The sequence below is a fragment of the Sphingobacterium spiritivorum genome (genome assembly GCF_016724845.1).
Lineage (GTDB): Bacteria > Bacteroidota > Bacteroidia > Sphingobacteriales > Sphingobacteriaceae > Sphingobacterium > Sphingobacterium spiritivorum_A.
In genome coordinates this window covers 1,095,757-1,326,442 of sequence record NZ_CP068082.1, presented here as the reverse complement: position 1 = coordinate 1,326,442, position 230,686 = coordinate 1,095,757, and the positions used below count along the sequence as shown (strand labels likewise).

The following is a 230,686-nucleotide window of genomic DNA, read 5'->3' as shown; positions in this document are numbered from 1 at the left end:
TCGGCTAATCCCTTTTCATAAATCTTATTAGATAAAGAAAATACATTTTTTATATACTTTATTTTAATGAGTGTAGTGCCATATGATGTGGTTGTATGCGATACAACTTCATTACCCAAAAATTCAAGTATTGCTTCTATTTTAACCCCGGCTTTGGGTTTTACTGTAATTTGATCTGTAGGAATTATTATGCCATTTGATGTGCTAAAGGTTGGACATAAATTAAGTGTATTAAACATTCCTTGCCCCGTGCGTAGTTCCTTGCTGACTTGGGCATTTGGAGAGCTTAATAAATAATAGCTTTTTTCTTTATGATCAACTGTTACTTTTTTTTCTTTAAGAGCTTTAGTTGTCTTGGTTATTTCATCTTCGTTAACAACTGCTATAAAAACATCTTCTTTTATCGTTAGAAAGACCTTCTTGCTATCTGCCCAGTAATAATATTCCTGTTGTGGCACGATAACATTAGGATCTTTTTTGCAGGAAGACAGTATCAGAATTCCGATCCATAGAAATTTAAATATTTTCATATTGTTAATTTTTATTGGTTTATAAAGTTATAGAGATAACGATCTGGAATAGCGAAGTGTTACAATAGTAATAAAAATTAGTTTGAATAGATTGTTAATATTAAAGCATAAATTTTATTTACCTTTGTGCTGAATTTAAAAGTTTTAATATATTGACGCGCTGCCAAAATGATGAAAAGCGTGTCTCAATGAACAAAAAATGAGTTATAACGAAATCAAAACAATCATCGATATGGGTAATGGCACCCAAATCGAACTGTCTACTGGTAAATTGGCGAAACAAGCCGATGGTTCAGTAGTCGTCAAACAAGGTGATACGATGTTGCTGGCTACAGTTGTTTCTGCAAGAGAAGCTAAGCCAGGAGTAGACTTTTTACCTTTATCCGTAGATTATCAGGAAAAATATGCGGCTACAGGTCGTATTCCAGGTGGTTTTCTACGTCGTGAAGCCAGATTGTCAGACTATGAGGTATTAATCTCTCGTTTGGTAGACAGAGCTTTACGTCCGCTATTCCCTGAAAACTATCACGCAGATACTCAGGTAATGATCAGTCTGATCTCTGCAGATAAAGATATTATGCCTGATGCATTGGCAGGTCTTGCTGCATCCGCTGCTATTGCAGTTTCAGATATTCCTTTCAACGGTCCTATCTCAGAAGTTCGTGTTGCTAAAATCGACGGTCAGTTGGTGATCAACCCGAAATTATCAGATTTAGAACGTGCTACTTTAGAATTTATCGTAGCCGGTTCTGCACAGGATATCGGTATGGTGGAAGGTGAAGCAAATGAAATTTCAGAGACTGAAATGGTTGAAGCAATTGCTTTTGCACACGAAGCTATCAAAAAACAAATCGCTGCACAGGTAGAATTGGCCAATCTTGTTGGTGCTACCACAAAACGCGAGTACAACCACGAACCATCAAACCCAGAATTGCGTGAAGCGATTTTTGCAGCTACATACGATAAAGTATATGCGATCGCAAAATCAGGCTCAACAAAACACGAACGTGGTGAGAAATTTGCTGAGATCGGCGAAGAATTCTTCGTTACACTTGGCGAAGAGATCGATGATGATACAAAATTCTTAGCTAAAAAATATTTTCACGATGTACAGTATGATGCTGTACGTAATTTAGTATTGGACGAAGGAATTCGTCTGGACGGTCGTGATGTACGTACTGTACGTCCGATCTGGTCAGAAGTGAATTACCTGCCTGCTGCTCACGGATCTGCTGTATTCACACGTGGTGAAACACAGTCATTGACTTCTGTTACTTTGGGAGCTAAAGATGATGAGCAGATGATAGACGGTGCATTTATCAATGGATACAACAAATTTATCCTGCACTATAACTTCCCTGCATTCTCTACAGGAGAGGTCAGACCTAACAGAGGTCCTGGTCGTCGTGAAGTGGGACACGGTAACCTGGCTATGCGCTCATTGAAGCAAGTATTACCAGCAGATGCCGAAAATCCTTATACAATTCGCGTAGTATCAGATATTCTGGAATCTAACGGTTCGTCTTCAATGGCAACTGTATGTGCCGGAACATTAGCATTGATGGATGCGGGGGTGAAATTAAAAGCACCTGTATCCGGTATTGCAATGGGTCTGATTACAGATGAGAAAACAGGGAAATACGCAATCTTATCGGATATCCTTGGTGACGAAGATCACTTAGGTGATATGGACTTTAAAGTAACAGGTACTTCAAAAGGTATCGTAGCTTGTCAGATGGACCTTAAGATCAATGGTCTTAAGTGGGAAGTGTTGACACAAGCTTTGGATCAGGCAAAAGAAGCCCGTCTTCATATTCTTGGAGAGATGGCTAAAACTATTTCTGCTCCACGTGAAGATTACAAACCACATGCGCCACGTATTATCCAGATCATTATTGATAAAGAATTTATCGGTGCTGTTATCGGGCCAGGTGGTAAGATTATTCAGGAAATGCAACGCGAAACCGGCGCTACGATCTCAATCGAAGAGGTGGATAACAAAGGTATCGTGCAGATCTTCGCAGATAATAAAACCGCTATCGATGAAGCTACAGCTCGTATCAGAGCAATCGCTGCTAAACCGGAGATTGGTGCTACATATGAAGGTAAAGTGAAATCCATCATGCCATTTGGTGCTTTCGTAGAAATCATGCCGGGTAAAGACGGATTGTTACATATTTCAGAAATCGATTGGAAACGCTATGAGACAATGGACGGAATCTTCAAAGAAGGAGATAAAGTTACTGTCAAATTGCTGGATGTAGATAAACAAGGTAAAATGAAACTTTCCCGTAAAGCATTATTGCCGCGTCCTCCAAGAGAAGATAAACCTCAGCAAGAGCAAAAAAGTGCTGAACAGGCACCTCAGAATGAAGCGCCTCAGGCGTAATCCTGATAAACTTTACATAAAGAACAGCCCACCTCTGGTGGGCTTTTTTATTGTCTTTTTTTCTGTATATTCATAATGACAAAGACCTTTGTTATGAACAAGTATTTTATCTTTTTCTGGGTATTTATAAGTATACAGATGCATGCTGCCTTTGCTCAGGATATAACGACTTTAATAAAGGCGGATGTAGTCAAGATGAATCTTCCTTACCGGGATGCAACGATGAGCTTTTCTTTATCTTTTGACTCCGTTCAAAATGAGCATAGTCTTCATTTTAACAAGAGCGGATTAGATAAGGAAGTGGTGAAAGCATTAGAAAGAAATTGGAAACGGATTTTGAATACACTCAATGATCGACAGAGTTACAGCGGTGAGTTGTATTTTGATAATTATACTAATGATGTGTTTGTAAATCTTGTCAATATAGATTCGAAAAATGAGGTCTTTTATGCCCTGGATGCTGTACTGCAACCAAGAGATGGAATGAACAGATTTATATCACAATGGGCTCATTATCTGGATTCCCTCAATGTCGCGGGAAGGTTGGAAACAGAAGAGTATAAAAGAGGAAAGACATTCAGTTTTTATGTAGAGCGTAATGGGATATTGACTCCTGATTCTATCCATAGTACGGATCCTTTACTGAAGGATTTTCTGAAAGATCAAAAGCGTTGGTCCTCTGGAATTATGTCCGGAAGGCCGGTTGCTGTAATGGTTGATCTCAGGTTGCCGGGATCATTTTATAAAGGTAAGGACAGACAAGTAAAAGTTGAAAATCAAGATCTGGTATATATTCATTCTTTACTTTCGGGTAATGATCACACATATGTTTTTTATACTTTTGATCTTAAATCAATATCTCCTGAAAGATTTAATATTGTTTCTGTAATCCATGATAAGGGGAGATATTACTCTCCTGTGGTACACGCTGGTAATATAAAAGAAGCTGCAGTTCTTACAGATAAACTCATGTCTCAAAAATACAGTTATCCTTATTATTTTTATCCTGCTGGAGCTGCCTGCAGAATTTATTTCTACAACGAGAGAAGAGATAAATAATAAAGGCATTCTGATTTCATTCAGAATGCCTTTATTGATGATATGGAGGGCTCTGTCTTACAGCATAATCACACCTTTTATTTTAGCCACTTCCTGATAGTAGTGTACGACCTCATCGGCATCATTTACCGTTACATTAACGGTTATTGAATTATATTTTCCGGTTTTAGACTCTTTTAAAGAGAACTGAGCATCTTTTCCTGAAAAAATGGATTTGATCTGATTCAATTGCTCCTCGTCTTTTGGTAAAATAAATTTGAAGGTATAAACACTTGGGAAAGTTTCTACATCCTGTAATCTTTCTTTGAAAGTTGTGTAGAAATCTTTTTGGTTATCGTTTCCATCACCGATATCCTGAATATTTATATTTTTCAAATTACTCATTTTAATCTCCTTTTTTAGTTACGATATAGTATTAACAAATTCTGTTCCTTAGTGTTTTGGGTGTCATTCTGTCAGGAAAAAAAGAAGGGTTGCTTAATCCATTAAGCAACCCTTCTTCTTAGTTTTCTATAGCTGACGGCCAGCTGTCTTTGTTCTTGCCGAAATTTTTATTTGCTGTACTGCTCATTTCGATTTCAAGCTGGCCACCTTTACTAATATCACTGTGTGTGATATAGGTTTTGTGATACGGTTTTCCGTCCAGTTTGATTGATTTGATGTACGTGTTGTTTTTACCTTGATTTTTGACATTAATAACAAACTTGCTCCCATTAGGTAAATTAATAGTTGCCTTTTCCATTAATGGTGATCCGAACACATAAGTTCCGATCATTGGATTCAGCGGGTAGAAACCCATAGCCGAAAATACATACCAGGCACTCATCTGTCCCACATCATCATTACCGCATAAGCCGTCAGGGGCCGAAGTGTAAAATTCCGTCATCGCTTTTCTTGCCAATGCTGCACCTTTCCATTGTTCGCCTGCATAGGCATACAGGTAAGGAATGTGGTGATTGGGTTCATTACCCTGCGCATATTGACCAATCAGTCCGGAGATATCCGGAGAAGCTTCGTCGCCAAGCTGGGATGACATCGTTGTGAATTCATCCAGCTTCTTCAGGAAGTTCTTTTCCCCGCCGAATAAGTTGATCAGGCCTTTTACATCCTGAGGGACTAACCAGGTGTATTGCCATGCATTTCCTTCACAATAGTCATTTTCACGGTGTTTAGCCATTAAAGGATTGAATGGTCTGCGGAATTCTCCGTTGACACGTCTGCCAACAAAATGTCCTACTTCTTTATCAAAATACTTCTCATACAGTTTATAGCGCTTTTGAAAATAAGCCACATCTTCCTGTTTGCCTAATTTTTCAGCTATTTTATACGCGCCAAAATCAGCGATGGCATATTCCAGTGCCCAAGCTACAGATTCGTGATCCATGCTGTCGATAGGAATGTAGGTCAGATCACGTACAAAACGTAGCCCATTGTCGTAGCCCATGGCTGTTGTTTTGACAGCTTCCCATGCCATTTGTTCTTCTTCTTTGTTAAGAAATCCTTTAAGTACTGCATCAGCGATAATCGGAATAGCAGGAAGACCTACCATAGTATTGGTCTCATTTCCCTGTAAATGCCATACCGGTAATTTGCCCTGTTGCTCATATATAGCGAGCATAGACTTGATAAAGTCACGTACAACCTGTGGTTCTTCTGTAATCGTCATCAAAGGGTGCAGTGCACGATAGGTGTCCCAAAGCGAGAAAACTGTATGATTTGTAAAATCCTGCTTTTCGTATACCTGTTTGTCTGTTCCTAAGTAGTCACCGTTTGCATCATTAAATATAGTCGGGGCAAAATAAGTGTGGTATAAAGCCGTGTAGAATATTTTCTTTGTATCTGCGTCACCTTGAAAGTCAATTTTTCCAAGTGTTTTATTCCATTTGGTATCTGCAAGAGCCGCTGTTTTATCAAAATTCCATCCCGGTATTTCAGTATCAATATTGGCTAATGCATTGACTGTACTGACAGGTGAAAGTCCGACTTTTAGTTCAATAGTTTTGTTTTTAACAGCGTCAAAGTACAGCGCAGCTTTGATTCCAAGTCCCTTTACGACCTGACTTCCCAATTTTTGGGTTTTATCATCATAAAAGTCAACTTTCTGGATGGGAACAGAAGTCTTTAGTGCGAAATATACTTTCTGATCATTGGCCCATCCTGTAGAAAAACGGTAACCTACGAATGTGCTGTCATTGATCTGCTTAATGTAAGTGTCTGTAGGTTTGTCCCAGTTCATCTTGAATGCAAGATCGATCAGAATATGTGCATTATCCGTCTTATCATACGTGTACTGATGGTATCCCACACGCTCTGAAGCAGTCAGTTTAGCCTTTACTTTATAATCGTCGAGATACACACTGTATAGTCCCGGGACAGCTTTTTCATTTTCTTTGGCAAAATGAGAGCCATATCCCGTATCCATTTTGTCAAATTGAGCAGGTTGAAGCTGAAGCTTTCCATTTGCGGGTACAATCATAATATCATTCAGATCTCCGATACCGGTTCCGCTGAGATGTGTATGTGTAAATCCGAGTATATCTTTGCTTTTAAAATTATATCCGCTTACCCAGTCCCATCCGTTGAATTTGTCCCAGGTCTGGGCGATCTGGGTCGGACCTAACTGCACGGCTCCCAACGGAACATTGGCACCGACAAATACGTGGCCATGTCCTGCAGATCCGATAAGAGGATCCACATATTGGGTGAAATTCTGAGCCTGAGCAGATGAAAGACTAAGGCCTGCTGAGGCTACTATGGAGATTAAAACTTTAATTCCTGCACTTTTCATTCATTATTTGTTTTATAGATTGTCATTAAAATAAGGATAATATTACAAAAAATATTTAAATATGCCTATTAAAACCTTTTAGCAATTTTGTAAAAATTATAATAGATAATATGCTAAAAATTTTTTAGCTTCGTTATTCAATCAATTTTACCTATACAGTTACAGGATGAAGAAAAGAATTTTAATTAGCGATATTGCTAAAGACTTGGGCATCTCCGTCACCACCGTTTCTTTTATTTTAAATGATAAAGCCAAAGAAAAGCGAATTAGCGATGGTCTGACGAAGCGTGTGCTTGATCACGTGAAGAAAGTCGGATATAAACCAAACCAACTTGCTAAAAGTTTGCGCACGGGAAAAACTAAAATTTTAGGCTTACTGGTAGAGGATATTTCGAACCCTTTCTTTTCCAATATTGCTAAACTGATCGAAGGAAAAGCTTATGCCAGCGGATACCATATTATCTATTGTAGTATGGATAATGATGAAACAAAATCCAAAGAACTTATCCAGATGTTCTACGATCGTCAGATCGACGGATTTATTATCACACCTTCCGAAGGTTTGGACGAAACCATTACACAACTTCAACAGAATAATGTCCCTTTGATTCTTTTTGACCGTTATCTCGCAAATGTGGAAACCAATTATGTGATTACAGATAATTTCAAAGGGGCCTACGACGCTACCGATCATCTGATCGGCCAGGGTTTCAAACGTGTGGGGCTTGTCTCTTTGTATTCCGATCAGACCCAGATGAGAGACCGGCTGGATGGTTATATGAAAGGTATCGATAAATATAAGAAACAAGCTTTTATTAAAAAGGTACAGCAGGATGCTCCGGAAGAGGAGAGGGTACGTGAGATAGACGAATTCATCGAGGACAACAGACTGGATGCTGTTGTTTTTGCGACCAATTACCTGGCCATTGACGGACTGAAATCCGTAAAAATCAATCAGCGTAAATTGCCTGCAATGGTTGCTTTCGATGATCATACGCTGTTCAAACTGTATGAACCGTCCATTACTGTGGTGTCACAGCCTATTGCTGAAATCGCAGATGAGCTCATCACTGCTTTATTAGGACAGATACAGGGCAAAAATAAAAAACTGAAGCAGGTTGTATTGCCTTGCGAACTCAAAGTAAGAGAATCTTCTCTGATCAGTGCTAACTGATCAGAGTGAGATTTTTTAATCTTCCACAAATTTCATGGATATAGAATTGACACAGTGACGTGTATTCTTAGCTGTGAACTGTTCACCTGTAAATACGTGTCCCAGATGTGCGCCGCAAGCGTTACAGACGATCTCAGTACGTCTGCCGTCCGCATCAGGGACATGTTTTACGGCTCCTTTTATCTCATCGTCAAAACTTGGCCAGCCGCAGTGTGATTCAAATTTGTCTTCTGAGCGGTAAAGCGGAGCATTACATCTTTTACAGATATATGTTCCCTTTTTCTTGTTTTCCAATAAAGTCCCGGTAAAAGGGTATTCCGTTCCCTTACGTAAGATTACGTATTCTTCTTCAGGAGTCAGTTTATTGTATTTGCTGTTATCGTCCATCTTTAATATGTTTTTAATAGTATCCCTAGTATTTTCTCCGGAGTAAAATGAACCGGTTGCAAACGTGGTGCCAATGATCCATAAAGACAGTATGACAGAGAGGGATATAAATAATTTTCTTAGCATAAAATGACTGTCATTACTTTAGTTTATGATGACACGGCGATTCGCTTTTTCAGGGCTTTGGTTTTGCCGAATATTTGTCTGTTTCCAGCAGTAAATATCCTAATATATTGGGGTATATTTGTCATCAGAAAAACAAAAATAACGTTAAATCCGTTGAACAGAGCTATAAAAACAGTTGTTCTACCATGAATCGTGAGGGGCGAAAAATCCAATTTGTTTAGAATGATTATAAATTGATAAATTACGTCATGAAATTGTCAGCGATTGCTTAATAAGTTATACTTTTGTGGCACTATATGGGAGGAGTGTCTTCTTATATAGTCGGATTAAAAATTTTTATATTCATAAATAAATAGTATAAAGTGCTAAATATGAGAAATATCTCATCCGTTTTGGGAAGACTTGCGAAGTCAATATCAGTTAGTTTGGTATTGTTATTTGCCGTTACGACTGTGTCGCATGCGCAAGATGCTAAGGAAGGTGAAGCTATCTTCAAATCTAAATGTACATCTTGTCACGCGATTAACAGAAAATTAGTTGGTCCGGCTTTGAAGGACATTACAAAAACCAAAGATCAGGAATGGTTGATCAAATGGGTTAGAAACTCGCAAGCGTTAATCGCTTCCGGTGATCCGGATGCGATAGCCATTTTTGAAGAGTACAACAAATCGGTGATGACTGCATTCACAGATTTGTCTGACGATCAAATCAAAAGTGTATTGGCATACATCGATGCTGAAAGTGCAAAAGCTGACAATCCGGAAAAGGGAGGCGCTAAAGGAGGTGCTGCTGTAGAGAATACAGGAGCTTCTAACTGGTCTATCCTTGGTATGGCAGGTATTATCCTGTTGGCATTGGTGGTGATTGTATTACTGAATCGTGTTTCTAAAACATTAGAGAAAGTAATCGCTAAAAATCAGATTGCTGAAGATGCCAATCTTGGTACTGGTACAGACAGCCGCTACCTGGCATTTGCGAAAAGCTTTGTCAAAAACAAGAAACTGGTATTCTTTGCTGTGTTGATGATCGTAGCTGTATTATCAGTTGCCGGTTGGAAAACAATGTGGAATATCGGTGTGCACGAAGGATACAAGCCTGTACAGCCAATCAAATTCTCTCACCAACTACACGCTGGTGTGAATAAGATCGAATGTCAGTATTGTCACGGAGGTGCTTTCAAATCCAAGAATGCTTCTATTCCATCTGCGAATGTATGTATGAACTGTCACAATACAGTAACAGCATCTGAGCACTACGATGGTGAGATCTCGCCTGAAATCGCGAAAATCTACAAGGCATTGGATTACAATCCGGATACACGTCAGTATGGCGATAATCCTAGTCCGATCCAGTGGATCCGTATTCACAATCTGCCAGACTTTGCTTACTTCAATCACTCGCAACACGTAGTGGTAGCAGGAGTAGAATGTCAGACATGTCACGGTCCTATTCAGGATATGGAAGAAGTGTACCAGTATTCACAGTTAACCATGAAATGGTGTGTAGACTGTCACAGAAAAACAGAAGTAAATACTGACAATAAATACTATGACCAGTTAATTGAAGCTCACGAGAAATTGAAAAAAGGTGAGAAGATGACTGCAGCGATGATTGGTGGTCTGGAATGTGGTAAATGTCACTATTAATAATTATTATTTAGGAATACGCAATCTTATATATACAGCTTAAATGGATAGCAACAAGAAATATTGGAAAGGTTTGGAAGAATTGCATCAAACGCCTGCTTTTGTAAAAAACAGCAAGGGAGAGTTTGCCGAATCAATTCCTGTAGAAGATGTATTGAATGAAGCCGGCTTGAGCACTAAAACTCCTCGCCGTGATTTCTTAAAAGCATTGGGCTTTGGTTTAGGTGCTGTAACTTTAGCAGCTTGTAACCGTACACCAGTGCATAAGGCTGTGCCTTACGTGATCAAACCTGAGGAGGTAACTCCGGGTATACCTAACTTTTATGCTTCGTCTTTCAACGGACAGAGTGTATTAGTAAGAACACGTGAAGGCCGTCCGATCTCATTAGAGGCAAATCCGAATTCTGTCGGTTTGACTCAGGGTACAGACGCTGCAACATCAGCATCGGTGTTGGATCTGTACGACATGTCTAAAGTTCAGAATCCTCAAATCGGAGGTAAAGACGTTGAGTGGTCTAAATTGGATAGCACAGTAAAAGCCGCTTTGGATAAAGCTGCTGCTGCTGGCAAGAAAATTACAATTGTTGCTTCCACGATCAACAGTCCTTCTACTTTAGCCGCAATCGCAAAATTAACGGGTAAATATCCTACTGCCAATCTGGTTCAGGTAGATGCAGTATCTTACAACGGTATTACAGAAGCAAATAATCAAAGCTTCGGTAAAGCCGTGATCCCGACTTATCATTTTGATAAAGCACAGGTCGTAGTTTCAGTAGCTGCAGACTTCCTGGGAAGTTGGTTGGCTGGTGAAGAACATACGCAGGACTATATGAAAAACCGTGACTACAAATCATTGAAAAATGGTAAAATGTCACGTCACATCCAGTTTGAATCCGGATTAAGTATGACCGGAACAAATGCCGATGTTCGTATTGCAATCAAACCTTCAGAAGAAGGAGCTGTTCTGATCTCGCTGTATAATGAGATCACAGGCTCAAGCCTTGCTGGTGGTATAACAGTACAAAAAGCACAGACAGCAATTAAATTGGCTTCCAAAGAATTGTTAGCTAATAAAGGTGCTTCTGTAGTCGTTTCAGGATCTAATGACGTGAATGTACAGGTGTTGGTCAATGCGATCAATGCAGCTCTGAACGCTTACGGACCTGTTATCGATCTTAATAACTTCAGCAAACAACATCAGGGATCTGATGCTGCTTTCCAGCAATTCCTGGCAGATGCTAAATCTGGTCAGGTAGGAGTAGCATTCTTCTTAGATACTAACCCTGTCTATAGTTATTTCAAAGCAAGTGATGTAAAAGATGCATTGGCAAAAGTAGAATTCAGCCTTTCTTTCTCAGATCGTGCAGATGAGACTGCTTCTCTATTGAAAGCTATTGCTCCTAACAGTACATTCCTTGAATCATGGGGTGATGCTTCTGCTACAGAAGGATATTACACTATCGTACAACCGACAATCAATCCGGTATTCAACACCAGACAGGCAGAACAAAGTTTGCTGATCTGGTCAGGTGATACTACAAATATTTACGACTTCGTAAAACAAACATGGGAATCTGCAATCCTTCCGGGATCAGGTAAAACATGGAAAGATGTTTTACAAACTGGTTTCGTATTCAAAGGAACAGCTTCAGGTATTGCTGCAGCTTTTGCCGGTAATGTAAATACCGCTGTTTCTGCAATCGCTGCAGCGGCAAAAAATATTGCAGGTGATGTAGAGCTGAAATTATACGAACCTACTACAGTTCGTGATGGCCGCTACGGAAATAACGCTTACCTGTTAGAGTTACCTGATCCGGTATCTAAAGTAACATGGGATAACTATGCTGCACTTAATCCTGCATATGCAGAGGAGCTGGGCATAGGGGAGAATGGTATCGTGACAGTAGAAGCAAACGGTTATAAAGTAGATCTTCCTGTTCTTCTTCAACCTGGACAGGCGATGAAGACGGTATCTGTTGCAATAGGTTTCGGACGTGAGAAAGTCGGTAAAGCAGGTAACGGAGTAGGGGTGAACGCTTATCCGTTTGCAAGCCTGATCAACGGTACTGTACAGTTTGTGTCAAAAGCAAAAGTGACCAAAGCATCCGGTACTTATGAATTAGCACAGACACAGACACACCACACAATTGAAGGCCGTAACATTATCCGTGAGACTTCATTTGCACAATATCTTAAAAACCCGGCTTCTGAATCAGGTAAATTCTCGGATAACCACAAAACGTATGATTTGTGGAACAAATTTGAGCAACCTGGTCACAAATGGGTAATGGCGATCGACCTGAATGCATGTACAGGTTGTGGTTCATGTATCGTAGCATGTAACGTTGAAAATAATATTCCTGTTGTAGGTCGTGATGAGGTACGTCGTCGTCGTGAGATGCACTGGTTACGTATTGACCGTTATTACACGATTGAAGAAGAGGGTAAAGAATATACGAAAGAGAAAGAAATTGCACATATCAAAGATTTCGAAAACGTAACAGTAGTACACCAGCCGATGTTATGTCAGCACTGTGCTCACGCACCATGTGAGACTGTATGTCCGGTACTGGCGACTGTTCACTCTTCTGAAGGTCTTAACCATATGGCTTATAACCGTTGTTTCGGTACACGTTACTGTGCGAACAACTGTCCTTATAAAGTACGTCGTTTCAACTGGTTCAACTACTGGAATGATTCCCGTTTCGACAATTACCTGAATAACGAGTTTACACAATTAGTATTGAATCCAGATGTTACTTCTCGTTCACGCGGGGTAATGGAAAAATGTTCTATGTGTATCCAACGTATACAGGCGGGTAAATTGCATGCGAAAATGGAAAACCGTAAAGTTAAAGACGGTGATATTAAAATGGCATGTCAGGCAGCTTGTTCTGCAAATGCTATCATCTTCGGAGACGCAAACGATCCAGAGTCAGAAGTTTCAAAAGCATTACGTAACGAACGCGTTTACTATGTTCTTGAAGAAATCAACGTACAACCAGGTATTGGTTATATGACAAAAGTTAGAAACACTTTTGAGGCTTAATCTTGTTCAATACTTGAAATAAAAAAAACTATGTCATCGCATAACGAATCAATATTAAGAGAACCATTAATGACTGGTCGTGATATCACCTATGCTAAGATCACGGATGATATTCTACTGCCAGTTGAAAATAAACCTAATAAAGCATGGTGGATCGGTTTTACCGTTGCAGCCCTTGGCGCTTTATTATGGGTAGTGAGTGTAAGTTATACCTTTTGGACCGGTATCGGTGCCTGGGGGCTTAACAAAACAGTGGGTTGGGCATGGGATATCACCGACTTCGTATGGTGGGTAGGTATCGGTCACGCAGGTACACTGATTTCAGCAGTATTGTTAATCTTCCGTCAAAACTGGCGTAACTCGATTAACCGTTCTGCAGAGGCGATGACAATCTTCGCCGTTATCTGTGCCGCTACCTATGTCGTAGCTCACATGGGACGTCCATGGTTAGCATACTGGATTTTCCCGTTACCAAATCAATTCGGATCACTTTGGGTTAACTTTAACTCTCCGCTGGTATGGGATGCATTCGCGATCTCAACATATTTCACAGTTTCCTTAGTATTCTGGTACTGTGGTCTGTTACCGGATATCGCTACTGTACGTGACCGTGCTACAGGAATGAAACAAAAAGTCTATAAAGTATTATCTTTCGGATGGAATGGTTCAGTAAAAACCTGGCAACGATTTGAGATCATCTCTTTGATCCTTGCAGGTATCTCTACTCCACTTGTACTTTCGGTACACACCATTGTATCCATGGACTTTGCAACTTCTGTTATTCCGGGATGGCATACAACGATCTTCCCTCCATATTTCGTGGCAGGTGCGATCTTCTCAGGTTTTGCGATGGTACAGACATTATTGCTGATCCTTCGTAAAGTCATGAACTTCGAAGATTATATCACGATGTTCCATATCGAGGCGATGAACAAGATTATTATGATCACAGGTTCTATCGTAGGTATCGCTTATCTGACTGAGTTGTTCATTGCATGGTATTCGGGTTCAGAGTTTGAAATGTACGCATTTGAAAACCGTATCGCAGGACCTTATGCATGGGCATACTGGTCGATGATGACGTGTAACGTGATCTCTCCTCAGTTGTTCTGGTTCAAAAAGATCCGTACCAGTATTCCTATTTCATGGGTACTTTCAATTGTCGTGAACATCGGTATGTGGTTTGAGCGTTTCGTAATTATCGTGACTTCCTTACACCGCGATTACCTTCCTTCTTCCTGGGCAATGTTCTACCCGACATGGACAGACGTAGGTATTTTCGTAGGATCGATCGGTCTATTCTTCACACTGTTCTTATTATTCTTACGTTTCTTACCGGGTATTGCGATAGCAGAGGTGAAATTACTACTGAAAAGCTCCAGCTTACAACATAAAACCAAATTGGTTAAAGAAGGTGCATTCCCTGAAGAACAAGTTGCTTTCTTCAGAGATTCATTGGAGAAATACGATTCAGTTACTGAACAGGATATTAAAGAGTTACAAAAATAATAGCAATGAGCAATACAAAATATATACTAGGTAGTTTTGCTGACCCGGACGAAATGATGCACGGGATAGACAAATTGCAGAAAAATAATATCAGCATTTACGATTGCTTTACACCTATGCCTATTCACGGTATAGAAGCTAAGTTGGGTGTACGTCCATCACGTCTTCCAATTGCAGCATTTTGTTTCGGAATTACAGGTACCATTCTGGGTTTTAGTTTATTGTATTATACAATGGCTTACGATTGGCCTATGAATATTGGTGGAAAGCCTTCAATGCCTCTTCCTAACTTTGTTCCTGTAACATTTGAGGTTACTATTTTATTATGTGCTCTTGGTATGGTAGCTACGTTTTTCTACCGCAACCACTTGTTTCCGGGACGTGCACCGCGTGTCATGGATCTGAGAGCAACAGATGATCGTTTTATAATTGCTATTGATGCTCATGAAAATGCTGACCATGCATTGATCGATTCATTATTGAAAGAAGCAGGAGCAGTAGAAGTTAAATACAATGAAAGAAAATATGTTAGCTATGAATAAGAAGAATTTTCTTGGAACTGTATGTGCAGCCTTAGCTTTTGCAGCAGTTGCTTCTGCTTGTGGAGATGGCACCACACGTAGTACAGGTTGGGAATTTTCTCGTAATATGTATGATCCGATCGGTTATAATCCGGATCAACCGAATGAGAATTTTAAAAATAAACAAACTGCTCAGACTCCTCCGGCTCACACCAATCCTGTTGGATTCGTGAGATTCGAATACGCTAATACGTTAGAAGATTACGAACGTGCGGGAAGAGAAGTCACCAATCCATTGGCTGTTACGAAAGCTAATCTGGCAGATGGACAAGCGTTGTTCAATACATACTGTGCTGTATGTCACGGGCCGGAAGGTAAAGGGGATGGATCTATCACCAAAGACAGAGAGATCACCGACTCACGTGGAACGCGTAAATTGGAAAACTTTCCAAATCCGCCATCTTATCATAAAACAGATGCAGCGAGTTCCTCACGTGGTGGTTTGATGAGCGATCTGACAGATGGGAAAATTTATCATACCATCTATTATGGACACAACTCTATGGGCTCACATGCTTCCCAACTTTCGCCAGATGAGCGTTGGAAGGTAGTAATGTATGTTCATGAATTACAGAAAAAATAATCTAACATCGATATATTAAATGGGAACTCACAGTCATCATCACGATTATAATTTTAGCGAACGATTTGCTTTCGGCGGGAAAGCAAAGCTGTTTAGCATTATCGCTATCGTTATTGGATTAGTGGCAATCGCCTATGGTTTGTTTGCTGGTGATTCACATACGACAGAACGCACGTATGCCAACCTATTATTGATGGGTTATTATTTTACCTGTGTATGCGCTGCAGGAGCTTTTTTCGTCGCTCTTCAAAGTGTTACACAATCCGCTTGGTCTGCTGGTCTTATCCGTATTCCTCAGGCTATGGCTGGTGTTTTGCCGATAGCAGCTCTTGTATTGTTTATCATCATTGCTGCAGGTCTAAACTCTCACTCTTTGTATCACCACTGGGCAGGACACGGATTGACTGATCCTGAAAGTCCTAACTACGATGCACTGATTGCCGGTAAATCTACATTCTTAAATGTACCGTTATTTTTGGTACGCCAGATCCTTTTTATGGGATCATATAGTATCTTTGCCTTTATTTTGACAAAATTATCATACAAGGAAGATTTAGAAGGTAGTTTGAATTCTTACAAGAAGACATTCAAATTGTCTGCTATCTTTTTGGTAGTATTCGGATTCACAACTCCTATATGGGCGTTTGATACGATCATGTCTTTAGAAGCACACTGGTTTTCTACTATGTTTGGTTGGTACAACTTCGCAGCAATGTGGGTGAGCGGACTGGCTACAATTGCTATTATTCTGATTCTTTTAAAGAAAGCTGGATACCTGGCATGGGTTAATGAAAATCATTTACACGATTTAGGTAAACTGATCTTCGGATTTTCTATCTTCTGGACATATGTCTGGTTTGCACAGTTCATGCTGATCTGGTATTCCAACATTCCTGAGGAGACCGTTTATTTCTACAAAAGATGGGAACCAGAGTACAAACCTTGGTTTTGGCTTAATATATTGATTAACTTTGTGTCTCCGGTTTTATTATTAATGGATCGTGATGCTAAGCGTAAGCAAAATAGTATGTTGTTCGTATGTATTGTACTTCTTTTGGGACATTGGTTAGATTATTATATCATGATCATGCCTGGAACAGTTGATAATCATCCTGGATTCGGTATTATCGAAGTGGGAACAGCAATCGGTTTTGTGGGCTTATTTACTTTCTTGGTAATGTCTAAGTTGAGCAAGCATGCCTTGGTGCCGAAACACCATCCATTCTTAGAAGAGAGTTTAAATCATCAGATATAGGTTTCTAATCAACACGATATTACGTTATAACGTTATAATAAGAAATGAAATTCAAATTACATAACAGATTCAGATCCATAATGGGTTGTGTGCTTGCACTAGGATTGTCCCTGTCGACTCCTACCTTTGCAAGTCAAGATACAACTGCTGCTGATTCGGCAGCAAAGACCACTGCGGTAGCTGCTCCTGCGGATTCAGCTAAAGTAGACTCTGCTTCTTCTGTAGCAGCAGATTCAACTGCAGCGGGTGCTGCTGTATCTTCTTCTTCTACGTCTTCCAGTAAGCCGGCAGTAGAAGAGGTCAAAAAAATTGATCCTCAGGTTTATAAAAACCTGACGTATTACATCTTGCTTTTCTTCGCTATTTGTACTGTAGTAGCAGTAGTTGGAAAAGTACTATCTCTATATGAGTTAGTGAAAAAGATGAATGGTAAATACAATCCATTAGCGGGTAATAATTTACAATCAATTCTATTCCTTATATTTCTGGTATTCTTCCTATGGGGAGTATATTACGGATATAGTGTGTGGGGAAGCTGGGCATGGCGTGATGCTGTGACGGAGCACGGTAAGCTGATCGATAACATGTTTATCATCACGACAGTGATCATTACGATTGTACTGGTACTTACGCACCTTTTATTATTGACATTTCCGTTTATCTACAGAATGCGTGTTAAGCGTCAGGCTTACTATTATCCGCATAACAATACCATTGAGAAAATCTGGACAATAGTTCCAGCTGTGGTATTAACTGTATTGGTATTATTCGGTTTCTTTACCTGGAGAACCATTACGAATGTTCCTGAAGATCTTCAAAAATCTGCTCTGCAGGTAGAAGTATTAGGCGAGCAGTTCTTATGGTCTGTACGTTATCCGGGAGCTGACGGCCAGATCGGTAAACGTAATTATAAAATGACGACACCGACAAATCCATACGGTATTGACTTCAATGACAAAAATTCATGGGATGATATTCAGGGAAGTGACATCGTTCTTCCGGTAAATAAATCCGTACGTTTCCATATCATTTCCAAAGATATTATTCACTCGTTCTTTATTCCTGATTTCCGTGTTCAGATCAATGCTGTACCGGGAATGACGAACTATTTCCAGTTCACTCCAACAGTGACTACTGCCGAAATGCGCGAACGTATGAATGATCCTAAGTATGACTATGTGATGCTTTGTAACAAGATCTGTGGTTCCGGTCACTACAATATGCAGAAGAAAGTGATAGTTGTGACAGAGAAAGAGTATAAAGAGTGGTTGAGTACCCAGAATAAATACTTTAATGAAGATCTGCAGAAAGAATTTGCTGCAAAAGATTCAAAAGAAAGTAAAGAAGAAGTTATCAAAACAGCTTCATTGAAATAATTTGTATTAAGAATTTTTAAAAAATAATATGTCAAGTACAGTTATATCGCATAGCGCAGACCATCACGATTCGCACGGACATCATCAAGAGTCGTTCCTGTCTAAATATGTATTTAGCATGGATCACAAGATGATTGCCAAGCAATTCTTGATCACTGGTATTATTATGGCAGTTTTTGCCATGGTATTATCGATATTGTTCCGTATCCAGCTCGCTTGGCCGGATAAAGAATTTCCAATATTAGAAGTTTTCCTGGGTAAATGGGCTGAAGGAGGTCGTATACGTCCTGAGTTTTTCCTATCCTTAGTAACGATCCACGGTACGATGATGGTATTCTTCGTATTGACAGCAGGTCTTTCCGGTACATTCAGTAACTTACTTATTCCTTATCAGATTGGTGCCCGTGATATGGCATCTCCGTTTATGAATATGCTTTCATACTGGTTCTTCTTTGTTGCCTGTGTGATCATGGTTGCTTCTTTCTTTATTGAGAGCGGACCTGCATCTTCAGGTTGGACCGTATATCCGCCATTGTCTGCCGTTCCTAAAGCGATCTCAGGATCGGGCTTGGGTATGACACTGTGGTTGGTCAGTATGACCTTATTTATTGCTTCTCAGGTAATGGGTGGTGTAAATTATATCAGTACAGTATTGAACATGCGTACAAAAGGTATGGATCTTTGGAAAATGCCTTTGACAGTATGGTCTTTCTTCTTAACTGCTATCGTTGGTCTTTTATCTTTCCCGGTATTGGTATCCGCAGTCGTGTTACTGATCTTTGACCGTAGTGCAGGTACATCATTCTACCTTTCAGATTTAGTTGTTCAGGGAGAAGTGTTGCCTAACGAGGGTGGTTCACCTATATTATTCCAGCACTTATTCTGGTTCTTAGGTCACCCTGAGGTATATATCGTTGTTATGCCTGCATTGGGTCTGACTTCTGAAGTTATTTCTACGAACTCACGTAAACCAATCTTTGGTTACCATGCGATGGTTTACTCTTTGGTAGGTATTACTGTATTATCATTTATCGTATGGGGTCACCACATGTTTGTGACAGGTATGAATCCGTTCTTAGGAGGAGTATTTATGATCACGACTTTGATTATTGCGGTTCCTTCAGCGGTAAAAGCCTTCAACTATCTGGCTACATTATGGAGAGGTAACATTCGTTTTACTCCTGCTATGATGTTTGCTATTGGAATGGTTTCATTCTTTATCTCAGGTGGTTTGACAGGATTATTCCTTGGTAACGCAGCTTTAGATATCAACTTACACGATACGTATTTTGTAGTTGCTCACTTCCACCTTGTAATGGGGTCTGCATCTATCTTCGGTATGTTGTGCGGTGTATACCACTGGTATCCTAAGATGTTCGGAAAGATGATGAACCCTAAACTGGGTTACTTACACTTCTGGTTGACATTCATTGGTGCTTACCTGGTATTCTTCCCGATGCACTTTATGGGTATTGACGGTGTTCCACGTCGTTACTATGCCTTCACAGAATTCCCTTTCATGGAGAAATGGGTTTCTGTTAACTTATTGATCACATGGGCTGCTATCATTGCAGGTCTTGGACAGATTGCATTCTTGTGGAACTTCTTCTCTTCAATCGTTTTTGGTAAGAAAGCTCCTCAGAATCCCTGGAATTCAAATACATTGGAATGGACTACTCCTGTTGAGCACATCCACGGTAACTGGCCTGGAGAGATTCCTACAGTGCACCGTTGGCCTTACGATTACAGTAAGCCGGGTCATGATCAGGATTTCATTCCTCAGAATGTTCCTTTCTCTGAAACAATGAGCTCTAACCTGCCTCACGATTTTGAAGGTAATGAAGAAGCTGTGCGTATTCAGGAACAGTGGAATAAAGAGAATAACAGAGAGATTGTAGAAGGTTAAGCTGATAAGCTTAACCCTCTATACCCTCTTAAATATATAGAGGTAAAAAGATAGATATGTATCCAGCTGCTGAAAAGCGTTTTATTAGAACAAATGCGATTACCATAATAGTATTGTTTTTGGTGATCACAGCTGGAGGAATTGTAAGGAGTACCGGATCAGGAATGGGATGTCCGGATTGGCCTAAGTGCTTTAATCAGATTATTCCACCCACTGATGTTTCACAGTTACCGGCGGGTTACGAGCAGCATTATGTGGAAGGCAGAGCCAAGAAGAACCAACGATTTGCAAAAATGGTTGAATTCTTTGGATTTCCGGATAAGGCAGAACAAATCCGTACGGATAAAAGTATTCTTGTTCACGAAGAGTTTAATGTTGCCAAGACATGGACAGAATATGTGAATCGTCTGGTAGGAGTTGTTTCAGGTTTCTTCCTTTTATTTTCTGCAATCTTTTCTTTTACCTATATCAAGTCAAAAAAATCCATAGTCTTTTGGAGCGTTCTTAATCTTTTTGTAGTCGTACTGCAGGCCTGGCTGGGATCAATTGTTGTATCCACCAATCTGATGCCCTGGGTGATTACCGTTCATATGCTTTTAGCTCTTTTGATTGTCGGAATAAGTATTTATACCTATTATAAAGCGACAACACTACGAAATAAGAACATATTGATCAATCATCAGTTTAAAGGGTTTAAGCTATTAGCTGCCTTTTCATTGATCATCATGCTGGTGCAGGTCGTATTCGGAACAGAAGTAAGGGAACGTATAGATCACTTAGGAGATACTGGTGTCGCACGCAATGAATGGATCAGTTCGATAGGATCGCATTTTGATATTCACAGGGTGCTCGGATATGTCACCTTTGGTTTGGTACTGCTGTTATTTTTTCTGATCAAATCAAGATTTAGCAAGCTATCCAAACAATCTAAGTACGCATGGATTATGTTTATTCTGGTCCTGATACAGATGGGGTCGGGGATAGTATTGGCACGCTTTAATGTGCCTGCTTTTGCACAGACCACGCATCTGGTATTTGCCAGTTTGCTGTTCGGAGCACAATATTATTTGATGTTGTTGCTTTCAAAATTTAAAAGATAGTAGAAGACGTAATGTTAATATTAGATATAAGATCGTGTAGTGGAGTTCACTTCCATACTTCTGATAAGAAAGGGAGGAATGTTAGATGAAACAGTTTATTTCTGATTTTAACAAACTTGTCAAATTAAGATTAACGTTAACTGTTGTATTTTCGGCCTCTATATCATTTTTGATAGGAGCTACTCAACAGGGTGAAATAATTTGGTTTAACTGGTTGCTGTTAACCATTGGAGGTTTTTTTGTAACAGGTGCAGCTAATGGCTTCAATGAGATCATCGAAAAGGATCTGGATAAGCTCATGACACGTACAGAGGATCGTCCGCTTCCTGCAGGTCGTATGACTACAGGTCAGGCGCTGGTCTTAAGTCTTTTCATGGGAATCTTTGGAACCCTGATCTTAGTCAAATTGAATTTTATAGCAGGGTTACTTTCTGTTTTTTCAATTTTTCTATATGCCTTTGTCTACACCCCTCTGAAGCAAAAATCTCCTATAGCTGTTTTTGTAGGTGCATTTCCGGGAGCATTGCCTCCGCTTATCGGTTACTATGCAGCTTTCAAATCGGCTGGATTTGGTTTGGAATATGCAGCAATCAGTGAAGCTGCAGTCGTGATTACTCCGCTGGTGTTGTTTATTATCCAGTTTGTCTGGCAATTTCCACATTTCTGGGCAATTGCCTGGGTAGCAGATGATGACTATAAGAAAGCAGGATTCAGACTCTTGCCGACTAAAGAGCGTGACCGCGTGTCAGCCTGGATGTTGTTTATATCTGCGGTACTGATGATTCCGGTAGGTTTCCTGCCCATGTATTTCGGTTTTGGCGGATGGATATTTACGATTGTTTCATTATTGGGCGGATTGATGTTTGCCTGGTATGGTTATAAGCATTTGGCAGAGCAAAGCATTGCTTCTGCTAAAAAAGTGATGTTTACATCATTTATTTATTTGCCGGTTACACAGCTGGTATTATTGTTAAATTTTATTCCATTTAAATAATGGTAGTAGATATGGTTAATACAGAATTACAGGAAGAGGAATTGCAACAATCCCGAAAAGCCAAGAAATTCAATCTCTGGCTTGGAATGATTGGTATGTTTATGATGTTTGCTGCGCTGTCCAGTGGTTTCATTGTGTATACAGCCAGTGGCGTAGATAAAGGTATCAAAACTACGCTTCCTAATGCTTTTATCTACAGTACAGTGCTTATATTACTGAGTAGTGTTACATTACACCTCTCTTATAAGGCTGTCAAAGAAAAGCAATTTGCTAAACAGAAGGGATTACTCCTTGCAACAGTGTTGCTCGGAATTCTTTTCTTCGTATGTCAGGTACATGCATGGCAGGTCCTAATTGAACGTGGAATCTATTTCCTTAATATCAATGCCTCCCAGTCATTTATTTATGTATTTACGGGCATGCACTTAGCGCATATTATTGCGGGACTGATCGTATTGATTAGATGTTATACCGGAGCGGCTAAGCCGATCCCTTATGACAATAATCTTTTCCGCATGGAACTTGCCACTATTTTCTGGCATTTTCTCGATCTTTTATGGATTTATATATATGTTTTCTTACTTTTGAATCAATAATACTAAACAATGAGTACAACTGTATCGCAATTGGATAAGGTAAAGGACGGCCCTTGGAGTGGCGGTAAGTCCCCTTGGAACCTAGAGTATGGAAAGATCATGATGTGGTTTTTCCTTGTGTCAGACGCATTTACATTTTCAGCATTCCTGATCTATTATGGAGCTCAACGTTTTGCGCATTTCACATGGCCGGATCCTGATAAAGTATTCCAGTCTATCCCGCTTATCGCAGATCACGGACAACCGTTGGTGTTCGTAGGTATCATGACCTTTATCCTGATCATGAGTTCCGTTACGATGGTATTAGCGGTAGATGCGGGTCATCGCAATAAGAAAGACGAAGTTGTAAAATGGATGCTTTGGACTATATTAGGTGGTTTGGCTTTCTTGGGTTGTCAGGCTACAGAGTGGACGCACTTACATCACCTTGGCTTCTGGTTCGGACAAAATCCGGCTACTGGTCTGGAAGGTAATGCTATTCCTGAAGCTCTTGCTCCATATTTCTCGAAAGACATTTCATATGTGTCTGCATTGCAGTTCTCTAACTTATTCTTTACCATTACAGGTTTCCATGGATTCCACGTATCGATAGGTGTCATTTTGAATATCATTATTCTGTGTATGACATTGAATAATACGTTTCAGAACAGAGGTTCATACCTGATGGTTGAGAAAGTAGGTCTTTACTGGCACTTTGTCGACTTAGTATGGGTATTCGTATTTACATTCTTCTACTTAGTCTAATTACTTTTAACACGAATCGATTATGTCAAATCATCACGATAATACAGCAGCACACGAAGGTCATGGCCATGATCACGAGGGTATGGATAAAAAAGGAATCTGGAGAATATTCTTTGTCCTTTTAGCACTTACCTGTTTAGAGTTTTTAATCGCTTTGGGATTTGTTCACCACTGGCAGATACTTGCTAAGGGTGCATTGGTTAATACAATCTATATCGTATTGACATTGGTAAAAGCTTACTACATTGTGGCTTACTTCATGCACTTGAAATTTGAAAAATCAAGTTTCATCGTATGTTGTGGTGTTGTATTTATATTCATCGTCTACTTCATTATATTAATGCTGACAGAAGGCGGATACTTATTACACCATTTCCACGAGTACCCATTGTGGCCAAATAAATAATATTCATGCAAAATACTTCTCGTAAGAAGGGTATTTCAACTTTAATAATCCTGGCCATGGTTTTACTTGTGCCAGGATTTTTGTATATATTGGTTAACCGAATGGGGGCATCCAATGAATACGTAAAGCTTCCGATCTATGGTGAAAAACAGCTTGCCGGAACAGTAAGCCGCAAGATGGGAAGAGAAATAAAAGATACCCTATATCATCAGGTTCCTGTCATCCAGTTCACCGATATGTATGGAAAGCAGATCAGTTTTATTGATAACGATACTACCGTATCCGTAGTTCATCTTTTCTATACAAAAGACAAATCTTTTTCCAGAACGATGATCAACAGGCTAAATAAGGTGGCTACCAATCTGAAGCGAAATCATAAGGTCAGATTTTATTCTATTTCAGCAGATCCTGCAAGTGATACTCCTGAAGTATTGCAGGCATATACAAAAGGATATCGTCCAGACGAAAAAAGATGGTTCTTTCTGACCAATCCTTCGGTTGACATTCTGCAGTTTGCAAGAGAGCAACTCCTGTTGGATGCCATGAAAGATCCGCAGGATTCTTCCAAAATTATTATAGGTAGTTCTTATCTCTTACTGGATTCTCACCGCAGGATCAGAGGCTTCTATGATCTGAATCTGAATACCGAACTGGAACGTCTGGAAGATGAAGTCAAACTGCAGTTAGTGGAAGAATACCGTAATACACCGATGAAGGTTCAAAAGAAAGATTAATATGGGACAGCAAACATTAGAAGAAAAGAAATATAATAAATGGATTGTGATCTTATCGGTCACTATTCCTGTAGTAGTAGCAATATTATTTGGTGTTAATCTGAGAAAGTTAGGCTATGATGTACAGCCTTTATCTTTTCTGCCTCCGATCTACGCTGCAATCAATGGTTTGACAGCTATATTACTGGTATGGGCAGTAGCTGCGATCAAAAGGGGAAATAAGGCCTTGCACGAGCGGTTAATCAAACTGTGTATTGCCTGTTCAGTAGCCTTTCTGGCGATGTATGTAGCGTATCACATGACTTCAGACTCTACTCCGTATGGGGGAGAAGGAGCGATGCGTTATATCTATTTTGTCATCCTGATCTCACATATACTCCTGTCCATTATCATTATTCCCTTTGTACTCGTTACCTTTGTAAGAGGGATTGCAGGATCATACGAAAGACATAAGAAACTGGCACGTATCACATATCCGATGTGGTTGTATGTAGCTGTGACAGGTGTAATTGTATATTTAATGATATCTCCTTATTATACACATTAGAAATAAGTCTGTGCGAGCAGACAGTTTTCAGAATTTTAAGAGACAGGCAATATGAGAGTATGGGTATATCAGGCAAGTCGTAAGCTGACAGCCGGCGAACAAGCATTAGCAGCAGATAAACTGGCCGCGTTTATTTCAGTATGGAATACACATGGCAAATCGTTGGCTGCAGACGTAGAGATACGTCACGGTCTGTTTATCATTTTGAAAGTAGATGAAGATAAAGTTGCTGCTTCGGGATGTTCAATAGACAGTTCTGTACATTTTCTCAAAGGCTTACAACAAGAACTGGATGTCGATCTTTTCGATCGCTTTCAGTTAGCGTATCGTACAGCAGAAGATATAGTTGTGGTCGGCCGTCAGGAATTTGAACAGCTGGTTACATCAGGACAGATCAATTCGTCTACCATTGTATTTAATAACATGATCAGTAATGAAGAAGAATTACGGAATAAGTGGGAAGTGCCATTTAAGGATAGCTGGCATGCCCGTGTATTCAGCTAAGCATACCAAATTGTAAAATCAAAGGCCGTTGATATCAACGGCCTTTGATTTTTATTTTTTATCTACACTATACGCTCCCGGACCTACAAAAAGTAATCCGATAAAGACGAACAGCAGTTCAAATGCATGTGAGGCTGTACCCCACCCGTCTCCGGCACTCAGGTGATGTACTCCGGCTACCACCATGGTGAAAGCTAAGAGTAAACATACGGGTCTGTACCATAGTCCGATCAAAAAGAATAGTCCGCCTACAGCTTCTGTCACAGCAGCCATAAATCCCCAGAAAGCAGGAAAGAATTTGATACCCATATTGCCCATTGCCTGACCTACTCCTGTCCACATATCAGGGCCGCCCATTAGCTTCGGAAGTCCGTGTGAAATCATAAATGCTCCGACGCCTATACGCAGTATTAATAATCCCAGATCTTTTTGTTTTGATAATGATGATAATATCGCCATGTGTTAATCTATATATGTTAGTTTAGTTTCTGTTTTTTTCGTCTCCAACACGACTTTTCTGCCAAATATCAGCGCATGGTTATCGTCAATATGCCCTGCCGGATAACTGAATGCTACAGGATAATCAAATTCTCTAACCTTATCCATCACAATCTCTTCCACCGTCTGGCCAAATGGAGGGGCGCTATCCTTCAATGAGGTAAATCCGCCGATGATTAATCCGGCCAGTTTATCCAGTTTTCCGGCTCTCTTCAATGCCCACAGCATACGGTCTATACTGTAGTACGCTTCTCCTACATCTTCAATAAATAAAATCTTGTCATCATAGTCTACATCAGATACAGAGCCTAATACACTGATCAGGATGGCAAGATTACCCCCCGTAAGTATTCCTTCCCCTTTTCCGGGACGGTTGGGGAATGTTTGCTGTTTATATTTGAAGTCTGTATTCTGACCGAATAAAGCTGCCCGAAGTGTCTCCAGGGATGCTGATGTACCATCAACAAATGACTTTGGCATCTGACCATGGATTGTTGGTATTCCGAACGACTGTTGTATATGACTGTGTAAAACGGTAATATCACTGAAACCGATTACCCATTTCGGATGTTTAGCAAATGCCGTAAAATCGATCTTGTCAATAATACGCACCGTTCCGTAACCGCCACGTGCCGCGAATACTGCTTTGATCTCCGGATCATTCAGGGCTTCCTGCAGATCAGCAGCTCTCAGGTCATCATCTCCGGCAAACTGATGGTATGAACTGGACACGGACTTACCCGATTGTACTTCCAGTCCCCAGCCTTGCAGGGTTGCAACGGCTTCGTCTATATTCCCCCGGATAAAACTTGCCGGAGCCACAATTGCGACTTTATCACCGGCATTAAGAAATTCAGGCATTTTCACGTATATCTATATTTTAATACCGCAAATTGAGTTATCTTTGTCAAAGAAACAAGATTTTTCCTGTTTTTTTATATTTGATTACAGCTAATTTATAATATAACATTGAGTATTACAGATAAAAAACGCTATACCATTACCTCGGCTTTGCCGTATGCGAATGGGCCTCTACATATCGGCCACCTGGCCGGTGCTTATATTCCGGGAGATATTTTTGTTCGTTACTTACGTCTTAATCAGAAAGATGTAGTCTATGTATGCGGATCCGACGAGCATGGTGCAGCTATTACGATTAAAGCGAAGAAAGAAGGTATCACACCCCGTGAAATTATTGATAAGTACAATCAGCAGATCAAAGAAAGTTTTGAAGAGTTCGGTATTTCATTTGATATTTATCACCGTACATCAGAGCCTATTCACCATCAGCTGTCTCAGGAGTTTTTTCTGAATCTATACCACAAAGGTGAATTTATAGAAAGATTTTCCGAGCAATATTATGATGAGGAATTTCACCAGTTTCTGGCAGACCGCTATATTGTGGGTACGTGTCCTAATTGCCATTCTGAAGGAGCGTATGGGGATCAGTGTGAGAAATGCGGAACTTCACTAAGCCCTACAGATCTTATCAATCCGATCTCTACATTAAGCGGCAAGACTCCGGTTTTAAAGGAAACTAAACACTGGTATCTTCCTCTGGACAAATATCAGCCCTGGCTTGAAAAATGGCTTATCGAAGGGAAAAAGGATGAGCTTAAATCCAATGTTTATGGACAATGTCTGTCCTGGCTGAAGTCAGGTCTGCAACCCCGTTCAATGACACGTGATCTGGATTGGGGAGTAGATGTCCCGTTGGAAGAGGCGGAAGGTAAAAAACTGTACGTATGGCTGGATGCGCCGATAGGATATATATCAGCTACTAAACAGTGGGCGCTGGACAACGGTAAAAACTGGGAAGACTATTGGAAAGAACAGCCTGATCCGGAAGATAACTCCTGTCTGATCCATTTCATTGGTAAAGATAATATTGTATTCCATTGTATCATCTTCCCGGCTATTCTGCATGCGCATGGAGATTATATTTTACCGGAAAATATCCCGGCAAATGAATTCCTTAATCTGGAAGGGGATAAGCTTTCTACATCCAGAAATCATGCTGTATGGTTACATGAATATCTGGAAGAATTCCCGGGCAAACAGGATGAATTACGTTATGTACTGACTTCTATTCTTCCGGAGACTTCGGACAGCGAATTTACCTGGAAAGATTTTCAGGCACGCATCAATAATGAACTGGTTGCTATATTGGGTAACTTTATCAATCGGGTCATGGTGCTTTCTCATAAGTATTTTGATGGTAAGATTTTATCCGGTTCAGATTTGCAGGAAGAAGATCAGCAGGTATTTGCTGAACTGAAAAAATATCCGGAGCAGATCACACAGAGTATCAATCAGTACCGGTTCCGTGAAGCTCTGGCTCAGTTTATGAATGTGGCACGTCTGGGGAATAAATACCTGGCAGATGCCGAGCCCTGGAAAGTGATCAAGACCGATGAGGAAAGAGTAAAAACTGTCCTGAATGTATCTCTTCAGATAGCCGCAAACCTGGCGATTCTGGCACAACCGTTCTTGCCTAAGACAGCAACAAAACTATTTGAAATGCTAAATCTTCCTCAGCAGGACTGGAAGGGAGCAGGTCAGGAAGATCTGTTGAAAGATGGTCATGAACTCGGAGAAGTACAGTTGTTGTTTGATAAAATCACCGACGAGCAGATTGATTTTCAATTGGAAAAACTGGCTGCAGCAAAAGTCAATAATGCAAAGGTAGCTACTCCGGCAGTACCGGCTAAGGAGAATGTAACCTTTGATGAGTTTATGAAAATGGATATCCGTATCGGAACAATCCTTACTGCAGAGAAAGTAGCGAAAACGAAAAAACTGCTTAAACTGACCATCGATACAGGTATAGATCAGCGTACTGTCGTATCTGGTATTGCGGAGTTTTATGCTCCTGAAGATATCGTTGGCCGACAGGTTTCTATTCTGGTGAATCTGGAACCCCGCGAAATTAAGGGAATCACTTCACAGGGAATGATACTGATGGCTGAGGATGCAGATGGTCGTCTGGATTTTGTACAACCTTCCACAACGATAAAACCCGGAAGTTCAGTCCGATAATCAGATTCAATATACTGACGACCTGAGCATTTTGATTATGTCTGGATTAATATAAAGAGAAGCCTGTTTCAGTAAAAATGAGACAGGCTTTTTTTCTTATACAGTATCTTTTATAGTTTTCGTTTTATATCTGTCAATAATCCAAAACAGCATAAAGAAGATAAAAGAAGGCAATACCCACCACAGCTCATATTCAGCCAATGGAATGGCGTGTACAAGTCGTTCCGCTCCGGCCAGATGAATTCCGAGTCCAGCTAACAGATATACTGTAGATACCAGTGTCGTGCCAGCTACAGCCCCGATGTAAGGTAGTTTGGAAATAATCTTTTTGCCGAAAATAATGACATATAATACCAGGGTAATCACAATGGGATAGATAAAGGCAAGAAACGGATAAGCCACTTCTATAATGTATTCTACTCCTGTGATGGAAAGTATACCGGACAGGAGGCAGCATATCGTGACGATGACCTCATAACTGATCTTATTCTTAAATAAAGTGCTGAAAAATGTTCCTACTGCACAAGTCAGTGCTATTGCTGTTGTCAGACAGGCTAAGGCAATACTCAGAGAGATCGCAATAGTTCCATATCCTCCCAGAATTTTGTTGGAGATAAACAGTAGAAGTTCGGCCCGTTTGATATCATTTCCTGTACTGTAGCCGGAGGTTGCGCCCAATATGACCAGTCCGCCATAGATCAACAATAAAAATATGGCTGCCATCAACCCCGCACTGATGACGATTTGATTTTTTTCTTTTAAAGAGGTATAACCTTTCATTCGGGCTGCTGTAATAATGATTCCGGCAAAGATGACAGAAGCCAGTACATCCAGAGTCTGATATCCTTCCGTAAATCCGGATGTAAATGCGGCTACAGAAGTGCCTGTGCCATTGAGCGGATCCGAAATAGGGTATAATATACCGATGGTAATCAGCGTAAGTAACAAGACAAGGAGTACGGGCGTAAGAAAATTGCCGATTACATCTACCACTTTCGAAGGCCGTATGGAAAGTACAAACGTAATCACAAAAAATAATACCGATCCCCAGATTGGAGATAAAGATGGAAATGTCGGTAATAGTCCTACCTCATAGGTTGTTGCTGCTGTACGCGGAATAGCAATAAGCGGTCCTATTCCCAGCATAATGACTGCACCAAGTACCAATGCAACGGTTCTATGAACCCTGCCCGCGAGATCTTCAAATGTTTCTCCCGAATTGACAACAGAAAGTACGCCCAAAAAGGGAAGCAAAATACCGGTCAGGCCAAATCCTGAAATAGCCAGTCCCCAGTACTGTCCTGCACCAAGACCAATAAGAGGCGGAAGAAGTAAGTTGCCCGCTCCGAAGAACATAGCAAATAAGGCAAAGCCCAGGGTGGTGATGTCACTTATTTTTCTCAAAATGAGGATAGTTTACGGTATTTACTAAAAGACTGAACCGCAAATATATAAACTTCCTACTGAAATAAAAGATCTACAATCTGGCGGGCTTCTTTTACATCATGCACACGAAGAAGTTGTACTCCTTTGCTTAATAGTAGAGTATTTAATGCTGTGGTACCATTTAAAGCATTTTCCGGAGTCAGATGCAGTTTCTTATAGATCATGGATTTACGGGAGAGTCCACCCAGAATAGGGAGACCTAAGTAATGTAATTCGTCTATGCGATGGAGTAATTCGTAGTTCTGTTGCAGGCTTTTGGCAAAGCCGAAGCCGGGATCCAGGATAATATCCTTCACTCCTAAACTGCGTAATACAGAAACTCTGCTTCCTAAAAAAGTCGCTATATCTGTAATAATATCATCGTACGTAGTCATTTCCTGCATGTTTTCAGGTACACCGCGCATATGCATCAGGATATAAGGCACCTGTAAATTGGCTACAGTCTCAAACATCTGATCATCCAGTGTTCCGCCGGATACATCATTGATAATATGTGCACCGGCTTTAATGCTTTGTTCCGCAACTTCAGCACGAAACGTGTCGATCGAAAGGATTGCATGAGGAAAGATGCCGGCCATCTTTTCGATCACAGGAATGGCACGGTCCAGCTCCTCCTGTACGGAGATAAGAGCTGCTCCGGGGCGTGAAGAATATGCACCGATATCTAATATGTCTGCGCCCTCCTCCAGCAGTTGTTCTGCTTTTTTGAGTGCCGCGTCAAGATGCTGATGTTGTCCGCCGTCAAAGAAAGAATCCGGAGTTACATTGAGGATTCCCATTATTCTAGGATAGTCAAAAGTGATCAGTCTTCCTTTTGCATTAACAGATTGAGCTGGGGTGCTGTGCATCATATTCATAGTAGACAAATTTACCAATGATTCTTATATGCTGTGTAGGGTAAGGGATATAATTTATATCCTGACGATTTCTGTAAATTTTGTAATACTAGCTTAGGATAAGTTATATCTTCCGGATATGGATACGGTAAAATTTAGAGACAGGTGCTGTATTAGGGAAGTACACATGTTTGAAGTAAAGGGTGTGATCGTCATACCAGAAAACATCTGTCATAAAGCAAAAATACAGGTTTTCTTTTTCTAGAAATGAAAAAGCATCCCTCAGGTTAAATATACTTTTGAAACCTGTACCCGTTTTTTTCTGAATAAAATATTCATCACATTCCTGTCCGGGGAAATAACCGTTTAGTCTGCTGTTTTTAGAAGGGTTATATCGTATATAGCCCGGATTTCCCACTTCACCACCTTGTTCACCCGTAGTGAGGTTAAAGCTGTAATCCGAAGAATGTCCGCCTTCACAGAATAGAATATCTTCTGATGGATAGTACGCAACAAATGCTACATCTGTCACCCGCTCTATCCGGTCCACCGAATCATAGGTTTTATAATAATGAAGTTTACCGTTTTTGAACCGGATACTGCTCACAAGTTCTCCGTCAATAGTAGAATCCAGAACTGCATTCTCATTATACCCCGAAAAGACTACCCGACCTTTCAGCATCTTCTTTACTTTTCCGAAGTCTTTTATATAGAACAGGCTGTCATGTTGTTTCGGACCGGAAGTTTTTAAGTAGGTAAAGGCTACAGAGTCTATTTCCGATATCTGCAAACTGTCCGAACTGAACTTGACCGTTCCCGTAGTATCGACCACAGAAGGTAATGTTTCCGCATAAACAGGTTCCTGTTTTTTCTGTTGGTTTGCACATCCGATGACAGATAGCAACGTGAGGAGAATAAGTGCCGTTATTTTCATAAAGGATGAGAATAAAAAAAGCTGATGCAACACGATTCTGAATCAGCTTTTGAAGTTTATTTTACGATTACACCATCGGCAACAATCGTGATCGATTCTTTTGGTTTTGTGATTTTAGCAATTTCTTCTTTACTTTTACCCATATCTTCAGCATAATGCTTTAGCCAGGCAACAGAAGTTTTATTTAATTTAGCTTTACCTTCAACCACCACTGTTTTACCAACAATATCCTGTGGCATAAAATAGGTGTAGTCTGTAAAGCGTACCATGACAGGTTCTTTACTTCCTTCCCGCTTCAGCGTCATAAAACAACCTTTCTTTTTACAAACTTCTACGACAACTCCTTCAACTTTACCGGTGTAAGTGCTGTCTTTTCCAAAAGATTTTTCCAGTTTACTCACTGAGATAGCCTGATGCTGATCAATCTTTTTTCCATATTGAACTCCTGATTTTGCTGATGGTATGTCGGATTGTTGTGCAGATCCGTAGCCCATCCCTACAAGGACTAACAACAACATTAATGTGATTTTTTTCATGTAGATGATATTTACTGTTTAATGAAAAATGAAACTAAATCCCTATGATAAAGATAAGCAATCTTCTAATGAAGAATGCAGCATATGCGGAATCAATTTCTATAACTACCGAATATAGATATTTTGAAATCAGCTAGTTAAGCTCGCCATAAGCAGACTATTTCCTGATAAATTCAAATTTACCGCTAGGGTCAAGCTTCATAATAGTTGAGGCTTTTCCTGCTCCTATGTCTTTTTGCCCAAACTGAACAGTGTAATCTACGCCGTCTTTTATTTTTTGGTCAATATCTCCGAATGTTTTTGCTGAAGGTTCTCCGCTGATATTAGCAGATGTCGAAATGATCGGTTTACGAAAGCGTTGTAATAGTTGCGTACAGAATGGATGATTGACAATGCGGATACCGATAGAACCATCTTCCGCAATGGCATTAGCAGCCAGATTTTTTGCATTGGAATATACGATGGTCAGCGGATGTTCTGTGTATTCGATCAGTTGATAAGCTACTTCCGGAATATCATTGACATACCCTGCCAGCTGATTCTCATTGTGCAGCAGCACAATCATGCTTTTTTCTTTTGAACGCCCTTTTAACTGAATAACGCGGTCTACTGCTTCCGGATTAGTCGCATCACATCCGATACCCCAGATGGTATCGGTAGGGTATAGAATAAGCCCTCCATTTTTCAATGTTTCGAGGGCTTTATTGATATCTTCTCTGTCTATTGGAGTCATTTTAATAAAATATACTTCTGTTGAGCTGATTATACAGCTACATTATGATCGCGTAAAGCGTCATTCAGTGAAGTTTTCTTATCTGTAGATTCCTTACGTTTTCCGATAATCAGCGCACATGGTACCTGATATTCTCCGGCAGGGAATTTTTTGGTATAAGATCCGGGGATCACGACCGAACGTGCGGGTACATGACCTTTATATTCGATTGGCTCAGGACCGGTTACATCAATTATTTTTGTCGAAGCTGTTAATACTACGTTTGCACCCAGGACCGCTTCAGATTCTACACGTACGCCTTCTACTACGATTACTCTTGATCCGACAAATACATTGTCCTCAATAATTACCGGAGAAGCCTGTACAGGTTCCAGTACACCACCGATACCTACACCACCACTCAGGTGTACATTTTTACCAATCTGTGCACATGAACCTACCGTAGCCCATGTATCGACCATTGTACCTTCGCCTACATAAGCACCTATATTGACATAAGAAGGCATAAGGATCACACCTTTTGCAAGGTAAGCACCTAAGCGGGCAGAAGCACCGGGAACTACGCGTACACCTAAGTGCTTGTAGTTGGTTTTCAACTTCATCTTATCATAATAAACAAAAGGTCCGGCTTCTGTTTCTACCATCTCCCGGATAGGGAAATAAAGGATCACCGCTTTTTTGATCCATTCATTGACATGCCATCTTGTGCCGATTGGTTCTGCTACACGAATTTCACCATTATCCAGTTTAAGAATAATCGTGCGGATAGCTTCAGCATATTCTTTATATTCTAACAACTGCCTGTCTTCCCAAGCGTCCTCAATCAGTTTTTGCAAGTTTTCTAATTCCATGAAATTAATTGTGATAATTTGACTAACAAAGATGGAAAATTTTGTTGATATTATTAGCAGATAAATAGATATTAGCTCGTTATAGATATACCAGATTGGCAAATAATTAAAGAAGAATTAATCTTGTTTTATGGATATTTGTACTCCGTGCAATAGCAGTTTCTGAAAAAATATGCTTTGTATTTGCAGATATTAATAAAGCACAGAGAGTTTGGGATATTGTAAATCATTGCTGCAGATAATTTTTTTGCATTTATACTTTTAAATTTTTACTTTGAGAAAAATATGGCTGGAGAAAAGGATAAACTCAGAATCGATAAATACTTGTGGTCAATCCGCATTTTTAAGACAAGGAGTCTGGCAATGGAAGCCTGTAAAGCAGGACGTGTAAAGTTGAACGGACAAAATATCAAACCTTCTTATGTGGTCAAAATCGGGGAAACCTATGCTGTACAAAAGGGGGTAGAAAGACGGGTGATCAAAGTAGTGGGCTTGCTGGAAAGACGGGTTGATGCCAGGACTGCGGTACAGTTCTACGAAGATCATACACCGGAGGAAGAAACATATGCTTACAAATCTGTGTTTCATGCACCTGTATTGCAACGGGACAGGGGTGCAGGAAGACCTACTAAACGGGATCGGAGAGAAATCGAAGATTTGCAAAACGACTGGTGGGAATCGCTGGATGATTAATCGGGTACTGTTTAGTGTAGTTGTGTAACATAAGTCACCAAACGGGGAAATATAAAAGCTGATCTTTGTATAAAAATAAATTATATGGAATGGATATTTGAACCCTGGCCATGGTATATAGGAGGTCCCTTAGTCGCTTTTTGTATGATTGCACTTCTGCTTGCAGGTAAGAATTTTGGTGTTTCCTCTAATTTCAGAACCATATGTGCGGCATGTGGAGCTGGTAAGACGTCTGATTTTTTCAAGTTTGACTGGAAAGCACAGCGCTGGAACTTACTGATATTAATCGGGGCTGTGTTAGGAGGTTATGTCGGCGCGCATATTTTATCAGACGAGGCACAGATTCCGGCTATTCACCCCGATACCATTACTAAGCTTCATCAACTCGGGTTTCAGAGTGCCGGTAAGGGATATGCCCCGACAGAGCTGTATGATACTTTTGACTTGAAAGCATTGGGATTATTGCTCGCAGGTGGTCTTTTAGTCGGTTTTGGTTCGCGCTATGCAGGAGGCTGTACTTCGGGACATGCGATCTCTGGCTTGAGCGATTTACAATTACCTTCGCTGATTGCTGTAGTTGGATTCTTTATCGGCGGCTTGCTGATGGTTCATGTTATTTTTCCGGTATTATTTTAAAAAAACAGACAGCATGAGAAAATTAGTATTCATCCTTATCGGATTGATTTTAGGATTGACCATGTATAAAGCTGAAGCGGCTTCATGGTTCAGAATATATGAAATGTTTAATTTTCAGTCTTTTCATATGTATGGCTTTATAGGTTCTGCACTGATTATCGGAATAGGAGCCATTCAATGGATTAAACGTCGTAAAATCAAAGACATGGACGGGCATCAGATACATATTACCCCAAAAGAAAAGTCCTTCAGCCGTTACCTTTTCGGAGGGATTATTTTCGGACTGGGCTGGGCATTGGCCGGAGCTTGTCCATTGCCAATGTTTGTATTGGTCGGAGCAGGAGTTTTCCCCATTTTGATTGTTATCCTTGGAGCTATTGCAGGAACATGGTTGTATGGCCTGATCCGTCATAAGCTTCCTCATTAATAACGTGCTTATTTATGTATACCGCAGCATTACAAGTCGCTTACGGAACTGTTTTTGAGCCTCGTCTGATAACGGAAATTGAGGAAGTAGCCCGTTTTCTTTCCTTTAAGAAAGCTGACATACTTATCGATGCAGGACAATATATCAAAGTAATGCCGCTTCTGGTCGAAGGTGCTATACGCATTATGCGTGAAGATCCGTGGGAAGGAGAATTGTTACTCTATTTTCTTGAAAAGGGAGATACGTGTGCCATGACATTAGCCTGTTGTCTGGGCGATAAGAAAAGTGAAATCAAAGCTGTAGCTGAGACAGATGCATTAGTGGCTATGATACCCGTCAGCAAGATGGAGGAATGGCTGGCGAAATATAGCAGCTGGCGCAATTTTGTGTTTACCAGTTACAACAGGCGCATGGAAGAAATGTTAGGAGCAATAGATCAGCTCGCTTTTCATAAGATGGATGTGCGGATTCTGCATTATCTGGAAGAAATTACGAAGATAAACAACACTCGTTCCATTAATAAATCGCATCAGGAGATAGCAGATGCACTGAATACCTCACGTGTTGTCGTCTCCCGCATCCTGAAAGTGTATGAGAATGAAGGTAAAGTCCGGCTCAACCGAAGTACAATAGACTTACTGTAGTCAGCAACTACAGGGCACTGATTCTTCTGATTCAAAACTTGCATTGCTGTAACAAATGTTACCGTTATAACGAATATCAAAAGATACTTTTACAGTATTATAATATGAATACATAAATATGGAGTTGCTTGCTTACTTACTGGCTGTATTGATCGGTATATCTTTGGGCTTGATCGGGAGTGGAGGTTCTATCCTTACAGTCCCCATTCTGGTGTACATTCTGGATATCGATCCTATTCTGGCCACTGCATATTCGTTGTTTATAGTGGGGATGACATCGCTTGCCGGAGGTATTTCACAGACCATCAGCAAACAGGTGGATTATAAGATGGTGTTGCTGTTTGGAATTCCTTCCATCATTATGGTTTTGTTTACAAGAGGGTATATAATGCCACACATTCCTCAGGAAATGGGTAGAGTCGGGGATTTCGTGCTGACAAAAGGCATGTTTGTAATGGTGCTTTTTGCAGTTATTATGCTTTTCGCATCTGTTTCAATGATCCGTTCAAAGGAAAAAACGCCTGAAGCCGAAAAGCAGCCTTACGATAACAAAAGCATTATACTGAAAGGAATTTTCCTAGGGGTAATTACCGGGATGGTTGGAGCCGGCGGAGGATTTCTGATTATACCTACACTTGTCCTTTTTGCTGGTATGCCGATGAAAAAGGCAATAGGAACCTCCCTTATGATTATTGCATTCAATTCCCTGATCGGCTTTGTTGGTTTTGTAGAGATCGACGGCCATGAGGTCGATTGGCGATTATTGTTTTTGTTTTCCATAGCCGCTATTTTAGGAATCCTGATCGGAACATTATTATCCAGAAAAATATCCGGTTCGAACCTGAAGACCTCCTTCGGTTGGTTTGTGCTGATCATGGGAATTATGATTCTGGTTAGAGAGATATTAGATATTTAGTTATTAAAGAAAATATTAAGTTATGTTTTTTGAACGTATATATGATGAGAGTTTAGCTCAGGCTAGTTATATGATCGGTTGTCAGGCAAAAGGAGTTGCACTGGTCATCGATCCCAAAAGAGATGTAGATACATATCTGGAAATTGCGCAACGTAACAATCTGAAAATTACTAAGATTACCGAGACCCATATTCACGCAGACTTTCTGAGCGGATCGCGGGAGCTTGCAGCACTTACGGGAGCGGCCCTTTACCTTTCGGATGAAGGAGGCGAGGACTGGCAGTATGAATTTCCACATGAGGGATTGAAAGAAGGGGATAAGCTGGTCGTAGGTAATCTGACATTGACTGTGATCCATACTCCGGGACACACGCCCGAGAGTATAAGTTTTGTCCTGACTGATCATCCTGCTTCTGATCAGCCGATCATGGTATTCACCGGCGATTTTGTATTCGTGGGTGATGTCGGACGGCCGGATTTACTGGAAAAGGCCGCCGGGATAGCCGGGACAAAGGAAGCCGGTGCAAAAGAAATGTTCAGGTCAATTCAAAAATTTCTTGCCCTACCGGATTTTGTACAGCTATGGCCGGGACATGGCGCAGGATCATCCTGTGGAAAAGCGCTGGGATCTGTTCCGAGTAGTACAGTAGGATATGAGCGTATACGCAACTGGGCCTTATTGCAACAGAAAGAAGATACATTTGTCACTGAATTACTGGACGGACAGCCCGAACCACCTGCTTACTTTGCCATGATGAAAAAGCTGAATAAGGTAGACCGGCCATTGCTGCTGCATGTTCCAGAGGTTCCTTTGCTGAACAAAGAGCAATTTTTAAAGTATAAACAGGATGGTGTCACCATTGTGGATACACGTCCGAAGGAGTTGTTTGTAAAAGGACATATTCCCCAATCCTTAAACATTCCGCATAAAAAATCTTTTGCTACCTGGGCAGGCTGGATCCTGACGTACGACAGACCATTTATTTTGATTGCGGCCGCACATGAAAAAGAAGAGTTAACGCGCAAACTTATGCGTATAGGACTGGATAACGTTATTGGCTACATAACCAACATCGATGATTTGGGTATGCAGGTAGAGAGCACAAAGGTAGTGGATATAGCAGCTGTGAAGTCTGGGATTAATAATCCTGACATTCAGCTTATCGATGTTCGTAATATGAACGAATACCAGGGAGGACATATTAAAAGAGCAATTTCGCTGATGTGGGGCAATCTGGAAAAAAATCTTTCGGCTATTGATCCTCAAAATACCAAAATTATTTATTGTCAGGGCGGAGACAGAGCTTCGATAGCTGCTTCTTTATTGAAGAAAAACGGGATTGAGCACGTAGAAGTCTATCTGGGAAGCATGAATGAATGGCTTTCGCAAGGACAGGAGCTCGAATTTTAATTTTAAATCAGCTTTGACTGTAAAATAGAATTCTTTTAATAATTATGCCGGCAATCTGTAGCTAAACACACGGATGCCGGCATAATAAATATGTTTATTCCGGAATACTGTAATGACTCATGTATCTTACGATCCGGTTTGCCCGACCGTTGACATATGTAGAAGGATTGCGTGCATCCCATTTCTGAGGACTAGGCAGAATAGCAATAATGAGAGCAGCTTCTTTTTTTGTTAAACTTTTGGCTGATTTGCTGAAGTAATACTGGGCTGCGGCCTCAGCTCCATATACACCTTGCCCCATTTCAATTACATTGAGATATACTTCGAGGATTCGTTTTTTACTCCAGAACAATTCAATAAGAAAGGTAAAATAGGTTTCAAAACCTTTTCTAACCCAGGAACGTTCCGGCCATAGAAATACATTTTTGGCCACCTGCTGGCTGATTGTACTTCCTCCACGGAGTTTCTTACCGTTTTGATTTTTCTCCATTGCTTTCTGGATAGCTTGTACATCAAATCCATTGTGCTCCATAAAGTGAGCATCTTCACCGGCAATGGCGGCACGTTTCAGATTATTGGACATATCATCATAGTCCAGCCAATCCTTCTCCAACTTCCACTCTTTGCCCATTCCCTTTCGCTCAAAACCACGTTTGATCATCAGGTAAGTAACCGGAGGATCTATAAAACGCAGGCAGATCACCCAGAAAATAGTGATTGCAAAAAATCCTCCTACTATACGTCCTGTCCACTTAAGGATTTGATTCTTAATGTCTTTGGAGCTTGATTTTCGTTTTACTTTGTTGCCTCTTTTGATCGCCATGGCGCTTATTTCATTTATCGTGCAAACATAATAGCTATTACGCAGTATTGGTTAATTTATTTTAAAGTTTTCAGAAAATAAACAGTGTCTCTTAAATTCAATGGATAGATACAGAAACTTATCAGTTGAATTTAAGAAGATTCGCTGAGGAAATCAGATACTCAAAGGTGTTTTTACCGGCAAAAAATTGAAAATATAAAATTGTTATTTATAGTAAATTTGCCGATGGCGACAAGCAAAAAAAATATCAAAGGAATATCCGATGAAATCTAAAACCTATCAGGTTGGAAATTTTTGTAGCTTCAATCTGCTGTCATTAGAGCTGTCATTAGATTTATAGCGTGGATTATTCTTATATCGTTAACGCCGTACATTTGTCTGCCAGCGCAATTGACAGCATTATAATTCATGATTTATACAAAAAAGTTAATGCCTGACAATATAGTATGTTTCTCTCTGCAGAGTTGCCTATCTGCTACATTTCTGTTATTTTTACAGCTTATCAAAAATCGATATTAAATTGGCAAAGGCAGCAAAAAAAGAAACTCCATTGATGCAACAGTATAATGCTATAAAGGTGAAATATCCGGGAGCATTATTGTTATTCAGAGTGGGAGACTTTTATGAAACGTTTGGGGAAGATGCAATCAAAGCCGCAGGCATATTAGGGATTGTATTGACAAAGAGGGGGAGTGGAAGTGAGTCCGAGACAGCATTAGCGGGATTTCCGCATCATTCTTTGGAAACGTATCTGCCAAAATTGGTAAGAGCTGGTCAGCGGGTGGCGATCTGTGATCAGTTGGAAGACCCGAAGACGACCAAGACTATTGTCAAGCGCGGAGTGACAGAGCTGGTAACTCCGGGAGTATCTTACAGCGATAATATCGTTCAGCAAAAATCCAATAATTACCTGGCATCTGTATTCTTTGAAAAGAATTCCACAGGAGTTGCTTTTCTGGATATTTCTACCGGAGAATTTTTGGTTGCGCAAGGCAGCAACAGCTATATTGATAAACTTTTGCAGGGATTCAAACCTACAGAGGTCATACTGGCAAAAAAACAGTTTAAAGAATTTACAGAACATTTCGGAAGCCAGTTTTACACCTATACACTGGATGAGTGGCCGTATACCGGAGATTATGCAACAGAGACCTTGCTCAAGCACTTTGAGGTCAACTCGATGAAAGGCTTCGGAATAGAACGCATGCCTGTAGGTATTATAGCGGCCGGTGTTGCACTTCATTATCTGAATGAAACGGAACATCGTAATCTGCAGCATATATCCAATATATCGCGTATCGAAGAGGATCGCTATATGTGGCTGGACAGGTTCACGATCCGTAATCTGGAATTGATAGGATCTGCGAATGAAAATGCAGTCACCCTTTCGGATGTACTGGATCATACGGCTTCACCGATGGGTGCACGTTTGCTCAAACGATGGATCGTCATGCCGCTAAAAGATCGGGTTTCTATACAGGAACGGTTAAATGTAGTGGAGCATTTTCATCAAAACAAATCTTTACGGGATGAGCTGGTGCAGGAAATCAGGCAGGTAGGCGATCTCGAGCGTCTGATCAGTAAGATCGGACTTCTCAAAGCCAATCCCAGAGAGATTATGCAATTGAAACGATCGTTGTATGCGATCGAAAAGTTGAAAACCCTAACAGGGAATGCAGACACAGAGTCATTAAAAATTATCTCGGAACAGCTTAACACCTGTTCATTGATTCGTGATAGAATAGAAAGAGAAATGCAGGCCGAGCCCCCTGTTGCACTTAATAAAGGAAATGTCATGGCAGATGGCATTGACAGTGAACTGGATCGTCTGCGTAAAATTGCCTTTGGCGGTAAAGATTATCTGCTGGAAATTCAGAAACGTGAAGCTGAACTGACAGGAATTCCATCTTTAAAGATAGCGTTCAATAATGTTTTCGGGTATTACCTTGAGGTGACCAATACCCATAAGGATAAAGTACCTGAAGGCTGGATCCGTAAACAGACATTAGTAAATGCAGAACGCTATATCACGGAAGAACTGAAGGAGTACGAAGAGCAGATCCTCGGTGCTGAAGAAAAAATTCAGGTTATAGAAAACAGACTGTATGCTGAACTTTTATCTGCTATTGCCGAATACATTAAACCGGTACAGCTTAATGCTCAACTCGTGGCCAAACTGGATGTCCTGTTGAACTTTGCTGTAATAGCGGAAAAGAATTTTTATGTCAAACCGGAGATCAGCGAGAGCAAAGTTCTGGACATAAAAGGCGGACGACATCCCGTGATCGAAAAGAACCTGCCAATCGGACAGGACTATATCACCAACGATACTTTCCTGGATAATGATGCACAGCAGATCATTATTATTACAGGACCCAACATGGCCGGTAAATCCGCTTTGCTAAGGCAGACCGGACTGATTGTGTTAATGGCACAGATCGGAAGTTTTGTTCCTGCCAAAACAGCGCATATCGGTTTAGTAGATAAGATATTTACCCGTGTAGGGGCATCGGATAATCTTTCTTCAGGTGAATCTACCTTTATGGTTGAAATGAACGAAACAGCCAGTATCATGAATAACCTGTCGGACAGAAGTCTTATTCTGCTGGATGAGATCGGACGTGGTACGAGTACATATGATGGTATTTCTATTGCATGGGCGATTGCTGAATTTTTACATAATCACCCGACAGCAAGAGCAAAGACCTTATTTGCGACGCATTATCACGAACTCAATGAATTGAGTACTTCCATGCCCAGAGTCAAAAACTTCAATGTCACGGTTAAGGAAGTCAATAATAAAGTTATCTTTTTACGTAAACTGGTGCCCGGAGGTTCAGAACACAGCTTTGGTATTCATGTGGCCAAACTGGCCGGAATGCCTCCGAAATTGCTGGGAAGAGCAAATGAGATCCTGAAGCGTCTGGAACAGGAACGTACAGGAGGAGAGCAGATAAAGGACAGTATGCGTAAAATACAAAAACAGGCCTATCAACTACAAATGTTTGCTATAGATGATCCTATTCTGGAAAAAATCCGGGACATGCTGAATAATCTGGATGTCAACACCCTGACTCCGGTAGAAGCCCTGATGAAACTGGATGAAATACAACGTCTTCTGAAAAACTAAAACCGAAAGAATAATTCTACACTTCCATAGTGATTGTAGATGTCTGTGATCAGGTTACTGTCCCACTGATAAGGAGTGTAATGGTAACCGATCTCCAGTCCGATGTAATTTTTTCTGGATACTCGGTACATACCTGCCAGACTGGCTCCTAGATGAAGTGTATTCACATTATGAAATCTTGTGCTGGAACCATCTCCGTATTCATCCACATAATTGTCATTATATACCGTTTCGGATAAGCCTGTACTGATCACTTCCCATCCTATACCCAATTTAGGAATCAGCATAAATTTGCCCCGGTCCAGAGCTTTATAGCCTACATTGCCACCCACAGAGAAGCTGGCCGCAGAGTTTACATCCATTGTCTCGTTATAGAGCAGGTATTGAAAATCTCTGTCCGAACTGTTAATTCTGACCTTTATTCCTCCTTCGAAAATAAAGTTTTTGCGTAGCGAACTCATTACTGTGAATCCGAAGACCGGATTATATCCGAATGTGGTATTGGTGCCACCCAGCGGGCCGTAAGTACCGGCATAGATCGTATAACCTACTCTGTCTTTATAATCGTCTGAATAAGATCCTTTGTTGCTTTTAGCCTGATTACTTTCGGCTTGCTGAGCCGCAATTTCATTAAAATCATCAGCAAATAAAGCGATCAGTTTCCGGTCCTTATCAGCTAACTGGTAGCTATCCGAATAGAGTAAGGCTTTGGCTTTCAGTTTCAGTAAGGAATCTGCCTGATGACGTAAGGGTACATAATCAAACAGAGAAGGTTGTTTGCTGTAAATTTCCTTGTAGTTTTTCTTATCCGCATTATTCCATCTTTTGATGAGTTGCTGATCGTATTTTTGATTGTAGTAATAATCCAGTTCAGTTTGATAAGGAGATTTAGAAATCAGAAGCTGGAGGATACTGATGCGTTCCAGAAACTCGGTCTTTCCGCAATCCTTTTCCCACACATTGACAATATCCCGGATAGCATCAAAATCATTTTGGACTAAAGCCGGAACAAGTTTATCCAGAGCGGATTGAGCAGTCGTGATACAACTGGCGGAGGTAGATACAGTTTGCTGTGCACGGCTAACTCCGCTGATTCCAAGCAGCAAGACTGTAAATAAAAAGAAGGATATGTTGCGCATAATAATAAACTAATAAACGAAAGTAACGATTTTTTTGATTTATGAAGTAATGCGAAGCTTGTGGGTGCTACAGGGGATTGTATCTTTGTACTATGTCTTCTATTTTTCAGTTTAAACAATTTGCTGTAGATCAAACGGATTGTCCCATGAAGATCAATACAGATGGAGTATTGCTGGCTGCTACTACGGCAGATATTCCGGCTGCACATATACTGGATATAGGGACGGGCACTGGGGTGATTGCACTGATGCTTGCACAACGATTCGAAAATGCCACACTTGAGGCTGTTGAGATCGATGCGCTTGCTGCGGATCGGGCGAAGCAGAATTTTCTGAATTCCCCTTTTTCCGAACGGATGTACGCACAGCATGTTTCCTTTGAAGACCTGCATCCGGTCAGTAAATATGATCTGATTATCTCAAATCCTCCCTTTTATACAGATTCGCTGCATAACCCCGATAACAGAAAAAAAACAGCCAGACATGCTGATCTTCCTTTCTTTGAAAGACTCTTTGATTTTGCCGGGCGCCATCTGATGGAGGAGGGTTTGTTGCGTCTGATTCTTCCGCCGGAGCTTGCCGGTCAACTGCAGGATATTGCCGCTGCTCAGGAACTGATAGCAGAGCATGTGATAGCTGTGCAGTCGTATAAAGACAGTCCTGTATTCAGGAAGATGATAACATGGCGTAAGGGAGATAAGAAAGACCTGATGAAGGAGGAATTATTGATTATATATGAAAGCAAAGGAGTATATTCGGACAGATATAAAGAACTTTTACGACCGTATTTTTTAGCTTTTTAGACACATGACAAAAATTGGATTGATATCAGATACACACAGCTATCTGGACGAGGCGGTGTTTACCTATTTCGAGAATTGCGATGAGATCTGGCATGCCGGCGATTTCGGATCGTTACAGGTCGCAGATGCGTTAGCTGCATTCAAACCTTTTCGCGGTGTATATGGGAATATAGACGGTAAGGAGATAAGAGTACAATACCCGGAAAATCTAAGATTTATGTGTGAAGGAGTGGATGTATGGATAACGCATATAGGAGGATATCCCGGACGTTACTCTTCTGCTGTGAAAGCTGAAATTACAGCCAATCCTCCACAATTATTTATCTGTGGACACTCTCATATTTTAAAAGTACAGTTTGATCAAAAATTAAAATGTTTGCATCTCAACCCTGGTGCAGCCGGTAAACATGGTTGGCAAAAAGTCAGAACATTGATGCGTTTTGATATAAATGGGGATAAAATTGAAAATTTGGAAGTTATAGAACTCGCAAATCGTTAATCTCTGGATGTCATTGGGTTGCAGGATTGTTTTAGGTTGCCTACATTTGGCCTGAATCATATAAACAAACAAAACAACAAATGACAATTATGAAAACCTTAGGTCAGTTTATCATTGAAAAGCAGGCCGATTTCCCCTATGCAAAAGGGGAGCTTTCCCGACTGTTACGAGATATTGGAATCGCGGCGAAAGTAGTCAACCGGGAGGTAAACAAGGCCGGACTGGCCGATATCCTCGGTGACGCAGGACAGACCAATGTGCAGGGGGAGGGGCAGAAAAAACTGGATGTTTATGCGGATGAGCAATTTATGAAAGCCCTGAATCATGGAGGAGAATGTTGTGTTTTTGCTTCGGAAGAACAGGATGAAGCCATTTACCTGGATTCGACAGTGTCCAAAGATGCCAAATATATCGTCTGTATCGATCCGCTGGACGGTTCCTCCAATATCGATGTGAATGTCTCCGTAGGAACGATCTTTTCTATATACAGAAGAAAATCCGTCAATGACCGGGCAACCTTAAGTGACATTCTGCAAAAAGGAACAGAGCAAGTCGCTGCAGGATATATTATCTACGGCTCTTCTACCATGCTGGTATATACCACCGGAAAAGGAGTTAACGGTTTTACACTTGATCCTTCCATAGGTGAGTTCTGTCTTTCACATCCCAATATCAAAATTCCCAAAAGCGGATCTATCTATTCGATTAATGAAGGTAACTATATCAAATTTCCGCAGGGCGTCAAAGATTATATCAAATATTGTCAGGTAGAAGATGCATCTACAGGCAGACCCTATACTTCCCGTTATATTGGATCCATGGTAGCCGATATTCATCGTAATCTGCTCAAGGGAGGTATATTCCTGTACCCGACTACACTGAGTCATCCCGACGGAAAACTAAGGTTGATGTACGAGTGCAATCCGATCGCTTTTATTGTAGAACAAGCCGGAGGAAAGGCGAGTACAGGTCAGGGAAGAATTCTGGATATCGTACCCAGCGAACTGCATCAGCGATGTCCGGCATTTATGGGTAGTCCTGAAATGGTGGAGAAAGTGGAGGAATTTATGCTCCGGTCTTAAAAGATCGGATTATTCACCTGCATGAACAGATTTTGTTTATTCCGATAAACAACTTGTACAGGGATAGTCCTTACAGACTGTCCCTTACTTCCAGTAAGAAGCCTTTTAACTTTTCTAAGGAATCAATGACGCGCTGATTTTCCCGTGCTTCATTTTTATTTGTACGCAGATAATCACGCGCACCCTGTAATGTGTAGCCTTTTTCTTTTACCAGATTAAAGATTATTTTCAGATTCGCAATATCTTCCTGAGTAAAGAGACGGTTGCCCTTTTTATTCTTTTTGGGTTGCAAGACCGTAAATTCACGTTCGTAAAAACGGATCTGAGATGCATTGACATTAAACATCTCCGTTACCTCACCCATCGTGTAGTATAATTTATTTATTTCGCGCTCCTTGTAAGGCATATTTATTTAAATTAGTCTTGCTCAAACAAACTTAGATAAATTTGCTTTTATATGCAATTATTGTATTGTATATATAAATAATTTGTAAATATATCCTTGCATACAGCATACAAATTTAATACAGAACGAGGGCATATGGTAAAAGACAAGATCATTGATCTCTGCCCAACAAAATTGAGATGCTAAAGAGAGAATACTTTTAAAGTCAGATTAGATATTATGCTTATTGTCAGTAAATTCTGGACTCGTATATTTTCATTTGGGAAAGCCCATGCGGTCACGGTGTACCCCTTTATTTTTCTGAGCAAAGCAATCTTTCTGGAAGATAAGGTGCTACTCAATCATGAACGTATCCATCTCAGGCAGGCGCTGGAGCTGGGGATTATCTTTTTTTATCTGTGGTATCTGATCGAATTTGCGGTTCGCTGGATACAGCAGCGTAATTTTAGACGTGCCTATCTGCGTATTTCTTTTGAGCGGGAGGCATATGCCAATGAACAAAAGCCGGATTATCTGAAAACCCGGCCTTTCTGGAAGTTCCGGAAGTATATCACAAAAAAAAGCACCTGAAAGGTGCTTTTTTTATATCTATTTAACCAACTTTAGAAAAGTTGAAATTTTCTGTTTTAATTCCCGGCGATCTACAATAAAATCTAAAAATCCATGTTCCAGTAAAAACTCAGAAGTCTGGAAACCTTTAGGAAGATCTTTTTTGATTGTTTCTTTGATAACGCGCGGTCCTGCAAAGCCGATCAAAGCTCCCGGTTCAGCAATATTGATATCACCCAGCATGGCATATGATGCTGTCACACCACCTGTAGTCGGATCCGTCAATAAACAGATATACGGGATTTTAGCCTGACTCAATAAAGCAAGTTTTGCTGAAGTTTTCGCCATCTGCATCAACGAAAATGCTGCTTCCATCATACGGGCACCACCCGATTTGGAGATCAGCATAAAAGGAATTTTATGTTCCAGACAGTAATCGATAGATCTTGCGATTTTCTCACCCACAACAGAGCCCATAGAACCGCCGATAAAAGTGAAATCCATACAAGCGACTACCAGATCCTGACCATTCAATTTACCGTGTGCACTGCGTAGCGCATCCTTTAAGCCGGTTTTGGCCTGCACCTCTACCAGACGCTCAGCGTAAGGCTTGGTATCCACAAAGTGAATAGGGTCTCCGGATCTTAAATCGCTGAACAGTTCGGTGAAATTGTTATCATCAAACAGAATCGAAAAATATGCTGCAGAGCCAATACGAATGTGGTAACCACAGTACTGACATACATAGTTGTTTTCAATTTGTTCAATATTTAACAGGGGTTTTTTACACGAAGGACATTTATTCCAAAGCCCGTCTGGAGCTTCTTTTTTGTTTTCAGTTGCGGTATTTATCCCTGCTTTCTCTCTTTTAAACCAACTCATACAAAAGTTCTTATTCGACTACAAATAAACGAAAAAATATCTTATCCCTACAACAAGTACTAAAATTAAAAGGAATGCTGTACAGGAAATGTCTCAGGATTTTAAAAAAATTAAGGCACAAAAAATGGGTAAGCTCCTTTTATCGCACCGCTCAACCAAATACCCTTGCTGTGTTCCCACCCTGGGGGAGTCAATGGGAGCTGGTCGTAAAAGACTTACCCACCGCAAAAGTAGCAAAATATTGGTAATACAGAAAATAAATGCCTGATATTTTACTATGATGCTGATTTTCATGAGAATATATTTGATGCTAAATACATGCATATAGCTATCATGAGCATATTTGTTACTTTTTGTCTATATGCTCATGATGATTTGTAGCAGATCGGCTTACATTTTCTCCGTATGGTATTCACCGGTCCATGCAAAATATCCGAAAAGAGCCAGTCCTACAGAAATAATAGGCGTTAGAACCGCCAGTATAATAATGCCGAATACCAGATCCTCCTGATGGCCGGTGCCTATCTTTGGAATAGCCAGTTCGAAAATGCAGAAATAAGCTGTGAAAAGTGCTAATGCTATCCACACAATTCCTAAAAGTTTTTTTACCGTTTCCATAGTGTTTTAGTCATTAACGTCTTTGTGAATAATAGATTTATTGATATAGAGAGCCCCTATAATGAGACATGCCGCCGAAATTATAATCGGGTACCAGAGTCCGGCAAGATAAAACTCAGGGTCCTGAGCCATCTTTGCATTACTGGCCAGATAGGTTGATACCGCAGGAAGAAGCCCGCCGAATATACCGTTACCTATATGATAAGGTAAGGACATAGACGTGTAACGTATTTTCACGGGGAACATTTCCACCAGAAAAGCTGCAATAGGACCATAGACCATTGTAATATAGATAATTTGTATAAAGATCAGAGCGGTGAGCCATACTCTGTTTTTGCCCTGTATAGTGATTGTCGTCTTGACCGTTTCTTTGGCTTCCCCTATAGTTGCAGAGGTTGTGACTATTGACGAGGTGCCATCTGTATATTCTTTTTCGGTCGTTTCAAAATTAGCATTATGCACCTCATCCAGTCCGGAGGTACGGATGGTTTTTGCAAGAACCTCTTCTTTCTGATGAATATCCGTCACGACATACATGGCTTTGTAAATGGGTCTGTAGGTAAGGATCGCCAGAAGCATACCTGAAAGCATAATCCATTTACGACCGATCTTATCACTGAGCCAACCAAAAACAATGAAAAAAGGAGTTCCGATCAATAGCGCTGTTCCTAATATGGTATCGGCCTGATCTGAATCCAGAAACATCACCGTTTTCATAAAGCTCATGGAGTAGAATTGTCCTGTGTACCATACTACTCCCTGCCCCATAGCAGCTCCGAACAGAGCCAGAAGTACAAACTTCAGATTATACCGGTTGCCAAAACTCTCTTTCAAAGGATTCGCCGATACCTTACCTTCCGTCTTGGCTTTCTGAAACTCCGGGGACTCATCCATATTCTTACGGATCAGGTAAGAGACATATACCATAATAATGGACAACATAAAAGGTACTCGCCATCCCCATGCGTCAAATTGTTCTGCCGATAATATGCTTTTGGTCAGCAGGATTACAATCAGAGAAATAAATAAACCAAAGGTCGCCGTTGTCTGAATCCAGGAAGTCCAGTATCCCCGCTGACCTTTCGGGGCATGCTCCGCTACATATGTGGCTGCACCTCCATATTCACCACCTAAGGCTAATCCTTGCAGAAGCCGCAGAATAAGAACGAGCAGTGGTGCCCAGAAACCAATAGAATCGTAACTCGGAATACAGCCGATCAGAAAAGTTGCCCCTCCCATCAGGAGCAAGGTGACCATAAATGTGTATTTGCGGCCTATCATATCGCCCAGTCTTCCGAAAAATAAGGCTCCGAATGGTCTTACCACAAATCCGGCAGCAAATGTGGCTAACGTGGACAGAAAAGCTGCCGTTGGATTGTCTGAAGGAAAAAACTTCGTAGAAATGACTACGGAGAGACTTCCGAAAATAAAGAAATCGTACCATTCGATCAGTGTCCCCATAGAGGAAGCTCCGATGACCTTCCAGATTCCCTTTTTACTAACTGTTTCTTTCATAAGTAGGTTTAGTGTTGATATATGTGATGTAATTTATATACTTTTCCGGGCATGGAGAGAATAATACCTTCCATTTCCAGTTCGAGTAGAGAAATTGCTAGCTGGCTTTGAGGTAATGCACAATGTATTGCAATCTCATCAATCGGAGCGGGATTCTGCTGTTGCAGAAATTGATATATTTTTTCCTGCTCTTCGCTGAGCTGCGGAGGAAGTAAAGAAAGTTGTGCCGAAGGTTTTTGTTGCTGTTCTTGTTCCCAGTTCATCAGATAAAAGAGGTCTGATGCATGACGGATAAGGTGGGCCCGGTTAGTTTTGATCAGGTAATTGCATCCTGCGGATGATTCCTGATCTATACCCCCCGGAAATGCACATACATCCCGGTTGTAGGTGTTCGCTATTTCTGCAGTAATCAGTGCACCACCTCTGGATGCGGCTTCAATAACAATAGTTACATCAGCCATTCCGGCAATAATCCGGTTACGCATCGGAAAATTTTGCCTGTCCGGATTTGTACCGGACGTGAATTCGGTGAGTAAACCTCCGCATGAAAGCATCTCTGCGGCTATTGCCCTGTGTGCAGCCGGATATATACGGTCTAGTCCGTGACCCATTATACCTAAGGTGGGGATCTGGTTACGGAGAGCAGCCTGATGTGCAGAAATATCAATGCCATAAGCCAGTCCGCTGATGATCTGTATACCGGGAAGCCTGAGTTCCTGAATCAGTTCATCACAGATACGTTGCCCGTATGCAGTCGCTTTTCGCGTGCCGACTATACTGATCGTCTTGGCCGGGTTGAGTGATTCCGATCCTTTATAATAGAGCACCAGAGGAGCATCATCGCATTCGCGTAATCGTCTCGGGTAACGATTGTCTTCTATCCAGAGCAAATCTATATCATGGGCAGAAATAAATGACAACTCCTTCTCCGCTTCCAGTAGCAGCTCTTTCGATCGTAAACGCTCGATAATAGCCATATTAATACCCGGAATGGTTAAAAGCTGTTTTTTTGAAGCGGTAAAAATAGCTTCCACAGCGTCACAATGAGAAAGAAGAGATCGTGACAATCGGGGACCAATACCTTTTACTTTGGTCAAAGCTATTTGTAGTAAAGTATTCATAAATGGTTATCCTTAAAGATAAGGATAAATCCTGTAACTTGATTCGCCACCCGGAATTTTCTGAAGAATCGTATCTTTGCTACGATAAAGAGATGAAAATCTCACTAGGTTTTATAAAAATAAAAGCAGCCTCGGGCTGAACAACACGAGTAACGTATGGAAACAAAAGAGCCCTTTGATATTGAAATAGAAGATATTGTATATTCTGTATTTCCGGAAGAGGAAGATACATATGTGATCTTCAAAGAAGGTAAAGAATATGTTCAGATTATTAAGGATACAGATACCACCTGGTTGAAGCTGAATCCCGAAACAGGTTTGCCAATGTTTGGTATGGATGAGGAAATCAATCTGATCGGACAGAAAATCAGAGAAGAGATCGGATAATAGAAAGCGAATATGTTTTTGGCTTGTCAAATGTTGTCACAAGCCAAAAACATAGTTATCAACTACATGGGTACGTAGACCACGTATTTGGTTTCAAAGAAATCTTCTGTAAAATAATCTGACAAGGGGTGGAGTTCCGCTTTGAGTCTGGACTCTTTGATCTCTTCTTTCAGATCTCCTCCTTTTAAATACAGAATACCATTAGGAACACCGTTTTTATCCTGTTTCAAAAATTTATTGCGGATCCATGGTGCAAAATCACCTAATCGTGTTACGGCTCTGGATACTACGAAATCGTATTTATAGTCCAGCTGCTCGGCACGCATATGATCGGCTTCCACATTGGTCAGACCTAATGCTGTCGCAACTTCCCGTACAACTTTGATTTTTTTTCCGATCGAATCGACCAGGTGAAATTTCACTTCGGGAAATAAGATGGCTAAAGGTATACCCGGAAATCCTCCTCCGGTACCGACATCCAGAATATGTGTTCCCGCTGTAATCTCTGTCATAAACTTTGCTATACCCAATGAATGAAGAACATGGTGAAGATAAAGGCTCTCTATATCTTTACGCGATATCACATTGATCTGGTTGTTCCAGAAAGGATATAACTCAGCTAACTGTGCAAACTGATTTTTTTGTGTTTCCGTTAATTTCGGAAAGTATTTATAGATAATGTCTACTGATGGATTCAAAATACGTATGGATTGAATAAATAATTATTTCCAGCTCCGTTGCGGTTTCTTCCTGTTGAATAAACCATTGATGCAAATATAGAAATAGTAATACAGGTCTAAAAATGGTAACCACCAGATAAGATCATGTACTGCAAGTTTTTTGTAAATACTGCGAAAGACAATAACCTGTAAAAGCAGTCTAAATGCATAGACTCCGGCCATATAATACCACATCGCAGGGAATAAAGCCAGACAGGCGATTAAGGTAATATAAAATAAGATACCGGAAGCGAGCTGGGTCGCTAACATGCGCTGATGTTTCTTTTTGTAAAGAACAGATGCCCCGGAATGCCTTGCTTTTTGTTTGTAATAACTTTTCCAGCTGTCTTTAGGCACCGAGTACATATGGGCATTAGGATGTATGACAATACGGGTATTTAGCTTAGTTGCATTCTGATTGACAAACAGGTCATCATCCCCCGATTTGATATGCATATGAGAGGTAAATCCTTTTCCCTTGAAAAACAATTCTTTTGTATAGGCCATATTGCGCCCTACACCCATGTAAGCATTCTTCTTCAGTGCATACGAAAGGTAACTCATTGCTGTATGTGTAGTTTCGAATCGGATGAGTTTGTTCAGGAATCCGCCTTGTCTGAAATAAGGTGAGTAACCCAGAATAATCTCTTTTCCGTCCGTAAATGCACCCGCCATTTCCGAAAGCCATTGGGGCGAATTGGGTTGACAATCAGCATCTGTAAAGACGAAATGGGTATAACGGGCAGCTTTTATACCCATAGTTACACCGAATTTTTTATTGTGTTTGAGTTGAATATGTTCCTTGATCTCTACGACTTTTAAGTGATCATATTTGCGTTCAAAGTCCTGCAATACCCACTGGGTGTCATCATTCGAACAGTCATTGACAACTACAATTTCAAACTGAGCGTATTCCTGTTCGAGGATAAGAGGTAAAAAAGATTTTAGATTATTCTCTTCATTACGTGCACAGATAATAACAGAAACAGGCACCTGATCTGTGGTCTGCTGATAGGATTGCACCTGATACCGGCTTACTTTAGTGTATACAAACAGAATGTAATACAACTGGATAAGTAAGAAGATACCTAAAATAAACAAGGCCAGATAAAAGAATGTAAAATGGCTTTGAAAAAAATGAAATATATTCACTGGAAAAAATTATAACGATTCTATGTTGAATCATGAATTCGAGCGTTAAAATTAGTTATTTATTGTCAAAGTGAGCGATTTGATTGCAATATTTACAGGAGAGATGTTAATAGATGCCATAATTTGTAGTACTTTTGCAGGTGTTTTTTAATGGCCGGTGTACGGTCAGATACAGAAGAAATATAGAAAGGTACAACCTGACTGTATGTTTCTGAAAGATAGAGAGGTTAATTCATGAAATTCACGCTTCAAGCAAACGATAAATTTTCTAAAGCCCGTGCCGGGGAAATTGAAACGGCTCATGGTAAAATTCAGACGCCCATCTTTATGCCTGTCGGTACCGCAGGTACGGTCAAAGCCGTACATCAGCATGAACTGAAACAGGATATCGAAGCACAGATTATCCTGGGTAATACCTATCATTTATATCTGCGTCCGGGACTGGATGTCCTTAATAAAGCCGGAGGTCTTCACAAATTTATCGGGTGGGATCTCCCTATTCTGACAGATAGCGGAGGCTATCAGGTATACTCCCTGACTGAAGTGCGTAAGATCAAAGAAGAAGGTGTAACATTCAGATCACATGTAGATGGTTCCAAACATCTGTTTACCCCGGAGAATGTCATGGATACACAGCGTGTCATCGGTGCAGATATCATTATGGCATTTGACGAATGTACTCCTTATCCCTGCGACTATGGATATGCCCGCCGTTCCCTGGATATGACCCATCGTTGGCTTAAGCGGTGTTGCGACCGGTTTGATACCACCGATCCGTTGTACGGATATGATCAGACACTTTTCCCGATTGTACAGGGATCTGTGTATAAAGATTTACGTGAAAAATCTGCAGAAGTCATTGCTTCCTTCAACAGGGAAGGAAATGCGATAGGCGGATTGTCTGTCGGAGAACCGGCCGAAGAGATGTATGCCATGACAGAAGTCGTATGTAATATATTGCCGACTGAAAAACCACGTTACCTGATGGGAGTGGGTACTCCGATCAATCTGCTGGAGAATATTGCACTGGGTATCGATATGTTTGACTGTGTAATGCCTACGCGTAATGCACGTAACGGTATGTTATTTACACAGAACGGAATTATCAATATCAAGAATGAAAAATGGAAAGATGACTTCTCTCCGATAGAGCCCGAAAGTGATCTGATGGCCGATCAGGTATATACCAAAGCCTACCTCAGACACCTGATTCGTTCACAAGAAATTTTAGGAGCCCAGATTGCTTCATTACATAATTTACATTTTTATCTTTGGCTTGTTAATCAGGCTCGTGAGAAGATTGTGGATGGCACATTTTACGAGTGGAAAAACAAAATGGTCAAAGTTTTAGGACAACGGTTGTAATCTAACGCGTAAGCTGTTATTCATGAAAATAATAGATTGGTATATTATTAAGAAGTATTTGTCGACGTTCGTCTTCACTATGGCTATTTTTACGGTGGTCATGGTTATCTTTGACGTTTCCGAAAAACTGGATAACTTTCTGCAATATAAAGCACCGATCTCTAAAATAGTATTTCAGTATTACGCCGGATTTATTCCTTTCTATCTGAATTTTTTATCTCCGCTGATCAACTTTATTGCTGTTATCTTCTTTACATCCAAGATGGCAGATCAGACCGAGATCGTGCCTATTCTGAGTGGAGGAATGAGCTTCAACCGAATGTTGAGGCCATACATGATAGCTGCATCTCTCATTTTTGCCGTCACTTTTGTGTTTAATATTTATATTATTCCCCGCACAAATAAAATGAAGGTGAGTTTTGAGAATGTGTATGTCAAGCCGGATAAGGCCGGAGGATCCATCTCTGCTACCCACATGCAGATCGACTCTAATACGTATGTGTATATTGATAATTTCGATACAAGACAAAAAATAGGGTATAATTTTGTACTTGAAAAATTTGATGGAGATCGTCTGAAAGAAAAGATGATTGCAGACAGAATCCGCTGGGATTCCGTTGCTACCAAATGGAAAATAGAGAATTATACCAATCGGGTTATCAATGGTCTTCATGAACGCATGGACAAAGCTGATCAGAAAGATACTACGCTTGATATGAAGCCCTCAGATTTTGAAAAATATGACAATATGTTCACGGCAATGAATACCGACGAACTGAGTAAGCGTATCGATAAAGAAGAAACACGGGGAACAGGCATGATGACCGAATTGTTGCTGGAAAAATACAAACGATATATATATCCGTTTTCCGCATTTATTCTGACGCTGATGGGCGTTTCTCTTTCTTCCAAAAAGGTGAGGGGAGGAATAGGATTAAGTCTGGGATTAGGTATCGCATTGAGCTTCGTGTATATTGTATTGATTCAGTTTTCAACGATGTTCTCGCTCAAGGGAGGTTTGCCTCCATTGATTGCAGTCATGATTCCGAATCTGATATTCCTGAGTTTAGGTCTTTATCTGATGTATAAAGCACCAAAATAATTCTTGTTTTTCATGTCCTCTATCAAAATTAACCGCAATATTCTTGTTTTGCACCTGACCGTGCTGATTTGGGGTTTTACAGGTATTTTGGGTGGACTGATCTCCGTATCAGCGATTCATCTGGTCTGGTATAGAGTAGGTATTGCTGCCATTGCATTAGCTGTATATTTTCTATTCAAGCGCCAGAGTATCGTTGTCAGTAAGCGTGATTTTCTTAAATTCTTTATGACCGGTGCTGTGGTGGGGTTACATTGGGTGCTGTTCTTTTATTCTATAAAAGTATCTACCGTATCCGTTACTCTGGTGACGCTCTCTTCGGTAACATTATATACTGCGATATTCGAGCCGATGTTATACAAACGCAAAATAGCAGCTTTGGATATTGTCATCGGACTGATCATTATTTTAGGTATATACACCATATTTCAATTTGAAACCCGGTATCTGGCTGGCATTATCAGCGGTCTCGCATGTGCATTCTGTGCAAGTGTATTCTCCATTCTCAATGGAAAAATGGTGAAATCATCCAGTCCTACCATTATTACTTTTTACGAAATGCTGGGCGCTTTTTTCTGGATCAGTGTTTTTATGCTTTTCTCTGGCGATTTCAATGCCAGTATGCAACTCAGTCAGCAAGACCTGTGGTATTTATTGCTACTGGGTGTTGTATGTACAGCAGTTGCTTATGTTATGGGAGTAGCTGTCATGAAAGAACTGACGGCATTTACTGTGGCATTGACGACCAATCTGGAAGCTGTCTATGGGATTATCCTTGCTGTATTGATATTTGGTCACAAAGAGACCATGAGTCTGGGTTTTTACGTGGGAGCTGTGATCGTATTGACGGCTGTATTTCTTTATCCATATGTCAAGACCCGAATGGAAAACCGGCAGAAAGATCTTATTATCCGTAAGCTGCATTGACATCAGCAGCTGTCCTTATTCCGGATATCCTGGAATGCTATTGTCACCTCTTTGCAGATAGTTCTGGCATATAATAATAAAGTCCGGTGTGTTTCCACGGACCGGACTTTACAGATATAAGGCAGGTGATTATGCGTAATTATAAATCGTTTCTTTGCTTTCAAGATTAGACGAACCCATTAAGAACTCATCCACTTTACGGGCGCATTCGCGTCCTTCAGAAATTGCCCATACAACCAGTGACTGGCCGCGGCGCATATCTCCGGCGGAGAATACCTTATCTACCGATGTTCTGTATTCGCCTTCAGTAGCCTGTACATTTCCTCTTCCGTCAAGCGCAACACCTAATTGTTGCAATAGACCTTCGTGTTGCGGATGTAAAAATCCCATAGCCAATGTAACCAGTTCACATGGGATCTCACGTTCTGATCCTTCTATTTCTGTGAATTTAACAGGTCTTCCGAAGGTATCAGTTTCCCATTCCAGATCAACTACGATAGCGCCTTTGAGATTTCCGTTGTCATCACCGACAAATGATTTGGTGCTTATACTCCAATGGCGTTGACAACCTTCTTCATGTGAAGTCGTTGTCTTTAACAACATCGGGTAAGTAGGCCAAGGCATACCATTGGTACGAGCATTCGGTGGCTGCGGCATCAGTTCAAATTGGGTCACGGAAACAGCACCATGACGATTGGATGTACCTACACAGTCCGAACCGGTGTCACCACCGCCGATAACCAATACATTTTTACCGGTAGCCGTGATTTCTTCCACTTCTATCGGAGATTGACCTACACGTTTGTTTTGTTGTTTCAGGAATTCCATCGCATAATGTACTCCTTTAAGCTCACGACCCGGAATCTGAAGATTGCGTGGAATAGTAGAGCCTCCTGTAAGTACAATAGCATCATACGGAGCCAGCTCCGATACCGGGACTTTTTTGCCAACTTCGCTGTTGGTCCGGAATACTATGCCCGACTGCTCCATGATCTCAATTCGTCTGTCGATAATCGATTTGTCCAGTTTGAAATCCGGAATACCGTAACGTAGCAATCCGCCCACTTTATCATCACGTTCGTATACCACGACATCATGGCCCGCTTTATTCAGCTGTGCTGCGGCAGCAAGACCTGCAGGGCCAGCACCAATCACTGCTACTGTTTTACCTGTTTTTAAGTAGCTTCTGTTTGGTTTTACAAATTTGTTTTTGAAGGCAATCTCGATAATATGTTTCTCGATCTCTTCAATAGCAACAGGAGGTTTATTGATACCCAGTACACAGGCCGACTCACATGGAGCAGGACATATACGACCTGTGAACTCAGGAAAGTTATTTGTTGAGATCAGGATATTGTATGCATCTTCCCATCTTCCGTCATAGACGGCGTCATTAAATTCAGGAATCACATTACCCAGCGGACATCCCGAGTGACAAAAGGGGATACCACAGTTCATGCAACGAGCAGCCTGCTCATTAAGTTGTGTATCAGAATAGCTCTTTACAAACTCCTGATAATGTTGTTTTCTATTTTCAACTGCTTCCTTTTTAGGAAGTGTTCTTTCATATTCTAAAAATCCGGTTGGTTTTCCCATGACAATTGCCCCTTATTTAGCTTCTACCAATTTTTTAAGTAATACATTTTTGTATTCGCGAGGGAATACTTTGATAAATCTTGATTTCTCAGCTGCCCAATGTTGAAGGATGTAATTTGCTCTTTCGCTTTTGGTCAGGTGGATATGACGCTTCAATAAGGCAATGATCGTCGTTTCGTCTTCTGTATCCAGCGGATCCAGATCTACCATCTCCATATTACAGTTTTCTCTGAATGTACCGTTGATATCGTATATCCAGGCAATACCACCACTCATACCGGCAGCAAAATTACGTCCTGTAGGACCCAGGATCAGTGCACGGCCACCTGTCATATATTCACAACCATGGTCTCCGATACCTTCGACTACGGCTGTCGCTCCTGAATTGCGCACTGCAAATCGCTCTCCTGCCATACCGTTGATAAAGAGATGTCCGGAAGTTGCTCCGTATAAAGCCACATTACCGATGATAATATTTTCATGTGCGACTAATGGACTGTCTTTTGTCGGATAAATAGCTAATTGAGCTCCGCAAAGTCCTTTTCCTACATAATCATTTGCTTCACCTTCCAGTTCAAAAGAAATCCCTTTTGTATTGAATGCTCCGAAGGACTGCCCTGCAGAACCTTCAAATTTGTAGTTGATCGTGTTATCCGGGAACCCTTCCGCACCGAATACCTTGGATATCTCATTGGAAAGCAGGGTACCTACCGTACGGTCTGTGTTTTTTACAGGAAATGTGCCGAAGACAGGTGTTTTGCTTTCGAAAGCCGCTTTCGCTTGTTTAAGTAAGCCCCAATCCAGTATCATACCCATACCGTGATCCTGCTCTTCCGTATTGTGAAGAGATTCACCGGCAGAATTTCTGGCTACATACAGAATGCTTGAAAAATCAATTTTCTTAGCTTTCCAGTGTTGGATATTTTCACGTTTTTTGAGGAACTGTGCACGTCCAACCATTTCATTGATGGTACGGAAACCAAGTTCCGCCATTGTCTCACGGATTTCTTCAGCCAGGAAGCGGAACAGATTGACAATATCTTCCGGCTTACCGGAGAATAATTTCTGTAATTCCGGATCCTGAGTAGCTACGCCCACAGGACATGTATTCAGATGACATTTACGCATCATAATACAACCTCCGGCGATAAGAGCTGCTGTAGCAACACCCCATTCCTCAGCACCGAGTAACGTTGCAATCACAATATCACGTCCGGTTTTCATCTGCCCGTCAGCCTGTAGTACTACACGGCTGCGCAGTTTGTTTTGTACAAGTGTCTGATGCGCCTCTGCAAGACCCAGCTCCCATGGCAATCCGGCATGTTTGACCGAACTGATAGGAGAAGCTCCTGTACCGCCGTCATATCCGGCAATAAGGATGACATCCGCATGCGCCTTCGCAACACCTGCAGCGATCGTACCTACACCTGCTTTAGATACCAGTTTTACATTGATACGAGCTTTGCGGTTTGCATTTTTAAGGTCAAAGATCAGCTGAGCCAAATCTTCGATAGAATAAATATCGTGATGCGGAGGAGGAGAGATCAGTCCTACACCCGGAGTAGAGTGACGCAATCTGGCAATGAAGTCGTTCACCTTATGCCCCGGCAGCTGACCACCTTCACCCGGTTTTGCACCTTGTGCCATTTTGATCTGTATCTCATCAGCTTCAGTCAGGTAATGTGACGTCACACCAAAACGTGCAGAAGCAACTTGCTTGATCGCCGAGCGCATAGAATCTCCATTTGCCAAAGGGATAAAGCGCGAAGCGTCTTCTCCACCTTCACCGGTATTACTTTTAGCTCCGATACGGTTCATCGCAATAGCCAGTGTACTGTGCGCTTCGGTAGATATAGATCCCAGCGACATCGCTCCTGTAGCAAATCGCTTCATAATATCATTTGCAGATTCTACTTCATCAATAGGTACAGCTGTACGATGTTTTGCAAAGTCCAGCAAGCCGCGAAGCGTATACATCTTCTCTTTTTGATTGTTGATGAGACCTGCATATTTTTTATACGATTCGTAATCGTTATTGCGGCATGCCTGCTGCAATAAGTGTACGGTCTGCGGATTCCAGAGATGGCCTTCTCCTCTTCTTTTCCACTGGTAGACACCACCTTCGGGAAGAAGATTCTTTTCCACTCTTGAATTGCCGAATGCAGTCCAGTGTTTGATCAAAACTTCTGTTGCAATATCGTCTAATGAAAGACCACCAATGCGGGATACAGATCCGCAGAAGTATTGATCCACTACAGATTTATCAATGCCCAGTACCTCAAAGATCTGAGCACCGTGATACGATTGAAGAGTCGATATTCCCATTTTGGAGAATATCTTTAATAAACCTGCACAGATAGCTTTTACATAGTTTTTCTTTAAAGTATCCCAGGTCAGGTCGGTGTCCAGATGTCCTTGTTCTTTCATTGTACGGATACTGGCAAGTGCCATATACGGATTGATTGCTGTAGCTCCGAATGCCAGCAGACAAGCAAAATGGTGTACTTCCCAGACATCTCCGGCTTCGACTACCAAACCTACAGCACCCCGATTACCGGTTTTGATCAGGTGGTGGTGCACCGCAGATACCGCCAATATGGAAGGAATAGGTGCATGTTGTGAATCAATGGCTCTGTCCGAAAGGATTAATACTTCAAATCCGTCACGTACAGCATCATCTGCATAGCGGCAAAGTCTTTCCAGGCCATCTTCCAGTGAACCCGGTTTACCGTCTGCTTTGAAATAGAGTTGTAAAGTTTTCGCCTGAAATACACCCGTATCGATCGAGCGAAGTTTTTCCAGCTCGCTTGAAGTCAGAATAGGATGTTGCAATGTCACACAGTGACAGAATTTTTTATCTTCAATCAGAATATTACCGGCATTGCCGATAAATGTCGCCAGACTCATGACCAGTCTTTCGCGAATAGGATCTATAGGCGGATTGGTAACCTGAGCAAAGAACTGTTTGAAATAGCTGGAAAGATGTTGAGGTTGATCAGACAGAACTGCCAACGGTACATCAGTTCCCATAGATCCGATAGGTTCATATCCGGTAAGGGCCATCGGTGCGAGAATTGTTTCCAGATCCTCACGTGAGTAACCGAACCCTTGCTGATATTTGAAAACGGATTCTTTAGATAAGTAAGTATAGGTGACACGCGGGTCAGCCAGTTCTTCCAGACGGATTTTGTAATTATTTAACCATTCGCCATAAGGTTGCTGGCGGACAAGTTCACCTTTAACTTCTTCATCTGTGCGGATGCGTCCGGCTTCCATGTCGACTACAAAGATCTTTCCGGGCTGTTGACGGCCTTTTTGGATAATTAAGCTTTCAGGAACAGGCAATGCTCCAGCTTCTGATGCAACAACTACGCGGTCATCTGACGTAATAGCATAACGTAAGGGTCTTAATCCGTTACGATCTAATGTTGCGCCGATAGTTTTACCATCTGTGAAACACAATGCTGCAGGTCCGTCCCACGGTTCCATCAGTGTTGCGTGATATTCATAGAACGCTTTTTTCAATGGATCCATCTGGGTGTTGCCATCCCAGGCTTCAGGTACCAGCATCAGCATCACATGAGGCAGACTTCTGCCGCTGTGTAATAATAATTCTACCACATTGTCCAGACAGGCTGAATCAGACTGACCTTTGTCTACAACCGGCAGTAGAATCTGCATTTCTTCGTCTGTAAAATAAGGCGATGATAGCGAGCGTACACCGGCATAGAACCAGTTTAAGTTGCCGGTAAGTGTATTGATTTCCCCGTTATGGGCAATATGTCTGAAAGGCTGAGCTAATGACCAGGAAGGGAATGTATTGGTGGAGAACCGGGAGTGTACCAGACCAAAAGCAGATACAACACGAGGATCCCGCAGATCTTTAAAATAAGTTCCTACCTGATAAGTTGTAAGCTGGCCTTTATAAATGATAGTCTTACAGGATAGAGAGGCAATATAAATAGGGAGAGGATATTCTTGGTGTTTTTTGATTTTCTGAATGATGAGACGTCTCAGAACAAAGAGTTTGCGTTCGAATTCTTCTGTGTTAAACACTCCTTCTGGTCGTGCTACAAAGAATTGAACGATCTCCGGTTCGGCACTGAGCGCAGTCGGACCTATGCCTTCCCGATTTACAGGTACGGTACGAAATCCCAGAAAGCGCATATTGCGTTCTTCACAGGCTTCAACGACTGTATTCCTGCAAAGTGTATTCATTTCCGCTTCTTTTGGCAGAAATAACATTCCTGTTCCATAATAACCAGGCTCTTCGAGTTGAATGCCTAATGAAATACATTCTTCCCACAGGAACTCATGAGGCAGCTGGATCATAATCCCGGCACCGTCACCACTCTCCGGATCACAACCGCAGGCACCGCGGTGTTCCATATTTTCTAACATGGTCAAGGCATCCTTAACCTGGTTGTGGGACTTGCGGCCTTTAATATGTGCTACAAAGCCTACACCACATGCGTCATGTTCAAAATCAGGGTCGTAAAGTCCTTTTTTCTCTATTCTTTCGTTTGTCATCTTCTCCTCAAAAATATAATCAGTTTGCTAATATAGGAATAAAAGTCTTATATTTTTATATTATTCACAAATAAATCTAATTTATATTGATTCTTTGTTAATTAAATATGGCTAATATAATTGATTTTGTATTTTATTAGCCTGGAGCTTCTGTTATTGGAATAACATTCTGTACTTTTGGGATGTAAACAAATAAATTATGGTTATTACGACTATTGAGATTTATAGACTAAGTATTCCGATGGAACCGTTTGTCATTGCGACCGGTACAATGGACTATGCCCAAAACACTTTTATCAGGGTAAATACAGATGAAGGAATATATGGAGTGGGAGAGTGTTCTGCATTTCCGATGATTGTAGGCGAGACTCAGGACACCTGTCTGGTGCTGGCGCGTGATTTTGCAAAACTATGGAAAGGAAAAGATCCGCTGGCTATACACGAACGCCTCGCTGAACTGGATCTATATATTGCCGGAAACAAAACGATTAAAAGCGCTTTTGACAGTGCTTTATTTGATCTTGCATCCAAACATGCAGGATTGCCGCTATATCAGTTTCTAAAAGGAGAACGTCGGGATATTACGACTGATATCACACTGGGTATAGCATCTCCGGAGGAAATGGCTGCAAAAGCCGCAGATCTTCAGCGTGAAGGGGCCGTGATATTGAAGGTGAAACTGGGTAAAGATCCTCAGACCGACATTAACCGCATCAAGGCCATCCGCAAAGCTGTAGGTTTTGATATGCCTGTTCGGATTGATGCAAATCAGGGCTGGTCATATGAACAAGCTGTACAGGCTTTGCAGGGACTGGAACCGTTTAAAATACAATACTGTGAGCAGCCAATGCGGACATGGAATGATCATTTGCTTCCGCAGTTGCGGACAGAAACAATAGTTCCGATTATGGCAGATGAATCTGTGTACTCGCATTATGATGCTGAGCGACTGTGCAGTGAAGATGCCTGCGATTATATCAATATCAAATTTTCAAAATCAGGAGGTATTGCGGAGGCTTTACAAATAGATGCTGTTGCAGCAGAATTTGGTATTCCGTGTATGATAGGAGGTATGTTGGAGAGTCGTCTGGCTTTAGCTGCGAAAGTACATTTTGCTTATGCTGCCAAAACGGTCAGATTCTATGATCTGGATACATGTATGGTCGGACATCTGGAAGATCCTGTAATTGGAGGAGTACAATATGACGGATACCGGATCTCGGTAAGCGATACACCGGGTATAGGAGCGGATATTGATCCGGAATATTTGAAGAAATGTGAAAGTTGGGTGATCTGATCATCCTACTTTTAGTATTCTCTTTTTACTGGCAGAGAAAGTCATAAATCTTTACCCTACCTCAATCCAAATTATTACCTTTGTTGTTGCTTAATTTTTATATAATTAATAATTATCATGAGTACACAAAAAGGTCCTATTTCTCAGTTTCTTGAGAAAAATTACCTTCACTTCAATGCAGCAGCATTGGTAGATGCAGCCAAAGGTTATGAAGCGCATCTGAACGAAGGTGGTAAAATGTTAATTTCTTTAGGTGGTGCAATGAGTACTGCTGAACTGGGAATTTCTTTAGCTGAGATGATCCGTGAGGATAAAGTTGCAATTATTTCCTGTACCGGAGCCAATCTGGAAGAGGATGTGATGAACTTAGTTGCGCACTCACATTACAAAAGAGTTCCAAACTATCGCGATCTGACTCCTGAGCAGGAGAGAGAGTTATTAGATAATCACTACAACCGTGTTACCGATACCTGTATTCCTGAAGAAGAAGCTTTCCGTCGTTTGCAGAAACACCTTGAGGATGTATGGCATGCAGCTGAAGCTAAAGGTGAGCGTTACCTTCCGCATGAGTTCTTATATCAGGTCGTAAATTCTGGTGTATTGGAACAATACTACGAGATCGATCCTAAAAATTCATGGATTGTAGCTGCCGCTGAAAAGAACCTGCCTATTATATGTCCGGGATGGGAAGATTCTACTACAGGAAATATCTTCGCTGCGAATGTAATCAAAGGAAATCTGAAAGCTAGCACTGTAAAGTCCGGTATTGAATATATGATCTACCTGACAGAATGGTACCGTGAAAACTCCAGCGGTAAAGGGGTAGGATTTTTTCAGATTGCAGGTGGTATCTCCGGTGATTTCCCTATCTGCGTGGTGCCGATGATGTATCAGGATCTGGAATGGGAAGATGTTCCGTTCTGGTCTTACTTCTGTCAGATCTCGGATTCGACAACTTCTTACGGTTCATATTCAGGAGCTGTTCCTAATGAAAAAATCACCTGGGGCAAATTGGATATCGATACACCTAAGTTTGTTATTGAATCTGATGCGACTATTGTGGCGCCTTTGGTATTTGCTTACGTATTGGGTCAATAGAATTAACTTTAGCATACGCTATACATGAAGAATTTGCTCACCGATAATCCTGCTGCTATCAAAGCACTTATGTCAGAGACATTGTTTTCTGCCGGGCAGTCCTTTGCGGATAGTCAGAAGGATGAATTTGTGGAAGCAACGTCTATACAGACTCCTCTGTCTGCAGAAGTGAAAACGGATGTGACGGAGGAGTTTATTTATCAGGGAAATAAAGATAGAGGGATCGTCTTTATTTTACGCTATCAGGAGTATCCGTATTTCTCGGCAGGCGCTCAGGAAGCATTTGTCAAAACCATTGGTGCACTCCAGCTTACCCCGTCTGATGTGGCAGTTGTCAATCTGGCAAATCCACACAATCCAAATGATTTCAAACGCATTATGCAGTTTTTCACTCCTACAAAAATTATTCTGCTGGGCGTTGAACCTACCTCTCTTGTTTTACCGCATATACCGCATAACTCTTATATGAAAGGTCGTGTCGCCACGGTATTCAATACTTATAGTTTTGAGGAAATGTTTGTAGATATAGAGAAGAAAAAGGCATTCTGGATAGAATTCAAGACTTTTATAGCTTCTTAGTCAGCTTCAATAATCTTTTTGTATTGAGAATACGTTTTCCAGCTAAAGTATTTTAGCCGGACGCGTCTTTTCTTAATTTTTATTTTTTAATTTGTACATATGATCGAATTAATTTTTGCAACAAATAATGCACATAAACTGGATGAAGTCCGCGCCATAGTAGGGGATGCTTTTATGATAAAAAGTCTGGATGATATCAACTGTCAGGATGATATTCCCGAAACCGGAGATACCTTTGAAGAAAATGCAAAGCAGAAGACAGATTATCTTGTAAATAAATATGGCTTATATTGTTTCGGAGATGACTCAGGATTAGAAATCGAAGCAATCAATAATGAACCGGGTGTATATTCAGCCCGTTACTCGGGATCAAGAGATATGGAACGTAATATTGATCTGGTCCTTGAAAAATTAGCAGACAGTGAAAACCGTAAAGCCAGATTCCGCACAGTTATATCCTTATTTCTGAATGAACAACAGCATTTCTTTGAAGGTGCTATCACAGGAACGATTATTTCTGAGAGGAGAGGAGCCGAAGGATTCGGATATGATCCTATTTTTATTCCGGACGGATATGACAAGACTTTTGCAGAAATGAGTGCAGATGAAAAAAATGGAATCAGTCATCGTTCTATAGCTGTCAAGGCACTGACAGGTTTTCTAAAATCCCTATGATCAATATAAAACGGATCGTTTTTAAGAATAAAAATTTTAAGATCGCCTATTATTTTAAAGCGCTTTTAAGAGAGATTCCTAATTCATTCTGGTATAGATCCCGCTTGAAGTCCAAACTTCAGTCAGCATATAAATTCGACAGTAAAGTATTGGAAGAGCGGGTGAATTATTACAATAAACTTCAGGAGAATACTTCCCTGGCTTCTTCGGCTATTCCAATAGCTGATTTTAAAATTCCTGAAAAAATCCGGGTATATTACTTTGATACCAAAGAGTATGTACGCTATTTTGATTCTAAACTCAGGCTGCAGATGATTCCAGGTGATGTGGTGGATATTCCCGAATATCCCGCAATAGTGAAAAGCAGACCCATCGCAGGAGATAATAGACATGCTGTCTTACTTAATCTGGATAAGATCCGGCACTTCAACTTTATCCGGGATGATATTCCGTTCAGAAATAAAAAGAATATACTGATCGGAAGATTTGCGGCATACCAACAACACCGCAAACGCTTCTTTGAATTGTACTTTGGTCATCAGCTGTGTGATCTGGGGAGCGTCGTGATGGATAATGATCATCCGGAATGGTACAGTAAACCTATTTCTATTCAACAGCACCTGGATTATAAGTTTATTCTGTCTCTCGAAGGGAACGATGTCGCTACAAATCTCAAATGGATCATGTCTTCCAATTCAGTTGCGGTAATGCCTTTGCCGAAATATGAAACATGGTTTATGGAAGGCAAACTGATTCCGGATTTCCATTACATACAGATTAAAGATGATTATTCAGATCTGGAAGAAAAGCTGCATTATTATATTGATCATCCTCATGAAGCCGAAAAAATTATTGATAATGCACATCAGTACATTCAACAGTTTAATAACAGGAAATTAGAAGATCTTATCGCATTGCGGGTTCTCGAAAAGTATTTCACAAAGACCAATCAAGGACTTTAGTTCTTTGCTCAAAATCTTTGTCCGTATAGCCAGAAGTAGCTTTGTCGCAGGCCTAATCGTGAGTGAAATTAATTTGTTTCCATGACGGGTTCAGACTCCTCTTTGACCGGATTTTTAGATTCCTGATTTACTTTTTTGGGTTCAGTTTTTTGATCTGCAGGTTTTTTCACTTCCGTTTTAATTCCTTCTTTCGGATCTTTCTTTTCTGTCACAGGATCCTTAGGAGCAGACTTGCTGCCGGCAGAAGAACCCGCTGCGGGAGTGTTTATATCTTTTGGAATTTCACGTTTTCTGTTGAGCAGATCTTCCTTAGACACCGGGCGGTCTTCCGGCCTCCATATAAATCCGGGCAATACTTCATTCTCATTGGTCACCATACTCAACGGATATACTTTGCCATCCACTTTGCGGATCGAGACGTAATCCTTGATCTTACGGTTTTCCATCAGAATCTTGATCCGGCTGCTGCGGTCATGAAACATTTCGGTGATTACTTTTTTCTCTTCATTGACCACGAAAATCATGTTTTCCGCATTCCCGTCAACAAATAAACGATCCAGATTATTGCCTGCAAAGAAGCCTGTAATCTTTCTCCCTTTGAGCTGATTGAATTTGATGGTATCCAGTACGGCATTAACCATGAATGCACTGTTCACTAACAGCATATTGTCCAGACGTTGCTCTTTGATCTGTAAGTACAGCGTATCTGCCGAGATTTGCGATCCTTCGGCCCATATCATAGGGCGTCCCATAAACCTGAACATGGAGTCGGCCATGCCGTAATATACAGAATCAGCGACTGCCTGCAGGTCAGATTTGAACATACGGACATTATAGTGTGCTTTGATAATCCGGGTACGTGCCGTATCCAGATAAGCACTGTCTTTTGGAGTCGTCGTGACAGAGTCAGGCGATTTGGCAACTAATAAAGCTTTGTTGATCAGACTGTCACTCTCATTGCCTTTAGGCAATACCGTTCGGTGTCTGAGTACACTGTCTGCTGCCAGGGTCTTGCCAATTTGTATTTTATTCGGATCTCCTTTTTCCTGTTGTACGACAGCAGGTTTTTTAGGTGGAGTTGTGTTGTTTTTGCTGATAGTCTTGCTTGTCTCTTTGACTTGCTTTATGACAGTTTTGGCTGAGTCAGATTTTAATCCTTCTATATGCACACTATCTGTTTGAGTCGAATCTGACAGACCACTTATATTGCCTGAGATGGACAGGCTATCCGTATTTTCATTGCCGTCATCATCACCGTAGTCTTCATCCGCTATCTCCTCTATGAGCCCGCCGTTCCGGTCGAGCTTGAAATCGAGTGCTTTATAGTCTTTCAGAAAGATTACCTTCGAATATAAGGTGTCAGCTGTCATATAAGCTGAATCTACCTGCGGTTCAGGTTTGACCGTAGCAGATACCGAGTCTTTGGAAACGGGTGTAATCGGGCTGATCTCCTTAAAGGATTCCTCTTCTTTGGATTTCTTTTTTTCTACAGATTTTTCCTTACCGGACTTTTTACCCTTTTCCTCCTTTTCGGCAGGCTTGGCAGAAGTAGAGTCGCTGGTGCTGGTTGAGTCTTTTTTGATCACCATCGTAACCAATGGTTTATCCGTCATGGTGATAGATTCATCCGATTGTTTATACAATCCGTATCCGCCATTGGCATAGAATTTATCAACTGTATCTACAAAAACTACATTTCGGTACGCTTTACCTTCTCCTGTAGCTCTGTCGTAATACAAACTGTCACCTTTCAGAAATTTAGAACCTTCTGTATACAGGTTGTTTTTAGAGAAGCGGGCTACACCGGTAGCCGTATTGTAATTTCCTTTTTCCGTGTATAGATTCTCCCCTTTGTTTCCTTTTATATTGGTCGGACCGAAGAAATAAGTAACCCGTTGAACGGAGTTATAACGCATGGTATCGGTATAAATCTTGACGTCAGGGGTTCTGACGACTACCTTATTTCTGAAATACGCATCCTGCGTATTCTCAAAGTAATAGGCATTTTTAGAGGTAATGGTATCTCCTTTGCTGACAATTCGCCCACCACCGGTGTAGGTGCCGACTTTGCTGCGCATATTGTACGTCAGATAGTTTGTAGTCAGTACAGAAGATTTGTCAACCATACGCACATTCCGTGTCAGTGTGGCAACCTGAGGAGCAGCGTCATAATGAAGTTTGTCTGAATAGATGATTGTACCGCTGGGCTGTGTAATGACGACATTGTCAAAGGCTTCAAAAAACTGTCTTCCGATCCCGTCTTCATACATGTATCCGCTGTCAGCAGACAAGGTACTTCCCTTATGTTCAAAAACAGGTCTGTAATAAATAGTCCGATCCGGATTTTTGACCAGGCGCATACTGGATGATGAGACGAGCTTGAGCTGATCTCCCGTAGGCTGTGGCTGTTGAGCGGATGCAAACAGACAGAAAATATATGTTAAGGCAAAAAGGAATAATCGTTTCACAGGAGCAAAAATATGCAAATAAAGTGCAAATAATTGTTAAAGCAAAAATTTTCATTAAAACCAATCCCGTTTATTATAACTTCCGGAATTTCAGAGTACAATAAGATTTTATCATAAGAATAAAATTGTCTATTTTTCAGATTGTAAGATAAATTAAACCTTTGTCAACTTAAACATATTATGAAAGGATTGCATTTAATTGTCACTGGTCTTCTGGTCATAATCAAAACCTAATGGGCAGATCGATACTAAAACTATCAATTTGAGCAGAAGTTTTGATATTCAGGTTCTTAAAAAATTATTAAAGGAATAGAGCACTTACCATAAAAAAATAATTTTTCCGTATAAATAGACTGTATATAAAATCCTTACTTCATTTAAAGGACTACAGCAACTGCAAAAATCTGAGAGCTTTCTTTGTAGTTATCAAAAAAGACACACTTTCGGAAAAAATAAGCCTTAACTTTGGGTACATGAATGTGCTGGAAAGATTTCATAGATATGTAAGTCAAAACAGGCTTTTTGGTCCTGATGATAAAATTGTACTGGCTGTAAGCGGAGGGAAAGACTCTATGCTGATGGCCAGACTTTTTCTGGATTCGAACTATCCTGTGATTATAGCGCATTGTAATTTTTCCCTGAGAGGAGAGGAGTCTGATCTTGATCAGCAGCTTGTCGAAGCCTTTGGCGAAGAGTATGGCATTCCTGTTTTTGTCAAAAGATTTGATACAGAAGCATACGCAGAAGAAAACAGGATTTCTATACAAATGGCAGCCCGGGAGCTGCGTTATCAGTGGTTTGAGGAATTGCGCATTGCTCAGGGCTGTGCATACATCTCGGTTGCGCAACACCGTAATGATCACATCGAAACAGTTTTGCTCAACATGATCAGGGGGACAGGTCTTGCGGGTCTGCAGGGTATACAACCGAAGCGTGAACGTATCATCCGGCCCTTGTTGTTTCTCCGTGCGGCAGAAGTAGCGGAGGCAGTTCGTGTTTTACAGGTACCCTACAGAGATGATCAATCTAATTTTTCTATTAAATATGCCAGAAATAAGATCAGATTGAATATCGTTCCATTAATGGAAGAGATAAATCCGGAGTTTGTGCAGAGCTTTGCATCTAGTATAGACAAGTTTGCAGGAGCATACCAGCTTCTTCAGGATTTTGTACATCCTGTTCGTCAGTCTCTGTTTAAGGAGAGCAAAGCCAGCACAGAGGTACTTATTGAGAAGAAAAGTCTGGAACCACACCTCACGAATGCAGCCCTGTTGTATGAACTTTTTCAACCCTATCATTTTCAAAAAAATGTACTGGAAGATCTGGTGGCGACCTGGGAAAACGGAACTGGACGTATTTTTGAATCAGACAGCCATCGCTTATTAGTGGATCGTACACACCTCATCTTACATCCGACCGGACCGGAGGTAGAAGCCAGGGTATGCATTGAGGAATCAGATGAACAGGCCGAATGGAAGGGTTTTCATTTTAATATTGAAAAATCTTCTTCAGCGGACATTGTAAAAGAGAAGCATATTGCCAAAATTGATTGGGATAAATTGCAGTTTCCCTTACAGATCAGAAGCTGGCAGGAAGGTGATATTTTTTATCCGTTGGGGATGGAGGGTAAGAAGAAAGTGAGTGATTATTTCATTCAGCAAAAAATAAATTCCTTTGCCAAGGCACGAATTCCTATCTTGGTAGACGGAACGGGGGAAATTATCTGGATTGTCAATTACAGGTTAGACAATCGGTTTAAGATAACAAACAATACAAAAAAAGTATTTACTTTAGTCTGTGAATAATTATATGGAAGAACCAAACTTATTTGTAGAACAACAGTATCTGGGTAGAGATAAGACCTGGATCAGTGTCAGACTGATCTTAGCGTTGTTCTGTTTTATTGCTTACTATCTCAATCTGGATCATTTGGCTTCACGTCAATTGTTTTTTATTGTAGGTGTGGCTGTGATCCTGGTATCTATACTAATGATGTATATGTTACATTACCGAACGGTTGTAAGGGAGAACTGCGTGAGTATCAGCGGACTCTGGACAACACGTCTGGTCAAGATAGATATGAACAGCATCGCAAAAGTAGAGAAGAAAAAATACAGCACCTTTATCTTTAATAATCCGGTGTATAACCTGCATAAAAACGGTAAAATCCGCTTTTATTCCGGCGGTAATGATGCTATCTGGCTGACAGATAAGGATGGTCTGGTGTATGTAATAGGTACGCACAAACAGGAAGAATTCTATAAAGCTGTAGAATACGCACGGAAGCTCAGAAAAGATTAAAATTTTGTTAAGTGATTTTTCTCTGACAAAAATACAAGGTATCTCTTCTATTATTTATTAAATTTGAGAAAAAGCAACGAATTAGTATGGCTCCATTATTGAAATTTTTATTGATAGCTTTCGCTGTTTATTTCATAGTAAGGTTTCTTTTCAGATTAATTTTACCATTCGCTATGCGTAAAGCAGCGGAGCGTATTATGAAAAAAGCTCAGCAATCACAATATACCACAGGTAACGGTCCGTTTGGATATCAACAGTATGAACAGCAGACGCGTGCCGATGAAGGAAGAGTGCGTGTAGAATATGCTCCTTCCAAAAAAGAAGAAAAGCGCAGACCCGGAACAGCTACAGCAGGAGAGTTTGTAGACTTCGAAGAGATAAAATAAGCACTTTTCCTTTCTAAAAAGGTTATCTTTGCGGTCTATGTGGTTAAAACAATTGTCTGTTTTAAATTTTAAAAATTATACGGAATCCGCTTTAGAATTTTTGCCGGAAGTAAATGCTTTCGCCGGAGAGAACGGTGCCGGTAAAACCAATCTTTTAGACGCTATACATTACCTTTCTCTGTGTAAGAGTTATTTTAATCCAATCGATTCCCAGCATATCAAGCAGGGAATGGACTGGTTTATGGTACAGGGATCATTTGAAAATGATACCCGCATCGATGTAATCTCCTGCAGTCTCAAAAAGAATCAGAAAAAACAGTTTAAGAAAAATAAAAAGGACTATCCGCGACTTGCCGATCATATCGGCCAATTTCCGCTTGTCATGATCTCTCCGAATGACAGTATGATCATTACAGACGGAAGTGAAGAACGTCGCAAGTTTATGGATAATGTGATCTCGCAAACTGATCATCACTATCTGGACAAACTCATCACGTATAATAAGGTCATGCTTCAGCGTAATGTTATGCTCAAACAAGCACGGGAAAGCGGACAACTTGATTTGGGTTTACTGGAAGTATTAAACCTGCAGCTTGTGGAGGTCGGCGCACAGATCTTTGAGAAGCGTCAGCAATTTATGAAAGACTTTCTTCCTGAATTTGAAAAGCATTATCATTTTCTGACAGAAAGTGCCGAACAAGTATCTCTGGTCTACGAATCTCCGTTGATGACTGTTGATTTTCAGGACTTGCTCGATAGAAATCTGGAACGTGACCGGGCATTGGAAAGAACCTCTCAGGGTATACATAAAGACGATCTTCTGTTTACCATACATGAAGGTATGCCATTAAAGAAATTCGGTTCTCAGGGGCAGCAAAAATCATTTCTCATCGCATTAAAATTAGCCCAGTATAGTTTTCTTCAGTCAAGAAAAGGCTTCAAGCCTTTGTTGCTGCTGGATGATATCTTTGATAAACTGGATGAAAGACGTACCCGTAAACTGATGCAGATGGTTTCGGAAGACGATTTTGGCCAGATCTTCCTCACGGATACAGATTCGGAACGTGTGCAAAGAATTTTTGAGGAAATCGCACAACCAATCCGTATCTTTGATATCAAAGGAGGCACCATACAAGATGTATAAGAAGAAGGTAGACGAAATTCATTCCAACGATGATATTGGTATCAAACAGGCTATTGAAAAATGGGTGGATACCTATCGTCTGCGTCGTAAATTTGACGAATCTTCTATTGTCAATGCCTGGCCCGAAATTATTGGTAAAGCAATTGCCAACCGTACCCAGAAGATCTATATCAAAGACCGGAAGATGTATGTTAAGGTGGAATCTGCCGTGATCAAAAACGAATTGGCCCTCATGCGCAGACAGATTATAGGTCGCCTCAATGAATATGTAGGGCAGGTTGTTATTGAAGAATTGATTATTCTTTAAAAGAGTAGCGGTCTCTGTCTGAGAAACAAGACCAATACAATCCTTTTGAATACGTACAATTATAAATACTGTTCAAGATCCCCCTTGCCTTCGCGGACAATCTCAAAATCTCCATTGGTAAGATCTACTACTGTGGAAGCTACATTATCACCATAACCTCCATCTATTACTAAATCTACCATGTTTTCGTACTTTTCATGGATAAGTTCCGGATCAGTTGAATATTCCAGAATATCATCTTCATCACGAATCGAGGTCGTTACAATAGGATTTCCCAGTACTCTCACAATCTCCCTCACAATATGATTGTCAGGGACACGTATACCTACGGTCTTCTTTTTGGAAGAAAGCAGTTTAGGTACCTGACCACTAGCATTGAAGATAAAGGTAAACGGACCGGGTAGTGCTTTTTTCAATACCCGGAATACACTGGTGTCAAAGGGTTTGGTATATTGTGAAATATCTGTCAGATCGTAACAGATAAAAGATAAGTTGGCTTTATCCACTTTCAGTCCTCTGATCTCACATACGCGTTCAATAGCCTTATGATTGGTGATATCACAGCCAATACCATATACAGTATCCGTAGGGTAGATAATTACACCACCACGTTTTAATACATCAACTACTTGTTGTATTGCCTTTTCATTAGGATTGTTTTCGTAAATTCGGATAAGCATATTGAAGCCTGAAATTTAAAAGATAATTAAACGGTTCACATTGTATTCCATGTGAACAACGGATTCTTATAATATAAAAACCGTCAAAAGGCTTTAATGTTTTTGACGGTTTCTGATATGTTGTTATTTGAGATTAAAACTCAGCATTTTTTGGTGTTCTCGGGAATGGGATAACATCACGGATATTGGTCATTCCTGTTACGAATAGTACCAGACGCTCAAATCCGACACCGAAACCTGAGTGAGGAACTGATCCGAAACGGCGGGTATCCAAGAACCATTCCATTTCTTCGGCCGGTATTCCTACCTCAGCCATACGAGCCAGTAATTTGTCCAGATTTTCTTCCCGTTGTGATCCGCCAACCATTTCGCCTATACCCGGAAACAGGATATCCATCGCACGAACAGTGTTTCTGCCTAATGTATCCGGTTCGTTCTGTTTCATATAGAATGATTTGATCTCTCTCGGATAGTCTGTAAGGATCACCGGTTTCTTAAAATGTTTTTCCACAAGATAACGTTCGTGTTCTGACTGAAGATCTGCACCCCATTCGTCAATCAGATATTTAAACTGTTTTTTCTGATTTGGCTTGCTGCGCTTCAGGATCTCGATCGCATCTGTATATTTAACCCGCTCAAATTCATTCTCAAGACAGAATTTCAGTTTTTCAATAAGATCCATGTCCGAACGATCTGCAGCCGGTTTGTTTTTCTCTTCTTCCAGTAAACGGTTTTTCAGAAACTCTATCTCTTCCGGGCAGGTTTCCAACGCATACCGTATAACATATTTCAATAAGGCTTCAGCCAGATCCATATTGTCTTCCAGTTCATAGAAAGCCATTTCAGGTTCGATCATCCAGAATTCAGCCAGGTGACGTGTTGTATTGGAGTTTTCAGCACGGAATGTGGGGCCGAAAGTATAAATATTACCAAATGCTAAAGCTGCCAGTTCACCTTCTAATTGCCCGGATACGGTAAGGTTAGTGGATTTTCCGAAGAAGTCTTCTTTAAAATCTATTTCACCGTTTTCGGTACGAGGAGGATTATTCAGGTCTAAAGTAGTCACACGGAACATTTCTCCCGCACCTTCAGCGTCTGAACCGGTAATAATAGGAGTGTGCATATACACAAAGTCTCTTTCATTGAAGAAGCGGTGTACTGCAAATGACAATGCATTACGTACTTTGAAAATAGCATTGAATGTTCCGGTACGGAAGCGTAAATGAGCGATTTCACGCAAAAATTCTAAACTGTGTTTTTTGGGTTGTAAAGGAAATTTTTCAGGATCTGAATCTCCGATCACATCAAGTTCCGTTACTTTGACCTCTACCTTCTGACCTTTGCCCAGAGATTCAATCAGGGTTCCTTTGACACGTACAGCAGCACCTGTAGTGATTCTTTTTAATAACGCATCATCCGTATTTTCAAAATCAACTACTGCCTGGATATTATTGATTGAAGAACCATCATTGATCGCTATAAATTGATTGTTACGGAAGGTTCTTACCCATCCCTTTACAATGACCTCTTGCCCAAACTCAGTGGCATTCAATAATTCTTTAATACGTGTGTGTTTCATTTTGTTGTTAGATATTAATTGGAGTTATTTTTCAAAATAAACTCTTGCTGCTTTAAATTTTACAGATCACAAAAATAGCTTATAATTTGTTAAAATCCTTGATTTATTTATAAATACGGGAAGTGTTCTTATCAAAAAAGCCTCTGATTTAAGTCAGAGGCTTTTGATATAGTGGTAAAAAGGAATTAACCTTTTAATACTTTAGTTACTAAATCTGCAGCTTCTTTTAATAAGATTGCGGAGTATACTTTAAGTCCTGACTCATCAATCAGTTTTTTAGCTTCTTCTGCATTTGTTCCCTGAAGACGAACGATGATAGGAACCGGAATATTTCCAATTTCCTGGTAAGCATCGATTACACCCTGAGCTACACGGTCACAACGAACGATACCACCGAAGATATTGATCAGGATTGCTTTTACATTCGGATCTTTCAGAATAATATTGAATCCGGCTTTAACTGTTTCAGCATTAGCAGTACCACCTACGTCAAGGAAGTTAGCAGGCTCACCACCGGCAATTTTAATGATATCCATTGTTGCCATGGCAAGACCGGCACCATTTACCATACAACCTACGTTACCGTCAAGTTTTACATAGTTCAGGTTAGACTCGCCAGCTTCTACTTCAGTAGGATCTTCTTCTGTAACATCACGCATTGCTGCATAATCAGGATGACGGTATAATGCATTCTCATCCAGGTTTACTTTAGCATCAACTGCCAAAATTTTATCGTCAGAAGTTTTTAATACCGGATTGATTTCAAACATAGAAGAATCTGTAGCATCGTAAGCTTTGTAAAGTGCAGCTACGAATTTTACCATTTCTTTGTGTGCAGAACCTGATAATCCTAAGTTGAATGCAATTTTACGTGCCTGGAATCCCTGAAGACCAACTTTAGGATCAATCTCTTCTTTGAAAATCAAGTGAGGAGTTTTTTCCGCTACTTCTTCGATATCCATACCACCTTCAGTAGAGTACATTACGATGTTGCGGCCTGTTGCACGATCCAACAATACCGACATATAGAATTCTTTGGTTTCGCTTGCTCCCGGATAGTAAACATCCTGTGCAATTAATACCTTGTTTACTTTTTTACCTTCAGGACCTGTTTGAGGAGTTACCAACTGCATACCGATAATATCAGTAGCTCTTTGTTTTACTTCATCCAGGTTTTTAGCCAATTTAACACCGCCACCTTTACCGCGACCACCTGCGTGAATCTGAGCTTTTACAACAACCCAGTCCGAGTTGTAGTCTTCTTTCATCTTTTTAGCGGCTTCCACAGCTTGCTCAGGAGTGTCAGCTACAATTCCTTCTTGTACAGTAACACCAAAACTTTTTAGTATTTGCTTTCCTTGATATTCGTGAATGTTCATTTTGACAATTTTAAGGTGTAAAAATATGGTTTTTAACTTTAAAGGTCAAGTGTCTACGGTCTTTTTAATGTTTATTTGATAAAAATGACGCAGCCAAGCTTTTTATCAGCCCCTATGTTTGCTAATCTACCCTATTTTATTCCTGTCCGGACTGACAAAAATTAGTAACTTCGCTGTATGATGTTACAAGCAAAAGGAATCTATAAAGCATACGGTGACCTGCCTATTCTGAAGGGAGTAGATCTGGAAGTCGAAAAAGCAGAGATTGTGACTATAGTAGGTGCCTCCGGAGCCGGAAAAAGTACTTTACTGCATATTATCGGTACATTAGATCGTCCCGAGTCCGGAGAAGTATGGATCGATGGCATTAAGGTCAGCGGATTGAACGAGAAGAAACTGAGTGCTTTTCGCAATAAGCACATCGGATTTGTATTTCAGTTTCATCACTTGCTGCCAGAGTTTACTGCGCTGGAAAATGTCTGTATCCCGGCATTTATAAACGGTGTACCCAAAAAGGAGGCGGAAACAAGTGCCATGCAGCTGTTGGAGATGTTAGGCGTGGCTCATCGTGCCACACACAAACCTTCGGCTATGTCAGGAGGAGAACAGCAGCGTGTATCTGTAGCGAGAGCCTTGATTAATAAACCCTCTATCGTACTTGCGGACGAACCCTCCGGTAATCTGGATTCCGAAAATGCTGCTGCCTTACATCAGTTGTTTTTTGATTTAAGGGATAAGATTCAACAAACATTTGTCATTGTAACCCATAATGATGAACTGGCTAATATTTCAGATCGCACCATTCATATGCGTGACGGAAACATTGTTTAAAAAATGAGTGAAAAATTGTTAATAACATATGGTACCAGAGGGTTGGCACAGCGTATCGCCCGTCTGATGGAAAATAGAATAAGTGTACAACTGGCTTCTTCTGAAGATATACCGGGTATTTTAATCACTTCAGGTAAAGTGATTCAGATTCCGGCAGGAGGACAGTCAACCTATGCACATGAAGTACTTAAGGTCAGTCTGGATCAGGATATAAGCTATGTACTCCCTTTAGGAAAGGATGAGGTCAGTGTGCTGGCTGAAGCAGAGGTATTGTTTGAAGAGTACGGTATCCGGTTATTGCTGCCGGGTAAGGAGCTCATGCCTGATATTTTTGTGCTGGAAAATCCGGATAAGGATATGGCAATAAATATACTCCTTGACGGAAAAGATCTTTTGTCCGGAGAGCAAATCAGGAATAACAGTCTCTCGGGAGCTTTTGTCTTATCTGACTCAGGAGAAGAACAGGCATTGTGTTTAGTATCGGCTAAGGGCTAAGAGATGAAAAATTACAAGGAATATCCTTCGTACAAGAATGTGTTTTTGTTTGAACTGGATGATATACTCTATCCGAAAAAAGATTACATCCTGCAGGTATATTATCTTTTTTCTAATTTTATTGAATTCACGGAAACGACCCCAGATTCCAAAAGCTTGCTGGCTTTTATGCAAAAGCAATATGAGGAAGATGGGGAAGAGGGGATGTTCGACAGGATAAAGGAGCAATTCGGTTTTGCTGAGCAATACAGAGAAAAATTTGGTCGTATACATGTACAGGCTCATTTACCGCTCAAGCTTTTGTTATTCCCGGAGACGAAACAACTGTTACAGGATCTGCGGGATGCCGGTAAAAATGTAGCTATCTTAACAAAAGGCAATCCGCTCGAACAACTGAATAAACTTAAGCATATAGATTGGCAGGGACTAGACAAAGGCATGAAAGTCTATTTTATTGATGAGTTGAATTTCAGAAATATTGACCCGATTAGTTATATTGCAGATGAATTTAAAATTCAACCGGAAGAAATTGTTATAATTGAATAGACAAGTTATATTGATTATATTTCTGGCAGACACTAATTGCTAACGATTATGAAAAGATTATTTCCCATATTATTGATCCTTCTACTTTTTACTTCTGTATATAGCTGTAAGAAGTCCGATAATCCTGATAATAAAAAAGATACTGAAGAAGACATGATCAAAGATTCTGTCTTTTATTATACTAAAGTACTCTCCCTCTGGGAAGGAAGTATGCCTCCGAGCAATGTCAATACTTTAGATGATAAAGGTGTTGTACGCTCCTATACAAAAAAATATGCTACCGGAGAGGAAGTCCTGAAATATATGATGAGCCTGACGCCTTTGGTTAATGGTAGTCCGGTAGACAGATATAGTTTTATTGACAGGCAGGGCACCATCAGCGGAGAGATCGAAGAAGGTGTCAGTACAAGCTATGGTATGTACGTGTTTTACCTGCAGACAAGCTCTTCCGGAGATAATGCAGATCTGTATGTGCGGATGGTAGATAAAAACTCTCCGGCCTATCAGGCTGGTATACGTCGGGGAGATCGTATTCTGAGTATCAACGGACAGACGAATATTGATTACAAGACTCAGCAATCCCAGAGTTTTAAATTGATCAATGATGCCCTCAACTCTAAAAGTATGACCATTAAATTTGTATCTCAGACCTCAGTCACGACCGAAAAGCAGATTGTGAGTTCGTTGTACAACTTTGATCCTATTCTGGCCAGTAAAGTTATTGAGCAGAATGGTAAAAAGATCGGTTACCTAGCTTTCAGCTCGTTTGTCGCTATTTATAATAACAGGATTCCGACGGCCATGTTAAGTTCCTTCGAAAATATTTTCAGTCAGTTTGAAGGACAGAATATCACTGAACTTATCGTCGATCTGCGGTATAATGGCGGTGGTTCTGTCGAGACAGCAGAGTACCTGGCCAATCGTATAGTCCCGGCTTCAGCTAGTGGCAAACGTATGTATTCCTACAAACTGAACCGTAATCTGCAAGCCTGGGGATGGGCGAAGGAGGGAGGAGAATTTGGCCCGGTCAATTATGCTAAAAAGGGAACACTTAATCTGAATAAAGTATACTTTTTAGTAACCGAATCTACCGCTTCTGCGAGTGAACTTCTTATCAATTCACTAAAACCATATTTTAAAGATAATCAGAAGATGATCGGTACCTATGGTGCAGACAGCAGAGGCAACCGTGTAGTTGAAAATACATACGGCAAGCCAGTAGGATTTTTCAGAACCAGCATACCCAATACTGATGTGGATCTGTATGCAACGTCATTTCAGACTATCAATGCAGATAATTATGGTGATTATTTCGCTGGCTTGACTCCGGACAGAAGTACATATGAAGATTATTTTAAAGATTTTGGAGATCCTCAGGAAGGGATGATTGCAGAAGCCCTGCATTATAGTCTTAATGGAAGCTGGTTATCCAGTACTTCTAAGACAGCTCTGGCTTCTGTCAACAAGCTGCGAAATGAAAAGTATATAAACCGACAGAGTATAGATACCCGTGCCCATGCAAATGGCATGTATAAGTTTCAGACGGGACGGTCAAAATAAATGTAAATGTTTAAAAGATTCCTTACTTTGCAAAGTAGGATTGATACAGATAGCTATGAAGAAAGAAAAACCGGCCACAATAAAAGAAATAGCCAGAAAGCTGAAGATATCTCCTTCTACAGTTTCCAGAGCGCTGAATGATCATCCGAGTATTGGGTTGGTAACCACTATGCGGGTAAAGAAAATGGCTGAGGAGATGAACTATGAGCCGAATCAGACTGCCATTTTCTTTAAACAGCGGAAGACATTTACAATAGGAGTAGTGTTACCCAGTCTTTCAGAACCTTTTTTCTCTGCTGCCATCAGTGAGATTGAAAACTTTGCTAATGAGCGTAAGTATACGGTGATCATGGGCCAGTCAATGGACGATGCAGAAAGAGAATTACGGATACTGCAAACCCTCAAAAAACATCGTGTTGACGGTGTATTGATGTCCATAGGAAAGAATACCAATTCTTTTGATTTTATCAAGAGTATGGAAGAATCGGAGATTCCGGTTGTCTTCTTTGACTGCGTGCCCAATCTGAATGATATTGACCGTATAGAATGCGATCTGGCGACAGGAGTCTATGAGGCTATAGATGCTTTTGTATCGCGCGGACACCAAAAGATAGCCCTGATCAACGGACCGGATACCTTACTGGCTTCTGAGGAACGTAAGCTGGCTTATATCAAAGGTTTGAGAAAGAATGATATTGCATTTGACGATCGTTATCTCGTCAACACAGATCTTACCGAAGAGGGCAATGAAGAAGCTATGAACAAGCTCCTTACGCTATCGGACAGACCTTCTGCTATATTATCTTTCAATGACTTCGTCACACTGGATGTTATGAAATTTGCACGGCAGAGAGGTGTATCACTGAACAGTGATATCCATTTTATCAGTTTTGCAAACTATCCGTTATGGAAATATATGGAAAACCCTCCGATGGGAAGTATTGAGCAGTTTCCGGATCAGCAGGCTAAGAAAGCGGCGGAGATTTTGTTCAATCGACTGGAAAATAAAGAAGAGTATAAGCCTCAGCAATTTATCTTTAAGTCCAGATTAATACTGCAATAAACTGAACGTATGTCAATAAGCAATTGCGTCATGTGGCAGGGAAGCCAAACGCTGTTTGATTCAGAATTATAAACTAAAAAAGGCATTCAAAATTTTTGAATGCCTTTTTGTATAGGGTAGGTTATTGCCTACAAGTGGATCACTTCACCATATGCATCCGCACAGGCTTCCATAATCGCTTCACTCATGGTCGGGTGAGGATGTACCGATTTGATCATTTCATGACCTGTCGTCTCTAATTTACGAGCTACGACAATCTCTGCGATCATTTCAGTAACATTAGCTCCGATCATATGCGCACCTAGTAATTCACCGTATTTAGCATCGAAAATTACTTTTACAAAGCCATCTTTAGCTCCGGCAGCAGAAGCTTTTCCGGATGCTGAAAATGGGAATTTACCAACTTTCAGTTCGTATCCTGCTTCTTTAGCTGCTTTTTCAGTGTAACCAACAGAAGCAATTTCAGGTGAACAATATGTACATCCCGGAATATTATTATAATCGATAGCTTCTACGTGAAGACCTTTTATTTTTTCCACACAAGTGATTGCTTCAGCAGAAGCAACGTGAGCCAGTGCCTGACCTTTTACGATATCACCTATAGCATATACACCTTCTACATTTGTTTTGTAGAAATCGTCAACAAGTACACGACCCTTGTCTGTTTTTACACCTGTTTCTTCAAGACCGATATTCTCGATATTTGGCGTAATACCTACAGCCGAAAGTACAATCTCCGCTTCCAGAGTTTCTACGCCTTTAGCTGTTTTGATGCTTACTTTACTTAACTCACCTTTTGTGTCTACAGACTGAACTTCAGATTTTGTTAAGATATTGATACCTGCTTTTTTAAGACTTTTCTCCAATTGTTTGGATACTTCTTCATCCTCTACAGGAACGATACGATCCATGAATTCTACGATAGTGACCTGCGTACCCATCGCATTGTAGAAATAAGCAAACTCGACACCGATAGCTCCTGAACCAACGACAACCATTGATTTTGGTTTGTTTGGTAAAGTCAATGCCTGACGGTAGCCGATGATTTTTTTGCCATCCTGAGGTAGATTAGGTAATTCGCGTGAACGTGCACCTGTAGCCAGAATAGTATGCTTGGCTGTGTATTCTTTTGTCGCTCCGTCAGCTCCTTTGACCTCTACTTTACCACCTTTTTTGATTTTGGCAGTACCATTGATGACATCAATCTTGTTCTTTTTCATAAGAAACTGGATTCCTTTGCTCATCCCATCAGCAACTCCGCGGCTTCTTTTGACAATCGCATCAAAATCTGCTTCTCCGCCCTGAACTTTGATTCCGTAGTCCTCAGCGTGATTCAGATATTCAAAAACCTGTGCGCTTTTGATTAATGCCTTTGTAGGAATACAGCCCCAGTTGAGACAGATTCCGCCTAATGATTCGCGCTCAACGATCGCAGTCTTAAAGCCTAATTGAGCAGCTCTGATGGCAGCAACATACCCGCCAGGACCACTTCCAATTACAATGATGTCGTAATTCATATGATATAATTTGTCTTTTTTAGTTATCCGTAATTTCCGTTTTTCTATATAAATACAGATCCCGGATCCTGCAGATAATAATTTCTGTAGTTGATTTAGTGATGTGCAATCATGACTAAAAATGAACACACAATCTCCTCCAAATGTACGTATTATTTTTTAATCTGCCATGTAATGGAAATGCAATTGTTTGCATACAAATGCACTAAATCCATCTGGAAAGATGTCATTTGTCAGTTATTAGTCAAAGAGAAACATAGTCAGATCTTTGTCATCAAAATAGTATTACTTTTGAAGTTTGAAGATATTATTATGCTAAGACTTTTTAGACAAATCGCTTTATGGGAAGCGATCTCCACCATTCTCCTTTTCTTTTTTGCGATGCCACTGAAGTATTTCGCTGATATTCCTGAAGCTGTACGTATCGCCGGATCTATTCACGGCTTTCTGGTCGTTATATTTGTCATTATGCTCATCGTTTGTACAGTAGAGTACAAATGGTCTGTAATGAAAGCTCTGAAGTATTTTGTGGTATCACTGATCCCTATTGCTTCTTTCTGGGTAGAGTTGGATCTGAAAAAAGAAATTGCAAAAAATGCTAAAGGAGTTGCTTAATCAGCTTCTCCTTTGTTAATGCGTTCAATACCCATATAGGCATATGTAATTTCTGTTCTCCCGTGCGGAGTAGGAGTGCCTTCCTCATTCAGGTTTACAAATACCAGTTTTTCAATCGAAAGTATTGTCTTTCTGGTTATTTTATTCCTTACTTCACATTTCATGGTCAATGAAGTCGTGCCAAAAGCTATTGCTTCTATGCCGAGTTCTATGATATCTCCCTGTCTGGCTGAACTTACAAAGTTGATCTCTGAAATATACTTGGTGACTACAAAAGGGTTTCCCAGTTGTACAATCGCATATATTACAGCTTCTTCATCGATCCATCTCAGTAATGTCCCTCCGAATAATGTTCCATTTGGATTGAGATCCTCAGGCTTGATCCATTTTCTGGTGTAAAAATTCATGATTTCCGTATTTAGAGTTGAGGTATGTGGGCAGGGATAGTCGGGTTTAGCCCTTCGTGCGGAAGTAAATAGTGGAGATATTTCTGTACGATGTATTTATCCCGGATGGTAGATTCCCTGATCTGTTTGATAAAAAAAGAAGGGCAAATAAATCGCCCTTCTCTGTTATATTATTTAAGCGTGTATCGCCCGGTTAGCAGTTGCTGCCAGGGCTGCTTCTTTTAGCGCTTCTGTGAATGTCGGGTGTGCATGGCATATGCGGCCGATATCTTCTGCCGAAGCACGGTATTCCATCGCTACTACTGCTTCTGCAATCATATCAGCAGCACGAGGTCCGATCATATGTATCCCTAATACTTCGTCAGTCTCAGCGTCTGCCAGTACTTTGATAAATCCATCCGTATCTCCGGATGCTTTAGCACGTCCTGAAGCTTTGAATGAGAATGAACCTGATTTATATTTTTTACCAGCTTCTTTCAGTTGTTCTTCTGTTTGACCGACAGAAGCAACTTCAGGCCATGTATAGACCACACCCGGGATCAGGTTATAATCAATATGTGGTTTCTGTCCTGCTATTCTTTCAGCTACAGCGATACCTTCATCTTCTGCTTTGTGAGCAAGCATAGCACCTTTGATGACATCTCCGATAGCGTAGATACCCGGTACAGTTGTTTCCAGGTGATCGTTCACAGGGATCTTGTTGCCTCTTTCTTCTGTCTTTATACCGATGTTTTCCAGACCCAGACCCGCTGTATAGGCTACACGGCCTACAGAAACAATACAATAATCACCTTCCAAAGAGATTTCCTGACCTTTAGGATCTTCAGCAGTAACTGTTACTTTCTTACCTTTTACAGATGCACCAGTAACTTTATGACCCAGAAGGAATTCCATTCCCAGAGATTTTTTCAATACACGTTGCAGTTCTTTACCCAATCCGCCATCCATTGTGCTGATGATTGATTTAGCAAATTCCACTACCGTCACTTTTGCACCAAGACGCGCATACACAGATCCTAATTCAAGTCCGATTACACCGCCACCGATTACAATCAGATTTTTAGGAATCTCTGTTAATGATAATGCCTCTGTCGAAGTAATGATACGTTTTTTGTCTACCGGAAGAAATGGTAAAGCCGTTGGCTTGGAACCTGTCGCGATAATAACATTTTTGGTTGTAAGTTGTTCAGTTTTGCCATCTTCTTTAGTCACCAAAACAGTGTTTTTGTCTACGAAAGAACCAACCCCCTGAAAACTATCTATTTTATTTTTCTTAAATAAATAAGTGATACCTGCTGTATTTTGAGCAATGACATCGTCTTTACGTGCCATCATTTTTTTAATATCAACCTTTAGGTTACTTAGGCTAATCCCATGACCTTCGAAGCTGTGAGCAGCATTGTGATAATGCTCTGAAGAGTCTAATAATGCTTTGGAAGGAATACATCCCACATTAAGACAAGTACCTCCAAATGTACTATACTTTTCGATTACGGCAGTTTTTAAACCTAATTGCGCGCAACGGATGGCAGCCACATATCCGCCTGGCCCGCTTCCGATTACTATTACGTCGTATTGCATAAAGTTTGATTTTTATTTTGCTGCCAAAGTTAATGATTATTAATACTATTCGTAAGCAACAGTTTAAAATAAAACGGTTTTTACACAAAAAAGACACCCCGGAAGGTGTCTTTTCTTATGTTGTTTTTAAAGTCTGATTATTCTGCAACGATTTTACCTTGCATAATGCCGAAGTGACCCGGAAAACTACAGATAAAGGAGTAAACACCTTTCTCCAATGTGAAGGTGATTTTATCTGTTTCACCCGGACCTAATAATTTTGTGTGTGCAATAATAGATGAAGCAGAAGATTTAGGAATATATTCGCTTGCTGCTGCTCCTGCTGCCTCACCACCGAAAGTAGCGACATCAGTACCTGGTTTCAGGATAACGACATTGTGTCCCATTGATTCTTTAGGTTGCTGACCTGCATTTTTAAAAGTCAATTCCACAGGCTCACCGGCTTTTACGCGAAATAGATCTTTGTCATATTTCATCTGATCATTTCCTTCTAAAGAAAGGGTATTCGAAATCGCAATATTTTCGATGCCCGGTACAGTTTCTTCAGGGGTCTGTGTTTCTGTACTTGTTGTTTCTGTATTCCCTTCTGTCGAAGTTTTTTTGCTTTCACCGCCACAAGATGTAAACGCTACAGCAAGAGCTAAAGCAGGAATAATAAATAATTTTTTCATTGTGAACTATGTATTTAAACTTTTATAAAAATATGCAATATTTATGGTTTATCTAAATTATCAGTTCTTGAAGCCCAACTTAATTTGCTTTTTCTTTTCGATTACTTCGATAATACGATTATACAGGTCTATAGCATCAAAGGGTTTTCCGATCACGCCGTCGGCTCCGACCTCATAGGCTTCTGCTTGTTCGGATTCCAAAACAGATGCAGAAATGGTGATTATAGGCGTATTAGCCTTGACAGGGTCTGCGTGATTCTTGATTTCCTTGATTGCTTCGAAGCCGCTCATAATAGGCATATGTGTGTCCATCATGATTAAGTCATAATTTTTATTTTCCACATTTTCCAGTGCGGATTTTCCATTTTTGACAATATCCACCTCACAATCCCAGCTTTTCAGAATATGGGAAAGCATAAAACTATTGAGATCGTTGTCCTCTGCAATTAAAACTATCAAACGCTCGAACTTAGGTAATTGTGTATAAAGTTGTTCTATTTTTGAGTCTGTCACATCATAACTTTCAGCTTTTTCAAACCAGCACTGGAAGGAAAATTCGCTGCCTTCATTATAGACACTGGTAGCATCTACAGATCCGTTGAAAAGATCAGCAAGTCTTTTGACAATCGCTAACCCAAGTCCTGTTCCTCCGAATTTTTTGGTAATACCATCATCAGCCTGCTCAAAGGCCAGAAAGATTTTATTGAGTGATTCCGCACGTATCCCGATTCCTGTATCTTTCACACTGAACCGGATAAAATAACTGTTATCTTTTACTTCCAGTATCCTGATACTTAGGGTTACTTTACCTTTTTCGGTAAATTTCAAACCGTTGGAGATAAAGTTGCTTAAGATTTGTTGCAGACGTAGTGAGTCGGTTTTGACATAAGTAGGCAGATCGCTGTCAATATTCATCTCAAATTCGAGATTCTTATTCGCTGCTTTTATTTTGAATATTTTATTGAGATCATCAAATAAATCCTGAAATACCAGGTTCTCAAATTCCAGTTTCATCATTCCGGAATCTATCTTCGAAATATCGAGAATATCATTGATAATTAATAAAAGCGAATGGGAAGCACTGTCCAGCCGGTTTACCCAATCCTTTTGTTCACTGGAGAGTGTCGAACTGCGGAGCATCTGTGTGATCCCCATGATGCCGTTGATGGGTGTACGGATCTCATGACTCATATTGGCAAGGAAGATTTCCTTTGATTTTCGGGCTTGTTCCGCTTCCTCTTTGGATCGGATAAGCTCCAGTTTGGACTGCTCCAGTTCCGCATTTTTTTCTTTGATCTGAAGCTGGGTCAATACTTGCTGCATAAAGGATTTGACCTTTGCAATAGTGATTTCAGGGCTTAAGGGCTTGTACAGATAATCGACTGCCCCACTGTTGAGCCCCTGGATCAGATATTTGTCTTCTTTAGATATAGCGGTGACCATTATGGCAATGATTTCTCTGGTCTTGGGATTACTCTTGAGAATAGAGACAAATTCAAAACCGTTAATTTCAGGCATCTGAACATCAATCAGTGCAATAGCGATATCCTCTTTCCAGCATAGTCTCAGTGCTTCATTAGGATCCGAACTGCTCAGGATGTTTAATCCCTCAATATCTTCTAACAGGGCTTTTAAACTAATGATGTTCTCAATTTTATCATCTAAAATTAACAGATTTAGCTTTTTCATGTTACTAATTCTTGATGTTTTGTTTGTGTAGATCTAATATAAAATCAATAATTCCTTTGTTATCCATAATGCGATGATAGGCACCCAGTTTTATCGCCGACTCCGGCATGGTGGATATTTCTGCTATGGCAGGGTTTTGCACAATGCATGTGCCATTCATCTTTTTGATATAGGCTAATCCGTCTGCACCATCCTGATTGGCTCCTGAAAACAAAAAGCCGCAGGTGCCAGATTGGTATACATCTGCAGCAGATTCCATTGTGACATCAATAGAAGGTCTGCAAAATTGTACAGGTTCAGACGAATCCAGAGAAAACGTATAATCCGGCTCTACAAGTAAATGATAGCCGGGAGGAGCAAAGTAAGCTACTCCTGTCTGTATCTTTTCTTTATCTTCTGCAATCTTCACCTCGATTTTGCATTTTTTGGATAAGCTGCTTTCTATATTGGTTTCATATTTTGCATTACGATGAAGAATGACGATAACCGGAATAGACATATCCGCAGGCAGATATTTCAGGATTTCTACTAAAACACTGTAACTTCCGGCGGATCCGGCTAATATGATGATCTTCGGGTGATTCATATCTCTATCGTACTATGCAATTTTCTGGTAAATGTTATATTTTTTGTTGATCAGTTTAAATTTGGATGCAATCTCCTGATGATGCAAAGTCTCTTTTGAACCCAGACAAAGAAATCCAAAAAGACACAAAGACTCATAGAAGAGTCTGATCACGTTCTGTTGTAATTCCAGATCGAAATAAATCAATACATTCCGACAGGTGATAAGTTGAAATTCATTGAATACACCATCTGAAACCAGATTGTGAGAAGAGAATAAAATGTTTTTCTTAAGGTCGTTGTTGATAGATGCGGCATCATACATAGCGGTGTAATAATCGGACAAGGAATGGACGGTTCCCGATTTCAGAAAATTGTCTGAGTAATCCTTAATCTTCTGTAAAGAATAGATGCCTTTTTTAGCCTGTTCGAGTACGATATTATTAATGTCCGTTCCATAAATAAAAGACCGGTCGTATAGCCCTGCTTCTTTTAAAACAATGGCCAATGAGTACACTTCCTCTCCCGATGAACAACCTGCACTCCAGCTTTTGATCCTTGGAAAGGAGGCCAGATACGGGAATACATCTTCACGCATTGCTTTGTAAAAGAATGGATCCCGGAACATTTCGGTAACGTTTACAGTCAGCTCGATTATAAAATGATTGAAATAACCCGGAGTGTTTACCAATGCCGTTTTTAAGGCCACCAAATCCATTCTGTCGATTTCCATAAGGCGTGTCACTCTCCGTTTCAGGGACGCTCTGGAATATCCGGAAAGATCCATGCCATTTACATTCTTTACTAATTCTATTAATTCTTCTAATTCTGAAAATGAAATCATCTTTCAATCTAACTTAACCAAACCCGCATTAATGATATTAGTTTGTCCAGATCTATAGGCTTGCTGATGTAGTCATTCGCGCCGATCTGTATAGTCCTTTCCCGGTCACCTTTCATTGCTTTTGCAGTGACGGCTATAATAGGAAGCTGGGCAAACTTTTTATTTTCACGTATCTTTTCTATGGCTTCAAATCCATCCATTTCAGGCATCATAATATCCATCAGGACCAGATCAAAATCCGGGTACTTGTCCAGCAGCTGTAAGGCTTCTCTACCGTTATTCGCGATCTCGATCTGCATGTTGTACGCTTCGAATGCTGTACTCAGAGCAAATACATTACGCATATCGTCATCTGCTATCAATACCTTCTTACCAGCAAGCGCTTTTTCCATGATCACTTCCCCTTTACTGTGGGTAGGTATTTTCTGGGTACCTTTATTACTCTTGAGTCTGTTCAGGAATAAGTTGACCTCATCGATGAGACGGGTATTGGATTTTCCCGACTTAAGTACCATCGCCTGTGTATGTCTTAAGATACGTTCCGTACTCTCCTGAGACAGTTCCATAGCCGTATTAATAATAATCGGCGTATGTTGATAGGTGTCTATAGCTTTAATATCATCCAGTAATTCCAATCCTGATTTATCAGGAAGGTTGATATCCAGAATAATACAGTCATATGATTTTTTAGCAGCCAGGATTTCCATTGCCTCGTCTGCATTGAAAGCCTGATCTACCACCGTATTGCGTTCGTTCAGAGAGGATTTGATAAAATCACTCTGTAAGGTATGATCCTCAATGATCAGTACCCGTTTGAGGGGGGTGGAGATAAGTGACTTTATTGTTTTGAATGCATTTTCCAAAGAATCTTCGGTAACCGGTTTTCTTAAGAAACCTATTGCCCCTTTGTTGATAGGCTCATCTTTATGAAGAGAAGCTGCCGACATCATGTGTACTGGTATATCTTTGGTCTTATCGTCGTTTTTGAGTTTTTTCAACACTTCCCATCCATCCATTATCGGAAGCATTATATCCAGAATAATGGCATCCGGCTGAGTCTGGATAGCTGTTTCCAGTCCTTCTTTACCATTATAAGCCACACTCGGATCAAATCCATGTTCCACTGCGTAATCTTTCAGAATTTCCGAAAAATTGACATCATCTTCTATAATGAGCAATCTCTTTTTACTGTTTACAGAGACTTTCTCTTCAACAGTGACAGGCGTTGTCTCACTGACCGGAGCCGGCTCGATCGCTTTATTTTCATATTCCGCAGGAATATCATTCTTCTGAGCAGGTCTGTAAGGAAGGATAAAAGTAAATGTACTTCCTTTGTCAGGCTCACTTTCCAGCGATATGCGCCCGCCGAGCAGCGTGGCCAGTTCCCGGCAGATGGATAATCCCAGACCTGTACCACCATATTTTCTGCTGGTAGATCCATCTTCCTGTTTGAAAGCCTCGAAGATCAGTTTTTGCTTTTCGGGTGCAATTCCGATTCCGTCATCCTGCACGATAAAATGAATATTGCTGTTAACATGTTTATATGCCAATTCTATCTTGCCTCCGTTTAAGGTGAACTTGAATGCATTGGAAAGCAGATTTTTGAGAACCTGTTCCAGACGGTATTCGTCACACAGAAATGTAGAGGGAGCTTCCGGATCAATAGTGGTCTTGAAATTAATAGATTTCTCTTCTGCCGAAATTCTGAATAATCCTTCAATATTTCTGGTCAATGAATGGATATCAATATGGTCTTCGACCAGATCAATCTGTCCGGATTCGATTTTTGCAAGATCCAGAAGTTCATTAATCAGGTGCAACAAATCAGAGCCTGCACTGTGGATAACAGTTGCATATTTTATCTGATCCGTATTGAGGTTATGGTGTTTGTTATCTTTTAATAATTTGGCCAGGATAAGAATACTGTTGAGCGGCGTCCGGAGTTCGTGGCTCATATTTGCCATAAATTCGGATTTGTATTTACTTGCCTGCTCTACTTCATTGATCTTATCTGTAATATTCTTGCGGGCTTTGTCGAGATCCTCATTTTTAAGTTCCAGCAATTTCGCTTTTTCTTCCAGCTCATTGTTTGTCTGGGTTAACTCTTCCTGCTGTACCCGTAACTCCTCTTCTGAGGCTTCCAGAAGATTGGTTTTATAGATGAGTTCCTCATTGGTTGTCCGGAGTTCTTCCTGCTGCGCCTCTAACTCTTCCGTTTGTTGTTGCAGTTCTTCAAACATTTCGGCCATCTTATCATGTGCCTGTGTGACTTTGATCGCGATAGCCAGAGTATTGCCTATTTTATCGAGATAAGCATTCACTTTGCCTTTATGTTCATCTGAATCACGGATACAGATTTCTAATAAGCCTACGGTCTCATCTTCATAGATAAACGGAATGATGTGAATATCGCTCACCAGATCGCCCACCAGAATACTGTGACCTTTCAGTAAGTTGTTATCCACAGCTGCAATTACTTTATGCTGCTGATGAGTAATTACTTCTCCCGGCAATCCTGAATTGGTATCCAGATATTCCGGAACAGCATTTTGCTCCGTACCGAAAGTTCCGGTTAATTTGAAACCTTCGCCTTCAGGTAATTTAAAATATATGGCTCCCGCAAGGGCATGGATCGTTCTGCAAATACAGGCCAGCGCATAATTACCTAACTGCATTTCGTTGTAATTACCTCTTACTTCAGAATCCAGTCTGGAGAGTTGTTCCAGTACCCAGTTGGACTGTTCTATCTGATCTCCCAGCAATTTGAGTTTTTCAAAGCTTTCCTGTTCTTTTCGTAATGTTCTCCGGAGTACAGAGAATACCTGATTTACACGCACAAAAAGAAAGATCATAATTCCGAGGCCAAGAATGACAAGTCCATAAGTAATAAATCGGCTTATCTTCAGGTGATCATTGTTTTGTTTGATATATTTTGCTCTGCTGTCTACTACAGAGTTGATAATAGTAGTCAGTTGTTTGTGTAGCTGATCATAATCCAGTATAATGTCCTGAATAACGGCATTTTTGTTGATCTCAACATCCCTTTTGAGTTTCCGGTTATCTAAGAATGTCTCGACTTCAGCCCGGAAAGCTACTTCTGTACGGTGGCTGGGTGTATAAAATTCGGTAGTCTGGAATAGTTCGTTTAGATCTTCATCGATGATAAGATGTTTGTTTTTTATAATATCGAGCATCCTTGGATCCTGACTATTCGCATACAACAGCTTGTTGTTATTGACGATCCCCAGATTGATCTCTAAATTATTGATGGTATTGAATTTCTGCTCTGACTGACCGATTACGTCATCATTAAACCGGATACTTCTGTCAAAGGAAATAAAAAAGAATACTACTGCAAACAAAATCATTAAGAATGCAATAACAATTCCTATCGTGACCTGAGTTTTAAAGTTGATTTTATTCATTTCTCAAAGTAAGAATAAGATTAAATAAGAGCATAACTGCCTAAAGTCTGACTTTTAGCAGATAACTCTTTGTCGTATAAGGAATGGGAATTAGCTGATTGAATTCCAAATTTTTTGATATTGAATATCATTATAAATTCAGAACAATCATCCCCACTCATTTGAATTTCATAGTAGATAGTCGTTTTTCTCAGGTTAATATCAATGCTAATTTTAGATATTGATGTCGCCTTATTTTTTTGACGGTACAAATTAGGTTGATCCCCAAAAACGATACCAAAGATAGTTTTTCCTTTTCTAAAAATTTTACTGAAATGTGATATTAATTTGTTCTCTGATGCTGTTTTTTTACAATTATTCTGCAACATATTTTTTGTAAAGTCTGAAAAACCTAGAAAAAAGGAAGTTGCGAATATTGTCAATTGCGTGCTTATGTATTGTTTTATATGTCTGAAAAGCACATTTACTATACGATTACAGCAAAAGTGTAACGTAAAAAGAGCGTTTGAAGCTACATGGTGCGCCTCTTTAATAAGAAATCTATACAGAGAGGAGAGTATGTCTGTAGCTTTTTCAGGAATGTTGGGATAGCTGTAGTCCGGTTGTAAAAGCCAATCCGGAATGCGGATCCGGCGATCTGCTTCTGACTGAAAATTCCAAAGTCGAAGTGTTCTGTTTTTAGTGGATATATTCTTTTTCAGAATAGGTTTATGGCATATCGCATCAGGGTTTCTACATCCTGATTGGGCAAAAGTATAATGACCAAAAGCTACCTGCTTGGTATTCTGATCAAAAACAGGGAAAATATTCATTTTTTAACACTACATAAGATCAATAATCCGGTTAATAGAGTTCATTTACAACTGATATAAAATTACACTATATTTTTTGTGTTTTATTCTAATGTGGATTTTTTTTATTTCCATTATGTAGCTGTAAATCAACTAGTAATGTTGTTTTTTAATTCTTGGAAATTAATGGGGAAACAGATCGGAAGAGATTTAAATAAATTATGTTATCTTTAAGGAATCTGAAATTAAAAAGAGTTATGAATCCCGAAATTTCCTTAGTATTATTTATTATCGGAGGCATTGTTGCCTTTTTTCTGCTGTTGTATCTTTTGCCTGTTAATTTGTGGTTCACAGCGCAACTTTCCAATGTGAAGATTAGTTTGTTGAATCTTGTATTGATGCGCCTTCGTAAAGTGCCACCTTCTCTGGTGACAAATGCAATGATCACTTCTACAAAAGCAGGTTTAAAGATTACTTCCAATGATATAGAAACACATTTTCTTGCCGGGGGAAATGTCAATAGAGTAATCAAAGCACTTATTTCTGCTGATAAAGCTAATATTCCGTTAGATTTTAAACTCGCTACTGCTATTGACCTTGCAGGACGTGATGTATTTGATGCTGTACAGTTGTCGGTGAATCCACAGGTTATCAATACTCCACCTGTAGCAGCTGTTGCCAAAGACGGTATTCAATTGATTGCTAAAGCACGCGTTACCGTTCGTGCAAATATTAATCAACTGGTAGGAGGGGCTGGCGAAGAAACGATCCTTGCCCGTGTAGGTGAGGGAATCGTGACGACTATCGGTTCGTCTGCGAATCATAAAGAAGTACTTGAAAATCCGGACCGTATTTCCAAGACTGTATTGTCTAAAGGATTGGATTCCGGGACTGCATTTGAAATTCTTTCTATCGATATTGCAGATATTGATATTGGTGACAACGTGGGTGCCAAGCTGCAGACAGATCAGGCAGAAGCCGATCTGAAAGTTGCCAATGCCAGAGCTGAAGAAAGGAGAGCCATGGCTGTCGCCAATGAGCAGGAAATGAAAGCGAAGGCACAGGAAGCAAAAGCAAAGGTAATTGAAGCAGAATCTCAGGTTCCGCTCGCTATGGCCGAGGCTTTCAGAAATGGAAATCTGGGAATAATGGATTATTACAAGATGCAAAATATACAAGCCGATTCGGATATGCGATCTTCCATAGCCCGTCCGGGTTCCGGAGATAAAGGCAGTCAGAAATAATCTGATCATATTGTAATAGAAATATTATAAAAATAATCAACCGATTGCTTAACCCGCAATCGGTTTTTTTGTGCTTTTGTACTTTTTATCAGGAGATGAGTTGAAGATGTTTCCTTTATATTTAGCTCAAATCTGAATATATGAATATGAAAAAACTAATGCTGTTTCTCTTCTTAGGACCTCTTTTCGTATTTGCGCAGCAAATCGTTGAAAAAGGTGCAACTAAATTTTTCCTGCCGATAGCAGGTAATACCTGGCAATACCCGTCTTTACCGGATAGTAAAGGGCTGGTAACGGATGAGGGTATCCAATCATGGAATGATCCTGCAATACATTTTAAGACTTTTGTCCGTTTTGCTAAAAAAGGAGATTTTGATCTGAATATAATCATTGATGCTGTAAACAAAGGTGGAGAGTATGAGATCAGTATCGGACAGCAGAAAAAGAAGATTACTGTAAAGAATACAGGGGCCATCAGTCTGGGGCACTGGACGGTGAAAGACTCCGGATACTATGCAGTGGTATTAAAAGCGTTAGGTCCGAAAGCAAACTTTGCTGCTATCAAAGGGTATGAGGTATCAGGCACTGCATCTTTTATAGCTTCAGCCAATTTTGTACCCAATAATGAAGGTAATTTCTTTTATTGGGGACGTAGAGGACCTTCTGTACACCTCGGTTACAATCAGCCTGATGGTAATATAGAATACTATTATAACGAAGTTACCGTGGGTAAGGGTAATGATGTGGAAGGATCCTATTACATGGCTAATGGTTTTTCAGGAGGATACTTCGGTATGCAGGTAAACAGTAAGACTGAACGCAGAATTCTGTTTTCCGTATGGAGTCCTTTTACAACGGACGATCCGAAATCTATTCCTGATGATCACAAAATTATACTGAAAGCTAAAGGTGAAGGTGTATATACAGGTGAATTCGGAAATGAAGGTTCCGGAGGTCAGAGTTTTCTGCGTTATAACTGGATTACAGGTAATACCTACAAATTTTTGTTAAGAGGCCGTCCTGTAGCAAATGACTATACCGAATATACGGCCTGGTTCTATGCTCCTGAAAAGGGTAAATGGCAATTGATCGCTCAGTTTGAAAGACCTAAAACAAACACTTATCTTAAAGGATTTCACTCTTTTCTGGAAAATTTCAATCCCAATCAAGGAATCTATGAGCGTGTCGTTAAATTCGATAATCAATGGGTGCGCGATCAAAAGGGGAACTGGGTAGAATGTACAAAAGCTAAATTTACAGCAGATCAGACAGCCCGCAAGGGATATCGCCTGGATTATGCCGGCGGAGTAGCGAATGGTGCTTTTTATTTGAGAAATTGTGGTTTTTTTAAAAACAAAACTGTTGTTGATTCGAAATTTGAACGCCCTTCCAAAGGTAAAGCTCCGCAGATTGATATAGATAAATTACCTGTCAAATAACATAGCTTAGATTCCCATATACCGGAAATTATCTGCTTGGATACATATAAATGGACAATAGTAAAAGAGTCCGGAAATTATTCCGGACTCTTGTGGTTGAAAATTCAGGTCCTATAGTTTAGTGCAAAAATCTTATGGAATAAGATTGTATTCATATCTACCTATGCAAGTGAGTAGTTGTAAGAACCAAAACTATTTTCAACCGGTAAAGACTCATGTCAGCAAGTGCTTGTGCTGATATTCATCTCCTCGTTTTAACCAACATTTATTTACAAGATATTATACAAAGAAAGACATAAGAAACTCTGTATACAATTCGATATCATCTTAAAGCTGACGTGATCGTTCATTTAACTATCTCTGTACCTGCGCATGCCAGTTATAAATCGTTGTAGTATGTGTGCATAAAGATAAAGGTTATGTCCACAAGGACATTGACTTTATGATCGCCGATTATTTATAAAATATGCCCGGTTTCCTACATCGACAGAGATCGCTTGTCTAAAAATCTGTCCTTGATGTAGGAAATTAAAGGGCAAAAACACAACACACTAATTTTAATTTTTTTATCTGGATTTTATCTGTAACTAATAAGGTAAAATGATAGTAGATTTTGTATGATCCAATACGAAACCGTTTTATTAATTCAAACTTACAGACTAAAAAGAGTGAGGAATATTCGTGAAGATCTTTTTAATAAAATAATAATGCTTATTTGATTGGCTGTTTAATGTTAAGAGGTTATAAACTTATAAGTCTATAAAGGGAGCGTTTGCATATATTTTGCATCAGTTGGCGTACCCGCCAACAGTTTACTAGTTAAGTTTACAGGACAATTAGTAACAGATACTACGTTAATAAAACAATACACCTGGAGAATTCGTTTCACCCTCTCTCCCGGTTTACCGGGATCTCTCCTTGAAAAGGAGAGAGAAAAGGACTGTCTCCTTAATATAACAAGCCCGACAATGGTATACTTTTTTATACGGATTTTTCCGGTTATCGGTTGTTCATATTGTTTTATATACTTACAGGGGTGGCGCATCGCTTTTTGACATAATGCAGCGACTTATTTCGTAATTCCATACATAATCACTTTTAGGATAGGTTATTTGTGAGTATACACCATTAGTACCTGCACCGCCTGAACCATTACTTAAACCGGAGTACCATTTATTATTACCCTGATAACTAGATGTAGAGGATGACAAATATGCAGTAATATAACTTGCATTATTTATTGCTAAGCCACCTTTAATTCCAAGTTGATAATCTATATTCTGTCTTTCGGAGGGAGAAGTTGGAGGTACGAGCTGAATAAGTTCATTGTATGTTGGCAATCGGTATCCTGCGCCTAGTGCAGCACAGCTCTCCGGGTATGGAGTACCTGGCTTCTGTGTCTGAGAAGCGTCCGAATTTACATATACTCCATACTCTACATTAGCTCGTTTATACCAGGGAATTTTCTCTCCCGACAGATTACTTCCACTGACCAGAAACGGCAGCCCTATATCTATCGGTGGAGGACTTTGAATAATCGTGATGATCTTTTTGATCCGTCCGGCGTTGACAGCAAGTTTTGCAACACGTACTCGCAATGGACTGGTATAAGTTGGGATTTTTAATGTAAAAGTTGCCTTTTCCGCATCATTCTGACGGGTTACAGTTATCCAATTCGGAATATCGGTTAGTGTCATAGCAGACAAATCGTTGGTGCGTACCTCTAATAATAAGGTCTGTGCCGAACGCTTTATTGTAACACTGTCCATACTTAATTTTAAAAACTGTGGGGCACCTATGTTTGAGTCAGATACCGAAACCTCATTCCAGGCAGTTACGGTGGCTGACATACTCACAGGTTTACTGGCCCAGGCCAGTGCTTGGCTGGAGAAACCTGCGGCATGTACTTTTGTAATGTCAATGGCGTATCGGTGGTTGCGCAGTACAGGCAGCAGCTTTTGCTGATCATCGGTGAGTTCCACACGATAATAGGTAATGTCACTACTACCGGCATACTTGCCCGCTATAACCAGTCCTGTCGCATTACTATCACCTGTATTGCCCGGTGCCGTACTTTCGAAAAGAAAGATTTCACCGGCCAGACCCGTCGTTCCCGATGTGTATTCCTGGGCGGTCAGCCTGTTTGTGCCTGCAGGTATGCTGGGAGCCTTGACCTTATATTCAGCGGCATCGTAGTTACCCGCAACAGGTGCTATTCGACCTTTGCCGGACATATTATATACGTACACTTGTGTCATTACAAAGTTATCGGCCGTCACCTTTATATCTATGGCTGCAAGACTTCTGAGCATGCTCACACTAAATTTTTGAGTGTTGTTGTTGATGCCATCGATCATCATACTCTCCCCCCACATAGGCAGTGGAGTAAAATTACCGGAACTGCCTGCATTCCATTTGGTCATAATCCCATATTCCATACGGCTCATTAATGTTTCCTTTTCGGTATTGACCGGCAATCCGCTTAGGGCGGTCTGCAGTTGTGTTGCCGCATTGGCAATGAGGACAAAACGAAACTTGTCTGTACTTTTTAGCAGATCGACATGGAAGTCTACTGCTGCTGCATTGTCACCGGGACGTAATAATACTGCCTGTTTGTGATAGGCATAGTATTCCTTTCCGTCATCGGCTATACGGAAGGCCAGTACATCCAGACTATGGATGCTATTCTGATCGGCCTCGCTGATGGCATAGGTGCCTGCTTTATTATCTGACTGAGGCATAAGTAAGCGCAGGGTTACCTGCTGTTCACCGGAGTTGCTCTCTTGTTCAGGACTGTCGATCTTTTTACAGCCTGACAATGTAATAAGGATAAAGATGTAGATTAATATATCAAATCTGCTGATCATCACCATTAATAGTTATGGACTACGCTATATAGATATTTCAGAGCATATGATCTGCCCTTCTGTATCCGGAAGTAGTCAAGTTAAGAAGTAAAATTTATTATGTTTTTAAAACCAAATGTGTATTATGTTTATACACTTTATTTTTCCCGCTACAAATATCTGTAACGAATAAGGGGACTTACTATTCCGATTGATTTATATATAGCCAATAAAGTGTATTCTGAAAAAACAATATGCAGACGGTAATTCTTTATGCGATCAATTCTGTCAGAGTCTGGCTACGATTAATTAAATGATTGGAAAAAGCAGCTATAACGTATGTAATTGCACAGCAATTACATACGTTATACAGGGCTATTGTTCGCTCAAATTTTAACTGTGTCTGCAGGCTTATCTAATTTGTATTGACCATATTTTTTGTTCGAAGGTATTTATTTATAAGCAAAACAGATCTTTATGTTTCTTCTTTTATTTGTGTGTAGAGTCATTTTAACAGGTCATGATAGTGAAGTCACTTTAGAGATTCGGGCTGTATAGCGGAGTATAAGACAGCATTGATTAAACTTATGTTTACGTAATGGTCTGTCCGGAAAATACATATTTTATCCGAAAAAATGAAGGTAGTATGATCGGTTAAGAGTATTCCAAAAGTAGTAACAGCATACCGGATAAAGCCCGTTGCATTAGCTGGCGTTGCTTCCAACTTTTAATCATTAACCTCTCTCCCGGTTTACCGGGATCTCTCCTTAGGAAGGAGAGAGAAAAGGTCTGTCTCCTTAATATAACAAGCCCGACAATGGTATACTTTTTTATACGGATTTTTCCGGTTATTCAATGTATATTATTTAGATAGTACACATCGACCTCTGGAATTTCCATACCACTGATTATTCCATCCTCCGGATTTACTATAAAAATTTTCCTCTGCTGCACCGCCTGCTTTAATCGCTCTGTATTGATCTGCATAAAAGGGTCTGGCAGAGGAAGACATATATATCCACAGATCAATAGCGTTATCCAATAGGGCTGTTCCGCCGGCATCACTAATAGTCTTATATATTTCTTTACGTGCATTAGCATCAGTTGGCATTAACTGCCTAAGTTCAGTGAACGTAGGTAACCTGGCACCTTGTCCCCAAATAGCCACACAACTCTCAGGATAAGGGTCTCCTGATTTCTGTGTTAAAGATGCGTCCAATGGTGAAGAAATGCTTTTTTCTACATTTGCCACCTTATACCAAAATCCGGCATCGGGCACATCTCCAGCAAATACATAAAAGCCGAAACCGGACCCCAGATCAATAGGCCTGGCCCCCTGTTTTACTTCTAGCTTTCCAATGATACTACCCACCCGCACACCAATAGTTGACGACCGTACTGCCGTCGCACTGTTATTTTCGTCGACATGAAACGAGTAGGTAATTTTATCACCATCCCTGTCTTCGTCCAGTTTAACCAGCCACGTTGGCAAATCCAGGTTTACCGCAGGCGTAGGCGCATTGGTCCATATGGTGAAAGTTGTTTGGCCCTGCAAACCGCTCAGTTCTACTTTTGGGATAGCTACCTTTAGGTACTGTACAGCTGGTATATTTGCGTCAGCTACTGAGGTTTCATTCCAGGCGGTTACGGTGGCTGTCATATTTACAGGTTTACTGGCCCAGGCCAGTGCTTGGCTGGAGAAACCTGCGGCATGTACTTTTGTAATGTCAATGGCGTATCGGTGGTTGCGCAGTACAGGCAGCAGCTTTTGCTGATCATCGGTGAGTTCCACACGATAATAGGTAATGTCACTACTACCGGCATACTTGCCTGCTATAACCAGTCCTGTCGCATTACTGTCACCTGTATTGCCCGGTGCCGTACTTTCAAAAAGAAAGATTTCGCCTGCCAACGTATTTGTAGCCGATGTATAAGGCTGGGCTACAAGCTTGTTTGTGCCTGCAGGTATGCTGGGAGCCTTGACCTTATATTCAGCGGCATCGTAGTTACCCCCAACAGGTGCTATTAGACCTTTGCCGGACATATTGTATACATACACCTGTGTCATCACAAAATCATTGGCCGTCACCTTCACATCTATGGCGGCCAGACTTCTGAGCATGTTCACACTAAATTTCTGAGTATTGTTGTTGATACCATCGATCATCATACTCTCTCCCCACATAGGCAGCGGAGTAAAATTACCGGAACTGCCGGCATTCCATTTGGTCGTGACCCCATACTCCATACGGGTCATCAACGTTTCCTTTTCGGCATTGGCGGCCAGACCGTTAAGGGCGGTCTGCAGTTGTGTTGCTGCATTGGCAATGAGCACAAAACGAAATTTGTCTGTACTCTTGAGCAGATCCACATGGAAGTCTATCGTTGTTGCATTGTCACCGGGACGTAATAATACCGCCTTCTTGTGATAAGCATAGTATTCCTTTCCGTCATCGGCCACACGGAAAGCCAGTACATCTAAGCCGTGGATACTGTTCTGATCGATCTCGCTGATGGCATAGGTACCCAGATTGCTGCTATTTTGCGGCATTAGCAAACGCAGGGTGACCTGCTGTTCGTCAGGCTTAGTTTCTTTATTTGGAATATCAATCTTTTTACAGCCTGATAAAGTCGTAAGAATAAAGAGACAGATTAATAAATCAAATCTGGACATCATAATTCGTTAATAATTATATGCTACTTTGTAAAAATATTTTAGAACTATTGATCTGCTCTTCCATATTCGGAAAGTAGTCTTAAGTTAAAAAGTCGGTTTTGTGCTGTTTTGTTAATGTAAAATGCATATAGTTAATACACTTTATTTTTCTCGATACAATATTGCTAAGGAATAGAGTGATTTACTATTCCGTCTGATTTGTATACAGACAATAAAGTGTATTTTAACAAAAAGGTAAGCAATCCGGACATTTTTTGTCAGATGAAGTTCTTTCAGGGCAGGTTTACGATTGTAAAATTGCTAAAAAAAGCTGTTTACAATATATAGGTGTGCTGTAACTGCAGATGCGACAATATGATAGTGTGATTGTAGGTTATTCAAGATTTTACCTGTATCTGCAGGTTTATATAATTTGTATTGACTATGGTTATTGTTCGAAAGTATTTGTTTGTAAGCAAAACCGATCTTTATGCTTTTTCATTTTATACAGGAGAAGATACCCTTCAGGTGATCATGATAATGAAGTACTTTAGCAAATCCGGATGTTTAGCTGTATATAAAATATGATTAAACTCTGTCTTCCCTGATGGACCGTCCGGGAAATATCATCCTTTACCCGAAAAAATGAAGGTAGTATGATTGGATAAGAGTATTCCAAAAGTTGTGACAACATACCAGATAAAGCCCGTTGCATTAGCTGGCGTCGCTTCCAACTTTTAATCATTAACCTCTCTCCCTGTTTACCTTCTCTCTCCTTAGGAAGGAGAGAGAGAAGGTGTTTAGTAAAGTGGCAGGGTTTGTTTTCTAAGGAAAACTTCAGCAGTAGTTGTGTCAGTTGGCGTCTCCGCGAAATTGTTTTCTGCTTAACCTCTCTCCCTGTTTACCGGGATCTCTCCTTGAAAAGGAGAGAAAAGAGGTATTGTAGAAGAATTCAGGTTTACTTCCAGGAAGAGAGGAAAATAAAAACACCTTACCGAATTAAGTAAGGTGTTTTTATAAATCCGCCTTATCAGGGTATATCCGGCAGCGGATTTGTACCATATCCCTGATATACCTTTATTCTGGCCCTGATCTTGCCGGCCGTAATGGTGAGGATTCCGTGTCTGGGATTGTCACCAATACCAGGAAGAAGGCCAACGATAATATTAGCCCCCTCATTACCCCCATTAATATGGGGATTCATACTAAGCCAGGAAGGCTGATCACTTTCCCACGTCCAGCCACCCGGAAAATCTGTTTTTATTTTATAAAATTGGCCTGTGCCTTGACTAGTCATGAAATTAACCAGATCTGTCTGCATTGCCAGATAGTAGTGTTCATCAAAATATATGACAGGCATATCACCCAGATTTATGGTTACAACCGAACCTTGTATATTAGAAGGCTTCCCGGATAAGGCTGCTGCTTTAGTTAGATATCCTTCTCCGCTTACCTCCTTGATGTTGAACACGTATTTGTGATTACGCAACACGGCGAGCGGTACGGGTGTTGCTGCTGCTGACAGAAACTCAAGTTTGTAATACGTTTCTGTGCTGCTACCGTCATAATGCCCGCCAATAATGAGCGAAAGAGCTCCCGACACGCCTGCGGATGCTGCAGCCTTTTCAAAAAGGTAGATTTCTTGCTCAGACTTCAGCGGATTGGAAATATTATAGACCAGTGGAGTGCTGTTGGTTTGCAAAGTAGTAGGAATAGACGGAGATGTAACTTTTTTCTCGCCAACATTATATCTACTGGCTTCAGGAGCTATCCTTCCGTTAGCATTGCTGTTATATACACTGATGCTGGTCATTCTAAATACTGGTGCTAAAGTAGGTTCAACTTTTACATCTACTCTGGCCTGACTTCTGAGCATATTCAGTGCGATCGTACCTGTGCTGCCGGTGATGCTCAGATCTGGCAGTGATTCTCCCCACATAGGCAGGGGGCTGTAGTCTGCAGAGGAAGTGGTGTTCCATACCCCTGGCTTATCGATCAGCAGCTTATCTAGTATACTTGCTTTGGCAGTTCCGACAGTATAATCAATTGAATTTGAATTGACTGCTGCCCTTGCATTTGCAATGGCCACAAGTCGGTACTTTTTGGTATTGTCAGTTTGTACGGTTGCCTGAAACCGGATGCTGTTGGCTGTCAATGGTCTGATATTTCTTCCGGCTACCCGGTATGCATACTTTTCATTACCGCCACTCATTTCAAACACGAGTACGTCTATGGTGCTGACCTTGTTTTCTTCGTTATCAGTGATGGCATAAGTACTGATATTCTGTGACAGACCGGGCATTGAGACTGCAAAAGTAACTTCTGTGGTATTACCTGCTTCCGGCAGGGTATCATCGATGATGGTTTTTTCCTTGATACAGGAAATCAGTGTAACGGTGTAGATACACATGATCAGCAGTATCGGTAGTCGTATTCTTTTCAACTTTATTTGTGTTATAGTGTTTATTGCCTGTTTTTTTCTTCAGGCTTATGCTGACACAGCTATTCAGCCTTTTTGATCTGCTATTGCTGTGGTTTATTTCTGTTTTATACCGAACCTTCCGATTCGACCAGTATCCATCCGTTGATGATGACTGTGATCCCTACCTGAGTTGGGAATTTTCTGATGATCTTTATATCTACAGCAGGCTCACAGTTGAGGTTGAGCTGCGGTAGTTTTTCCAGCAGTTCTTTTACACTTGCACTGAATATATCCGCACCTGTTTCCATATCTCTTATGGTAATGGTCGGATTTCGGTCTTCGAGTCTCCACAGGAGTGCCGTCTGTGCGGTGTATGTTGCGGTTTCTTTTTGTTCCTGCAGCTGTGTGACTGTATAGTGATCTCCTGCGTCCCGGAGTTCAGCCGTCTGGAACTGGCATAGTGCGGCATTGTGACTGATCCTGATCTGGTAATTTTTTTGTGCATCGTATTTTTCAAGCGATACATTGAGTGGTTTGGTTATATTTCTCAGGTCAATGCGTTGAGCCGGGGCATATGCTGCAGTTTCGGCGTTTATATTTTTTAATACTCCCTGAAAGAGTACCTGATCGGGCATTGCTCTTAATCCGCTGCTGCGTGTGAATGTAGGCATGTCCAGTTCATCGATATGTGTTTCTCCTTTTATGAGCAGCCTGTCTTCAAACTGTCCCTGTGCTGTTCCTGCCCATGCAATGAGGGTGTAGTTTCCCTGCGGGAGGGTTATCTTCATAGTGCTTTCGGGAGCGAAATCTATATCCTTTTGGGATATTTTTTCTGCAAAATATCCTTTTTCGTCAAATGCATATACGGTCATCGCTGTTGTACCTGTATATACGATTTTGTCGGGACAACTTCCGGCTCTGTCAGTAAAGCTGAGCGTCACATCAAATGTGTATCGTGTGAGATCATCCTTTATACATCCGTTTATGGCCACCAGCATGGCGATCATCAGGAGCTGTATGTATATGCGTTTGAGATATCGTTTTATCATTTCCGTCTGTATCATGCTGTCAGGTTGCATATTCTTGTTCATTTGTTTTACGGAATAGTATTTTTTTTAATAACAAAGGGGAGGGAGTTTTTTCCTCCCCTTTGTGGTATTCCGGAGGGTTTCCCCTTATATTTCATGTTCACTGGTGATCAGCGTCCATGGTGTGATGGTGATGGTTGCCTGAATATTAGCGTCCAGGTTACCCGGATTAACCGGTTGTGTAGGATCTACAGGGTTTGGAGGTGTTACGCCACCCCCCGGATTACCCGGAGTTCCCGGAGTTCCCGGTATCTGTCCTTCGATTGGTGTACCGAGTCCTTTGATTTTTGTAATCTGCGCCTTGAAGAATGTATTACGAAGTATGCCCAGTTTGGTTGCTCCGGCCACCTTATCTTCATTGAGATACAGACGGAAGTAGCAGTAGCCCTGGTTATAGGTGAGGACAACAGCTCTTTGTTTAGTTCCGTCGTTGTATTTCTTGTCAGCGGCTTCGGCATCTGCTTTTGTTTTATCTGCGAAGTACAACTGATGCAGCGAATTATTTGTGCCTTTCTGTCCGAATACGACATGGAAGGTACCGTCAGCATTTGGTGTTGCTCCGTCTTCCAGTTTTGTCGGGGTGAATTTAGCTCTTACCTGTATATAGGTGACTTGTGTCGGAGCAGGGTTTTCGGCTGTATTCTCCGGTATGTATACGGTCTTGAGCGCATTATTGGCTGTATTACTTGCGTCTACAGCCTTATAGTCTGTGCTGAGTACGGCTGTGAAGTTAGCTTGATATTCAGCTGTTAAAGCACCACTGGTACCCGAAACAAATGGATTAATATAAGCCCAGTTTGCATCTTTGAAGTCGTATAGCTGTCCCACAACGATCTTCCTGTTACGTTGTGCCAGGGTATACTGCATATCGGATACTGTTCCGCCCTGTATATCAGTGAGGGACAGGTTGCTGCCTTGCAATACACCAGCTTTTGACAGCAGACGTGCTACCGGGATGGTGACCTTGTTGTCCGGATCATCACCTTCTTTGATATCCAGAGAGGTTACGGACTGACTGAACATCATGACACCGTCATTAGGCGTTGCCAGTTGTTCCATATTAACGGGCTGAGGATTCTCCATAGCGGAGTAACCGGCCTTTAGCAGATCGACCAGCGACTGAGGAAGGTTGATACCTATATATATTCTTTTTCTACCGGTCTTTGTTTTGATTTTTTTTGGGGTAGAGAGGTTGGCATCTGTTCCGCTAAATCTTTCGTATCCGGCCGGGGTGAGGCTTCCTTCTTCACTGTACAGGAATACATCCACAGTATTGACTTTTTTTTCGTTATCGGTACCGTTATCACTTCCTACCGTAGATGCATAGGTGCCGATATTGGCAGCTGAGGTAATGCTCAGGCTCAGGCTGGCATCTTTGCCCTCCTCCGGGTTGACGGTAGGGATTTCCCCACCCTGTTTTTTACATGCTGCAAGGGTCAGCCCTGCAAGTGCAATAAGTGCATACTTTTTCATACTCATTCTTTTTGTTGTTAATTTATTATTCATGTGTTTTTTTTTGGCTTTTTTTATATGGTTTATTTTGAAATTACGCAGCGGGCCTTATTATTGCCATAACCCTGAAGAGGAAATTTTCGGTCTGTATCATATGCTGCACCTAAATTGGATCTGATCATTAAAAATACAGTGTTACTTGAAGTAGGGTCAAGCACAGTAGCAGAGGAAGAGGACAGATACGGGTCTGTAAGCGATCCTGCCCCTGACGTTTGAAAATATATGAGGCCAGTACCTTTTTGAGCTGAAATAGCCTGATTTACTGCCAGACGTGCGTTGTGGTCGGTTGGCATCAGTTGTCTGAGTTCTTGTATAGTAGGCAGTCTGGCACCTGGCCCGAGGTTCGCTACGCAACTTTCAGGATAGGGCTCACCCTCTTTCTGTGTTAAGGAAGCGTCTAATGCTGAAACATTTCCGTCCTGTACATTTGCAACCCGAAACCAAAATGCTGCATACAGCAAATCGTTAGCAAATACATAAAAGCCGTAATCTGGCCCCAGATCGATAGGTCTGGCCCCTTGTTTTACATCTACCGTGCCGGTAAGTCTGCCAACCTTTACATTGATATTTCCTGACCGAACTGTTGTTGTACTGTTGTTTTGAGCAACAAAAAACTTGTAAGTAATTTTGTTACCGACCCTATTACTTCCCAGATTCACTAACCACAATGGCAGGGTCAGATTTACAGCAGATGTAGGTGCATTGGTCCATATGGTAAAAGTCGTTTCCCCCTGCAATCCGCTTATTCCGACTTTTGCTACATCCACCTTCAGGTATTGTAGAGGCATATTGCTGTCCGCCCCTGGGATTTCATTCCAGGCTGTTACGGTGGCTGTCATATTTACAGGTTTACTGGCCCAGGCCGCTGCAGCTGAATTATAACCTGCGGCATGTACTTTAGTAATGTCAATGACGTATCGGTGGTTGCGCAGTACAGGCAACAACTTTTGCTGATCATCCGTCAGTTCCACACGATAATAGGTCACAACAGTACTGCCGGCATACTTGCCTGCTATGACCAGACCTGTGGCATTACTATCACCAGTATTGCCTGGTGCAGCACTTTCGAAAAGAAAGATTTCACCGGCCAGACCCTTCGTTCCCGATACGTATTCCTGAGCGGTCAGCCTGTTGGTACCTGCAGGTATGCTGGGAGCCTTTACCTCATACTCATTAGCATCATAGTTACCCGGAAGAGGTGCTATGCGACCTTTACCGGACATATTGTATACGTACACCTGTGTCATCACAAAATCATTAGCAGTCACCTGCACATCTATGGCAGCCAGACTTCTGAGCATGTTGACGCTGAATTTCTGTGTGTTGTTGTTGATGCCGTCTATTGTTTCGCTCTCCCCCCACATGGGCAGAGGGGTAAAATTACCTGAACTGCCGGCATTCCATTTGGTCGTGATCCCATACGTTATACGACTCATCACTGTTTCCTTCTCTGTGTTGGCGGGCAGACCGTTAAGGGCGGTCTGCAGTTGGGTTGCCGCATTGGCAATGAGCACAAAACGAAACTTGTCTTTACTCTTGAGCAGGTCCACATGGAAGTCTAGTGTTGTAGCCCCCTGATTAGGGCGTAGCAATACGGCTTTCTTGTGATAGGCATAATATTCCTTTCCGTCATCGGCTATACGAAAAGCCAGTACATCCAGGTGGTGGATACTGTTCTGACCGACTTCGCTGATCGCATAAGTACTGACTGTACTATTCTGTTGCGGCATGAGCAGACGCAGTGTAACTTCCTGCTCATTTGGCTTAGTCTCTTCTCCAATACTATCAATCTTTTTACAGCCTGCGAGTGAAATAAGTAACAGCAGGTAGATGGTTAAAAAAAATCTTTGTTTCATCTGATCATTGTAGTGTGCAACTAAGCAGTAATTCTATAGTAGCATAGCAACTTATCCGTTTTTTGTGTTAATCTGTAAAGTATATTTGTACATGTTGAACTATTTATATTCCCTGATGTACATATTCCCTTACTGTTACGATACAAATGTCTGTAATGAATAAGTGGAGAGTTATTCCGGCTAATCTTAAAATTGACAGTATCGTCCAATCTTTACTAAATGTGCTGTTATCGGATATTGATTTACTTTGTTTTTAACTGATTTGCAGGTTGCTTTTGCTTGTTGAAGCAGAATGGAAAACTTATGCAGACAAGTAAACAGCATATATGCTGTCACTACAAGTGAAGGATTTGGACGCTAATAAAACAGCTCACATATTTAGTCGGGTAGCCTTTACATAAAAGGAGCAGACATCCGTTCTGTTTATTTAAAATGCTCAAACGAATTAGATTGTAAATAAAATAGTTCTTTTTTAAACGGCTTGTTTACAGGGTGTATTGTGTTTTTTTTACCGTTTTTATAAAATTTTCAGTGTCTTAAATCAGCACTGTAATAATATGCTGTAAATACGGCACTACATCGTACTTTAAGAGTACGACGCAGTGCTTTTTCTGTATTTCTCCTGTTAAAGAAGGTCTGTCTCCTGCCACATACGGGCTTACTGTTGATGCAGCTTAGACTATGTGATTCTTATATATAGAACATACGAATCTTAATATTGACAGTACTCAGTTTTATTCCTGTTTCACATCTATTTCTACTTTTATTTTACCCGCTGTGACAGTGACTGAGCCTTGTCTCATAAATCCTGTGGTATTAATGGGTGCTTTGATAACCAGCATATCGAGTATCTCAGAATAGCCCCCAAAGCCATTCGGAATTCTTACAGTTTCCTTTGTAGCCGTAAACCAAGTTCCATTTGGTGTATGTGTCCATCCAGGTGCATTTGTCTGTATATTTATATTTACAGATGCTGCAATATTGGAAGCAAATAGCGCATTTGTGTTGTTCATACTCAGGTAATACTGTTCATCAAAATAGGTAATCTTTTGGTTGGCACCGTCCAGTGTCAGTACAGATGTCTGCATATTAGAAGGTCTGGCTGCAAGAGCTGCTTCTTTAGTTGCATAGCCCTCTCCGCTTATTTCTACAATTTTGAGTATATAATGGTGATTTCTGAGCAGATCCAGTGGCGCAGGTGTGGCTGTTGCTGACAGAAGCTCAATTTTGTAATACGTTTCTGTGCTGCTGCCATCATAATGCCCTCCAATGATGAGCGAAAGTGCTTCCGATGCTCCTGCAGATGCTGCCTTTGCTTTTTCAAAGAGGTATATTTGCCGAATGGAATTTACGGTTTCAAACGGCTGGTTCACAGGATCCGGGATATAGACCAGTGGAGTGCTGTTGATTTGCAGAGAAGCAGGTATGGAGGGAGTGGTTACTTTCAGCCCCGACGGATCCAGATTAGCGGCCACCGGTGCTATCCTTGCATTGGAACTGCTGTTGTATATGCTGACACTTGTCATCCGGAATCTCATGATCAGCGTAGGCTCTACGATAACATCTACTCTGGCCTGACTTCTGAGCATATTCAGTGTGATCGTACCTGTGCTGCCGGTGATGCTCAGATCTGGCAGTGATTCTCCCCACATAGGCAGGGGGCTGTAGTCTGCAGAGGAAGTGGTGTTCCATACCCCTGGCTTATTGATCAGCAGCTTATCTAGTATACTTGCTTTGGCAGTTCCGACAGTATAATCAATTGAATTTGAATTGACTGCTGCCCTTGCATTTGCAATGGCCACAAGTCGGTACTTTTTGGTATTGTCAGTTTGTACGGTTGCCTGAAACCGGATGCTGTTGGCTGTCAATGGTCTGATATTTCTTCCGGCTACCCGGTATGCATACTTTTCATTACCGCCACTCATTTCAAACACGAGTATATCTATGGTGCTGACCTTGTTTTCTTCATTTTCAGTGATGGCATAAGTACTGATATTCTGTGACAGACCGGGCATGCTGACAGCAAAAGTAAGTTCTGTGGTATTACCTGCTTCCGGCAGGGTATCATCGATGATGGTTTTTTCCTTGATACAGGAAATCAGTGTAACGGTGTAGATACACATGATCAGCAGTATCGGTAGTCGTATTCTTTCCATCTTTATTTGTGTTATAGTGTTTATTGCCTGTTTTTTCTTCAGGCTTATGCTGACACAGCTGTTCAGCCTTTTTGATCTGCTATTGCTGTGGTTTATTTCTGTTTTATACCGAACCTTCCGATTCGACCAGTATCCATCCGTTGATGATGACTGTGATCCCTACCTGAGTTGGGAATTTTCTGATGATCTTTATATCTACAGCAGGCTCACAGTTGAGGTTGAGCTGCGGTAGTTTTTCCAGCAGTTCTTTTACACTTGCACTGAATATATCCGCACCTGTTTCCATATCTCTTATGGTAATGGTCGGATTTCGGTCTTCGAGTCTCCACAGGAGTGCCGTCTGTGCGGTGTATGTTGCGGTTTCTTTTTGTTCCTGCAGCTGTGTGACTGTATAGTGATCTCCTGCGTCCCGGAGTTCAGCCGTCTGGAACTGGCATAGTGCGGCATTGTGACTGATCCTGATCTGGTAATTTTTTTGTGCATCGTATTTTTCAAGCGATACATTGAGTGGTTTGGTTATATTTCTCAGGTCAATGCGTTGAGCCGGGGCATATGCTGCAGTTTCGGCGTTTATATTTTTTAATACTCCCTGAAAGAGTACCTGATCGGGCATTGCTCTTAATCCGCTGCTGCGTGTGAATGTAGGCATGTCCAGTTCATCGATATGTGTTTCTCCTTTTATGAGCAGCCTGTCTTCAAACTGTCCCTGTGCTGTTCCTGCCCATGCAATGAGGGTGTAGTTTCCCTGCGGGAGGGTTATCTTCATAGTGCTTTCGGGAGCGAAATCTATATCCTTTTGGGATATTTTTTCTGCAAAATATCCTTTTTCGTCAAATGCATATACGGTCATCGCTGTTGTACCTGTATATACGATTTTGTCGGGACAACTTCCGGCTCTGTCAGTAAAGCTGAGCGTCACATCAAATGTGTATCGTGTGAGATCATCCTTTATACATCCGTTTATGGCCACCAGCATGGCGATCATCAGGAGCTGTATGTATATGCGTTTGAGATATCGTTTTATCATTTCCGTCTGTATCATGCTGTCAGGTTGCATATTCTTGTTCATTTGTTTTACGGAATAGTATTTTTTTTAATAACAAAGGGGAGGGAGTTTTTTCCTCCCCTTTGTGGTATTCCGGAGGGTTTCCCCTTATATTTCATGTTCACTGGTGATCAGCGTCCATGGTGTGATGGTGATGGTTGCCTGAATATTAGCGTCCAGGTTACCCGGATTAACCGGTTGTGTAGGATCGACAGGTTTTGGCGGTTTTACGTTACCACCCGGATTGCCGGGAGTGCCCGGAGTTCCCGGTATCTGCCCTTCTAATGGTGTACCCAGTCCATTGATCTTGGTAATCTGCGCCTTGAAGAATGTATTGCGGAGTATGCCCAGTTTGGTTGCTCCGGCCACCTTATCTTCATTGAGATACAGACGGAAGTAGCAGTAGCCCTGATTATAGGTGAGAACGACACTACGTTGTACGGTTCCGTTGTTGTAGTCCGTTTTAGCGGCTTCGGCCTCTGCTTTTGTCTTATCTGCGAAGTACAACTGATGCAGCGCATCGTTTGTTCCTATTTGTCCGAACATGACATAGAACGTGCCGTCTGCATTTGGTGTAGCTCCGTCTTCCAGTTTTGTCGGGGTGAATTTAGCTCTTACCTGTATATAGGTGACCTGTGTCGGAGCAGGGTTTTCGGCTGTATTCTCCGGCATATATACGGTCTTGAGGTTTTTGTTCTCTGTATTACTTGCGTCTACAGCCTTATAGTCTGTGTTGAGTACGGCTGTGAAGTTAGCTTGATATTCAGCTGTTAAAGCACCATCGATACCCGAAACAAATGGATTAATATAAGCCCAGTTTGCATCTTTGAAGTCGTATAGCTGTCCCACAACGATCTTCTTGTTACATTGTGCCAGGGTATACTGCAGATTAGATACTGTTCCGCCCTGTATGTCAGTGAGGGACAGGTTGCTGCCTTGCAATACGCCAGCTTTTGCCAGCAGACGTGCTACCGGGATGGTGACCTTGTTGTCCGGATCATCACCTTCTTTGATATCCAGAGAAGTTACGGACTGACTGAACATCATGAGACCGTCATTAGGCGTTGCCAGTTGTGCCATATTAACGTCATAAGGATTCTCCATAGCGGAGTAACCGGCCTTTAGCATATTGACCAGCGACTGAGGGAGGTTGATACCTATATATATTCTTTTTCTACCGGTCTTTGTTTTGATTTTTTTTGGGGTAGAGAGGTTGGCATCTGTTCCGCTAAATCTTTCGTATCCGGCCGGGGTGAGGCTTCCTTCTTCACTGTACAGGAATACATCCACAGTATTGACTTTTTTTTCGTTATCGGTACCGTCATCACTTCCTACCGTAGATGCATAGGTGCCGATATTGGCAGCTGAGGTAATGCTCAGGCTCAGGCTGGCATCTTTGCCCTCCTCCGGGTTGACGGTAGGGATTTCCCCACCCTGTTTTTTACATGCTGCAAGGGTCAGCCCTGCAAGTGCAATAAGTGCATACTTTTTCATACTCATTCTTTTTGTTGTTAATTTATTATTCATGTGTTTTTTTTGTGGCTTTTTTTATATGGTTTAATTTGATGCTACACAGCGCATTAAATAGTTGATACCAAATGGACCGAGTTTAGACACTGCGGGATTAGCTATTATTTTTCCGTCGCCAGCCTGATTTGCCCCCGAAACATTACCATTCTGTACAGACATTGTGCTGAAATTCTGACCACCGGCTCCTGCTGAAGTTGAGCTGACAAAAGCGCTTGACCCCGACCCCGGGAATATAATATACATTCTTGATGCCCCTTTGTCCAATAGTTTCTGGTTGATAAAACTCCTTGCATTGTTATCATTAGGTGCTAATGATTGAAGTTCACCCAAAGTCGGCAGCCTGTAACGCGGGCCAAATGCTGCACAGCTCTGCGGATACGGGATACCTGTTTTTTGAGGAGCACTGGGACTGAAATCACCGTAAGTCACATTAGCCATGTGAAACCAGGAATCTACCATAAAAAGTCTGTTGACATTCTCCGCGCTAACTAAAAAAGAAAATCCGATATCAACAGGTTTGCCATGTTGTCTCATGACTATCTTTTTCTCTATCGGCTTTCCATTCGCCATAGTTGCATTTACGGTGAACTGAAGCCGTCTCCAGTTATTATTAGAATTTGGGTTTGCACTTACCTTAAAGGTATAGATCGTTTTATCATCCACGATCTGTGTATTGGTAATCTGAAGTTCGGAGGGAATGCCTTCCAGGGTATGACCACCAGGCAAATTGGTCCTGACAGAAAACGGAAATTCATATTCAAACCCGCCCAGATCTCTTTGATCATCACTTACCTCCAGATAGTATAACGGATGTACAGATGTTTCGGACGTGCTTATTTCGCTCCAGGCGGTTACGGAGGCCGTCATACCCATCGGTTTGCTGGCCCAGGCTTGTGTTTCACCGGTAAAGCCCGGGGAATGTACCTTTGTGATATTGACAACGTAGCGGTGATTGCGCAGCACCGGTGTCAGATTGCCCAGACTATCGGTCAGTTCCACACGGTAATAGGTCACAACAGTACTGCCTGCATACTTGCCTGCTATGACCAGTCCTGTGGCATTGGGATCGCCTATACTTGTCGCCGCAGCACTTTCGAAAAGAAAGATCTCTCCGGCCAGTGTATTAGTAGCTGATGTATAGCGCTGAGTCGCAAGCCTGTTTGTACCTGTAGGTATGCTGGGTGCCGTTACCATGCGTTCTCCACCATCATAGTATTGCGGACTGGGAGCCATGCGGCCTTTATTAGACTGGTTATATACCAGCACCTCTGTCATCACAAAATCATTGGCAGTCACCTGCACATCTATGGCAGCCAGACTTCTGAGCATGTTCACGCTGAATTTCTGTGTGTTGTTGTTGATGCCATCGACCGTTATACTCTCTCCCCACATGGGCAGAGGAGTGAAATTACCCAAACTGCCGGCATTCCATTTGGTCGTGATCCCATACTCAATACGGCTCATCACTGTTTCCTTCTCGGCATTGGCGGACAATCCGCTAAGGGCGGACTTCACTTTTGCTTCCGCATTAGCAATGAGTACAAAACGAAACTTGTCTGTACTCTTGAGCAGATCTACATGGAAGTCTACTGCTGTTCCACCCTGATCGGGACGTAACAATACAGCCTGCCTGTGATAGGCATAGTACTCCTTTCCGTTATCAGTCACACGGAAAGCCAGTACATCTAAACCCTGTATGCTGTTTTGATCGACTGCACTGATGGCATAGGTGCCGGCTTTATTATTTGACTGCGGCAGTACCAGGCGCAGGGTGACCTGCTGTTCGCCCGGCTTAGTCTCTTCCGTTGGAAGATCAATCTTTTTACAGCCTGATAATGTTGTAATAATAAAGAGACAGATTAATAAATCAAATCTGGAAATCATAACTGTTAATAATTATACTGCCATGCACAGATATTTCAGCTTATATCTTATGAGCTTCTGTATCCGGAAGTAGTTAATGGATAATGTTAATTCTTGCCTTTAGTTAATGTGTATAACTGATACACTGTATTTTCCCGACACTAAAATCGCCAAAGGACAGGAAGTGATCTATTCTGACCGATCATAAAGATGATAATAACGTGTAATTTTGAAAAGTAAACAGTTGCCTGCAGTTTCTGTCGTAAGATATGCCTCTTTCCGGTAACGGATCAGTACTTGTAAAAGGAGGTTAAGAGCAATTTGGTGATAGATAAAGGATCTTCATCCGCTTGTAAGGAAGAAGCCTTGCTGTCGGGAAAAATAAAATTTAACATCCCGGATGAAAGCTTCAAATGCTGTACGGACGGACTTTTTATCTTGCTGATTGTTCGAAATGAATTAATAATGAACAAAAAAGTTTTTTACTTGTCCCGCAAAATAAATTAAGGTGAAAAAATTGCTGTCCCATATTTGCCTGCAATGCTTGAAAAAATGAGCTTAAATCAAATGTTTACAGGAGGTGAACAACTATAAAGTGTAGCATAATCGTTAAACCGAATGTTTATCAGCTTAAAGGCTGAGAGAGCAGCATAAGCTACAGGATAGCTGTGGCCTGCCGCCTGTAGAATAAGGTGGTATATTACGGGTAATGTAGCAGCCCTGATCATACATGTTGTGCAGACACAACATCAGGATAGCTATGTAAAAGAAACAGGATACTGTACTGAAGCTGTATTGCTAGTCGTATTATCCGGTTATATTAAGGATTATAATACCTCAAAGGTAGAGGTTAGTAGTTTTGAGTAATATAGGTCCGATAGCTGTTGAAACAGGAAAAAGTTACAGCTTATTCCTTTAATTTTTGATATTGTCTTTCTAAAGGGGGGTGTGAAAAGTTAGTCTTGATACGCTGACTTTATGAATAGGTGAAATTTTGTAAGCAGAATAAAAAGTAATTGCGGATGTGTAAATTGTACATAAATCATAAAAGATTTACGAGCCGGAAAGAAAAAATGCAGTGTAGAAAAGTCTGATTTTAATTGTCTTTAAAAGTCAGATATTATACACTGCAGAGTTTATTTGTAGCGTGTAAGGAAATACACTATACTGAAGATCTATTACAGTTTATACACAAATGAGATCGAAAACTTATTAGGTCCGAAGTAGTTATAACTTTCTCTACGGAGTTTGCCACTATTTTTTTCTTTTTTATAGACATCATGATTCATATTGGCATATCCTATACCCAGTGACGCCTCTGCTCCGATCTTGTCAGTGATGGTCATCTGATATCCTCCGGCCAGTCCTACACCGAACAGTTGTCCCTGATAATAATTGTCTTTCAATGAGTTGCTCAGCGATATATACCCTACATTGTAGTAGGCATAATTGAGGTTGGCTCCGGCAAAGAATCCGTTGAAAGCCTCTCCCTGCATCCACATTCTAAACTCAGGTTGAAGTGCAATGTGACGAAGTTTGGTGTTTCCTGCATACTTTTTCAAAGAATTATAGGATACTGATGTGTGTACGGTCATTGGAAAATCATAATTCGCATTGACCACCGTTTCAGCTGCTGCGTTAATATTGCCAATAGCCAACCCTGCTACATTTGTCTTAAATACCCAGCCACTGTTGCTGCTATTGTATCTGCTACGCGAAGATTGCGCAAACAGGGTCTTGCAGTTTATAATCAGGCTGAATAAAATAAGAAGTGCTACTTTCGCTTTCATATATGGACGATAATTATGTATTACATGTATATAGAATGAATCAGCACGCTGTCTCTGTTCCGATAAACTCTTTATCGAAGAACTGAAGCGATCTGATTTCTTGTACTAAATTAAAGTATTGCAAATATTAGGAATGCAAAAGGAAGATATTGTTCCGATTGATTTTAAAATTGATTGAAAAGATCAATTTTTTTGTTTTAAGTTTTGAGGATGTCAGATGTAGTTGTTTTACAATGTATTGGTTGGTTTTTTATTCTCCAAATGACGATGTATTTATCTTCTGAAAGTCGGTAAGAAAGCTTTTAAATGATAGAATATGTTCGAAAAACACATTCTATAGCACAAATGTTTTTAGAGGGAAAGGTGATAGAGTTTTGTGATATTGTCATGGAATACAGTCGCAAATGTTAAGTTGAGCTGCAGTGCTCAATATCTGGTTTTATAGTCAACCTCTCTATTGATACATCGGGATCTCTCCTCTGGAAGGAGGGAGGAAGGGCTTTGCCAGGGAATTCTTTTTATTCTATAAAGCTTCAGCCGCTGCTGCGTCTGTTGGTGTCCGCACCAACAGTATTAGCCAAATCACTTTCTGAGTCAGTATCAACCTACCGGATGGAGCAATAAACTTCTCTCCGGATAAACCGGATCATATCCTGAAAAAGAAAGATGAACAGGCTTCCGTATCAGGGACAGTGTTTTTTAAAGTTTCCCCTGCTGTTGTAGTTCTGCCAGTACAGTTTCTATCTGCTCGAATGTAGCATCTTTACAGATTACTTTCTTATTCTCGTCCAGCAGGTACAACGATGGGAGTGCACGCAGGTCATATAACTGTAGTGTGTGTAGCTTATCATTATAACCGTTTATCCAGTCCGCAGGGAGTGATAGGATGTAATCCGACCAGGTGTTTTTAGTGGGTTCGGTACATATGGCCAATATACTAAGCCCTTGCCGCACAGTTTTTAATTGCTTTAATATATTACTTTGTTTCATTTTTGCTGTAGTGTCTTTACAGTACGGACAGTCAGGATTATAAAAATACAGAAGTGTATAGTTACTTTTTATAGCAGACAGAAAAGTTTTTTTTGACTGTGCGGTCATGTATGTAAAGTCTTCGGCAGTCTGATTTATTCTGTTTTTGGAAATTATATTTAGTTGATACCTGGTTCTCACCAGATAAATGTCTTCTATGTTCGGAAATGTCAGTTTATACTCCAGGAATATAGCGTACAACTCATCATTTCTTAATGGAGAAAGAGGGTCGTAAAGATAATTTTCTAAAAGATCCCCGACTTGTATAAGAAGGGGAACTGACGTTATTTTTCTATTTAAAAATCTGGTCATTGTTTCTTTTGCCAATTCAGGTTGGAATGTGTGGAGCAGGAGTAGATAGTCGGCCAGAGATTCTTTAAAAGCGGGAAGCCCGACCGCTGAAAGACTATCTGATAGCGGTATATTATCCCAATAATGTTCAGCAAGATAATGCTTATGTTCTTGTCCGTGAATAGAAGCAGTAAGGCTGTCAATATTTTTGTCGTGTAGATTACTTTGCTCCCTGTATGGGGATTGACAAGCAACAATAAATGCTGTACTGAATAGTATCAAAACCAGATTTTTCATATTTGTCTTTTTTTACTATAGATTAGGACGGGTATCTGCAGTCCATTTGAGCTTTGCATATTCGGTATTAAGGTAGGAGAATCGTGTCTGCGGGATATAACTTGTGATTCCGCTATGTGTACGAATGGTAAAGCCTCCCTGTCCCAATAAAAATTGAGGTGTAGAAGCTTTATAAATAACTATTTTGTTTAAAACGGATCGAAGGGCTGCCTGACTTTCTGTGGGTGTACGTCTGCTGAAATAATCCGCAAAGTCGAAGAAAAGTCTGTAATTTGCATATCTGTCAAAATACTGTACAAGCGGTAATTCAGATTCTTGTAGCGGTTTTGTCGCATTTATACGTACCCATGTCGCCAATTCGGGTAAAGGGCGGACATCTATCAGTGAGATAGTGGCCGAGCGGTAATCACCGGATTGACTGTTGTAGTAACTGAAAATTTGTTTGGAAAGCCCCTCTAAATCAGCTTCTTCTGAATAAAGGTAGGGAAGTAACTTAGGATATATAGGGGTAAATCCCGGAGAAAGTATTTCTGCTGAGGAGGCTACGATATATCGTGTTTTGTCTTTAAGTTCATATATAACTTCAATCCCTGTCATGAAACAGGATTCGAAGATTATAAAATCAAAGCTATTATCCGGAAGTGCTGATGCAAAATCGCGTAGTTCAAGATCATTTTCACTATTCTGGAGCAATGTTCTGGGTTTGATAAGTGTACCTTGTGGCAGCCAGCCGGAAGCATGAGAGAAAAGGATCAGACCGTAGCTTTGAGCAGGAGCGGTTTGTTTGACCTCAGCCAGTACCTGTGAAAATACTGTTGCATCTGCTGCATTCTGTTTCTCATATGTTTTGAGTACTTTCTCTATTCCTTTCCCTGATGGATCAGCTATGATTTCCAATAGCCGTGGTGTAGCATCACGGACAGCCTGATAGATCAGGAGGCGTCCCATACCGGATTTGTATCCTTGTTTTAAGGATTCTATCTTTTCATAGGTCTCATTCTGGAGGTTGTTGTTGCCTCCCATGTACACAATAACGGTGCGGGATACAGGAGGTTTTGGCACAATATCCACCTTTTCTTTACCACAACTCCAAAGTAGCAGGAAGTATAATAAAAGGAAGTAAACATTCAATCTTTTCATATTTTTTAGCTTTTGATTAAGGTAATACTGCGGATTATACCAGTCTGTTAGAAATCTGGAATATAAAACACCTCGTACAGGCTTTTTTGGAAGGGGAATCAGGCAACAGTAGCATTAGCCTGTATGAGGATCAATTCTTTTTCTTTAGCATACTGTCTCGGAGAAATACCATAATATCTTTTAAAAATTTTGGAAAAATGCCCCAGATTCGTATAGCCGACCTCCATACCTGCCATAGATACACTCATCCCTTCCAGGATCATTCTTGCAGATTTTTCCATGCGTGCATCCAGATAAAACTGGGAGTAATTTTTACCGAAAACCCGGATAAAGGATTGAATAAATTTTGTCTTGCTCATATTGTGCTCGCTTGCGAGTGTCTCTAAAGCAGGCCAGGGTCTGTGCAACTGCCGGAGTAATCTGTCTTTTAGAATTGAAAACGGTTCGGTTCCTTGTGATATCTCTTTTTTTAAGGCATACTCACGTATGTTTATCTTTTTAAAAAAGTGAGCAAGCAGAGTTAATGTAGTTCCATGTGTATGGAGTTTGAAAGCATGTGGAGGAAATGTCAGATCTAAAATTTCACAAGCCAGATTATAATCAACCAGATCCATATTTAATATTCCCTTTACACATTTGTTATTCCTGAACTGATTCAGAATGCTGGAATCTACAAGGTCTCTTTCGGTGATATTGGTATTGATCCAACGTCTGTCTACAATGAGAAGAAGCAATTTGATATGGTCTCCTTGTTGTATCCTTGTCTCTAGCCCTGTGCCGGAGGAAGAATAATAGACAGCCTCAGAAAAATTCAACCAGGAAGCCTTTTTGCTGCTGTTTGTCTTGTCCGCATATATGGGATCTTCACTCATATTGAAATGTATAATGAGTTCTTCATTTTTGGGATCAGGTCTTCGATTCAGTTTTAAATTAGTGTGAAATATACAGTCTGCTCTCAAGAGACTGAGGCCGTCACCAAAAGTAGCCAGTTCAAACATTCCTTCTCCTACAGCAGGGTGTAGGATGAGTTTGTTCTCCCGGATTTCATTTTCATATCCTGTTATTTTGCTGAGCGTATCAGAGAAGTTTCTTAGCCATCGCTCATCCGTTGTCAGATAATAATCTAAATTTAACTTCATGACAATTACGTGTTTATCTTATGTACAAAGTTACAGTACGACGATTGCTCAGGAGGCTAAAATAAGCTAATTAACTATTAGATTAAGACTAAATAAAATTTAAGACTGAGGCTTGATTTCTTCATATATGTGCCGTATACTATCATTAAGATATCAGGATATAAAGTTTCTTTCCTGATTATTGGCCATATGTTTGTACTTACTAGGCTCTATATGGAATACTTGTTTAAATGTCTTGGCAAAATGACTGAGATTAGAGAATCCTACCTTTTGGCCAACCTCCGATATAGCTTCACCTATTTGTAAAAATTCAGCTGCCTTTTGCATTCTGATATCCATCATCAGATTATGATAGCTTTTACCATATATACTCTTGAATAGTGTTATAAATTTGGTACGGCTCATCATGCACTTGCGTGCTATCAGACTGATGGTTGGCCATGTAATGTTTGGTTTTTTTTCCAGATTTCCGACTGCACGCATGATTCTGGATACGTCCGAAAAATCTGCATATGACTTAATATTTTCGTTTTGTACATGTCTGGAAATAAAAAGAGAAAGCAGTTGGAGTACCTTGCCTTTTGTCCGCAGACGCATACCGGCGCTTTGATCCATTTCTTCAAGCAGGTGGAATGCAAGTGACATCTCTTCCATAGTAAGATTGACCATTCCCTGCATGGATTTGTTCTGAAGAAATCCTTGTATTACATCCTCACCTATATCAGTATTATAGTTTAATTGTTTATTGACCAGCCATGAGCGGTGTATGATAATGGTAACCCATTTTGCCCATTTGTCTTCAGGAAGTTCCATTTCCACACCTTTACCACTACTGGAATAAAAAATAGCTTCTTCCCAGTCAACGCCTACATCTACTTGTCTTCCATTTTCTTTTTTAATCATGAATGAGGCCTCACTGAGATTGAAATGTATGTACAGATGTGCATTCGAGCGCGTTACATTACGTAAGAATTTCACCGGATTCTTGAATCTTACATTTCCTTTGAATAAGGCCAGACCTGTACTGAGTTCTACCATAGACATACATCCTTTCCCTACAGATTCAGGAAGTTGAATACGGTTATCTTTTAAAGGGATTGCTTCATTGTATGTCTTTGATATTGCTTTAGCCAGATCACTTAGACAATCCATCTCACTATTCAGGTATACACTGATTTCAGGTATGATTTTTCTGTTTTCTGTTCGCGGATTTAAGCCCAGATACTTTGTGATCAGCATTTCATCCCTTTCAGGATGGCTTTTTAAGCCGAGAGAAGTACTCTCACCCAGACATTTGACTCTCAATTGTCCTTCTTTGTCTTGCAATATCATGAAGAAACCTGCACTCTCTACTCTGGTTCCGTTAGCCATACTGGCATGATTGAATTCTACAGGAAAAAGAACCGGGTTCCCATCGATAATAATATATTTCTTTATTTTCATAACTTTCTACACATTAATATCTTGTTGATTAATACAAAGTTATCTCACAAAATTGCTGAAAGAGGATAAAATAGGGTATTAAACTACTACATTAAGGTAGAAATGAGGTTATTCTATAGGTTTTATAAAATTTTCACCTGGAAGAAGGTTAAATTTTTTTCTGTAAGCTGCCGCAAAATATCCGGATTGGCTATATCCGAGTTCCAGAGCAACCTCTTTAATAGATCTGAACATACCTCCATTAAGAAGTTCTTTAGCTAACAGTAACTTTTCATTAAGGAAAAATTGTTGAGGGGTATCTTTCATGATCTTCTTAAAGAGTGTTTTATATTTGGATGTAGACATTCCTGCAATTTCAGCCAGTTTCTGAATGCCTGGAAAATCCATCTGAAGATCATTTGTCATATAGGATATACTTTTATCCATGTTTTCTAAATCCTGCTGGGGTAGTTTGTAAAGCTTATCATCATATAAACGTATGCGTCTGACTAAATTGCTGAAAATCTGTAAAGAAGCTCCTTTTAGAAGAAGTTCAAAAGCCGGATCATCAAAGGATCTGTTTTTCAATTCGTTTAGCAACACCTGTGTTGCGCTCTCCATATGCTGATAGTAAGAAAGAACTTTTTTTGACTTGTCAAAGATGACTTCCACGGCCTCTGTAGGCTTGCAGTCTGACAACATAGAATGCAGCAATGATTTAGCTATGAATAGCCGGAGGTAGAAATTTCTTTCTCCAACAGCCGGAATAAAGGTACTTTCCACTTTACCGTCTGTAAATCCCATTCCGAATTTGGAAGAATAACCAACCTGGTGGTCTGTGCCGTCGATGATATGTTGATTATAATGATCACTGATATCATAATAGACTACATACATATCCTCTTTTGTAGGTGTGCGTGTAACTTTGATAGGTACAGTATAAATAAGGTCCACTAATTGTACAGAGAATCCTGACGTGATCTCCAGAAAAATTGTGCCGCCTGTCCCATGTTGTAGTGGCAATGTACTGCGCTTGTTATCTACAACTTCAGTGTCAAATGCGTGAGCAACCTGATACATCCAGTCAGGACTCAGACTGTAGGAGTGTTTGATATGTCTCATTACATGTGTGTTAAATAATCCTTTGGAGGGATACCATACAATTTTTTAAACTGATCAGCAAAGTATGATGCGTTAGTAAAATTATAATGTGCGGTTACCTCACCTATCGTATGTTGTCCGGTTTCCAGCATTTGTTTTGCAAATGCGAGCTTATTCTGAAGGAAAAATGCATTCGGGGACAAGCTTGTTATTTTTCGGAATAAAGTTTTATACTTTGTTTCGGACATCATTGCTCTTCCTGCCAATTCTTTAATTCCCGGAAAAGCGGATTCAATATGTGCGATCAGGAAGGATTGCGAATCTATAATAGAAACCAGATCTTCTTTGACTATTTTTTCTAAAAGTATTTCCTGATTTATCACCTGATCCAGATAGTCACTCAACAGATTATACACGGTGCTTTTAACAATAATATCATACAAGGGATCTTCCTGATTTGTATTTCTCAATTCATTTATCAGCCACCAGGCTTTATTGCTGGTGCGACCGTAGCGTAGAAAAGTGTTTTTTTCGGAATCAAACATGGTATTAAGAATATCCCTGAATTGAGGGAGTCCTGAAAAAATTCTCCTTAACTCCTTTTTATCTATATGAATATCTATACTATAGGTTGAACTATCTTCTTTTACAACATAGTCTGCATCCAGACTGCTGTCATATAATGCTACATTATATTCCCATCGACCAACCGGATTGGAAACATTATCAAGAATGTGAAAAGCATCGCCTTCTGTAAAATCAAAGTGAAGGGTTACAAAATTATTCCTTGTGTTACGCAGGTGAAAAGTAATGGATTGATTGAAAACACCATCTATAATAAATGTGGAAATAACATCACTTACTTTTAAAAAATAGCATGTTCCTGCTAGCACTTCTGCTGGTATTTTTAGAAAAGAGCCTTCTACTTCCCCTCCCATTTTTTGAGCAAGGGAATAGATCCAATACGGATCAACACCGTTTTCATGTGTGATTTCCATTTTACTATATGTTGATTTTCATAGGTTATAAGACTATTCAAACAACATAAAGTAACAAAAATAGTTTGTATTTAATTTGATACAAATAAAATTTCGATAAATTATAAAATAAATTTTTACTGTTCGATTAGTATTATTCGAAATAATTAACAATAGTCTTTGACTCATTTACCTGTATTAGTGGTTTTGAGGAAATATAATACATTAAGGGCATATCAGGAGAGGTGTTCAGACAGGGGATATATTGGACGATGGTATTCGGCTTAAGTACTTTTGTTTTACTTTAATGATTTAGGAGACTGTTTCGTCTCCACTGTTTGGATAATGAGGAAACAAATTGGTGCGGTATTCCTTTGGAAGTAATCCATAATGCTTTTTGAATTGTTCAGACAGGTAAGAATGACTTGAATAATTCATTTTTTTTGCTATTTCTGCAATAGTAGAGCTTTCCAATTCGATTATCTTTCTGGTAAGCTCAAGTTTATTTTTGATAAAAAAACTGTTTGGACTGAAACCTGTTATCTTGCGGAATAAGTGTTTGAATTTGGATTCGGACATATACGCTATGGAAGCGAGTTTTTTAATGCCTGGAAAATTTTTGTCCAGTCGTTTGATTATATATTCCTGAGTAATAAGTATTCTTCTGATATCGCTGTCTTCCAGATCGGCATACGTGTTTTTTATATTAGAGATTTCATAAATAAATATTCCCAAAATAGCATACATGCCGCCAATCAGGAAATAATCAAAACTCACAGAATTGGGGCATAAATATCTGAATTCATTGATGATTTTCCATGCCTCAGGATTCACTCTGCCTGTTTTTATAGGTGTATTCTCTATATTGTAAATACAATTGCTACATGAAGGATATTTTGCTATTGTGGTATTTGCAAGTTTATTTAAAGCTTCTTTTCGAACAAAAAGAATTAAAATACAATTTTCAGATCCTGCTTCAATGATAAACTGGTATCTATCAGAACTATCTAATACAACAAATCCATAATTGCATTCATATGTGCTATCTCTACTAATGGCCAACATTCTTCCTGTACCATAACCAAATACAATAAAGAAGAAATCAGCTTGTCCGTTCTCCGGTGACTGAAAGCAAATAGATTTGTGGTATTTACCATTGGAGTACCATACTGAAAAATCTCTATCAACGCTCAGTACATAATTAGTTCCCACAAAAATATCTTCAGGAATTTCAATAAAATTACCATTGATCCGCCCGTTTAGTTTGATAGCCAGTTCTTCTTTCCAATTTGTCTTGACACTAAAACTACATTTTACATTTAACATATCGAATTTTGTTTAAGATTGAAAAATCAGGAAGATTTTTTTCTGATTAAAACGCTGCCTGGTAAGACTCCGAATTTACTTCTGTATACAGCAGAGAAATAGCTGGATTTGCTGTATCCTAGTTCGTATGCGATTTCTAAGACTGAATTATAATCTCCACTGATCAGCAGACGTTTTGCCAGGAATAATTTCTCGGTCATAAAAAAGTTGTTTGGCGTATCGTTGAATACCCGCCTGAAAGCCAGCTTATATTTTGATTCTGACATTCCGGCCATTCGGGCTAAATTACTCACTCCCGGAAATTTCACCCACAATTGTGTTAAAATGTATTCCTGAGTAGCTAAAATACCTTTAATCTCTACCTCAGACAATTTGAAAGAAGGGTAGCTGATCTTGCTGAATCCTTCGATGAGCAAACCAAACAGGCGATAGGAAGTACTTCTGAAAAAAAGCTCAAAAGAGGGGTCTTTGTATGATTTTTTTTTGAGTTGATTCAGTAATAACCTACTGCGACTATCAATATGACCATAAAATAATAATGTATTACGTTCGGGATCAAAATAGACGTTTTTATTATTCTTTTGTATATGATTCTTAAATAGCTTGATTAGCAGTTTTTTACTTATCAATAAGCATAAAGAATACACCCGTTCCTCCAAAATAGGTATATAGCTGCTTTCTACCGATGAATCAACTATGCCCATGTCGAAAGGAGAATTGAGGCCAACCATATGACCTACTCCATTTACAATGTGAGTACTTATACTTTCACTCAAATCATAATACACAAACACCAAATCATCTTCCTTTGCTTTTCTGCTGAAGAATATAGGTTGATGAACAATCATATCTCTCAACATCACAGACAAACCGGGCATTAATTCTATAAAATATATCCTGCCTTCAGCAATCTCACCAGAAAAGAGAATTATCTTGTTGTCGATTAGTCGGGTGCCAATCTGATCACTAAACTGTTGCAGCCATTGGGGTGTAAGTGTATATGTAATATTTAATAATAATTTTTTCATATACGCTATACCGATAATAAGTTTGCAATTACTGATGGCAGTCGTTGCATTTACAAATTTCAATTAACTAAAAACAGTAAAAGGAAAGGAAAGGACATTTAAATAACACAATAAGACATTTGCTTATATTAGTCTTATAGTGGTAATTAATTAACTTATTGTGGTGTTTAGTTCTATTTGTGAATATTTCTCAGATAAATTTTATTGGAAAAATAAATTTTATCTAAAATTAAATTTGCCACTGAGAATTTGATGATTTTTTTTAAATTGAAATCTTGTTTTTGCAATTTTTTTGACGAGTGCAAGTGTGTTGCTTGTACATTATAAGTAGGTAAGATGTAGTAGAGCTATAGGTATGGATTATCAGTCTTTCTCCCGATACATCGGGATCTCTCCTCGGAAAGTAGAGATGAAGGGTTGTGCAAAGGAATTCGTTTTATTCAAAGAAACTTCAGTCGCCGCTGCGCCTTTTGATTCCCTGCCAGAAGTAAAGTGAATTAAAAAAACAAAACCCTGACGATGGGCGCCAGGGTTCGTTACTAACCAATTATAAACCTAAATTATGAAAAGACATTTTAATAGTTGTTCTGAAAACAACGGATAATTCTGAATTATCTTCTGCAAAGATACGTATTAAACAGGGATTGTTCCAAATAATTTCATCATAAAGTTGTGTTAACAACTATTTCTTGACATAAATTTGATAGTCTGTCCAGAATGGATAATAAAATGTCCTTATCAATCTCTTTTGTAGGTACGGCATTCTGATTTTTAATTTTTACTTTTGATAGAAAGGATTGAAATATGGTTTTACAGGAATTGGCTAGATTAAAAGCTATCGTTATAGATGTGGATGGTGTATTGACGGATGGTACAGTACAGGTTGATGAACATGGGGAACAACTTCGCACTTTTAACGTAAAGGATGGTTATGCTATGCATCTGGCTATGTCAAAAGGATTACAGATTATTGTGATCTCAGGAGGCAGGAATGCAGGTGTACAAAGACGTTTGGAGGGATTGGGTATACAGGAAATCCATTTGGGTGTAGCGGATAAGCTGACCCTGCTACAGGATATTACGCAACGGTTTCGCATTGAGTTGCCGGATGTGATGTTTATCGGGGATGATATGCCGGATTACAAATGCATGAAGGCTGTAGGTGTAGCTGCCTGTCCGGCCGATGCAGTGGAAGAAATAAAACAGATCTCTCATTATGTCTCCGGTCTCGGCGGGGGTAAGGGAGTGGTTCGTGAACTGATCGAAAAAACGCTCAAACTGCAGGATAAATGGTACGATGATATGAATGTGAAAAGTGTATAATCCATGCTTGAAAATTTAAAGAATATACCTGTGATTCTGGGATCTCAATCTCCCAGAAGAAAAGAATTACTGGCCGGAATGGGAGTTGATTTTGATGTTGTTGTAAAAGAAACGGATGAATTCTTTGACCCGGATCTGCTGCCGGAGCAGATTGTAGCTTCTATTGCAGAAAAGAAAGCGGCTGCATTTAGAAATGCTGAATATGAGCATCATCTGCTTATAACTGCAGATACTATTGTGGTCGCTCAAAATACAATTCTTGGCAAACCTCAGGATCGGGATGACGCTTTTCGTATGCTGTCTATGCTTTCTGATTATACGCATCAGGTGATGACGGCTGTGTCTGTATTGTGGAAAGGGGAGCTACGTACTTTTGTGGAACGTACGGATGTGGTCTTTCCTGAGCTTTCGACTGATGAGATCAACTATTATCTCGAACATTATAAGCCTTATGACAAGGCCGGAGCATACGGTATTCAGGAATGGATGGGTATAGTGGCTATTGATCAGATAAAAGGATCCTATACGAATGTGGTGGGGCTTCCGACCGCAAGGTTGTATCAGGAGTTAAAGAATATTAAATAAAAAAGGAGCTAAGCTCCTTTTTTTATTTAATAAAGTACCGTATTCCCGTGTAAAATAATCTTCCGGAAAGTGGTCCCCATAACATATTGGTGTCAAAATAATTCCCGAAGGGATCATCATAAGCGAGGATCGGATTTTTCTGAAAATAGTTGGTGAAATTTTCTGCTCCCACATAGATGTCAAAGTTTTTGGATGCTCCAAATGTTTTGCTTATCTGTGCATTCATCGTAGCATATGCAGGTGAATATTCTTCCAGTTGGTACGGAACCGGATTGGCTGCGGTAGAAGGCAGTCTTTTCTGACCAACTATATTTAGAGTGTAATCAAAATTCCATCCGCTTTCCAGTGCGTATGCCAGATTCATAAAACCTCTGTGTTTAGCCAGTAAGGGTTTACTCAACCTTTGATCTCCGTAGTCGGTCTGAACATCCAGTAAGCGGTAAGCCATTCGGGTTTCGAATCTGGGTGCCGGCATAAATCTGAGTTCGGCTTGTAAGCTGTTAGAGTAAGATTTACCGGTAAGATTGTAAAAAGCAATTTCTCTTGGGTTCTCATAGTCCACGACTACCTGATTCTGGAAGTGGTTGGAAAAGAGTTCCATCGATGCTGTCGCTTCTCTTCCAAACATACGGAAGGTCTGATCCACGCTGAGTCCGGTATTCCAGGAGACTTCCGGACGGAGGCCATATGCTTTATCAAAACGATCTTCGGACCGGATCACCAAGGCCCGGCTACTTGCAAATACAGACATGTTTTCTGCAAAGATATTCGCTGTGCGCTGTCCTCTTCCGGAGCTTAACCGTAATGTCGTACCTGTGACAGGTTGATACCGCAGTTGTACACGAGGTGTTCCAAACCATCCATACAGAGAATTGTAATCGGCTCTCATACCTAGTATAGCATCGAATTTTTCATTCGGACTGTACGTGTATTCTCCAAAGGCTCCCGATACGACTTCTTTGCGAAAGTAACGGTCTATGCCGGCAAGTGTCTCGTCTACATTGTCATAGGTAAGTGTCAGTCCTGTCCGGTATTTATGAGCTACAGTACCTATAATATCCTGATAAATCAGATTTGCATAACCGTTTTTTTGTTCGGCATTGTAGGTGCGTGTTCCGAAATAATTTTTTTGATCGTAGTATGTTCCCGAAAGCTGCAGACCTATACTGCGGTGAGTATTGCCTTCAAATACATATCCTATCTTCGCAAAACCTTCGTATCGGTTAATGTCAAATCCCAATCCATACCTGGTTGTGCTGAGCTTATCTGTTTTTTCATCAAAATCAATTTGTCCTCCGGTACGGTCATCCTTTAAATATTTGATTCCGAATTGTGCAATAAGTCCTTTTCCATTCTGATAGGTCCATCTGTTGACTCCTGAAAATACATTCCCTGCAGGCAGGTCACGAAAGCCGTTATTACTGAAGTTCATTCCTTTATTATACATAAAGTTGTCATGCAGCAACAGTCCTACGGACCAGTTGTCACTGATTTTTTGAGACAGATTCAGGTTCAGATCTGTACGGCCCATATTGTTGGCATAGGCGTTGAAGTATAGCTTTTCTGAATTTTGAGGTTTCTTCAATTCTACGTTGATCTGTCCGGCCATACTTTCGTATCCGTTTACTACAGAACCTATTCCCTTACTGATCTGTATGGACTCAATCCAGGGACCTGCAATACTGTTCAGTCCGAGTGGAGTCGCTAATCCGCGGGGACCGGGAAGACTTTCTACGGTAAGTTGTGTGTAAATACCACTCAGCCCCAGCATTTGAATCTGTTTACTCCCTGTTACAGCATCATTGCTGACCACATCTACAGTCGCATTGGTTTCAAAACTTTCACTCAGATCACAACAGGCAGCTTTAAACAATTCTCTGGAAGTAAGTACTTCCACACGTGCAGGATTCATGTTGGATACATAGCTTGTCTTGCGCGAACGGGATACAACGACTTCAGCGAGCACATTTTCTTTTGCATGTATCACCAGAACCTTATTCAGGTCAGTCACCGATATCGTGTCAGATTTCATTCCGGCAAATGAAATAATAAGGTTTGTCAGTCCTTTTTCATGTCTGATCTTAAAAACTCCGTTTTCATTGGTTAATGTCTGACTGTCCTTTTTCTCCAGCCATCTTACATTTACCGATGGGATAGGTGTAAGTGTTCCGTTTTTACTTTCCTCTACAACTACTCCCATTACTTCGTCTTTGCCCTTGCCTGCCACCGATACATTTTCGGCACTGTTGTCTGCCTGCAGACGGTCGTGTTTACAGCATTCATGCAGATTTTGATAGGCTTCATCGTTTGCTCTTACCCCCTCTGTATCGTGTCCAACCTCTGCAATGTTTTTCTTGATCTGTTCGAGTTTGACTTTGGAAGAGTCATATGTAGTGGTCAGTATGCCGGTATTTATATCCCAGACAGCTGACTTTACACCATCTTTATGGGCTGCAGTTTCTATTCTCTTTTTACACATAGCACAGTTTCCGGCTACTGCAAACGTAATTGTACTGTCACGGCCAACGACAGAACCTGCCTTTGCAACGGATACAACTGCTATCGGAGCTGGTTCGAGACGTTCATATTTACAACACTCATGAAGACTGTCATAGACTTTGTCATCTGCTTTTACTTCTTCCGTATCATGTCCTGCAGCGGCGATATTCTGCTTGATCTGCAACAATTTTATTTTGGAGCTGTCGTACTGAAGGGAGACTATGCCGGTGCTTTCATCCCAGGTCGCCTGTTGTACTCCTTTTGTAAGGGCTGCCTTTTCGATTCTTTTCTTACACATTCCGCAGTTACCGCTTACTTTGAAAGTCGCTGTACTGTCTTGTTTATAGCCAGACAATTCCGGCTCTGCAATTGGGGGCGGAGCAGCTTGTGTCCGCTCATACTTACAGCATTGGTGAAGATTATCGTAAGCCTTTTGATCTGCTTTTATACCATCTGTGTCATGACCGGCCTCTGCAATATGCTGCTTGATACTGTTTAGTCTGACCTTCGAGGGGTTAAATGTTACCGTAATTGCTTCGTTGGCTTTAGTCCAGGATGCCTGATGTACTCCGGCTGCAATGGCGGCTTTTTCAATTCTTTTTTTACACATTCCACAGTTTCCTTTTACTTTAAAAGTAACGGTGGTATCCTGCTTGCCTGTCTGTGCGTATACAGGCAACGTTACCATTGCACATAGCAACAGTAGTATGTTGAATACTTTCATTTTTTAATCATTAATTGTACTTATAAAATACAGGAGCTCTTTTCTGTGTCAGAGACCTGTTTAATATGGAGATACAATGAATGCTAAATCCGGAAATTACAATGGAGGAGATAACTGTCCTGTTGTCGGACAAGTGCTGTGGAATTGGTCTGCGCAATTTGATGCTCGATTGCCAGCTCTTCAAAAATATTGAAATTATAAACCCATAATAATGTAATTATTGATGGTGTAAATAAATTGAAATTTTTGATTTGATTATTGTTGGAGTAATAGTTGTCTGAAGCCTTTTCCAGATCAACAACTACATCTTTGCACACATGCTTTTTGTCCGGTTTGGCATCTGTATGGCAAGAGCCGCTCTTCTTGGATGCTTCGGACGGTGCTTTCTTAGTGCAAAGAGGGCAATTTTTGTGTGATGACTTGTCAGCGACGGAAATAATATGTTCCTGATCATTACCACAAATATGGAAATAAAAGGCTGCCCCACTCGTGGTTAACGAGTAAATCAATAATAATACGGCAGCAATCCATTTTCGCATAAGTTACAAATATAATAAAAAAATCATAAATCTGTCTTAAATCCAATGATATAACAAAAAAGTTATCTGTATACTGACTTATCCCAATTCTTTCCTAAATTGAAATATAATTTTGTAGTATTAAATAATTAATGTAAAAAAACAGGCTATGAAAAAGATCATTTTAACATTGGCAGTAGTATGTGGTATGCAATTTGCATTTGCACAGGATATTAAAGAAGCTCAGGTACCGGCAGTAATCCTGAATACGTATAAGCAAAATTTTAAAAGTGCTAAATTCAGTGACTGGGAGATCAAATCAAATGGTATGTATGAAGTAGAGTTCAAGACAAGTCTGACAGGTAAAGATCATACAGCATTGTTTACTCCTGAAGGAAAACTTTATCAGCATAAGCAGGAATTAGCTACTAAAGATCTTCCGGCCGCTGTGACTGCTTCCATTAAAAAAGACTTTAAAGGATATCGCATTGATGATGTAGATCGTATTGATCAGCAAGGTAAAGTAACCTATAAGGTGAGCCTGAAAAGTAATGCACAGGATTACGATGTGGTATTCGGGGCAAACGGTTCTGTAATCAGTAAAAAATTGGATTAACCGGTTTACAGATATATAAAATAATAATATGAGAAAATTAATAATTGCACCTCTGTTGGTCATGTTGACTGTCTTTGTGTCTTGTGATAAGGATGAGGTCATGGATCCTACTAAATTGCCGGCCAAAGTACAGGATTATATAGCTGCACATTTTTCAGATGCACATATCAGTCGGGTAGAACAGGATAAAGGTGATAGTAATTCGTATTACGAGGTCTATTTATCAACAGGTTATGAGTTGGATTTTAACAAATCCGGAGATGTCTATGGTATTGACGGTAATACAAAAAGACTTCCTGATTCGGTTGTTCCTGAAAAGTTATCCACATATGTTTCTGCGAATTATAAGAATTTCTTTGTTGTAAAATGGGAATTGGATCGATTAGAGCAAGAAATAAAGCTTAATAACGGAGTAGAGCTGGTATTTGACCTTAACGGAGAGTTTAAAAATGTGGATAAATAGCGTCGGCTGATTTTTGTGATTTTTTTGTGTCTTGTTTATATTAGTTATAACATTGAATATAAACCAAAACGCAAACCTAAAATTGAACTGTAATGGAACAATTGATCACAAACCCTACTGTCCTGTTTATATGCACAGCGCTTTTACTAAGCTCAGCAGTTGCTTTATATAAGGTATATTCTAAATTAATCAAAAGAGTATAATCAGGTATTAAAATAAGAAAAGCCCGATCCGGGCTTTTCTTTTATGCTTTCATATCTTTTATAAAACCGGGGATTTTTTCCATGTAGTTTTCCTGCGCCAGTAGTTTAACAAAAGCACTCCCTACTATAGCTCCGTCTGTAATAGATGTTGTTCGCAGAAATGCTTCTCTGGAAGAAATACCAAATCCAACAATAAGCGGATGTTCCAGTTCCAGCTCTTTGATACGGCTGAAATATGCAGCTGTTTCATCTCCCACATTAAGGTTATTGCCTGTCACGGCATTTGAAGATAAAAGATAGATAAAACTGGTTGATAGTTTGTCTATTTTGCGGATACGTTCGTCCGAGGTTTGTGGTGTTACCAAAAACACATTGCTGATACCGTATTTTTTAAATATATCCTGATACAGTTCTTCGTACTCATACATCGGAAGGTCAGGGATAATGACTCCTGTAATACCAGCTTCCTGACAAGATCTGCAGAAGTTTTCGACGCCGTATTGCAGTACCGGATTAACATAACCCATCAGAAATACAGGTATAGTCACCCGATCTCTTAGTGTACGCAGCTGTTCAAAGAGCTTATGCAGTGTCATTCCGTTTTTCAGAGCTTCTTCTGAGCTGTGCTGGATCACGGGACCGTCTGCCACAGGATCTGAGTAAGGGAAGCCTATTTCCAGAAAATCTGCTCCTGATTTTTCCAGCGCTTCCGCTATTTCTATTGTACTGTCCAGCGAAGGATATCCGGCTGTAAAGTAGATAGAAAGTAATGGTTTGTCTTTTATAGCAGGGAATGTGTATTTTTTCTCGTTCATAATTTAAAATCCAAAGTATTTCATATAATTATCCAGATCCTTATCGCCACGTCCTGACAGGCATATTACTACTGTTTCAGATCCATCAAAACTCATCTTTTCCAGATGAGCAAGTGCGTGTGAACTTTCGATGGCAGGAATGATACCTTCCAGTCGGGTTAGCTGAAGTCCGGCCTGCATAGCCTCTTCATCCGTTGCGCTTACATACTGTCCGCGTCCGCTTTTGAATAACCAGGCATGCTGCGGCCCTATACCAGGATAATCGAGACCTGCAGAGATGGAATATGGTTCGATTACCTGTCCGTCTTCTGTTTGCATTAATATGGATCGGCTGCCGTGTAATACGCCTTCTTTACCTAAAACCGTGGTCGCGGCTGTTTCTCCTGAATCGACTCCATGTCCTGCGGCTTCTACTGCTATGATCTTCACATCTTCTTCATCCAGATAATGGTAAAACATGCCCGCTGCATTGGATCCTCCGCCTACACAGGCCAATACATAATCCGGATTGGATCTACCTGTTTTTTCCTTTAGTTGTCTTTTTGTTTCTTCTGATATGACAGACTGGAATTTGGCAACCATATCCGGATATGGGTGTGGCCCAACTACTGATCCGATAATATAATGTGTATCTACGGGATTGTTGATCCAGTCTCTCAGCGCTTCATTGGTTGCATCTTTCAACGTACGGCTTCCTGATTTTGCTGCTACTACCTGCGCACCCATCATTTTCATACGGGCCACATTAGGTGCCTGACGCTCTATATCCACTTCGCCCATATATACGACACATTCCAGTCCTTTGAGTGCACATACTGTAGCTGTAGCTACCCCGTGCTGTCCGGCTCCGGTCTCGGCAATAATTCTCTTTTTACCTAAGCGCTCAGCCAGTAAAATCTGGCCGATTGTATTGTTAATCTTATGTGCACCTGTATGATTCAGGTCTTCTCTTTTCAGATAGATATTGGCACCATATTTTTCTGAAAGACGTTTTGCCAGATAAAGAGGAGATGGCCTTCCTACATAATCACGAAGTAAAGACTGGAATTCTTCCTGAAAACTTTTCTCCTTAATAATGTTGAGATATTGTTGACGTAGTTCTTCTACATTTGGATAAAGCATTTCTGGAATATAGGCACCGCCAAAGGGACCGTAATATCCTTTTTCGTTAACTTGATATTTGCTCATTTTTAATTGTTTTCACTACTTGTTTTAATAATTCTGTTTTTTTCAATCCCGGTTCTGACTCAAATTTTGAATTCAGATCGATGGCGTATAGCCTTTTGTCAGTTGTCAGAAGAGCATTGTTGATATTATCAGGACCTAACCCACCACTCAGAAAGAAGGGTTTCTGCAAGGTGTAATTCTGTAGAATAGCCCAATCAAATGTTTTTCCCGTACCTCCATGCTGATCACTTTTCGTATCAAAAAGAAAATAGTCCGTAACTTCTGTGTATTCGTTAAGGATCTTCCAGTCAAAATTGCTGTCAATGCCAAATGCTTTGATGACAAATACTCCCGATGCTTTTATCTCTTCACACAGTTCCGGAGATTCTGTGCCATGTAATTGTACTCCATGAAGTCCATAGGTCCGGATCTTATTTTTGATGGTCTCAGCAGAAGCATTTACAAATACGCCTACACGTTGTATGCGATCAGGCAGCTCAACGTCAGAGGCAGACAGATCTGTCACATAACGCTTTGATCCTTCATAAAAAATAAAGCCCATAAAATCGATATTCAGCAGACCTGTTTCCCGGATATTCTCCGGGTCTTTCATGCCACAGATTTTGATTTTTACCGGATGATTCATTAGTTTATTAATTTTTTGAAAGAGGACAGAGCTTTCTTACCTAACAGCGATTCTTCAGCTTCATAATAGCAGTCCGCAAATGCTCTGTCGGGATTAAATGTTTTGATGGCAATAGCAGCGTTGCTCAATACTACATTCTGTTGAATGTCATTTCCTTCTCCGTTGAGGATATCCATAAAGATTTTACCGGCCTCTTCTACGGTATCTCCACCGGAGATCGCTTCCGGATGGATAGGTTCGAATCCAAGCTGAGCTACCGTATAATAATGCTCTCCTTTATTGTCTATTACTTTGAAGTCGCCGGTAAGGGAGATTTCATCATAACCATCTAAAGCATGCAGTATAGCGTATTGTTTGTTTGTATGTTGGTAGAGATAAGCGTACAATCTGGCCAGTTCAAGACTGAATACACCTACGGACTGAAACTGCGGATTGGCCGGATTAGTCAATGGACCCAGCATATTGAAGAATGTTTTGACTCCCAATGCCCGTCGGATAGGAGCCACTGTTTTCATTGCCGGATGGAAGAGCGGGGCATGCAGAAAGCAAATATTGGCTTCGTCTAACTGTCTTCGGATTTCGCCTTCATCATTTGTGAAGCTATAGCCCAGATACTCCATAACATTGGAAGAGCCGCATCCTGATGAAACACCTATGTTGCCATGTTTGGCGACCTGATATCCTGCTCCCGCTACAACAAAGGAAGCTAAAGTCGAGATATTAAATGTATTCTTACCGTCTCCTCCCGTACCGCAAAGATCAATAAGCCGGTAAGCACTCAGATCGAGTTTTTTGCACAGGTCATACATGGCATCCCGGAATCCGGCAAGTTCCTCTACACGTATGCTGCGCATTCCGTATGCTGTCATGAAGGCTGCGACCTGATGTGTGTCATATTTTCCTTCTGTAATATTGATCAATATGTCGTAAGCCTCTTTGCGGGTGAAGGCTTTGTATTCAAATAAATGTGCTAATATCTCTTTCATACGGGGTTTAAACAAAAAAAGGCTTACCTAAAAAGGCAAGCCCACTATTCTTTGATATGTAAATAATTCAAGCAATAGACAGTTGCCACAACATTATCTGTTGTGCCACCACCATGCTTTATTTACACTTGTTGATTTCATTTTTATTATCGTTATGACAAATATGATGCATTGTTTCTAAAAAAACAACTTTTTGTTGGAAAAAAAATAAACGTTTTTGTCAAATATGCTAATAAGTGACAAAATGTGCCGTTCTGTTTCCTTTTGATACGAGGGTAAAGGATGCTATTTTTCCGTTTTCCAGATACAAGGCAACGACTTGTCGTCCTTTGTATTTCAGAAAATACATGCTGTTGACGTCTAATCCTTCAGGGTCTATATCCCGGGTTTCTTTTTTAGGAATCTGATTCCAGTTGAGGTATTCAATTTCGTTGATATTCTTGTTCTGAATATTAAGTCTTACTTCATCCAGACTGACGACCAGATAATCCAGATAATCGTCATCTACTTCTTTATTGACGGTGACATACTGACTCAGCAATACATCTGTGGCAATGCTGTCTACAGACAAATCGTGGACAAACTTACGTATGTAGGGGAGATCTTTATCGGGGGATTGTGCAAGGCCTAGAAATGGAATAATCCAAAATAAACCAAGTGCAAAAATGTATTTTCGCATAACAGATATTTAGTAATTTGACTCGTAAAAACGCCAAAAGATTAGTCAGCCAAATAAAAACGCCTTAATTAGATTAAGGCGTTTTTATGATTCGTTAATATTCGTCTTCATTGAAAAAGAAGTCATCTTTGGTTGGATAATCCGGCCAAATTTCTTCGATATTCTCATACGGTTCACCGTCGTCTTCTAAGGCTTGGAGATTCTCTATAACTTCTACAGGGGCTCCTGAACGGATAGCATAGTCAATTAATTCATCCTTAGTTGCTGGCCATGGGGCATCTTCGAGGTGCGAAGCTAATTCTAATGTCCAATACATATATCTGATAATTTAAAATTTCGTTTTTTGGCAAAAGTAATATTTAATTTGACTTATCCAAGTCTTTCCTTTGTAATTTATTTTTTTTGTGGTAACAAGTTTGTTATTTTGGCGCATTTCACTCCCTCATTCAAAGTCAAATGTTTTCAAAATCAGAGCCTTTAGCATTCAATGCAGCCAATCTCGGTGATACAGATTTAATATTGGTATTCGGGTAGTCATCTTCAATCAATCCGTCCCGCATACGTACGATACGGTGGGCGTGTTGCGCAATATCCTCTTCATGGGTGACCAGAATAATGGTGTTGCCTTTTGCGTGTATATCTTCCAGCAGACCCATGATCTCAATAGATGTCTTGGTATCTAAGTTTCCTGTAGGTTCATCGGCCAGTATAATGGAGGGATCGTTGATCAACGCACGGGCTACTGCCACACGTTGACGCTGTCCTCCGGAGAGTTCATTTGGTTTGTGATCGGTACGATGTTCCAGCCCTACACTTGTCAGCGTAGCCAAAGCTTTTTCATCTCTGACTTTTTTGGATTTACCGGCATAGATCAGGGGAAGGGCTACATTTTCCAAAGCCGTAGACTTGGGAAGCAGGTTGAATGTCTGGAAAACGAAACCAATTTCCTTGTTACGTACTTCAGCCAGCTCGTTCTCTGTCATCTGACTGACATTGATGCCGTTTAATACATATTCTCCTTTTGATGGTGTATCCAGACAACCCAGTATATTCATTAATGTAGATTTTCCGGATCCCGAAGGGCCCATCAGTGCAACAAATTCTCCCTTTTTTATGGAAAGAGAAACTGAATTAAGCGCATGAATGGTTTCTGAACCAATAATGTATTTTCTACCTATATCTGTTATCTGAATGAGGGTGTTATCTGCCATCTGGGACCTGTTTATTGGTCAAAAGTTACGATAATTTCTTTATTTCCCAATAAGATTTCATCTTTTCGTAGATCAATTCCTGAAAATCTTCGAGATTTTCTTCTGTATATCCTTCCGGACTCACGGGAGATAATACGGTGGAATATATTTTCCCGGGTTTGGAACCATTCCTTCTTCCGTCATCCCAGAAGATATCCCATGCATTGTGGATAACGATGGGTATAATCGGGATATTATTTTCTATTGCCATACGGAATGGCCCTGATTTGAATTTATGCAGTACAGGAGGGTAGGAGTCATCAATACGTCCTTCCGGAAAAATAACTATGGACTTGCCTACCTGCAAGTTTTGGGTCGCTTTTTTAAACGCTCTGAATGAGGCAATTTTACTTTTGCGGTCCACCGGAATATCTATGGTCTTAAAAAATATCCGTGTTACGGGATTTTTAAGTAATTCGGCTTTTCCAAGAAAGGAAAAAGATTGATGGCAGATATGGCTGAGGGTAGTAATGTCTAATACGGAGGTGTGATTGGCACATAGAATATACGTTTTGCTCCAGTCGATAGGAGCTTCATATAGGGTTTTGAATCGTATTCCGACACAATAGGCACTCAGCAGACTGATCCACTTGCGGCAACAGGCTATCTGATGATAATATTTGAGTGGTTTTCGGGTAAAGAAATAAAGAACCGGGAAAAACAGAATGAAGAAAAACAGAACAGAACTAAAATAACAAATCCGGTGGGCTTTTTTCCATATTCTAACCATGGAACCAAATATAATGAAGGATTTATTGTTAAACAAGAGTAAAACACCTTAACAAATCAAAGATTAACTTTAATATTGTTAAGGTGCAGTTATTTTACTTGCTTAATTCAGCATAATATTTGTGAAACAGAGGAATGGTAGAGATACCCATCAGGTAATTTTCAATTCCGTATTTTTCATTAGGAGAGTGAAGGTTGTCACTGTCCAGGCCAAAACCAAGCAATACCGTTTTGATGCCGAGGACATCTTCAAAAAGTGCTACAATAGGAATAGAACCACCGCCACGGGTAGGGATAGGTTTTACTCCAAAAGTATCATTCAGTGCTTTTTCAGCAGCTTTATAGGCAACACTGTCTGTAGGAGTCACCACTGGCTCACCTCCGTGATGAGGTTTTACTTCTACTTTTACATAATCCGGAGCAATGGCTTCAAAGTGTTTTTTAAACAGATCGGTAATGCGTTGAGAATTTTGATTGGGTACCAGACGCATAGAGATTTTGGCAAATGCTTTTGAAGGAAGTACTGTTTTCGCTCCCTCTCCGATATATCCGCCCCAGATTCCGTTTACTTCCAGAGTAGGACGGATGCCGGTACGTTCAATAGTTGTATATCCTTTTTCTCCCCAAAGCTCTTCTACTCCAAGGTCTTTTTTGTATTCTTCGATCTCAAAAGGAGCTTCGTTTAGAGCTTTACGTTCTTCTGCTGTCAGTTCGATTACATCATCATAGAATCCGGGGATAGCAATATGATTGTTTTCGTCATGCAGGGAGGCGATCAGTTTGGATAGAATAGTAGCCGGATTCGCCACTGCTCCTCCGTATACACCGGAGTGAAGGTCACGATTAGGACCTGTTACTTCCACTTCTACATAAGAAAGTCCTCTTAATCCTGTTTCTAATGAAGGTTGTTTCATGCTGATCATAGATGTATCAGAAATAACGATAACATCTGCTTTCAGTTTATCTTTGTTTTCTTTAACAAAGGTGCCCAGATTTTTCGATCCTACCTCTTCTTCACCTTCGATCATAAATTTAATATTGCATGCCAATGCATTATTTTTCATCATGTATTCGAAAGCTTTGACGTGCATGTAAAACTGACCTTTGTCATCTGCAGAACCACGGGCATAGATTTTACCATCACGCACAGTAGGCTCAAACGGAGGAGTCTCCCAGAGTTCGTAGGGGTCTGCAGGCTGCACGTCATAGTGGCCATAAGTCAATACAGTAGGTAATGACGGATCGATGATTTTCTCACCATATACAATAGGATTGCCTGCAGTAGGGCATACTTCTACCTGATCTGCACCGGCATCACGCAATTTTTGAGCAACAAATTCAGCTGTTTTTTCCACATCACCTTTGAATTTAGGATCCGCACTGACCGAAGGAAGTCTTAGCAAATCAAACAATTCGTCAAGAAAACGCTGCTTATTTGCTTCTACATATTCTTTTATATTTTGCATAACATGAATGTATTTGCTCCAAAATTACGTAAACTATTGGTTATTGGAAACCCGCAGCTAAAGATTGTCTGTCAAATTCAGAGGTGATATATGTATTGGAAATTTCTAAATGATAACGCTTTTTTACTGATGTGTTTTTAAAGTTTGAATTAATTATATGTGTCTTTTGTAAACTTTGACTTACTTTTTTGAAAGAATTGATTTGATGTTGTCATGAATAATCATTAATTATTATATTAGTATCTACACTGATTTAAGCCATGTCTAACCAAACCTTGATTTCGATACTGGAATTTGAGCAGATATTTGAAAAATGGAATAAAAAGGTTTATCAATACGCATTGCGTAAAACGTCTTCCCCGTTTATAGCGGAGGAAACGGTACAACGTGTGTTTATAAAGCTTTGGGACAACCTTTTTCATAAAAATGTTGCTGTCGACATCGAGGCGCAGGTCTTTTGTATTGCACGTACGACGTTGCTGGACATCGTGAAAGAAGAACGAAAAAGGCAGCTGATCATGGATATGCAGCCGGCGGAGGATAAGGTGCTTACACCGTCAGAGCTGTACCGGCTGAAGGAGATGAATGCCACTTACAAACGGGCAGTGGAACGCATGCCTGCTTCCAGAAGAGAAGTTTTTCTGTTAAGCAGGTTGGAAAACTTAAGCTATAAAGAGATCGCTCATCGCTTGTCTATTTCACCCAAGACTGTTGAAAATCATATTGCCTTAGCTCTGAAGGCATTGAAAAAGACCCTATTCATTTTGTTCATTTTATTTTTTTTAAAATAGTTTTGGGGGTAAGCCTCTTTTCTGTAGTATTCTTAATGTATGAAGATTACTACAGATTTAATCAATCGCTATTTAACTAATAAATGCTCGGCTGAAGAGGCCGAGTATCTGGAAAACTATATTCAATATTTAGGGACATCACTGGATCAGCTCTTACCAAGGGAAGAGTGGGAAGAAACAGACGGAGATGTCGAATACGGCGGGCAAGAGGAGATTCGTGCAAAAATATTGGCTGCTATAGCGCATAAGAAAAAGCAATCTATTAGAAAGAGAATCCTTGTTAAGCTAACCCGTGTGGCAGCAATACTGATCTTTTTCTTTGGAATCTATGTGCTTGTGAATCGCTCTGAACAAAGTCTTTCTACAGATCAGAAAGATTTGGCCGCTACGACCACAGACAGTACCGAAGTCAGTAATCTTTACTACATCAATTCCGGGAATGAAAGCATGTCGCTGACAGCGAGTGACGGTTCGGTCATCACATTATACCCCAAATCGGAAATTAAATATGCTGAAAATTTCAGTCACCTGAAGGAAAGAATATTGTATCTCAAGGGTAAAGCCAGATTTGAGGTAGCCAAAGATAAAAGTAAGCCTTTCCGTGTACATTCTAATGGGGTGACCACCACTGCTTTGGGGACAATCTTTATTGTGGATGAACTTAAATCTACACAAACACACATCAAATTGCTGGAAGGTAAAATAGAAGTTAAGGCGGAGAATTCTAAAAAATCCAGAAAATTGATCCGTACCTATGAGCCTAATGAAGAAATAACACTGGATCATAAAGATTTGAGGGTGCTGGAAGAAGTAAAGGTGAATACTGTGGGTAAGGGCCGGGGCGGATACTTTGTGCAGAACAAGGAAAATATCCGTTTCCAGAATATAGCATTAAAAGATGTGTTGGATCTCCTTGCACAAAACTACGACATCAGCCTGCAATACGATCAGGATAAGATCAGGGATAAGTACTACAGTGGGGTCTATGTAAACAGCAGTCACGTGTACAAAGAAATTATTAAAGAACTAAACTACCTACATCATGCAGATATAAACTATACCAATCTCCAATACTAAACAATAAAACAAAAATCAAAATTATGAAAATCTTTCTATCTAAGAAGCATCAGTTGCTGACGATGCTGCTCTTACGGTTTAAGAGCCCGCGGACCAATTGTCCACTACGGTTGGGAATTTTAGGGGTGCTCTGCGTGAGCAGCCATGCCGTGCTGGCACAATCCGCAGCTTCTGTACACGGAGTAGTGCGCGATGCGGCGAATAATCCGATTACAGGGGCTACTGTCTCTATCGAAAATCCCACCACAAAGTATAAACAGGTCAATACGACCAATACGGAGGGGATATTCTCTTTTGATCGTATTCCGGAAGGTCAGGGATATATGATTACGGTCAGTTATCTGGGATTTAAAACCAAGACGCTCAGCAACTACAATATTGATGCGAAAGACAAAGTAGCAATAACGGTTGCATTGGAACAGGATCAGGAAAGTCTGGAAGAGGTCGTAGTCGTAGGATACGGAAAACAGCGCAAAGCGAATATTACCGGATCTGTGGCTTCCGTCAATGCAGAACAATTGAAAAATATCGCTCCTTCTAATCTTTCCAATACACTTGCCGGAAGGGCAGCAGGTATCAATGTGACCAATACCTCCGGTATGGCCGGTGCGTCCTCCAGTTTGCGGATTCGGGGAAGTTTTGCAGAACCTTTGTATGTCATCGATGGTATTGTGCGGGATAAGGCGGCCTTTGATGCACTGGAAGCGAATGAGGTTGACCAGATGAGCTTTTTGAAAGATGCTGCTACGGCAGCAGTGTATGGTACAAGAGCCGGTAACGGTGTTGTAGTGGTGACTACGAAAAAGGGAACGGCTCAGGAACCAGTGTTCAACGTGCAAAGTAACTACAATTTTGGAGCACCTACACAGACGCTTCTGGCTGATATCACTACCGCAGCAGATGAATTAACGTATCAAAACAGAGTCTCTCAATTTCTCTGGGAAAACGGATCCCGCTCACAACCCTGGGTCGCACCCAACGGCCAGGAGGAGTTTGACTATTTTAAGGATAAGGTGTATAGTGTAAATGATGTGATCTGGAGAAATCCGTTCAGTCATCGTCAATCGATTTCAGTATCGGGAGGCGGTGACCGGATTACGTACTATAACCTGGTCAGTTACCGTAAAGAAAATGGCTCCTACAAATCTTTGAATCACGAAAAATTCAATTTGAGAAGTAATGTCAGCGCTAAGATTACGGATGATTTTACAATAGATGTCAATATATCTGCCAATCAGATTAATTCTCAACGCTTTTACTGGCCATTCAGTACTTCTTCCAATGATGATGACTTTGATGTGTCTGATTTTTACCGTGTAACATTCAACTGGCCAAAGATGTATCCGTTTTACCTCAATAAAGACGGTTCGCCCAGTAACACAGCAACGGAATACCCTGTTCAGACACCGATGGGAAGCTGGCAGGCCTGGAATGTCATCGATCAGGTGGTGGGTAACCGGTATATAGACCGTAAGGTGCGTCAGGTAAATCCGATCATGACATTGAATTACAAACTGGATAAGCTTGTAGAAGGACTTTCAACAAAGGTGGTGGGAAGCTATTTGGCGGAGGACTATATGCGCAAGCGCTTTATGACTTTTCAAAAGAATTACACCTTTACCTCTCTGAATCCGGATGGAAACCGGTTTATCCCGGCGCCACCTTCCGAAGATAAGGTGAATATTTTTACGTTCAGTCAGGCACAGCCTTTTATGGACTATGCTCCGCAACGTGAATGGGAATATCAGGTCAACTGGTTCCTTAACTACAACAGACGTTTTAACAAACATGCTGTAGATGCGTTGGTCGTATACGAACAATTCAAGACCGGAGGTACTTATGTAACTTCACGTGCTGAAAATCCGATCGTGAGTATCGATCAGATGTTTATTTATCCTACGGACCGAACCTTTAGATCTACGGATGCCTATGAAAGTATCAACTCAAGACGAGGTTTTATCGGAAGGGCAAATTACAATTATGCAGATAAGTACATTGCTGAATTTTCATTCCGTTATGACGGATCTCCGTTGTTTCCGGGTGACAAACGCTGGGGATTTTTCCCTTCGATGTCAGCAGCCTGGAGGATATCGGAAGAGCAGTTCTTTTCTGGTATCAAGAATACATTTAGCGATCTGAAGTTGAGGGCATCCTATGGTACTACGGGTAACGATTTAAATGTCAACGCTGAGCGGATCGGACAATTTCTTTATCAGGAGAAGTACAGACCTGCCGGCGGCTATATGTTTGGCGATCGTTACTATAATGGCATTGCATACGGTGCTACACCGACCCAAAATCTGACCTGGACAACTTCTAAAAGTATTAATATCGGGGTGGATTTTGGATTGATCAATAATAAACTGACTGGTGTTTTAGATGTATTCAGCAGAAAGGAAACAAATATTTTAGGTCCCAGATCGCTGAAAGTTCCTGATAATTACGGGCGGGAACTGGCTCCGGAAAATTATGCTGCAAGAAGTTATAAAGGTGGTGAATTTTCGCTTAACTGGAACGACCGTTTAGGTGAGGTGTCATATGGATTGACGGCGAATATCGGTTATGCAAAAGACCGTTGGGATATCTACGATGAAGAGCCCGCATTTGCAGTTGGCGGAACCCGCAATTTCGAATCGAGGGTAGGAAGACCTGAAAATCGTATTGTAGGACTTGAAGCTATCGATCTGGTAAGGACGCAGGCACAATTGGATGCCTTGAAAAATCAGGGTTTCAAAACGTATGGACGTGATCCGTATCTGGGTATGATCCTGTACAAAGATATCAGAGGAGCTAATTATTCGGATACACCGGATGGTAAAATAGATGACAACGACATGATGCTCCTGTCAGATGATAATACCCCTCGTATCAATTATGGGTTTGGCTTAAATGCAAGCTGGAAGGGGTTTACTGTCTCGGCTTTGCTTCAGGGTGTCATGGCATATGATCGTGTTATCAGTAATCAGGAGGGGGGTGGGATACGTCAGCATGGAGGTACATTCCGCCCTTACTACCCGATCTGGGCAGGCGACGTGTGGACTGCTGAAAATCCGGATGCCGCATATCCAAGAGTTGTGGGGTCTAACTGGCAGGAATCCGGAACTGGAGTTTCGAGCTTCTGGATCCGTAACGGGGCGTATCTGCGTTTAAGAGATCTCAACATCTCTTACAGCCTGCCGCAGTCTGTTACGAATGCGATGAAAATTAAAAATGTGAGTGTGTTTTTTAACGGAACCAATTTGTTTGTATTTTCTCCAATGACTGAGTTTCATGATCCGGAGCAAAAGATGTACGATTCCTACCCTGTTATGAAAACATTCGCATTAGGCTTAGATGTTAAATTTTAACTGAAATCAACATGAAAAATATATTTTATCCCATTATAGCATTGTTGCTGACCACCTGGTCGTGTAAGAATGTTTTAGATATTGACGATTTAAATTCTCTTGATGAGAGTAAAGTCTGGAGCGATTCGAATCTGGTAAAAGCATACGTCACCAACCTGTATCCTTTATTTGGCAACTGGAGCTCAGGAGCGGATAATAATTCCGAGCAGTTGATCGGGATAGCTTTTCCTTTAGATGCGGTAACGGTGAATAATACTGCGTATAAAGCCTGGGATTATACCACTATACGACGAATCAATACGGCTATCCAAAAGGTAAAAGAGAATACCACCTTATCTGCAAACTTTAAGAATTCAATTATTAGCCAGGCTTTGTTTATGCGAGCCTATATGTACTTCAATATGGTGAAGTATCATGGTGGAGTTCCTTATATTACCGTTCCGCAGGATCTGGAAAAGGACGATCTGGAGACGCCGAGAAATACAACAAAAGAATGTTTTGAATTTATCATTAAAGATCTGGATGAAGCCATTGCGCTATTACCTCCGACCATTCCGAAGGGTTCTGCTGATTATGGTAGGATAGATGGCAATTTTGCTGTAGCGTTTAAAGCAAAAGTCTTGTTGTATAAAGCTTCTCCACAGTTCAATCCTGCTAATCCGTTTGATAATGCCTATTGGGCCGATGCACATGTGGCGAATAAGGCTGCTTATGACCGGCTTAAAGCGAATGGCTATAGTCTGACCACAGATTACGCTAATATTGCATTACAGGAAAAAGGTCCGGAAGTAGTATTTGCAGTGATAAATGCTTATCCGAATAAAGTGGCCGCCTGGGACAATGGAGTGCGACCCGGTTCAGAGAGTAGGGGTGCAGCAGGAGCAGTTCCTTCCTGGGATTTTGTAAAGGCTTTTCCTATGAAGGATGGCCGGCTGTTTTCCGATCCGGCTGGAAAATATTATAAGTCTGACGCCGCATTTTTACAGTCATACTGGGAAAACCGGGATCCAAGATTTGATAAGTCTATCGTATGGAATGGAAAGCTGTATGAGGTATCAGGAAAAGCAGGCAAACGGCAATATACTTCGGTGGGTATAGCGGCTGATCTGGATAATTTTGGTATAAATCCCAAAGCCAATACACCATCTGAAAATTTAAACCGGTACAGCGGATTTTTCATCCTGAAGAATTCTAAGCTATCGCTTAAACAGACAGAAGTGGAAACTCAATATGATGTCGATTATGTATTGATGCGATTCGCCGAGGTGATGATGAATTATGCGGAGACCGCAAATGAAACCGGAGATTTTAATACGGCTTTGGATATTCTGAAACAAATCCGGATGCGGGCTGGTATAGAGGCCGGAGCAGATGGTAGCTATGGTATTGTGGCCACAAACCGTATACAGATGCGGGATGCGATATTGGCCGAGCGCAATATAGAGTTTTGCTTTGAAGGACATCGTTTTTGGGATTTGAGACGGTCAGGAAAACTGAGTGTACTGAACAATACGACTAAATACGGAGTGGAAGCAATAGCCATCAACAGCAATGGTACTGAAATGGATCTGGAAGCAGCTGCGGCATTGGCAAAGACCTATCAATTGAGAGAAAATCAATTTAAATATAGCGTATTACAGGTTCCAAATACAGGAAATAAGGTGAATCTGGTGCCTGATAAATACTACTTCTTTCCGATAGCACAATCAGTTATTGATAAAAATCCAAAAATAATCCAGAATAAAGATTGGGGCGGTTCTTTTGATCCGACCATACAGTAAACTAAACTAAACATTGACGGGGCTGTCCAAAAAGGTTGGATAGCCCCGTTTTTATGCGATTCTATAAGTACCTCCCAGCAGATAGGCAATTCTACAAGGGTTTGATTTGATTTTTTACACACCTTCGTTGCTTTTATTAAATGTACTGTCTATCCGGAGAGCATATCCTGCCGGCTGAAAAACGGAACAATTTCTAAGATTGTGATTCCTTCCTGCTGCTATTTATTCGACTACTATACTTGTTCTTTTGTTGTTAAAATAAAATAGTGTGAGTTATTTTATGCCCTGCTTCTGTCTAATTATGTAGCGGATATCCTTTATAAAAGTGCTGTTAACGAAATGTAAGGATAAAGACTGTCTGTCTGACGAAATGTAAAAATTTTGTGGAATAATATCATAAAAGTCATCTATTTACTGTGTTACTAAAGATTTAAATTACAAACAGTGTTAAATTTTAGTTAAGACTATTCATCGAAGACAATATAATTATATCTTCGTGGTGGTTATTTACCTATTTGAAATATTTTAAACCATACCAAATCATATGAGGCGACTATTACTCGCATTTTCGGTTCTCCTGATTGGACTTCTGTTCTCTGAACCTGTATTTGCCCAGAAAAAACTTTCGGGTGTTGTACAGGATGAAAAGGATAAGTTAAAACTGGAGAATGCTACTGTAATGCTATTGACAGCACAAGATTCTATTTTAGTAGACTTTACCCGTTCGGACAAGGATGGCAAATTCACATTAAACCTACCTGATACGGGCGCTTACCTGGTGATATCCAGTTATCCAAAATACGGTGACTTTTACAGTCCCGTGGATGCCAGGAATAACTATGCAAATTTTAACATTGCGCTAAGTACGAAAGCACAACTATTGGAAGAGGCAATTGTAATCGGACGAATCCCTATTGTAGTAAAGGGGGATACGACAGAATACGATGCGGGGAGCTTTAAGGTAGAAAAAAATGCTAAGGTAGAGGATTTGTTAAAAGTGTTGCCGGGAATATCTGTCGATGCTTCCGGGAAAATTACAGCTCAGGGTAAAACAGTAGAGAAGGTTCTGGTTGATGGAGAAGAATTTTTTGGAAATGATCCGAAACTTGTAACGCGTAATATCCGATCCGATATGGTTGATAAAGTGCAGGTGTATGATAAGAAGTCTGAAGAAGCCGAACGTACAGGTGTTGATGACGGACAGAAAGTGAAAACTATCAATGTCAAGCTGAAAGAAGATAAGAAGAACGGACTATTCGGGAAAGCGCTGGCAGGAGGTGGCACAGATGACTACTATATGGGTCAGCTGATGTTGAATAAGTTCAAAGGGTCGCAGAAAATTGCAGCATATGGATTAGTCGGGAATAATGCAACTACTTCTTTATCCTGGCAGGATACGGAGAAGTACGGCGAAAATGATAATGTTTCCTATTCGGATGACGGAAGTACATTCTACAGTACTAATGGGGGAGATGATTTTTCGGGAGAAGGTGTCATCGGTATACCAAAAGCTATCAACTCCGGGATTATGTTTTCGGACAAAACAAAGAATGGGAAGCATAAGCTGAATCTAAGTTATAAGTATGGTAAGATTGAAAATGAAGGTAATGAAGAAACGATCTCTCAGAACAATTTACCAGATCAGATACAAAATACAAATGCCATTCGGCAGATAGCGGCAGACAAGGACAGGCAGAAGCTTAATCTGAAATATGATCTTCAGTTTGACTCTTTAACATTGCTGACAATCACCGGAAATGCTTCCCGTGATAATATCTGGGGTGAAACCAGAAATAATTCACAGACCTTTAACGGGAACATGGATACTCTGAATACCAGTGAGTCACTGGATATAAATGACAGGAAAGTAGAAGCTATTAATGCAAGAGCCCTTTTCACCCGAAAATTTATGAAAAAGGGACGTTCTTTATCTATGGCATTAAGTATCAATAACAATGAATCCAATGGTGATGGCTACTTGTTCTCCGATACCAAGATCTACAAGGATAATGTGCTTGCCAACAGCATTATTTTTGATCAGCGAAAGGATAACAGACAGAAATCTACTACAAAGGGAGGAAATATCTCTTATACCGAGCCATTGACAAAAGAGCTGAATCTGACTCTGAATTATGGGTTGCAGCGTAATGATAATAAGTCATTGCTCAATTCCTTTAATAGGTCATCTGCTGAAGATCCTTACAATATTCTGGATTCGATGTACAGTAATGATTATGCTTTTGACCGGTTGAGTAACAGTTATCGTGTGTCCCTGAATCTGAATAATGAGAAGATATGGGCGAACCTGACGAATAATCTGAATAATGACCGTCTGCATCAGCAAAATAACTATACAAACTCGGAGTTGACACGGTCATTTCTGACGTACAACCCGTCATTATCGATGTCCTACAGGTTTACAAAAAGCTCTAATCTATATTTTAATTACAGCGGACGTAATCAGTTGCCTTCTTTAAACCAGATTCAGCCGTTGAGAAGCAATCAGGACGCCCTTAATCAATATATAGGTAATGAAAACTTAAAGCCTGCATTCTCAAACAGCTTTAATCTGAATTATAATTCATCTAAAATGCTGACCGGTTCTTATATGTATATCGGTACCTATATCAATTTTACTAATAATGCCCTTATTCAGAATGTGGAAACACTGGATGGTGGTAGAAATAACTTTAAATGGGCCAACCTGGACGATCATACCAACCAATCAATTAGTGCATGGGGAGGTTATTCTTTCAAACTTAGCAAGAAACTGAATATTGACAATGGCCCGAGACTATATATCAACGGATCCAAAACCTTTAACTCAGTCAACAGTGAGCTGAATAAGATTGATAATATGAGCTATTCAATAGGCTATAATATCTCTAAGAACACAACAAAGGGATTTGATTTTGATATCAATTTGTCTCCTTCTTACCAAAAGATGTCTTCGAGTTTACAACCTGATCAGAACAATGATGGTTTTATCTTTAATTCTAACGGGGGAATGTCGTATTACTTTCCTGCGAAGGTTAAGTTGTATGTAAATTATACCTACACATATCAGGCTCCGACAGAGGCATTAAAAGAGAAGTTTGATCAATTTCTGGTACATCCGGGGGTCAGCAAGAAATTCCTGAAAAATGAATCACTGATGCTTGATTTTACAGTTAATGATTTACTTAATCAGAATACAGGATTTAGCAGATCTAATTCTAATACATTTTTTATACAACGCAGATCAGATACCATTCGCAGGTATTATATGCTGAAAGTATCCTGGGATTTCACTAAAATGTTTGTTAATTAAGAATTCGATCAATCATGAAAATAGTTAAGATTTTTCTTTTTATAAGTATTGCTTTATCTGCGCGCTCCGGTTTTGCACAATATACAATGTTCCCCAAGACAGGAACGATTACATTCGATAAGACTGTTTACCTTCAAAATATGCTTAAAAAGCAATTGTATGCCAAGGCGGAAGGGATGACAAAGAACTGGTATGATCAGATCTCCAATAAATTGCCCGGCAATGTCGTTCTGAAAAATACACTGAAGTTTAACAATGATGAAACTCTTTTTGAATATGTAAAGACGGATATAAGTGAAATCGCCAGCTCATTTATGGAAAATCACGCCATCAAGGGAGACGGTACGGTCTATACAAATCTGAAGACGAAGGAATATAAGCGCTACCAGGATTTTTTTGGTGATAATCTGGTTATCAAAGATTCTGTACTTCGTATTAAGTGGAAGATTACGGATGAGTATCGCGATATTGCAGGATTTGAATGCCGGCGTGCAAATGGATTGACGCAGGATTCGCTGTATGTGATTGGTTATTATACAAATGAGATTCCCGTAAGCGGGGGACCTGAATCCATAAGCGGACTTCCGGGAATGATTTTAGGTTTAGTTGTACCTTATGATCACGTTTCTTATTTTGCCAGCAAAGTGGAGTTCTCAAATACAGTTCCATTTGACCTTTCCGTATTTGATAAAAAGAAAAATAAGGTTATGCCGCGCAAAGAGGTAGAAACAAGATTCAGACAGATGGTAGAAACCTTTTTGCCGAAAGATCTGGTGACCTACCTGATTGACTATTTCCTGTTATAACAGAAAAATAGCTATCTAAAAAGTCAAGTCAAACCCTTTGAGAATTTCATATCTGAAATGATGTTGTAAGGGAGGTACATATAAAATCGCATAGAAATAGGGCTATCCAATCTTTTTGGATAGCCCTATTTCTATTTTAGAAACCTTGTTATAACTTTTCTCTCATTCTAAAGGAGAGATGCCCGGAAGGCAGAGAGGTTAACTATAAAACTTCAAAACCTCTCCCTGACCCTTCCGACATGTCGGAACAGGTTATCCTTAAAAATGAGAGGGAATTGGTTTATCAAAAACAAAAAGAAGGCACTCTGAAATACAGAGTGCCTTCTTTTTGTTATTTGAATTTACTTGCAAGAGCGGCAAGTTTGGTTGCCATATCCGTTTCCGGTTGCTGGCGTTGTTTATGTTGTCCGGCTTGTTCCCGTTTCTTAGGTCTTGGAGCAGATTTTTCTTCCGTCTTCATAGACAGGCCGATGCGGTTCCTTTTTTCATCTACCTCTGTGACCGTTACCATCACCTGCTGTTGTACTTTTACAACTTCATGCGGGTCAGACACAAATCTGTTTGCAAGCTGGCTCAGATGGACTAATCCATCCTGGTGAACGCCGATATCTACGAAAGCCCCGAAGTTGGTAATATTGGTTACAATACCCGGCAACTTCATTCCTATACGAAGATCAGAAATAGTGTTGATGCCATCCGTAAATGAAAATGCTTCAAACTGTTCACGCGGATCCAATCCGGGTTTAGCCAACTCTGATAAGATGTCCTGTAGTGTTGGTAATCCGACTTCTTCAGATACATATGCTTTCAAAGGAATGGATTTACGTAACTCCTCATTTGTTAATAAATCGGATACATTCTTACCCAGATCTTTGGCCATCTTTTCCACTACGCTGTAGCGCTCAGGATGTACAGCTGATGCATCCAGTGGATTTTCAGCATTACGGATCCGGAGAAATCCTGCGGCCTGTTCGAATGCTTTATCTCCCAGACGAGGTACTTTTTTCAATTCTTTTCTGGATTTAAAAGCACCATTTGCGACTCTGTAATTGACGATCTGTTGTGCAAGAGAGGGACCTAATCCGGATACATAAGCCAGTATTTGTTTAGAGGCTGTGTTTAGCTCCACACCTACAGCATTTACACAACTGATAACGGTGTCGTCTAATGCGGTCTGCAGTTTATTCTGATCTACATCATGCTGGTATTGTCCTACACCAATGGATTTGGGATCGATTTTGACTAATTCTGCCAGAGGATCCATCAGACGCCGACCAATGGATACTGCTCCACGCACTGTGACATCATGGTCAGGGAACTCTTCGCGGGCAGTTTCAGATGCTGAATAAATAGAAGCTCCACTTTCATTCACCATAACCAGCGTGATGTCCTGAATGTTGAGCTTACGTACAAATTCTTCTGTCTCACGACCTGCAGTTCCGTTTCCTATAGCGATAGCCTGAATATCATATTTTTTGACCAGATGCCCGACTGTTTTTGCTGCTTCTGCTGCAGCACCTGCTCCTGTATGCGGAAATATAGCTGTATTTTCCAGCAAAGTACCTTGCTCATCCAATACAACTGTTTTACAACCTGTACGGAATCCAGGGTCAATAGCCAACAGGCGTTTTTGCCCTAGTGGCGCTGCTAATAAAAGCTGACGTACATTATCTGCAAATACTTTAATAGCCTCCTCATCCGCTCTCTGTCTGGTCAGTACACGTACTTCAGTTTCCATGGAAGGTTTTAACAGTCGCTTGTAACTGTCTAATAAAGCCATACGTACCTGCGTAGCGGCAGGATTGGCTGCTTTAATATAAAGTGTATCGATAGCCGGTACGACTTCTTCTTCGGCCACTTCAATATCCAGATACAACAGTTCTTCTTTCTCTCCGCGTCTCATGGCCAGTACACGGTGAGAAGGAGCATCTTTCAGAGACTCTGACCATTCGAAATAATCTTTATATTTTTGAGCAGCCTCTTCTTTCCCCGGAACGACTTTGGATACAAACTGTCCCTTTTCTAAAAATATTTTTCGTGAGCGGGCACGTACATTAGCGTCTTCAGCGATGGTTTCCGCAATAATATCCCGTGCACCTGCCAGCGCATCTTCTACACTCTGCACACCTTTTTCTTCATCAATAAGGGAAACTGCCAGTGTTTCGAAATCTTTGCCGTCCTGCAACAGAATCTGATCAGCAAGAGGCTGAAGACCTTTTTCACGAGCTATACTTGCGCGGGTCTTACGTTTTGGTTTGTATGGAAGGTAAATGTCTTCCAGATTTGCCATCGTCTCTGCTGCTAATATTTGTTGTTCCAGTTCCGGAGTTAATTTTCCCTGTTCGGTTATAGATTTAAGAACCGCTTCCTTACGTTTTTCCAGTTCTCTTAATTGCTGGATCCTGTCACGGATGGTTGTGATCTGCACTTCATCGAGACTTCCGGTCATCTCTTTACGGTAGCGGGCAATAAACGGTACTGTAGCACCCTCATCTAATAATTCAATAGTAGTACGAACCTGTCTGTCACTAATAGACAGTTCGTTAGAAATAACCATTTGGTGTGACATAAATGAATATTGTAGTATATGAAAATCAAAAGCTGTTGGAATTAACCAACAGCTTTCTAATATTGTGCTGTAAAAATAAGAAGAATAAAATTAAGCTTCTTTCTGTTCCGGTTTATTTTCTGAAGACGGTTGTGGAGAAGCGGCCGCATGTGGCTGCTCTTCAGAAGGAACTTCTGCCTGTTGATTACTTGCAAAGTGATCATTGTAACCGTAGTTGTAATGGTTTGCATTCGGATCATAGTCAGGCTGACGACCCGGCTCATGCTGATAGGTGCCTTCCGGAGCTGAAAACTGAGGAAGTTTTTTTTCCTGATCAGGAGAATCTGTGGAAGCTGTTTGCACTGTTTCGGTTTGTTGTGTAACAGGTTCTGCAGGAGTTTCAGCAATTTTCTTCTCTTCTACATCCTTATCAAAATTATTGATCTGATCCGATATTTCACGTTTGATGCCTTCGGATGCATCTTTAAATTCACGAATCCCTTTTCCTAACCCACGAGCTAATTCAGGAAGTTTTTTACCACCAAAAAGCAACAATAAAACGATTACGATAAGAATCATTTCCTGGGTGCCAATGTTTAAAAATGCTAGTGTCATATTTGACGATTTTTTGTTTGTTATAATATTATGTAGAACTAAGGTAAGCGTAAATTATAGTAATCGCCAACAAGATTTTGTAATTATTATGTGATTTTTATAAAAACGGGTGCCGGTAAAGAAAGTATATGACGAATTAAAGACGCATTACCATCTAAACTTTTTCTATTTTTGTGCTAAAATTTTTAGACATGTTGGGTAGGATAAAATCGTATAAGCCGTACTATTTGAGTACATTTTTATTAGCCGGTCCGGTCGTTGTTTCCCAATTGGGACATACCCTGGTACAGACGGCAGATACTGTTATTGTCGGGCATTTTGCAGGTAAAATACCGTTGGCTGCTGTTTCCCTTGTACACAGCGTATTTATGGTTGTACTGGTCATCGGTCTGGGAATAGCATATGGATTGACTCCTTTGATTGCGCAGGAAAACGGACGCTCCAACAAGGAGGAATGTGCAAGACTATTGTCTAACAGTTTTTGGCTGAATGCACTTTCAGGAGCATTATTGTTCTGCTTTGTTTATTTCGGATCTATGTATGCTGTAGAGCATCTGGATCAGGATCCGCGTGTGGTAAAAGAAGCAAAGCCTTACTTGTTTTTATTGAGTTTGTCTATCTTCCCGCTGATGATCTTCAATACCTTTAAACAATTTGCAGAAGGACTGGGATTTACCAAGCAAGCTATGAATATTACCATCTGGGGAAATGTATTTAATATCCTTCTGGCTATTATTCTGGTGAAGGGAATGTTTGGTTTCAAACCTATGGGCATCAAAGGAGTGGGTATTGCTACATTAATAGACCGTATCCTCATGATGATTGTAATGGCTCTGTATGTATTGAAATCTTCTATTTTCAGATCGTATATCAGGCATTTCAGGCTTACTTATCTGGATAAAAGTAAGCTTTGGAACATTCTTAAGATCGGAGCTCCTGTAGCGATGCAATACGTCTTTGAAATCGGAGCCTTTGCCGGTGCTGCGCTGATCGCCGGGAAGATAAGTGCAGATGCGCAGGCTTCACATCAGGTGGCTATTACTCTGGCTGCTATGACGTATATGATGGCCAGCGGTATAGCATCTGCGGCCACTATCAAGACGGGTAATAGCTTTGGAAATAAGAATTATTTCAGATTACAACGTTTTGCCGTATCATCCTATCATCTGGTATTGATCTTTATGTCTGTAGCTGCGATTATATTTGCTGTTTTCAATAAGTATCTTCCATACCTTATTACTGATGACATAACTGTGGTGGCTATTGCTTCTCAGTTACTTATCATTGCCGGATTATTTCAGCTGTTTGACGGTACACAAGTAGTAGGTTTGGGTGTTCTGAGAGGTATGGGTGACGTGAATGTTCCGACCTTTATTACGTTTATCGCGTATTGGGTTGTCGGATTACCTGTTGGATATGTATTAGGAGTGGTATTGGATTGGGGAGTAAAAGGTGTTTGGTATGGATTGACATTAGGCTTACTGACATCCTCATTACTCCTATATGCACGTTACAGAGCTGTAATAGGCAGACATATGGCAACGTATACTATCCGGTAAGATTTATACTCTGACCGGATAACTAAAAAGGCTTCTTTTCGCATAGAAAAGAAGCCTTTTTAGTTTTACTTATATACCGCGGATCAGATTACACGGTTAGTATCCCATTGTTCCAGATAATCTGCAACACGCTTCAGGAATGTACCACCCAGAGCGCCGTCTATGATCCGATGATCATAGGACATAGATAAATACATGATATGTCTTATACCGATCATATCTCCAAACTCAGTCTCTATGACAGCCGGTTTTTTCGTAATGGTACCTACAGCCAGAATAGCGGCCTGCGGCTGATTGATAATAGGAGTACCCATTATATTGCCGAATGCACCAATATTTGTAAATGTAAATGTACCACCTTGTGTGTCATCCGGTTTCAGTTTATTTGCACGTGATCTGACCGCCAGATCGTTGACACTTTTGCTTAGACCAACCAGACTAAGCTGATCTGCATTTTTGATCACAGGTACAATCAGGTTACCGGTAGGAAGGGCTGCTGCCATTCCGATATTGATATTCTTTCTTTTGATAATATTTGTTCCGTCGATAGAAACATTGACCATCGGAAAGTCTTTCAGAGCTTTGCTTATGGCTTCAATAAACAAGGGTGTAAATGTGATATTCTCACCTTCACGTTTCTTATAACTGTCTTTAATTTTGTTGCGCCAGTTGACCATATTTGTCACATCTGCCTCTACAAAAGAACATACATGCGGGGAGGTCTGCACACTTTTGACCATATGATCAGCTATCAGCCTGCGCATACGATCCATCTCTATAATCTCATCGCCGGCAGCTGTTACGCCAATTGCTTTTGTGGCAGACGGAGCCAGTGCAGTCGTAGCTGGTGCTGAGGTAGCGGCCTGAGCTGGGGTTGCATTTGACGGACCGCTCTGTTTGCGTTGCTGCAGGTAATTTAACACATCCTGTTTGGTAACGCGGCCATCGCTGGCTGTTCCGGGGATGGAGTCCAGTTCCTGCTGAGAAAGACCTTCTTCCTGTGCAATATTGCGGACCAGAGGAGAATAAAATCTTATGCTATTATGAATCGCTTCCTTGTGGGCTGCGGGTGAGGCTGGGAGTTGGTCTACTCCCGGAATTTCCAAATCAGGGAGTTGGATCTCTTGTATAATAATCTCTTCATCCTTTACAGGAGTCGGATTGATCATATTGGCTTCTACTTCATTTACTTCAGGTGAAGCAACAGTTGTTTCTTCTTCTTCACCTTCTATTTCAATGATAGCGATGATCTGACCAACCTGAGCGATCTCTCCGTCACTGATTTTTTTCTCTTTTAAAATACCCGAAACCGGGGACGGAACATCGGAGTCTACTTTATCAGTAGCAACTTCTACCACAGCTTCATCCTCACTGATCCTGTCTCCTGGTTCTTTCAGCCACTTGGTTACCGTAGCTTCGGAGACACTTTCTCCCATCTTGGGAAGTGTTAAATTATATAATGCCATGCGTCTTTATCGTTGTCAAAATACTAAGTTAATTATTAATTGTAATAGATTGGACAAACAAAATTTAATTTTTTAATACAGTGTTTTTTTAATATTTTATTTTACACTGAAGTTGTTTTCCGTATGAAACAAATTCCATAGCATATTGTAGGCATAAGCAGTCGCCAATTCTATATTTACCTGTCTGTTTGGTGTAAACTGGCACTTTTTTGTTATCACTTTTTCTTTTCCGGCAATAGCGATCCATACTGTTCCGACAGGTTTTTCGGGAGTTCCGCCATCCGGTCCGGCTATCCCGCTTGTCGCAATTGCATAGTCGGTCCCAAAGTTCTTTTTGCTGCCATTCGCCATTTCAATTACGGTTTGTTCACTGACAGCTCCGTAAGATGATAATGTAGCTTCTGTTACTCCTAAAAGCTGCATTTTCAGTTTATTAGAGTAGGGGATAGTGCCCCCTGTAAAGATCTGACTGCACCCCGGTACAGCGGTCAGTTGCGCTGCTAAAAAACCTCCGGTGCAGCTTTCTGCAGTAGACAAAGTAAGGCTACGTTTTGCAAATTCTTTGATGATGACTTCTTCGATAGTCAGATCTTCTGTAGAGATAACATGTGGTCGTACTCTATCCACTATACGGTTTGCGAATTGTTCAGTCTCTTGCCGGAGTGCCGATGCATCCTGACCAATCGCCGTTAGTCGCATGCGTACAGAACCGTACTTTGGCAGATAGGCCAGTTTGATGTAATCAGGCAGTGCGTCTTCGATATCTGCAATATTATTAGCGAGGAATGATTCACCGATTCCTGCAGTAATAATATTCTGTGTCCAGATGGACTGACCGATATCCAGTGTGGATAATATCGGAAGAATCCGGTTTGTAACCAAAAACTTCATTTCAAAAGGTACCCCCGGCATAAAGAAGTAGTACTTGTTGTCTTGTCTGACGAACATACCCGGAGCTGTTCCCACATCGTTAAACAGTACTTCTGAATTGGCTAAAATATCGGCTTGCTGCAAATTGATCTCCAGCATTTCCAATCCTCTCTGCTTGAAAAAGTCTTCTACATGAGCCAGTACTTTCGCATCGCGGATAAGATGTGTGCCGAAATAATCTGCTGCTGTTATCTTTGTGATATCATCTTTGGTAGGACCGAGTCCTCCCGTGACAATAATAATATCCGCTCTTCCGGAAGCATCCTGTAAGGTTTGCCGGATAGCTTCTTTGCTGTCAGAAATAGATGTAATCTGCCCGATGGAGATATTGATATTTTTGAGCTGCTTGGCGATCCATGCAGAATTGGTGTCTATGATCTGACCAATCAGAATTTCATCTCCGATAGTTATAATTTCTGCTGTCATTGATTTACATATTAAGTTTCAGCAGTTGCGGTCATCGTTAATATCCGCTAAAACTGCTGTTGCGTTTAGATAACTTAAGATCTTGCAATACGGAGGCTTTGGCTCTGATTGTGATGTTGTAACTTTTGTATTGACCGAATGGCGTCCATCCGACGGACATGTCCCAACAGTGAAGATCTCTGTAGATATTGAATTGGGTCATGGATACCTGCTTTGCCCTGAAATCATATCCGGAGTTAAACTGTACTTTCCATTTTGGAGTCAGATTAAAGTCCCCGTGTACGTTTAGAGTTGCAGTCACAGTAGACTGTAATCCCGGCTTGCTGTATTGAAAACTGAAGGATCCGGCCAGGTTCCATGGAATGTTGAAATCCACAAAGGCATTTGGATTTGAACTGATACGGGCCAGGGCTTCCGCTTGTTCGGGAGTCATATTCTGTACCGTATTACGAAGGGAATCTATATTTTGATTGCGGCTCTTGGAGGCATTGGGATTGAAACTGTAGTCAAAAGAAAAACCAAAACTGGTCAATCGCGCAAGCTTGCCACTCTGAATAGCATATTTGTTGATCTTTGTCCCGAACTTGTCAATGGAATACGGATCTAATGAACCGTTGAAGTTGATATTGATCTTTTCCCCGAAAAGAGCTGTACGACCGGAGAAACTAATCGGAGTAAGTTTGAGGGAGTCTGCTACAAAGTTGTAATTACCACTAAAGGTCAGACCTTGCAGGATCGGGATTTTCTTGACTCCGTTATTGGAGGTGTCACTTTTGCTGAGGATTTTGGCTTCCAGGTTATTATCCACGGAGAATCCGATTCCCATTGATCTTCCTGACCCCGGTGTTCCGTAGATCCCTTTTTCGAAAATAGAATACCGGGATTGTCTGCCGTTTTCGTCAATGAAATTTCTGTAAAACCCGAATGAAGGATCCGAGAAATCGGGTCTGTAATTCAGATTGATAGAGGGCGTAACCACGTGTCTGATGTTCTGTATCTTTCCGATTTTGGGATACATACCGTATATTTTGGTTGATAGACCTGTAGATACGGAGTAATCGTATGCGCGTTTGAATCCTTGTAAGGTATCAGTAACAGGTTTGTATCCCTGAGGCTCATTCTGTAATGACTTGCGGATACTTTGCAAATACCAGCGTTCGGTGTAATTGACACTTGTGTTGAACTGAAAATGTTTGAACGCATTCAGTGAGAGACTGATCGGAATAGAATGTTGAAATCCATTAGAGAATTGCTTGAGTGCTTCTTTTTTAAATAACAGGGAATCTCCGATAGAGATGGAGTTACGCCCCTGTAAACTATAGCCTACGGTAATACGTTGATACCATTTTTGTTCTCCGACACGTTCTTTGCTGTCAAACGGATTGAATGAAGCTACGTTCAGACTGAAGGTCGGTAATTCTAAATCTACACGTCCGGTTGCCATTTCCTGTCTGTGACTGAGACTGGAAGTGAAGTTGACTTTTCCATCAGCGAATACTTTTCCATAACTGATGGATGAGGACATATTATTACGTGTCAGATCGTTAAAATTGTTGACCAGAGCTCCTGTTCTTTTGTAGTAAGTACTACTACCAAAATTAACGGATGCACTGAATGATGTCCCTGGATTTGCTTCCTGACGCTGGGTATGGTTCCACGTGACATTAAATACTTTATCCGATCCGTAATCGTCTGTTCCTTCCACACCGGTCTTAGTCGATGCAAAGCTCAGGTTAAATCCCCCGTTGTATTTATAGTTGACCTTATACTGCGTATTGACGCGTGCTTCCCAGGATCCTTTGGAGAAGATCGTTGCCCGCAATTCGGTATCCCAATAATCATTAAAAGCCAGATACCAGCCGATGTCTCTGATCGTAAATCCCCGGGTTGCATCTTCTCCGAAAGAAGGGAACAGGAATCCGGAAGATCTTTTATTAGGTTTCGGAAAGAAACCGAAAGGAATGGCAACGAATTTGACCGGTATGTTTTCTACAACCAGATAGGTAGGTCCCGCAATGATTTGATTTTTGGTGACAATCCCCTTTGAAATCTGTAATCCGAAGTGTGTATGCGGATAGGGTAAATCACAGGTACTGTACAAACCTTTATATATGGACATCTCGTCGTACATATTTTTCCGCACGACTTTGGCCTGTATGTATCCTCCGTCTACCTCGGTCATAATTCCATAGGTATTACCTTCCTGGGTTTTGTAATTATACGTAAGGGAGTCTACGGATTTGGGTGTTTCATTGGGGAATAATACAACGGGCCTTCCTACGTATTTGCCGTTATGGTCGATGACCCCGCTGGCAAATAGTTCATTCGTATTACGATCCAGACGGATGAAATCGGCAGATAATTCAAAATCCTGATATTTGACCTTTGCACCTTTGTACAGATAGGTTATATTTTTATCAACTTGTGTATACTGGCTGTCTACTGCTACGATGCTGACTGTAGACTGCAGGCCACTTTCATTTTTGACAACTACAGAATCGCGTATACTGTCCTGTGTTACCACTTTTGTTGTATCCGTAATATTTTTTGTAGTATCGCGGATCGTAGACTTCGACGCTTTTGAAGGGGTAGTTTCCTGAGCATAAGCTAAAGAAATACACATTACGAGAAGTAATAAATATGTTAAAAAGTCCGTTAACGCCTTCAAAGTGGATAATGAATATTATTTTTGTGATAAAGATAAACTCTTGGCGACAAAATTAGTCAAAAAAGATGTAGAAAAAACAGGGGTTTTAATGTTAAATAATGCTAAATGAGTTAAATTTGTGTTTAATCACAAATAGCTAGTCAAATTTAAGTTAAATAAAGAGGATACCACATGGACATAAAAAAGATTTTTGGGAGAACAAAATTAATCGCACTATCACTACTTGTTATATTTCTTATTCTGCCATCCACCAATAAATCTCAAAGTAAATCTCCATACAAAATAAAGACTATTGTCATTGATGCCGGACATGGGGGGCATGATTCAGGAGCGAGGGGCCGGGAGACTTTGGAAAAACATATTGCCTTGCAAGTTGCACTGAAATTGGGAAAACTGATTGAGTCCGAGTTGCCGGGAGTCAAAGTATTATATACACGTAAGACAGATGAATTTGTCGAACTTTATAAGCGTATTTATTATGCGAATGATAATCATGCGGATCTTTTTATTTCTATCCATTGCAACTCCGGCGGTATAAGCAGAGTGACGACCCGCAACCGCAAAGGTAAGCGCGTTACTTCATCTGTAACTAATTCCTCGGCTAAGGGAACAGAAACGCTGGTGTCAGGTTACGGAAGATTAGGCGAACAGGATGCTGCTCTTCGTGAGAACGCCTCGCTGTTGCTGGAGTCCAATTACAAAGACAACTACCAGGGTTTTGATCCGAAGGATCCCGAAAGTTATATTGTCTTCTCGTTAATGAAAAACCAATTCCGGGATCAAAGTATTAAGCTTGCCTCTTACATGCAAAATGAATATGTCAAATCTGGACGTACGAATCGTGGTGTTTGGGAAAAGAGTCTTGCGGTACTGGCCAGAGCAGGTATGCCGGCTGTATTGACGGAGATCGGATTTATCAGTAATCCGGATGAAGAACAGTTTATGATGTCAGATTCAGGTCAGAATGAGATTATTAATAACCTGTTGAATGCAATTAAAACCTATAAAAGAAGTGTGGAACGCTAAACAATTAGTATCTTCGACTGTTGTAAGAGATAGTTTTAATTTCTTTTTAGTTTGTAATATAGTACGATTTTGAAAATAGCAAATGAGACCAAAGTAGGGGCATTGACAATTGTTGCCATTGCCTTACTGTTTATAGGATATAGTTTTTTGAAAGGAAATGATGTTTTCAGTAGTGAAAATACATTTTACACGGTATATGGAAATGTGGATGGTCTGGCTGTATCAAAACCTGTAATGGTCAATGGTTATCAGATAGGGCGGGTGTCAAAAATGACACTAATGCCGGATGGACAGATCAGAACAGAATTTAAGATTAAGAAAGAATATGAAATCCCTTCCAATACTGTTGCCCGTATCATGAGTGCAGACCTGCTGGGAAGTAAGATTATCGTTTTTAATCTGGGAAATAGTACCACACTGGCTAATGACGGTGATCCGCTGACATCTGATGTGCAGCAGAATCTGATGGAAAAGGTAGAGCCTTTACAGAAGAAAGTTGAAAATATCGCAGCCCGCATGGACTCTGTACTGGTAGCAGTAAATGCCATTCTGGATAAAGACTTTCAAAAAGACGTGAAGAGAAGTGTACACAGCATCTCTGTTACCATGAAAAATATTGAAGGTATTACCGGAGAGGTCAATGGATTGCTGGGAACTGAAAAGGCGCGTTTGGGAAGAATCATGGCTAATCTGGAATCGATCACGGTTAATTTCAAGAATAACGGTAAGAAACTGGATCATATCATGAACAATCTGGATAATGTGTCTGATCAGATGGCTAAGATCGAAATCAAATCTACAGTAGACAAAGCTAACCAGGCTATGCAGGATGTTCAGGATATAACGAATAAGATCAATAACGGTGATGGTTCTATCAGTCTGTTGCTTAATGATGATAAGTTATATAATAATCTCAACAGTGCTTCTGAGGAATTGGATAATCTGATCAAAGATGTGAAGAATCATCCCGGAAAATATATAAGACTTTCCATTTTCGGAAAGAAGGATACCAAATAATCTTTTGACAGAACTGTTCGGCAATCATGCCTTTTCTTATAGCGTTGTGTTTTGGATATGATTCCTTACAGATGATATAAACAAAAGGTCCCGAAATTTTTTCGGGACCTTTTTTGTGTTTTACAAGGTTTCTTTGAGCCAGCCAAAAAACTCACGTTGCCATACCTGAGCATTATGTCCGGAGAGCACCCAGTGATTTTCGTCCGGAAGATAGACCAGACGGCTTTTTATTTTCTTCAATTGTGCCAGTTGAAACGCAGCTAAGCCCTGTCCGACAGGTACACGGTAGTCTTTTCCTCCCTGAAAAATCAGGATTGGCGTATTCCAGTTGTTGGCATATTCAATAGGATTGAACTGATGATAGGTCTTATCATTTGCCTTATCCCAGTACGGACCACCCAGATCGTGATTGGCAAAAAATAATTCTTCGGTAGTACCATACCAGCTCCGCATATCGAACAGGCCGTTGTGCGCAATAAATGATTTGAAACGGTTTTGGTGTACCCCTGCCAGCATATACACCGAATATCCGCCATAGCTGGCGCCGATAGCTCCGCGACGTGCAGTGTCTACATATTGTTCTTTCGAAATATCATCTATAGCTGCAAGGTAATCCCGTATAGGCTGGCCTCCCCAGTCTTTGGAAATATCGGCATTCCATTTTTCACCCCAGCCCGGCATACCGCGGCGGTTTGGAGCAATCACGATATATCCCTGAGAGGCGATCAGTTGTAAGTTCCAGCGGAAAGAGTAAAATTGAGTCAGTGCGGATTGAGGGCCTCCTTCACAATACAGAATAGTCGGATATTTTTTTGCAGGATCAAAATCCGGAGGATAGACTACCCACGAAAATAAATCTTTACCATCTGAGGTCCTGGTCACACGGGAAGCCACCTTATTGGTATAGATACCGGCATATAACTCATCATTTACAGTTGTGACAGGCTTCAGTTCTTTTTTACTAAGATCATAACGGTACACTTCCGGGGCATGTGTGAGTTTGGTAGACGTTACGATCAGGGCATTATCGCTCTGTCCGACTATGCCTGTTATATCAAACTCTCCTGAGCTGATCTGTTGGATCTGAGGAAATGCTTTCGTCTTTAAATTTGCAGGGACTGTAAGTTCAAATAACTGTACAGTTCCTTTGACAGGAGCCGTAAAATAAATTTTGCGGTTATCCTTACTCCATATAAATGAATTGACTGTCCCGTCCCAGTGTGCGGTAAGATTAAGCCGCTGTGAACTGGATTTGTCAAATAACACAATATCATTTTTATCTGCTTCATAGCCTTCTGTCTTCATGCTTAACCAGGTTAGCATTTGTCCGTTTGGGCTGTAGATTGGGTTTGTATCATAACCGTTCATACCGGCTGTCAGATTAGTCGTCTGTTTGCCGGACAGGTCATAGCGATAGATATCTGTATTGGTGCTGACAGCATAGTCTGTTCCGAATTTTTTCTTTGAGACGTAGAGTACTGCCTTACTATCCGGAGACCATGCGAAATCTTCCGCTCCGCCAAAAGGCATCTGAGGGCTGTAATATGGTTCGTCCTGTAAAAGATCTACAGGTTCTCCGATTACTCCATTATCATATGTCGCTACAAAGGGATGGTTGAATTTTCCATTATTGAAAGTATCCCAATGACGGTAATCCAGATTGTCAAATACGTAGGCATCTGACTTAGGAAGATCAGGATAACGGTCAGGACTGTGGTATTTTTTAATTAATACCGCCTGGCTGAATAAAATATATTTGCCGTCCGGTGAAAATTTAACATTCTCCAGTTCGAGTTCACCCTTAGTAAGCTGCGTTGCCGCACCTCCGCTGATATTTTTTTTCCAGAGCTGACCCTTTAAAAGATAGATTACATCTCCGTTTTCTGCAATATGCACCACCGATTCGCCTCCTTTTTCCTGAGAAAATGGAATTGCTTTTCCTCCGGTTACGGCTACAGAAAAAAGATTTCTCTCCGAACTGTTCTGCTCAAAGTCGTACTGAGATACAGCATAAATAAGTGTTTTACCATCTGCTGTCAGTCCTTCTGCGGATACACGTCCTAACTTCCATAAAACTTCCGGAGTAAGTGCTGTTGTGTTGGATTGATGTGCCATGCGTTGATCGATTAAAGATTTGTCCGTTTTTAACTCCGGCTCTGACTGAGCGAACGTAAGACCCGAAACCGAAACCATAGCTACAGCTAATATATGTTTCTTCATAAATACTAGAATAAATGAACCGCAAGTTACTAAAAGGCTTTAATAACTTAAATAAAACGGCTCATTTATGCGTAAACAGTATATGAATAGCCGTGAGATATATCTTGAAAAAAATCATTGTAATCCTAAAAGGTGTAATAGCCACTCCCTCTGACAGGGAATGGCTAAAATCACATCACTATTAAATTAAACACCCCAATTTTATTTATTATCAAACTGATACCAATTGATCTTTGTGGACAAGCGCATCAGTACAGCCAGTATAACAAACATACCTATGGTGCCGACAATAAGAGAAAGGTCTCGTAATTGCATCAGGACGAATATAAAAATGTAGAACGTACTGAGTATACCTGCAAAGATGGCAGCTGTCTTGTTGTCTTTTGTGACACCCTTTATAAATGCAGCAATCAATCCAACAGTGGCAAGCGCTGCAAGTACATAAGCAATATTAAAGCCCATCTGCTCACTAAGTGCGAGTAACAGCGAGTAAAAGAGAGCCATAGCAGCTCCGATAAGAATATACTGGATAATATGTATGCGTTGTTTTTTTACAATCTCCGTAAATAACAAGGCCGTAAATGTCAGCAGAATGACCAGTATACCATATTTGGCTACCCGTGTTGTTTTCTGGTATTGATTTACTTCCGGTAAGAAATTAACAGATACCATGTCGTCATTGGTCAGCGTCTGTTGTGTATAGGTCGTAGCAGAAGCCGGTTCAGGCATAGTCGTAGCGGCGTACTGGGTTTCCTCTACATCACTGTAAAATTTGTATAATGTTTCTGCAGTACCCGTCCATGATTGGGGCAGTTTGCGGCTAAAGCTTGGGATACTCCATTTTGCGGAAAAATTATTCGTTCCGACTTGTCTGTCTTCCGGAAGAAATGCTCCGTTGAAACTAGGATTAGACCAGTTTCCTGTAATAGAGATGTCAGTCTGTGCTGCCAACGGAAGAAAGTTAAGGGACTTAGATCCTTTCAAATCAAAGGAAATATTGAAATTCTGTTTGCTATCCTTTTCGTTAGCGATGGAAACAGGAGCCGTCAGACTCTGGCTGAAAAGTGTCAGGTTGTTAAAGTCCGGTTCCAGTTCTAATTTCTGATCTTTCCAGCTAAACTGAGGTGTAGCCTTCAGACCTTTGAAATCCTCTACCCCGAATACTACACGAGCCTGATCCCAATTGACATCTGCCGGATCGATCTTTAATTTTGAAAGGTTCAGCGAGTCAAAGTCTCCGGTGATGTTAAGTTTTGTGTTGTACACTACTACCTTATAGATACCTCGTTTGAGTGGTTCTGGACTGACCTTGCTGTCTATCTTGACATGGTTGGGTAGTAAGAAGATCCATTCTGTCACCTTTACCTTTTCGATGACCTTTACTTCTGTATTCTGTACTTTTTTCTCTGAAATCTGATCAGCAATCTTTGTGTACGGGATAGCCAGTACAGGTGTACCTATGACCTGTTGCTTTCCCCATTTAAGTGCGATTTCCGAATTGACTTCCTGTTCGCGGTACTTTCTTTCATCAATAAGTTCGCTGATCCAATGCATAGGAATAAGCATAATCAGTGTAAGTACCAATATCATGATCAGTTTTACAGCGACCGATTGCATGATCTTTTCTAAAAATGAGACTTCTTTAGTTTCCATGATTTTGTGTGTGATAAGGGTGAATAAATTTTATTAAAAGTACTTTGAAATTCAAAGTTAATGGGTAAAAAAATTATTTGTACTGTTGTTTTATTAAATTTTCAAGCGCTGTGAGGTGATTCTCAAATGCTGCTTGTCCTTTAGTCGTCTTTCTGTAACGAGTATTAGGCTTACGATCGATAAATGTCTTGAACACCTCTATATATCCTTCTTTTTCAAGCGTTTTGAGGTTGGAAGCCAAATTGCCGTCTGTGACATCCAGTAACATTTTCAGCGAGCTGAAGTCATACTCGAGATTTGCAACCAGCACACTCATAATCTGTAAGCGGACTTTATTCTCTAATGTTTTATCGTATAAATCTAAGTTGATGTTCACTATTCATATTTTTTATGGACGATAACTCCATAGATAATATGAAGCACACCGAATCCTAAAGCCCAAAAAACAATTCCGTAGCCGGGAAACAGCAAAGCAAGTAATCCTAATCCGATTTCGCAAATTCCCAGCCACCTGATTTCTTTAAAAGTGAAATTTCCTCCTGCCACTAATGCCAGGCCATAAAAGATAAGCAGGGTAGAAGCTACGGCCAGCATCATTCCTCTAGCTATCAGTAGCAATGCAAATATACCTCCTGTCAGCAGTGGCACAGCTACAGCAAACAATAGTGATCTGCTTGTCTGATTCCAGATAGACTGCTGATGAATCTTCGCTTTCCGTTTGGCCATTACCAGACCCGTTGTAATAGAAGCCGCCAATACGAGTACTGCAGTAATTAACAACTTACTTATAATAGAAGGTTCATTGACATAATGATCTCTGTAGCCCATTACACTATCGAAGCCATAGACTTCATAGTAAGCATAAGCGGCACCGATAAGTGCGTATATACCAATAAGGATGCTCGAAATGCCGCTAATGGAAATAAATTTGGTGGATTTTTCCATCAAAGAGCGGATTTGCGCTATATCTTTTATTAAATCTTCTTGCCTCATAAAAGTACTTTGTTTTTCAAAGTAAATGAATAATAATGAATTATGCAAAAAAGTTTTTTGATTTTATTTTAGATTGAAAAAATATTCAAAAAATAGTTGGAAAATACTTGCAGGATATCGTTTTGGTTTCTATCTTTGTGCCACAATAAAAGTCCTAACCGCGGAAGTGGCGTAATTGGTAGCCGCACCAGACTTAGGATCTGGCGCCGCAAGGCGTGGGGGTTCGAGTCCCTTCTTCCGCACTTGATGTCCTCCCGAAAATTAAACATCGGGAGGATTTTTTTTTAAAAAAATAATGCGATTAAACGCTTAGAATAAAGTATGAAAGTTTCTCACAAGAAGATTGACGACATCAACGCTAACATCACAGTTGATTTAGCACCAGAAGATTACAACCCACAGGTTGATAAGGCAATAAAAGATCAGGCTAAAAAAGCTAAATTACCAGGTTTCCGTCCGGGAATGGTTCCTACTGGTCACATCAGAAGAACATACGGTAAATCAATCTTATTTGACGAAGTCAATAAGGTAGTGAATGATAAAATTGCAGAGTATATTTCAGAAAACAAACTGGAAGTATTGGGACAACCTCTTCCTGTTGATGAAGAAGTAAACTACAACTGGGATTTCAAAGATTCATTCAACTTCACATACGAAATTGGTTTAGCACCTGAATTTGAAACTCCTTTCACTAAAGAAACTGAATTCACTGAATACGATATCAAAGCAGATACGGAAACATTAGAGTCTCGTATCAAAAATCTTCGTCGCAGCTACGGAAAAATGACAAATCCTGAAGTATCAGAAGAGGGAGATGTATTGTACGCTACGTTGAAACAAGAAGGTGAAGAAGGTATTGAAAAAACAACATCTGTCCGCACTGATATCATCGAAGACGCTAAGATCAAAAAATCTTTGTCAGGTCTTAAAAAAGATGATTCGGTAAAGATTGATGTGAAAAAAGCATTCAAAGCAGCTGATCTTGCACGTATCCTGGGTATCACTGAAGAAGAAGCGGAAGCAATCGCTCCTGCAAAATTCGAATTGACTGTTAAAAATATCAACCGTCTTGAAGAATCTGAATTGAATCAGGAATTCTTTGATAAATTATTCCCTGCAGGTGAAGTAACTACAGAGGAAGTTTTCAAAGAAAAAGTAACAGAAGAAGTGGAGAACTTGTTCAAACAAAATTCTGCTCAGAAATTGCGTAATGATCTTTATACTTTCGGTATGGAGAAAGTTGACGTGAAATTCCCTGAAGAATTCCTGAAAAGATGGTTGAAAGCAACTAATCCGAATATCACTGAACAAGAGCTGGAAGAAGGCTTTGCTGATTTCATCAATAACCTGAAATGGACCATCATTGAAAACCGTATTGTTACAGCTAACAACTTAGAAGTAAAATACGATGAGGTGATTAATCTTGCAAAAGAACGTATCTACGCTCAGATCAAAATGTATAACATCAATGAAGAGCCTGCTGACGAGCAATTGTCACAATATGCTATTCAGATGTTGCAGGACAGAGAGCAGGCTAACCGTCTTTTCGAAGAAGCTAAAGCTCTTAAGGTATTCGATCACCTGAAAACAGTTGTAAAATTGAAATCAAAGAAAATCGATTACGATAAATTTGAAAAATTAGCATAAGCTTATTTTAATATATACTAAAGCCGGCCTTTCTTACACGAAAGGCCGGTTTTCTTTTGTGATTATATCGGAAAAGTGAACTAAACTTTAGGCCGGTAGAAGCTATAGTTTACATGAAAAGCCGGAGGTTTAACCGATTCATTGTTTATTAAGGGATAGGATTAAGAGTTCGAATTTCCAGACTCGGGTCTTTGAACTTATTTTGTGGATTTTTGTGGTTCTTTTTTCTTAGGCTTTGTTTCTTCTTCAAGGCGTCTCCAGAATAACATGCGTTTAAAGAATTCTGAGAAGCTGTTGAATTCCTGTCTGTAGACCAATCCGGCAGCACTGATATAGTCATTATCCATTCCTAAGAGCAGGAAATTTCGTGTATTAAGACGGTTGGATGCACGCAGGATCAAACTGCCATCTTTACGCAGGCGATAGGAGAGCTCTGCATCTGTCGCAACTTCATTGGAGAATACATTCAGATCGTTGAGTTGCAGATTTCTTCTGTCCGTCACACCTCCCGTAATGACGAGCCTGTCATTAAAAAAGCGCAAGGATGCTGAAGCATCATTAAGCGAACGGATATTGAGATCAAAGAAGTTGATGTTGAGCGATTGGGAAATAATCGTATTCAACTGATTGAAGGCAATTTCCGTTCCTGCTGATAACAATGTATTATTCACTTCTTTTCCAAACTCGGTAGATGATCCCGGTGTGAAGCTGCGCCTTACAATAAGACTCATCGCCTGCTGATTGACATTGTTAGCATCGGTCAGATACCCCTGCAATTCATCATTGATATACGGATCCTGCGGAAAGGTCAGTGCAAAACTTATATCCGGTTTGGTGAGGTTTCCTTTCAGGATCATATCTGCCTGTGCGAGTACGCGCTGATCTCTGGTGGATGAACGGCCGGCAGCATTGTATAGCGGTGCTACTGAAGTTCTTTGCTCATAGACTGCGCTAAGGTTGATAATAGCTTCACTCGGATTCCCTGCCCAACGGATAGTACCGCCTTCTTTCATATCGAAGATCTTATTGATAAAGTCCTGTGCCGTAAAGTTGAATTTGCCGGAACTTACCACATAATCACCGAACATTTCAAAATCACCCAGACTGGATATCTTGAGGTTCAATGCTCCTGTACCTCTTCCTTTTAATGAACCGAGATCTGTCTGCAGATTTACTTCAGCATCGGGTGTGATATTCAGATCCATATTCATGCTTAAGCCCTGAAAGGTGTTCCGATTATTCTTTCTCCGGTTTTCCGATGAATCGGGACTGATAAAGTATATAAAATCGCTCTCCGATACCGTCATCGAACTGTTGAAAGGTATCGTAAACGTTGTATTCTCATTGGATTTGGCCCGTATATCAATTTTCATGGCGGAGGTGAGTCCCTTGAATTTGAATGTTCCTGTGGCATAGGCCGTGCCGTAGTAGAGGTTGTTGTCTTTATACGTGGTATTGAGCACAAGAAAATTCTGCGTGCTGACATCAACATCTATTCGCGGATCCGAAAGTTTATTCAGATCAATATAACCATTGGCTGTTGCTTCGTGATTGTTAGGATCGAATATCTTCAGGTTGTTGAGTACAATATGATTTTTGGATACTTTTACCTCATCGTCCGAAACTCTGTAAGGTGTCTTCAGGTAGTTGACAATAAATGATGCATCCTTGAAATGTGTAGCAGCACTTATCTCCGGCTTGTTGATATAGCCTTTTACACTGATGTCTCCGGAAACAGAACCGTGTAAATCGGAAACCAGATTCCGTAGAAACGGTTGAAATATAATTAAATCCGTATTGACGAGTTTACCAGAGATATCAATAGCATTTTTATCATCACCTATATTATACGTACCATCCAGTTTAAGCTGTTTGTTTATCCCGTCTGCCAGATCAACATCCAGATCGACGAGACTTCCTTCCGGGTTGTAGGTCGCCATCAGTTTCAACTGACCGATCGGCAATCCGTTGTATACGATCGGACTGGTCTTGAGGTCGGCATTGAAGTACGGTTTTTTGAATAAAGAATTGATCTGCAGATTGCCGTTTACTTTACCCTGCATGGCAATACCCATTGGCTTTGTAAAACCGTCCAGAGAGGCTAATCCGAAATTATTGAAAGCAAAGTTGATCTTGTCGTTCTCATCGGACATCGCTCCATCCACTTTGATCTCCTGCTCTCCCTGACTCAGCTTGAGATTTTCCATGTAAACCTTTCCTTTGGAAATCCTGACCTGGGCATCCTGATTGATATTCCATTCTTCCCTGTTGATCTGTACTGTGGAGGGAGAGAAGTTAATGTATGCAGGCTTATTATGTGCAAATAATATATTTCCGTTCAGATCCAGGTAATTTGGAGAAGACTGCTGGGATAATTTGACATTGAACAGCAGACTGTCTTTAGAAAGAATATTAGTCAGATTGATATTGTTGATATATGCGCTGTCAGAAAGATTAAGGCGGTCTGCCGTGATCATTAAAGCCAGAGCTTCCTGATTTGCGTTTTCTTCGATGATCAGATTCGTGAGCTTTATACCGTTATATCTTACAACAGGACTATAGGCCTGAAACTGTGCTGTATAGTCTTCAGAAGAGAAGTTTGCATTGAGGGTTGCACCGTCCTCCAGTGTAAGGTTCGGATCTACGAAAGAGGCAATGGGATTGAATGATTTTACATTCAGAAATAAGTCGAAATTTTGCTTATTGTAAGGTTTTGTTTCAAATCCGATGGCCGGAGCATAACGCATAGCCAGCGATCTGAAATAAGATCCGATCGTCGTAAGATCAATCTCACCCTTCAGGTTTACATCCAATACATCCGAATGTAAAACCAGGTTGCGATCTTCCTGATTGCCGGCTGCATCGAAATCCAGAAAAGCGATATTGAATGTGCCTTTGGAAGTGGTAAAATGAATGTCTTTTGCTTCCAGTTTGCCAATCAGATTATTCAGATTGTCGCCCTGCAGATTAGTGGTGAGGCTTGTATTATGAATATTTATAGTGTCTTTTTTGAAAAGATTGATAGCGAATAGATTGGTGTTTTCTATCTGCGCATTCAGCAGGTAAGAAGGAGAATCCTTTTTCCAGTCTATGTCTGTGCTGAAAGCCAATGTGGCATTGCGATCATTTAATTTGCCGGATATATGTAAAAATTCATCTGCAATATTTCCATCGATGTCCAGCCGGTTATAGGTATAGTCCCTGAATCGTATGCGTTCCAGATGCCCCTTTACATTTAGATCTAATGCTTTGAAGTCTGTTCCTTTTCCGTCAAATGTAAGATCAAATCCGGTTTTTCCAAGATCTTTAACAGGTACTACTGTATTGATCGCAAATTCAGGAGATTGTATATGACCATCATAGGAAAGCCCCCTTTTAAGGTTTATATGACTTTCTGTTTTTAAGTCACCCAATGCTGTTTTAAATGATCCGTTTGCTTTGAAATCATTGTAAAATCCATCAAAACGTCCTTTATATGCTATGTTTTCAAGCTGATGAACGATCTTCGGAAGTTTGAAAGACTTCATATTGCCCAAGAGTGGGATAAGGCTCTCCAAATCCTTAGCATTACTTTTTAGAGAGGTTAAGTTAAATCCAAATACCGTTTTGTTGATTTCCGGTAAACCTTTCACTGTAAAATCTCCCGCAAGTTCAGTATTTCTGCCCATACGCATAAGCGTATTTTTTGCGCGTATATCGGCTACTGTTCCATGAAGATTGGCCTGTGGGATGAGGACATCGAATTGTACATATTTCATGTCTGTAGCAAAGTACTCGATATCTTTAGAAGACACAAAGGAGTTGCGGAAGCGGGCTTTTACACGCACCTTTTCCATGAAATCACTGAAGTCGGCCAGACTGTCGTATTCAAATTTTATATAATCGGTAAGCCTGGACCGGTTGGTCACCAGTTTGAGATCGGTAAATTCCATCCTCTTTTTCCCGTAGAAGGCCTTGGTAGAAAGTTCCTTGAGATGTAGTCCTGATTTCTCCTGCAGACTGAGCTTATGGATAACGGCACTCATGGAACCTGAATCTAATCTGATCTGATCAAATGTGCCGGATAATGCTGTGATATCCAGATTTCCGTAATCTACCCCGTATTTATAATGCTTTTTTGTGTTGTTGACGATTTTCAGATGATTGTTTTCCAGGATAACACTCTGCAGAACCAGATCCATCTTTTTAGAAGGTTTCTTTTTTTGTTTCTTCTTAGGGGAGAAGTAGTTAATAAGAAAAGAAAAATTGGTGCTGTCCTTGTATATTTCAAAATCAATGAACGTGTTTTTGGAATAGATCTTTTCAACGGTGATCTTATTCTGCCAGAGTTCCGTGAGTTTCAGATCTGCATCTATCTGCTCTGTGTAGAGAATGGTCTGTCCGATACTGTCATTTATTTTGAGGTCCTGAAGTACGAGGGATGAGAATGGTTTAAAGTAGATGCTTTTGATGGTGATAGAGGCGTTTAATTCTTTGCTAAGGTAGGAGGCTGCTTTTTTAGCCAGATAGGTCTGGACGGGTTTGTATTGCAAAGAGAATACAAATAAGGCAAGCAAGACAGTAATGCCTGCAAGTGTGATCAGCGTTATTTTAATTATTTTTTTGATAACTTTGTATCCTATTTAAAAGTTACTTCTTTAGCTATGGCCATTATTTTGGGTATCGAATCTTCCTGTGATGAAACATCAGCATCCATATGTATAGACGGTGAAATTAAGTCAAATATTATTGCCGGACAGGCTGTTCATGCAAAATACGGAGGTGTAGTTCCGGAACTTGCATCACGTGCGCACCAGCAAAATATCATTCCGACGGTAGATCAAGCTATACGTGAAGCAAAAGTACACAAAAATGAGATAGATGCAGTAGCTTTTACGCGCGGCCCCGGATTATTAGGGTCTCTTTTGGTCGGTACTTCGTTTGCGAAGTCTTTCGCATTGGCCCGAAATATTCCATTGATTGATATCAATCATATGCAGGCGCATATTTTAGCTCATTTTATCGAAGATCCAAAACCTTCTTTTCCATTTCTATGTCTTACTGTCTCCGGAGGTCATACACAGATCGTGTTGGTAAAGGACTACTTTGATATGGAGTTGCTGGGAGAAACGTTGGATGATGCTGCAGGAGAGGCTTTTGATAAGACAGCCAAGATTCTGCAACTTCCTTATCCCGGAGGTCCGCTGGTTGATAAATATGCACAGGAAGGCAATCCGGATGCTTTTTCACTTCCTGAACCTCAGATTGCTGATCTGAATTTTAGTTTTTCAGGACTCAAAACGGCTATTCTCTATCTTGTACAGAAACATGAAAAGGAAAATCCTGATTTTCTTCAGGAAAATCTTAAAGATGTATGTGCCTCTGTTCAGGCCAGAATTGTTTCTATATTATTGAATAAAGTCAAAAAAGCCGCAAAGCAGACAGGTATCAAAGAGATAGCAATTGCAGGCGGAGTATCCGCTAATTCGGGACTGCGTAGTGCTTTGTTAGCAATGGGGGAACGGTATAAGTGGAATGTATTTATCCCTAAATTTGAATATTGTACTGATAATGCTGCAATGATTGCTATTGCAGGATATCACAAATATCTTAAGCAAGATTTTGTAGGTCAGGAAGTAGCGCCTTTAGCGCGTTTGCATCTGTAGGCGCTATTTCCTGATTTATTTTAGAAAGGGGCTGAATAGCCATAGGCTTCTTTGGCCACAACAAATGCACCAGCCTTTTCTTTCAGATAGGTTATATTATAGCCCTCTGCTCCCATATCCGAAAGGACGAGTTCTATATTATCCTTATAAACGAATGCATACAGGATGTCGATGTAATCCATATTGAAGTCTCCTCCGTCATCTACACGCCAGGTACTCATATCATCGTATTTAGCTTTATATTCCCGAGTGATTGTCTTTCCAGGGGCTGAATATACCAATACCGCCAGAGCCGAATCATTTTTCACTTCAAATTCGACAATACTGATCAATGTTTTTTCGTCAATCTGAGCTATATTTTTGAAGTTTTTAACCTTACGATTCTTCTCAGCTACTAATTTCTGAACAGCAGCAGGCATTGTACCTGCATCTTTTGCGGCATGGGGGATCAGTACTTTTCTGGAAGAAAGAAAAGCGTTGTCTGTCAGTACAACTGCGGTAGCAGAAGATGTCAATTTGTTTTCTTTTAGTTGATAAAGAAAACCTGCACTTTTATCAAAATTATCGGCTGTCTGTCTTCCGTTGTCACCATCAGTAGATTTCTGAAATCCTTTATATTGAACCGGAAATCCTTTTCCCTGATCATTAAGTACAAGATCGTATTGCTCCGGATGAGGAAGAGAATCCTGTTCCAATGTAAGAATATGCTTGCCTAAGGAGTCTAAAAAACCAAAGGCAATGACATCTTCTGTACTGGAAGTAACGATGCTGTCTTTTGCAGAGCTGTCTGTTGTTGTGTTGTCCGTTGTTTTTTGTTTTTGCTGGCACCCGAAAGTAAGAGATGCTGCAACTATTATTAAAGTGAATTTTATTGATTTCTTACGCATAAATGTAATGTATAGGGCTAAAATAGTATTTTAATGGTTCTTCTTATTGTAAATTTAACCGGATAGGTAGAAGGTATCTGACATTGACGGGAATTCCTCTTTGTATCCCCGGCGACCATTTTCTGAGATTTTCTACTACTCTCACACCGGCTTCTCTCGATCCATATCCTAAGTCTTTCTCTATTTCGATATTGTCAATTTTACCATCTTTTTTCACTACAAAAGATATAATCACGGTTCCGTTAATGTTATTCTCCATCATTTCACGGGAATATTTAAAGGTGTTGGCGACCTTCTGCATCAGACTTCTTATGCCACCGGGATATTCGGGAGCTATTCCCAGTTGTGTATAAAGCGTCTCATTATTTAAGGAATCATAAGTTGTTCCTTTTACCAGTTTACCGGCATTGTATTCTTCTTCAAAGCGGTATTTTTTACCATTAAATGTGCCTTTCCACAGACCGTTTTTCTTATGATTTACATATTCTCCAGACTCTGTATCTTTATCCCAATAGGATGTTGCAGTTCCGTTACCATCTTTTAACACTAACTTGCCTGTAGTGTCAAAGTGTTTGATGTAAAGAGAGTCTTTTACTTTTGTCTTATCATTTTCATAGACCGACTTGTAATACCATACGTCTCTGAGTTGACCTTCCGGATAATAATAAAAAGCCGAATCGATAGCTATACCATCTGTACTGTAAAACTCTTTTGAGGCCAGATTCCCGTTTTCATAGTAGCGATACACGTTCCCATAATATGTAGTAGGATTCTGGATCTTTTTTGTTTTAGCAGTCAATTTTGGTTTATTCCCGTTGACATAGAACTCTTTTATGAAAATAGTGTCCAATTTGCTCTCGGGGATATTCATTACTCTGTAGTAATACGCATTTTCTTTTTTTGCCGATCCGTTATCTTTCTTAAAGTAATTAACTAAATTCTGTTGTGCGTTACTGGCAGAGTAACAACACACGAAAAATAGAACAAGTAATAATTTCATAAAGTTTCTGTATTTGATATGGTTTTTAAAGTTAATAATTATAATGATCTATTTAAAGATCGCTGTAGGAATTAACGTTTTTTTAATGTGACAATTATTTTTCTAAAGATTGATAAGTTTTTATGGAATGATTTAACGTATTGCATCAACGTATAAAATGGTTTTACTTTAAATGTTGTGTTATGTTAGGATCGAAATTAAATATTTACAAAAAGGAATGGCTGGAAGTTATCTTTCAAGGTCGAAATCAATCCTACGGTGCTTATGAGCTTCGTCAATTGTCTCCCAGAGCGACAAATTATGGTCTCGCAATCGTGACTACCTTCGTGTTGTTATGCAGCATGGGTAAATTTGCTTATGATCATATGCCCGGAGAGCAATATGTAACTCCTGTGATGGAGGTGACTCCTGTGACGCTTGATGATTTGGTTGAAAAGATTCCGGAGGAAAAGATTGAAGATCCGCTTCCGGCCGAAAATCAGCCTAAACAGATCGCACAGGATCCTCCGGCATTAGATCTGATCCGCTTTCCGGAACCCACTGTTGTGGACGCCAGAAAGGCAAAAGATGATGTCGCCGCTCAGGATGATTTTAAAGATGACAAAAAATCACCTGCACGTCTTACGTTGAAAGCAATGCCCGGCGGATCGGCAATCGCAAGAGGAGAGTTCGGTGATAAGAAAAAAGATGGTGAAATTACCGGAAAGGGTACAGGTACACTGAGCGGGGGAGACGATAAAGTACATGATATGGTGGCTCTGGAAATTCAACCTGAACCAATAGGGGGCATCAAAGCTTTTATGAAATGGGTCGGAGAAAATTATCAGTATCCTTCTGCAGCACTTGAACAGGGAGTCAATGGTGTAGTGATGGTCTCCTTTGTGATTGAGAAAGACGGTAGTCTTACGGATATTAAGGTAGGGCGCGATCTGAATTTCGGAACCGGAGATGCTGCAATCGCTCTACTGAAAAAAGCCAGAAAGTGGAGTCCCGGAATACAGAATGGCCGTCCGGTACGGGTTGCCTATTCACTTCCGATCCGCCTGAATACTATACAGCAATAAACAGGTGATAGTACTTCATGGAGAATTCAGATCCTGAGATAAGATCAAGTGGCTGTTGAATCCAGAGATTGAAAGGCTTGAAAATAATGTTGGACCATGATATCCCATCCATAATTTTGGGATGTAAAAGTCTGAAAAAGCGGGATCATCTGATCTCGCTTTTTTGAATTCCGATGAAGCGAGTTGATCTCAAGGATCCATGCATCAGCATCCTTTGCCGGTAACAGCCATCCGTTTTTCTGATGCTGTATAGCCTGAGGTATGCCATCAATATCTGCTGCGAGTACCAGAGTACCAGCCTGACAGGCTTCCAGACAGACCAGTCCGAAACCTTCCATATCTCCTGCTATCGGAATATTCGGCATGACAAAAGCCAGAGACCTGTTAAGATACTGCTGTAATTCTATTGCCGGAAGTTTACCCAGATGCCTGAATCTCCTTGTATTGCTGCCTTCCATAGAAAGTTTACGGATCGCGCTTTCGTCAGAAGGATACCCCAGAAATAATAGAATCTGCTCACTTAGATTTTTAGGAAGTACAGCCAGTATACTCTCCAGAAGTGGTTTCTTTTTCTGAAAAGGTCCGACGATAATCAGTTCTATGGATTGATGCAGATGAGGAAGTACTTCTTCGATAAACCAGGAAAAGCCTTTTCTTTTGACCGGACGACCTAATGCTATTATGTATGTCGGGATATTTTTTGTGCCGGATTCTACCGTTAGTAGGGGAGCTACAGGAGGCCGGTCATCTACTCCATTAGCAATCACAAGCATCTTTTTCGCATCGAGTCCTCTGTTTATTGCAGCTGTGGCAGTAGCCTGGCTGACGGCTATAAATTGATGGTAACGGTTAAATTTGGGTAATATCTTCTTTTGAAAGAGCTTATTTGGAAAGACTACGTCTAATCCATGTAAGGTCAGGGATTTTTTCAGATGCGGATATTTGCGGTGCAACAGGCAGAAGGCAGCTAGCAATCCATCATTAAAATGTATAACAGAAATAGACGGGTATTTCCTGCATTTCTGTAAAATTCTTAGCTGAAGCCTCAGAAAGAAATAAAGGATATGTTCCTCTCCTTCATAAACAATCTGGTGAACGGTACAATGTCTGTACATTCCTGTGATCAGTTCGTAACTCTGTTTTTGCATACCTCCGGTACCTGGCGGGTATTTATGACTGACGAATAAGACTTCCATTGAATTTATAAAAGAGAAAATAACAGATCAGCGAAATAAACGTCCATACCAGTTGTCTTGCGCGGCGAAGAACACTGGCACTTATCCATATAGCTGTACCGGTAAGCCCGATACCCGATAACATAATTTTGTTACCCAGTTCTTCAATGCCGATCTGTCCGGGAATAAAAGCGCCCAGACTTTTTACAATAATAACACCCATATCTATAAACAATCCATCCATAGGAGATGCATTTGCCCCTAATAATCTAAGGATGACGTAGAACTCCAGTGAACCAACGAACCAGTGCAGCGTATAGAAGAAAAAGGAATACCAGAAGTAGGAAGGATAATGTTGATAAAATACAGAAGTCTGGCGTAGTATATGGGTAATACGGTACTTAATCTTCAACCAGAAATTCAATTTTATGACAGGTTCTGCAGTCCGTATTTGGGAGGATCTTTTTTTGGTAATGTATAACAGGGAGCATACAATCCCTCCCAGAATAAGTGCAGCTATCAGCAAACCTCCTGTGTAGATTATGGTTGGTTCCTTCCTTTGCATGAGCTGCAGACTATACCAGCAGAGTACGGCCGCCAACAGAAACAGCTGTGATAGAATGGCCATGATGCGGGATAAAAAAACAGCGTGTGTGATCTCTTCTTTGGAAAGGTTTTCATTTCGGAGCATATGCACCTTAAATAGATCTCCTCCGATAACATTGGCAGGATTAAAAAGTCCGATTGTTTCACCAACCTGCCTTACAAAGAACAGTCGGTACATTGAAATCCGTTGACCGGTTGGCGCCATACAGTAATACCAGCCTGCAGTTGCCAGGATATAAGCTATTGCTGTAATAAAAATCAAAGCCATAAACCGGTAACCTACATGGTCTAATGTATCTCCGAGCATTTTAAAATCTGTCTGTACTAAAAAAAGAACCAGACAACCGATGACGATTATGATTCCGAGGATTTTAAGAACTTTTGCCGTCATTATGCAAACTGGTAAGCTTCCTGAGAAGAGATGGTCATGTCTGCAAACTCACTTATATCCCTGAAGTAGATTTCAGAAAGATGTTGCCAATTATGCTGTTTGCTATATTTCAATCCTGCTTTTTTAAATTTTTTACGTAAGTTTTTGTCTGATAACATAAGCTCTATTTTATCAACGTAATCATCCGCCTGCTCAGCATTGCACTTGAAACCATTCTCGCCTTCAATAATAAAGTCCGCACTTCCTCCATCATTTGAAATAATGCAGGGTAATCCTGAAGCCATCGCTTCTATAACCACATTCCCGTATGTTTCAGTGATGGAAGGGAACAGAAACAAAGTTGAAGAGGCATAACAGATAGCCAGCTCTTTATGGGATAGTTTACCTAAGAAAAAGGCATCCGGCATTTGTTCTATGCATGCCGATTTTGCAGTGCCGTCCCCGGCTATAATAAAGTTGCATTCGATATCCCTTTCTTTACACTTATGGTAGATGTCGATTAGGGTCACAAGATTCTTTTCCCATTCCAGCCGGCTGGCAAATAAGATGTTCTGTTTTTTGTTTTTTGTTACCTTTCGCAGATAGTTGTTATCTTTTTTCTTAGGCGAAAAAAGTTCCGTATCAATTCCCCGCTGCCAAAGTGTTAATTTATCCGGCTGTATTCCCAGGTGCTTCAGTTCTTTGGATATCGATACAGAGGGCACATAGACTTTTGTACATTTGTTATAAAACCTTACCGTCTGTTTGATAAACTCTTTTTTAGTAGGCTTGATCAGAAAAGGGGTATTCTTCAGATAATATTCTATATAGCTGATAAAATGAGTATGGTAAATGGTCAGTGTTGGGATATTATTTTTTTCAGCATATTTGAGAGCAAAGTTTCCTAGCATAGAAGGAGTAGCAATATGGATGACATCCGGATCAAATTCCTTAAGCTGCTGTTTCAGCATCTTTTTTGCAATGGCAGGGACAGCCATTGTATAGTTTCTGTTGAATGGGATATGGAAATAGGGAATGCGCAGAGACAGGTGATCGTCGATCTGTTCAGGACCATTTCCGTAGATAAATAGAAACTCAAATTTGGTAGAATCGATCCTGTTGATCAGTTGAAACATCGTGCGAGAAGCTCCGTCAAAGTCTTCAATCATCATCTCGGCAAAGAAAGCCACTTTAATCATATTTTATACCTTTAGTAGTATTTCAATACTAACAAACTGATGTAGCTTAATTGTTAAATCCCGGTTATGTGTTTGTTTGGTTATCTTTAATTAATCATCATTGTAGTGTTACTAAAGTGTTGTCTTTCAGTTGTTAACTTGATTTTTTGAGAGGTTTTGGAAATAAAAGTTTAATAAATAATTAGGGTATAGGTTATACTGCTTGTCTAATTTTAACAAGACAAAACTAAGGAACGATGTACCTACAATATCCCAAATTGCCAAAGAAACGATGGATCTACTTATTGATCCCGATATCGCTTTCTTTCCTAGGATGGAACATGATTCGCACCTCACGCATAACATTAAACTTCAATCGAAGTGATAAGGTTGCTGCCGCATCAATACTGGAACTTCCGGCCTCAAATGCCGGAAGTTTTTCAGTTCTGACCTATAATATTGCCGGATTACCGGAGCCAATCTCGAGTGCTGTCACTCCACGTGCAAGCAGTATTGCAGATATAGGAATGAAGATAAACAGGTATGATGTGGTCAATGTACAGGAAGACTTTAATTACAACAGAGAGTTGTACAGTAATGGAAATGAACATCCTTTCCGAACGGAGACAATGGGTAAAGTTCCTTTTAGTGACGGGCTTAATACACTTTCAAAATATCCGATTTCAGATATTCAGCGTATCCGATGGAAAGACTGTACCGGAGCAGATTGCCTCACGCCCAAGGGATTTAGTGTAGTCAGTTTACAGTTGGCAAAAGATGTATTTGTAGATCTGTATAATATCCATGCTAACGCACAGGATACGCCGGATGCAGCAGTTGCCAGAGGTAAAAATATGGATCAGTTAGCCTCTTTTATAAAAGAGCATTCTAAAGATAAGGCTATACTATTGATGGGAGATTTTAATGCGCATTACAGCTTCGAACTGGATAACGTCCGGAATTTTATAAAAGAAACCAGAATGATAGACACCTGGGTGTATCTGGAAAATAAAGGCATAGTACCGCATATTGATCCAATATATTCAGCAGGCGATATATTAGCTATCCGCAAGGACAAAGAATCTATAGATAAGATCATGTTTCGTAACAGTGCCGATTTGCATTTTATTCCTGAAAGATATACGATTGAAAACAGACTGTTTACGGACAAGTCAGGAATACCTCTTTCTGACCATTGCGCCGTAAGTCTGTCTTTTTCGTGGGAACGATGCAGGTAGAGGCCGTTTGCCTGAAGATGTATTTGTTTTATTCCCCGCTAAAATTTATGGTGACGAAGGTTATAATATTTTCCTGCTGATCTTCGCCAGTATTCCACTTAGGCCCGTTCTCCAGAATACGGACAGCATGCTGATCCGTTACGTTGTCAATTCCCGATATCACCTGAATATGTGATGGTTTTCCATTCGGGTCGATTATGAAGGATAATTCTACTTTTCCTTTAGCAGATGTTCCGATACGTCTGGTTTCTTTTTTGATGTATTTTTCAAAAGCTTTCCATCCGCCTTCAGGTCCTGTTATCTGTTTTACAGACTTCTTCTTGCTGGCATAGTCTGTTACTACGACTTCTTCTAATCTTGCATGTGCAGGACTCAGTTTAACCTGATTGTTGGCTAACTGATTAGATGAAACCTGCTGCGTTTCATATCCAATAGCCCGTACTTCTACTTGTGGATTTGAACCACTTGACAAGAGATGAAACTGTCCGGCTGAATCGGTTACTGCTGTCAGATCCGTATTTTTTATCTTTAAAATTGCGCCTTCCAACGGTAAATTTGTCGATTTATCCATCACCTGTCCGCTTATGACATTATTCACCATGGAATTGCTGGCTACTCCTCGTATACGGACGCCAGCGGCTTTTCCGGCAAGAGCTGTTGTTAGTTCTTCCTTCGGAGAGTTGACAGCGATTTTATCTTCAGATAATCCTCTCAGAACTAATGTAGAGTCTTTGGATAAAGACTCCGAAATATGTACTCTGACTCCAGGAGATTTTTGCTCTATAGCCGCCAGAGTTGATTTTTCATCACTGATATCTGCTTGTTCAGCTTGTGTTGCAATGTCTTCTGTTGGCTTATTCTTTTTTGTAATTACATTAGCCAGACGGTCTGTTTGTGTAGAAGAAGGAGTAGGGGAAGCTTGTTTTGACGTCTTATCCGTTACTTCAGCATCATCTCCTGAATCCGGCGTAATCGGAGTCGAAGGCTCAGAAAGGATTGTACTTGCAATTTCTTTATTTGCAGATTGTTGGTTGATCATTAGTAAAGCACCTGCCGACAAGAGAAGAAGTACAGAGGCTGCAACAACCCATTTTCTCCATACAGGCATTTGTTTTATTGTATTTTCAGATACCCGTTGGGTAATTCGCGCCTTGATGTCAGAGAGATCCTTGCGTACAGTCTCCTCATCACTAAGCTCTATACCCATAATAATATCCATAAGCATGGGATCGTCCTGTGCCTGTCGTTCCAATTCGTACATTTCACGTGGAGAAAGCTCTCCATTGTGGTAGCGACGAATATACTCCAAATCCGGTCTATTCCTGTTCATGGGTTCCCTCCATACAATTTTTCAAATTCCTTTTCCCGTTCTGAATATAACTTTTCACCTCTTTGAGGCTATATCCTGTTATTTCTGAGACTTCATTATAGCATTTTTCATTAAGGAAGAATAAATCTATGCTCTTCTTTTGCTTTTCCGGAAGTTTTTCCAGACAATGCTCCAGCGAGGTCAATTTTTGCTCTTTATCTTCATGATCATCATCCGGATGCAAAGAACCCGGAAATTCCACAAATTCGTCAATAGAAATTTGTTGTTTATTTTTTGCGGACCTTAATTGCATCAGACAATGATTGCGGGAGAGGACATAGAGCCACTTTCCAAAAGAATGAATTTCCTGCTTATTTACTTTGCTGATCAGCTCCTCAAAAATATTCATGACCGCATCTTTACTGCGTTCGCTGTCCTGCAAATAGCGCAAGCACACGAAGTAAACCATTTCCGAATGACTTTGATACAGCTTTCCGAGATAATTCAGATCGCCGGTATCGCGATACAGCAACAAAAGCTGTTCGTCACCTGATTCGGTAGGATATGGTGGAGCGGAATAATTCATTTGATACCCGAAAAATAGACTATTTTTCTTGTTAATAGAAATTAAAATTACCGGAAAGGATGAAATAGGTAGGATTACATTAATAGAGGTTAGTACAAGGCTTGTAATATAGAGCTGTTGTTAGATTAATTAAACAGGTAAAATCTTTTTGCAAGTACTCCTGTTTTTAAAATATAGAATATGACTTGGAATATTTATATTTACTACTATCGTGACGGGTTATGAAATTTTGATGTTTTTAAAACCTTAATAAACCTTTAATAATTATTAACACAAATAGCTTTACTGATCATTGAGAGGACTACTTTTATTATTTTTTGCTAAGGTCATTTTTTCTAATATTACTTTTGCTCAAACTTATTCTCAACTTAATAAATCAGATACTGTAACTATTTCATCGGCAATATTTCAGAAGGAGAGAAAGATAATTATTACAAAATCTAAAGAAGTTAAGAACGGAAACACAAATAATAATTGCATTTTGTATCTCGATGCTAATTTTAAAAACCTTAATGGGATTTTTTTACAATCAGCTAATAATCTGATAGCTAACAATGAAATTCCTCCAAGCTATTTGATAGGTGTTATTCACCAAGACAGAAATGCTGAATTGCTTGAGAAGGATAAATTGCTCAGATTTATTTCAGAAGAAGTAATTCCATGGTTAGAGAAAGAATACAATATATCTAAAAGAATAACCATAGCTGGTCATTCTTTTGGTGCTTACTTTGCTACTTATGCTTTTCTTAAAAAGAATAATCTCTTTAACTCCTGTATAGCACTTAGTCCTGCTTATTGGCCTAATAAGGAAGATGTTTTAAAGTTAATGGATCAGGAAGTGAAAAGCAACTCGGTGGGTGGTGATTTTTACTTATTGGTCGGAGACAAAAGATGGGATGAAATATCTTTGAGACATTATGTTTTTAAAGCTTTTGAAATCCTAAATCATACAAAAGCTGTTCGCTTTAAATTCAATGATCTTGATGGGTTTAGTCACAATGCGACCACAACCGTCGGATTTGGGTTAGGACTTGGTTTTGTATATGATGAATGGGAATGGGAAAATATTTTAGAAGAACAGGAAGACCGACTCAAATCTTTTCCTGACTTTTGGGGGCATCTTGAAATCAAAGCTGATGCACTCTTTCATTTAAAACGTGTGTCAGAAGCAAAAACTGTTTATAAAGAAGCATTAAAGGTAGTTCCAAAAGATGAGGATCTCTCCAAAAAGAAAAAGGAGCAGATATTAAAAAGAATCAAAAGTAAAATAAAAAATTGCCACTAATCAATTTCGAAGATATAAGGTGATTTAGGTAACACTTTTGAATACCTTATAACTAGTAGTGTACAATCTATCAGTTAATACATGCTTAATACCATATCTGTTTTGGCCACATGAAGATTTCTGGTCAAGTGTCCTTTTTTATTTATCCTTATTCAATTCCTTTTGCTGTTCTTTCCATTGCTGTGCAAATGATTTGTCTGCCAGATGTGGTAATTCTCTGTTGTTTCCCCATGCTTTTTTAAAGAAATTGCGCAGGATAAAATTTTTAAATTTTCCGCCAAAAAGATCAATAAGCTTTCTTTTTTTAATAAAATAGGTAAATCCCTTCCAGGCACGTTGTTCCATTGGGGTAGCCAGTTTTTCCTGTACGGAATCTCTGCGGTTCAATAGCAGTTGCTTCTGGATATCAATGCCTACAGGACATACTTCTGTACACTTTCCGCATAGGCTGGATGCATAACTGAGGTGCTTGAACTCTTTCATTCCGCTGAGGTGCGGCGATATAAGTGAGCCTATAGGTCCTGAATAAGTTGTGTCATAGGTATGACCTCCGATGTTTTGGTAAATAGGGCATACATTCAGACACGCACCGCATCTTATACAATACAAGCCCTGGCGCTGATCTTTCTCTGCAAGCAAATTGGTACGACCGTTGTCAAGCAGGATGACATACATCTTTTCCGGACCATCGCTTTCATTTTCCTGACGTGGACCATTCAGAATGGTATTATATACTGTCAGATTCTGCCCTGTTCCGTGTGTGGATAATAAAGGCCAAAAAAGATCCAGATCCAGCATACTGGGAATAATCTTCTCTATCCCGACCAGAGCAATGTGAATATTCGGAAATGTAGTGGTCAGGCGGGCATTTCCTTCATTTTCCGTAATAGCTATACTTCCGGTATCCGCTACCAGAAAATTAGCGCCCGAGATGCCTACTGAGGCAGAAGTATACTTGTCCCGCAACAATTCACGGGCTTTCATTGTCAATTCCTCTGCTGTAGCAGTAAGGGGAGTGTCGAATTTTTCGTGAAACAGTTGTGCAATATCTTCCAGGCTCAGGTGCATGGCTGGTGTGACAATATGATATGGCTTTTGTCCTAACAGCTGGATAATGAATTCTCCCAGATCACTTTCAACAGCTTCTATGTCTTTTTCTGCAAGAAAATGATTAAGCTCAATTTCTTCCGTAGCCATAGATTTGGATTTGATGACACTCTTTGCGCCATGCTGTTCCATAATTTTCCAGATTTCTTCCCTAGCTTCCTCTGCGTCATTCGCCCAGATAACTTTACCTCCTCTGGAAGTGAAATTTGCTTCAAATTCAGGAAGTAATTTATCCAGATTTTCCATCACCTTCCATTTAATCAGATTCGCTTTTGTTTTGGAATTTTCCAGATCAAAAAACTTACTTTTCCCTTTTTCGAAAGCAGCGTTGTACTTATCAATATTGGTATTGATAATGTCCCGATGTTTTTGGTCAAAAGATTTTGTCGAGCTTTCTTTAAGGAATTTATCAGCGATTGTATCAGACATGGATTAGTTTTGGATTTATGCTATTACAAAAGTAAAAAAGTTGGTAATGAATTACCAACTTTATAAATATAACGTTAATTGTTGAGATCTATTTTGTGGATTAATGTTAATTCTTCTCTGAAGATTTAAGGTTCAGAGCCAGATTCAGCTCATCCAGCTGCGCCTGATCTATGGTTGCAGGAGCGTCGATCATCACATCTCTTCCCGAATTGTTCTTAGGGAAAGCAATGACATCACGGATGGTATCCAGACCTGCAAACACAGATACCATACGGTCAAATCCAAAGGCTAATCCACCATGCGGAGGAGCTCCGTAGGTAAATGCTTCCATTAAGAAACCGAATTGTTTCTGCGCATCCTCAGGAGTAAAGCCAAGGTGTCTGAACATAAGCGATTGCAATTCTTTGTCATGAATACGGATAGAGCCGCCACCAATTTCGCTACCATTAAGGACAAAATCGTACGCATTTGCTCTTACTTCTCCCGGATTAGTGTCCAGTAATGGGATATCTTCCGGTTTTGGAGAGGTAAACGGATGGTGCATAGCGTGATAACGGCCTGATTCTTCATCCCATTCCAGTAACGGGAAATCTAATACCCAAAGAGGTGCAAATTTATTTTTGTCACGGAGACCGAGCTGATTACCCACTTCTAATCGCAGCTCATTCAGTTGTTTGCGTACTTTATCTGTAGGACCTGCCATTATCAAAAATAAATCTCCCGGCTTTCCGTCAAATGCAGCAGCCCATTCTTTAAGCTGCTCCTCTGTATAAAATTTATCTACAGACGATTTGATCGTGCCGTCTTCATTATAACGGGCATATACAAGACCTGTGGCTCCTACCTGCGGACGTTTTACATAATCAGTCAATGCGTCAAGTTGTTTGCGGGTATAACCTGCGCAACCATTGGCATTAATGCCGACAACCAGTTCAGCCTGATCAAATACAGGGAAACCTTTTCCTTTTGTAAGCTCATTCAGTTCAACGAATTGCATTCCGAAACGGGTATCCGGTTTGTCAGAACCATAAAGACGCATAGCATCGGCATAAGTCATACGGGGCACTGAACCCAGCTCAAATCCTTTTACAGTTTTGAACAAGTGTTTAGCCAATCCTTCAAACATATTTAGAATGTCCTCCTGTTCTACAAATGACATTTCACAGTCAATCTGCGTAAACTCCGGTTGTCTGTCTGCACGTAGATCTTCATCACGAAAACACTTGACAATCTGAAAATAACGGTCAAATCCGGAGACCATCAATAACTGTTTGAAGGTCTGTGGAGATTGCGGCAACGCATAGAATTCTCCTGCATTCATACGGCTTGGAACCACGAAATCGCGGGCTCCTTCCGGAGTTGACTTAATCAGAACAGGTGTTTCCACCTCCAGAAAATTTTGCTCATCAAGATATCTGCGGATTTCCTGCGCCAGTTTGTGGCGAAGAATAAGATTTTGTCTTACAGGATTACGGCGCAGATCCAGATATCTGAATTTCATGCGCAGATCATCCCCGCCATCCGTTTCATCCTCAATAGTAAAAGGAGGCAGTTTGGAAGCGTTCAATATTTCTAAAGAAGAAACCTTGATCTCAATATCTCCGGTAGGGATTTTTGAGTTTTTACTTGACCGCTCAATAACCTGTCCCTCTACTTTTATAACGTATTCACGCCCCAATTCCCGGGCAGAAGCCCGCAGTTGCTCATTGTCATCTGCGTTAAAAGTCAACTGTGTAATTCCATATCTGTCACGGACATCGATAAAGGTCATTCCTCCCAGATCGCGTGACTTTTGTACCCAACCACTTAAAGTTACGGACTTGCCAAGATCTGAAATCCTAAGCTCTCCGCAGGTATGTGTTCTGTGCATTTCGACTAAAATATTTATCCTGCAAAAATATCTGTTTCCAAGGAGAATAACGAATCTTAGACCGGATATTAAATCAAAATTCCGAAAGAAATGCCGGATAGCAGTACGCACCGCAGGTTTGTTATTTGTGTGTAAGATAGGGCGGGAGAGGATGCGTTTTTTTACATAAAACAAATGAAAAGAGAAGCTGGTGCAGAATACCTGAAAAATGCTCCACTTTGCCCCACTTGCTTTTAGTTTTTTAGTAAAATCGGTCCCTTTTTACTTCTTTTTCAAGCTGAAAAGTAAAATAATATCAAAAAATAAAGATTCTTTTTAAATGCTGAACCAAAATTTATTTTGGTTCAAAAAATTGCTATAAATAGCTATTTTGTAGGTTTTTATGTTTTTGAGTGTGGTGTTTTTTAACTGGCTTTGTAGCGATTTTTCGATGTGGAAAACTTTTTTGTGGTATATTGTGGGGGAAAGTGGGGGAAAGTGTATACTTTTACATCAAATTAGAATAGGATAGTTAGCTAAATGAATCATTTAATCGGAGAATTTGAATGCAAGCTTGACACCAAAGGAAGAATGGTGTTGCCGGCAGCGCTCAAGCGGCAGTTGCCGCATGTGGAGCGTGACGGGCTTGTTGTGAACCGGGGATTTGAGAAACATTTGGTTTTCTATACACGTGAAGAGTGGAATACTATCACAGCTAAGTTGTCAAAATTGAATCAGTTTAACGAGAAGAGCAGGATGTTTGTCCGTGCTTTTACTCGTGGTGCTACAGAGTTGACACTGGATGCTTCTGGTCGTGTACTTCTACCAAAAGGATTGTTGGAATATGCAAACATCGGCGCTGAAGTCGTGCTTGCCTGTCAGTTTAACAAAATAGAGGTTTGGTCGAAAGAAGGGTACGAAGCATTGATGAATGATGGTTTAGGTGATGATTTTGCTGCGTTGGCAGAAGAGGTGATGGGCGGAATGGATTTTGGAGGATTAATGAATGAGTAATGTTTACCATGTTCCGGTAATGCTGAAAGAATGCATTGATGCATTATCCATCAAGCCTGATGGTGTATATGTCGATGTGACGTTTGGTGGCGGGGGACATTCCCGTGAGATATTGAAACATCTGGGTCCTAAGGGGCGGTTATTCGCTTTTGATCAGGATCCCGACGCTTTGGAAAATACCATTGCAGATGAACGATTCACATTAATTCATCAAAACTTCAGGTTTTTGAAAAATAATCTCCGCTTGAACGGAGTCAAAGAAGTTGATGGCATTTTGGCAGATCTGGGTGTTTCCTCACATCAGTTTGATGCAGCCGACAGAGGATTTTCCATTCGCTTTGATGCGGATCTGGATATGCGTATGGATCAGGTATCTGACCTGGACGCAAAAAAAGTTCTTAATACCTATGCTGAAGAGGATTTGCATCGCATATTCGGAATGTATGGCGAAATCATGAATGCTAAATCACTTGCAAAAACGGTGGTGACAGCGAGATTGAGTGCTCCGATAGAGACTGTTGCAGGGCTTAAAGAGGTAATCCGGAAGTTAGTTCCAAAAGGTAAAGAACATAAATACCATGCTCAGGTGTTTCAGGCGCTGCGGATAGAGGTGAATAAAGAGTTGGAAGCTTTGCAGGAATTTTTGTTGCAGACTGTTTCCACGTTAAAGCCTTCGGGAAAGCTTGTGGTGATGTCTTACCATTCTCTTGAAGACCGTTTGGTTAAGAATTTTATGGCTAAAGGTAAGTTTAAGGGAGAAGTAGAGAAGGATTTTTTTGGAAATGAAATAAAGCCTTTTCAGGTGATTACGCGTAAGGCGATTACAGCATCTGAAGAAGAATTGAGTACAAATAACAGGTCTCGTAGTGCAAAACTGCGGGTTGCCGAGAAAAAGGAGCTATAAGTTCGTGGGAGATCGGCATGAAGAGAAATACAATAAAGCAAAAAGAGTTAAGTGAAGAAGTTCAGGAAGAACTTCAGGATACGGTAGAGGAAAAAGCGGAAGAGACCAAGCATTTTATTAAATCGGTCTTTTCTCCGCAAAAGATAACGACCTATTCCGTTGTAAAGAATCTTCCTTTTGTAGCTTTTATCGCTCTTTTGGCGCTTTTATATATTTCTAACCGGCACTTGGCAGAGCGGACAGTTCGGCAGATAGACCGGTTGAGCAAGGAAGTTAAAGAGTTGAGTTGGGATTATAAATCGCTCTCTGCAGAGTTGATGAAGAGAACCACTCAGTCTGAAATAGCAAAACGGGCAGATACATTGGGACTAAAAGAGCGAAAGGAGCCGCCAATTAAAATTGAAGTTGTAAAAGAAGAAAAAAAATAAAATAAAGTAACCGGGCATGAATATTAGAAAATCCATACTTCTAAGAGTGTATCTCGCATTCGGCCTGATGGTATTGGGGGCGCTGGTTGTTTTTGCAAAACTGGTACATCTTCAATATGTAGACGGGGGTAAGTGGAGAGAAATTTCAGATAGTCTGACAATACAGGAGCGAGAGGTAGAGGCTGCGAGAGGGAATATTTATTCAAATGATGGTAGTATTCTGGCAACTTCCATTCCTGAGTATGATTTGCGTTTTGATGCAATGGCTATTCCGGAAGAGGAAGAAGATATTTTTAATTCTAAAGTAGACTCTCTGGCGTATAAGCTGGCTGGTTTTTTCAAAGACAGATCTGCAAGACAGTATTTGGGATTGCTTAAGCAGGCGAGAAGTAAAAAACAGCGGTATGTGATGATCATGCGTGAAGTAACGCATCAGGATCTGAAAAAAGTAAAGGATTTTCCGTTGTTCAAATCCTTTAAGGTCGATAAAGATAAATATTCCGGTGGCCTGATTGTGGAGCGGCATAATAAAAGAATTCTTCCTTTTACCAATCTGGCAGCACGTACCATCGGGTATAAAAATACAAAGGGAATTGACACGGTACGAGTAGGTCTGGAAGGTGCATATGGACACTACATCGACGGTAAGAGTGGTAAAAGATTAGTGCAGCGTATTGCCGGTGGTGTATGGGTGCCGATCAACCGTAATATGGAGGTGGCTCCTGTAGACGGTTCCGATATTATTTCGACGATAGACGTCAATATGCAGGATATGGCACAACGGGCGCTGGAGAAACAATTGCAGATTGTAGACGCAGATAACGGTTGTGTGATTCTGATGGAGGTGAAGACAGGAGAGGTAAGGGCTGTGGCTAATTTCACACGTGATGAAGAAGGTGTGTTCAGGGAGAAATTCAACTACGCGATTGCGCTATCGGCCGAACCGGGATCAACATTCAAACTGGCGTCGTATCTGGCGTTGATCGATGACGGAAAAATAGATTCTTCGACAACAGTTGATGTCGGCAATGGAACCTATAAGGTGCCGGGACATACGATAAAAGATTCGCATGCACCACGGAAATCTATTATGTCTGCCAAATATGCTTTCGAGCAGTCTTCAAATGTGGCGATTACCAAGTTGGTTAACACACATTATAAAGATGATCCCTCAAAGTTTACAGACAAGCTGTACAGCATGGGATTAGGTAAGGCGCTGCAATTGCAGATTCCGGGCGAAGGAGAACCTAAGATTAAAACGCCTAAGGCAAAGTCCTGGAGTAAGCTCTCTTTAGTACAGATGGCTTATGGCTATGAATTGCTCATGACTCCGCTTCAGACATTGACACTGTATAATGCAGTAGCAAATGACGGAAAAATGATAGCGCCTGTATTCGTAAAAGAAATCAGGCATCTTGGGAATACTGTCGAACATTTTCAGGCACGTGTTATCAAGGATAAAATTGCTTCAGAACATGCACTCTCCGAAATAAGGGGAATGATGGAAGGCACAATGATAGAGGGGACAGGTAAAACTCTTCGCAATCCGCTGTATACCTCCGCTGGTAAAACAGGTACAGCACAGATCGCTGATGGAGCGCGCGGATACAGACAACGGAAATATCAATCTTCGTTTGCCGGATATTTTCCTGCTGAAAATCCGAAGTACTCGATGATTGTCGTGATACGTAACCCCAGAAAGGGATATTACGGAGCGTCTACTGCAGGTCCGGTATTTAAGGAACTTGCGGATATGGTCTTTGCCAATGATTTGTCTATGCACGGAACATTTAGCTCCCGCAAGGTAAATCCGGCCGGAGGTAAGACGCCGTTGACATTAAAAGGATCAAGGGAAGCATCGATGAAAGTCTATGAAGCTTTAGGTATACGCTCTTTCGACTGGAATGCCGTAGCACAAGGTGTCGTTGATACTTCAAGTCGCGGAGTCCCTTTTGTAGATGTCAGAGTCAAAGAAGGCATAGTGCCGGATGTAAAAGGAATGGGACTGATTGATGCCATGTATACCATGGAGAATGCAGGATTTAAAACATATGTATCGGGAAAAGGAAAAGTTATTGAACAATCGCTTATTCCCGGTTCAAAGTTGAAGTTTGGAACACAGGTAGCAATCGTATTGAATTAAAAAGATAATGATAAAACTAAAAGACATATTGCATGCTATTCCGGTACAGGAAGTGGTGGGTCAGCTGGATGTTGAGGTGACTTCATTATGTTTTGATTCCCGCAAGGCAAATGAAGGTAGTCTTTTTGTTGCTGTGCGTGGCGTACATACAGACGGACATCTGTTTGTAGAAAAGGCCATTGAGCAAGGATGTACGCTGATCATGGTTGAAGAGATGCCGGAGAAAAAGCACGAAGATGTTACTTATATGATGGTTGCCGATACCGCCTATGCATTGGGTATTGCTGCCGGTAATTTCTATGGAAATCCTTCCCGCGAATTGAAGCTTGTCGGGGTGACAGGTACAAATGGTAAGACCACGATTGCAACATTGCTATTCAATCTGTTTACAGCTCTTGGATATCATGTAGGTTTGCTTTCTACCGTTCAGAATCAGATTGGAGAGCGGATTATACCTGCCACACATACGACTCCGGATCCGGTAGCATTAAATGCATTGCTGCGGGATATGGTAGATGAAGGCTGTGACTACTGTTTTATGGAAGTCAGCTCACATGCAGTCGTACAGCAGCGTATTGCAGGACTTCGGTTTGCCGGAGGTATTTTCAGCAATATCACACACGATCATCTGGATTTTCACAAGACATTTGATAATTACATAAAAGCGAAAAAGAAATTTTTCGATGATCTGGATCGCTTTGCGTTTGCATTGACCAATGGAGATGAAAAGAATGGTTCTGTCATGTTACAGAATACGTTTGCACATAAGAAAACATACGGGCTAAAAGGTGTGGCTGATTTTAAAGCCAAAATCATTGAAAGCCATTTTGATGGTATGCTTCTCAATATTGAAGGCCATGAAGTATGGGTTAAGCTGGTTGGCGAGTTCAATGCTTATAATATACTGGCGGTATATGGAGCTGCAATCTTACTGGAGCAGGAGACTGTAAAAGTTCTGACGGCCCTTAGCCAGATCACAGGTGCGGAAGGACGCTTTGAAGCAATCACATCCAAAAACGGAGTGATTGGTATTGTGGACTATGCTCATACACCGGATGCTGTTGCAAATGTGTTGAGCACCATTAACAATCTACGCAAAAAAGAACAGCAGATTATCACAGTGCTGGGCTGCGGAGGCGATCGGGATAAAACCAAACGCCCGGAAATGGCGGAAGTAGCAGCGAAAATGAGTGATAAAGTGATTATAACTTCAGATAATCCGCGCACCGAAGATCCGGTACAGATTATCAAAGATATGGAGCCGGGTATTCCTGCTGACAGAAAGAAAAATGTATTCTCGATCACAGATCGTAAAGAAGCTATTCGTGCGGCATGTCATCTTGCTCAGCCGGGCGATATTGTTCTTGTCGCAGGTAAAGGGCATGAAAAATATCAGGACATCAATGGTGTGAAACATCATTTTGATGACCGTGAAGAATTGGAAAAAACGTTTAATGAATAATACCAGAAGAGATGTTATACTACTTATTTACATGGTTAAATGAACATATCCACATTCCGGGAGCGGGGTTGTTTCAGTACATCTCCTTCCGTACAGCAATGGCGGTTATTCTTTCATTGATAATCACCACCGTATATGGTAGCAGATTGATTCGCATACTGCATAATAAGCAGGTTGGTGAGACTATTCGCGATTTGGGATTGGAAGGAGAGAAGAAGAAGCAAGGTACGCCAACGATGGGAGGTCTGATTATCATTGCAGGTATACTGGTGCCTACGCTATTGTTTGCGAAGATAGATAACATCTATATCATCCTTATGATCGTGACTACATTATGGATGGGAGCGATCGGTTTTCTGGATGATTATATTAAGGTTTTTAAGAAGAATAAAGAAGGTTTACAAGGAAAGTTCAAAGTAATCGGTCAGGTAGGACTAGGTGTATTCATTGCAGTGACGATGTATTTTCATCCGGAAATAGTTGTTCGTCAGCAGGTAGCTCATCCCGGCTCACTCAAACCGGTAGAAGTGTCAATCAACAGTCAGACCGGTGAGAAATATTACACGGAGAATGTGAAGTCCAGCAAGACAAACATCCCGTTTTATAAGAACAATGAATTTGACTACGCAAAGGTACTGACCATGTTTGGCCTCAGGGGAGACATGATCACCTTTATGGTTTTTCTGGTTATGGTAGTCGTGATTGTGACCGCTGTTTCCAATGGAGCTAATATTACAGATGGGATAGATGGTCTGGCAGCAGGTACATCTACTATAATAGGAATCACACTGGCCATACTGGCATATGTATCCGGTAACGTGATCTTCTCGGACTATCTGAATATCATGTATATACCCAATTCGGGAGAACTCGTGATTTTCGCAGGAGCATTTATCGGGGCCTGTACAGGATTTTTGTGGTACAATGCTTATCCGGCTCAGGTATTTATGGGAGATACGGGAAGTCTGGCGATCGGAGGGATCATTGCTGCTTTTGCCATTCTGATCCGAAAAGAATTATTGATACCCGTACTGTGTGGGGTATTTCTGATAGAAAATCTATCTGTAATGATGCAGGTGGGATATTTTAAATATACAAAGAAGAAATATGGAGAGGGGCGCAGAATTTTTCTGATGTCTCCTTTGCATCACCATTATCAGAAGAAAGGGTATCACGAAGCTAAGATCGTGACACGCTTTGTAATTGTAGGAGTTCTATTAGCAATATTGACAATCGTTACTTTAAAAGTGAGATAAAAAATGGCAAATATAGCGCAGACATATTATCCTCAAAGTGGCAAGCTGATTGTTCTCGGTGCTGGCGAAAGCGGAGTCGGAGCAGCGATACTGGCACTACAAAAAGGATTTGAGGTGCTGGTCTCCGATAAAGGAGTCATTGCCGAAAAATATCAGCAGCAGTTGGAGGATGCCGGTATTGCTTATGAGTCAGGCCATCATTCTGAAGAACTTATTCTGGATGCAGACCTTGTTGTCAAGAGTCCGGGTATTCCGGAGACAGCACCATTGGTGGTTGCATTAAAACAAAAGGGAATTCCGGTTATCGGAGAGATAGAGTTTGCAGCACAATATACAGATGCACGACTCTATTGTATCACGGGTTCAAACGGTAAGTCGACAACTACCATGTTGACCTACTATATACTGCAGAAAGCAGGTGTGAATGTAGGTCTGGCTGGTAATATAGGTCGGAGTTTTGCACTTCAGGTTGCACAGGAGCAATTTGATGTTTATGTATTAGAAATTTCCAGTTTTATGCTGGATGATATGTATCAGTTCCGTGCGGATGTAGCCGTGATCCTTAATATCACACCAGATCATTTAGACCGGTACGACCATAAAATGGAAAACTACGTGGATTCCAAATTCAGGATGATCCGTAACCAGACAGCAAATGATTATTTCATCTATTGTCTGGATGATGAAGAGACAGTAAAAGGGCTGGAGCGACACCACACTGAGGCAACGATCTGGCCTATGACACAGGAACAGGTGATCAATCCCGGCGCATATTTAGATCAAGAGAAGAATATTATAATCAACACCCCTAAAGGAGAGCAATTTATTATGAATACGGAAGATTTGTCATTACAGGGCAAGCACAATGTGTACAACAACATGGCGGCAGGATTAGTAGCGAAAGTTCAGGAATTACGTAACCGTTCTATGCAGGAAAGCATGAGTTCATACGTCAATATCCCGCATAGGTTGGAACATGTGGCTTGTATCGGAGGCGTGAATTATATCAATGACTCCAAAGCGACCAATGTCAATTCTGTTTGGTATGCATTAGAGAGCTTTTCACCACAGATCGTTTTGATCATGGGGGGAGTGGACAAAGGAAATGATTACGAAATGCTTCGTGATCTGGTACGCTCTAAAGTTCGTGCTATCATCTGTATAGGTAAAGATAATACACGTATTCACGAATCATTCGAAGAAGATACAGATGTAATCGTCAACAGTTCTTCTATGAAAGATGCTGTTGAGATTGCTTCACATATAGCGCAAAAAGGAGATACCGTATTGTTATCGCCAGCTTGTGCAAGTTTTGACTGGTTCAAAAATTACGAAGAGCGCGGAGACAAATTCAAAGAAGCTGTAATGGCTTTGTAGAAAAGAACAGAAGTAAACAACATTTAAATAAAACGGAGTATGGAACAACTATTTTCTAAAGCAAAAGGCGATCGCTGGATTTGGATTATAGTCCTCATTTTGTCTGGCTGGTCGTTATTGGCCGTATATAGTTCTGTCGGAACATTAGCCTACAAAGAGGGGAAAGGGACAGAAATGTACCTGTTGAAGCATTTTTCCATAATAGCTATAGGTTTTGTTTTAATGTATTTTTCACATAAAGTGGATTACAGGTATTACGCCGGTATATCCAAGTTGTTGATGTTGATTACCATACCCTTGCTGCTCTATACTTTGTTGTTTGGTAGCAAAGTGAATGACGCAAGTCGGTGGGTGACGATTCCTGTGATCAATCAGACTTTTCAGACATCCGATTTGGCCAAGCTGGCGCTGATTACTTTTCTGGCGAGAATGCTTTCACGCAAGCAGGAAGAAATCAAGGATGTCAAGAAATCCTTTGTTCCGATTATGGGATCGGTCTGTGTTATTTTCGTTTTGATCGCGCTGGCCAATCTTTCGACAGCTCTGATGCTCTTTGGAGTAAGTATTCTGCTGTTGCTGATCGGACGGATCAGTTTTAAACAGATTGCAGTGGTGAGTTTAGGTGTAGGTTTTTTATTGTCTCTGGTCATTCTTTTTGGTCCAAGACGTCAAACTTATTACAGTCGTATCAAATCGTTCTTTAAAACAGAAGAAGTACATACAGAAGAAAGGGTTTCCTTTCAGGATGATAAGAATTATCAGGCGAATAACGCTAAGATTGCGATTGCTACGGGAGGTGTTTTCGGTAAAGGTCCGGGTAACAGTATGCAGCGAAATGTGCTACCTCATCCCTATTCGGATTTTATTTTTGCAATCATTATAGAGGAATACGGGACAATCGGAGGTGTCATCTTACTGACGCTCTACATTGTATTAATGTACCGGTGTATCCGGATCGTGACGATGAGTCCGCGGGCATTCGGTGCTTTTCTGGCGGCAGGCTTAGGCTTTAGTCTCACGATACAGGCTTTGGCCAATATGGCTGTGGCAGTAGGATTAGGTCCGGTCACAGGTGTTCCGTTGCCGCTGGTCAGTATGGGGGGAACATCCATTCTCTTTACCAGTGTAGCATTGGGAATTATCCTGAGTGTGAGCCGGAATATTGAAGAATTAAAAGGAAAAGAAGAGCTGGAGGAAAAAGCGAAACCTAAAAAGGTCGTAGTAGGAACTTTAGCATAAGAGATATAGTAAAAAAGACATGGCAAAGAAAGTAATCATAAGCGGAGGCGGTACAGGAGGGCATATCTTTCCTGCGATAGCGATAGCTAATGCTTTGTTGCGTCTTGATCCGGCTACAGAAATTCTGTTTGTTGGTGCGAATGGTAAAATGGAGATGGAGAAAGTGCCGGCTGCAGGATATCAGATCGAGGGACTGGATATTGTAGGTATCAACCGTCAGCATCTCTGGAAAAATATCATGCTGCCTTTCAAATTGATACGCAGTCTGTGGCAGGCACGGAAAATTATAAAAAAATTCAAACCGGATGTAGCGGTTGGTGTAGGAGGATTTGCTTCAGGACCACTGCTTATGATGGCTAATAGAATGGCGATCCCGACATTGCTTCAGGAACAAAATTCGTATGCAGGAGTGACTAATAAAAAATTGAGTGTGAAGGCTGCCAGGATATGTGTAGCATTTGAGGGAATGGAACAATTTTTTCCGGCAGACAAAATATTGCTAACCGGTAATCCGATCAGACGAGCATCTGTCAATGTTGAAGGTAAAGAACAGGAAGCGTTGAATGCATTTGGTCTGGATATCAATAAAAAGACAATTCTTGTGACAGGAGGAAGTCTCGGAGCACGTACATTAAATGATTGTGTGAAAAATAGTCTGGAGTTGTTGAAGGCTAATGATGTACAGGTCATCTGGCAATGTGGAGGATATTATTATGATAGCCTTCAGCAAGAATTAAAAGAAACATTGCCTGAACAGATAAAAATGACTGCATTTCTGCAACGTATGGATTATGCCTATGCGGCAGCTGACTGTATTATCGCCAGATCCGGTGCCGGGACCATTTCTGAACTATGTGTGGTTGGTAAACCGGTTATTATGGTGCCTTCGCCCAATGTTGCAGAAGATCATCAGACCAAAAATGCGCTTTCACTCGTGAATAAGAAAGCTGCAGTATTAGTCAGAGATGCAGAAGCAGGAGAGAAATTAATTACAACTGCACTTCAGTTATTGAATGATGCGGAGCGATCAGCAGAATTGAGCACCAATATTAAAAAACTGGCATTGCTCGATGCAGATGATGTAATCGCAAAACAGGTTATTGAAATAGCAAAATAGGAATATGAATATCGATAATATAAAACGGGTTTATCTGATTGGCATTGGCGGTATAGGCATGAGTGGGTTAGCGCGCTATTTTCATCGCTTGGGATGTGAAGTAGCCGGCTATGATAAGACCGAATCCGATCTTACAGATACACTGGTACAGGAAGGAATTCCGGTCATCTATGAAGATAACACAGATGCTATTCCGGAATCATTTACCCATACCGGCCCGGATACATTGATTATTTATACTCCGGCTGTTCCAAAAGAACTGAAGATCAAAAATCATCTCAGTGATCTTGGACATGAGCTCTATAAGCGTTCACAGGTTTTAGGCTTCATCAGTGCCAGCCGGTTTACCATTGCGGTAGCTGGTACACATGGTAAGACCACTACCTCGACGATGATCGCACATATTCTGAAAGATTCCGGATATGACTGTTCGGCATTTCTCGGGGGAATAAGTTCCAACTATGATTCTAATGTGTTGTTCGGAGCGAATAATACAGTAGTTGTAGAGGCCGATGAATACGACAGATCGTTTTTGACATTGCATCCGAATATTGCGGTTGTTACTTCAGCAGATGCTGATCACCTGGATATTTATGGAGACGAAAGCCATCTGATAGAATCGTTTTCATTATTTCTGGACCGGGTAGTTGAAGGTGGTACACGTATAGTGAAAACCGGATTACCATTTAAAGGGCAGATCAGCTATTCAGGAAAAGGAGAAGGCGATGTGTATGCGGAAAATATCCATGTCAGAGATGGAGAATTCTACTTTGACTATGTACATCCGGAGGGTAAGATAAGTGATATTCACTTAGGAATACCGGGGATTCACAACGTGGAAAATGCAGTAGCTGCAATCACAGCTGCACGACTATTGGGTATTGCTGATGCAAAAATTGTGACCGCACTAAGTACTTTCAAGGGTGTAAAACGAAGATTCGAATATATTGTTCGCAATCCGCAGACCATATACATTGATGATTATGCGCATCATCCGGAAGAGTTAAGAGCATTTATTTCTTCTATGCGCAAATTATATCCGACGAAGAAACTAACGGTTGTTTTTCAACCTCATCTTTTTAGTCGTACACGGGATTTTGTGGATGGCTTTGCTGAAGTGTTAGCTATGGCAGATGAGCTGTTGCTTATGGAGATATATCCGGCGAGAGAATTACCGATTGAAGGGGTTACTTCCACATGGCTGGCGGATAAGATAGCATTGGAGAACAAACGTGTGGTATCTCCTCAGGAAGTATTAGACATAATTAAAGAGGAGAAGCCGGAGCTGGTTGTGACAGTTGGAGCCGGTGATATAGATAGATTGATAAAACCATTAAAAGCAATATTGAACGATGCTCAATAAGTTGCGTAACATACGATGGAGTGCGGTATTATATGCCATGCTGGGTATTGTGGCCTTGGCCGGAGTAGGGATGCTTATGTCCTTAGTCGGGAAAAAAGACAATGCACAGGTATGTACAGACTTACATGTTATTATTGAAGGTAAAGAAACCTTTATTGATCAGCAGGATATTTCCAATCTGATCAATAAGACATACGGATCAGTGGCAGGTAAACAACTGGCGAGTATACCCCTGCATAAAATAGAGTTGACACTCGAAAAATTACCCTATGTATCCTCAGCAGAAGTGCATATGGATATGGATGGGGTGATGCAGGTAAAAGTTAGCCAGCGTGAAGTAATCATGCGCGTGATCAATAAAGCGGGGAAAGATTTTTATGTGGATCCTACCGGGTTGAAGATTCCGGTAACATTAAAATATGTACCCCGTGTTCTGGTGGCGACCGGTAATATTTCGGAAGGTTATAAACAGGCGCTTGATACGATAGAGTCCGGGACACTGAAAAATTTGCTTGAAGTCGTTAAATATGTAAATAACGATGAGCTATGGGGCAATCAGGTCGTTCAGTTATATGTAAACGAGGATAAAGATATAGAATTGATTCCGCGTGTAGGTAGTCAGGATCTGGTTATCGGAAATGCGGATTCATTGGAGAGTAAGTTTGATCGTTTAAAACTTTTTTACAATCAGATCTTACCCAGAGTCGGTACAGAAGCATACAACAAAATAAATGTAAAATATGCACACCAGATTGTGTGCGAACGTAAGGGGAGTTGGACTATTGACAGTCTGGCTATCGTTAAAAAATAAATACAGGAAATAATATTATTAATATACAGCATTAATACACAGCAATATGAAACCAAGAATAACAGACAGCGAAAAGGAGAATCCAATTATTGTTGGTCTTGATATCGGTACCACAAAGATTTGTGTGACCGTAGGACGTCGTAGCGGGACAAATAAAATCGAATTATTAGGAGTAGGGAAAGCGGAGTCTGCAGGTGTAAACCGTGGAGTCGTGGCCAATATCCAAAAAACCGTTACCAGCATTAAAGAGGCAGTCGCATTGGCAGAAGGTTTGTCAAATGTAGACATCAAAGTGGTCAACGTAGGTATAGCCGGACAACACATCAAGAGTATTCAGCATCGGGGTATCCTGACCAAAAACGATGATGATGAAGTAGGAAGAAGAGATATCGAAAGATTAATCTCCGATATGTACAAATTGGTGCTTCCTCCGGGAGAGGAAATTATCCATGTACTTCCGCAGGAATTTACTATCGATAACGAACCGGGTATCAAAGAGCCTGTGGGTATGGCGGGTCGTCGTATCGAAGCTAATTTTCATATTATTTCAGGACGTGTTACAGATATCAAAAATATCAAAAGATGCGTCGATTACTCCTCATTAGAGGTGTCATCATTAGTGCTTGAACCTTTAGCGTCATCCGAAGCTGTATTGGATGAAGATGAAAAAAATGCTGGTGTTGTATTAGTTGATATCGGTGGTGGTACTACCGACGTGGCGATTTTCCATGAAGGAATTATCCGTCATACTGCTGTTATTCCTTTGGGTGGTAATATTGTGACTGAAGATATCCGTCAGGGATGTTCAGTGTTGCGTAATCAGGCCGAATTATTAAAGGTCAGATACGGATCAGCTTTAGCTGACGAGAATAAAGAAAATGAAGTAATCTGTGTACCGGGTATCCGCGGAAGAGAAGCAAAAGAGATCTCCGTGAAAAATCTGGCGTATATCATCCAGGCCCGCATGGAAGAGATCATTGAACACGTGTACTACGAAATCAAATCTTCAGGCTATGAAGATAAACTGATCGGTGGTATTGTAGTCACCGGTGGTGGCGCTCAATTGAAACACCTGGTACAATTGGTGGAATATATTACCGGTATTGATTGTCGTATCGGATATCCGAATGAGTATCTGGCAAAAACGGATCTGCTGAACAAACAGCTTTTCGATGAGTTGAAGAGCCCATTGTATGCTACAGGTATTGGTTTACTGATTAAAGGCATTCAGGCTATCGAGGATGAAGAAGCTTCTGAACATGAAGATTCGATCAAACGTGTGCCTAAAACAGCAAGTGCTCCGGGAGTAAAGGATATTGCTGAAAAGCAACAAAAGAAAGAAGGTTGGTTAAAAAAGTTTTTGACCGAATTTATCAAGGACGACGCGGGAATTGATGATGATACCTTCATAGGAAAGAAATAGTTTTCAACAATCAGTGATTTTTCCACATTCTAACAAATGTGGAAAACTGTTGTTAAGAAATTGGTATTATTACATTAGAATTGTTGAAGGTTTTTGTAAAATATAAGTCTCTCAGCAATAGTTAAATAGGGAAAAGTTATGTCAATACAGTTTGAAATGTTAAAGGAACAGTCTTCGATAATCAAGGTTATCGGGATTGGTGGAGGTGGGGGCAATGCCGTCAACCACATGTATAATCAGGGAATCAGCGGAGTAGATTTTATAGTTTGTAACACTGATGCACAGGCATTAGAATTGAGCCCGATACCAAATAAGGTACAATTGGGAGCAAGTCTTACCGAAGGTATGGGTGCCGGTGCTGATCCTGATGTGGGTGAAAATTCGGCTATTGAAAGTATTGAAGATATCAAGCGTATGTTAGGTACTAATACCAAAATGTTATTTATAACAGCTGGTATGGGCGGTGGTACCGGTACTGGAGCAAGTCCGGTATTGGCAAAAGCAGCTAAAGAACTTGGTATTCTGACCGTAGCGATTATAACTACACCTTTTACATTTGAAGGAAAAAAACGTCGTGCTCAGGCAGAAGAAGGATTAGAAGAATTACGTAAATATGTAGATTCATATTTAGTGATTTCTAACGATCGTCTTCGCGAGATCTTCGGTAACCTCACTATGACAGCAGCCTTTGCCAAAGCAGATGATATATTGACTACTGCCGCAAAAGGTATTGCAGAGATTATTACTATTCCTGGTTATGTAAACGTTGATTTTAAAGATGTTCGTACAGTAATGAATGATAGTGGTGTTGCGATTATGGGTAACGCCAAAGCTAAAGGCGATAACCGTGCTCTGGAAGCGGTGACCGGTGCTCTGGCTTCTCCGTTACTGAAAGATAATGAAATTGAAGGTGCACGTTATATCTTATTAAATATTACTTCCGGTACAATGGAAGTGACAATGGATGAAGTTGCTATTATTACAGACTTTATTCAGGATAAAGCAGGCCTTTCTGCAGATCTGATCTGGGGTAACTGTATCGATAATACATTAGAAGATGAATTGTCTGTTACAATCATTGCTACCGGTTTTCAGACAAGTGAACAACGTGTTAAGGAAAAACAGAACGAGAAAGTTGCTTTACCTCTGACTCCGGAGAATAATGCAAACCCTTTTGTAAAACCGGTTTCACAAAATCAGTTTGTTCCAAGAGAAGCTGCGCCATCTGTCGCTAACCCTGTTCAACAACCGGAAAATCAGGTTGCAAATACAGTAGCACAACCTCAGGTAGATTTGTTCTCTCCAAAAACAAACGGAAATGCAACAAATGCATATACACAGACAACTAAGACTGAAACTGAAACTGTAGTACGTCATACTCTTGAAGTAAACGAGACGGTTATTAAACAGGAAGAAGAAGTGAAAAACGATGGTTTTGAATTGAAAACTTCACCTTCTGTATTCCAGTTTGAATTGCCAACAGTGTTTGATGCCTATCAACACGCTTCCGTTAACCCTATAGAGGAAGTAAGCAATACAGTAGAAGAATCAACTATATCGACACATATCGAAGAGCCTGCAAGCTTTGAAGATCAGTTGCTGAAGACCAAAGAACGCATCTTGCGTCTGAAAGAACTAAGCATGAAACTGAAGTCTTCAAACGGTTTACAGGAGCTTGAAAACGAGCCTGCTTACAAACGTAAGCAAAAATCACTGGAAGATCTTCCGCACTCATCACAGTCGGCTGTATCCCGTTTTACGTTATCTTTTGACGAAGGCGAAACAGAGATCCGTCCTAACAATTCTTTTTTACATGATAATGTAGACTAGTCATACAACTCTATTTATATGGAAGCGGCTTGAAGTGATTCATGCCGCTTTTTTTATTAAACACGTAAAAAGAAAGACAAAATTTTTTTTTTCAAAAAATAGATGTTATTTTTATGTTATACAGTGATTGATAATTAATTATAAAAAACTCAAACAATTAAATTATGGCAAGTATTGATAAATTCAAAGAATTAAAGGCTCTAATCGATGGTCTTGAAGGTGATGCAGACAAATTCTTTAACAAAGGGAATAGTGCAGCAGGTACGCGTGTAAGAAAAACATTGCAGGATATTAAGACGCATGCTCAAACCCTACGTTTAGGAGTTCAGGAATTAAAAAACTCTAAATAGATTTCCTGCACCCATAAGTCATAGAGAAGGCCCTTTAATAAGGGCTTTTTTTGTTATCTTTACCTACACCATATCTATTTAAATAAAAGAAATAACATGTCTAACAAGCTTAATAATCCCATATGGGTAATGAGTTCGGCGTATGATAAACTGTCTCTGGAAGAATTGATTGAGACCGCTGTGAAAGTAGGTGCTCAAGGTATTGATCTCTGTGTGTTTAGAAAAGACGGTACCCGCGAAGATCATACTGCTACTCATTTGGAATATGATGAATTTTCCCCGGAAACTGCCAACAGATTAATCGATCAGTTTAATGCTAACGGGTTGCAACTTTCGCTCGGAGCTTTTGAAAACATGATAGGAGGAGATCCGGAACAACGGATAAAGAATCAAAATCACCTGCTTAAGCTGATCCGTATCGCTTATCTGTTAGGAGGAGATACTAATAATGTAAAGGTTGGTACTTTCGTAGGTTACAATCACGAGTTGGGTAATGAGATAGATGGATTTCAGAAAAATCTGGAGAAATATAAAGAAGTCTTCGGACCTATTGTCAGGTATGCTGAGTCTTTAGGTGTAACTATCCTCTACGAGAATTGCCCTATGGAGGGCTGGAGATCATCCAGATTCACTTCGACATATAACAACCTGCCTGCTACATTGGCTGCACGTAAGCTTATGTATGCGATGATTCCGAGCAAGGCACATGGAGAAATTTATGATCCTTCACACGATGTATGGCAGAATACCGATCCCGTAGAAGTCATAAAGCTGACGGATATCAGTCGTTTGCATCGTATCCATGTAAAGACTACCCGTAATCTGTCCGGAAAGGCAAGAGTAGAGTGGGGTGGTATGTATCCCATGCAGACTGTAGATGCATCTCTGGCGCAGGCAGCAGATGTGGCTGTACCGCTGCATGACTGGGACAGACATCACTATGAAGCTATGCTTCCGGGATTCGGAGGATCAGATAGTATGGATTGGAGAGGTTTTGTAGACACCTTACAGGCCAGAGGCTATAGCGGTCCTTTTGAGATTGAAAATGAAGCTAAAAACTCTAAGGATACCGGTAATTTTGCAGCTACCAATCAGGGATTCACGACTTGTATTAATTTTCTTGCTCCTATGTTGTGGGATCTTGATGTTGAGAAAGGCTATACCTATAGAAATGAGAACACATTGAAGAATGTGCATGTAGAGGACATTCCAGTTGTAACTATAGATCAGTTATAGGCCTTATTAATTTGCATTCCAACTATTTTAGGTGGAATGCAAATTAAATAATTGAATAAGTTCAGGAATATTCGTTACTCCCAGTTTTTCAAATACCCGGCTTTTGTATGTACTGATTGTAGAGGCACTAAGTTTGAGTTCATTGGAAACTTCCAGAATACCAAGCCCCTGAGTCAGATGTTTGGCGACATCCATCTCTCTGTTGGAGAGTTTTGCCAGAGGATTCGCTTTTTGAAGACTGGATTTGCTTTGCGTGAGTTTCTTCAGATACAGATCCGTGACAACATCTGACATATACTTTCCTCTCGAAATAATGCATTGAATAGCATTACCCAGTTCGGACATAGCAGTATTCTTATTTAAATAACCCACGGCGCCTGCTTCGATATAACGTAGCGCGTAAAGGGATTCATCGTAAGAGGAGAACACCAGTATTTTTAAGTCATTTTGTTTTGCCAATATTTCATGAATAACCTTAATGTTATTTCCGCCGGGCATATTAATATCAAGCAATAGCAGGTCGTAGCGATTAGCATCCAATAATTTGGTAATCTCGCTGTAGTCCTGCGCTTGTGTGATATTCGCATTTTCAATAACCCCTTTAATAATGACAGACGCTCCCAGTCTTACAATACTATGATCGTCAGCAATTAATATTTTTTTCATGAATAGATACTATTAATAATAAATATACTCAAGTTGGCTGTTCGTAGTTGAAGTGAGATTTTGATAAATATAATAATTACAAACTACTACTTCGATCAAAAATATAAAAAATGCTTCATTTTTTAGTGAAATGCTTTTTTTTTGCCAAAACTATAATTTTATGCATCATTTTTGTTATACTTATATGAATTATTAAACAGATGAAAAATGGGATTTATTAAAGAATTTAAAGAATTTGCAATGCGCGGGAGCGTTGTTGATTTAGCTGTCGGTGTTGTTATCGGTGGCGCCTTTGGTAAAATTGTGACATCGTTGGTCGATGATATCATTATGCCTCCGATTGGTTTTATTACAGGTGGAATTGATTTTTCGGACATGAAGTATGTACTTACTGCCGGAGATGAAGCTAATAAAATTAAAGAAGTTGCAATAAATTACGGTAACTTTATTAACATCGTCATTCAGTTTCTGATCGTAGCGTTCTGTATTTTCCTTGTGATAAAAGGTCTTAATTCATTGAAACGTAAGGATGAACCAGCTCCTGCAGCTGCTCCTGCTCCGACTAAAGAAGAAACACTGTTGACTGAAATTCGTGATATTCTGAAAAATAAGTAATATACATCTGCTACAAGCAGAGGAGTCTTTGTGCTCCCGGTATAAAAGATGCCGGGAGCACTTTTGTATAATAGAGTTGATAAAATATTGGAAATAAATTTTGTTTGTTTCATATATAAACGTTACTTTTGCATTCCTCTTTTAGAGTATAATACGAATTAAAAATATTAAATACATAGCATAAGCGCCATGAAAAGAACATTTCAGCCATCGCAAAGAAAAAGAAGAAATAAGCACGGGTTCAGAGAACGTATGAGCACAGCAAACGGAAGAAGAGTATTGGCTTCCCGTAGAGCAAAAGGTAGAAAACGCTTAACAGTATCTGACGAGTACCGTCACAAAGGATAATTAAACATTGCCGGTGGCAAGATAGACCGAGCTTTATAGCCGGCTTGTACGGGTCATCGAATATGAATAATAATACTTTTACAAAAGAAGAACGATTATGCAGTAAAAGGCTTATTGACAGCCTTTTTCATAGTGGTTCTTCTTTTGTTTTATACCCTTTCCGGATTGTATTTTGTCAGGCTGCTGATATAGCTGTACCTGCACAGGTTATTATTTCGGTTTCCAAAAGGAGATATAAGAAAGCAGTAACCCGTAATCTGCTCAAACGGAGGATGAGGGAAGCTTACCGTACGCAAAAAAAAGAAATCCTTTATTCTTTTCTTGAAGATCATCACCTAAATTTGCTAATTGCTATACAATATGTCGGAAAGACAGAATTGTCTTTTGAGGAGATGAAAGTGAAATTAGCATTAGCTTTGAATAAACTGAAAAATGAAAGCAATCATCTTTATTTGGGAAAAGATCATTAAAGGGGCATTCCGATTTTTGTTTATTCTCCTTATCCGTTTTTATCAGCTGTTTATATCCCCTTTACTGGGTGCAAACTGCCGCTACACACCTACTTGTTCGCAATACGGTATGGAGGCGATTAAAAAATACGGTCCGTTTAAAGGTGGCTGGCTGGCAATCAAACGAATTTTAAGATGTAATCCCTGGGGAGGTCATGGACATGACCCTGTTCCCTGATAACCTAGCACGATGAATAAAAACTATATTTTGCAGATAGAGACCGCGACTCCGGCCTGTTCGGTAGCAGTCAGCCTGGATGGTCATGTAATAACAACTGTAGGAGCGGAAGAAAATAATATTCATGCTACGCATCTTACTGTTTTCATTGAAAAAGCTTTACAGAATGCAGGTATTACTGTTGAGGATCTGTCGGCGGTAGCTGTCAGTATGGGGCCCGGATCATATACAGGCTTACGTATCGGTGTTTCAGCGGCAAAAGGATTATGTTATGCATTGGATATTCCTCTTATTGCAATTGATACCTTGTCTGCTATGTTCAGTGGATTTTCGCAAAGGATCATAAAAGAAAATGAAAAAGTTCTGTTATGTCCTATGATAGACGCCAGAAGAATGGAAGTCTATTCGGCCTTGTATGATCAGCATGGTCATCAGGTAGTACCTGTTGGAGCAAATATAATAGATCAGGATTTTTTTCAAGCATATGAGGAGGAAGGGTATCAATTGCATCTGTTTGGCTCCGGAGCGCCTAAATTCAAGACGTTATTTGAAGCCAATCCATTGATTGATGTATATGATGATTTTTCCAATTCAGCCGCCCATATGAGCGCTCAGGCCTTCGAAAAGATGAACAGTCAGTCTTTTGAAGATGTGGCTTATTTTGAGCCGTATTATCTTAAAGACTTTATAGCGACTACACCTAAAAAAAGATAATTACATCCATCTTTTCCGCTTGAACCAAATATAGATCACTGCTGCTACAAAGGCCATCATACCTAAGGATAACGGATATCCGTAATACCATTCCAGCTCAGGCATATTTTTAAAATTCATGCCGTATATTCCTGCAATAAATGTCAGTGGCATAAAGAATACCGAGATGATGGTCAGCGTACGCATAATCTCATTCGTATGGTTAGATTCAATATTGAAGTATACAGACAGCAATTGGCTGGTGTTTTCAGAAAGATTGCGGTACAGTGTCGAATTCCGAAGATATAAGTCCCTCAGATCCTGTGTGTAGATATTTTTGTATTCAGGCATATGAAAGTAATCTACAATATCTTTACAGATGGCCAGAATATTGCGGATCACATCGATCTGTCTTTTAAGATAGTAAAGGCGTTTTAAGAAAAGCTTGCGTTTGCTGTGTAAAAAGACAATCCCTTCATAATCATCCAGCCGCTCGGAAAGCCCATTCATAGCCAGGTTTTCAAATGTCTTTAAGGATTCAGAGGTAATAAAATTCATCAATGCTTTTGTACTGGCAAATTTTTTCCCTTTACGATCCGCTTTCTTAATATTATTGAGGTATTCTACTTCATTACGATGGACGGTAATTACAAACTTTTCATTAAAGAAAATAGAAACACGGTCCGTGATATCGGTCATGCTGTCCGAGTTTTCATCAAATGAGTTAGCAACTGATCTGATGATTAGAAAATGATAGGTATCAAACTCCTCAATTTTGGGAAGGTGTCCGATTTCCAGGCAGTCTTTTATAGAGGCTTCATTAAGATTATAACGGGGGGCGAGATCTTTAAAATCATCTCTGCTTGGATTTGAAATGTCGATCCATACAAAGGGTATGCAGTCATCTTCTATTAAAACTTCTATCATTGTGGCTGTAATGTTTGTACAATATAAACAGCATAGGCTAAAATTACAAATTTCAGCTATCAAAAAAGGGTCTGCAAAATTTGCTGACCCTTATCTATCGTTTATTAAAAATCTTGTTTATTATTTTTTAGTCGCTTTGTACTCTTTGTTCAGGGCTTCTACAACTTCTTTAGTGATTTCCAGCTTAGAATCAGCATACAATACTGTAGGATTCGATTTCGAATAAGTCAATACCAGTGTATAACCATTTTCGGTAGCATGTTTCTTCAGGTATTCTGTGATTGTTTTGTATACGTTGTTGAATTCTGTAGCTTCATCTTGTTGTATAGAAGCAGAAGCATTCTGATCCAAACGACCTAATTCGTCCTGTTTACGAGCCAGTTTTTCTTCCGTAGCCTGACGCTCTGAAGCACTCATGCTTGCAGCTTTTTGCTGGTATTCAGCTACTTCACGTTGGAAAGCCTGACTTTTGGACTGAAGATCGGTTTGTGCTTTCTTCACTTTGGCTTCCATTTTCAACTTAATGTCTTTGAAATACTCGTATTTCTCCGAAAGCGTATCCGAATTGATGTAAACAATTTTCTCAGAGACAGATGATGAATTGGTTTTTGCACCAGTTGAATCACCCGAACCTGTTGGCTTAGATGCGTTTTGATTACATGAAATAGCAGCTGTCGCGATTATAACACCTAGTGTTGCTTTCGAAAAAGTTGTAATAAATTTATTCATTCGTTTTGTGGTTGTCATATTTTAAAGTAACAAACCTACTATAAAAAATTTAAAATCCGCTTCTCTTTACAAATAAATCTATTGAGCAAATCTTTTAAATTGCTTGTTATCAGTGTGCTTAAATACATTTTGTAAGCGCGGAATATACTTGTTTTTGTGGCTTATTTTTCGTATTTTTGAATGTAAAACTTAATCATAGCACAATCTTTACATGAGCGAAGAAAAGAAAAATACATCTACATATTCAGCCGATAATATTCAGGTATTAGAAGGTTTAGAAGCAGTTCGTAAACGTCCATCCATGTATATCGGTGATACAGGGGTAAAGGGCTTACACCATTTGGTTTATGAAGTAGTAGACAATTCTATAGATGAGGCCGTGGCCGGGTATTGTGACGATATTTTGGTCACCATCCATGAAGGTAATTCAATCTCTGTACAGGACAACGGACGTGGTATTCCTACAGGTATCAACAAGAAAGAGAACAAGTCTGCTTTGGAGTTGGTAATGACAGTATTGCATGCCGGTGGTAAATTTGATAAGGACACTTACAAAGTCTCCGGTGGTCTGCATGGTGTCGGAGTATCCTGTGTGAATGCGCTTTCTACCTTATTGATCGCAGAAGTACACCGTGATGGTCAGATATTCAAACAGGAATACGAAAAGGGAAAACCTAAATACGATGTAAAGGCAATAGGAGAGAGTGAGAGAACAGGTACAACAGTGACTTTCTTCCCTGATCCGGAGATTTTTACGATGACGACCGTATATAATTACGATACCTTGTCTAATCGTCTACGTGAGCTTGCTTTCCTGAATAAAGGAATTCGTCTGACTATTGTTGATGAAAGAGAAATCCTGGATGACGGGTCTTTTAGAAAAGATGTTTTCTTCTCCGAAGGTGGTTTACAGGAATTTGTTAAATTTTTAGATGGTAACCGTCAGTCTTTGATTCCTGACCCGATATATGTTGAAGGGATAAAGCAAGGTGTTCCGGTAGAGCTTGCGCTGCAGTATAACGATACCTATTCGGAAAACGTTCACTCATATGTAAATAATATCAATACAATTGAAGGCGGGTCACACGTTGCCGGTTTCCGCCGCGGACTGACACGTACCCTGAAAAAATATGCTGAAGATTCCGGCTTATTAAAAAATCTGAAAGTCGAGATCGCCGGAGATGACTTCCGTGAAGGACTCACAGCTGTTATTTCCGTTAAAGTGGCCGAACCACAATTTGAAGGGCAGACTAAAACCAAGTTAGGTAATAATGAGGTGATGGGAGCTGTGGATGTGGCTGTAGGAGAGATTTTAAGTACTTACCTGGAAGAGAATCCTCGTGAAGCCAAGATCATCGTTCAGAAAGTCGTAATAGCTGCTCAGGCACGTGCTGCAGCGCGCAAGGCGCGTGAAATGGTTCAGCGTAAAACAGTAATGGGCGGATCCGGACTTCCAGGCAAATTAGCAGATTGTTCTGACAATGATCCGCACAAGTGTGAGATTTTCTTTGTCGAGGGGGATTCTGCGGGTGGAACAGCCAAGCAGGGACGCGATCGTAAGTTTCAAGCCATTATGCCGTTAAGAGGTAAAATTCTGAACGTAGAAAAGGCCATGGAACATAAAATATACGAAAATGAAGAGATCAAGAATATGTTCACAGCATTAGGGGTCAGTGTAGGTACTCCAGATGATGCAAAAGCATTGAACCTTGAAAAACTTCGTTATCATAAAATTGTAATCATGACGGATGCCGATGTGGATGGAAGCCACATTGCTACACTGATTCTGACCTTCTACTTCAGATATATGAAGGAGTTGATAGAAAACGGATATGTCTATATTGCTACGCCTCCATTATATCTGGTCAAAAAGGGTAAGGAATCTCAATATGCATGGACAGAGGATCAGCGTTTACAGGCAATCCAGCGTCTTAAAGGAGCAGGTAAAGAAGATAGTGTACATGTACAGCGCTATAAAGGTCTAGGAGAGATGAATGCGGAACAGTTATGGGATACAACTATGAATCCTGAGCATCGTACGCTTCGTCAGGTGACTATTGATAATGCCGCTGAGTGTGACCGTATTTTCTCTATGCTGATGGGTGATGAGGTAGCTCCACGTCGTGAATTTATTGAAAAGAACGCACGTTACGCAAAAATAGATGCTTAATCTTTAAGAAATCAATATAAAGTTTAAAAGCCTGTTGAAATATCAGCAGGCTTTTTTATGTCATTTTATTTTCTTTTAGAAATAAAATGTTTAACTTCAGGTAATTCTGGATCAGAAACTATAAATTATGAAGTTAAGGAAATTAATATTTTTGATGTTAATTTCTCTTGAAGCAGTATCCCAACCATTCAACGCTGCACCTTTTCAGGGAATTGGAAATACAGGTATTGCCTTAGGAGGAATTTACAGTCTGACGAGTAATCCTGCCGGTCTGGTGGAAATTGATGAACTCCAGGTTGCAATTGCTTACCAAAGGTATTTTCTTATGCAGGATATCCAGACGCAGGCGGCTTATTTTGCTATTCCCGTAAAACAATTGGGGGCATTGGGTATCTCTGTTCACAATTATGGAATTCCATCCTTAAGCTCTTTCTTAAGGGCAAATTTCTCCTATGCGCGCAACTTTGCAGATATACTCTCTACATCCGTTTCTGTAAATTATCATCGTAAATCTGTGGATAAATATGGCGGAGAGCAAGTGATGTCATACGATCTGGGGTTGCAGTATAAATGTAATCCATCGCTTACGGCTGGATTTATATTCAAGAATATTACAAATGCAGTCTTAAATGAAACTGCAGCAGATCGTATAGCTCAGGAAATAGGAGCAGGGACTAACTATAGGATATCCTCCGGACTTATGGTTAACGCTGATGTGGTTACTGATATGCAGGATCGCTGGTTTATAAGGAGCGGTCTGGAATATCGATTGGATCCCCGTCTTAAGATCAGAGGAGGAGTCTCTTCTAATCCAATAGAATATTTTGCAGGAATAGGATTTGTGCTTTCAAAGATAAGGATTGATTTATCATCCTCATTTCATCCCTACCTGGGTACCTCTCCTCAATTTGCATTGGCCTATGGTTTATGATCTTATCCGGATAGTAATAACAGGGTTATTGCTATCTCTATTCTTTTGTACTGCTGCACAGGAAAAAATAGAACAACTGGAAGAAGAGCTGATTGAGCAATTAAATGAGGTGACTGATGAGTTTGCAGACATCAGTGAATATACAGAACGATTGCGGTATTTTCTTCGAAATCCCATTGATCTCAATAAGACAGACGGACGGGATTTGTCCGAGCTATTGTTTCTGACGCCAGTTCAGATTGCTCATTTGTTGGATCATAGAATGCGATCCGGACGTATGTTGTCGGTATTGGAACTTCAGGGTATAGAAGGATTTGATGAAATAACTGTTGAGCGTCTATTGCCGTTTGTGAAAGTAGGGAACGTTTCGGTATTAGAGAGTTTTACCTTACATAAATTATGGAATACATCCACGCAAGAATATATGGTGCGTTACGGAAGAGGATTTGAACAGGCAAGAGGTTACCGGATAACAGATACTTCCAGGTCAAGGTATCTGGGTAATCCTGATCGTTATATGGTACGATACAGATTGAATTATAAGGATGCTGTCAGACTTTCACTAAATATGGAGAAAGATGCTGGTGAATCCTTTTTTAAATATGCACAATCATCCGGATTTGACTTTTACTCGGGTAGTCTTTCTGTCAAAGTAAACGATAGGCTTAAAGAAGTTATTATTGGTGACTATTCTCTTCAATTTGGTCAGGGCCTGGTCGTCTGGAACGGCCTCGCATTCGGGAAAGGTTCCTGGGTGAGCAGTGTAGCCCGGCAAGGCATTGGCCTTAAACCCTATACTTCTTTTAATGAAACTAATTTTTTTAGAGGTATAGCTGGGACGGTAGTGGTGGGGCCGTTACAGATCACACCGTTTATGTCCTTAAAAAAACGAAGTGGAAGCGTTTTGGAAACAGATTCTGGAAGCATCATTTTATCTATTTCTAATTCGGGACTACATCGTACACCTACAGAACAAAGGCAGCGTCACTCCATTGATGAATATGTCTATGGCGGAAATGTAAATTATAGAATAGACCGGTTCTATGTGGGGATAAATCTTATGCAGACAAACTATAGCGGATATATAAAGCCTGCAGAACTACTGCGGAACCGCTTTGCATTTCGCGGTCAGGCGCTAACGAATATTAGCGGATATTATCAATACACATTCAAAAACACCTATGTTTTTGGTGAAATAGCCAAAAGTGCAGGAGGTGGGACAGCGCTTCTGAATGGTATGGTTAGTAGTCTTCATCCAAAATTTTCGTTAGTGCTGTTACATAGACATTATCAGAAGAATTACCATCAATTCTTTGCACAGGGAATAGGAGAGGGCGGAATGGTCAATAATGAGAGCGGTTTGTATGCAGGTGCAGTATATCATCCTTCCCGTAAAATAGAATGGGTCGGTTATGCAGATGTATTTCAGTTTCCATGGTTAAGATTTCGGGCAGATGCTCCTACAAAAGGATATGAAGTGTTTTCTCAATTTACTTACCAATGGTATAAGAAAGGTAGGGTGGCTCTCCGATTCCGTCATCGGTTCAGAGAAGAGAATTCCTCAGGCATGGAGACCGCAGAGCAGATGCTTGCCGAGTTAAAAAGATATCAGTTGCGGTGTGATTTCGAATATAAGCTGACCAATCAGTGGATGATCAGAAGCAGGGCAGAAGTTGTAAGATATACCAAAGAATTTGATGCTCCGGAGAAAGGGTGGTTGGGAGCTCAGGATATCTTCTGGTCTGCCCGTAACAAGCGTATAAGTGCTAACCTACGACTAGCCTATTTTCATACAGATGGCTTTAATTCCCGTATTTATACCTACGAAAATGATGTGTTATACAGTTCTTCTTTTCCTTCCTATTTTGATAAGGGCTATCGTACCTATGCAAACGGGAGGTGGCGGGTTCGTAAGAATATAGATATGTGGATTAAATATGCTGTCACTTTATATGCCGATAAGGATGTAATCGGATCTGGTCTGGAGCAGATCGCCGGCAATCGCAAATCTGATATTAAAATACAAGGTAGAATTCAGTTTTAAAGTAATGTTAAAGCCTGATCCTAAACATATCCCCTTTGTGAGACTGTTACTGATATTTCTGGTAGGTATCAGTTTGGGATTTGCTGTAGAAAATATGGTGTTCTCTGTTTTCTATCTGGAAGTTATACTGGTGTTCTTACTTTTGATAATCATTTTATGTTTTATTTTCCGGAATTCCTATCCCTTCAGACATATGTATATGTGGGGACTATATATTCTGATCTGTCTGTTTGGATTATGGAAAACGGTTAAAGAAAACCCTCTTCATAAGCCCGATCATTTTTCGGCTTACGGAGATCAGCAACTGGTCGGCATTATTGCTGATGAAATCGTGGTTAAGAATCAGATTGTCCGCTTTCCTGTTCGCATTATAGCTGGAGTAAATAATTCAGGATCAGAAAAGAGATCCGGTAATCTGCTTGTAACGATTAAGAGAGAGGAATCGACTGAAAGATTGCAATATGGCGATAAGTTGATTTTGCAGGCTGCTATAAAAGATGTATCTCCTCCTTTCAATCCCCGAGAATTCGATTATCAATCTTACCTTTCTCATCAGAATATATGGCAACATACATTCCTGAATCCTGCACAATATCATGTGTTGGGACATCGTGAAGGAAATCCGGTTCTGAGATTTGCTCTTGAGATGCGTAGAAAGATCGTAAAGCGATTCAGACAGTATATCGGGGATGATATAGCATTTCAGGTTGCTACAGCTATTATTTTAGGTTACCGGTCAGAAATGGCTAAGGAGACCATAACAGCCTTTAGTAACACAGGTACTATTCATGTATTGAGTGTCTCCGGAATGCATGTAGGGTTGGTATTCTGGATTTTATCTTTCCTGTTAAAAGGACTCGGACGATGGAAAGCTGGTCGAAGCATTCAACACGTTATTTTATTGACTTTTATATGGATGTATGTCGTCCTGACCGGACTTTCTCCCTCAGCCTTGCGTGCAGGACTGATGATTTCATTTTTTGTGGTGTCCAACATGTTAGGAAAGGATCTCAAGTCGTATAATACTATTGCTTCTTCAGCATTTTTTATGTTGCTTACAAATACTAAAATATTGGCCGATCTGGGGTTTCAGCTTTCCTATCTTGCTGTTTTAGGTATCGTGACGGTATTGCCTTTATTGAATAAACTGTATCTGCCGAAAGGGAAATATCTTAAAATTTTTATGGAATATATGTACATCTCTATAGCTGCACAGTTATTCACCCTACCACTTGTTTTTTATTATTTCGGACAATTCCCAAACTATTTTCTGATTGCAAATCTGTTTATTGCTTTACCCTCTACCTGTATGATGTATGTAGGGTTAGTATTGGCTTTTTTTCCTTTGGATTTACTCAGTCAGTTCATGGGGAAAATACTGGAATGGCTTATTCAGTTTATGTGGGAGGGGCTTCGTATACTGGATGGCCTTCCGGGATCATTAATTCAGGGAGTGGTGTTTTCCATCGATCAGGTCATCCTGCTTTTTTTAGCTTGTTTTTTCTTATCCATAGCTTTTCATTACCGAATAAAAGTTGCTTTTAAAATCGGAATCCTCTGTGTTTTTATAGTTCAGGGTTTGTTATTTATTGATTATATAAAGATGAGAAACTATGCAGGAATCCGAATTTATAATGTGAAAAAACATCTTGCTATTGCACACATTCGTAAAGGAAAAGTCGTGTTGTTCACCAATATGGACTCCTTGCAGCATCCTGTGATTGCCTATAGTATACTGCCTGATCTGTTAAGATATACACATCAGAATGAAATTAATTTTGAGCAAGTTTCTGATGACAATATCCGGCAGAATCTGCGGCTCTCCACTTCTGATATCTCCATCACTGTCCTGGAGAAATATATAACACCGGATAAGGTTTTGCCTAGCCAGATCCTGATCATGAGAAAAAATAACCGAAGTGATCTGAAAGAAATTCTCCCGGTAATGAGACCCAGCCTCGTCATTATTGACGGGTCTAATACGGATCGCAGAATTAAAGATTATAAAGCGGAACTGGATATTTTGAAAGTTCCCTATTATTGCTTGAAGGATAATTTTGCTTATGTTTGGGTTGGAGATTAGCTATGACAAGTAAGGCCATTTTAAAACAGTATTGGGGATATGAGTCATTTCGCCCTTTGCAGGAAGAAATCATCGATTCTGTCTTGCAGGGCCGGGATACCCTTGCGTTAATGCCTACAGGCGGAGGTAAATCTTTATGCTATCAGGTTCCTGCATTGATGAAAGAAGGAATCTGCATTGTTATCAGTCCTCTTATTGCGTTAATGAAGGATCAGGTAGAGCAATTGAGAAAAAGAGGAATTGAAGCTATTGCGATTTTCTCCGGGATGAGTCCCCGAGAAATAGATATTGCATTAGACAACTGTATCTTTGGTAAGATAAAGTTTTTATACCTCGCTCCAGAGCGGTTGTACAGCGATGTAGTAAGAGAGCGTATCCGCTATATGAAAGTCAACCTGTTTGCGATTGATGAAGCCCACTGTATCTCGCAATGGGGGTATGATTTCAGACCTTCTTATCTGCAACTAACGGGCTTAAAGGAATTGCATCAGGATATTCCTTTTTTAGCTGTCACAGCTTCTGCTACACCAAAAGTCGTTGAGGATATTCAGGAGAAGTTGAATTTCAAAGTTCCTCAGGTATTCAGCATGAGTTTTGAGCGGAAAAATCTGGGGTATATGGCATTGCATGAAGAAGATAAGATAGGACGTATGATCCGTATTATCAAGAAGCAGGGAGGATCAGGGGTGGTATATGTCCGAAACAGACGAGAGACACAGGAAATCGCAAGACATCTGCTGAATCACGGAATACCTGCTGATTTTTATCATGCAGGTATGGATACACTCTCCCGTTCTCAGAAACAGGATGCCTGGATGACTAATCAGATTCGCGTTATCGTAGCAACAAATGCTTTCGGAATGGGAATTGATAAAGCTGATGTACGGTTTGTTATTCACCTGGATATTCCGGACGCACTGGAAGCATATTATCAGGAAGCGGGCAGAGCGGGACGAGACGGAAAAAAAGCATTCCCCGTGCTGTTGTATCAACAGGAAGATCGGGAAAGACTATGGAGTAATATGGAGTCCGGATTTCCGGAGATTACATTTATTCAACAGTTATATCACCACCTTTGCAATCATTTTCAAATCGCATACGGAGCAGGAGAAGGAGCTGTATTCGATTTTGATGTGGTGGAGTTCGCCAAGAAGTATAAGGTCGATCTTTTGTCGACGATGAGTGCATTGAAATTTCTGGAACGAGATGGGTGGCTTTCGCTGTCTGAAGCCGTTTTCATACCCGCCCGATTCAAGTTTGAAATAGATTATCAGGAATTGTACAAATTCCAGATCAGTAATGCGAAGTATGACGGTTTGATAAAAGCGATCCTGCGTTCATACGGGGGAGCTTTTGATTTTTATATACATATCAATGAATATGAGTTTGCTAAAAAGCTGAAGATCTCTTATGGTACAGTGGTGGAAATGCTGAAGAATCTGCAAAAACAACAGGTCGCCAGTTATTTACCTCATACAGATGCTCCGCAATTGCAATTTCTGCAAAACAGAGTAGACTATAAAAACCTTTATATCGATACCCAGTTTATCAGGGAACGGAGAGAGGTTAAGGAGGAGCAACTCAAAGCTATATATGCTTATCTTGATACGAAGAATTGCAGAAGTATTTCCATTCGTGAATATTTTGGAGAGAAGGCTGCTGCTCCATGTGGAGAATGTGATTTGTGTCTTATTCGCCAGCATCGTTCCAATCAGGAACAAAAGATCAAAGCAGAGGTCAAAATACTGCTGATTGATGATACGCTGGATCTTCATAGTCTGGTGGATCGGATAACTATCGGAGATGATACGATCCGATTAAAAGTGATTCGCGAACTTCTGGACGAAGGACAAGTTGTAGTCAAAGATGAACAGTATACCTGGTTGAATGCTTTTTAGCATATACTGCATCCGGTAATTCTATTGATTAAGCTAATTTTTTATACTTTCTTTGGCTTTTTGTATTGCTCATGTAAACTGTAACCCTGCAGAATGTTTGGAATTATTTTGTCAATACGGGCGGCTTGTGTCTTGCTTTGTTTCGCTTCTGCTATATATTCATTGTATTCATTTTGCTTTGCCGGACTTAGTTTTTCAAAAGCATGTTTTAGTACATTATCGTTGTCCAGTTGATCTTTGAGCGATGGAGGCATAGGAATGTATTCTTTCTTTCCGGGTAATGCTTTCAGTCCTTTTTTCTCCGCTTCTATCGCTTCTGTAATATATTCTGCGATCTGTTTGCTGTTTATTTCAGAGCGGTCAGTAAAACGCCACTGTCTGAGGTTTTTGGTTTTTTCACCCTGTGTAGCATGCAACACCTGGTAAGGATCCGTTAGATGTGATCCGTTGAAAAACCAAAGCGCAAAATGATTTTTGAATCCTGCGAAAGAAAGGATGTTTTTATTTTGATAGGTAAATACGGGACCGCCCCATTTGGTTGTCTGCTCCAAAGGAAACTGCTGAATAATTTGCGTCAGCAGATCAAGTTCCTCTATCCATTTATTGGTTTTATCCATTTCACTACTGTTTGATTAAAGATGAAATTATTGACATCCGAATATAAACAAAAAACCCTGACGATATCGTCAGGGTTTCGGAATATGTAGATCAATCTAAAGATTATTTAGATTTCTTCTCGTCACCTTCCATTTGCTCTTTCAATTGTGCAAGAACGTCTAAGTCACCTAAAGTAGATTTCTCAACTGAATCTTTCACTTTTTTCACAGCAGAAGTAGCAGCTTTTGCTTCTTTCTTACGTGCATTGAATTCTTCAACACGAGCTTCAGCTCTTTCATCTTCCCAGATACGAGAGTGCGAAATTACTAAACGTTTGTTCTCTTTGTTGAATTCAATAATTTTGAATTGAGCAACTTCGTCAACTTTCAATGAAGAACCGTCTTCTTTTACAGAGTGTTTAGAAGGGCAGAAACCTTCAACACCATATTGTAAAGCTACGATATCACCTTTATCTCCAACTTTCAATACAGTACCTTCGTGAATTGAATCAATTGTGAAGATAGTTTCGAAAGTATCCCAAGGGTTTTCTTCTAATTGCTTGTGACCTAAGCTCAGTTTTCTGTTTTCTTCGTCAAGTTCTAAAACAACTACGTCTAATGTTTCACCAACTTTAGTGAATTCGTTAGGGTGGTTGATTTTCTTAGACCAAGAAAGATCAGAGATGTGGATCAATCCGTCGATACCTTCTTCAAGTTCAACAAATACACCGAAGTTAGTCATGTTTTTAACAACAGCTTGTTGTTGTGAACCAACAGGGTAACGTTCAGTGATGTTTTTCCAAGGATCTGGAGTCAATTGTTTGATACCCAGGCTCATTTTGCGCTCTTCTCTGTCCAGAGTAAGGATTTCAGCTTCGATTTCGTCACCTACTTTCAAGAACTCTTGTGGAGAACGTAAATTTTGAGACCAAGACATTTCTGATACGTGGATCAATCCTTCTACTCCCGGGATGATTTCTAAGAAAGCACCGTAATCAGCAACTGTTACGATTTTTCCTTTTACTTTAGAACCGATAACAAGATCTTTATCTAAAGATTCCCAAGGGTGCTCAGATAATTGTTTCAAGCCTAACGCGATACGTTTTTTCTCATCATCAAAGTCTAATACAACTACGTTGATAGTCTGATCCAATGCCAAAACTTCTTTCGGGTGCTCGATACGACCCCATGAAATATCTGTAATGTGAAGTAATCCGTCAACACCACCTAAGTCGATGAACACACCGAAATCAGTGATATTTTTAACAGTACCTTCTAATACCTGACCTTTTTCTAATTTAGCTACGATTTCAGATTTTTGGTTTTCCAAATCATCTTCGATCAACACTTTGTGTGAAACGACAACGTTTTTAAATTCGTGGTTGATTTTAACAACTTTGAATTCCATTGTTTTACCAACATATATATCGTAGTCACGGATTGGTTTGATATCGATTTGAGATCCAGGTAAGAATGCTTCAACACCTTTGATATCCACGATAAGACCACCTTTAGTACGGCTCTTAACAAAACCATCAATGATTGCATCATTTTCCAATGCTTCGTTGATAGCTTCCCAAGATTTTTGAGTTTTAGCACGTTTGCGAGATAATACTAACTGACCGTTAGCATCTTCTTGCGACTCTACGAAAACGTCAACTTTGTCACCAACCTTCAAATCTGGAAGATCACGGAACTCAGAAAGTGAAACAAGACCGTCAGATTTGAAACCTACGTTCAAAACAACGTCTTTGTTGTTTACAGATACTACAACACCCTCAATAATCTCGCCTTGGTTGATTTGGTTGAAAGTTCCAGCATATTGCTCTTCTAATTTAGAACGCTCAGCTTCACTGTAACTTCCGAATTTTTTCTCATCAAGATCCCAGTCGAATTCACCTTCAGGGGTGCTCCAAGCGTTAGATTTGATTTCGTCGATTAATTTTGAATCAGCTTCTGATTCAATTTTTTCAGTGTCTTTCACCACTTTGGTGTCAGCACCTTGTAGCTCTGCGTTTTTCGCCGCTAACTCTTTTTCTGCTTCTTGTTTTTTTGCCATTAATTAATTTATCTCCTTTTCCCAACTCAGTTGGGACTGCAAAAATACGAAAAACTTTTATTAACAAGTATTTATGTGAAAAAAAATATAGACTTTCTTTGAAAATATTTGTTGAAACACCTTGAAATTGTGCTTATTGGGGAGTCTTCTGGCAGGAATTTAGGGTGTTGGAGATCACCTCTATTAATTTCTTTTCATTGAAAGGTTTTACCAAAATTCCGTTAAAGCATATGTTATGCTTGATTTCCAGTGATTTTACCTGCTCATTATCTGATGAAGTCGCTATAACAAGTATATCGTTGTATTTAGGATTTTTACGAATATGCATCAGTACTTCATCACCTGTCATGATAGGCATATTGATGTCTGTGATAATAATATCTATTTTCTTTTTCTGTAACACCTCTAACGCCTCAGCTCCGTTGGTAGCAGTTTCTACATGCGGATGCAATGCGAAAAAGTGCTTCATATACAAAAGGTTAAGAGCATTGTCGTCTACAATGAGCCAGGAGATATCTTTACGTAATTCCGTTACGGAGGTGACTTTTTCTGTATCTCCGGGTTTAGGCTGTTTGGCAGGGGGAATTGGAATCGTTATGGTGAAAGTGGTTCCTACATTCGACTGGCTGGTAAAGCTGATCTTACCATTGAGACTATTTACCAGTTTTTGAAGAATAAACAATCCTAAGCCGACACCACCTTCTACTTTATTATTCTTATTGACCGTAAAGTATTTTCTGAAAATGGTTTTTTCAAGATCAGCAGATATACCTATGCCCTGATCTTCTACTGTCAGGATCAGCTGACTGCTTTTATTATCAATCATCACTGAGCTGATAATTGTTCCTTTCTGAGAGTACTTGATCGAATTGGAAAGCAGATTGTTTAAGATATGTCTGATTTTGAATTCATCAGAATATACAATAGTTCGCAATCCTTTTTCCTTAACATACTTTATCTGCAGATTTTTTAATTCGGCCTGATTGCGATTTTGCTCAACTACATCCATAAGTAAGTCATTAATGTCAAAGTTGCTCAATAAGAGATTATTACTGGAGTCATCCACTTTACTCAGATTCAGGATATCATTAATTGTTTTTGAGGTGTTTTGAATGCTTGAATAAGCAGATTCCAAAAGAAGTTTATCTTTATCTGTATATAGGTTTTCTTTCTTTTTTAATAAATCAATAATACCTATCAAAGAATTGATTGGTGTTCTGATTTCATGTGTTATTTCGGCTATTGTATCCGTCTTTTCTTCTGCAAGTTTATTGGCGTAAAGTTTTTCTTCGATAAGTTTACGTTCATAGTAATTGCTGTACAATTGATAATAGATTATCATACAAATCATAATAAACATAAAAAACAGACAACTGATCATTGTCCATTTAAATTGATTGGTTCTTTCGAAAAGTGTTTTTGTTTCGTTGCTGGAGTTTAAATGCTTTTGAACAACCTGATTTTCGTGAATATCTCTGATAATTTTGTTCAGATCATATAAAAGTGAAAAATTGGTGGATAACAGTTCGCGTTCTTTTTGGCGCAGATCGAAGAAAGATTTTTTGAGAGTTGCGAGTTTATTTCTGCTGTTGGCAGCGTTGATGTTTAGTTGTTTCTGTAGTTTGATTTCTTTCTGTCTGTCCTCGTTGGTGACTAAGTTTTGAAGGGATATCGTGTCATTTTTGCTGTCAAATATTCTCTTGAAAAAGGGCTTTTTTTTAACTACAATAAATTCTTTAGCCTTGTTGTTTTTGATGGATTCTGAATGGGGGACGGTGAGGACGTTAAAGATTTCACTTTCTGACAACATCTGGGGGTATTGCTTTAGAGTGTCCGAGTAATTCAGAATTTCGGAAATCCTTAAGCGTAATAATACAAAATCGTCTGCTATTACCTTCCTTTTTCCGATGTTGTCATTATACGATTTGGAGGAATTCGTATCTCTGTTGGAAGAGACCAGCATGGAATCTATAGCGCCGTTGATCTCCAGAAGTTTCTGCTCGTATTTGCTGTAACTTTCGATGTCAAAATCGATGGAAAAGAGCCGGAAATAGTTTTCCGCTTCATTATACTTCGTCAGAATATCAGAAAAATCACTGTTCTCTTCATTAATGGAGAGATAGATGTTTTCAAGCCTTTTTTGGATGTTTTTGTATTGTTGAATGGAAATAAGAAATACTAAAGATATGATGACAAACAAAACAATTGTAGAAAAAAGGAGGATTTTTCTTACCCGATTACTGTTTTGGTGTATGACAATCGATTTTCGCATTCAAAATAAATCAAGCACAAAATAAAGGCTTTTATTGTGTTAATTATTATTTAATATTGAAAATTGTAGAGCCTAATCTACAGGCTTAAAAGAATTGTAAGTACGTGGTCTTACTATTTTTATGCTCTGTTTGGAAAGAGCTATACTGGCATTAAGTTCATATCCAACCAGTAATATTAAGGAGTTAAGATACATCCAGATCATGATCACTATTATCGTTCCGATAGATCCGTATAATTTATTGTATGCTCCGAAGTGATTGATATAATAAGCAAATCCGGAAAAAGTCAGAATTGCAAGAATAGTGGCGAGCGTCGCTCCCGGACTAAACAGTTTCCATTTCTGATTAGAGGCTGGTCCGAATTTATAAAGACAACTTACGGTAAAGAAGTAAATCCCGAATAAGATAATCCATCTGGCGGCTTTAATAATAAATGTCCAGAACCAGGACACATCTACCGAAATATTTGATTTGAGATAATTGATTACAATACCGGCAAATGTAAAGATACTCATCCCGACTGTGAGGGCAACAATAATGGTAAAGGATAAAGCCAATGCCACGAGACGCTGTCTTACCCAGCTGCGGTTTTCTGTGGTAAGGGAGGCCTTGTTAAAGGCCAGCATAAGGGTATGCATACCATTTGTGGAAAAGAAAGCCGCCAGCACAAAACCAAAAGATAACAACCCCCCGTTTTGATTTTTAATGATGTCTTCCAGAGTCGTCTGGATAACACCAAAGGCATTGTGCGGAATGATCACTTTGAGGAATTCCAGTAATTGTTCCTGAAAATTATCAATAGGAATATAAGGAATCATCGTAAACAGAAAGATGATAGCCGGAAACATAGCGAGCAGGAAATTATAGGCCAGAGAAGATGCTTTATTGAGAATGGATTCTCTGGCGATTTCCTGAAAGAAGAAAATCCCAACAGTATACAAGGGTAGAGATCCGAACCCCGGAAGTATTACCGACTTGGTCCATTCAATAAAATTATCGTATGGCTTGAACGTTAGTAATATTCGGTGAAATTTGTTCATTACTCTCCAAAATAAGCAGCCATTTTATGTTGAAAAATAGCCGGTGGCATACATGGTTTGTTTTTTTTGATATCCACAAATACCAGTTGTGTCGATCCGGTATTGATCAATTCGCCTGATT

Annotated in this window: 189 protein-coding genes, 1 tRNA gene and 1 other RNA gene (2 of these 191 running past the window's edge); 97 read left to right on the top strand and 94 right to left on the bottom strand. The window is 40.4% G+C overall.

Annotated features, from left to right (window positions below):
• Nucleotides 1-530, bottom strand: partial view of a hypothetical protein gene (locus I6J03_RS05560; RefSeq protein WP_003008100.1) — the 5' portion only. The gene continues 43 nt to the left of window position 1, outside the view; only the first 530 of its 573 coding nucleotides appear in the window; it begins with the start codon at nucleotides 528-530; the stop codon falls past the left edge of the window.
• 199 nt (nucleotides 531-729) lie between these two features.
• Here I6J03_RS05560 and pnp point away from each other — a divergent pair, with 199 nt between their 5' ends.
• The gene (pnp, locus tag I6J03_RS05555) at nucleotides 730-2,919 is read left to right on the top strand and encodes a polyribonucleotide nucleotidyltransferase (protein ID WP_003008098.1); all 2,190 of its coding nucleotides are present in this window, start codon (nucleotides 730-732) and stop codon (nucleotides 2,917-2,919) included.
• A 93-nt stretch (nucleotides 2,920-3,012) separates the two neighbouring features.
• Nucleotides 3,013-3,978 (top strand): hypothetical protein, encoded by a 966-nt coding sequence (locus tag I6J03_RS05550; protein WP_157600492.1) that lies wholly within the window; start codon nucleotides 3,013-3,015, stop codon nucleotides 3,976-3,978.
• A 57-nt stretch (nucleotides 3,979-4,035) separates the two neighbouring features.
• Here the strand turns inward: I6J03_RS05550 and I6J03_RS05545 are convergent, their stop codons facing one another.
• Nucleotides 4,036-4,362, bottom strand: coding sequence for a DUF493 domain-containing protein (locus I6J03_RS05545; protein WP_002997042.1), 327 nt, complete (start codon nucleotides 4,360-4,362; stop codon nucleotides 4,036-4,038).
• 118 nt (nucleotides 4,363-4,480) lie between these two features.
• On the bottom strand, nucleotides 4,481-6,766 hold the full coding sequence (locus I6J03_RS05540) for a GH92 family glycosyl hydrolase (protein ID WP_003008094.1): 2,286 nt from the start codon (nucleotides 6,764-6,766) through the stop codon (nucleotides 4,481-4,483).
• A gap of 166 nt (nucleotides 6,767-6,932) precedes the next feature.
• Here I6J03_RS05540 and I6J03_RS05535 point away from each other — a divergent pair, with 166 nt between their 5' ends.
• Entirely contained in the window at nucleotides 6,933-7,940 is a 1,008-nt protein-coding gene (locus I6J03_RS05535) for a LacI family DNA-binding transcriptional regulator (RefSeq protein WP_201694213.1), read from the top strand.
• Between the two features lie 15 nt (nucleotides 7,941-7,955).
• Here I6J03_RS05535 and I6J03_RS05530 read toward each other — a convergent pair whose 3' ends face one another.
• Entirely contained in the window at nucleotides 7,956-8,453 is a 498-nt protein-coding gene (locus I6J03_RS05530; RefSeq protein ID WP_003008088.1) for a methionine-R-sulfoxide reductase, read from the bottom strand.
• 371 nt (nucleotides 8,454-8,824) lie between these two features.
• Between I6J03_RS05530 and I6J03_RS05525 the strand changes: the two genes are divergently transcribed.
• From I6J03_RS05525 to I6J03_RS05450, 16 genes are all read left to right on the top strand, one after another.
• On the top strand, nucleotides 8,825-10,099 hold the full coding sequence (locus tag I6J03_RS05525; RefSeq protein WP_003008084.1) for a cytochrome c3 family protein: 1,275 nt from the start codon (nucleotides 8,825-8,827) through the stop codon (nucleotides 10,097-10,099).
• A gap of 43 nt (nucleotides 10,100-10,142) precedes the next feature.
• Nucleotides 10,143-13,148 (top strand): TAT-variant-translocated molybdopterin oxidoreductase, encoded by a 3,006-nt coding sequence (locus I6J03_RS05520; RefSeq protein ID WP_201694212.1) that lies wholly within the window; start codon nucleotides 10,143-10,145, stop codon nucleotides 13,146-13,148.
• A 30-nt stretch (nucleotides 13,149-13,178) separates the two neighbouring features.
• A complete protein-coding gene (nrfD, locus tag I6J03_RS05515; protein ID WP_039990094.1) occupies nucleotides 13,179-14,657 on the top strand; it encodes an NrfD/PsrC family molybdoenzyme membrane anchor subunit in 1,479 nt (492 codons plus the stop codon).
• 5 nt (nucleotides 14,658-14,662) lie between these two features.
• Nucleotides 14,663-15,199 carry a DUF3341 domain-containing protein gene (locus I6J03_RS05510; protein ID WP_003008073.1) on the top strand — a complete coding sequence of 179 codons (537 nt, stop codon included), beginning with the start codon at nucleotides 14,663-14,665 and terminating at the stop codon, nucleotides 15,197-15,199.
• Nucleotides 15,171-15,821 carry a c-type cytochrome gene (locus tag I6J03_RS05505; RefSeq protein WP_002997014.1) on the top strand — a complete coding sequence of 217 codons (651 nt, stop codon included), beginning with the start codon at nucleotides 15,171-15,173 and terminating at the stop codon, nucleotides 15,819-15,821. The genes I6J03_RS05510 and I6J03_RS05505 overlap by 29 nt, the downstream gene beginning before the upstream one ends.
• A gap of 19 nt (nucleotides 15,822-15,840) precedes the next feature.
• On the top strand, nucleotides 15,841-17,076 hold the full coding sequence (locus I6J03_RS05500) for a hypothetical protein (RefSeq protein WP_003008070.1): 1,236 nt from the start codon (nucleotides 15,841-15,843) through the stop codon (nucleotides 17,074-17,076).
• Nucleotides 17,077-17,120: 44 nt separating this feature from the next.
• The gene (locus I6J03_RS05495; RefSeq protein ID WP_232279732.1) at nucleotides 17,121-18,452 is read left to right on the top strand and encodes a cytochrome c oxidase subunit II; all 1,332 of its coding nucleotides are present in this window, start codon (nucleotides 17,121-17,123) and stop codon (nucleotides 18,450-18,452) included.
• Between the two features lie 118 nt (nucleotides 18,453-18,570).
• Nucleotides 18,571-20,358, top strand: coding sequence for a cytochrome c oxidase subunit I (locus I6J03_RS05490; RefSeq protein ID WP_002997007.1), 1,788 nt, complete (start codon nucleotides 18,571-18,573; stop codon nucleotides 20,356-20,358).
• A 56-nt stretch (nucleotides 20,359-20,414) separates the two neighbouring features.
• A complete protein-coding gene (locus I6J03_RS05485) occupies nucleotides 20,415-21,458 on the top strand; it encodes a COX15/CtaA family protein (RefSeq protein ID WP_003008066.1) in 1,044 nt (347 codons plus the stop codon).
• A gap of 85 nt (nucleotides 21,459-21,543) precedes the next feature.
• Nucleotides 21,544-22,452 (top strand): heme o synthase, encoded by a 909-nt coding sequence (gene cyoE / locus I6J03_RS05480; protein ID WP_201694209.1) that lies wholly within the window; start codon nucleotides 21,544-21,546, stop codon nucleotides 22,450-22,452.
• A gap of 11 nt (nucleotides 22,453-22,463) precedes the next feature.
• Entirely contained in the window at nucleotides 22,464-23,048 is a 585-nt protein-coding gene (locus tag I6J03_RS05475) for a cytochrome c oxidase subunit 3 (protein WP_232279731.1), read from the top strand.
• Nucleotides 23,049-23,057: 9 nt separating this feature from the next.
• Nucleotides 23,058-23,792 (top strand): cytochrome c oxidase subunit 3, encoded by a 735-nt coding sequence (locus tag I6J03_RS05470; protein WP_003008054.1) that lies wholly within the window; start codon nucleotides 23,058-23,060, stop codon nucleotides 23,790-23,792.
• 22 nt (nucleotides 23,793-23,814) lie between these two features.
• Nucleotides 23,815-24,198: a cytochrome C oxidase subunit IV family protein gene (locus tag I6J03_RS05465; protein ID WP_002996992.1), complete on the top strand. Its 384-nt coding sequence runs from the start codon at nucleotides 23,815-23,817 to the stop codon at nucleotides 24,196-24,198.
• A 5-nt stretch (nucleotides 24,199-24,203) separates the two neighbouring features.
• Nucleotides 24,204-24,932 (top strand): SCO family protein, encoded by a 729-nt coding sequence (locus tag I6J03_RS05460; protein WP_003008050.1) that lies wholly within the window; start codon nucleotides 24,204-24,206, stop codon nucleotides 24,930-24,932.
• Between the two features lies 1 nt (nucleotide 24,933).
• A complete protein-coding gene (locus I6J03_RS05455) occupies nucleotides 24,934-25,479 on the top strand; it encodes a DUF420 domain-containing protein (protein ID WP_003008047.1) in 546 nt (181 codons plus the stop codon).
• 51 nt (nucleotides 25,480-25,530) lie between these two features.
• A complete protein-coding gene (locus tag I6J03_RS05450; RefSeq protein WP_003008045.1) occupies nucleotides 25,531-25,983 on the top strand; it encodes a hypothetical protein in 453 nt (150 codons plus the stop codon).
• Between the two features lie 51 nt (nucleotides 25,984-26,034).
• On the opposite strand, the gene I6J03_RS05445 is transcribed toward I6J03_RS05450, so the two are convergent.
• Both I6J03_RS05445 and I6J03_RS05440 read right to left on the bottom strand, forming a co-directional pair.
• Complete coding sequence (locus I6J03_RS05445) at nucleotides 26,035-26,442, bottom strand: DoxX family protein (RefSeq protein ID WP_003008042.1); 408 nt, start codon at nucleotides 26,440-26,442, stop codon at nucleotides 26,035-26,037.
• A 3-nt stretch (nucleotides 26,443-26,445) separates the two neighbouring features.
• Nucleotides 26,446-27,342, bottom strand: a complete 897-nt coding sequence (locus I6J03_RS05440; RefSeq protein WP_003008039.1) for a S66 peptidase family protein — start codon at nucleotides 27,340-27,342, stop codon at nucleotides 26,446-26,448.
• Between the two features lie 108 nt (nucleotides 27,343-27,450).
• Here I6J03_RS05440 and metG point away from each other — a divergent pair, with 108 nt between their 5' ends.
• Nucleotides 27,451-29,520, top strand: a complete 2,070-nt coding sequence (gene metG / locus I6J03_RS05435; RefSeq protein WP_003008036.1) for a methionine--tRNA ligase — start codon at nucleotides 27,451-27,453, stop codon at nucleotides 29,518-29,520.
• A gap of 96 nt (nucleotides 29,521-29,616) precedes the next feature.
• Here metG and brnQ read toward each other — a convergent pair whose 3' ends face one another.
• The 6 genes from brnQ to I6J03_RS05405 form a co-directional block, all read right to left on the bottom strand.
• Nucleotides 29,617-30,924, bottom strand: a complete 1,308-nt coding sequence (brnQ, locus tag I6J03_RS05430; protein WP_039990093.1) for a branched-chain amino acid transport system II carrier protein — start codon at nucleotides 30,922-30,924, stop codon at nucleotides 29,617-29,619.
• A 56-nt stretch (nucleotides 30,925-30,980) separates the two neighbouring features.
• Nucleotides 30,981-31,823, bottom strand: coding sequence for a dihydropteroate synthase (folP, locus tag I6J03_RS05425; protein WP_003008029.1), 843 nt, complete (start codon nucleotides 31,821-31,823; stop codon nucleotides 30,981-30,983).
• Nucleotides 31,824-31,926: 103 nt separating this feature from the next.
• Complete coding sequence (locus tag I6J03_RS05420; protein ID WP_003008026.1) at nucleotides 31,927-32,736, bottom strand: hypothetical protein; 810 nt, start codon at nucleotides 32,734-32,736, stop codon at nucleotides 31,927-31,929.
• A gap of 56 nt (nucleotides 32,737-32,792) precedes the next feature.
• Nucleotides 32,793-33,272: a DUF4920 domain-containing protein gene (locus tag I6J03_RS05415; protein ID WP_003008022.1), complete on the bottom strand. Its 480-nt coding sequence runs from the start codon at nucleotides 33,270-33,272 to the stop codon at nucleotides 32,793-32,795.
• Nucleotides 33,273-33,429: 157 nt separating this feature from the next.
• A complete protein-coding gene (locus tag I6J03_RS05410) occupies nucleotides 33,430-34,005 on the bottom strand; it encodes an L-threonylcarbamoyladenylate synthase (protein ID WP_003008019.1) in 576 nt (191 codons plus the stop codon).
• Nucleotides 34,006-34,034: 29 nt separating this feature from the next.
• Complete coding sequence (locus I6J03_RS05405) at nucleotides 34,035-34,856, bottom strand: 2,3,4,5-tetrahydropyridine-2,6-dicarboxylate N-succinyltransferase (RefSeq protein ID WP_003008016.1); 822 nt, start codon at nucleotides 34,854-34,856, stop codon at nucleotides 34,035-34,037.
• A gap of 285 nt (nucleotides 34,857-35,141) precedes the next feature.
• On the opposite strand from I6J03_RS05405, the gene I6J03_RS05400 reads away from it, so the two are divergent.
• The 6 genes from I6J03_RS05400 to I6J03_RS05375 all read left to right on the top strand — a co-directional run bounded on the left by I6J03_RS05400 (nucleotide 35,142) and on the right by I6J03_RS05375 (nucleotide 39,583).
• Nucleotides 35,142-35,549 (top strand): RNA-binding S4 domain-containing protein, encoded by a 408-nt coding sequence (locus I6J03_RS05400; protein WP_003008014.1) that lies wholly within the window; start codon nucleotides 35,142-35,144, stop codon nucleotides 35,547-35,549.
• A gap of 84 nt (nucleotides 35,550-35,633) precedes the next feature.
• A complete protein-coding gene (locus I6J03_RS05395) occupies nucleotides 35,634-36,185 on the top strand; it encodes a YeeE/YedE family protein (protein ID WP_003008011.1) in 552 nt (183 codons plus the stop codon).
• A 13-nt stretch (nucleotides 36,186-36,198) separates the two neighbouring features.
• Complete coding sequence (locus I6J03_RS05390) at nucleotides 36,199-36,612, top strand: DUF6691 family protein (protein ID WP_039990193.1); 414 nt, start codon at nucleotides 36,199-36,201, stop codon at nucleotides 36,610-36,612.
• 14 nt (nucleotides 36,613-36,626) lie between these two features.
• Complete coding sequence (locus I6J03_RS05385) at nucleotides 36,627-37,256, top strand: Crp/Fnr family transcriptional regulator (protein ID WP_003008007.1); 630 nt, start codon at nucleotides 36,627-36,629, stop codon at nucleotides 37,254-37,256.
• Between the two features lie 118 nt (nucleotides 37,257-37,374).
• Nucleotides 37,375-38,172 carry a sulfite exporter TauE/SafE family protein gene (locus tag I6J03_RS05380; RefSeq protein ID WP_201694207.1) on the top strand — a complete coding sequence of 266 codons (798 nt, stop codon included), beginning with the start codon at nucleotides 37,375-37,377 and terminating at the stop codon, nucleotides 38,170-38,172.
• 22 nt (nucleotides 38,173-38,194) lie between these two features.
• A complete protein-coding gene (locus I6J03_RS05375) occupies nucleotides 38,195-39,583 on the top strand; it encodes an MBL fold metallo-hydrolase (protein WP_201694205.1) in 1,389 nt (462 codons plus the stop codon).
• A gap of 94 nt (nucleotides 39,584-39,677) precedes the next feature.
• Here I6J03_RS05375 and mtgA read toward each other — a convergent pair whose 3' ends face one another.
• Nucleotides 39,678-40,406 (bottom strand): monofunctional biosynthetic peptidoglycan transglycosylase, encoded by a 729-nt coding sequence (gene mtgA, locus I6J03_RS05370; RefSeq protein WP_003007995.1) that lies wholly within the window; start codon nucleotides 40,404-40,406, stop codon nucleotides 39,678-39,680.
• Nucleotides 40,407-40,926: 520 nt separating this feature from the next.
• On the opposite strand from mtgA, the gene mutS reads away from it, so the two are divergent.
• A complete protein-coding gene (mutS, locus tag I6J03_RS05365) occupies nucleotides 40,927-43,536 on the top strand; it encodes a DNA mismatch repair protein MutS (RefSeq protein WP_003007991.1) in 2,610 nt (869 codons plus the stop codon).
• Here the strand turns inward: mutS and I6J03_RS05360 are convergent.
• Nucleotides 43,533-44,675 (bottom strand): hypothetical protein, encoded by a 1,143-nt coding sequence (locus tag I6J03_RS05360; protein WP_003007989.1) that lies wholly within the window; start codon nucleotides 44,673-44,675, stop codon nucleotides 43,533-43,535. The two genes, mutS and I6J03_RS05360, sit on opposite strands and share 4 nt — an antisense overlap.
• A 146-nt stretch (nucleotides 44,676-44,821) precedes the next feature.
• Here I6J03_RS05360 and I6J03_RS05355 point away from each other — a divergent pair, with 146 nt between their 5' ends.
• The 3 genes from I6J03_RS05355 (at nucleotide 44,822) to fbp (ending at nucleotide 47,059) form a co-directional block, all read left to right on the top strand.
• Nucleotides 44,822-45,478, top strand: coding sequence for a tRNA1(Val) (adenine(37)-N6)-methyltransferase (locus tag I6J03_RS05355; RefSeq protein WP_236586217.1), 657 nt, complete (start codon nucleotides 44,822-44,824; stop codon nucleotides 45,476-45,478).
• A 4-nt stretch (nucleotides 45,479-45,482) separates the two neighbouring features.
• Nucleotides 45,483-45,977, top strand: a complete 495-nt coding sequence (locus tag I6J03_RS05350; RefSeq protein WP_003007980.1) for a metallophosphoesterase family protein — start codon at nucleotides 45,483-45,485, stop codon at nucleotides 45,975-45,977.
• Between the two features lie 80 nt (nucleotides 45,978-46,057).
• A complete protein-coding gene (gene fbp / locus I6J03_RS05345) occupies nucleotides 46,058-47,059 on the top strand; it encodes a class 1 fructose-bisphosphatase (RefSeq protein ID WP_002996918.1) in 1,002 nt (333 codons plus the stop codon).
• A gap of 70 nt (nucleotides 47,060-47,129) precedes the next feature.
• Here fbp and I6J03_RS05340 read toward each other — a convergent pair whose 3' ends face one another.
• Nucleotides 47,130-47,465 carry a MerR family transcriptional regulator gene (locus I6J03_RS05340; protein WP_002996913.1) on the bottom strand — a complete coding sequence of 112 codons (336 nt, stop codon included), beginning with the start codon at nucleotides 47,463-47,465 and terminating at the stop codon, nucleotides 47,130-47,132.
• A 219-nt stretch (nucleotides 47,466-47,684) separates the two neighbouring features.
• Between I6J03_RS05340 and I6J03_RS05335 the strand changes: the two genes are divergently transcribed.
• Nucleotides 47,685-48,035 carry a hypothetical protein gene (locus I6J03_RS05335; protein ID WP_003007978.1) on the top strand — a complete coding sequence of 117 codons (351 nt, stop codon included), beginning with the start codon at nucleotides 47,685-47,687 and terminating at the stop codon, nucleotides 48,033-48,035.
• Nucleotides 48,036-48,053: 18 nt separating this feature from the next.
• Here the strand turns inward: I6J03_RS05335 and accD are convergent, their stop codons facing one another.
• The 5 genes from accD to dprA form a co-directional block, all read right to left on the bottom strand.
• Nucleotides 48,054-48,896 (bottom strand): acetyl-CoA carboxylase, carboxyltransferase subunit beta, encoded by an 843-nt coding sequence (gene accD / locus I6J03_RS05330; RefSeq protein ID WP_003007976.1) that lies wholly within the window; start codon nucleotides 48,894-48,896, stop codon nucleotides 48,054-48,056.
• A gap of 123 nt (nucleotides 48,897-49,019) precedes the next feature.
• Nucleotides 49,020-49,117: signal recognition particle sRNA small type (gene ffs / locus I6J03_RS05325), an RNA gene on the bottom strand.
• A 169-nt stretch (nucleotides 49,118-49,286) separates the two neighbouring features.
• On the bottom strand, nucleotides 49,287-49,514 hold the full coding sequence (locus tag I6J03_RS05320) for a DUF6814 family protein (protein ID WP_002996905.1): 228 nt from the start codon (nucleotides 49,512-49,514) through the stop codon (nucleotides 49,287-49,289).
• Nucleotides 49,515-49,520: 6 nt separating this feature from the next.
• Entirely contained in the window at nucleotides 49,521-51,029 is a 1,509-nt protein-coding gene (locus tag I6J03_RS05315) for an MFS transporter (RefSeq protein WP_003007974.1), read from the bottom strand.
• An 8-nt stretch (nucleotides 51,030-51,037) separates the two neighbouring features.
• Nucleotides 51,038-52,150: a DNA-processing protein DprA gene (gene dprA, locus I6J03_RS05310; RefSeq protein WP_003007972.1), complete on the bottom strand. Its 1,113-nt coding sequence runs from the start codon at nucleotides 52,148-52,150 to the stop codon at nucleotides 51,038-51,040.
• Between the two features lie 156 nt (nucleotides 52,151-52,306).
• On the opposite strand from dprA, the gene I6J03_RS05305 reads away from it, so the two are divergent.
• Nucleotides 52,307-52,537: a hypothetical protein gene (locus I6J03_RS05305; protein ID WP_003007968.1), complete on the top strand. Its 231-nt coding sequence runs from the start codon at nucleotides 52,307-52,309 to the stop codon at nucleotides 52,535-52,537.
• Nucleotides 52,538-52,599: 62 nt separating this feature from the next.
• On the opposite strand, the gene rsmG is transcribed toward I6J03_RS05305, so the two are convergent.
• On the bottom strand, nucleotides 52,600-53,235 hold the full coding sequence (gene rsmG, locus I6J03_RS05300; protein WP_003007966.1) for a 16S rRNA (guanine(527)-N(7))-methyltransferase RsmG: 636 nt from the start codon (nucleotides 53,233-53,235) through the stop codon (nucleotides 52,600-52,602).
• 24 nt (nucleotides 53,236-53,259) lie between these two features.
• Complete coding sequence (locus I6J03_RS05295) at nucleotides 53,260-54,408, bottom strand: glycosyltransferase (protein WP_003007964.1); 1,149 nt, start codon at nucleotides 54,406-54,408, stop codon at nucleotides 53,260-53,262.
• Between the two features lie 234 nt (nucleotides 54,409-54,642).
• Between I6J03_RS05295 and tgt the strand changes: the two genes are divergently transcribed.
• The 3 genes from tgt to I6J03_RS05280 are packed head-to-tail and all read left to right on the top strand — an operon-like array spanning nucleotide 54,643 to nucleotide 57,799.
• Nucleotides 54,643-55,773: a tRNA guanosine(34) transglycosylase Tgt gene (gene tgt / locus I6J03_RS05290; protein WP_003007962.1), complete on the top strand. Its 1,131-nt coding sequence runs from the start codon at nucleotides 54,643-54,645 to the stop codon at nucleotides 55,771-55,773.
• A 22-nt stretch (nucleotides 55,774-55,795) separates the two neighbouring features.
• Complete coding sequence (locus I6J03_RS05285; protein ID WP_003007960.1) at nucleotides 55,796-56,875, top strand: LptF/LptG family permease; 1,080 nt, start codon at nucleotides 55,796-55,798, stop codon at nucleotides 56,873-56,875.
• Nucleotides 56,876-56,887: 12 nt separating this feature from the next.
• On the top strand, nucleotides 56,888-57,799 hold the full coding sequence (locus I6J03_RS05280) for a DMT family transporter (RefSeq protein ID WP_003007958.1): 912 nt from the start codon (nucleotides 56,888-56,890) through the stop codon (nucleotides 57,797-57,799).
• 129 nt (nucleotides 57,800-57,928) lie between these two features.
• Here the strand turns inward: I6J03_RS05280 and I6J03_RS05275 are convergent, their stop codons facing one another.
• A complete protein-coding gene (locus I6J03_RS05275; RefSeq protein ID WP_003007957.1) occupies nucleotides 57,929-59,395 on the bottom strand; it encodes a glutamate synthase subunit beta in 1,467 nt (488 codons plus the stop codon).
• Between the two features lie 12 nt (nucleotides 59,396-59,407).
• Complete coding sequence (gene gltB, locus I6J03_RS05270) at nucleotides 59,408-63,925, bottom strand: glutamate synthase large subunit (RefSeq protein ID WP_003007955.1); 4,518 nt, start codon at nucleotides 63,923-63,925, stop codon at nucleotides 59,408-59,410.
• A gap of 199 nt (nucleotides 63,926-64,124) precedes the next feature.
• Here gltB and I6J03_RS05265 point away from each other — a divergent pair, with 199 nt between their 5' ends.
• From I6J03_RS05265 to I6J03_RS05245, 5 genes are all read left to right on the top strand, one after another.
• Nucleotides 64,125-65,222: a mandelate racemase/muconate lactonizing enzyme family protein gene (locus I6J03_RS05265; RefSeq protein WP_003007953.1), complete on the top strand. Its 1,098-nt coding sequence runs from the start codon at nucleotides 64,125-64,127 to the stop codon at nucleotides 65,220-65,222.
• Nucleotides 65,223-65,339: 117 nt separating this feature from the next.
• Nucleotides 65,340-66,320: a deoxyhypusine synthase family protein gene (locus I6J03_RS05260; protein ID WP_003007950.1), complete on the top strand. Its 981-nt coding sequence runs from the start codon at nucleotides 65,340-65,342 to the stop codon at nucleotides 66,318-66,320.
• A gap of 24 nt (nucleotides 66,321-66,344) precedes the next feature.
• Nucleotides 66,345-66,899: a hypothetical protein gene (locus tag I6J03_RS05255; protein ID WP_003007947.1), complete on the top strand. Its 555-nt coding sequence runs from the start codon at nucleotides 66,345-66,347 to the stop codon at nucleotides 66,897-66,899.
• A 99-nt stretch (nucleotides 66,900-66,998) separates the two neighbouring features.
• Nucleotides 66,999-67,574 (top strand): non-canonical purine NTP diphosphatase, encoded by a 576-nt coding sequence (locus I6J03_RS05250; RefSeq protein ID WP_003007945.1) that lies wholly within the window; start codon nucleotides 66,999-67,001, stop codon nucleotides 67,572-67,574.
• The gene (locus I6J03_RS05245) at nucleotides 67,571-68,536 is read left to right on the top strand and encodes a glycosyl transferase family 90 (protein WP_003007943.1); all 966 of its coding nucleotides are present in this window, start codon (nucleotides 67,571-67,573) and stop codon (nucleotides 68,534-68,536) included. The genes I6J03_RS05250 and I6J03_RS05245 overlap by 4 nt, the downstream gene beginning before the upstream one ends.
• A 68-nt stretch (nucleotides 68,537-68,604) precedes the next feature.
• Here the strand turns inward: I6J03_RS05245 and I6J03_RS05240 are convergent, their stop codons facing one another.
• Complete coding sequence (locus I6J03_RS05240) at nucleotides 68,605-71,004, bottom strand: OstA-like protein (RefSeq protein ID WP_039990190.1); 2,400 nt, start codon at nucleotides 71,002-71,004, stop codon at nucleotides 68,605-68,607.
• A 473-nt stretch (nucleotides 71,005-71,477) separates the two neighbouring features.
• On the opposite strand from I6J03_RS05240, the gene tilS reads away from it, so the two are divergent.
• The 5 genes from tilS to I6J03_RS05215 all read left to right on the top strand — a co-directional run bounded on the left by tilS (nucleotide 71,478) and on the right by I6J03_RS05215 (nucleotide 75,142).
• Nucleotides 71,478-72,809, top strand: a complete 1,332-nt coding sequence (gene tilS, locus I6J03_RS05235; RefSeq protein ID WP_003007934.1) for a tRNA lysidine(34) synthetase TilS — start codon at nucleotides 71,478-71,480, stop codon at nucleotides 72,807-72,809.
• Nucleotides 72,802-73,305, top strand: a complete 504-nt coding sequence (locus I6J03_RS05230; RefSeq protein ID WP_003007932.1) for a hypothetical protein — start codon at nucleotides 72,802-72,804, stop codon at nucleotides 73,303-73,305. Before tilS ends, I6J03_RS05230 begins: the two co-directional genes overlap by 8 nt.
• An 86-nt stretch (nucleotides 73,306-73,391) precedes the next feature.
• Nucleotides 73,392-73,691: a DUF4834 family protein gene (locus tag I6J03_RS05225; RefSeq protein WP_002996851.1), complete on the top strand. Its 300-nt coding sequence runs from the start codon at nucleotides 73,392-73,394 to the stop codon at nucleotides 73,689-73,691.
• Between the two features lie 37 nt (nucleotides 73,692-73,728).
• Complete coding sequence (gene recF / locus I6J03_RS05220) at nucleotides 73,729-74,835, top strand: DNA replication/repair protein RecF (RefSeq protein WP_003007930.1); 1,107 nt, start codon at nucleotides 73,729-73,731, stop codon at nucleotides 74,833-74,835.
• The gene (locus I6J03_RS05215) at nucleotides 74,828-75,142 is read left to right on the top strand and encodes a DUF721 domain-containing protein (RefSeq protein ID WP_002996847.1); all 315 of its coding nucleotides are present in this window, start codon (nucleotides 74,828-74,830) and stop codon (nucleotides 75,140-75,142) included. Before recF ends, I6J03_RS05215 begins: the two co-directional genes overlap by 8 nt.
• Before the next feature lie 59 nt (nucleotides 75,143-75,201).
• Here I6J03_RS05215 and I6J03_RS05210 read toward each other — a convergent pair whose 3' ends face one another.
• The 3 genes from I6J03_RS05210 to sucC form a co-directional block, all read right to left on the bottom strand.
• Entirely contained in the window at nucleotides 75,202-75,822 is a 621-nt protein-coding gene (locus I6J03_RS05210; RefSeq protein ID WP_003007927.1) for an L-threonylcarbamoyladenylate synthase, read from the bottom strand.
• Nucleotides 75,823-75,955: 133 nt separating this feature from the next.
• Complete coding sequence (asnS, locus tag I6J03_RS05205; RefSeq protein WP_003007926.1) at nucleotides 75,956-77,401, bottom strand: asparagine--tRNA ligase; 1,446 nt, start codon at nucleotides 77,399-77,401, stop codon at nucleotides 75,956-75,958.
• Nucleotides 77,402-77,586: 185 nt separating this feature from the next.
• Nucleotides 77,587-78,780 (bottom strand): ADP-forming succinate--CoA ligase subunit beta, encoded by a 1,194-nt coding sequence (gene sucC / locus I6J03_RS05200; protein WP_003007924.1) that lies wholly within the window; start codon nucleotides 78,778-78,780, stop codon nucleotides 77,587-77,589.
• 180 nt (nucleotides 78,781-78,960) lie between these two features.
• Here sucC and I6J03_RS05195 point away from each other — a divergent pair, with 180 nt between their 5' ends.
• Genes I6J03_RS05195 through I6J03_RS05175 form a run of 5 tightly spaced genes read left to right on the top strand, consistent with a single transcriptional unit; the run spans nucleotide 78,961 to nucleotide 83,275 of the window.
• Nucleotides 78,961-79,611, top strand: a complete 651-nt coding sequence (locus I6J03_RS05195; RefSeq protein WP_198137121.1) for an ABC transporter ATP-binding protein — start codon at nucleotides 78,961-78,963, stop codon at nucleotides 79,609-79,611.
• A gap of 3 nt (nucleotides 79,612-79,614) precedes the next feature.
• On the top strand, nucleotides 79,615-80,106 hold the full coding sequence (locus I6J03_RS05190; RefSeq protein ID WP_003007920.1) for a hypothetical protein: 492 nt from the start codon (nucleotides 79,615-79,617) through the stop codon (nucleotides 80,104-80,106).
• A gap of 3 nt (nucleotides 80,107-80,109) precedes the next feature.
• Nucleotides 80,110-80,652, top strand: coding sequence for an HAD hydrolase-like protein (locus I6J03_RS05185; protein ID WP_003007918.1), 543 nt, complete (start codon nucleotides 80,110-80,112; stop codon nucleotides 80,650-80,652).
• A gap of 48 nt (nucleotides 80,653-80,700) precedes the next feature.
• Nucleotides 80,701-82,212: a S41 family peptidase gene (locus I6J03_RS05180; protein WP_003007916.1), complete on the top strand. Its 1,512-nt coding sequence runs from the start codon at nucleotides 80,701-80,703 to the stop codon at nucleotides 82,210-82,212.
• A gap of 55 nt (nucleotides 82,213-82,267) precedes the next feature.
• Nucleotides 82,268-83,275: a LacI family DNA-binding transcriptional regulator gene (locus tag I6J03_RS05175; RefSeq protein ID WP_232279730.1), complete on the top strand. Its 1,008-nt coding sequence runs from the start codon at nucleotides 82,268-82,270 to the stop codon at nucleotides 83,273-83,275.
• 128 nt (nucleotides 83,276-83,403) lie between these two features.
• Here I6J03_RS05175 and lpdA (I6J03_RS05170) read toward each other — a convergent pair whose 3' ends face one another.
• Nucleotides 83,404-84,792: a dihydrolipoyl dehydrogenase gene (lpdA, locus tag I6J03_RS05170; protein WP_003007912.1), complete on the bottom strand. Its 1,389-nt coding sequence runs from the start codon at nucleotides 84,790-84,792 to the stop codon at nucleotides 83,404-83,406.
• A 174-nt stretch (nucleotides 84,793-84,966) separates the two neighbouring features.
• Between lpdA (I6J03_RS05170) and I6J03_RS05165 the strand changes: the two genes are divergently transcribed.
• Nucleotides 84,967-85,407 carry a DUF3817 domain-containing protein gene (locus I6J03_RS05165; protein ID WP_003007910.1) on the top strand — a complete coding sequence of 147 codons (441 nt, stop codon included), beginning with the start codon at nucleotides 84,967-84,969 and terminating at the stop codon, nucleotides 85,405-85,407.
• Here I6J03_RS05165 and I6J03_RS05160 read toward each other — a convergent pair.
• From I6J03_RS05160 to I6J03_RS05125, 8 genes are all read right to left on the bottom strand, one after another.
• Nucleotides 85,404-85,814 carry an acyl-CoA thioesterase gene (locus I6J03_RS05160; RefSeq protein ID WP_003007908.1) on the bottom strand — a complete coding sequence of 137 codons (411 nt, stop codon included), beginning with the start codon at nucleotides 85,812-85,814 and terminating at the stop codon, nucleotides 85,404-85,406. The genes I6J03_RS05165 and I6J03_RS05160 overlap by 4 nt on opposite strands.
• 174 nt (nucleotides 85,815-85,988) lie before the next feature.
• Nucleotides 85,989-87,395 (bottom strand): dihydrolipoyl dehydrogenase, encoded by a 1,407-nt coding sequence (gene lpdA / locus I6J03_RS05155; protein WP_003007905.1) that lies wholly within the window; start codon nucleotides 87,393-87,395, stop codon nucleotides 85,989-85,991.
• A 137-nt stretch (nucleotides 87,396-87,532) separates the two neighbouring features.
• Nucleotides 87,533-88,066 (bottom strand): plastocyanin/azurin family copper-binding protein, encoded by a 534-nt coding sequence (locus I6J03_RS05150; protein ID WP_003007903.1) that lies wholly within the window; start codon nucleotides 88,064-88,066, stop codon nucleotides 87,533-87,535.
• A 60-nt stretch (nucleotides 88,067-88,126) separates the two neighbouring features.
• Entirely contained in the window at nucleotides 88,127-89,755 is a 1,629-nt protein-coding gene (locus I6J03_RS05145) for a response regulator (protein WP_003007901.1), read from the bottom strand.
• Nucleotides 89,756-89,759: 4 nt separating this feature from the next.
• A complete protein-coding gene (locus I6J03_RS05140) occupies nucleotides 89,760-90,341 on the bottom strand; it encodes a chemotaxis protein CheB (RefSeq protein ID WP_115169790.1) in 582 nt (193 codons plus the stop codon).
• Nucleotides 90,342-90,353: 12 nt separating this feature from the next.
• Nucleotides 90,354-91,163, bottom strand: a complete 810-nt coding sequence (locus I6J03_RS05135) for a CheR family methyltransferase (protein ID WP_002996808.1) — start codon at nucleotides 91,161-91,163, stop codon at nucleotides 90,354-90,356.
• Nucleotides 91,164-91,171: 8 nt separating this feature from the next.
• Entirely contained in the window at nucleotides 91,172-94,588 is a 3,417-nt protein-coding gene (locus I6J03_RS05130) for a response regulator (protein ID WP_003007894.1), read from the bottom strand.
• Between the two features lie 20 nt (nucleotides 94,589-94,608).
• On the bottom strand, nucleotides 94,609-94,956 hold the full coding sequence (locus tag I6J03_RS05125) for a hypothetical protein (RefSeq protein WP_157600484.1): 348 nt from the start codon (nucleotides 94,954-94,956) through the stop codon (nucleotides 94,609-94,611).
• Between the two features lie 680 nt (nucleotides 94,957-95,636).
• Between I6J03_RS05125 and floA the strand changes: the two genes are divergently transcribed.
• Nucleotides 95,637-96,623, top strand: a complete 987-nt coding sequence (gene floA / locus I6J03_RS05120; RefSeq protein WP_039990084.1) for a flotillin-like protein FloA — start codon at nucleotides 95,637-95,639, stop codon at nucleotides 96,621-96,623.
• 146 nt (nucleotides 96,624-96,769) lie between these two features.
• Nucleotides 96,770-98,062: a DUF3472 domain-containing protein gene (locus I6J03_RS05115; RefSeq protein WP_201694201.1), complete on the top strand. Its 1,293-nt coding sequence runs from the start codon at nucleotides 96,770-96,772 to the stop codon at nucleotides 98,060-98,062.
• A gap of 1,028 nt (nucleotides 98,063-99,090) precedes the next feature.
• Here the strand turns inward: I6J03_RS05115 and I6J03_RS05110 are convergent.
• The 19 genes from I6J03_RS05110 to I6J03_RS05020 form a co-directional block, all read right to left on the bottom strand.
• Nucleotides 99,091-100,929, bottom strand: coding sequence for a BACON domain-containing protein (locus I6J03_RS05110; protein WP_039990189.1), 1,839 nt, complete (start codon nucleotides 100,927-100,929; stop codon nucleotides 99,091-99,093).
• 841 nt (nucleotides 100,930-101,770) lie between these two features.
• Nucleotides 101,771-103,585, bottom strand: coding sequence for a BACON domain-containing protein (locus I6J03_RS05105; RefSeq protein ID WP_003007884.1), 1,815 nt, complete (start codon nucleotides 103,583-103,585; stop codon nucleotides 101,771-101,773).
• A 1,009-nt stretch (nucleotides 103,586-104,594) separates the two neighbouring features.
• On the bottom strand, nucleotides 104,595-106,007 hold the full coding sequence (locus I6J03_RS05100) for a FimB/Mfa2 family fimbrial subunit (RefSeq protein ID WP_201694199.1): 1,413 nt from the start codon (nucleotides 106,005-106,007) through the stop codon (nucleotides 104,595-104,597).
• 104 nt (nucleotides 106,008-106,111) lie between these two features.
• Entirely contained in the window at nucleotides 106,112-107,077 is a 966-nt protein-coding gene (locus tag I6J03_RS05095) for a FimB/Mfa2 family fimbrial subunit (RefSeq protein ID WP_003007873.1), read from the bottom strand.
• Between the two features lie 84 nt (nucleotides 107,078-107,161).
• Nucleotides 107,162-108,580: an Mfa1 family fimbria major subunit gene (locus tag I6J03_RS05090; protein WP_201694190.1), complete on the bottom strand. Its 1,419-nt coding sequence runs from the start codon at nucleotides 108,578-108,580 to the stop codon at nucleotides 107,162-107,164.
• Nucleotides 108,581-108,609: 29 nt separating this feature from the next.
• The gene (locus I6J03_RS05085; protein WP_003013368.1) at nucleotides 108,610-110,442 is read right to left on the bottom strand and encodes a BACON domain-containing protein; all 1,833 of its coding nucleotides are present in this window, start codon (nucleotides 110,440-110,442) and stop codon (nucleotides 108,610-108,612) included.
• A gap of 734 nt (nucleotides 110,443-111,176) precedes the next feature.
• A complete protein-coding gene (locus I6J03_RS05080; RefSeq protein WP_201694188.1) occupies nucleotides 111,177-112,598 on the bottom strand; it encodes a FimB/Mfa2 family fimbrial subunit in 1,422 nt (473 codons plus the stop codon).
• Between the two features lie 103 nt (nucleotides 112,599-112,701).
• Nucleotides 112,702-113,667 carry a FimB/Mfa2 family fimbrial subunit gene (locus I6J03_RS05075; protein WP_003007873.1) on the bottom strand — a complete coding sequence of 322 codons (966 nt, stop codon included), beginning with the start codon at nucleotides 113,665-113,667 and terminating at the stop codon, nucleotides 112,702-112,704.
• Between the two features lie 84 nt (nucleotides 113,668-113,751).
• On the bottom strand, nucleotides 113,752-115,170 hold the full coding sequence (locus I6J03_RS05070; protein WP_201694186.1) for an Mfa1 family fimbria major subunit: 1,419 nt from the start codon (nucleotides 115,168-115,170) through the stop codon (nucleotides 113,752-113,754).
• Nucleotides 115,171-115,200: 30 nt separating this feature from the next.
• On the bottom strand, nucleotides 115,201-117,057 hold the full coding sequence (locus tag I6J03_RS05065) for a hypothetical protein (protein WP_003012271.1): 1,857 nt from the start codon (nucleotides 117,055-117,057) through the stop codon (nucleotides 115,201-115,203).
• A 1,157-nt stretch (nucleotides 117,058-118,214) separates the two neighbouring features.
• Nucleotides 118,215-118,826, bottom strand: a complete 612-nt coding sequence (locus tag I6J03_RS05060) for a DUF3575 domain-containing protein (protein WP_003012276.1) — start codon at nucleotides 118,824-118,826, stop codon at nucleotides 118,215-118,217.
• Nucleotides 118,827-119,525: 699 nt separating this feature from the next.
• Entirely contained in the window at nucleotides 119,526-120,443 is a 918-nt protein-coding gene (locus tag I6J03_RS05055; RefSeq protein ID WP_003012280.1) for a DUF5106 domain-containing protein, read from the bottom strand.
• Between the two features lie 15 nt (nucleotides 120,444-120,458).
• Nucleotides 120,459-121,583 (bottom strand): clostripain-related cysteine peptidase, encoded by a 1,125-nt coding sequence (locus tag I6J03_RS05050; RefSeq protein WP_003012282.1) that lies wholly within the window; start codon nucleotides 121,581-121,583, stop codon nucleotides 120,459-120,461.
• 98 nt (nucleotides 121,584-121,681) lie between these two features.
• On the bottom strand, nucleotides 121,682-122,722 hold the full coding sequence (locus tag I6J03_RS05045; protein ID WP_003012283.1) for a helix-turn-helix domain-containing protein: 1,041 nt from the start codon (nucleotides 122,720-122,722) through the stop codon (nucleotides 121,682-121,684).
• 153 nt (nucleotides 122,723-122,875) lie between these two features.
• Nucleotides 122,876-124,165: a helix-turn-helix transcriptional regulator gene (locus I6J03_RS05040; RefSeq protein WP_003012285.1), complete on the bottom strand. Its 1,290-nt coding sequence runs from the start codon at nucleotides 124,163-124,165 to the stop codon at nucleotides 122,876-122,878.
• Nucleotides 124,166-124,273: 108 nt separating this feature from the next.
• Nucleotides 124,274-125,266, bottom strand: a complete 993-nt coding sequence (locus I6J03_RS05035) for a helix-turn-helix transcriptional regulator (RefSeq protein ID WP_003012287.1) — start codon at nucleotides 125,264-125,266, stop codon at nucleotides 124,274-124,276.
• Nucleotides 125,266-126,243 (bottom strand): helix-turn-helix transcriptional regulator, encoded by a 978-nt coding sequence (locus tag I6J03_RS05030; protein WP_003012289.1) that lies wholly within the window; start codon nucleotides 126,241-126,243, stop codon nucleotides 125,266-125,268. The genes I6J03_RS05035 and I6J03_RS05030 overlap by 1 nt, the downstream gene beginning before the upstream one ends.
• A gap of 291 nt (nucleotides 126,244-126,534) precedes the next feature.
• Nucleotides 126,535-127,548 (bottom strand): helix-turn-helix domain-containing protein, encoded by a 1,014-nt coding sequence (locus I6J03_RS05025; protein WP_003012291.1) that lies wholly within the window; start codon nucleotides 127,546-127,548, stop codon nucleotides 126,535-126,537.
• A gap of 26 nt (nucleotides 127,549-127,574) precedes the next feature.
• Complete coding sequence (locus I6J03_RS05020; protein ID WP_003012294.1) at nucleotides 127,575-128,576, bottom strand: helix-turn-helix transcriptional regulator; 1,002 nt, start codon at nucleotides 128,574-128,576, stop codon at nucleotides 127,575-127,577.
• 804 nt (nucleotides 128,577-129,380) lie between these two features.
• On the opposite strand from I6J03_RS05020, the gene I6J03_RS05015 reads away from it, so the two are divergent.
• Both I6J03_RS05015 and I6J03_RS05010 read left to right on the top strand, forming a co-directional pair.
• Nucleotides 129,381-129,899, top strand: a complete 519-nt coding sequence (locus I6J03_RS05015) for a KdsC family phosphatase (protein ID WP_003012297.1) — start codon at nucleotides 129,381-129,383, stop codon at nucleotides 129,897-129,899.
• Between the two features lie 3 nt (nucleotides 129,900-129,902).
• The gene (locus I6J03_RS05010) at nucleotides 129,903-130,484 is read left to right on the top strand and encodes a Maf family protein (RefSeq protein ID WP_201694184.1); all 582 of its coding nucleotides are present in this window, start codon (nucleotides 129,903-129,905) and stop codon (nucleotides 130,482-130,484) included.
• A 22-nt stretch (nucleotides 130,485-130,506) separates the two neighbouring features.
• Here I6J03_RS05010 and I6J03_RS05005 read toward each other — a convergent pair whose 3' ends face one another.
• Together I6J03_RS05005 and I6J03_RS05000 are read right to left on the bottom strand one after the other, a co-directional pair.
• Entirely contained in the window at nucleotides 130,507-133,707 is a 3,201-nt protein-coding gene (locus tag I6J03_RS05005) for a cation transporter (RefSeq protein WP_003012303.1), read from the bottom strand.
• 83 nt (nucleotides 133,708-133,790) lie between these two features.
• A complete protein-coding gene (locus I6J03_RS05000) occupies nucleotides 133,791-134,246 on the bottom strand; it encodes a hypothetical protein (protein ID WP_003012305.1) in 456 nt (151 codons plus the stop codon).
• Between the two features lie 148 nt (nucleotides 134,247-134,394).
• Here I6J03_RS05000 and I6J03_RS04995 point away from each other — a divergent pair, with 148 nt between their 5' ends.
• Together I6J03_RS04995 and I6J03_RS04990 are read left to right on the top strand one after the other, a co-directional pair.
• Nucleotides 134,395-134,841 carry a PepSY-like domain-containing protein gene (locus I6J03_RS04995; protein ID WP_003012307.1) on the top strand — a complete coding sequence of 149 codons (447 nt, stop codon included), beginning with the start codon at nucleotides 134,395-134,397 and terminating at the stop codon, nucleotides 134,839-134,841.
• Nucleotides 134,842-134,869: 28 nt separating this feature from the next.
• Nucleotides 134,870-135,304: a PepSY-like domain-containing protein gene (locus tag I6J03_RS04990; RefSeq protein ID WP_003012308.1), complete on the top strand. Its 435-nt coding sequence runs from the start codon at nucleotides 134,870-134,872 to the stop codon at nucleotides 135,302-135,304.
• Between the two features lie 244 nt (nucleotides 135,305-135,548).
• Here the strand turns inward: I6J03_RS04990 and trpA are convergent, their stop codons facing one another.
• The 9 genes from trpA to I6J03_RS04945 form a co-directional block, all read right to left on the bottom strand.
• Nucleotides 135,549-136,322 (bottom strand): tryptophan synthase subunit alpha, encoded by a 774-nt coding sequence (gene trpA, locus I6J03_RS04985; RefSeq protein WP_003012310.1) that lies wholly within the window; start codon nucleotides 136,320-136,322, stop codon nucleotides 135,549-135,551.
• Nucleotides 136,323-136,325: 3 nt separating this feature from the next.
• Entirely contained in the window at nucleotides 136,326-137,510 is a 1,185-nt protein-coding gene (gene trpB, locus I6J03_RS04980) for a tryptophan synthase subunit beta (protein WP_003012312.1), read from the bottom strand.
• Complete coding sequence (locus tag I6J03_RS04975; protein ID WP_003012314.1) at nucleotides 137,491-138,135, bottom strand: phosphoribosylanthranilate isomerase; 645 nt, start codon at nucleotides 138,133-138,135, stop codon at nucleotides 137,491-137,493. The genes trpB and I6J03_RS04975 overlap by 20 nt, the downstream gene beginning before the upstream one ends.
• Entirely contained in the window at nucleotides 138,135-139,121 is a 987-nt protein-coding gene (trpD, locus tag I6J03_RS04970) for an anthranilate phosphoribosyltransferase (RefSeq protein WP_003012316.1), read from the bottom strand. Before trpD ends, I6J03_RS04975 begins: the two co-directional genes overlap by 1 nt.
• A 229-nt stretch (nucleotides 139,122-139,350) precedes the next feature.
• A complete protein-coding gene (locus I6J03_RS04965) occupies nucleotides 139,351-139,800 on the bottom strand; it encodes a hypothetical protein (RefSeq protein WP_003012319.1) in 450 nt (149 codons plus the stop codon).
• Nucleotides 139,801-139,894: 94 nt separating this feature from the next.
• Nucleotides 139,895-140,116, bottom strand: coding sequence for a DUF2795 domain-containing protein (locus tag I6J03_RS04960; RefSeq protein ID WP_002996718.1), 222 nt, complete (start codon nucleotides 140,114-140,116; stop codon nucleotides 139,895-139,897).
• Between the two features lie 136 nt (nucleotides 140,117-140,252).
• Nucleotides 140,253-141,011: an ABC transporter ATP-binding protein gene (locus I6J03_RS04955; RefSeq protein ID WP_002996703.1), complete on the bottom strand. Its 759-nt coding sequence runs from the start codon at nucleotides 141,009-141,011 to the stop codon at nucleotides 140,253-140,255.
• 25 nt (nucleotides 141,012-141,036) lie between these two features.
• On the bottom strand, nucleotides 141,037-141,780 hold the full coding sequence (locus I6J03_RS04950) for a lysophospholipid acyltransferase family protein (RefSeq protein ID WP_003012321.1): 744 nt from the start codon (nucleotides 141,778-141,780) through the stop codon (nucleotides 141,037-141,039).
• Nucleotides 141,781-141,874: 94 nt separating this feature from the next.
• On the bottom strand, nucleotides 141,875-143,245 hold the full coding sequence (locus tag I6J03_RS04945) for a dipeptidase (RefSeq protein WP_002996697.1): 1,371 nt from the start codon (nucleotides 143,243-143,245) through the stop codon (nucleotides 141,875-141,877).
• Nucleotides 143,246-143,505: 260 nt separating this feature from the next.
• On the opposite strand from I6J03_RS04945, the gene I6J03_RS04940 reads away from it, so the two are divergent.
• From I6J03_RS04940 to I6J03_RS04915, 6 genes are all read left to right on the top strand, one after another.
• Nucleotides 143,506-144,036 (top strand): sigma-70 family RNA polymerase sigma factor, encoded by a 531-nt coding sequence (locus tag I6J03_RS04940; RefSeq protein ID WP_003012323.1) that lies wholly within the window; start codon nucleotides 143,506-143,508, stop codon nucleotides 144,034-144,036.
• 39 nt (nucleotides 144,037-144,075) lie between these two features.
• A complete protein-coding gene (locus I6J03_RS04935; protein ID WP_003012325.1) occupies nucleotides 144,076-145,113 on the top strand; it encodes a FecR family protein in 1,038 nt (345 codons plus the stop codon).
• A 23-nt stretch (nucleotides 145,114-145,136) separates the two neighbouring features.
• On the top strand, nucleotides 145,137-148,460 hold the full coding sequence (locus I6J03_RS04930) for a SusC/RagA family TonB-linked outer membrane protein (RefSeq protein ID WP_201694182.1): 3,324 nt from the start codon (nucleotides 145,137-145,139) through the stop codon (nucleotides 148,458-148,460).
• 11 nt (nucleotides 148,461-148,471) lie between these two features.
• Nucleotides 148,472-150,241, top strand: coding sequence for a RagB/SusD family nutrient uptake outer membrane protein (locus tag I6J03_RS04925; protein ID WP_003012331.1), 1,770 nt, complete (start codon nucleotides 148,472-148,474; stop codon nucleotides 150,239-150,241).
• 544 nt (nucleotides 150,242-150,785) lie between these two features.
• Nucleotides 150,786-153,551 (top strand): outer membrane beta-barrel protein, encoded by a 2,766-nt coding sequence (locus I6J03_RS04920; RefSeq protein ID WP_003012333.1) that lies wholly within the window; start codon nucleotides 150,786-150,788, stop codon nucleotides 153,549-153,551.
• A 14-nt stretch (nucleotides 153,552-153,565) separates the two neighbouring features.
• Nucleotides 153,566-154,357 carry a GLPGLI family protein gene (locus I6J03_RS04915; protein ID WP_002996678.1) on the top strand — a complete coding sequence of 264 codons (792 nt, stop codon included), beginning with the start codon at nucleotides 153,566-153,568 and terminating at the stop codon, nucleotides 154,355-154,357.
• A gap of 331 nt (nucleotides 154,358-154,688) precedes the next feature.
• Here the strand turns inward: I6J03_RS04915 and I6J03_RS04910 are convergent, their stop codons facing one another.
• Nucleotides 154,689-156,926: a Tex family protein gene (locus I6J03_RS04910; RefSeq protein ID WP_039990571.1), complete on the bottom strand. Its 2,238-nt coding sequence runs from the start codon at nucleotides 156,924-156,926 to the stop codon at nucleotides 154,689-154,691.
• 90 nt (nucleotides 156,927-157,016) lie between these two features.
• A complete protein-coding gene (locus I6J03_RS22830; protein ID WP_003012338.1) occupies nucleotides 157,017-157,520 on the bottom strand; it encodes a Sec-independent protein translocase subunit TatA/TatB in 504 nt (167 codons plus the stop codon).
• A 191-nt stretch (nucleotides 157,521-157,711) separates the two neighbouring features.
• Between I6J03_RS22830 and I6J03_RS04900 the strand changes: the two genes are divergently transcribed.
• The gene (locus I6J03_RS04900; RefSeq protein WP_039990572.1) at nucleotides 157,712-159,079 is read left to right on the top strand and encodes an MATE family efflux transporter; all 1,368 of its coding nucleotides are present in this window, start codon (nucleotides 157,712-157,714) and stop codon (nucleotides 159,077-159,079) included.
• 83 nt (nucleotides 159,080-159,162) lie between these two features.
• On the opposite strand, the gene I6J03_RS04895 is transcribed toward I6J03_RS04900, so the two are convergent.
• From I6J03_RS04895 to I6J03_RS04885, 3 genes are all read right to left on the bottom strand, one after another.
• Nucleotides 159,163-160,545: a dihydrolipoamide acetyltransferase family protein gene (locus tag I6J03_RS04895; protein ID WP_003012341.1), complete on the bottom strand. Its 1,383-nt coding sequence runs from the start codon at nucleotides 160,543-160,545 to the stop codon at nucleotides 159,163-159,165.
• 96 nt (nucleotides 160,546-160,641) lie between these two features.
• Nucleotides 160,642-161,901 (bottom strand): competence/damage-inducible protein A, encoded by a 1,260-nt coding sequence (locus I6J03_RS04890; protein ID WP_003012342.1) that lies wholly within the window; start codon nucleotides 161,899-161,901, stop codon nucleotides 160,642-160,644.
• Between the two features lie 37 nt (nucleotides 161,902-161,938).
• On the bottom strand, nucleotides 161,939-164,524 hold the full coding sequence (locus tag I6J03_RS04885) for a putative LPS assembly protein LptD (RefSeq protein ID WP_003012343.1): 2,586 nt from the start codon (nucleotides 164,522-164,524) through the stop codon (nucleotides 161,939-161,941).
• A gap of 216 nt (nucleotides 164,525-164,740) precedes the next feature.
• On the opposite strand from I6J03_RS04885, the gene I6J03_RS04880 reads away from it, so the two are divergent.
• Nucleotides 164,741-165,595, top strand: coding sequence for an N-acetylmuramoyl-L-alanine amidase family protein (locus I6J03_RS04880; protein WP_003012344.1), 855 nt, complete (start codon nucleotides 164,741-164,743; stop codon nucleotides 165,593-165,595).
• Nucleotides 165,596-165,664: 69 nt separating this feature from the next.
• Nucleotides 165,665-166,612: an MlaD family protein gene (locus tag I6J03_RS04875; protein WP_003012345.1), complete on the top strand. Its 948-nt coding sequence runs from the start codon at nucleotides 165,665-165,667 to the stop codon at nucleotides 166,610-166,612.
• Between the two features lie 120 nt (nucleotides 166,613-166,732).
• On the opposite strand, the gene I6J03_RS04870 is transcribed toward I6J03_RS04875, so the two are convergent.
• The 4 genes from I6J03_RS04870 to I6J03_RS04855 form a co-directional block, all read right to left on the bottom strand.
• Nucleotides 166,733-168,832: a S9 family peptidase gene (locus I6J03_RS04870; protein WP_003012346.1), complete on the bottom strand. Its 2,100-nt coding sequence runs from the start codon at nucleotides 168,830-168,832 to the stop codon at nucleotides 166,733-166,735.
• A 201-nt stretch (nucleotides 168,833-169,033) separates the two neighbouring features.
• A complete protein-coding gene (gene creD, locus I6J03_RS04865; RefSeq protein ID WP_003012347.1) occupies nucleotides 169,034-170,485 on the bottom strand; it encodes a cell envelope integrity protein CreD in 1,452 nt (483 codons plus the stop codon).
• Between the two features lie 73 nt (nucleotides 170,486-170,558).
• Nucleotides 170,559-170,861: a winged helix-turn-helix domain-containing protein gene (locus I6J03_RS04860; protein WP_002996645.1), complete on the bottom strand. Its 303-nt coding sequence runs from the start codon at nucleotides 170,859-170,861 to the stop codon at nucleotides 170,559-170,561.
• Nucleotides 170,861-171,478: a hypothetical protein gene (locus I6J03_RS04855; protein WP_003012348.1), complete on the bottom strand. Its 618-nt coding sequence runs from the start codon at nucleotides 171,476-171,478 to the stop codon at nucleotides 170,861-170,863. The genes I6J03_RS04860 and I6J03_RS04855 overlap by 1 nt, the downstream gene beginning before the upstream one ends.
• Nucleotides 171,479-171,638: 160 nt before the next feature.
• Here I6J03_RS04855 and I6J03_RS04850 point away from each other — a divergent pair.
• Both I6J03_RS04850 and tig read left to right on the top strand, forming a co-directional pair.
• Nucleotides 171,639-171,720, top strand: a tRNA-Leu gene (locus tag I6J03_RS04850).
• A gap of 79 nt (nucleotides 171,721-171,799) precedes the next feature.
• A complete protein-coding gene (gene tig / locus I6J03_RS04845) occupies nucleotides 171,800-173,125 on the top strand; it encodes a trigger factor (protein WP_003012349.1) in 1,326 nt (441 codons plus the stop codon).
• A 197-nt stretch (nucleotides 173,126-173,322) separates the two neighbouring features.
• Here tig and I6J03_RS04840 read toward each other — a convergent pair whose 3' ends face one another.
• The gene (locus I6J03_RS04840; RefSeq protein ID WP_003012350.1) at nucleotides 173,323-177,681 is read right to left on the bottom strand and encodes a translocation/assembly module TamB domain-containing protein; all 4,359 of its coding nucleotides are present in this window, start codon (nucleotides 177,679-177,681) and stop codon (nucleotides 173,323-173,325) included.
• Nucleotides 177,682-177,768: 87 nt separating this feature from the next.
• Between I6J03_RS04840 and tsaD the strand changes: the two genes are divergently transcribed.
• A complete protein-coding gene (tsaD, locus tag I6J03_RS04835; protein WP_201694180.1) occupies nucleotides 177,769-178,770 on the top strand; it encodes a tRNA (adenosine(37)-N6)-threonylcarbamoyltransferase complex transferase subunit TsaD in 1,002 nt (333 codons plus the stop codon).
• Between the two features lie 20 nt (nucleotides 178,771-178,790).
• Here tsaD and I6J03_RS04830 read toward each other — a convergent pair whose 3' ends face one another.
• Both I6J03_RS04830 and I6J03_RS04825 read right to left on the bottom strand, forming a co-directional pair.
• Entirely contained in the window at nucleotides 178,791-179,657 is an 867-nt protein-coding gene (locus I6J03_RS04830) for a hypothetical protein (protein ID WP_003012353.1), read from the bottom strand.
• A 43-nt stretch (nucleotides 179,658-179,700) separates the two neighbouring features.
• The gene (locus I6J03_RS04825) at nucleotides 179,701-180,657 is read right to left on the bottom strand and encodes an energy transducer TonB (protein WP_003012354.1); all 957 of its coding nucleotides are present in this window, start codon (nucleotides 180,655-180,657) and stop codon (nucleotides 179,701-179,703) included.
• Nucleotides 180,658-180,839: 182 nt separating this feature from the next.
• Here I6J03_RS04825 and I6J03_RS04820 point away from each other — a divergent pair, with 182 nt between their 5' ends.
• The gene (locus tag I6J03_RS04820; RefSeq protein ID WP_003012355.1) at nucleotides 180,840-181,721 is read left to right on the top strand and encodes an energy transducer TonB; all 882 of its coding nucleotides are present in this window, start codon (nucleotides 180,840-180,842) and stop codon (nucleotides 181,719-181,721) included.
• Between the two features lie 44 nt (nucleotides 181,722-181,765).
• On the opposite strand, the gene I6J03_RS04815 is transcribed toward I6J03_RS04820, so the two are convergent.
• From I6J03_RS04815 to I6J03_RS04805, 3 genes are read right to left on the bottom strand one after another with little or no spacing between them, the layout of a single operon-like run.
• Nucleotides 181,766-182,917, bottom strand: coding sequence for a glycosyltransferase family 4 protein (locus I6J03_RS04815; protein ID WP_003012356.1), 1,152 nt, complete (start codon nucleotides 182,915-182,917; stop codon nucleotides 181,766-181,768).
• Nucleotides 182,892-183,893, bottom strand: a complete 1,002-nt coding sequence (locus I6J03_RS04810; protein ID WP_003012357.1) for a lysylphosphatidylglycerol synthase transmembrane domain-containing protein — start codon at nucleotides 183,891-183,893, stop codon at nucleotides 182,892-182,894. Before I6J03_RS04810 ends, I6J03_RS04815 begins: the two co-directional genes overlap by 26 nt.
• On the bottom strand, nucleotides 183,893-185,071 hold the full coding sequence (locus tag I6J03_RS04805; RefSeq protein ID WP_003012358.1) for a glycosyltransferase: 1,179 nt from the start codon (nucleotides 185,069-185,071) through the stop codon (nucleotides 183,893-183,895). The genes I6J03_RS04810 and I6J03_RS04805 overlap by 1 nt, the downstream gene beginning before the upstream one ends.
• A gap of 236 nt (nucleotides 185,072-185,307) precedes the next feature.
• On the opposite strand from I6J03_RS04805, the gene I6J03_RS04800 reads away from it, so the two are divergent.
• Nucleotides 185,308-186,288 (top strand): endonuclease/exonuclease/phosphatase family protein, encoded by a 981-nt coding sequence (locus I6J03_RS04800; RefSeq protein WP_003012359.1) that lies wholly within the window; start codon nucleotides 185,308-185,310, stop codon nucleotides 186,286-186,288.
• Nucleotides 186,289-186,316: 28 nt separating this feature from the next.
• Here I6J03_RS04800 and I6J03_RS04795 read toward each other — a convergent pair whose 3' ends face one another.
• Nucleotides 186,317-187,618: a carboxypeptidase-like regulatory domain-containing protein gene (locus I6J03_RS04795; protein WP_003012361.1), complete on the bottom strand. Its 1,302-nt coding sequence runs from the start codon at nucleotides 187,616-187,618 to the stop codon at nucleotides 186,317-186,319.
• Nucleotides 187,605-188,183 carry an RNA polymerase sigma factor gene (locus tag I6J03_RS04790; RefSeq protein ID WP_003012363.1) on the bottom strand — a complete coding sequence of 193 codons (579 nt, stop codon included), beginning with the start codon at nucleotides 188,181-188,183 and terminating at the stop codon, nucleotides 187,605-187,607. The genes I6J03_RS04795 and I6J03_RS04790 overlap by 14 nt, the downstream gene beginning before the upstream one ends.
• 292 nt (nucleotides 188,184-188,475) lie before the next feature.
• On the opposite strand from I6J03_RS04790, the gene I6J03_RS04785 reads away from it, so the two are divergent.
• Nucleotides 188,476-189,468 carry an alpha/beta hydrolase gene (locus tag I6J03_RS04785; protein WP_201694177.1) on the top strand — a complete coding sequence of 331 codons (993 nt, stop codon included), beginning with the start codon at nucleotides 188,476-188,478 and terminating at the stop codon, nucleotides 189,466-189,468.
• Nucleotides 189,469-189,606: 138 nt separating this feature from the next.
• Here I6J03_RS04785 and I6J03_RS04780 read toward each other — a convergent pair whose 3' ends face one another.
• Nucleotides 189,607-191,004, bottom strand: a complete 1,398-nt coding sequence (locus I6J03_RS04780) for a LutB/LldF family L-lactate oxidation iron-sulfur protein (protein ID WP_003012369.1) — start codon at nucleotides 191,002-191,004, stop codon at nucleotides 189,607-189,609.
• A 106-nt stretch (nucleotides 191,005-191,110) separates the two neighbouring features.
• A complete protein-coding gene (gene aspS, locus I6J03_RS04775) occupies nucleotides 191,111-192,874 on the bottom strand; it encodes an aspartate--tRNA ligase (protein WP_003012371.1) in 1,764 nt (587 codons plus the stop codon).
• A 519-nt stretch (nucleotides 192,875-193,393) separates the two neighbouring features.
• On the opposite strand from aspS, the gene mraZ reads away from it, so the two are divergent.
• From mraZ to I6J03_RS04700, 15 genes are all read left to right on the top strand, one after another.
• Nucleotides 193,394-193,867 (top strand): division/cell wall cluster transcriptional repressor MraZ, encoded by a 474-nt coding sequence (mraZ, locus tag I6J03_RS04770; protein ID WP_003002303.1) that lies wholly within the window; start codon nucleotides 193,394-193,396, stop codon nucleotides 193,865-193,867.
• Nucleotides 193,860-194,771: a 16S rRNA (cytosine(1402)-N(4))-methyltransferase RsmH gene (gene rsmH / locus I6J03_RS04765; RefSeq protein WP_003012376.1), complete on the top strand. Its 912-nt coding sequence runs from the start codon at nucleotides 193,860-193,862 to the stop codon at nucleotides 194,769-194,771. Before mraZ ends, rsmH begins: the two co-directional genes overlap by 8 nt.
• Before the next feature lie 17 nt (nucleotides 194,772-194,788).
• Nucleotides 194,789-195,199 (top strand): FtsL-like putative cell division protein, encoded by a 411-nt coding sequence (locus I6J03_RS04760; RefSeq protein WP_003012377.1) that lies wholly within the window; start codon nucleotides 194,789-194,791, stop codon nucleotides 195,197-195,199.
• 16 nt (nucleotides 195,200-195,215) lie between these two features.
• A complete protein-coding gene (locus I6J03_RS04755) occupies nucleotides 195,216-197,342 on the top strand; it encodes a penicillin-binding protein (protein ID WP_003012379.1) in 2,127 nt (708 codons plus the stop codon).
• A gap of 7 nt (nucleotides 197,343-197,349) precedes the next feature.
• Nucleotides 197,350-198,804: a UDP-N-acetylmuramoyl-L-alanyl-D-glutamate--2,6-diaminopimelate ligase gene (locus I6J03_RS04750; protein ID WP_003012381.1), complete on the top strand. Its 1,455-nt coding sequence runs from the start codon at nucleotides 197,350-197,352 to the stop codon at nucleotides 198,802-198,804.
• Between the two features lie 11 nt (nucleotides 198,805-198,815).
• Nucleotides 198,816-200,060 (top strand): phospho-N-acetylmuramoyl-pentapeptide-transferase, encoded by a 1,245-nt coding sequence (gene mraY, locus I6J03_RS04745; protein WP_003002298.1) that lies wholly within the window; start codon nucleotides 198,816-198,818, stop codon nucleotides 200,058-200,060.
• Nucleotides 200,061-200,063: 3 nt separating this feature from the next.
• Nucleotides 200,064-201,437: a UDP-N-acetylmuramoyl-L-alanine--D-glutamate ligase gene (murD, locus tag I6J03_RS04740; protein ID WP_003012383.1), complete on the top strand. Its 1,374-nt coding sequence runs from the start codon at nucleotides 200,064-200,066 to the stop codon at nucleotides 201,435-201,437.
• A 39-nt stretch (nucleotides 201,438-201,476) separates the two neighbouring features.
• Entirely contained in the window at nucleotides 201,477-202,676 is a 1,200-nt protein-coding gene (locus I6J03_RS04735; RefSeq protein WP_003002296.1) for an FtsW/RodA/SpoVE family cell cycle protein, read from the top strand.
• Nucleotides 202,677-202,695: 19 nt separating this feature from the next.
• Nucleotides 202,696-203,793 carry an undecaprenyldiphospho-muramoylpentapeptide beta-N-acetylglucosaminyltransferase gene (gene murG / locus I6J03_RS04730; protein ID WP_201694176.1) on the top strand — a complete coding sequence of 366 codons (1,098 nt, stop codon included), beginning with the start codon at nucleotides 202,696-202,698 and terminating at the stop codon, nucleotides 203,791-203,793.
• 4 nt (nucleotides 203,794-203,797) lie between these two features.
• Entirely contained in the window at nucleotides 203,798-205,156 is a 1,359-nt protein-coding gene (gene murC / locus I6J03_RS04725) for a UDP-N-acetylmuramate--L-alanine ligase (protein ID WP_003012390.1), read from the top strand.
• A complete protein-coding gene (locus tag I6J03_RS04720) occupies nucleotides 205,146-205,967 on the top strand; it encodes a cell division protein FtsQ/DivIB (protein WP_003012392.1) in 822 nt (273 codons plus the stop codon). Before murC ends, I6J03_RS04720 begins: the two co-directional genes overlap by 11 nt.
• 46 nt (nucleotides 205,968-206,013) lie before the next feature.
• Complete coding sequence (ftsA, locus tag I6J03_RS04715) at nucleotides 206,014-207,390, top strand: cell division protein FtsA (RefSeq protein ID WP_003012396.1); 1,377 nt, start codon at nucleotides 206,014-206,016, stop codon at nucleotides 207,388-207,390.
• A gap of 138 nt (nucleotides 207,391-207,528) precedes the next feature.
• Nucleotides 207,529-209,220: a cell division protein FtsZ gene (gene ftsZ, locus I6J03_RS04710; protein ID WP_003012399.1), complete on the top strand. Its 1,692-nt coding sequence runs from the start codon at nucleotides 207,529-207,531 to the stop codon at nucleotides 209,218-209,220.
• A gap of 164 nt (nucleotides 209,221-209,384) precedes the next feature.
• Complete coding sequence (locus I6J03_RS04705; RefSeq protein ID WP_003002289.1) at nucleotides 209,385-209,570, top strand: hypothetical protein; 186 nt, start codon at nucleotides 209,385-209,387, stop codon at nucleotides 209,568-209,570.
• A 96-nt stretch (nucleotides 209,571-209,666) separates the two neighbouring features.
• Nucleotides 209,667-210,806, top strand: coding sequence for a sugar phosphate isomerase/epimerase family protein (locus I6J03_RS04700; protein ID WP_003012401.1), 1,140 nt, complete (start codon nucleotides 209,667-209,669; stop codon nucleotides 210,804-210,806).
• Nucleotides 210,807-210,833: 27 nt separating this feature from the next.
• On the opposite strand, the gene I6J03_RS04695 is transcribed toward I6J03_RS04700, so the two are convergent.
• The gene (locus I6J03_RS04695; protein WP_003002287.1) at nucleotides 210,834-211,472 is read right to left on the bottom strand and encodes a response regulator; all 639 of its coding nucleotides are present in this window, start codon (nucleotides 211,470-211,472) and stop codon (nucleotides 210,834-210,836) included.
• Between the two features lie 207 nt (nucleotides 211,473-211,679).
• Between I6J03_RS04695 and mscL the strand changes: the two genes are divergently transcribed.
• The 5 genes from mscL to tsaB all read left to right on the top strand — a co-directional run bounded on the left by mscL (nucleotide 211,680) and on the right by tsaB (nucleotide 213,836).
• Nucleotides 211,680-212,087, top strand: coding sequence for a large-conductance mechanosensitive channel protein MscL (gene mscL / locus I6J03_RS04690; RefSeq protein ID WP_003002286.1), 408 nt, complete (start codon nucleotides 211,680-211,682; stop codon nucleotides 212,085-212,087).
• 189 nt (nucleotides 212,088-212,276) lie between these two features.
• On the top strand, nucleotides 212,277-212,435 hold the full coding sequence (rpmH, locus tag I6J03_RS04685) for a 50S ribosomal protein L34 (RefSeq protein ID WP_003002285.1): 159 nt from the start codon (nucleotides 212,277-212,279) through the stop codon (nucleotides 212,433-212,435).
• 62 nt (nucleotides 212,436-212,497) lie between these two features.
• On the top strand, nucleotides 212,498-212,905 hold the full coding sequence (rnpA, locus tag I6J03_RS04680) for a ribonuclease P protein component (RefSeq protein ID WP_003012405.1): 408 nt from the start codon (nucleotides 212,498-212,500) through the stop codon (nucleotides 212,903-212,905).
• Complete coding sequence (gene yidD / locus I6J03_RS04675) at nucleotides 212,868-213,122, top strand: membrane protein insertion efficiency factor YidD (protein ID WP_003012407.1); 255 nt, start codon at nucleotides 212,868-212,870, stop codon at nucleotides 213,120-213,122. Before rnpA ends, yidD begins: the two co-directional genes overlap by 38 nt.
• A gap of 12 nt (nucleotides 213,123-213,134) precedes the next feature.
• Complete coding sequence (tsaB, locus tag I6J03_RS04670; protein ID WP_201694175.1) at nucleotides 213,135-213,836, top strand: tRNA (adenosine(37)-N6)-threonylcarbamoyltransferase complex dimerization subunit type 1 TsaB; 702 nt, start codon at nucleotides 213,135-213,137, stop codon at nucleotides 213,834-213,836.
• Here tsaB and I6J03_RS04665 read toward each other — a convergent pair whose 3' ends face one another.
• On the bottom strand, nucleotides 213,837-214,742 hold the full coding sequence (locus tag I6J03_RS04665; protein WP_003012412.1) for a magnesium transporter CorA family protein: 906 nt from the start codon (nucleotides 214,740-214,742) through the stop codon (nucleotides 213,837-213,839).
• 120 nt (nucleotides 214,743-214,862) lie between these two features.
• Nucleotides 214,863-215,471 (bottom strand): OmpH family outer membrane protein, encoded by a 609-nt coding sequence (locus I6J03_RS04660; protein WP_003012415.1) that lies wholly within the window; start codon nucleotides 215,469-215,471, stop codon nucleotides 214,863-214,865.
• Between the two features lie 211 nt (nucleotides 215,472-215,682).
• Between I6J03_RS04660 and gyrB the strand changes: the two genes are divergently transcribed.
• From gyrB to I6J03_RS04635, 5 genes are all read left to right on the top strand, one after another.
• Nucleotides 215,683-217,641 carry a DNA topoisomerase (ATP-hydrolyzing) subunit B gene (gyrB, locus tag I6J03_RS04655; RefSeq protein WP_003012418.1) on the top strand — a complete coding sequence of 653 codons (1,959 nt, stop codon included), beginning with the start codon at nucleotides 215,683-215,685 and terminating at the stop codon, nucleotides 217,639-217,641.
• A gap of 127 nt (nucleotides 217,642-217,768) precedes the next feature.
• The gene (locus I6J03_RS04650) at nucleotides 217,769-218,572 is read left to right on the top strand and encodes a hypothetical protein (protein ID WP_003012420.1); all 804 of its coding nucleotides are present in this window, start codon (nucleotides 217,769-217,771) and stop codon (nucleotides 218,570-218,572) included.
• Nucleotides 218,562-220,616 carry a ComEA family DNA-binding protein gene (locus I6J03_RS04645; RefSeq protein WP_201694174.1) on the top strand — a complete coding sequence of 685 codons (2,055 nt, stop codon included), beginning with the start codon at nucleotides 218,562-218,564 and terminating at the stop codon, nucleotides 220,614-220,616. The genes I6J03_RS04650 and I6J03_RS04645 overlap by 11 nt, the downstream gene beginning before the upstream one ends.
• A gap of 4 nt (nucleotides 220,617-220,620) precedes the next feature.
• Complete coding sequence (locus tag I6J03_RS04640) at nucleotides 220,621-222,699, top strand: ComEC/Rec2 family competence protein (RefSeq protein ID WP_003012427.1); 2,079 nt, start codon at nucleotides 220,621-220,623, stop codon at nucleotides 222,697-222,699.
• 2 nt (nucleotides 222,700-222,701) lie between these two features.
• On the top strand, nucleotides 222,702-224,597 hold the full coding sequence (locus I6J03_RS04635; protein WP_201694173.1) for a RecQ family ATP-dependent DNA helicase: 1,896 nt from the start codon (nucleotides 222,702-222,704) through the stop codon (nucleotides 224,595-224,597).
• A gap of 41 nt (nucleotides 224,598-224,638) precedes the next feature.
• Here the strand turns inward: I6J03_RS04635 and I6J03_RS04630 are convergent, their stop codons facing one another.
• The 5 genes from I6J03_RS04630 to I6J03_RS04610 all read right to left on the bottom strand — a co-directional run.
• Complete coding sequence (locus tag I6J03_RS04630) at nucleotides 224,639-225,214, bottom strand: YdeI/OmpD-associated family protein (protein ID WP_003012433.1); 576 nt, start codon at nucleotides 225,212-225,214, stop codon at nucleotides 224,639-224,641.
• Between the two features lie 103 nt (nucleotides 225,215-225,317).
• Nucleotides 225,318-227,252, bottom strand: a complete 1,935-nt coding sequence (gene rpsA, locus I6J03_RS04625) for a 30S ribosomal protein S1 (protein WP_003002268.1) — start codon at nucleotides 227,250-227,252, stop codon at nucleotides 225,318-225,320.
• A 133-nt stretch (nucleotides 227,253-227,385) separates the two neighbouring features.
• Nucleotides 227,386-229,524, bottom strand: a complete 2,139-nt coding sequence (locus I6J03_RS04620; RefSeq protein WP_201694172.1) for a hybrid sensor histidine kinase/response regulator — start codon at nucleotides 229,522-229,524, stop codon at nucleotides 227,386-227,388.
• 72 nt (nucleotides 229,525-229,596) lie between these two features.
• On the bottom strand, nucleotides 229,597-230,565 hold the full coding sequence (locus I6J03_RS04615) for a YihY/virulence factor BrkB family protein (protein ID WP_003012439.1): 969 nt from the start codon (nucleotides 230,563-230,565) through the stop codon (nucleotides 229,597-229,599).
• On the bottom strand, nucleotides 230,565-230,686 hold the 3' portion of the coding sequence (locus I6J03_RS04610; protein WP_003012441.1) for an acyl-CoA thioesterase. 289 nt of this gene lie beyond the right edge of the window; only the last 122 of its 411 coding nucleotides appear in the window; its start codon lies beyond the right edge, outside the window; its stop codon occupies nucleotides 230,565-230,567. Before I6J03_RS04610 ends, I6J03_RS04615 begins: the two co-directional genes overlap by 1 nt.

Bases quoted from the DNA above. Each gene is read 5' to 3' on its own strand.
- pnp (WP_003008098.1), top strand. From the start codon at position 730: ATGAGTTATAACGAAATCAAAACAATCATCGATATGGGTAATGGCACC.
- I6J03_RS05550 (WP_157600492.1), top strand. From the start codon at position 3,013: ATGAACAAGTATTTTATCTTTTTCTGGGTATTTATAAGTATACAGATG.
- I6J03_RS05545 (WP_002997042.1), bottom strand. From the start codon at position 4,362: ATGAGTAATTTGAAAAATATAAATATTCAGGATATCGGTGATGGAAAC.
- I6J03_RS05540 (WP_003008094.1), bottom strand. From the start codon at position 6,766: ATGAAAAGTGCAGGAATTAAAGTTTTAATCTCCATAGTAGCCTCAGCA.
- I6J03_RS05535 (WP_201694213.1), top strand. From the start codon at position 6,933: ATGAAGAAAAGAATTTTAATTAGCGATATTGCTAAAGACTTGGGCATC.
- I6J03_RS05530 (WP_003008088.1), bottom strand. From the start codon at position 8,453: ATGCTAAGAAAATTATTTATATCCCTCTCTGTCATACTGTCTTTATGG.
- I6J03_RS05525 (WP_003008084.1), top strand. From the start codon at position 8,825: ATGAGAAATATCTCATCCGTTTTGGGAAGACTTGCGAAGTCAATATCA.
- I6J03_RS05520 (WP_201694212.1), top strand. From the start codon at position 10,143: ATGGATAGCAACAAGAAATATTGGAAAGGTTTGGAAGAATTGCATCAA.
- nrfD (WP_039990094.1), top strand. From the start codon at position 13,179: ATGTCATCGCATAACGAATCAATATTAAGAGAACCATTAATGACTGGT.
- I6J03_RS05510 (WP_003008073.1), top strand. From the start codon at position 14,663: ATGAGCAATACAAAATATATACTAGGTAGTTTTGCTGACCCGGACGAA.
- I6J03_RS05505 (WP_002997014.1), top strand. From the start codon at position 15,171: ATGAAAGAAAATATGTTAGCTATGAATAAGAAGAATTTTCTTGGAACT.
- I6J03_RS05500 (WP_003008070.1), top strand. From the start codon at position 15,841: ATGGGAACTCACAGTCATCATCACGATTATAATTTTAGCGAACGATTT.
- I6J03_RS05495 (WP_232279732.1), top strand. From the start codon at position 17,121: ATGAAATTCAAATTACATAACAGATTCAGATCCATAATGGGTTGTGTG.
- I6J03_RS05490 (WP_002997007.1), top strand. From the start codon at position 18,571: ATGGATCACAAGATGATTGCCAAGCAATTCTTGATCACTGGTATTATT.
- I6J03_RS05485 (WP_003008066.1), top strand. From the start codon at position 20,415: ATGTATCCAGCTGCTGAAAAGCGTTTTATTAGAACAAATGCGATTACC.
- cyoE (WP_201694209.1), top strand. From the start codon at position 21,544: ATGAAACAGTTTATTTCTGATTTTAACAAACTTGTCAAATTAAGATTA.
- I6J03_RS05475 (WP_232279731.1), top strand. From the start codon at position 22,464: ATGGTTAATACAGAATTACAGGAAGAGGAATTGCAACAATCCCGAAAA.
- I6J03_RS05470 (WP_003008054.1), top strand. From the start codon at position 23,058: ATGAGTACAACTGTATCGCAATTGGATAAGGTAAAGGACGGCCCTTGG.
- I6J03_RS05465 (WP_002996992.1), top strand. From the start codon at position 23,815: ATGTCAAATCATCACGATAATACAGCAGCACACGAAGGTCATGGCCAT.
- I6J03_RS05460 (WP_003008050.1), top strand. From the start codon at position 24,204: ATGCAAAATACTTCTCGTAAGAAGGGTATTTCAACTTTAATAATCCTG.
- I6J03_RS05455 (WP_003008047.1), top strand. From the start codon at position 24,934: ATGGGACAGCAAACATTAGAAGAAAAGAAATATAATAAATGGATTGTG.
- I6J03_RS05450 (WP_003008045.1), top strand. From the start codon at position 25,531: ATGAGAGTATGGGTATATCAGGCAAGTCGTAAGCTGACAGCCGGCGAA.
- I6J03_RS05445 (WP_003008042.1), bottom strand. From the start codon at position 26,442: ATGGCGATATTATCATCATTATCAAAACAAAAAGATCTGGGATTATTA.
- I6J03_RS05440 (WP_003008039.1), bottom strand. From the start codon at position 27,342: ATGCCTGAATTTCTTAATGCCGGTGATAAAGTCGCAATTGTGGCTCCG.
- folP (WP_003008029.1), bottom strand. From the start codon at position 31,823: ATGAATATGATGCACAGCACCCCAGCTCAATCTGTTAATGCAAAAGGA.
- I6J03_RS05420 (WP_003008026.1), bottom strand. From the start codon at position 32,736: ATGAAAATAACGGCACTTATTCTCCTCACGTTGCTATCTGTCATCGGA.
- I6J03_RS05415 (WP_003008022.1), bottom strand. From the start codon at position 33,272: ATGAAAAAAATCACATTAATGTTGTTGTTAGTCCTTGTAGGGATGGGC.
- I6J03_RS05410 (WP_003008019.1), bottom strand. From the start codon at position 34,005: ATGACTCCAATAGACAGAGAAGATATCAATAAAGCCCTCGAAACATTG.
- I6J03_RS05405 (WP_003008016.1), bottom strand. From the start codon at position 34,856: ATGGAATTAGAAAACTTGCAAAAACTGATTGAGGACGCTTGGGAAGAC.
- I6J03_RS05400 (WP_003008014.1), top strand. From the start codon at position 35,142: ATGGCTGGAGAAAAGGATAAACTCAGAATCGATAAATACTTGTGGTCA.
- I6J03_RS05395 (WP_003008011.1), top strand. From the start codon at position 35,634: ATGGAATGGATATTTGAACCCTGGCCATGGTATATAGGAGGTCCCTTA.
- I6J03_RS05390 (WP_039990193.1), top strand. From the start codon at position 36,199: ATGAGAAAATTAGTATTCATCCTTATCGGATTGATTTTAGGATTGACC.
- I6J03_RS05385 (WP_003008007.1), top strand. From the start codon at position 36,627: ATGTATACCGCAGCATTACAAGTCGCTTACGGAACTGTTTTTGAGCCT.
- I6J03_RS05380 (WP_201694207.1), top strand. From the start codon at position 37,375: ATGGAGTTGCTTGCTTACTTACTGGCTGTATTGATCGGTATATCTTTG.
- I6J03_RS05375 (WP_201694205.1), top strand. From the start codon at position 38,195: ATGTTTTTTGAACGTATATATGATGAGAGTTTAGCTCAGGCTAGTTAT.
- mtgA (WP_003007995.1), bottom strand. From the start codon at position 40,406: ATGGCGATCAAAAGAGGCAACAAAGTAAAACGAAAATCAAGCTCCAAA.
- I6J03_RS05360 (WP_003007989.1), bottom strand. From the start codon at position 44,675: ATGCGCAACATATCCTTCTTTTTATTTACAGTCTTGCTGCTTGGAATC.
- I6J03_RS05355 (WP_236586217.1), top strand. From the start codon at position 44,822: ATGAAGATCAATACAGATGGAGTATTGCTGGCTGCTACTACGGCAGAT.
- I6J03_RS05350 (WP_003007980.1), top strand. From the start codon at position 45,483: ATGACAAAAATTGGATTGATATCAGATACACACAGCTATCTGGACGAG.
- fbp (WP_002996918.1), top strand. From the start codon at position 46,058: ATGACAATTATGAAAACCTTAGGTCAGTTTATCATTGAAAAGCAGGCC.
- I6J03_RS05340 (WP_002996913.1), bottom strand. From the start codon at position 47,465: ATGCCTTACAAGGAGCGCGAAATAAATAAATTATACTACACGATGGGT.
- I6J03_RS05335 (WP_003007978.1), top strand. From the start codon at position 47,685: ATGCTTATTGTCAGTAAATTCTGGACTCGTATATTTTCATTTGGGAAA.
- accD (WP_003007976.1), bottom strand. From the start codon at position 48,896: ATGAGTTGGTTTAAAAGAGAGAAAGCAGGGATAAATACCGCAACTGAA.
- I6J03_RS05320 (WP_002996905.1), bottom strand. From the start codon at position 49,514: ATGGAAACGGTAAAAAAACTTTTAGGAATTGTGTGGATAGCATTAGCA.
- I6J03_RS05315 (WP_003007974.1), bottom strand. From the start codon at position 51,029: ATGAAAGAAACAGTTAGTAAAAAGGGAATCTGGAAGGTCATCGGAGCT.
- dprA (WP_003007972.1), bottom strand. From the start codon at position 52,150: ATGAATACTTTACTACAAATAGCTTTGACCAAAGTAAAAGGTATTGGT.
- I6J03_RS05305 (WP_003007968.1), top strand. From the start codon at position 52,307: ATGGAAACAAAAGAGCCCTTTGATATTGAAATAGAAGATATTGTATAT.
- tgt (WP_003007962.1), top strand. From the start codon at position 54,643: ATGAAATTCACGCTTCAAGCAAACGATAAATTTTCTAAAGCCCGTGCC.
- I6J03_RS05285 (WP_003007960.1), top strand. From the start codon at position 55,796: ATGAAAATAATAGATTGGTATATTATTAAGAAGTATTTGTCGACGTTC.
- I6J03_RS05280 (WP_003007958.1), top strand. From the start codon at position 56,888: ATGTCCTCTATCAAAATTAACCGCAATATTCTTGTTTTGCACCTGACC.
- I6J03_RS05275 (WP_003007957.1), bottom strand. From the start codon at position 59,395: ATGGGAAAACCAACCGGATTTTTAGAATATGAAAGAACACTTCCTAAA.
- gltB (WP_003007955.1), bottom strand. From the start codon at position 63,925: ATGACAAACGAAAGAATAGAGAAAAAAGGACTTTACGACCCTGATTTT.
- I6J03_RS05265 (WP_003007953.1), top strand. From the start codon at position 64,125: ATGGTTATTACGACTATTGAGATTTATAGACTAAGTATTCCGATGGAA.
- I6J03_RS05260 (WP_003007950.1), top strand. From the start codon at position 65,340: ATGAGTACACAAAAAGGTCCTATTTCTCAGTTTCTTGAGAAAAATTAC.
- I6J03_RS05255 (WP_003007947.1), top strand. From the start codon at position 66,345: ATGAAGAATTTGCTCACCGATAATCCTGCTGCTATCAAAGCACTTATG.
- I6J03_RS05250 (WP_003007945.1), top strand. From the start codon at position 66,999: ATGATCGAATTAATTTTTGCAACAAATAATGCACATAAACTGGATGAA.
- I6J03_RS05245 (WP_003007943.1), top strand. From the start codon at position 67,571: ATGATCAATATAAAACGGATCGTTTTTAAGAATAAAAATTTTAAGATC.
- tilS (WP_003007934.1), top strand. From the start codon at position 71,478: ATGAATGTGCTGGAAAGATTTCATAGATATGTAAGTCAAAACAGGCTT.
- I6J03_RS05225 (WP_002996851.1), top strand. From the start codon at position 73,392: ATGGCTCCATTATTGAAATTTTTATTGATAGCTTTCGCTGTTTATTTC.
- recF (WP_003007930.1), top strand. From the start codon at position 73,729: ATGTGGTTAAAACAATTGTCTGTTTTAAATTTTAAAAATTATACGGAA.
- I6J03_RS05215 (WP_002996847.1), top strand. From the start codon at position 74,828: ATGTATAAGAAGAAGGTAGACGAAATTCATTCCAACGATGATATTGGT.
- I6J03_RS05210 (WP_003007927.1), bottom strand. From the start codon at position 75,822: ATGCTTATCCGAATTTACGAAAACAATCCTAATGAAAAGGCAATACAA.
- asnS (WP_003007926.1), bottom strand. From the start codon at position 77,401: ATGAAACACACACGTATTAAAGAATTATTGAATGCCACTGAGTTTGGG.
- sucC (WP_003007924.1), bottom strand. From the start codon at position 78,780: ATGAACATTCACGAATATCAAGGAAAGCAAATACTAAAAAGTTTTGGT.
- I6J03_RS05195 (WP_198137121.1), top strand. From the start codon at position 78,961: ATGTTACAAGCAAAAGGAATCTATAAAGCATACGGTGACCTGCCTATT.
- I6J03_RS05190 (WP_003007920.1), top strand. From the start codon at position 79,615: ATGAGTGAAAAATTGTTAATAACATATGGTACCAGAGGGTTGGCACAG.
- I6J03_RS05185 (WP_003007918.1), top strand. From the start codon at position 80,110: ATGAAAAATTACAAGGAATATCCTTCGTACAAGAATGTGTTTTTGTTT.
- I6J03_RS05180 (WP_003007916.1), top strand. From the start codon at position 80,701: ATGAAAAGATTATTTCCCATATTATTGATCCTTCTACTTTTTACTTCT.
- I6J03_RS05175 (WP_232279730.1), top strand. From the start codon at position 82,268: ATGAAGAAAGAAAAACCGGCCACAATAAAAGAAATAGCCAGAAAGCTG.
- lpdA (WP_003007912.1), bottom strand. From the start codon at position 84,792: ATGAATTACGACATCATTGTAATTGGAAGTGGTCCTGGCGGGTATGTT.
- I6J03_RS05165 (WP_003007910.1), top strand. From the start codon at position 84,967: ATGGAAATGCAATTGTTTGCATACAAATGCACTAAATCCATCTGGAAA.
- I6J03_RS05160 (WP_003007908.1), bottom strand. From the start codon at position 85,814: ATGAATTTTTACACCAGAAAATGGATCAAGCCTGAGGATCTCAATCCA.
- lpdA (WP_003007905.1), bottom strand. From the start codon at position 87,395: ATGCAATACGACGTAATAGTAATCGGAAGCGGGCCAGGCGGATATGTG.
- I6J03_RS05150 (WP_003007903.1), bottom strand. From the start codon at position 88,066: ATGAAAAAATTATTTATTATTCCTGCTTTAGCTCTTGCTGTAGCGTTT.
- I6J03_RS05145 (WP_003007901.1), bottom strand. From the start codon at position 89,755: ATGAAAAAGCTAAATCTGTTAATTTTAGATGATAAAATTGAGAACATC.
- I6J03_RS05140 (WP_115169790.1), bottom strand. From the start codon at position 90,341: ATGAATCACCCGAAGATCATCATATTAGCCGGATCCGCCGGAAGTTAC.
- I6J03_RS05135 (WP_002996808.1), bottom strand. From the start codon at position 91,163: ATGATTTCATTTTCAGAATTAGAAGAATTAATAGAATTAGTAAAGAAT.
- I6J03_RS05130 (WP_003007894.1), bottom strand. From the start codon at position 94,588: ATGAATAAAATCAACTTTAAAACTCAGGTCACGATAGGAATTGTTATT.
- I6J03_RS05125 (WP_157600484.1), bottom strand. From the start codon at position 94,956: ATGTTGCAGAATAATTGTAAAAAAACAGCATCAGAGAACAAATTAATA.
- floA (WP_039990084.1), top strand. From the start codon at position 95,637: ATGAATCCCGAAATTTCCTTAGTATTATTTATTATCGGAGGCATTGTT.
- I6J03_RS05115 (WP_201694201.1), top strand. From the start codon at position 96,770: ATGAAAAAACTAATGCTGTTTCTCTTCTTAGGACCTCTTTTCGTATTT.
- I6J03_RS05110 (WP_039990189.1), bottom strand. From the start codon at position 100,929: ATGATCAGCAGATTTGATATATTAATCTACATCTTTATCCTTATTACA.
- I6J03_RS05105 (WP_003007884.1), bottom strand. From the start codon at position 103,585: ATGATGTCCAGATTTGATTTATTAATCTGTCTCTTTATTCTTACGACT.
- I6J03_RS05095 (WP_003007873.1), bottom strand. From the start codon at position 107,077: ATGAACAAGAATATGCAACCTGACAGCATGATACAGACGGAAATGATA.
- I6J03_RS05090 (WP_201694190.1), bottom strand. From the start codon at position 108,580: ATGAATAATAAATTAACAACAAAAAGAATGAGTATGAAAAAGTATGCA.
- I6J03_RS05085 (WP_003013368.1), bottom strand. From the start codon at position 110,442: ATGAAACAAAGATTTTTTTTAACCATCTACCTGCTGTTACTTATTTCA.
- I6J03_RS05080 (WP_201694188.1), bottom strand. From the start codon at position 112,598: ATGGAAAGAATACGACTACCGATACTGCTGATCATGTGTATCTACACC.
- I6J03_RS05075 (WP_003007873.1), bottom strand. From the start codon at position 113,667: ATGAACAAGAATATGCAACCTGACAGCATGATACAGACGGAAATGATA.
- I6J03_RS05070 (WP_201694186.1), bottom strand. From the start codon at position 115,170: ATGAATAATAAATTAACAACAAAAAGAATGAGTATGAAAAAGTATGCA.
- I6J03_RS05065 (WP_003012271.1), bottom strand. From the start codon at position 117,057: ATGATTTCCAGATTTGATTTATTAATCTGTCTCTTTATTATTACAACA.
- I6J03_RS05060 (WP_003012276.1), bottom strand. From the start codon at position 118,826: ATGAAAGCGAAAGTAGCACTTCTTATTTTATTCAGCCTGATTATAAAC.
- I6J03_RS05055 (WP_003012280.1), bottom strand. From the start codon at position 120,443: ATGAAAAATCTGGTTTTGATACTATTCAGTACAGCATTTATTGTTGCT.
- I6J03_RS05050 (WP_003012282.1), bottom strand. From the start codon at position 121,583: ATGAAAAGATTGAATGTTTACTTCCTTTTATTATACTTCCTGCTACTT.
- I6J03_RS05045 (WP_003012283.1), bottom strand. From the start codon at position 122,722: ATGAAGTTAAATTTAGATTATTATCTGACAACGGATGAGCGATGGCTA.
- I6J03_RS05040 (WP_003012285.1), bottom strand. From the start codon at position 124,165: ATGAAAATAAAGAAATATATTATTATCGATGGGAACCCGGTTCTTTTT.
- I6J03_RS05035 (WP_003012287.1), bottom strand. From the start codon at position 125,266: ATGAGACATATCAAACACTCCTACAGTCTGAGTCCTGACTGGATGTAT.
- I6J03_RS05030 (WP_003012289.1), bottom strand. From the start codon at position 126,243: ATGGAAATCACACATGAAAACGGTGTTGATCCGTATTGGATCTATTCC.
- I6J03_RS05025 (WP_003012291.1), bottom strand. From the start codon at position 127,548: ATGTTAAATGTAAAATGTAGTTTTAGTGTCAAGACAAATTGGAAAGAA.
- I6J03_RS05020 (WP_003012294.1), bottom strand. From the start codon at position 128,576: ATGAAAAAATTATTATTAAATATTACATATACACTTACACCCCAATGG.
- I6J03_RS05015 (WP_003012297.1), top strand. From the start codon at position 129,381: ATGGTTTTACAGGAATTGGCTAGATTAAAAGCTATCGTTATAGATGTG.
- I6J03_RS05010 (WP_201694184.1), top strand. From the start codon at position 129,903: ATGCTTGAAAATTTAAAGAATATACCTGTGATTCTGGGATCTCAATCT.
- I6J03_RS05005 (WP_003012303.1), bottom strand. From the start codon at position 133,707: ATGAAAGTATTCAACATACTACTGTTGCTATGTGCAATGGTAACGTTG.
- I6J03_RS05000 (WP_003012305.1), bottom strand. From the start codon at position 134,246: ATGCGAAAATGGATTGCTGCCGTATTATTATTGATTTACTCGTTAACC.
- I6J03_RS04995 (WP_003012307.1), top strand. From the start codon at position 134,395: ATGAAAAAGATCATTTTAACATTGGCAGTAGTATGTGGTATGCAATTT.
- I6J03_RS04990 (WP_003012308.1), top strand. From the start codon at position 134,870: ATGAGAAAATTAATAATTGCACCTCTGTTGGTCATGTTGACTGTCTTT.
- trpA (WP_003012310.1), bottom strand. From the start codon at position 136,322: ATGAACGAGAAAAAATACACATTCCCTGCTATAAAAGACAAACCATTA.
- trpB (WP_003012312.1), bottom strand. From the start codon at position 137,510: ATGAGCAAATATCAAGTTAACGAAAAAGGATATTACGGTCCCTTTGGC.
- I6J03_RS04975 (WP_003012314.1), bottom strand. From the start codon at position 138,135: ATGAATCATCCGGTAAAAATCAAAATCTGTGGCATGAAAGACCCGGAG.
- trpD (WP_003012316.1), bottom strand. From the start codon at position 139,121: ATGAAAGAGATATTAGCACATTTATTTGAATACAAAGCCTTCACCCGC.
- I6J03_RS04965 (WP_003012319.1), bottom strand. From the start codon at position 139,800: ATGCGAAAATACATTTTTGCACTTGGTTTATTTTGGATTATTCCATTT.
- I6J03_RS04960 (WP_002996718.1), bottom strand. From the start codon at position 140,116: ATGTATTGGACATTAGAATTAGCTTCGCACCTCGAAGATGCCCCATGG.
- I6J03_RS04955 (WP_002996703.1), bottom strand. From the start codon at position 141,011: ATGGCAGATAACACCCTCATTCAGATAACAGATATAGGTAGAAAATAC.
- I6J03_RS04950 (WP_003012321.1), bottom strand. From the start codon at position 141,780: ATGGTTAGAATATGGAAAAAAGCCCACCGGATTTGTTATTTTAGTTCT.
- I6J03_RS04945 (WP_002996697.1), bottom strand. From the start codon at position 143,245: ATGCAAAATATAAAAGAATATGTAGAAGCAAATAAGCAGCGTTTTCTT.
- I6J03_RS04940 (WP_003012323.1), top strand. From the start codon at position 143,506: ATGTCTAACCAAACCTTGATTTCGATACTGGAATTTGAGCAGATATTT.
- I6J03_RS04935 (WP_003012325.1), top strand. From the start codon at position 144,076: ATGAAGATTACTACAGATTTAATCAATCGCTATTTAACTAATAAATGC.
- I6J03_RS04930 (WP_201694182.1), top strand. From the start codon at position 145,137: ATGAAAATCTTTCTATCTAAGAAGCATCAGTTGCTGACGATGCTGCTC.
- I6J03_RS04925 (WP_003012331.1), top strand. From the start codon at position 148,472: ATGAAAAATATATTTTATCCCATTATAGCATTGTTGCTGACCACCTGG.
- I6J03_RS04920 (WP_003012333.1), top strand. From the start codon at position 150,786: ATGAGGCGACTATTACTCGCATTTTCGGTTCTCCTGATTGGACTTCTG.
- I6J03_RS04915 (WP_002996678.1), top strand. From the start codon at position 153,566: ATGAAAATAGTTAAGATTTTTCTTTTTATAAGTATTGCTTTATCTGCG.
- I6J03_RS04910 (WP_039990571.1), bottom strand. From the start codon at position 156,926: ATGTCACACCAAATGGTTATTTCTAACGAACTGTCTATTAGTGACAGA.
- I6J03_RS22830 (WP_003012338.1), bottom strand. From the start codon at position 157,520: ATGACACTAGCATTTTTAAACATTGGCACCCAGGAAATGATTCTTATC.
- I6J03_RS04900 (WP_039990572.1), top strand. From the start codon at position 157,712: ATGTTGGGTAGGATAAAATCGTATAAGCCGTACTATTTGAGTACATTT.
- I6J03_RS04895 (WP_003012341.1), bottom strand. From the start codon at position 160,545: ATGGCATTATATAATTTAACACTTCCCAAGATGGGAGAAAGTGTCTCC.
- I6J03_RS04890 (WP_003012342.1), bottom strand. From the start codon at position 161,901: ATGACAGCAGAAATTATAACTATCGGAGATGAAATTCTGATTGGTCAG.
- I6J03_RS04885 (WP_003012343.1), bottom strand. From the start codon at position 164,524: ATGTGTATTTCTTTAGCTTATGCTCAGGAAACTACCCCTTCAAAAGCG.
- I6J03_RS04880 (WP_003012344.1), top strand. From the start codon at position 164,741: ATGGACATAAAAAAGATTTTTGGGAGAACAAAATTAATCGCACTATCA.
- I6J03_RS04870 (WP_003012346.1), bottom strand. From the start codon at position 168,832: ATGAAGAAACATATATTAGCTGTAGCTATGGTTTCGGTTTCGGGTCTT.
- creD (WP_003012347.1), bottom strand. From the start codon at position 170,485: ATGGAAACTAAAGAAGTCTCATTTTTAGAAAAGATCATGCAATCGGTC.
- I6J03_RS04855 (WP_003012348.1), bottom strand. From the start codon at position 171,478: ATGAGGCAAGAAGATTTAATAAAAGATATAGCGCAAATCCGCTCTTTG.
- tig (WP_003012349.1), top strand. From the start codon at position 171,800: ATGAAAGTTTCTCACAAGAAGATTGACGACATCAACGCTAACATCACA.
- tsaD (WP_201694180.1), top strand. From the start codon at position 177,769: ATGGCCATTATTTTGGGTATCGAATCTTCCTGTGATGAAACATCAGCA.
- I6J03_RS04830 (WP_003012353.1), bottom strand. From the start codon at position 179,657: ATGCGTAAGAAATCAATAAAATTCACTTTAATAATAGTTGCAGCATCT.
- I6J03_RS04825 (WP_003012354.1), bottom strand. From the start codon at position 180,657: ATGAAATTATTACTTGTTCTATTTTTCGTGTGTTGTTACTCTGCCAGT.
- I6J03_RS04820 (WP_003012355.1), top strand. From the start codon at position 180,840: ATGTTAGGATCGAAATTAAATATTTACAAAAAGGAATGGCTGGAAGTT.
- I6J03_RS04815 (WP_003012356.1), bottom strand. From the start codon at position 182,917: ATGGAAGTCTTATTCGTCAGTCATAAATACCCGCCAGGTACCGGAGGT.
- I6J03_RS04810 (WP_003012357.1), bottom strand. From the start codon at position 183,893: ATGACGGCAAAAGTTCTTAAAATCCTCGGAATCATAATCGTCATCGGT.
- I6J03_RS04805 (WP_003012358.1), bottom strand. From the start codon at position 185,071: ATGATTAAAGTGGCTTTCTTTGCCGAGATGATGATTGAAGACTTTGAC.
- I6J03_RS04800 (WP_003012359.1), top strand. From the start codon at position 185,308: ATGTACCTACAATATCCCAAATTGCCAAAGAAACGATGGATCTACTTA.
- I6J03_RS04795 (WP_003012361.1), bottom strand. From the start codon at position 187,618: ATGAACAGGAATAGACCGGATTTGGAGTATATTCGTCGCTACCACAAT.
- I6J03_RS04790 (WP_003012363.1), bottom strand. From the start codon at position 188,183: ATGAATTATTCCGCTCCACCATATCCTACCGAATCAGGTGACGAACAG.
- I6J03_RS04780 (WP_003012369.1), bottom strand. From the start codon at position 191,004: ATGTCTGATACAATCGCTGATAAATTCCTTAAAGAAAGCTCGACAAAA.
- aspS (WP_003012371.1), bottom strand. From the start codon at position 192,874: ATGCACAGAACACATACCTGCGGAGAGCTTAGGATTTCAGATCTTGGC.
- mraZ (WP_003002303.1), top strand. From the start codon at position 193,394: ATGAATCATTTAATCGGAGAATTTGAATGCAAGCTTGACACCAAAGGA.
- rsmH (WP_003012376.1), top strand. From the start codon at position 193,860: ATGAGTAATGTTTACCATGTTCCGGTAATGCTGAAAGAATGCATTGAT.
- I6J03_RS04760 (WP_003012377.1), top strand. From the start codon at position 194,789: ATGAAGAGAAATACAATAAAGCAAAAAGAGTTAAGTGAAGAAGTTCAG.
- I6J03_RS04755 (WP_003012379.1), top strand. From the start codon at position 195,216: ATGAATATTAGAAAATCCATACTTCTAAGAGTGTATCTCGCATTCGGC.
- I6J03_RS04750 (WP_003012381.1), top strand. From the start codon at position 197,350: ATGATAAAACTAAAAGACATATTGCATGCTATTCCGGTACAGGAAGTG.
- mraY (WP_003002298.1), top strand. From the start codon at position 198,816: ATGTTATACTACTTATTTACATGGTTAAATGAACATATCCACATTCCG.
- murD (WP_003012383.1), top strand. From the start codon at position 200,064: ATGGCAAATATAGCGCAGACATATTATCCTCAAAGTGGCAAGCTGATT.
- I6J03_RS04735 (WP_003002296.1), top strand. From the start codon at position 201,477: ATGGAACAACTATTTTCTAAAGCAAAAGGCGATCGCTGGATTTGGATT.
- murG (WP_201694176.1), top strand. From the start codon at position 202,696: ATGGCAAAGAAAGTAATCATAAGCGGAGGCGGTACAGGAGGGCATATC.
- murC (WP_003012390.1), top strand. From the start codon at position 203,798: ATGAATATCGATAATATAAAACGGGTTTATCTGATTGGCATTGGCGGT.
- I6J03_RS04720 (WP_003012392.1), top strand. From the start codon at position 205,146: ATGCTCAATAAGTTGCGTAACATACGATGGAGTGCGGTATTATATGCC.
- ftsA (WP_003012396.1), top strand. From the start codon at position 206,014: ATGAAACCAAGAATAACAGACAGCGAAAAGGAGAATCCAATTATTGTT.
- ftsZ (WP_003012399.1), top strand. From the start codon at position 207,529: ATGTCAATACAGTTTGAAATGTTAAAGGAACAGTCTTCGATAATCAAG.
- I6J03_RS04705 (WP_003002289.1), top strand. From the start codon at position 209,385: ATGGCAAGTATTGATAAATTCAAAGAATTAAAGGCTCTAATCGATGGT.
- I6J03_RS04700 (WP_003012401.1), top strand. From the start codon at position 209,667: ATGTCTAACAAGCTTAATAATCCCATATGGGTAATGAGTTCGGCGTAT.
- I6J03_RS04695 (WP_003002287.1), bottom strand. From the start codon at position 211,472: ATGAAAAAAATATTAATTGCTGACGATCATAGTATTGTAAGACTGGGA.
- mscL (WP_003002286.1), top strand. From the start codon at position 211,680: ATGGGATTTATTAAAGAATTTAAAGAATTTGCAATGCGCGGGAGCGTT.
- rpmH (WP_003002285.1), top strand. From the start codon at position 212,277: ATGAAAAGAACATTTCAGCCATCGCAAAGAAAAAGAAGAAATAAGCAC.
- rnpA (WP_003012405.1), top strand. From the start codon at position 212,498: ATGAATAATAATACTTTTACAAAAGAAGAACGATTATGCAGTAAAAGG.
- yidD (WP_003012407.1), top strand. From the start codon at position 212,868: ATGAAAGCAATCATCTTTATTTGGGAAAAGATCATTAAAGGGGCATTC.
- tsaB (WP_201694175.1), top strand. From the start codon at position 213,135: ATGAATAAAAACTATATTTTGCAGATAGAGACCGCGACTCCGGCCTGT.
- I6J03_RS04665 (WP_003012412.1), bottom strand. From the start codon at position 214,742: ATGATAGAAGTTTTAATAGAAGATGACTGCATACCCTTTGTATGGATC.
- I6J03_RS04660 (WP_003012415.1), bottom strand. From the start codon at position 215,471: ATGAATAAATTTATTACAACTTTTTCGAAAGCAACACTAGGTGTTATA.
- gyrB (WP_003012418.1), top strand. From the start codon at position 215,683: ATGAGCGAAGAAAAGAAAAATACATCTACATATTCAGCCGATAATATT.
- I6J03_RS04650 (WP_003012420.1), top strand. From the start codon at position 217,769: ATGAAGTTAAGGAAATTAATATTTTTGATGTTAATTTCTCTTGAAGCA.
- I6J03_RS04645 (WP_201694174.1), top strand. From the start codon at position 218,562: ATGGTTTATGATCTTATCCGGATAGTAATAACAGGGTTATTGCTATCT.
- I6J03_RS04640 (WP_003012427.1), top strand. From the start codon at position 220,621: ATGTTAAAGCCTGATCCTAAACATATCCCCTTTGTGAGACTGTTACTG.
- I6J03_RS04635 (WP_201694173.1), top strand. From the start codon at position 222,702: ATGACAAGTAAGGCCATTTTAAAACAGTATTGGGGATATGAGTCATTT.
- I6J03_RS04630 (WP_003012433.1), bottom strand. From the start codon at position 225,214: ATGGATAAAACCAATAAATGGATAGAGGAACTTGATCTGCTGACGCAA.
- rpsA (WP_003002268.1), bottom strand. From the start codon at position 227,252: ATGGCAAAAAAACAAGAAGCAGAAAAAGAGTTAGCGGCGAAAAACGCA.
- I6J03_RS04620 (WP_201694172.1), bottom strand. From the start codon at position 229,524: ATGCGAAAATCGATTGTCATACACCAAAACAGTAATCGGGTAAGAAAA.
- I6J03_RS04615 (WP_003012439.1), bottom strand. From the start codon at position 230,565: ATGAACAAATTTCACCGAATATTACTAACGTTCAAGCCATACGATAAT.